At 65.5% G+C, this 230,686-nt stretch carries 208 protein-coding genes, 5 tRNA genes and 1 pseudogene (2 of these 214 only partly in view); 112 read left to right on the top strand and 102 right to left on the bottom strand.

Annotated elements, in window-relative coordinates; genetic code table 11:
- Nucleotides 1-7, bottom strand: partial view of a hypothetical protein gene (locus ASG67_RS18685; RefSeq protein ID WP_156460594.1) — the beginning only. 806 nt of this gene lie to the left of the window's left edge; the window shows 7 of its 813 coding nt (coding positions 1-7); the start codon lies at nt 5-7; its stop codon lies off the left edge, out of view.
- A 355-nt stretch (nt 8-362) separates the two neighbouring features.
- Between ASG67_RS18685 and ASG67_RS01345 the strand changes: the two genes are divergently transcribed.
- The 5 genes from ASG67_RS01345 (at nt 363) to ASG67_RS01340 (ending at nt 4,833) form a co-directional block, all read left to right on the top strand.
- The gene (locus ASG67_RS01345; protein WP_056524220.1) at nt 363-905 is read left to right on the top strand and encodes a recombinase family protein; all 543 of its coding nucleotides are present in this window, start codon (nt 363-365) and stop codon (nt 903-905) included.
- A 438-nt stretch (nt 906-1,343) separates the two neighbouring features.
- Entirely contained in the window at nt 1,344-2,033 is a 690-nt protein-coding gene (locus tag ASG67_RS18680) for a hypothetical protein (RefSeq protein WP_235534991.1), read from the top strand.
- Between the two features lie 718 nt (nt 2,034-2,751).
- Complete coding sequence (locus ASG67_RS19320) at nt 2,752-3,531, top strand: PEPxxWA-CTERM sorting domain-containing protein (RefSeq protein ID WP_235534990.1); 780 nt, start codon at nt 2,752-2,754, stop codon at nt 3,529-3,531.
- Nucleotides 3,532-3,790: 259 nt separating this feature from the next.
- Nucleotides 3,791-4,369 (top strand): PEPxxWA-CTERM sorting domain-containing protein, encoded by a 579-nt coding sequence (locus ASG67_RS18160; RefSeq protein WP_082543229.1) that lies wholly within the window; start codon nt 3,791-3,793, stop codon nt 4,367-4,369.
- 275 nt (nt 4,370-4,644) lie between these two features.
- Nucleotides 4,645-4,833, top strand: coding sequence for a DUF6771 family protein (locus ASG67_RS01340; protein WP_056524216.1), 189 nt, complete (start codon nt 4,645-4,647; stop codon nt 4,831-4,833).
- Between the two features lie 278 nt (nt 4,834-5,111).
- Here ASG67_RS01340 and ASG67_RS18155 read toward each other — a convergent pair whose 3' ends face one another.
- Nucleotides 5,112-5,522 (bottom strand): response regulator, encoded by a 411-nt coding sequence (locus ASG67_RS18155; protein WP_082543228.1) that lies wholly within the window; start codon nt 5,520-5,522, stop codon nt 5,112-5,114.
- Nucleotides 5,523-6,453: 931 nt separating this feature from the next.
- Between ASG67_RS18155 and ASG67_RS01325 the strand changes: the two genes are divergently transcribed.
- Entirely contained in the window at nt 6,454-7,905 is a 1,452-nt protein-coding gene (locus tag ASG67_RS01325; protein ID WP_056524207.1) for a T6SS phospholipase effector Tle1-like catalytic domain-containing protein, read from the top strand.
- 42 nt (nt 7,906-7,947) lie between these two features.
- Entirely contained in the window at nt 7,948-8,235 is a 288-nt protein-coding gene (locus tag ASG67_RS01320; RefSeq protein WP_056524206.1) for a UvrB/UvrC motif-containing protein, read from the top strand.
- Nucleotides 8,236-8,400: 165 nt separating this feature from the next.
- On the opposite strand, the pseudogene ASG67_RS01315 reads toward ASG67_RS01320, so the two are convergent.
- A pseudogene (locus tag ASG67_RS01315) lies at nt 8,401-9,494 on the bottom strand (methyl-accepting chemotaxis protein); the annotation flags it as partial.
- Between ASG67_RS01315 and ASG67_RS18675 the strand changes: the two are divergent.
- The gene (locus ASG67_RS18675) at nt 9,389-10,201 is read left to right on the top strand and encodes a flagellin (RefSeq protein WP_268796275.1); all 813 of its coding nucleotides are present in this window, start codon (nt 9,389-9,391) and stop codon (nt 10,199-10,201) included. The pseudogene ASG67_RS01315 and the gene ASG67_RS18675 overlap by 106 nt on opposite strands.
- Nucleotides 10,202-10,208: 7 nt before the next feature.
- Here the strand turns inward: ASG67_RS18675 and ASG67_RS01305 are convergent, their stop codons facing one another.
- From ASG67_RS01305 to rpmI, 7 genes are all read right to left on the bottom strand, one after another.
- Nucleotides 10,209-11,732, bottom strand: a complete 1,524-nt coding sequence (locus tag ASG67_RS01305; protein WP_056524200.1) for a peptide chain release factor 3 — start codon at nt 11,730-11,732, stop codon at nt 10,209-10,211.
- A 98-nt stretch (nt 11,733-11,830) separates the two neighbouring features.
- On the bottom strand, nt 11,831-12,706 hold the full coding sequence (locus ASG67_RS01300) for an aldose 1-epimerase family protein (RefSeq protein WP_056524197.1): 876 nt from the start codon (nt 12,704-12,706) through the stop codon (nt 11,831-11,833).
- The gene (gene pheT, locus ASG67_RS01295; protein ID WP_056524195.1) at nt 12,699-15,137 is read right to left on the bottom strand and encodes a phenylalanine--tRNA ligase subunit beta; all 2,439 of its coding nucleotides are present in this window, start codon (nt 15,135-15,137) and stop codon (nt 12,699-12,701) included. Before pheT ends, ASG67_RS01300 begins: the two co-directional genes overlap by 8 nt.
- Complete coding sequence (pheS, locus tag ASG67_RS01290; protein ID WP_200940719.1) at nt 15,134-16,219, bottom strand: phenylalanine--tRNA ligase subunit alpha; 1,086 nt, start codon at nt 16,217-16,219, stop codon at nt 15,134-15,136. Before pheS ends, pheT begins: the two co-directional genes overlap by 4 nt.
- A 22-nt stretch (nt 16,220-16,241) precedes the next feature.
- The gene (locus ASG67_RS01285) at nt 16,242-16,571 is read right to left on the bottom strand and encodes a GIY-YIG nuclease family protein (protein WP_056524188.1); all 330 of its coding nucleotides are present in this window, start codon (nt 16,569-16,571) and stop codon (nt 16,242-16,244) included.
- Nucleotides 16,572-16,831: 260 nt separating this feature from the next.
- Complete coding sequence (gene rplT, locus ASG67_RS01280; RefSeq protein WP_056524185.1) at nt 16,832-17,197, bottom strand: 50S ribosomal protein L20; 366 nt, start codon at nt 17,195-17,197, stop codon at nt 16,832-16,834.
- 18 nt (nt 17,198-17,215) lie between these two features.
- A complete protein-coding gene (rpmI, locus tag ASG67_RS01275; RefSeq protein ID WP_056524182.1) occupies nt 17,216-17,419 on the bottom strand; it encodes a 50S ribosomal protein L35 in 204 nt (67 codons plus the stop codon).
- A 158-nt stretch (nt 17,420-17,577) separates the two neighbouring features.
- Between rpmI and ASG67_RS01270 the strand changes: the two genes are divergently transcribed.
- Nucleotides 17,578-19,695, top strand: coding sequence for an AsmA family protein (locus ASG67_RS01270; RefSeq protein ID WP_056526200.1), 2,118 nt, complete (start codon nt 17,578-17,580; stop codon nt 19,693-19,695).
- A 141-nt stretch (nt 19,696-19,836) separates the two neighbouring features.
- On the opposite strand, the gene ASG67_RS01265 is transcribed toward ASG67_RS01270, so the two are convergent.
- Nucleotides 19,837-20,643 carry an inositol monophosphatase family protein gene (locus ASG67_RS01265; RefSeq protein WP_056524179.1) on the bottom strand — a complete coding sequence of 269 codons (807 nt, stop codon included), beginning with the start codon at nt 20,641-20,643 and terminating at the stop codon, nt 19,837-19,839.
- An 82-nt stretch (nt 20,644-20,725) separates the two neighbouring features.
- Here ASG67_RS01265 and ASG67_RS01260 point away from each other — a divergent pair, with 82 nt between their 5' ends.
- Nucleotides 20,726-21,262 (top strand): peroxiredoxin, encoded by a 537-nt coding sequence (locus ASG67_RS01260; RefSeq protein WP_056524177.1) that lies wholly within the window; start codon nt 20,726-20,728, stop codon nt 21,260-21,262.
- 173 nt (nt 21,263-21,435) lie between these two features.
- Complete coding sequence (locus ASG67_RS01255) at nt 21,436-22,386, top strand: GGDEF domain-containing protein (protein ID WP_235534987.1); 951 nt, start codon at nt 21,436-21,438, stop codon at nt 22,384-22,386.
- Between the two features lie 473 nt (nt 22,387-22,859).
- Here ASG67_RS01255 and ASG67_RS01250 read toward each other — a convergent pair whose 3' ends face one another.
- Nucleotides 22,860-23,486, bottom strand: a complete 627-nt coding sequence (locus ASG67_RS01250) for a YbhB/YbcL family Raf kinase inhibitor-like protein (protein ID WP_056524171.1) — start codon at nt 23,484-23,486, stop codon at nt 22,860-22,862.
- 19 nt (nt 23,487-23,505) lie between these two features.
- Nucleotides 23,506-24,012 (bottom strand): hypothetical protein, encoded by a 507-nt coding sequence (locus ASG67_RS01245; RefSeq protein ID WP_235534986.1) that lies wholly within the window; start codon nt 24,010-24,012, stop codon nt 23,506-23,508.
- Between the two features lie 98 nt (nt 24,013-24,110).
- Between ASG67_RS01245 and ASG67_RS01240 the strand changes: the two genes are divergently transcribed.
- From ASG67_RS01240 to ASG67_RS01215, 6 genes are all read left to right on the top strand, one after another.
- Nucleotides 24,111-24,521, top strand: a complete 411-nt coding sequence (locus ASG67_RS01240; protein WP_056524168.1) for a DUF1810 domain-containing protein — start codon at nt 24,111-24,113, stop codon at nt 24,519-24,521.
- A 335-nt stretch (nt 24,522-24,856) separates the two neighbouring features.
- Nucleotides 24,857-25,792 (top strand): hypothetical protein, encoded by a 936-nt coding sequence (locus tag ASG67_RS01235; RefSeq protein WP_056524165.1) that lies wholly within the window; start codon nt 24,857-24,859, stop codon nt 25,790-25,792.
- A 55-nt stretch (nt 25,793-25,847) separates the two neighbouring features.
- Nucleotides 25,848-26,306: a DUF11 domain-containing protein gene (locus ASG67_RS01230; protein WP_056524162.1), complete on the top strand. Its 459-nt coding sequence runs from the start codon at nt 25,848-25,850 to the stop codon at nt 26,304-26,306.
- Between the two features lie 98 nt (nt 26,307-26,404).
- Entirely contained in the window at nt 26,405-27,478 is a 1,074-nt protein-coding gene (locus ASG67_RS01225; protein ID WP_235534985.1) for a hypothetical protein, read from the top strand.
- Nucleotides 27,479-27,542: 64 nt separating this feature from the next.
- The gene (locus tag ASG67_RS01220; RefSeq protein ID WP_082543226.1) at nt 27,543-32,522 is read left to right on the top strand and encodes a DUF11 domain-containing protein; all 4,980 of its coding nucleotides are present in this window, start codon (nt 27,543-27,545) and stop codon (nt 32,520-32,522) included.
- A gap of 55 nt (nt 32,523-32,577) precedes the next feature.
- Entirely contained in the window at nt 32,578-33,192 is a 615-nt protein-coding gene (locus tag ASG67_RS01215) for a PilZ domain-containing protein (RefSeq protein WP_056524159.1), read from the top strand.
- A 6-nt stretch (nt 33,193-33,198) separates the two neighbouring features.
- On the opposite strand, the gene ppc is transcribed toward ASG67_RS01215, so the two are convergent.
- On the bottom strand, nt 33,199-35,868 hold the full coding sequence (ppc, locus tag ASG67_RS01210; protein ID WP_056524157.1) for a phosphoenolpyruvate carboxylase: 2,670 nt from the start codon (nt 35,866-35,868) through the stop codon (nt 33,199-33,201).
- 174 nt (nt 35,869-36,042) lie between these two features.
- On the opposite strand from ppc, the gene ASG67_RS01205 reads away from it, so the two are divergent.
- The 6 genes from ASG67_RS01205 (at nt 36,043) to ASG67_RS01180 (ending at nt 41,175) form a co-directional block, all read left to right on the top strand.
- Nucleotides 36,043-36,252 carry a hypothetical protein gene (locus tag ASG67_RS01205; RefSeq protein ID WP_235535050.1) on the top strand — a complete coding sequence of 70 codons (210 nt, stop codon included), beginning with the start codon at nt 36,043-36,045 and terminating at the stop codon, nt 36,250-36,252.
- A gap of 15 nt (nt 36,253-36,267) precedes the next feature.
- Nucleotides 36,268-37,014, top strand: a complete 747-nt coding sequence (locus tag ASG67_RS01200) for a 16S rRNA (uracil(1498)-N(3))-methyltransferase (RefSeq protein ID WP_056526186.1) — start codon at nt 36,268-36,270, stop codon at nt 37,012-37,014.
- A 75-nt stretch (nt 37,015-37,089) separates the two neighbouring features.
- Nucleotides 37,090-38,463 (top strand): glutamate--cysteine ligase, encoded by a 1,374-nt coding sequence (locus ASG67_RS01195; RefSeq protein ID WP_056524151.1) that lies wholly within the window; start codon nt 37,090-37,092, stop codon nt 38,461-38,463.
- Between the two features lie 43 nt (nt 38,464-38,506).
- Nucleotides 38,507-38,580, top strand: a tRNA-Gly gene (locus ASG67_RS01190).
- A 335-nt stretch (nt 38,581-38,915) separates the two neighbouring features.
- Nucleotides 38,916-39,866 carry a phosphotransferase gene (locus tag ASG67_RS01185; RefSeq protein ID WP_056524148.1) on the top strand — a complete coding sequence of 317 codons (951 nt, stop codon included), beginning with the start codon at nt 38,916-38,918 and terminating at the stop codon, nt 39,864-39,866.
- 166 nt (nt 39,867-40,032) lie between these two features.
- Nucleotides 40,033-41,175, top strand: coding sequence for a glycosyltransferase (locus tag ASG67_RS01180; protein ID WP_056524145.1), 1,143 nt, complete (start codon nt 40,033-40,035; stop codon nt 41,173-41,175).
- Nucleotides 41,176-41,313: 138 nt separating this feature from the next.
- Here the strand turns inward: ASG67_RS01180 and ASG67_RS01175 are convergent.
- Nucleotides 41,314-41,399, bottom strand: a tRNA-Tyr gene (locus ASG67_RS01175).
- Between the two features lie 132 nt (nt 41,400-41,531).
- Between ASG67_RS01175 and ASG67_RS01170 the strand changes: the two genes are divergently transcribed.
- From ASG67_RS01170 to ASG67_RS18145, 3 genes are all read left to right on the top strand, one after another.
- Entirely contained in the window at nt 41,532-43,139 is a 1,608-nt protein-coding gene (locus ASG67_RS01170) for a M20/M25/M40 family metallo-hydrolase (RefSeq protein WP_056524142.1), read from the top strand.
- Entirely contained in the window at nt 43,139-43,885 is a 747-nt protein-coding gene (gene rlmB, locus ASG67_RS01165; protein ID WP_056524139.1) for a 23S rRNA (guanosine(2251)-2'-O)-methyltransferase RlmB, read from the top strand. The genes ASG67_RS01170 and rlmB overlap by 1 nt, the downstream gene beginning before the upstream one ends.
- Nucleotides 43,886-43,954: 69 nt before the next feature.
- Complete coding sequence (locus ASG67_RS18145; RefSeq protein WP_082543225.1) at nt 43,955-44,365, top strand: endonuclease domain-containing protein; 411 nt, start codon at nt 43,955-43,957, stop codon at nt 44,363-44,365.
- Nucleotides 44,366-44,378: 13 nt separating this feature from the next.
- Here ASG67_RS18145 and ASG67_RS01155 read toward each other — a convergent pair whose 3' ends face one another.
- A complete protein-coding gene (locus tag ASG67_RS01155; RefSeq protein ID WP_056526183.1) occupies nt 44,379-44,696 on the bottom strand; it encodes a 2Fe-2S iron-sulfur cluster-binding protein in 318 nt (105 codons plus the stop codon).
- 75 nt (nt 44,697-44,771) lie between these two features.
- Between ASG67_RS01155 and ASG67_RS01150 the strand changes: the two genes are divergently transcribed.
- Nucleotides 44,772-45,407, top strand: a complete 636-nt coding sequence (locus ASG67_RS01150; RefSeq protein ID WP_056524131.1) for a DNA-3-methyladenine glycosylase family protein — start codon at nt 44,772-44,774, stop codon at nt 45,405-45,407.
- Between the two features lie 16 nt (nt 45,408-45,423).
- Here the strand turns inward: ASG67_RS01150 and ASG67_RS01145 are convergent, their stop codons facing one another.
- The 3 genes from ASG67_RS01145 to ASG67_RS01135 are packed head-to-tail and all read right to left on the bottom strand — an operon-like array spanning nt 45,424 to nt 47,174.
- The gene (locus ASG67_RS01145) at nt 45,424-46,191 is read right to left on the bottom strand and encodes a hypothetical protein (protein ID WP_056524128.1); all 768 of its coding nucleotides are present in this window, start codon (nt 46,189-46,191) and stop codon (nt 45,424-45,426) included.
- A 53-nt stretch (nt 46,192-46,244) separates the two neighbouring features.
- Nucleotides 46,245-46,703 carry a hypothetical protein gene (locus tag ASG67_RS01140; RefSeq protein WP_056524125.1) on the bottom strand — a complete coding sequence of 153 codons (459 nt, stop codon included), beginning with the start codon at nt 46,701-46,703 and terminating at the stop codon, nt 46,245-46,247.
- 48 nt (nt 46,704-46,751) lie between these two features.
- Complete coding sequence (locus ASG67_RS01135; protein WP_414887304.1) at nt 46,752-47,174, bottom strand: DUF2147 domain-containing protein; 423 nt, start codon at nt 47,172-47,174, stop codon at nt 46,752-46,754.
- A 97-nt stretch (nt 47,175-47,271) separates the two neighbouring features.
- On the opposite strand from ASG67_RS01135, the gene ASG67_RS01130 reads away from it, so the two are divergent.
- The 8 genes from ASG67_RS01130 (at nt 47,272) to treF (ending at nt 61,124) form a co-directional block, all read left to right on the top strand.
- Nucleotides 47,272-48,570, top strand: a complete 1,299-nt coding sequence (locus ASG67_RS01130; RefSeq protein ID WP_056524122.1) for an Nramp family divalent metal transporter — start codon at nt 47,272-47,274, stop codon at nt 48,568-48,570.
- A gap of 15 nt (nt 48,571-48,585) precedes the next feature.
- Nucleotides 48,586-51,081, top strand: coding sequence for a glycogen/starch/alpha-glucan phosphorylase (locus ASG67_RS01125; RefSeq protein WP_082543224.1), 2,496 nt, complete (start codon nt 48,586-48,588; stop codon nt 51,079-51,081).
- Nucleotides 51,078-53,246: a 1,4-alpha-glucan branching protein GlgB gene (glgB, locus tag ASG67_RS01120; RefSeq protein WP_056524115.1), complete on the top strand. Its 2,169-nt coding sequence runs from the start codon at nt 51,078-51,080 to the stop codon at nt 53,244-53,246. The genes ASG67_RS01125 and glgB overlap by 4 nt, the downstream gene beginning before the upstream one ends.
- 109 nt (nt 53,247-53,355) lie before the next feature.
- Nucleotides 53,356-54,618, top strand: coding sequence for a glucose-1-phosphate adenylyltransferase (gene glgC, locus ASG67_RS01115; protein ID WP_082543223.1), 1,263 nt, complete (start codon nt 53,356-53,358; stop codon nt 54,616-54,618).
- Nucleotides 54,618-56,099, top strand: a complete 1,482-nt coding sequence (glgA, locus tag ASG67_RS01110; protein WP_056524109.1) for a glycogen synthase GlgA — start codon at nt 54,618-54,620, stop codon at nt 56,097-56,099. The genes glgC and glgA overlap by 1 nt, the downstream gene beginning before the upstream one ends.
- Nucleotides 56,096-57,709 carry an alpha-D-glucose phosphate-specific phosphoglucomutase gene (locus tag ASG67_RS01105; RefSeq protein WP_056524107.1) on the top strand — a complete coding sequence of 538 codons (1,614 nt, stop codon included), beginning with the start codon at nt 56,096-56,098 and terminating at the stop codon, nt 57,707-57,709. Before glgA ends, ASG67_RS01105 begins: the two co-directional genes overlap by 4 nt.
- Nucleotides 57,710-57,762: 53 nt before the next feature.
- Nucleotides 57,763-59,592 (top strand): glycogen debranching protein GlgX, encoded by a 1,830-nt coding sequence (gene glgX, locus ASG67_RS01100; RefSeq protein ID WP_056526178.1) that lies wholly within the window; start codon nt 57,763-57,765, stop codon nt 59,590-59,592.
- Nucleotides 59,589-61,124, top strand: coding sequence for an alpha,alpha-trehalase TreF (gene treF / locus ASG67_RS01095; RefSeq protein WP_056524105.1), 1,536 nt, complete (start codon nt 59,589-59,591; stop codon nt 61,122-61,124). Before glgX ends, treF begins: the two co-directional genes overlap by 4 nt.
- Here the strand turns inward: treF and cyoD are convergent.
- From cyoD to cyoA, 4 genes are read right to left on the bottom strand one after another with little or no spacing between them, the layout of a single operon-like run.
- A complete protein-coding gene (gene cyoD / locus ASG67_RS01090) occupies nt 61,121-61,516 on the bottom strand; it encodes a cytochrome o ubiquinol oxidase subunit IV (protein WP_056524102.1) in 396 nt (131 codons plus the stop codon). The two genes, treF and cyoD, sit on opposite strands and share 4 nt — an antisense overlap.
- Entirely contained in the window at nt 61,513-62,157 is a 645-nt protein-coding gene (locus ASG67_RS01085) for a cytochrome (ubi)quinol oxidase subunit III (RefSeq protein ID WP_082543222.1), read from the bottom strand. The genes cyoD and ASG67_RS01085 overlap by 4 nt, the downstream gene beginning before the upstream one ends.
- A complete protein-coding gene (cyoB, locus tag ASG67_RS01080; protein ID WP_200940685.1) occupies nt 62,154-64,211 on the bottom strand; it encodes a cytochrome o ubiquinol oxidase subunit I in 2,058 nt (685 codons plus the stop codon). Before cyoB ends, ASG67_RS01085 begins: the two co-directional genes overlap by 4 nt.
- A complete protein-coding gene (gene cyoA / locus ASG67_RS01075) occupies nt 64,150-64,983 on the bottom strand; it encodes a ubiquinol oxidase subunit II (RefSeq protein WP_082543221.1) in 834 nt (277 codons plus the stop codon). The genes cyoB and cyoA overlap by 62 nt, the downstream gene beginning before the upstream one ends.
- Before the next feature lie 156 nt (nt 64,984-65,139).
- Here cyoA and ASG67_RS01070 point away from each other — a divergent pair, with 156 nt between their 5' ends.
- Complete coding sequence (locus ASG67_RS01070) at nt 65,140-65,985, top strand: HpcH/HpaI aldolase/citrate lyase family protein (RefSeq protein ID WP_056524093.1); 846 nt, start codon at nt 65,140-65,142, stop codon at nt 65,983-65,985.
- Between the two features lie 171 nt (nt 65,986-66,156).
- Here the strand turns inward: ASG67_RS01070 and ASG67_RS01065 are convergent, their stop codons facing one another.
- From ASG67_RS01065 to ASG67_RS01035, 7 genes are all read right to left on the bottom strand, one after another.
- Nucleotides 66,157-66,750 carry an ABC-type transport auxiliary lipoprotein family protein gene (locus ASG67_RS01065; protein ID WP_056524090.1) on the bottom strand — a complete coding sequence of 198 codons (594 nt, stop codon included), beginning with the start codon at nt 66,748-66,750 and terminating at the stop codon, nt 66,157-66,159.
- A gap of 7 nt (nt 66,751-66,757) precedes the next feature.
- Entirely contained in the window at nt 66,758-67,720 is a 963-nt protein-coding gene (locus tag ASG67_RS01060; RefSeq protein ID WP_056524088.1) for an MlaD family protein, read from the bottom strand.
- The gene (locus tag ASG67_RS01055) at nt 67,720-68,649 is read right to left on the bottom strand and encodes an ABC transporter ATP-binding protein (RefSeq protein WP_056526173.1); all 930 of its coding nucleotides are present in this window, start codon (nt 68,647-68,649) and stop codon (nt 67,720-67,722) included. Before ASG67_RS01055 ends, ASG67_RS01060 begins: the two co-directional genes overlap by 1 nt.
- Nucleotides 68,649-69,746, bottom strand: a complete 1,098-nt coding sequence (locus ASG67_RS01050; protein ID WP_056524085.1) for an ABC transporter permease — start codon at nt 69,744-69,746, stop codon at nt 68,649-68,651. The genes ASG67_RS01055 and ASG67_RS01050 overlap by 1 nt, the downstream gene beginning before the upstream one ends.
- 88 nt (nt 69,747-69,834) lie before the next feature.
- The gene (locus tag ASG67_RS01045; RefSeq protein ID WP_056524082.1) at nt 69,835-71,097 is read right to left on the bottom strand and encodes a DUF445 domain-containing protein; all 1,263 of its coding nucleotides are present in this window, start codon (nt 71,095-71,097) and stop codon (nt 69,835-69,837) included.
- A gap of 76 nt (nt 71,098-71,173) precedes the next feature.
- Nucleotides 71,174-74,398: an efflux RND transporter permease subunit gene (locus ASG67_RS01040; RefSeq protein WP_056524080.1), complete on the bottom strand. Its 3,225-nt coding sequence runs from the start codon at nt 74,396-74,398 to the stop codon at nt 71,174-71,176.
- A gap of 6 nt (nt 74,399-74,404) precedes the next feature.
- Nucleotides 74,405-75,610 carry an efflux RND transporter periplasmic adaptor subunit gene (locus ASG67_RS01035; RefSeq protein ID WP_056524077.1) on the bottom strand — a complete coding sequence of 402 codons (1,206 nt, stop codon included), beginning with the start codon at nt 75,608-75,610 and terminating at the stop codon, nt 74,405-74,407.
- Nucleotides 75,611-75,818: 208 nt separating this feature from the next.
- On the opposite strand from ASG67_RS01035, the gene ASG67_RS01030 reads away from it, so the two are divergent.
- Nucleotides 75,819-76,565, top strand: coding sequence for an SIMPL domain-containing protein (locus ASG67_RS01030; protein WP_082543220.1), 747 nt, complete (start codon nt 75,819-75,821; stop codon nt 76,563-76,565).
- A gap of 73 nt (nt 76,566-76,638) precedes the next feature.
- Here the strand turns inward: ASG67_RS01030 and ASG67_RS01025 are convergent, their stop codons facing one another.
- The 3 genes from ASG67_RS01025 to ASG67_RS01015 form a co-directional block, all read right to left on the bottom strand.
- On the bottom strand, nt 76,639-76,896 hold the full coding sequence (locus ASG67_RS01025; RefSeq protein ID WP_056524073.1) for a GlsB/YeaQ/YmgE family stress response membrane protein: 258 nt from the start codon (nt 76,894-76,896) through the stop codon (nt 76,639-76,641).
- Nucleotides 76,897-77,061: 165 nt separating this feature from the next.
- The gene (locus ASG67_RS01020; RefSeq protein ID WP_056524071.1) at nt 77,062-77,361 is read right to left on the bottom strand and encodes a DUF1153 domain-containing protein; all 300 of its coding nucleotides are present in this window, start codon (nt 77,359-77,361) and stop codon (nt 77,062-77,064) included.
- Nucleotides 77,362-77,461: 100 nt separating this feature from the next.
- A complete protein-coding gene (locus ASG67_RS01015) occupies nt 77,462-77,722 on the bottom strand; it encodes a hypothetical protein (protein WP_056524069.1) in 261 nt (86 codons plus the stop codon).
- A 160-nt stretch (nt 77,723-77,882) separates the two neighbouring features.
- Between ASG67_RS01015 and mnmA the strand changes: the two genes are divergently transcribed.
- Complete coding sequence (gene mnmA, locus ASG67_RS01010) at nt 77,883-79,001, top strand: tRNA 2-thiouridine(34) synthase MnmA (RefSeq protein WP_056524066.1); 1,119 nt, start codon at nt 77,883-77,885, stop codon at nt 78,999-79,001.
- Between the two features lie 316 nt (nt 79,002-79,317).
- Here mnmA and ASG67_RS01005 read toward each other — a convergent pair whose 3' ends face one another.
- The 3 genes from ASG67_RS01005 to pdxH are packed head-to-tail and all read right to left on the bottom strand — an operon-like array spanning nt 79,318 to nt 81,640.
- Entirely contained in the window at nt 79,318-80,115 is a 798-nt protein-coding gene (locus ASG67_RS01005) for a PhzF family phenazine biosynthesis protein (protein WP_056524064.1), read from the bottom strand.
- Between the two features lie 2 nt (nt 80,116-80,117).
- Complete coding sequence (locus ASG67_RS01000) at nt 80,118-81,065, bottom strand: cation diffusion facilitator family transporter (protein ID WP_056524063.1); 948 nt, start codon at nt 81,063-81,065, stop codon at nt 80,118-80,120.
- Complete coding sequence (gene pdxH, locus ASG67_RS00995; RefSeq protein ID WP_056526169.1) at nt 81,062-81,640, bottom strand: pyridoxamine 5'-phosphate oxidase; 579 nt, start codon at nt 81,638-81,640, stop codon at nt 81,062-81,064. Before pdxH ends, ASG67_RS01000 begins: the two co-directional genes overlap by 4 nt.
- A 98-nt stretch (nt 81,641-81,738) precedes the next feature.
- On the opposite strand from pdxH, the gene ASG67_RS00990 reads away from it, so the two are divergent.
- The 5 genes from ASG67_RS00990 to ASG67_RS00970 all read left to right on the top strand — a co-directional run bounded on the left by ASG67_RS00990 (nt 81,739) and on the right by ASG67_RS00970 (nt 89,088).
- A complete protein-coding gene (locus ASG67_RS00990) occupies nt 81,739-82,593 on the top strand; it encodes a Ku protein (protein ID WP_056524060.1) in 855 nt (284 codons plus the stop codon).
- Entirely contained in the window at nt 82,586-85,036 is a 2,451-nt protein-coding gene (gene ligD, locus ASG67_RS00985) for a DNA ligase D (protein ID WP_056524057.1), read from the top strand. Before ASG67_RS00990 ends, ligD begins: the two co-directional genes overlap by 8 nt.
- Before the next feature lie 75 nt (nt 85,037-85,111).
- Nucleotides 85,112-85,594 carry a hypothetical protein gene (locus tag ASG67_RS00980; protein WP_056524054.1) on the top strand — a complete coding sequence of 161 codons (483 nt, stop codon included), beginning with the start codon at nt 85,112-85,114 and terminating at the stop codon, nt 85,592-85,594.
- 107 nt (nt 85,595-85,701) lie between these two features.
- Complete coding sequence (locus ASG67_RS00975; protein ID WP_056524051.1) at nt 85,702-88,167, top strand: circularly permuted type 2 ATP-grasp protein; 2,466 nt, start codon at nt 85,702-85,704, stop codon at nt 88,165-88,167.
- Between the two features lie 15 nt (nt 88,168-88,182).
- Nucleotides 88,183-89,088, top strand: a complete 906-nt coding sequence (locus ASG67_RS00970; protein ID WP_056524048.1) for a transglutaminase family protein — start codon at nt 88,183-88,185, stop codon at nt 89,086-89,088.
- A gap of 99 nt (nt 89,089-89,187) precedes the next feature.
- On the opposite strand, the gene ASG67_RS00965 is transcribed toward ASG67_RS00970, so the two are convergent.
- On the bottom strand, nt 89,188-89,442 hold the full coding sequence (locus tag ASG67_RS00965; protein ID WP_056524045.1) for a hypothetical protein: 255 nt from the start codon (nt 89,440-89,442) through the stop codon (nt 89,188-89,190).
- A 99-nt stretch (nt 89,443-89,541) separates the two neighbouring features.
- Between ASG67_RS00965 and ASG67_RS00960 the strand changes: the two genes are divergently transcribed.
- The 6 genes from ASG67_RS00960 (at nt 89,542) to ASG67_RS00935 (ending at nt 94,382) form a co-directional block, all read left to right on the top strand.
- Entirely contained in the window at nt 89,542-90,507 is a 966-nt protein-coding gene (locus ASG67_RS00960) for a DnaJ C-terminal domain-containing protein (protein WP_056524042.1), read from the top strand.
- 7 nt (nt 90,508-90,514) lie between these two features.
- Complete coding sequence (locus ASG67_RS00955) at nt 90,515-91,474, top strand: YihY/virulence factor BrkB family protein (protein ID WP_056524040.1); 960 nt, start codon at nt 90,515-90,517, stop codon at nt 91,472-91,474.
- 8 nt (nt 91,475-91,482) lie between these two features.
- A complete protein-coding gene (gene fabI / locus ASG67_RS00950) occupies nt 91,483-92,274 on the top strand; it encodes an enoyl-ACP reductase FabI (RefSeq protein ID WP_056526166.1) in 792 nt (263 codons plus the stop codon).
- Complete coding sequence (locus tag ASG67_RS00945; protein WP_056524036.1) at nt 92,274-92,798, top strand: GNAT family N-acetyltransferase; 525 nt, start codon at nt 92,274-92,276, stop codon at nt 92,796-92,798. The genes fabI and ASG67_RS00945 overlap by 1 nt, the downstream gene beginning before the upstream one ends.
- Nucleotides 92,795-93,862, top strand: a complete 1,068-nt coding sequence (gene aroC / locus ASG67_RS00940) for a chorismate synthase (RefSeq protein WP_056524033.1) — start codon at nt 92,795-92,797, stop codon at nt 93,860-93,862. The genes ASG67_RS00945 and aroC overlap by 4 nt, the downstream gene beginning before the upstream one ends.
- 64 nt (nt 93,863-93,926) lie before the next feature.
- The gene (locus ASG67_RS00935; protein ID WP_056524030.1) at nt 93,927-94,382 is read left to right on the top strand and encodes a hypothetical protein; all 456 of its coding nucleotides are present in this window, start codon (nt 93,927-93,929) and stop codon (nt 94,380-94,382) included.
- Between the two features lie 22 nt (nt 94,383-94,404).
- On the opposite strand, the gene ASG67_RS00930 is transcribed toward ASG67_RS00935, so the two are convergent.
- From ASG67_RS00930 to ASG67_RS00915, 4 genes are all read right to left on the bottom strand, one after another.
- Complete coding sequence (locus ASG67_RS00930) at nt 94,405-96,102, bottom strand: long-chain-fatty-acid--CoA ligase (RefSeq protein WP_056524027.1); 1,698 nt, start codon at nt 96,100-96,102, stop codon at nt 94,405-94,407.
- A gap of 45 nt (nt 96,103-96,147) precedes the next feature.
- Nucleotides 96,148-97,827 carry a sensor domain-containing diguanylate cyclase gene (locus tag ASG67_RS00925; RefSeq protein WP_056524023.1) on the bottom strand — a complete coding sequence of 560 codons (1,680 nt, stop codon included), beginning with the start codon at nt 97,825-97,827 and terminating at the stop codon, nt 96,148-96,150.
- 90 nt (nt 97,828-97,917) lie between these two features.
- On the bottom strand, nt 97,918-100,236 hold the full coding sequence (gene clpA / locus ASG67_RS00920) for an ATP-dependent Clp protease ATP-binding subunit ClpA (RefSeq protein WP_056524021.1): 2,319 nt from the start codon (nt 100,234-100,236) through the stop codon (nt 97,918-97,920).
- A gap of 110 nt (nt 100,237-100,346) precedes the next feature.
- Entirely contained in the window at nt 100,347-100,541 is a 195-nt protein-coding gene (locus ASG67_RS00915) for a DUF1192 domain-containing protein (protein ID WP_056524018.1), read from the bottom strand.
- A gap of 69 nt (nt 100,542-100,610) precedes the next feature.
- Here ASG67_RS00915 and ASG67_RS00910 point away from each other — a divergent pair, with 69 nt between their 5' ends.
- Nucleotides 100,611-101,612 carry an NAD(P)H-quinone oxidoreductase gene (locus ASG67_RS00910; RefSeq protein WP_200940683.1) on the top strand — a complete coding sequence of 334 codons (1,002 nt, stop codon included), beginning with the start codon at nt 100,611-100,613 and terminating at the stop codon, nt 101,610-101,612.
- A 20-nt stretch (nt 101,613-101,632) separates the two neighbouring features.
- Here the strand turns inward: ASG67_RS00910 and ASG67_RS00905 are convergent, their stop codons facing one another.
- Nucleotides 101,633-101,890, bottom strand: a complete 258-nt coding sequence (locus tag ASG67_RS00905) for a hypothetical protein (protein WP_056526161.1) — start codon at nt 101,888-101,890, stop codon at nt 101,633-101,635.
- Between the two features lie 248 nt (nt 101,891-102,138).
- Between ASG67_RS00905 and ASG67_RS00900 the strand changes: the two genes are divergently transcribed.
- From ASG67_RS00900 to ASG67_RS00880, 5 genes are all read left to right on the top strand, one after another.
- The gene (locus ASG67_RS00900) at nt 102,139-102,825 is read left to right on the top strand and encodes a DUF1013 domain-containing protein (protein WP_056524015.1); all 687 of its coding nucleotides are present in this window, start codon (nt 102,139-102,141) and stop codon (nt 102,823-102,825) included.
- An 82-nt stretch (nt 102,826-102,907) separates the two neighbouring features.
- Nucleotides 102,908-103,777 (top strand): dienelactone hydrolase family protein, encoded by an 870-nt coding sequence (locus tag ASG67_RS00895; protein WP_056524012.1) that lies wholly within the window; start codon nt 102,908-102,910, stop codon nt 103,775-103,777.
- A 3-nt stretch (nt 103,778-103,780) separates the two neighbouring features.
- The gene (locus ASG67_RS00890; RefSeq protein ID WP_056524007.1) at nt 103,781-104,398 is read left to right on the top strand and encodes a glutathione S-transferase family protein; all 618 of its coding nucleotides are present in this window, start codon (nt 103,781-103,783) and stop codon (nt 104,396-104,398) included.
- Nucleotides 104,399-104,609: 211 nt separating this feature from the next.
- Entirely contained in the window at nt 104,610-104,879 is a 270-nt protein-coding gene (locus ASG67_RS00885) for a hypothetical protein (RefSeq protein WP_056524004.1), read from the top strand.
- A 178-nt stretch (nt 104,880-105,057) separates the two neighbouring features.
- Complete coding sequence (locus ASG67_RS00880) at nt 105,058-106,140, top strand: biotin carboxylase (RefSeq protein ID WP_056524001.1); 1,083 nt, start codon at nt 105,058-105,060, stop codon at nt 106,138-106,140.
- A 136-nt stretch (nt 106,141-106,276) separates the two neighbouring features.
- Here the strand turns inward: ASG67_RS00880 and ASG67_RS19310 are convergent, their stop codons facing one another.
- The 4 genes from ASG67_RS19310 to ASG67_RS00865 all read right to left on the bottom strand — a co-directional run bounded on the left by ASG67_RS19310 (nt 106,277) and on the right by ASG67_RS00865 (nt 109,551).
- Nucleotides 106,277-106,927, bottom strand: a complete 651-nt coding sequence (locus ASG67_RS19310) for a PEPxxWA-CTERM sorting domain-containing protein (protein ID WP_235534983.1) — start codon at nt 106,925-106,927, stop codon at nt 106,277-106,279.
- A 244-nt stretch (nt 106,928-107,171) separates the two neighbouring features.
- A complete protein-coding gene (locus tag ASG67_RS00875) occupies nt 107,172-107,384 on the bottom strand; it encodes a DUF1289 domain-containing protein (protein WP_235534982.1) in 213 nt (70 codons plus the stop codon).
- Nucleotides 107,381-108,886, bottom strand: coding sequence for a DEAD/DEAH box helicase (locus ASG67_RS00870; protein ID WP_056523998.1), 1,506 nt, complete (start codon nt 108,884-108,886; stop codon nt 107,381-107,383). The genes ASG67_RS00875 and ASG67_RS00870 overlap by 4 nt, the downstream gene beginning before the upstream one ends.
- A gap of 110 nt (nt 108,887-108,996) precedes the next feature.
- Entirely contained in the window at nt 108,997-109,551 is a 555-nt protein-coding gene (locus ASG67_RS00865; RefSeq protein WP_235534981.1) for a hypothetical protein, read from the bottom strand.
- Between ASG67_RS00865 and ASG67_RS00860 the strand changes: the two genes are divergently transcribed.
- From ASG67_RS00860 to ASG67_RS00850, 3 genes are all read left to right on the top strand, one after another.
- The gene (locus ASG67_RS00860) at nt 109,538-111,004 is read left to right on the top strand and encodes an FAD-binding oxidoreductase (protein WP_056523995.1); all 1,467 of its coding nucleotides are present in this window, start codon (nt 109,538-109,540) and stop codon (nt 111,002-111,004) included. The two genes, ASG67_RS00865 and ASG67_RS00860, sit on opposite strands and share 14 nt — an antisense overlap.
- A 63-nt stretch (nt 111,005-111,067) precedes the next feature.
- A complete protein-coding gene (locus ASG67_RS00855; RefSeq protein ID WP_056523990.1) occupies nt 111,068-111,841 on the top strand; it encodes a SapC family protein in 774 nt (257 codons plus the stop codon).
- A gap of 115 nt (nt 111,842-111,956) precedes the next feature.
- Nucleotides 111,957-112,499: a cytochrome b gene (locus ASG67_RS00850; RefSeq protein ID WP_056523987.1), complete on the top strand. Its 543-nt coding sequence runs from the start codon at nt 111,957-111,959 to the stop codon at nt 112,497-112,499.
- A gap of 196 nt (nt 112,500-112,695) precedes the next feature.
- Here the strand turns inward: ASG67_RS00850 and ASG67_RS00845 are convergent, their stop codons facing one another.
- Nucleotides 112,696-113,550, bottom strand: coding sequence for an N-formylglutamate amidohydrolase (locus ASG67_RS00845; RefSeq protein ID WP_056523984.1), 855 nt, complete (start codon nt 113,548-113,550; stop codon nt 112,696-112,698).
- Nucleotides 113,551-113,643: 93 nt separating this feature from the next.
- Between ASG67_RS00845 and cpdR the strand changes: the two genes are divergently transcribed.
- Both cpdR and ASG67_RS00835 read left to right on the top strand, forming a co-directional pair.
- The gene (cpdR, locus tag ASG67_RS00840; protein ID WP_056523981.1) at nt 113,644-114,021 is read left to right on the top strand and encodes a cell cycle two-component system response regulator CpdR; all 378 of its coding nucleotides are present in this window, start codon (nt 113,644-113,646) and stop codon (nt 114,019-114,021) included.
- 45 nt (nt 114,022-114,066) lie between these two features.
- Nucleotides 114,067-114,141: transfer RNA gene (locus ASG67_RS00835), tRNA-Val, on the top strand.
- A gap of 65 nt (nt 114,142-114,206) precedes the next feature.
- Here ASG67_RS00835 and ASG67_RS00830 read toward each other — a convergent pair.
- From ASG67_RS00830 to ASG67_RS00815, 4 genes are all read right to left on the bottom strand, one after another.
- Nucleotides 114,207-114,437: a hypothetical protein gene (locus tag ASG67_RS00830; protein WP_056523978.1), complete on the bottom strand. Its 231-nt coding sequence runs from the start codon at nt 114,435-114,437 to the stop codon at nt 114,207-114,209.
- A 198-nt stretch (nt 114,438-114,635) separates the two neighbouring features.
- Nucleotides 114,636-116,039 carry a glucoamylase family protein gene (locus ASG67_RS00825; protein ID WP_056523975.1) on the bottom strand — a complete coding sequence of 468 codons (1,404 nt, stop codon included), beginning with the start codon at nt 116,037-116,039 and terminating at the stop codon, nt 114,636-114,638.
- A gap of 57 nt (nt 116,040-116,096) precedes the next feature.
- Nucleotides 116,097-119,171: a TonB-dependent receptor domain-containing protein gene (locus ASG67_RS00820; protein WP_235534980.1), complete on the bottom strand. Its 3,075-nt coding sequence runs from the start codon at nt 119,169-119,171 to the stop codon at nt 116,097-116,099.
- The gene (locus ASG67_RS00815) at nt 119,171-120,196 is read right to left on the bottom strand and encodes a LacI family DNA-binding transcriptional regulator (RefSeq protein WP_056523972.1); all 1,026 of its coding nucleotides are present in this window, start codon (nt 120,194-120,196) and stop codon (nt 119,171-119,173) included. The genes ASG67_RS00820 and ASG67_RS00815 overlap by 1 nt, the downstream gene beginning before the upstream one ends.
- A gap of 180 nt (nt 120,197-120,376) precedes the next feature.
- Between ASG67_RS00815 and ASG67_RS00810 the strand changes: the two genes are divergently transcribed.
- On the top strand, nt 120,377-122,665 hold the full coding sequence (locus ASG67_RS00810; RefSeq protein WP_056523968.1) for a glycoside hydrolase family 3 N-terminal domain-containing protein: 2,289 nt from the start codon (nt 120,377-120,379) through the stop codon (nt 122,663-122,665).
- Between the two features lie 75 nt (nt 122,666-122,740).
- Here the strand turns inward: ASG67_RS00810 and ASG67_RS00805 are convergent, their stop codons facing one another.
- Complete coding sequence (locus ASG67_RS00805; RefSeq protein WP_056526150.1) at nt 122,741-124,060, bottom strand: MFS transporter; 1,320 nt, start codon at nt 124,058-124,060, stop codon at nt 122,741-122,743.
- A gap of 8 nt (nt 124,061-124,068) precedes the next feature.
- Nucleotides 124,069-124,989 carry an SGNH/GDSL hydrolase family protein gene (locus ASG67_RS00800; RefSeq protein ID WP_082543217.1) on the bottom strand — a complete coding sequence of 307 codons (921 nt, stop codon included), beginning with the start codon at nt 124,987-124,989 and terminating at the stop codon, nt 124,069-124,071.
- Nucleotides 124,990-125,062: 73 nt separating this feature from the next.
- Between ASG67_RS00800 and ASG67_RS00795 the strand changes: the two genes are divergently transcribed.
- Nucleotides 125,063-126,361, top strand: coding sequence for an Hsp70 family protein (locus ASG67_RS00795; protein ID WP_235534979.1), 1,299 nt, complete (start codon nt 125,063-125,065; stop codon nt 126,359-126,361).
- Between the two features lie 297 nt (nt 126,362-126,658).
- Here the strand turns inward: ASG67_RS00795 and ASG67_RS00790 are convergent.
- Nucleotides 126,659-126,734 (bottom strand) — tRNA-Ala (locus ASG67_RS00790).
- Between the two features lie 84 nt (nt 126,735-126,818).
- The gene (locus tag ASG67_RS00785; protein ID WP_056523960.1) at nt 126,819-127,142 is read right to left on the bottom strand and encodes a TIGR02300 family protein; all 324 of its coding nucleotides are present in this window, start codon (nt 127,140-127,142) and stop codon (nt 126,819-126,821) included.
- A gap of 110 nt (nt 127,143-127,252) precedes the next feature.
- Between ASG67_RS00785 and aroA the strand changes: the two genes are divergently transcribed.
- The 8 genes from aroA (at nt 127,253) to ASG67_RS00745 (ending at nt 134,536) form a co-directional block, all read left to right on the top strand.
- Entirely contained in the window at nt 127,253-128,587 is a 1,335-nt protein-coding gene (gene aroA / locus ASG67_RS00780; RefSeq protein WP_056523956.1) for a 3-phosphoshikimate 1-carboxyvinyltransferase, read from the top strand.
- Entirely contained in the window at nt 128,584-129,231 is a 648-nt protein-coding gene (gene cmk, locus ASG67_RS00775; RefSeq protein WP_056523953.1) for a (d)CMP kinase, read from the top strand. The genes aroA and cmk overlap by 4 nt, the downstream gene beginning before the upstream one ends.
- A 102-nt stretch (nt 129,232-129,333) precedes the next feature.
- Nucleotides 129,334-130,131 carry a PEPxxWA-CTERM sorting domain-containing protein gene (locus tag ASG67_RS19305; RefSeq protein WP_056523949.1) on the top strand — a complete coding sequence of 266 codons (798 nt, stop codon included), beginning with the start codon at nt 129,334-129,336 and terminating at the stop codon, nt 130,129-130,131.
- Between the two features lie 310 nt (nt 130,132-130,441).
- Complete coding sequence (gene rpsA, locus ASG67_RS00765; RefSeq protein WP_056523946.1) at nt 130,442-132,163, top strand: 30S ribosomal protein S1; 1,722 nt, start codon at nt 130,442-130,444, stop codon at nt 132,161-132,163.
- 118 nt (nt 132,164-132,281) lie between these two features.
- Complete coding sequence (locus tag ASG67_RS00760) at nt 132,282-132,560, top strand: integration host factor subunit beta (protein WP_056523942.1); 279 nt, start codon at nt 132,282-132,284, stop codon at nt 132,558-132,560.
- A 52-nt stretch (nt 132,561-132,612) separates the two neighbouring features.
- Nucleotides 132,613-132,696: transfer RNA gene (locus tag ASG67_RS00755), tRNA-Leu, on the top strand.
- A gap of 2 nt (nt 132,697-132,698) precedes the next feature.
- Nucleotides 132,699-134,123, top strand: a complete 1,425-nt coding sequence (locus tag ASG67_RS00750; protein WP_056526147.1) for an ABC transporter substrate-binding protein — start codon at nt 132,699-132,701, stop codon at nt 134,121-134,123.
- 5 nt (nt 134,124-134,128) lie between these two features.
- Nucleotides 134,129-134,536, top strand: coding sequence for a DUF4112 domain-containing protein (locus tag ASG67_RS00745; RefSeq protein ID WP_200940682.1), 408 nt, complete (start codon nt 134,129-134,131; stop codon nt 134,534-134,536).
- Here ASG67_RS00745 and ASG67_RS00740 read toward each other — a convergent pair.
- The 3 genes from ASG67_RS00740 to nadC form a co-directional block, all read right to left on the bottom strand.
- Nucleotides 134,520-135,248: a ribonuclease T2 family protein gene (locus ASG67_RS00740; protein ID WP_056523941.1), complete on the bottom strand. Its 729-nt coding sequence runs from the start codon at nt 135,246-135,248 to the stop codon at nt 134,520-134,522. The genes ASG67_RS00745 and ASG67_RS00740 overlap by 17 nt on opposite strands.
- Entirely contained in the window at nt 135,248-135,652 is a 405-nt protein-coding gene (locus ASG67_RS00735; protein WP_056523937.1) for a hypothetical protein, read from the bottom strand. The genes ASG67_RS00740 and ASG67_RS00735 overlap by 1 nt, the downstream gene beginning before the upstream one ends.
- Nucleotides 135,653-135,736: 84 nt before the next feature.
- On the bottom strand, nt 135,737-136,579 hold the full coding sequence (gene nadC, locus ASG67_RS00730; RefSeq protein WP_156460590.1) for a carboxylating nicotinate-nucleotide diphosphorylase: 843 nt from the start codon (nt 136,577-136,579) through the stop codon (nt 135,737-135,739).
- 219 nt (nt 136,580-136,798) lie between these two features.
- Here nadC and ASG67_RS00725 point away from each other — a divergent pair, with 219 nt between their 5' ends.
- The gene (locus tag ASG67_RS00725; RefSeq protein WP_082543216.1) at nt 136,799-137,926 is read left to right on the top strand and encodes a sensor domain-containing diguanylate cyclase; all 1,128 of its coding nucleotides are present in this window, start codon (nt 136,799-136,801) and stop codon (nt 137,924-137,926) included.
- A gap of 6 nt (nt 137,927-137,932) precedes the next feature.
- Here the strand turns inward: ASG67_RS00725 and nadA are convergent, their stop codons facing one another.
- From nadA to ASG67_RS00695, 6 genes are all read right to left on the bottom strand, one after another.
- Nucleotides 137,933-138,931, bottom strand: coding sequence for a quinolinate synthase NadA (nadA, locus tag ASG67_RS00720; RefSeq protein WP_056523929.1), 999 nt, complete (start codon nt 138,929-138,931; stop codon nt 137,933-137,935).
- Between the two features lie 28 nt (nt 138,932-138,959).
- Nucleotides 138,960-139,703: a DUF4230 domain-containing protein gene (locus tag ASG67_RS00715; RefSeq protein ID WP_056523926.1), complete on the bottom strand. Its 744-nt coding sequence runs from the start codon at nt 139,701-139,703 to the stop codon at nt 138,960-138,962.
- Nucleotides 139,685-140,545, bottom strand: a complete 861-nt coding sequence (locus ASG67_RS00710) for an MBL fold metallo-hydrolase (RefSeq protein ID WP_056523922.1) — start codon at nt 140,543-140,545, stop codon at nt 139,685-139,687. The genes ASG67_RS00715 and ASG67_RS00710 overlap by 19 nt, the downstream gene beginning before the upstream one ends.
- Nucleotides 140,546-140,622: 77 nt before the next feature.
- The gene (locus ASG67_RS00705; RefSeq protein ID WP_056523919.1) at nt 140,623-142,305 is read right to left on the bottom strand and encodes a M56 family metallopeptidase; all 1,683 of its coding nucleotides are present in this window, start codon (nt 142,303-142,305) and stop codon (nt 140,623-140,625) included.
- Nucleotides 142,302-142,670, bottom strand: a complete 369-nt coding sequence (locus ASG67_RS00700; protein ID WP_056523916.1) for a BlaI/MecI/CopY family transcriptional regulator — start codon at nt 142,668-142,670, stop codon at nt 142,302-142,304. Before ASG67_RS00700 ends, ASG67_RS00705 begins: the two co-directional genes overlap by 4 nt.
- Before the next feature lie 263 nt (nt 142,671-142,933).
- Nucleotides 142,934-144,424: a tetratricopeptide repeat protein gene (locus ASG67_RS00695; protein ID WP_056523913.1), complete on the bottom strand. Its 1,491-nt coding sequence runs from the start codon at nt 144,422-144,424 to the stop codon at nt 142,934-142,936.
- 151 nt (nt 144,425-144,575) lie between these two features.
- Here ASG67_RS00695 and ASG67_RS00690 point away from each other — a divergent pair, with 151 nt between their 5' ends.
- Complete coding sequence (locus ASG67_RS00690; RefSeq protein ID WP_056523910.1) at nt 144,576-144,959, top strand: DoxX family protein; 384 nt, start codon at nt 144,576-144,578, stop codon at nt 144,957-144,959.
- 154 nt (nt 144,960-145,113) lie between these two features.
- Here ASG67_RS00690 and grxD read toward each other — a convergent pair whose 3' ends face one another.
- The 6 genes from grxD to leuC all read right to left on the bottom strand — a co-directional run bounded on the left by grxD (nt 145,114) and on the right by leuC (nt 149,201).
- Nucleotides 145,114-145,440 (bottom strand): Grx4 family monothiol glutaredoxin, encoded by a 327-nt coding sequence (grxD, locus tag ASG67_RS00685; protein WP_056523907.1) that lies wholly within the window; start codon nt 145,438-145,440, stop codon nt 145,114-145,116.
- Nucleotides 145,441-145,450: 10 nt separating this feature from the next.
- On the bottom strand, nt 145,451-145,681 hold the full coding sequence (locus tag ASG67_RS00680; RefSeq protein WP_056523904.1) for a BolA family protein: 231 nt from the start codon (nt 145,679-145,681) through the stop codon (nt 145,451-145,453).
- 3 nt (nt 145,682-145,684) lie between these two features.
- On the bottom strand, nt 145,685-146,008 hold the full coding sequence (locus ASG67_RS00675) for a DUF1476 domain-containing protein (RefSeq protein WP_056526138.1): 324 nt from the start codon (nt 146,006-146,008) through the stop codon (nt 145,685-145,687).
- A 65-nt stretch (nt 146,009-146,073) separates the two neighbouring features.
- Complete coding sequence (locus ASG67_RS00670) at nt 146,074-147,069, bottom strand: NADPH:quinone oxidoreductase family protein (protein ID WP_200940680.1); 996 nt, start codon at nt 147,067-147,069, stop codon at nt 146,074-146,076.
- The gene (gene leuD, locus ASG67_RS00665; RefSeq protein WP_056523901.1) at nt 147,032-147,661 is read right to left on the bottom strand and encodes a 3-isopropylmalate dehydratase small subunit; all 630 of its coding nucleotides are present in this window, start codon (nt 147,659-147,661) and stop codon (nt 147,032-147,034) included. Before leuD ends, ASG67_RS00670 begins: the two co-directional genes overlap by 38 nt.
- Before the next feature lie 100 nt (nt 147,662-147,761).
- Nucleotides 147,762-149,201 (bottom strand): 3-isopropylmalate dehydratase large subunit, encoded by a 1,440-nt coding sequence (gene leuC / locus ASG67_RS00660; RefSeq protein WP_056523898.1) that lies wholly within the window; start codon nt 149,199-149,201, stop codon nt 147,762-147,764.
- 162 nt (nt 149,202-149,363) lie between these two features.
- Here leuC and ASG67_RS00655 point away from each other — a divergent pair, with 162 nt between their 5' ends.
- Nucleotides 149,364-149,714, top strand: coding sequence for a response regulator (locus ASG67_RS00655; RefSeq protein ID WP_056523895.1), 351 nt, complete (start codon nt 149,364-149,366; stop codon nt 149,712-149,714).
- Between the two features lie 10 nt (nt 149,715-149,724).
- On the opposite strand, the gene guaA is transcribed toward ASG67_RS00655, so the two are convergent.
- From guaA to ASG67_RS00600, 11 genes are all read right to left on the bottom strand, one after another.
- Nucleotides 149,725-151,278, bottom strand: coding sequence for a glutamine-hydrolyzing GMP synthase (guaA, locus tag ASG67_RS00650; protein WP_056523893.1), 1,554 nt, complete (start codon nt 151,276-151,278; stop codon nt 149,725-149,727).
- An 18-nt stretch (nt 151,279-151,296) separates the two neighbouring features.
- Nucleotides 151,297-152,214, bottom strand: coding sequence for a hypothetical protein (locus ASG67_RS00645; protein ID WP_056523890.1), 918 nt, complete (start codon nt 152,212-152,214; stop codon nt 151,297-151,299).
- Nucleotides 152,215-152,252: 38 nt separating this feature from the next.
- Nucleotides 152,253-152,678, bottom strand: coding sequence for a 50S ribosomal protein L17 (rplQ, locus tag ASG67_RS00640; protein ID WP_056523887.1), 426 nt, complete (start codon nt 152,676-152,678; stop codon nt 152,253-152,255).
- A 245-nt stretch (nt 152,679-152,923) separates the two neighbouring features.
- Entirely contained in the window at nt 152,924-153,991 is a 1,068-nt protein-coding gene (locus ASG67_RS00635) for a DNA-directed RNA polymerase subunit alpha (RefSeq protein WP_056523884.1), read from the bottom strand.
- A 107-nt stretch (nt 153,992-154,098) separates the two neighbouring features.
- On the bottom strand, nt 154,099-154,488 hold the full coding sequence (rpsK, locus tag ASG67_RS00630) for a 30S ribosomal protein S11 (protein ID WP_056523882.1): 390 nt from the start codon (nt 154,486-154,488) through the stop codon (nt 154,099-154,101).
- Nucleotides 154,489-154,586: 98 nt separating this feature from the next.
- Nucleotides 154,587-154,955: a 30S ribosomal protein S13 gene (rpsM, locus tag ASG67_RS00625; protein ID WP_056523881.1), complete on the bottom strand. Its 369-nt coding sequence runs from the start codon at nt 154,953-154,955 to the stop codon at nt 154,587-154,589.
- Between the two features lie 155 nt (nt 154,956-155,110).
- Nucleotides 155,111-155,368: a hypothetical protein gene (locus ASG67_RS00620; RefSeq protein WP_056526132.1), complete on the bottom strand. Its 258-nt coding sequence runs from the start codon at nt 155,366-155,368 to the stop codon at nt 155,111-155,113.
- A gap of 54 nt (nt 155,369-155,422) precedes the next feature.
- A complete protein-coding gene (locus tag ASG67_RS00615) occupies nt 155,423-155,842 on the bottom strand; it encodes an STAS/SEC14 domain-containing protein (RefSeq protein ID WP_056523880.1) in 420 nt (139 codons plus the stop codon).
- Between the two features lie 43 nt (nt 155,843-155,885).
- On the bottom strand, nt 155,886-157,244 hold the full coding sequence (locus ASG67_RS00610; RefSeq protein ID WP_056523878.1) for a sensor histidine kinase: 1,359 nt from the start codon (nt 157,242-157,244) through the stop codon (nt 155,886-155,888).
- A gap of 9 nt (nt 157,245-157,253) precedes the next feature.
- On the bottom strand, nt 157,254-157,946 hold the full coding sequence (locus tag ASG67_RS00605; protein ID WP_056523874.1) for a response regulator transcription factor: 693 nt from the start codon (nt 157,944-157,946) through the stop codon (nt 157,254-157,256).
- A gap of 225 nt (nt 157,947-158,171) precedes the next feature.
- The gene (locus ASG67_RS00600) at nt 158,172-161,312 is read right to left on the bottom strand and encodes a type II toxin-antitoxin system ParD family antitoxin (protein ID WP_082543215.1); all 3,141 of its coding nucleotides are present in this window, start codon (nt 161,310-161,312) and stop codon (nt 158,172-158,174) included.
- Between the two features lie 94 nt (nt 161,313-161,406).
- On the opposite strand from ASG67_RS00600, the gene ASG67_RS00595 reads away from it, so the two are divergent.
- A complete protein-coding gene (locus ASG67_RS00595) occupies nt 161,407-162,297 on the top strand; it encodes a polysaccharide deacetylase family protein (protein ID WP_056523871.1) in 891 nt (296 codons plus the stop codon).
- 3 nt (nt 162,298-162,300) lie between these two features.
- On the opposite strand, the gene mmsB is transcribed toward ASG67_RS00595, so the two are convergent.
- From mmsB to ASG67_RS00565, 6 genes are read right to left on the bottom strand one after another with little or no spacing between them, the layout of a single operon-like run.
- The gene (mmsB, locus tag ASG67_RS00590; protein ID WP_414887295.1) at nt 162,301-163,329 is read right to left on the bottom strand and encodes a 3-hydroxyisobutyrate dehydrogenase; all 1,029 of its coding nucleotides are present in this window, start codon (nt 163,327-163,329) and stop codon (nt 162,301-162,303) included.
- On the bottom strand, nt 163,229-164,005 hold the full coding sequence (locus ASG67_RS00585; protein WP_056523862.1) for an enoyl-CoA hydratase: 777 nt from the start codon (nt 164,003-164,005) through the stop codon (nt 163,229-163,231). Before ASG67_RS00585 ends, mmsB begins: the two co-directional genes overlap by 101 nt.
- A gap of 15 nt (nt 164,006-164,020) precedes the next feature.
- A complete protein-coding gene (locus ASG67_RS00580; protein WP_056523859.1) occupies nt 164,021-165,064 on the bottom strand; it encodes an enoyl-CoA hydratase/isomerase family protein in 1,044 nt (347 codons plus the stop codon).
- Complete coding sequence (locus ASG67_RS00575) at nt 165,061-166,200, bottom strand: acyl-CoA dehydrogenase family protein (protein ID WP_056526126.1); 1,140 nt, start codon at nt 166,198-166,200, stop codon at nt 165,061-165,063. Before ASG67_RS00575 ends, ASG67_RS00580 begins: the two co-directional genes overlap by 4 nt.
- On the bottom strand, nt 166,200-166,748 hold the full coding sequence (locus tag ASG67_RS00570; protein ID WP_156460588.1) for a hypothetical protein: 549 nt from the start codon (nt 166,746-166,748) through the stop codon (nt 166,200-166,202). The genes ASG67_RS00575 and ASG67_RS00570 overlap by 1 nt, the downstream gene beginning before the upstream one ends.
- Before the next feature lie 11 nt (nt 166,749-166,759).
- Nucleotides 166,760-168,289: a CoA-acylating methylmalonate-semialdehyde dehydrogenase gene (locus ASG67_RS00565; RefSeq protein ID WP_056526124.1), complete on the bottom strand. Its 1,530-nt coding sequence runs from the start codon at nt 168,287-168,289 to the stop codon at nt 166,760-166,762.
- A 140-nt stretch (nt 168,290-168,429) separates the two neighbouring features.
- Here ASG67_RS00565 and ASG67_RS00560 point away from each other — a divergent pair, with 140 nt between their 5' ends.
- The 4 genes from ASG67_RS00560 to ASG67_RS00545 all read left to right on the top strand — a co-directional run bounded on the left by ASG67_RS00560 (nt 168,430) and on the right by ASG67_RS00545 (nt 174,900).
- A complete protein-coding gene (locus tag ASG67_RS00560) occupies nt 168,430-170,493 on the top strand; it encodes a TonB-dependent receptor (protein WP_056523851.1) in 2,064 nt (687 codons plus the stop codon).
- Between the two features lie 48 nt (nt 170,494-170,541).
- Complete coding sequence (locus tag ASG67_RS00555) at nt 170,542-172,572, top strand: M3 family metallopeptidase (RefSeq protein WP_056523849.1); 2,031 nt, start codon at nt 170,542-170,544, stop codon at nt 172,570-172,572.
- Complete coding sequence (locus tag ASG67_RS00550; protein WP_056523846.1) at nt 172,569-173,633, top strand: PLP-dependent cysteine synthase family protein; 1,065 nt, start codon at nt 172,569-172,571, stop codon at nt 173,631-173,633. Before ASG67_RS00555 ends, ASG67_RS00550 begins: the two co-directional genes overlap by 4 nt.
- Before the next feature lie 160 nt (nt 173,634-173,793).
- Nucleotides 173,794-174,900: an alpha/beta hydrolase family esterase gene (locus ASG67_RS00545; protein ID WP_056523843.1), complete on the top strand. Its 1,107-nt coding sequence runs from the start codon at nt 173,794-173,796 to the stop codon at nt 174,898-174,900.
- A 9-nt stretch (nt 174,901-174,909) separates the two neighbouring features.
- Here the strand turns inward: ASG67_RS00545 and ASG67_RS00540 are convergent, their stop codons facing one another.
- The 9 genes from ASG67_RS00540 to ASG67_RS00500 all read right to left on the bottom strand — a co-directional run bounded on the left by ASG67_RS00540 (nt 174,910) and on the right by ASG67_RS00500 (nt 182,738).
- Complete coding sequence (locus tag ASG67_RS00540) at nt 174,910-176,580, bottom strand: MFS transporter (protein ID WP_056526121.1); 1,671 nt, start codon at nt 176,578-176,580, stop codon at nt 174,910-174,912.
- A 78-nt stretch (nt 176,581-176,658) separates the two neighbouring features.
- Nucleotides 176,659-177,414: a sigma-70 family RNA polymerase sigma factor gene (locus ASG67_RS00535; protein WP_056523833.1), complete on the bottom strand. Its 756-nt coding sequence runs from the start codon at nt 177,412-177,414 to the stop codon at nt 176,659-176,661.
- Nucleotides 177,411-179,486 (bottom strand): flagellar biosynthesis protein FlhA, encoded by a 2,076-nt coding sequence (flhA, locus tag ASG67_RS00530; RefSeq protein ID WP_056523831.1) that lies wholly within the window; start codon nt 179,484-179,486, stop codon nt 177,411-177,413. Before flhA ends, ASG67_RS00535 begins: the two co-directional genes overlap by 4 nt.
- A 1-nt stretch (nt 179,487) precedes the next feature.
- Nucleotides 179,488-180,330 carry a hypothetical protein gene (locus tag ASG67_RS00525; protein ID WP_056523828.1) on the bottom strand — a complete coding sequence of 281 codons (843 nt, stop codon included), beginning with the start codon at nt 180,328-180,330 and terminating at the stop codon, nt 179,488-179,490.
- Between the two features lie 66 nt (nt 180,331-180,396).
- Nucleotides 180,397-180,711, bottom strand: a complete 315-nt coding sequence (locus ASG67_RS00520; protein ID WP_200940678.1) for a flagellar protein FlgN — start codon at nt 180,709-180,711, stop codon at nt 180,397-180,399.
- Complete coding sequence (gene flgM / locus ASG67_RS18130) at nt 180,698-180,997, bottom strand: flagellar biosynthesis anti-sigma factor FlgM (protein WP_082543296.1); 300 nt, start codon at nt 180,995-180,997, stop codon at nt 180,698-180,700. The genes ASG67_RS00520 and flgM overlap by 14 nt, the downstream gene beginning before the upstream one ends.
- Before the next feature lie 81 nt (nt 180,998-181,078).
- Nucleotides 181,079-181,585 carry a flagella basal body P-ring formation protein FlgA gene (locus ASG67_RS00510; protein WP_056523822.1) on the bottom strand — a complete coding sequence of 169 codons (507 nt, stop codon included), beginning with the start codon at nt 181,583-181,585 and terminating at the stop codon, nt 181,079-181,081.
- Nucleotides 181,582-182,082, bottom strand: coding sequence for a hypothetical protein (locus ASG67_RS00505; RefSeq protein ID WP_056523811.1), 501 nt, complete (start codon nt 182,080-182,082; stop codon nt 181,582-181,584). The genes ASG67_RS00510 and ASG67_RS00505 overlap by 4 nt, the downstream gene beginning before the upstream one ends.
- Complete coding sequence (locus tag ASG67_RS00500; protein WP_056523808.1) at nt 182,079-182,738, bottom strand: MotA/TolQ/ExbB proton channel family protein; 660 nt, start codon at nt 182,736-182,738, stop codon at nt 182,079-182,081. Before ASG67_RS00500 ends, ASG67_RS00505 begins: the two co-directional genes overlap by 4 nt.
- Before the next feature lie 263 nt (nt 182,739-183,001).
- Between ASG67_RS00500 and ASG67_RS00495 the strand changes: the two genes are divergently transcribed.
- From ASG67_RS00495 to ASG67_RS00435, 13 genes are all read left to right on the top strand, one after another.
- On the top strand, nt 183,002-183,343 hold the full coding sequence (locus ASG67_RS00495) for a flagellar basal body rod protein FlgB (RefSeq protein ID WP_056523805.1): 342 nt from the start codon (nt 183,002-183,004) through the stop codon (nt 183,341-183,343).
- 1 nt (nt 183,344) lies between these two features.
- Nucleotides 183,345-183,755, top strand: coding sequence for a flagellar basal body rod protein FlgC (gene flgC, locus ASG67_RS00490; RefSeq protein ID WP_056523802.1), 411 nt, complete (start codon nt 183,345-183,347; stop codon nt 183,753-183,755).
- Between the two features lie 2 nt (nt 183,756-183,757).
- On the top strand, nt 183,758-184,438 hold the full coding sequence (locus ASG67_RS00485) for a flagellar hook assembly protein FlgD (RefSeq protein WP_056523799.1): 681 nt from the start codon (nt 183,758-183,760) through the stop codon (nt 184,436-184,438).
- Nucleotides 184,439-184,463: 25 nt separating this feature from the next.
- Entirely contained in the window at nt 184,464-185,732 is a 1,269-nt protein-coding gene (locus ASG67_RS00480) for a flagellar hook protein FlgE (protein WP_056523796.1), read from the top strand.
- Nucleotides 185,733-185,755: 23 nt separating this feature from the next.
- Complete coding sequence (locus ASG67_RS00475; RefSeq protein ID WP_056523794.1) at nt 185,756-186,502, top strand: flagellar basal body rod protein FlgF; 747 nt, start codon at nt 185,756-185,758, stop codon at nt 186,500-186,502.
- Between the two features lie 11 nt (nt 186,503-186,513).
- Entirely contained in the window at nt 186,514-187,302 is a 789-nt protein-coding gene (gene flgG, locus ASG67_RS00470) for a flagellar basal-body rod protein FlgG (protein ID WP_056523791.1), read from the top strand.
- Nucleotides 187,299-187,970 (top strand): flagellar basal body L-ring protein FlgH, encoded by a 672-nt coding sequence (locus tag ASG67_RS00465; RefSeq protein ID WP_235534976.1) that lies wholly within the window; start codon nt 187,299-187,301, stop codon nt 187,968-187,970. Before flgG ends, ASG67_RS00465 begins: the two co-directional genes overlap by 4 nt.
- Nucleotides 187,970-189,064, top strand: a complete 1,095-nt coding sequence (locus tag ASG67_RS00460) for a flagellar basal body P-ring protein FlgI (protein ID WP_056523785.1) — start codon at nt 187,970-187,972, stop codon at nt 189,062-189,064. Before ASG67_RS00465 ends, ASG67_RS00460 begins: the two co-directional genes overlap by 1 nt.
- Complete coding sequence (locus ASG67_RS00455) at nt 189,061-189,384, top strand: rod-binding protein (protein ID WP_056523784.1); 324 nt, start codon at nt 189,061-189,063, stop codon at nt 189,382-189,384. Before ASG67_RS00460 ends, ASG67_RS00455 begins: the two co-directional genes overlap by 4 nt.
- A gap of 9 nt (nt 189,385-189,393) precedes the next feature.
- Nucleotides 189,394-190,734 (top strand): flagellar hook-associated protein FlgK, encoded by a 1,341-nt coding sequence (gene flgK / locus ASG67_RS00450; protein WP_056523783.1) that lies wholly within the window; start codon nt 189,394-189,396, stop codon nt 190,732-190,734.
- Between the two features lie 5 nt (nt 190,735-190,739).
- Nucleotides 190,740-191,636, top strand: coding sequence for a flagellin (locus tag ASG67_RS00445; protein ID WP_056523782.1), 897 nt, complete (start codon nt 190,740-190,742; stop codon nt 191,634-191,636).
- Nucleotides 191,637-191,749: 113 nt separating this feature from the next.
- Entirely contained in the window at nt 191,750-192,613 is an 864-nt protein-coding gene (gene motA, locus ASG67_RS00440; protein ID WP_056526119.1) for a flagellar motor stator protein MotA, read from the top strand.
- A 4-nt stretch (nt 192,614-192,617) separates the two neighbouring features.
- Nucleotides 192,618-193,526 carry a flagellar motor protein MotB gene (locus ASG67_RS00435; protein WP_056523779.1) on the top strand — a complete coding sequence of 303 codons (909 nt, stop codon included), beginning with the start codon at nt 192,618-192,620 and terminating at the stop codon, nt 193,524-193,526.
- Nucleotides 193,527-193,859: 333 nt separating this feature from the next.
- Here the strand turns inward: ASG67_RS00435 and ASG67_RS00430 are convergent, their stop codons facing one another.
- The gene (locus tag ASG67_RS00430; RefSeq protein ID WP_056523775.1) at nt 193,860-194,360 is read right to left on the bottom strand and encodes a MucR family transcriptional regulator; all 501 of its coding nucleotides are present in this window, start codon (nt 194,358-194,360) and stop codon (nt 193,860-193,862) included.
- 538 nt (nt 194,361-194,898) lie between these two features.
- Between ASG67_RS00430 and ASG67_RS00425 the strand changes: the two genes are divergently transcribed.
- The 3 genes from ASG67_RS00425 to ASG67_RS00415 all read left to right on the top strand — a co-directional run bounded on the left by ASG67_RS00425 (nt 194,899) and on the right by ASG67_RS00415 (nt 203,312).
- Nucleotides 194,899-197,847 carry a TonB-dependent receptor domain-containing protein gene (locus ASG67_RS00425; protein WP_056523774.1) on the top strand — a complete coding sequence of 983 codons (2,949 nt, stop codon included), beginning with the start codon at nt 194,899-194,901 and terminating at the stop codon, nt 197,845-197,847.
- 72 nt (nt 197,848-197,919) lie between these two features.
- Nucleotides 197,920-201,036, top strand: a complete 3,117-nt coding sequence (locus ASG67_RS00420) for a glycoside hydrolase family 2 TIM barrel-domain containing protein (RefSeq protein ID WP_056526116.1) — start codon at nt 197,920-197,922, stop codon at nt 201,034-201,036.
- The gene (locus tag ASG67_RS00415; RefSeq protein WP_056523773.1) at nt 201,033-203,312 is read left to right on the top strand and encodes a S9 family peptidase; all 2,280 of its coding nucleotides are present in this window, start codon (nt 201,033-201,035) and stop codon (nt 203,310-203,312) included. The genes ASG67_RS00420 and ASG67_RS00415 overlap by 4 nt, the downstream gene beginning before the upstream one ends.
- Nucleotides 203,313-203,381: 69 nt before the next feature.
- On the opposite strand, the gene ASG67_RS00410 is transcribed toward ASG67_RS00415, so the two are convergent.
- Nucleotides 203,382-205,676, bottom strand: coding sequence for a hypothetical protein (locus ASG67_RS00410; protein WP_056523772.1), 2,295 nt, complete (start codon nt 205,674-205,676; stop codon nt 203,382-203,384).
- Nucleotides 205,676-208,441, bottom strand: coding sequence for a DUF5695 domain-containing protein (locus ASG67_RS00405; RefSeq protein WP_235534975.1), 2,766 nt, complete (start codon nt 208,439-208,441; stop codon nt 205,676-205,678). Before ASG67_RS00405 ends, ASG67_RS00410 begins: the two co-directional genes overlap by 1 nt.
- Before the next feature lie 43 nt (nt 208,442-208,484).
- Between ASG67_RS00405 and ASG67_RS00400 the strand changes: the two genes are divergently transcribed.
- The 3 genes from ASG67_RS00400 to ASG67_RS00390 are packed head-to-tail and all read left to right on the top strand — an operon-like array spanning nt 208,485 to nt 213,651.
- On the top strand, nt 208,485-210,857 hold the full coding sequence (locus ASG67_RS00400; protein WP_056526110.1) for a glycoside hydrolase family 127 protein: 2,373 nt from the start codon (nt 208,485-208,487) through the stop codon (nt 210,855-210,857).
- A complete protein-coding gene (locus ASG67_RS00395) occupies nt 210,854-211,879 on the top strand; it encodes an Ldh family oxidoreductase (RefSeq protein WP_056523769.1) in 1,026 nt (341 codons plus the stop codon). The genes ASG67_RS00400 and ASG67_RS00395 overlap by 4 nt, the downstream gene beginning before the upstream one ends.
- Nucleotides 211,876-213,651 carry a DUF885 domain-containing protein gene (locus ASG67_RS00390; protein WP_056523765.1) on the top strand — a complete coding sequence of 592 codons (1,776 nt, stop codon included), beginning with the start codon at nt 211,876-211,878 and terminating at the stop codon, nt 213,649-213,651. The genes ASG67_RS00395 and ASG67_RS00390 overlap by 4 nt, the downstream gene beginning before the upstream one ends.
- An 8-nt stretch (nt 213,652-213,659) precedes the next feature.
- On the opposite strand, the gene ASG67_RS00385 is transcribed toward ASG67_RS00390, so the two are convergent.
- Nucleotides 213,660-214,442, bottom strand: coding sequence for a crotonase/enoyl-CoA hydratase family protein (locus ASG67_RS00385; protein WP_056523763.1), 783 nt, complete (start codon nt 214,440-214,442; stop codon nt 213,660-213,662).
- Nucleotides 214,443-214,501: 59 nt separating this feature from the next.
- On the opposite strand from ASG67_RS00385, the gene ASG67_RS00380 reads away from it, so the two are divergent.
- Nucleotides 214,502-214,939, top strand: a complete 438-nt coding sequence (locus ASG67_RS00380) for a PaaI family thioesterase (RefSeq protein ID WP_056523760.1) — start codon at nt 214,502-214,504, stop codon at nt 214,937-214,939.
- Nucleotides 214,936-215,322, top strand: a complete 387-nt coding sequence (locus ASG67_RS00375) for a PaaI family thioesterase (RefSeq protein WP_056523757.1) — start codon at nt 214,936-214,938, stop codon at nt 215,320-215,322. The genes ASG67_RS00380 and ASG67_RS00375 overlap by 4 nt, the downstream gene beginning before the upstream one ends.
- Before the next feature lie 6 nt (nt 215,323-215,328).
- On the opposite strand, the gene ASG67_RS00370 is transcribed toward ASG67_RS00375, so the two are convergent.
- Both ASG67_RS00370 and ASG67_RS00365 read right to left on the bottom strand, forming a co-directional pair.
- Nucleotides 215,329-216,522, bottom strand: a complete 1,194-nt coding sequence (locus ASG67_RS00370; RefSeq protein WP_056523754.1) for a PQQ-dependent sugar dehydrogenase — start codon at nt 216,520-216,522, stop codon at nt 215,329-215,331.
- Complete coding sequence (locus ASG67_RS00365) at nt 216,519-217,664, bottom strand: PQQ-dependent sugar dehydrogenase (protein ID WP_056523752.1); 1,146 nt, start codon at nt 217,662-217,664, stop codon at nt 216,519-216,521. The genes ASG67_RS00370 and ASG67_RS00365 overlap by 4 nt, the downstream gene beginning before the upstream one ends.
- A 168-nt stretch (nt 217,665-217,832) precedes the next feature.
- Here ASG67_RS00365 and rimP point away from each other — a divergent pair, with 168 nt between their 5' ends.
- From rimP to ASG67_RS00300, 13 genes are all read left to right on the top strand, one after another.
- The gene (gene rimP, locus ASG67_RS00360; protein ID WP_056526107.1) at nt 217,833-218,414 is read left to right on the top strand and encodes a ribosome maturation protein RimP; all 582 of its coding nucleotides are present in this window, start codon (nt 217,833-217,835) and stop codon (nt 218,412-218,414) included.
- Nucleotides 218,414-220,168 (top strand): transcription termination factor NusA, encoded by a 1,755-nt coding sequence (gene nusA / locus ASG67_RS00355; RefSeq protein WP_082543214.1) that lies wholly within the window; start codon nt 218,414-218,416, stop codon nt 220,166-220,168. The genes rimP and nusA overlap by 1 nt, the downstream gene beginning before the upstream one ends.
- The gene (locus ASG67_RS00350; RefSeq protein WP_056523750.1) at nt 220,168-220,410 is read left to right on the top strand and encodes a tautomerase family protein; all 243 of its coding nucleotides are present in this window, start codon (nt 220,168-220,170) and stop codon (nt 220,408-220,410) included. The genes nusA and ASG67_RS00350 overlap by 1 nt, the downstream gene beginning before the upstream one ends.
- Entirely contained in the window at nt 220,391-221,215 is an 825-nt protein-coding gene (locus ASG67_RS00345; RefSeq protein ID WP_082543213.1) for a DUF448 domain-containing protein, read from the top strand. The genes ASG67_RS00350 and ASG67_RS00345 overlap by 20 nt, the downstream gene beginning before the upstream one ends.
- A complete protein-coding gene (infB, locus tag ASG67_RS00340) occupies nt 221,212-224,073 on the top strand; it encodes a translation initiation factor IF-2 (protein WP_056523746.1) in 2,862 nt (953 codons plus the stop codon). The genes ASG67_RS00345 and infB overlap by 4 nt, the downstream gene beginning before the upstream one ends.
- Before the next feature lie 9 nt (nt 224,074-224,082).
- Nucleotides 224,083-224,472 carry a bleomycin resistance protein gene (locus tag ASG67_RS00335; protein ID WP_056523739.1) on the top strand — a complete coding sequence of 130 codons (390 nt, stop codon included), beginning with the start codon at nt 224,083-224,085 and terminating at the stop codon, nt 224,470-224,472.
- Nucleotides 224,465-224,857 carry a 30S ribosome-binding factor RbfA gene (rbfA, locus tag ASG67_RS00330; RefSeq protein WP_056523736.1) on the top strand — a complete coding sequence of 131 codons (393 nt, stop codon included), beginning with the start codon at nt 224,465-224,467 and terminating at the stop codon, nt 224,855-224,857. Before ASG67_RS00335 ends, rbfA begins: the two co-directional genes overlap by 8 nt.
- A 93-nt stretch (nt 224,858-224,950) precedes the next feature.
- On the top strand, nt 224,951-225,529 hold the full coding sequence (locus tag ASG67_RS00325; RefSeq protein ID WP_056523731.1) for a thymidine kinase: 579 nt from the start codon (nt 224,951-224,953) through the stop codon (nt 225,527-225,529).
- A gap of 41 nt (nt 225,530-225,570) precedes the next feature.
- Nucleotides 225,571-226,488: a tRNA pseudouridine(55) synthase TruB gene (truB, locus tag ASG67_RS00320; protein ID WP_056523729.1), complete on the top strand. Its 918-nt coding sequence runs from the start codon at nt 225,571-225,573 to the stop codon at nt 226,486-226,488.
- A complete protein-coding gene (rpsO, locus tag ASG67_RS00315) occupies nt 226,485-226,754 on the top strand; it encodes a 30S ribosomal protein S15 (protein ID WP_056523727.1) in 270 nt (89 codons plus the stop codon). Before truB ends, rpsO begins: the two co-directional genes overlap by 4 nt.
- Before the next feature lie 158 nt (nt 226,755-226,912).
- On the top strand, nt 226,913-229,312 hold the full coding sequence (gene pnp, locus ASG67_RS00310; protein ID WP_056523725.1) for a polyribonucleotide nucleotidyltransferase: 2,400 nt from the start codon (nt 226,913-226,915) through the stop codon (nt 229,310-229,312).
- A 153-nt stretch (nt 229,313-229,465) separates the two neighbouring features.
- Nucleotides 229,466-230,209, top strand: coding sequence for a GDSL-type esterase/lipase family protein (locus ASG67_RS00305; RefSeq protein ID WP_156460585.1), 744 nt, complete (start codon nt 229,466-229,468; stop codon nt 230,207-230,209).
- A 1-nt stretch (nt 230,210) separates the two neighbouring features.
- Nucleotides 230,211-230,686, top strand: partial view of an acyltransferase family protein gene (locus tag ASG67_RS00300; protein ID WP_056523720.1) — the 5' end (the start) only. The gene runs 634 nt beyond the window's last position; the window shows 476 of its 1,110 coding nt (coding positions 1-476); it begins with the start codon at nt 230,211-230,213; the stop codon falls past the right edge of the window.

Here is a 230,686-nt window from a genome sequence, read left to right as displayed (position 1 = left end):
AAGCCATTCGCCGCCCATCCCTATCTATCATACATAGGTGTACCGTTGGCGTGAGGGTTTTGTCGAGACGAGGTAGGTTGTCTTCTCAGGTAGGCCTTTAGTTTGTCATAATGGCAAGGCGCGTGAAATGCTCCCCACGGATGTCATATTTGACGTTGTCGTAAACGAATAAGCGTTGTCCGCTTATCCCTACCAGTTTCACATTTGGCTGAGCCCTACGCCCTCTTGGTCGATGTTTTCTTTAATGGGTATACCTGTCTGAGACGATCCAGTGAGACGTTATTGGCGTCTCACTAGGGTTGACTCCTCTCAAATGAGACGTATGACTCGAATAGTCTAAAGTCTATTGAGACGGAGTCGTTATGCTGGTGGGTTACGCAAGAGTATCGTCGTCGGGGCAGTCGCTGGCAGTGCAACAGGATGCGCTTCGCGCCGCCGGATGCGAGAAGCTGTTTGCGGAGAAGGAGAGCGGCACCACGACGGATCAGCGCAAGGCGCTAGCCGATGCCCTCGAATTCATCCGTGAAGGTGACACCCTTATTGTTTGCCGCATCGACCGGCTTGCCCGATCCGTGGCGGACCTCGAAACTATCGTTGCTACCATCAAGGCCAAGGGTGCCTTCCTTAAGGCGGTGGACCAACCGATCGACACGTCCACTCCCGCTGGGGTCGCGTTCCTACAGATGCTGGGGGTCTTCGCTCAATTCGAGACAGCAATCCGTAAGGACCGCCAGATGGAAGGGATCGCCAAGGCTAAGGCTGAGGGACGGTATAAAGGACGGACGCCAACCGTGGACGTGGGGGCAGTCCGCGCCCTCAAGGCAGAAGGGGTTCGTCCCGTCGATATCGCTGCAAAGCTGGGGATTGGTCGGGCGAGCGTTTATCGGGCGCTTGAAAGCACCTGATATCACTTTGGGAGATTACCCTCTAAAACGCCCGTAGAAGACCGTACAGCGTTGTTTGCTACCTTGGCTACCATGGTGGTCAGTTAAGTTAAAAAGCCATGGTTTCCCGTTGCTAGGGTAAATAAAGGGTATCTTTAATACTGCATCGGTTCAGTGATGTATTTTTGTTGAATGTTGCAGATAACTACTGGTCAATCTTTAAGTCGATTACTCGACAGACATTTTTTGCGATAACGCTTAATCGGCCTGCCGCGTATCCTCCTGTGTAACCGCCAAAGCCGTTCCTGGCCCGATATCGCATCCAGACGACATATTGCCCCTCTGGGCGTGAGCCTTGGACATGACGACAGCCACCCGGCCGAGAAAACTCGACCAGACGACGTGTCAAAGGGGTTACGAAGCCCCGCCTGCTCCCTTGTTCGAGCAAGCAGGCGAACCATGCCAACGCCCGCCCTTCCATGCAACTCATGCTGGAAAGGCGAAGTCCTAGATAATTACGTGACTTTGCTCTGGGGTAACCATTCCCTGACGACCCAAAATCAGCATGACCTCACACCCCGATCACAACAACGGTGGACAATATTCCGCCGTCATGCCAATAAAGCGGCGCCAGATGCCATAAAACAACAAGTAATACCGAGAAGAAGGGCCAACAAGTCTGGTTTAGAAGTATATAAAATGAAGATAAACGCACAAACTATTAAAGAATACGAAGATCGTCTAAAGCCAAATACCTTCATAACACTTACCCTCAAACAAGGTATAAGTAGTTCAGCGGGTGGATTTATAAAAGGTTGCCCATTGATATATGACCGGGTAATGAAAGGTCAGCTATCGGCTGTGAGCAGGCGGCTATATAGAAAGCGAAAATGGCGAAAAAACCGTCAAAGGCTTCCTAACCTATCCGTGGTGGAAAAAAGCTATGGTGGGCTTTGGCACATCCATGCTTGCCTTAAACGGCCAGATAATGTTACTATTGAAAAGTTCAAAGATATATTCGAAACGTGTTGGTCTAAGTCACAGTGGGCTAAAGAGCGTTTCGAGATTGAGGAATACCGGGGCGGCGGCGTCTCATACATACTTAAAGACGGTCAGGACGCGATCCTAACCGAGTCAACCAATGTTTGAATATCTGGCACTACAGCGTGCCCATCGAATAGATTGACCGGCTAACCAGATTTAGGCACTTTACGGCAGGGTGCGGCGAAAGCCACACCTTGTCAAAGTTATGTCTTATGAAGATATAAGTTAAATAACATTTAATTATATTAACTCTTATATCAATATGATTAAACTTATACATTCTAATATTAATAGATTTTTATTTTTATTTATAATCACCTTTACTGACGAATAGATACCTTCGGTTACCTTTATCACAAGATTATCATTAAAATGAATCACCTCTTTATCATTCAAATAACAACTAGATGATCCTATTTATAAATCAGTCAAAAGAGCCAGCATCCTGATTGATCTAGTTTTGGGCGAATAGGACGATGGAACCACTCGTTTGGCTCTGATTTAGATATTAAAAACCTAAATTCACAGGGGTGGTAGCAAATCCAACGCTCAGATTTTCGAGATTGCGGGATTCGGACTACACCCCGCTACGGCTCGTCATATCGTTGAAAGACTGTGGCAGCACTCTCTTGGCTGTTTAGCGACCCTTATCTAAGGTGAAGAGAAGATAGGCCTCAAAAGACCCTGCCGCCCTGACATTGTCATCCCAAAAAGAGACAAAGAAAGCTATCTTATCTGATTTGAATGAAGCCTTTTTCCTATCGCCGACGTAGCTTTCGTCCGGGCGGCGGTGCGTCGATCCACGGAACAAAGGTGTGCATTCATGAAGCGGATTGTCTCTCTCGGAACGCTTGCGGCAGCCTTGATCGCGGCTAGCCCTGTAAATGCTGCTACCGTCGTTATTCCGGTAGGCCTCGATGCGGTTGAAGGGAACAGTGGCAGCCGAAACGTCCTTGGCTTCATCAACGTGGCTCGAATGCAGCAAGTTTTTAATGCGGATCAGTTCGCAAGCGGCCCGATCACACTAACTGGCCTCGCCTTTCGCGCAAATAACGCTAACTTCGGTGGCATTTTTGGCGGTCCGGGGACAGCGTTTACACGCACAACTCAAGGTTTGCAGATAGCCCTTTCCACAACGAGCGCACGGGCCGATGGACTGAGTACCAACTTCGCGACGAACGTCGGTTCGAACGTTGTAAATGTTGTACCACGGAGCGACGTTACATATTCCTCGGGTGCTGGAAGTACGAATGGAGTCACCAAGGACTTCGACGTATTTTTCAGTTTCACAAATCCGTTCGTCTATGATTCATCGATGGGTAATTTGTTGCTCGATCTAACAAGCTTCGGAGGAAGCAATCGAGCAGGGACAACGCTTGATGGTCAGGACCTTCTTGGTGATGGCACATCCAGCCTGTTCCTCTCCAACGGCACCACGGGCAACGGAACAGCCAGCACCTTTGGGTATGTCACTCAGTTCACAACCCAAGCTGTCGCCGCCGTCCCCGAGCCGACGACTTGGGCGATGATGCTCGTTGGGTTCGGCATGATTGGTGCTGCGTCGCGTTACCGCCGCCGCCAGCCGAGAGTCGCTTACGCCTGAGGATTGGACTCCGATCGGGTGTAGGTGAGGAAGGGTCGCTGATCGAAAGGTCAGCGGCCCTTTTCGCGTGATGATCGCAGCATGGTTAGCTGCTACCCCGTGAAGCCCGACACAGAATCCCGTCAAAGGATACGCAGCGTCCCATTTTGCCAATTTGGAACGAAAATGGTTTCTACTGCGATCATTCCGACTTTCTATTTAATTGCGTTAGGTTAAGCCACGCCGCAACGGAGCGTTCTTGCTTCGAAAGGGGTGGAAAATGAAGAATATCGCATTGGTTTCGGCGTTGCTTGGTTCGGCGGTTATGGCACCCACGACGGTATCGGCTGCAACGCTTCTTGATATCGTGAATGTCCCGGCCCAGACCAATACATTCTACGGCCTTACCTTTACTGCGAACGCATCCACTTCTACGGTTTCGTTCGCTGGATACCAAGTGCCCGGTAACTTTCAAATCCTATCGTTTGGTCTTTTCCTGAACAATATGGGTTCAAGCATTATATCGACAAATGGCGCCGACTTTACGCTGACGCGCGCAGGCTCTGGTTCGAATGCGTTTGGAGGAAACGGCATCCTTGTTTTTCAAGGAACAACCGCTGGTAGCTATGATACCCTTTCGCAGGTCGCAAATACCATTGCCGGTTCGAACTATACATTGCGATTCAATTTGAGCAACAGCATACTTAATCAACCAAGCGGGCTACGCGTTGAGGCATCGAACGCAACGGTTGGCGCCGTCCCCGAGCCCGCCACTTGGGCAATGATGATGGTCGGCTTTGGCATGGTTGGTGGCGCGGCTCGCTATCGTCGTCGTCATTCTACAGTTCGCTACGCCTGATTTAACTCCCTCGTTTGCGGGCGTGGGTAAGGAAGGGTCGCTGATCGAAAGGTCAGCGTCCCTTTTTCGTTCCGGTAGCCGCGTGGTATGGAACCGGTAAGCGAGACTGTCGTTATTAGGCCTACCACACTATTTTCCCCCCTTTATCAGTGTGGATCGATATGGGTCGCTGATCGCCAGTCAGCGGCTCTTTTTCGTGCCCAATCCAACAGCGAAATCAAACGCCCTTGCCCAATGTTCGCTCTTTGTTCTAACTATGGACCAAGGAGTCGGACATGGGCATCATCACCGTCGAGCGGATTGCGGAGTTAATAGAAGAGGCGCCCGGGTGGGCGCTGGTGGCTCTAACGATGCCACAACAGGGCCTTCGTGAAGAAGCGCGACATGAAGTGGCTTCGCACGTCTATAACTCCCTGTACGCCCTTCCAATGGACGGCGGTAGCCAACTCCCCCTTCCCCTATGACCCATGGGCAAGAATCAGCGCTTTGATACAATCTACGATTTCACCCGCCCCGGCATCAACCTGCACCTGGAATGCAGAAACAATCGCTGTCGCCACAAGGCTATCCTGAATAGTGGGCTGGTCTGGCGGTGGGGATCGATCTGGCGTTGGCAGGGCCATGATCGTGCGATAAGAGAGGAGGGTCGCCCATTCGACCGTCGACCGCTCGAATTCATCCAGACCGCCCTTATCGGGGGTGGAACCGGATGATGGCAAAGATACGGGGTTAGTTACTAACGCTAAACAACAGCGGTTTTCAGCGGTTCCGGCTTTCTATCATCAGGTAATATTTCGCGAAGATGGTCGTGCACCATTCGCTGGTTGAACGGTTTTAATATAAACGTAGCCTTGTCCGGCATATCACCAGAAGCTGGCACGACATGACCGGAAGCGATGACTATATCAATTAAAGGCCAATGTTCGGCAACGTGACGAGCCAGCGCAAAACCGTTTATCGAACCCGGCATATCTACGTCTGAGAATAGCAGCACGGTATTTTCCCAATGTTCGGCAAGATGAACAATTGCTTCATCACCATCGAACGACTCATGCACACGAAAGCCCGCATCTTCCAGAATGTATGTCGTTTCCATCATGATGATCGGATCGTCTTCAACGACAATAGCGTAGGGAATGGTTGATGTTGCCATAGTTCTAGAACCACGCGGGGCCAGCGTGGGTTGCCCGTGCATTAGAAAAAACCCACAACATTCGCCCTGCCTAGATGAATTGCCCCTGTTATACCTTCCGCCGGAATGCCCACACTAAGCTTGATAAGCTGGTGATGACTGCCGCTACAGCTAGCAGCAACGATGAATCTGGAATGACCATGACGCGACTCCTTCATTCATCGATGTATATGAACCCAGTACCTGTAGGACAGAACAAAGTGAGAACGAAATGCAGGGGCGGCGGCGGCAAAGGGTTTAGCCTTGATCCGGTAAAGACCGTCATGCACCCCTAACCTGATGCAACCGACCCCCCTATGGCCCGCCATCACCGATGATGACCGTGTAAAAAAGCTGATAGCCGCCATACAGACAGCGGCGGTATCAGAGGCGGGCGGGAAGGCACCGTACACCGTCGAGGCAGTGCTACATGGCCCCGACCTAGCTAACGCCCTTTTATTCGTCCTAGCGACCGTCCTAGAACCTTCGCCGTCTTGCGGTACGCCAGCGGGGATGCGGAAGGTAGCAGAGGCTGCCGGCACGGAACTGCACCAGCTTATGAAAGAGACGAGGCAGTTGAAGGCTATGTCGGGTGGCGCTGCGTGACCCTGAGTTGTAATTCCTGTGTAATTGCGCACGGAATTGGTCGTAATTTCTCGTAATCGCTCGGTACGTCAGAATTTAACGTCGCTACCCTAAGTCCCTTATTTCGTTATGCTTTGTAGCTTTTCGGTACGTTTCGTAATTCCGGTTTGCGAGACTGAAAATCGCAGTGTCGGCGGTTCGAATCCGTCTCCGGGCACCACGCCTTCTTCATAGACGCAGGCCACACCGGCCCATATCCTCCCTCGCCTGAGCATCACCGACTCGCGGATCGCGACGGCAATGGTCGGGGATTGGGGGCGGAGCCGACGTGGCGAAGAACGTGCTCATCTTTTCAGACGGCACCGGCCAGATCGGCGGGCTGCGCCCGGACCAGCGCCTGTCCAACATCTACAAGCTCTATCGCGCGATGCGGCCCGGCCCCGATTCACCAATCGGCTGGCATGAACAATATGCCTTTTACGATCCCGGTCTGGGCGCGGGCGAGGTCGGGGGGCTGACCTTTCGCCGGCTTCATAACATGCTGGCGGCGGCGGGCGGCACCGGCATCGATGAGAATGTGATCGACTGTTACGCCGCGATCATCGCCCATTACCGTCCCGGCGACCGCATCTGCCTGTTCGGGTTCAGCCGGGGTGCCTACACTGTCCGGGCGCTGGCGAACGTGCTGAACCTGTGTGGCGTGCCGACGAGCACCGCCGACGGCGCGCCGGTGCCACGTTATGGCCCCGCCCTGCGCCGCATCGCCAGCGTGGCGGTGAAGGACGTATACAATCACGGTGCTGGCGCGAAGCGCGCGCAATATGAGCAACAGCGCGAAACGAAGGCCGACCGCTTCCGCACGACCTATGGCTCGCAGGGCATCGGTGTCGATGGCGAGAAGCAGGGCAATGTGCAGCCCTATTTCATCGGCGTCTTTGACACGGTAGCGGCGCTTGGCAGCCGCACTGCCACGTTGATTGCGACGCTGGGCTTCGTGGTGATGATCGGGCTGACCATGGCGATCGGGTCGATCGCTCCTCGGTGGATCACTATACTGGCCGCCCTGGTGCCGGCGGCGGCGGCGCTGTGGCTGCTGCGTATCCTGTTGGACCAGTTCAAATACTTCTTCGACGATCCCAATCGGCGCATCCGGTGGTGGAACCCGCTCGACTGGATCGCCGCGATCCGCGTCGGCCACCTCGCCTGGTGGAGCGGCAAACATTACGATCGATATGTCGATCGCGAGGTGCGCTACCTGCGCCACGCTTTATCGCTGGACGAGGAGCGGACGCGGTTCCCCTACGTCCCCTGGGCAAAGCCCGAGGATTTGCGGCGGAATGCGGCGGAGGGCCGCACCGACTGGCTGCGACCGCGCTGGTTCGCCGGCAATCACTCCGACATCGGCGGCAGCTATGCGGAGGACGAATCGCGCCTGTCCGACATCGCGCTCCGCTGGATGGTCGACGAGTTCACTACCGCGATGGCTGGCAGCGTGAAGATCCGCGCCGACCTGCTGGTCACCAGCCCGGATGCCACTGGCCTGCAGCATGACGAAGTGCAGCGGATGCTGGACAGCCAGCCGCGATGGCTGCGCCGTCTGACCGGCGACCGCCTGACATGGCGCCGGACGGTGCGACAGGTCGATCCCGCCGCGCCGCTGCACCCCAGCGTCATCGATCGCTTCGCCGCCGGCCCCGTGCCGCAAATGGGCGAAGTGAAACCCTACCGCCCCGCCAGCCTGCGCGACCACAAGGCCGTCGCCAGTTATTACGCAGGCTGAGACCGCCCGGATCGGACTCGCGGCACGGGTCGTTATTATCCAATGGCGCAGAATATCGAGGAACTTCAGGCCCGCATGGAAGCCGCCGCCCGGGCGATGGATTTCGAGGAAGCCGGCCGCCTGCGCGACCGGATCAACCTGATCCGCGGCGGCGCATCGATGACCGATGCTGCCACCGCCGAGACGGCCGGCATCCGCCGCCAGCAACCCGGATCGATGGGGCTCGGCTCCAGCCGCCAGCAAGTCGCTCCGCCACCGGACTGGACACCGCCGCCCAAGCCCGACCTGATGACCACCGGTCGTCGGCGGCCGAAGACGGAACGGCGGTAGGAAGGATGTCCTACACGGCGAGCTTGAGTTATCCCGTCGGGCAACCGCTCTTTCTCACCGTCGATCGACGAAATCCCACCCACGCGCACGATCGCGCACGCGTAGGCGGGTGTGACTTTCGAGACTTTCCGCACTGGAGTTCCCCAGCCTCCGCCGGGGAACTGATCAGAATGACTTCCAGTCGTCATCCGCCCGCACCATCGCCAGGATGGCGGCCGCCGGCAGCGGCTTGATCGGCGAGGTGTACGCGCCGGGCGTAACATAGTCCGGCTTGCGGGCCGGTGCGGATGCACGGCCACCGCTATGGGCGACCTTGAACCGCCCCGCCTGATCGGCGAGGTTGCCGACTTCGCTGGCCAGGTTGCGAGCGGCCGCAGACGTCTCCTCGACCATTGCCGCGTTCTGTTGCGTCGACTGGTCCATCGTCCCGATCGCCGCCGAGATCTGCGTGATCGCCGCCGACTGCGCCTGGTTGTCCGCCGCCATCGTCGCCAGCAGTTCGTGCACCTGCGCGACGTCGCCCGAGATGTTGGCGAGCGCGCCATCCACCTTGGTCACCGCCTCGACCGCGGTCACGATGTCGGTCTGCGTCACCGTCAACTGGTCACGTGCCCGCTTGGCTTCCTCCTCGGCACGCATCGCGAGTGCGGACACCAGATCGGCCACGACGGCAAAGCCACGACCGGCGTCACCGGCACGCCCCGCTTCCACGGCGGCGTTCATCGCCAGCACGCGCGTCTGGAACGCGATCTTGTCGAGGCCCTCGATGACGCTGTCGATGCCCTTGGCGCTTTCCGACACCCGGCCCATCGCCTGCACCGCCTCGTCCGCCACCGCCCGGCCGCCGCCGACCGTCGCGATCGCCTGGTCCGCGCGCTCCACCGTCCGCGCCGCCGCGCCCGCCGATGCCCGCAGGCGGCCGTCCATCTGCGTCACCGATGCCGCCGTCTCTTCCAGCGAAGCCGCATTGCTTTCCGTCCGCCGCGCGAGATCCTCCGATGCCTGCGCAATCTCGCCCGATCTCGTCCGGATCGTCGTCGCACTCTCCAACTCCGCGCCGATCAGGTCGCCGTCCGACAGATCGGACAGATGACCCGATACCGTGTCCACGACCATCTTCTGTTCGGCCTCAGCACGAGCCTTGCCGCATCCGCTGCCTCCTTGGCGATCCCGTTCTCCCGGAACACCGCCACCGCCTTCGCCATCTGGCCAATCTCGTCACCGCGGCTGGCACCTGCCACCTCGCGACGATAATCGCCCGCCTGCCCCTGCCCCCGTTGCAGGATGTGGCCGTCGGGCAAAAGGTGCTGGGCGTCGGCGACCGCACCGGTGCGACAATTTCTCCGGTGTCAGCATCGACGAGGAAATTTCGCAGATGGTCGCATTGCAGAACAGCTATTCGGCCGCCGCCCGCGTCATTAGCACCACGCTATCACTGTACGACGCCAACATCATCACGATCGACGAATCATCGGCGACACTGCGCCAGAAGATCATGACCGCGATCGGCACCGGTCAGACACAGGGGTTGCAAGAGTCGATCGCCGGCGCCTTCGACCAATTCCGCGCCGCGCTCAACGCCGGCGACTGCAGTGGGGCGTTATTGGCGGGCGCCCAGACCGATGCGATGCCGTTCAAGCCGCAGACGCTGGCCGATACCGTCGGCGATACGCCCACCGCCACCCAGATGGACGCGCTGAAGACCGCGATGGGGCAGATCGATGCCGCCCTGCCCGGCGTCCGCGCGATCAACGCCGAAAACGGCCGCAAACAGGCCGAGACCGAGACGCTAGGCACCCGCGCCGATGATCGCGCCAACCTGCTCAGCGAGCTGATCTCGACCAACGAAGATGCCGATTACGGCCAGATCGCCAGCGACCTGTCGCAGCAGCAGACCGTGTTGCGCGCCAGCTATTCGGTCTTCACCCAGCTATCGAGCCTGAGCCTGACGCAATACCTGAAGTGAGGCCGACCTATCGCTCACGCGTGGCGGCGAACTTCACCTTCGGATAGCGATCGGCGATATAGCCGACCTCCCATGCCGATTTCGCAAGAAACACCGGGTTGCCGTCGCGGTCCTTGGCCATCGATGACCGGTTCAGGTCGGTAAAACCCTTCAGGTCGGCCGCGTCCTCCGCACTCACCCAGCGGGCGGTGTCGAACGGCGCCGGCTCCAGCCCGGCGGCGACCTTGTACTCGGCGTCGAGTCTGCTGAGCAGCACTTCGAGCTGCAACTGGCCGACCACGCCGATGATCCAGTTCGACCCGATCTCGGGATAGAATACCTGCGTCACGCCCTCTTCGGCCATATCGTCCAGCGCCTTGCGCAGCTGTTTCGTCTTGGCCGGGTCCTTCAGCACCACACGGCGCAGGATTTCGGGTGCGAAGTTCGGCAGGCCGGTGAAGCGAACATCCGCCTTCTCGCTCAACGTGTCGCCGACGCGCAGCGTGCCGTGGTTGGGGATGCCGATGATGTCGCCGGGATACGCCTCGTCCGCCACTTCGCGGGCCTGCGCGAAGAACAGGATCGGCGAGTGGACCGCGATCGGCTTGCCGCTGCCCGACGGGGTCAGCTTCATGCCGCGTTTGAAGACACCCGAACACAGCCGCATGAAGGCAATGCGATCGCGGTGGTTGGGGTCCATGTTCGCCTGAACCTTGAACACGAAGCCGGTCACTTCCGGGTTCTCCGGCGCGACGGGAGCGGGATCGGCGGGTTGCGGGCGCGGCGGCGGCGCGTGTTCGGCGAGCGCGCCGATCAAGTCGGCGACGCCGAAGTCCTTCAGCGCCGATCCGAAATAGACCGGCGTGAGGTCGCCGGCGCGATACCGGTCGCCGTCGAATTCGGCATAACCCGCCTGTGCCAGTTCCACCTCGTCGGCGAAGCGTTCGGGCAGCGCACGGTCGTCGGTCGTGCCCTGGAAGGTGCGGCTGTCGCCTTCGGGGCGGCTGATCCGGCCGGTGGCGAGGTTCTTCACGCCTTCGAACTCGCCGCCCATGCCGATCGGCCAGCTCATCGGACAGACATCGAGCTGGAGCATGTCGGCGATCTCGTCGAGCAGCTCGAACACCGGCCGCCCCTCGCGATCGACCTTGTTGACGAAGGTGATGATCGGCACGTTGCGCAGGCGGCAGACCTCGAACAGCTTGCGGGTCTGCGGCTCGATGCCCTTGGCCGCGTCGATCACCATGACCGCCGAATCGACCGCGGTCAGCGTGCGATAGGTGTCCTCCGAAAAGTCTTCATGCCCAGGCGTGTCGAGCAGGTTGAAGGTGATGCCGTCCTTCTCGAAGGTCATCACCGACGAGGTGACCGAGATGCCGCGCTGTTGTTCGATCTTCATCCAGTCCGACCGGGCGCGGCGGTTCTGGCCGCGGGCCTTCACCTCGCCGGCCAGATGGATGGCGCCACCGACATAGAGGAGCTTTTCCGTCAGCGTGGTCTTGCCGGCGTCGGGGTGGGAGATGATTGCGAAGGTGCGGCGGGGGGAGATCATGAAGGCATGTCCGGCGTGGAAAGTTAGGCTAAGGTGAGGCCAAGACCGGACCTAATTTTCGTTACGAAAGTCAGGAATACCGGGCTGGTGACGGGGTGCTACGGCACCAGCGTCACGCTCATACCGATAGTCTTCGCGTCCCCGCCCGCGACCGTGAACACGCCGGGTTTGTCCTTGTATTCGCCGGAAAAACCTTCGGGATCGGCGATGCCGTGCCATGGTTCGACACACACGAACGCCGCCCCCGGTTTCGTCCAGATACCGAGCGCCGGCGTGTCCGGGAACGCGATGCGCAACCGGGGGCCGATGGCCGCGCCATAAGTCACGGCGTCTGACGCCACCGGGTCCCACACCAGCGCATCGTTGGCGAACAGATCGTCGGCCAGATGCAGCGTGCGGCCGTCGAGCGGCGACGGGTTCGTCTGCGCCGCGATCAGGCCGTCGGGCGCGATCGCGCGCAGGCGACCAGGTTCGTCGGCGTCGAACACGATGCGGTGATCGGCGCGCGCCTGCCGATAGGGCAATGGCCATGCGAAGGCCGAGTGAAAGCCGAATTGCGCCAGCATCGGCGTGTCGGCGGGATTGATGATCCGCGCCTCGACCGACAATGTCGCCCCGTCGATGCGGAAACTGATCTCCAGCCGGAACGCATAGGGATAGGCCACGCGCGTCTCGGCCGTGTCGGTCAGCGCGAAGGTGGCGTGATCCGCTCCCTGATCGACCACCGCGAACGCCATGTCGCGGGCGAAGCCGTGCTTGGCCATCGGGTATTCGGTGCCGTCGACGCGGATGACGCTGCCGTTGGTCACGCCGATCACCGGGAACAGGATCGGCGCATGCTTCGGCCAGAAAGCGGGATCGGCATTCGTCATCAGCTCGGCGCCATCGGCATCGTGCAGATGCGTCAGTTCCGCGCCGAACGGATTGATCGCCGCCGACAGGGCGTCACTGCGAATCCAGATCAGATCAGCCACGCAAACTCGCTCCCAGCTTGGCTGCCGCGGCGACGACCTTGTCGGCGATCGCCTTCAGGTCGGCCTCGGCGAAGCTCTTGTCGCCCGGTTGCAGGACGATTTCGACCGCGACCGATTTCTCGCCGTCCCGCTCGAACACGTCGAAGACGCGGGCGGCGACGATCGCCACCTTGTCCGCGCCCCGGATCGCGCGGATCAGCACATCGCCGGTCAGGGTGGCGGGCACGAGGAACGCGAAATCCCGCCGCACCGCCTGCAACACCGGTGGGGCATAGGCCGCGCGCATGAAGCCCGCCTGCCGCTTGCCCGGCACCGCATCCAGATACACCTCCGCCGCCGCGACCGCGCCGTCGAGGTCGAATGCCTTCACCAGGCTGGGATGCAGCATGCCGAACCGCGCCAGGATCGTCTTCGGCCCCAGCCGCAGCGTGCCGGACTGGCCGGGATGCCACGCCTCGCCGGCCTCCCCCATCACCTGAAGGTTATCGACGGGCGCACCGGCGGCGGCGAGCAGCGCCAGCGCCTCTGCCTTGGCGTCATAGGCGTCGAACGACACCGCCTTGCCCTCTCGCCAGCCGCGCGCGCGGCGGTCGCCCGCCAGCACGAGGCCCAGCGTCGCGCGCTCACCCTCGGCCAGATAGCGCCGGCCGATCTCGAACAGCCGCACGCTGCCGGCGCCGCGACGCAGGTTGCGTTCGGCCGCGGACAGGATGCCGGGCAGCATCGAGGGGCGCATCACCTTCAGTTCCTCGCTGATCGGATTGGCGAGCGTGAAGGCGCCGCCGCCGAACGATGCCGCCTGCGCTTCCGGCAGGAAGCTCCACGTCACCGCCTCGTCCAGCCCACGTGCGGCGGCGGCACGGCGGACGCGGCGTTCCAGCTTCTGCTCCACCGTCGCGGTCGGACGGGCGACGCCGGGGATGCGCGGCAGCGGCACGGGGGCGACCTTGTCGATCCCCTCGATACGGATGACCTCTTCGACCAGATCGGCGGGACCATCGATATCACGCCGCCACGTCGGCACCCGCACCGGCCACGCACCCTCGATCGTCGAGAACAGCAGGTCGCTGAACTCGTCCGGCTGGCGGATCGCGCCGACCGAAAAGCCGAGCGACAACAGGATGCGTGCCTGCCGATCCGGCGCGACCGACAGGCCGCCCAGCGTCCGGCACAGGTCGGGATCATAGGTGACGATCCGTGGTTCCAGCGGCGGTTCGCCCGCCCGCGTGATCGCGCTCGGCGTGCCGCCGCAATGCGCGACCACCAGATGCGTCGCGATCGCCAGCCCGTCATCGAGGAACGCCGGATCGACGCCCCGTTCGAAGCGCTGGCGTGCATCGCTGGTCAGCATCAGCTTCTGGCCGGTGCGGGCAATATGATCGGGATCGAAGAACGCGCATTCGATCAGCACGTCGGTCGTCGTGTCCGACACGCCCGAATGCTCACCACCCATGATGCCGCCGATGTCGTGGACGGCCACATCGTCGGCGATCACCGTCATCGTGGCGTCGAGCGCATAGGTCTTGCCGTTCAGCGCCAGCACCTGTTCGCCGTCCTGCGCCTTGCGCGCGACGAGGGCGCCGGACAGCTTGGCGCGGTCATAGACGTGCAGCGGCCGACCGAGATCGACCGAGACGAAATTGGTGATATCGACCAGCACCGATATCGGTTTCTGCCCGATCGCGGTCAGCCGCCGGCGTATCCATTCCGGCGCGGCACCGTTCGTCACGCCCGACACGCTTTGCGCATAGAAGGCGGGGCAGCCGGCGGGATCGTCGGTGCGGACGTCCGGCGCGGGCGCATCGCCCTCGACGGGTGCCAGCGTCGTCATCCGATATGCCTCGGCCAGCGGTTTCAGCGTGCCGAGACCCGCCGCCGCCAGATCGCGGGCGATACCGCGCACGCCCATGCAATCCTGCCGGTTGGGGGTGATCGCCACGTCGATGACCGGATCGATCAGTCCGGCGAAATCGGCATAGCTGGTGCCGACCGGCGCATTGTCGGCCAGTTCGATGATGCCGTCATGGCCCTCACCGATCTGCAGCTCGCGCGCGGAACACATCATGCCGTTCGATTCGACGCCGCGGATCGCCGCGACCTTCAACGTGATGTCGGCGCCCGGCACATAGGTGCCCGGCCCGCCGAACACGCCGACCAGCCCGGCGCGGGCATTCGGCGCGCCGCACACGACCTGCAACGGGGCGCCGCCGTTCACGTCCGGCCCGGCATCGACCGACAGCACCTGCAGCTTGTCCGCCTGGGGATGCGGGGCCGCCGACAGCACGCGCGCGACGCGGAACGGGGCCAGTGCCTCGCCCGGATTATGGACGCCCTCCACCTCCAGCCCGATGCGGGTCAGCGCATCGACGATGGTGTCGAGCGTGGCGGCGGTGTCGAGATGCTCCTTGAGCCAACCCAGCGTGAACTTCATGCGCCCACTCCCCCGGACAATGTGGGTACATCGAGGCTGGAGAAGCCGTAATGCTTCAGCCAGCGGATATCGCCGTCGAAGAACGCGCGCAGATCGTCCATCCCGTATTTCAGCATCGCCAGCCGGTCGATCCCGCAACCAAAGGCAAAGCCCTGCCACTCGGCGGGGTCGAGCCCGCACGCCTCGATGACCTTTGGGTGGACCATGCCGCTGCCCAGCACCTCCATCCAGCCGCCATCGGCCGCGTCGCCGGAGCCGCCAATCACGCGCTTGCCCTTGATGACGGTGTAGCCGACGTCGATCTCCGCCGACGGTTCGGTGAAGGGGAAATAGCTGGGGCGCAGGCGCAGGACGATGTCGTCGCGCTCGAAGAACGCCTTCAGGAACGTCTCCAGCGTCCATTTCAGATGGCCGAGCGTGATGCCCTTGTCGATCACCAGCCCTTCGACCTGATGGAACATCGGCGTGTGCGTGGCATCCGAATCGGAGCGATAGGTGCGGCCGGGCGCGATGATGCGGATCGGCGGTTTCTGATCCAGCATCGTGCGGATCTGCACTGGGCTGGTGTGGGTGCGGAGGACGCGCGGAGTGGTGCGCTCGTCGCCATCCTCGCTGCCCGCCAGATAAAACGTATCGTGCATCGCCCGCGCGGGGTGCGTTTCGGGAATGTTGAGCGCGGTGAAATTGTGCCAGTCGGTCTCGATCTCCGGCCCGGTCGCCACCGCGAAGCCCAGATCGGCGAAGATTTCGGCCAGCTCGTCCATCACCTGGCTGACCGGGTGGATGGTGCCAGCCATCGGCACCTCGGCCGGCAGCGTCATGTCGAGCGTCTCGCTGGCGAGGCGCGCGTTCAGGGCCGCGGTTTCGAGCGCCATCTTGCGAGTGCCGATCGCCTCCGTCACAGCCTCACGCAGGGCGTGGATGCGCGGACCCTCTGCTTGGCGCTGGTCGGGCGTCATGCCGCCCAGCGTCTTCAGCAACTGCGTGACGCGGCCCTGTTTGCCGAGCGCATCGACGCGGACGGCGTCGAGCGCGTCGAGGCCGGGCGCGGCGGCGATGGCCGCCAGCAGGTGTTCGCGCATATGGTCGAGATCGTCCGTCACTTCATACTCCTGCGGATGCCGTCGCCAGGCGGGGCAGTCCCAAACCGATCGCAAGATCGTCCCATTGCTCGTTGCGCGCCTCGATCAGTTCGATCTTCCAGGCCCGCCACCATTCCTTCATCCGCTTCTCCCGAAGGATCGCAGCGTCCATCGTGTCGTGCATCTCGTACCAGACGAGTTGCCTGACGCCGTACCGCTGCGTGAAGCCGGGGATCAACCCCTCGCGATGCTGAACGATACGGGCAAGCAGATTCGAAGTGACGCCGATGTAGAGCGTACCGTGACGGCGACTGGCGAGGATGTACACGCACGGCTGGAAGGTTTCGCGCATGGTTGCGTCCGTATTGCGTGGGCGGGCCTGTGCCTACCCGCTCCGCCCCCGTCCGTCATCCCGGCGAACGCCGGGACCCATGGTTGCGGTGGACGTGGTGCCGGAACGCGCCCTTACCAATGTTCCGTATCCATGGGTCCCGGCGTTCGCCGGGATGACGGAAGGGATGGTGATGACGGGAAAAAGTCACACCCCCAAACCGAAACGGGGCGCCGGTGTTGCCACCGACGCCCCGCCCGAAACACTATGCGTCAGGTCGCTTATGCGGCCTGGGGCAGTGCCGCCTTCGCCTGCGCGATGATTGCGCTGAAGGTGACCGCCTCGTGCATGGCGATGTCGGCCAGGACCTTCCGGTCCAGTTCGACGCCCGCCAGCTTCAGGCCGTGCATGAACTGCGAATAGGTCAGGCCCTCGGCCCGGACGCCGGCGTTGATACGCTGGATCCACAGACCACGGAACGTGCGCTTCTTAACCTTGCGGTCGCGATACGCGTACTGGCCGGCCTTTTCGACGGCCTGACGGGCGATCCGGATGGTGTTCTTGCGACGGCCGTAATAGCCCTTCGCCTGAACCAGAATACGCTTGTGCTTGGCGCGGGTGGTAACACCCCGTTTTACGCGTGCCATCTATCTATATCCTTCCGCTCAACCGAGACCGTACGGCGCCCATGCCTTCACCGTGGCGGTGTCGGCCTTCGACAGCAGCTTGGTGCCGCGGTTCTGACGGATGTACTTGCCGTTGTGGTGCGCCAGGCGGTGGCGCTTGCCGGCGACGCCGTGCTTCAGCAGGCCGGTGGCAGTGAGCTTGAAGCGTTTCTTGACGCCGCTCTTCGTCTTCAGCTTGGGCATTTTGGTCCTTTCGGTTGGCGAAGCTGGGACAGCCGCGGCAGCCCTTGATGGCCGGGCAGTCCTGTAGCGCTTCGCTCGTGAAGCGCGGCCCTTAGCCGCACCGTCCGTGAATGGCAACCGATGCGGAACCGAAAGCGTCGCCGGAGCGTCGGGGCGCGATGGATAGCACAGCGCCGCGCACCGACGACCCGACGCCGGATGCGCGCCCGTCCCGACGACGCCGGCTGCTCCGCAAAATCGTGCTCGGGATCATCGTGGCGATCCTGGCGGCTTGGCTGGTCCTGTTCATCACCAAGGGGCGGTTCCTGAAGCGGCCGTTCGAGAGCATCGTCGGTGGGCTGATGCACCGGACCGTCGATGTGCGCGGCGATTTCCAGCTGTATTTCGCGCCCCTGCGGATCAAATTCTATGCCGAGGGAGTGACGGTTTCGAATCCGGCATGGGCCACCCGCCCCGCCCTGTTCACCGCCGACCGGATCGAGGCGCGGATCGCGCCGCTGTCGCTGCTCTTCGGCAAGCGGCACATCTATTGGCTCGATCTGGTCAACGGTGCGGTCGATCTGGAATGGAACCGGCCGCACAGCACCAACAGCTGGACGTTCAGCGGCAAGAAGGGCGGCGAGCCGCTGGCGTTTCCGCGCATCGACGTCGCCACCGTCACCGGTACGCAGGTGCACTATCTTGACCCCCGGATGCGCCTGCTCGCCAATGTCGCGGTGGACGATATCAAGTCGCAGGACGCGCGCATCGGCAAGGCGGTGGGCGTGAAGGGCGATGGTCGCCTGCGCGACACGCCGTTCACGGTCACCGCACGGCTGCTGTCGCCGGATGCCACCGCCAATCGCGGCAAGAACGAACTGGTCGCGCGGATGCGGGCGGCGGGCAACACCATCGATGTCGCCGGCACGCTGCCGTCGATCGCGGACATCGAAAACGTGCCGCTGCGGACGCTGGCCCGGGGTCGCGATATGTCGACGCTGCTCGGCATCATCGGCGTCGCCATTCCGCGCACCCGCACCTATCGCATCCATGCGCAGCTGGTGAAGGCGGGCGAGGAATATCGCTTCACGCGGATGGCCGGCACATTCGGCAACAGCGATCTTGCCGGCCGGCTGACGGTGACGAACGGCGACCGTATCCATCTCGATTCGCAGCTCGCGACGCGGCGGCTGGACATCATCGATGCCGCGCCGTTCATCGGGTATAACCCTGACATCGTCGCCGAGAAGGGCGCGGTCGCCGCCGCCGCCGCCACTGGTGCCGCGCCACAGCGGCTGCTGCCCGATGCGCCGCTGCCGATTGAAACGATGCAGTTGTTCGATGCCGACCTGAAATGGACGGTCGGGATGGTGCGGTCACGCAACCTGCCGATCTCGGACATCGACCTGACGCTCGATCTGGAACGCGGCAAGCTGACGCTGTCGCCGCTGACCTTCGCGATGGCGCGCGGCAATGTCGCGTCGGACATGATCTTCGACACCCGCCAGCGGCCGAGCGTGGTGACATATGACATTCGCCTAGCCCCGACGCCGCTCGGCCGGCTGCTCGCCGGTTATGGTCTGGCCGAATCGGGCACCAGCGGGACGATCAAGGGACGCATCGAGCTGAAGGGACGTGGCGATTCGATCCACGATTCGCTGTCGACATCGACCGGGCGCATTGCGTTCGTGATGCCGCAGGGCACGCTGTGGACGCGCAACGTGCAGCTCGCCGAACTCGATCTGGGCACGTTCGTGCAGAAGATGTTCGAGGATAAGCTGAAAAAGCCGGTGCAGATGAACTGCGGCCTGATCGGGTTCACCGTGCGCAACGGCGTCGCAGCTGCCGATCCGATCCTGATCGATACATCCAAGAACGTCATCGTCGGGCGGGGCGGATTCAGTTTCCGTAACGAAGCGGTCGATCTGGCCTTCCGCGCCGACGGCAAGAAATTCTCGTTCCTGTCGGGTCAGTCACCCGTCGGGGTGGGTGGTTATTTCGCGAAACCAAGCCTGAACGTCATCAGCAGCCAATTGCTGAGCCGCGCGGGGGCCGGACTGGGTCTGGCGCTGGTCGCCACCCCGATCGCCGGCGTGCTGGCGTTCGTGGACGTGGGCGATGCCAAGGCGACGGCGTGCGGGCCGGTGCTGGCCGGAGCGACGGCCAGTCAGCAGCAGACCACCAAGGGCGAGCCGCGCGACGATGTCGGTCATGGCACCACCGCGACGGCCGAGGATGGCGAGGCAAGCAAGGGCGCGCAGAAGAACCAGCGGAAGAAGTTTCTGGGCATTTTCTGACAAGCAAAACCCGTTTGCCCTATGGTTCCCCGGCGAAGGCCGGGGTCCAGTTGAGAGAGGCCGATTGGAAACCATGGCGCGTAGTTAGCGCCACCTCTCCAACTGGACCCCGGCCTCCGCCGGGGGAACAACAACCTTTCATCAATGGGAATGCGGAACGGCGCGGATCGCCTCCAATACGTCGTCGGTGCGGGCAGGATCGCCGATCGCCAGCACATGGCCGATGCTGGACGCGGTCAGCGGATCGCCGTCCCAGTCGCACATCCGCCCGCCCGCGCCCTCGACCACCGGCACCAGTGCGGCGAAGTCGTAAAGCTGCAGTCCCGATTCGGCGACGATATCCAGATGCCCCGACGCCAGCAGGCCGTAATTGTAACAGTCGCCGCCATAGATCGGCCCCTGTCGCGGCGCCCCGCCGCTGGCCGCGGCGACCAGTGCGAGGAAATGCGGCACGTCACCCTCGGCAAACAGGTGCGGACTGGTCGTCGCCACCGTCGCGCCTTCCAGCGCGGCGCAGGACCGGGTGCGGATCGGCACGCCGTTGAATAGCGTCGGCCGCCCGGACACGCCGATCCAGCGTTCGCGCTGCACCGGCTGGTCGATGATGCCCAGGACCGGCCAGCCATCCTCGACGAGCGCGATCAGCGTGCCGAAGATGGCGCGGCCGGCGGTGAAGCTGCGCGTGCCGTCGATCGGGTCCAGCACCCATTGCCGGCCTGTCACGCCCTCCTTGATGCCATATTCCTCGCCGTGGATGCCGTCGCCGGATCGCTCCGCCTCAATCAGCCGGCGCATCGCCGCCTCTGCCTCGCGGTCGGCCAGCGTGACGGGGGAGCGGTCCTCTTTCAATTCCAGGCCATGGGGCTGACGGAAATAGGGGCGGATCACCGCACCCGCCGCATCGGCGAGGGCGTGGGCGAGATCGATATCGGATTGCGTGACGGGCATCGGCAATGCCTATCGCGCCTGTCCGCGTCGCGCTACACCACAGTCAATGACTGGTCATAACGACTGGAAGAGGATCATCAAAATGCGCACCACCCTGATCGCCGCCGCTGCCGCCATCGCCCTGTCGGCGGTCCCCGCCACCGCTGCGCTGAAACTGGGGGCGAAGGCGCCCGATTTCGCCACCCGTGGCGCCATCGCGGGCAAGGTGATGCCGATCAACCTGAAGGATCAATTGAAGAAGGGCCCTGTCGTCCTTTACTTCTTCCCCGCCGCATTCACCGGTGGCTGCAACGCCGAAGCGCATGCCTTTGCCGAGGCGATCCCGCAGTTCAAGGCGGCCGGTGCGACCGTGATCGGCATGTCCGCCGACAATGTCGACACGCTCGCCCGCTTCTCGTCCGAGAAGTGCGCCGGCCAGTTCGCCGTTGCCAGCGCCGGCCCGGCGGTGGTGAAGGGATATGACGTGGCACTGGGCAAGGAAGTGCAGGGCCGCAGCGTGACGTCGCGCACCAGCTACGTCATCGGTCAGGACGGCCGCGTGGTATTCGTCCATGACGACATGAACCCCGGCGATCACGTTGCCCAGACGCTGGCGGCGGTGAAGAAGCTGCACGGCTGATCGAACAGATCGACCCGATTTGGGTATAATTACCCCTCGCTAAGGTTTCTACGCTATTCCCCTTTTCGGGGGGCAGTGGAGACCAGATGATGGGGGGTATGAATGCGGCTTTGCGGACGCGGGAATCCGATGGTTTGTTTCATCGAATCGGGGCGTTCCTCGCTGAACATCGATTGAGTCCCGAACCGGCGAACTATGCGTTCGCCTATTCGGTGCTCATCGCGCCCAATGGGCCGTTGGCGATCCAGGTCGCACGATTGACCGATGGCGGCTGTCGATTGACGCAGGAAGATCTGGCTCGCCTGTCCGGCGTGCCGATCGCCGCCGCCGGTACGCCCGCGGCCCAACCGGACCGGCGCCAGCCGCAGCTCGACCAGGCCGAACGACTGGTGGCGGAGACGCAGGCGCAGGTCGATGGCTTCGCCGCGATCGTCCGCACCATGCGGCGCGAAACGAATGGATTCGGCCGCGACCTGGCCCAAAGCGCCGCCGCGATCAACGAGGCGACGCCGGTGGCCGTCGCCGACCTGTCGCGTATCACCGGCGTGATGATCGCCCGTGCCAAGGATTCGGAAACGAAGCTGGCGCTGGCGACCGACGAGACGGAGCGGCTGCGCACCAAGCTGGCCGAGGCATGTGAGACGGCGCGGCGCGATCCGCTGACCGGCCTCGCCAATCGGCTGGCCTTTGCGGAGGCCTATGCGACGCGCAATCTGGATGAAGGCCCCTATTGCCTGGCGCTGTGCGACATCGATCATTTCAAGCGGGTCAACGATGTCCACGGCCACGGCGTCGGCGACCGGGTGCTGAAGATGATCGGCCACGCACTGGTCGAGAATTGCAACGGCCAGCTAGTCACCCGTCATGGCGGCGAGGAGTTCGCCGTCCTCATCAAGGGAATGAAGCTGACCGATGCGACCAAGCTGATCGATCGCGCGCGCAAGACGATCGCGAACCGCCGGTTACGCAACCGCGACACCGATGCGCCGATCGGTGCCGTCACCTTCTCCGCCGGTATCGTCGCGGTGGGTACCCAGGAAAGTGCCGAGGAAGCGACCGACCGCGCCGACAAGCTGCTGTACAATGCCAAGTCGCTGGGCCGCGACCGGGTTTGCGCGGGGTAGAAGCGTCGGATCGGTGAGCCGGCACCGACAGCCGATGCCGGCCATCGCAATTCGGATCGAAATCTGGCGAAATTTGCCGCCTTTGGTGGCGTGATACACCAACCATTCAGGGTCGTGTGAAACCCACCCTGCAATAACAATGACTTAAGAAACTGGCACGCCATCTGCAATGCAGTTGGCATCGGCGCTGATCGTCAGGCCGATGCCAAGGAGAAACACCATGTCGTCCACCTTCCAGTCCGCCCAGCGCATCGTCTGCTCCGCCGCCGCCGCGATCCTGTTCGCCAGCATCGCAGTCTGCGCCGCCGTTCCCGTCATTCCCGTCGCCTGATCCGCGACGGACCCAGCACCGGATACAGACCCATGAAACAGAGCATCATCCTCGGCCTCGTCGCCTTTTTCTCGACGGTCGTCACGATCATGGGCAGTGCGCCGGTCGCCCTGATCTGATCGTCCCGGCGGGCGACGGACCGTCAGGCCGTCGCCCCCGCCGCCTCGCCCACCAGCCCGACCGGCGCCGCTTCGCTGCGCGAATAGGTCCCGATCAACAGCCCGGCCGCGAGCACATGCCCGGCCATCGCCGCGACCAGTGCCGACCGCCCCGGATCGGCCCCGACATCCGGCGTATCCGCATCCAGCGCGAACAGCTGAAACGCATAACGATGCTCGCCATGCCCGGTCGGCGGATCGGGTGGCAGCCACCCTTCGCGCCGGTACGAATTGTGGCCGACGTCCTTTTCATCGCCATCGCCCGCGCCATCCGCAGCGATCGCGCCCTCGGCCAGATCACCCGCGGTGCCGGGCAACCCCCAGACGACCGCGTGCACCAGTGGTTGCGGCGTCGGCGAATCGGCATCCTCGACCAGCAGCGCCAACCGCGCCGTCCCCGCCGGCGGATCGCGCCACATCAGCGGCGGCGAGACACCCGCGCCATCGGCGGTGAAGCGTTCGGGCAGGCGACCACCATCCGCGAATGCCATGCTCGACAGGTCGAACCGTTCGAACGTGCCGAGCGGCTCCTGCGCGATCGCGAGCTTGTCGATTCCCGCGCGCACATCGCGCAGCGCGTGGCCCAGCCATTGCGGAACATGTTCGAGCATCGGTAAACTCCTTTACGGTTCAGGCGGATGGGCAGGCGCCGGGCTTGCGCGTGGTGCCGCTGCGCGTTGTCCAGCGGCTGACGTCACCCATCGTCTCGGCCTGGTGGTAACAGACGGCGGCCTGATCGGCGTTGCCGTCGATGGCGGTGTAGATCGTCCAGTTATGATCGCCGCAATTATGCGGTTCGCAGCCATAGGCGGCGATGCGCCTGCCCGACTGAAAGATCGGCGTGCGCGTCGCGTCCGGACCGATCATCATGCGCCGGACCTTTTCCTCCGGCACCGCCTCGATCAACGCATTGGCCACCTCGGTGCGGTCGAAGAACGATACGCCGGCCACCGCGTCGCGCGGATAATGGCCGACATAGGCGGTCAGCGGGCTCGCATGTTCCTGGCCGGGCAGCGGTGCGGGCGCCTGCGTCACCGGCGGCACGAAGGAGTTCGACGCCATCGCATTCTCATCGTCGCGCTTGCCGCACCCCGCGATCAGCAGGGCGGCCAGAACGATGATCGCTTCACGCCGCATGACGATCCCCTCCGATCGATCTCAATGATCGACAAATAAAGGAACGCGTCATCGCCCCGGTCGGTTGCCGATGGGTGACGCGTGAGGGAGCAATAGCGATGGCCCATGATCTGTCCCGGTTCGTCGATGCCCAGGCATCGACCTATGCCACCGCGCTTGCCGAGCTGCGTCGGGGGGCGAAACGGACACACTGGATGTGGTGGATATTCCCGCAGATCGCGGGACTGGGGCGCAGCGACACCGCGCGCCATTATGCCATCGCGTCGGCTGACGAGGCGCGCGCCTATCTGGCGCATCCGGTGTTGGGGCCGCGACTGATCGAAGCGACGGTCGCGGTCACCGAGGCGCCGGGAACCGCGGAGGCGATCATGGGTCAGGTCGATGCGGTGAAGCTGCGATCGTCGATGACGCTGTTCGCGGCGGTGGCGACCGATCCGGCGCCGTTCCGCGCCGCACTCGATCGCTTTTTCGGCGGCGAACGTGATGCGGCGACAATGGGGCTGTTATAAGCAAACTGGTCACCACGTGCGTACGACCGTCACGTGGTGTGCCGATGAAACTGCCTGACCGGACATTGGTTGCGCGCTGATATGACAATTGCGGCGAACGGAGTCGTGAACGAGTGCAGATACTTAACACCGAATAAATATAACCATTTTCCGAATAATGCCGCGATTTGAGAGGCGAGATCGACACCGTTCCGACCCCGATCCCGTCGGTTGGACGGCATAATAACTGCCGCTTTGGGTTAGTATATTTTGATTAAGCAGGACTGCCCATTCTGGCCCTCGATTAACACGAGGACGAGATGGTGGGCTGTCATGCCATTATAGCAGGAAAGACGATGATCGGGCGCGCCTGCCCGATCGTCTTCGGCCTGTTGTATGCGGCACAGGGCACGCCAGCATCGGCGCAGACGCGGGCCGGCACCGCGATCGTCAATACCGCCAACATGTCCTACACCCTGGACGGCACCGATTATCAGGCGCCGTCGAACAGCGTCACGATCGTCGTGGCCGAACGGCTGGACGTCGGCCTCGCCCCGCAGGGCACCGTCCCGGTCGTCGAGCAGGCACCGAGCACGGTGCCGCTGGTCCTGACCAATCTGGGCAGCGGCCAGGAATCGTTCACGATCGCGGTCAGCGCCAGCATCCCGACAGTCGCGCTGGACGGGGTGGCGATCGACCGGAACGGCGATGGCCGGTTCGATGCCGCGACCGACACGATGCTGACCGGGCCGACACCGGTGATGCAGCCGGGCGAAGCGTTGCCGCTGCTGGCGATCGTCGCCGCGACCCCCGGCATGACGGCGGCGGGCGGCGACCTGCACGTCACCGCCACCGCCACCACCGGATCGGGGCCGACGACCGAAACCTTCCCCGGCGCGGGCGATGGCGGCGGCGATGCGGTGGTCGGCGATACCGGCGCGACGGCGAGCGCGGACATTCCGTTTCTGGGACCGAACGCGGCGGGGCCGACGCTGGCGAAGTCGCAGACGGTCGTGGCGCCGGACGGGTCGGCGCAACCGATCAGCGGCGCCGTCGTCACCTATACGCTGGTCGCGCGCTTTCCCGATGCGACGCGCACCGCGCGGATCGACGATCCGGTGCCCGCCGGCACGACATATCTGCCCGGCACCCTGAGCCTGGACGACACGGTCCTGTCCGATGCCGCGGATGGTGACGCCGGCAGCGCCGGCCCGCGCAGCATCTCGGTCGTGCTGGGTGACACGGCGCCGGGCGCGGTGCGGACCGTCAGCTTCAAGGTGCGACTGCCATGACCATGTGCCGCGCCGATCACCGACCCACCCCCAATCCGCCGAACAAGGAATCGTCATGACGCCCCTATTCCTCCTTCCCCTAGCAGCGGCGGTGGCCGCGACGCCGGCGCCGCTGTCACTGGAGACGAAGGTGCTGGCCGAAAGCCGCGTCGCCGCGTCCGACGGCACGACCCGGATCGCGCTGGTCGCGCCACGCCGCATCGTACCCGGCGATCAGGTGGTCGTGCAGGTCGTCTATCGCAACGCCGGCCGCCAGCCGATCGACGGACTGGTGATCGCCAACCCGTTGCCACAGGGCCTCGTCTATCGCGACGCCGGTGCCGCATCGGCCGCGCCCGAACTGTCGGTGGACGGACGGACGTTCGGCACGCTCGCCACGCTTCGCGTGCCGCTGGCCGCCGGCGGTACGCGACCGGCGGGCGTCGGTGACGTCACTCATGTCCGCTGGCGCGTGCCGAACCCGGTCGCCGCCGGATCGAGCGGCCAATTCGCCTTCCGGGCCATCGTCCGATGACCGGCCAGACCAGAAACAACATGATGGAGGAGCACGTAACCATGTCTGCACGAAAGATGCGTCGCATCTTGTGGTCCACGACGGCAATGATGGCCGGCATGGTCACGGCCCAGGCGCATGCCCAGGCCCTGCCGCCCGCCGGCACCGCCGCCGGCACCACGGTGTCGAACACCGCGCAGGCGAGCTATACCGTGAACGGCCAGGCGCAAAGCACCGCATCGACGACCGCGACGTTCGTGGTCGATCGCAAGGTGAACCTGACCGTGATTGCGACGGACACGACGCCGACATCGGTCAACCACGGCCAAACGGGGGCGGTCACGCGTTTCACGGTGACCAACAACACCAACGGCACGCAGGATTTTCTGTTGTCGCTCAGCCAGTTGGTCCCCACCGGCATCCTGACGGGCACGGACAATTTCGATCTGTCGAACATCCGCATCTTTGTCGATATGAACAACAACGGCGTCTACGATCCCGCCACCGACACCGCGACCTATATCGACGAACTGGCGCAGGACACGTCGCGCGTGGTGTTCATCGTCGGCGACATTCCGTCCAACAACGCGCTGGCGACCAGCGCGCAGGTCGGCCTGGAAGCGACCGTCGCGGTTGGCGGGGCGCCGGGGACACAGGGTATCGCGCTGGTCCCGACGCCGCTGAACACGGTGAATCAGGACAACGAGATCGACATCGTGTTCGCCGACAACGACAATGACGGGCTGCTGGGCTTCGACGCCCTGCGCAACGGGCGTGGCTGGGCGTATCAAACGTATGACGTCACCACGCGCAACGTGAATTTGACGGTGACGAAGAGTGCGACCGTGCTGTCCGATGGTGTCAGCACCCTGAACCCCAAGGCGTTGCCCGGTGCGGTCGTGCAATATTGTCTGACCGTCCAGAACGCGACGCTGCTGACCGCGGCCAACAACGTCAACCTGACTGACGTGTTGCCGACGACGACGACCTATGTCCCCGGATCGCTGGTCGTCGGATCGGTCGGCACGGCGGGCGTCTGTTTGATCGGTGGTGTGCCCGTCGCGGACGATGGATCGACGACCGGCACTTACGGCGGATCGTACAATGCCACGACCCGCACGGTAACGGCGACGATTCCGCTGGTCGGCGGCGGTTCGTCGGTGGCGGCCAGTTTCCGGGTAACGATCAACTAAACGACGTTATTTGAAGGAGATACCCTGCCCCGGCGCGCGATGCGTGCCGGGAACGGCCCCTCGCATGCCCACGCCCCGCCTCTTCACGCGCCTCGGCGCCCTGGTGCTCGGTCTCGCCGCGATGGCGGCCGGGGCGCAGACGACGCGCGTGGAGAATACTGCCACCCTCAGCTTCACGACCGATGCCGGCGTGCAGACGGTGGCGTCGAACACGGTCACGCTGGATGCCGCGCACAAAAAGCGGCCGACGACGCTCGGCTTCTACCTGCCGCCGCCGGGATACGAACTGACCGGCATGAAGTGCGAGACGACGCCCCGCCGCGTGTTCACGCCCGCTCCGATCGATGCCGCCACCTTTGCCGGTTCGATGAAGATCGCCGCAGCCGATATCTATGCTGACGTCATCCTCGTGCTGGACGCGCAGGGCGACAACCTCGACCCGACGACGCGAGAAACGCAGATCATCACCGCGACGATCGGCAAGGTAGCCGTCCGGTTGCCGTTGATCGAAACCGGTCCGGACACCGGCATCTTCGCCGGCGGCGTGCCCGCGACCGCCACCGGCAAGCACCCCGATCTGGTCCCCTGCGACGCCCGTGGCCAGCGCGGCGAGCGGCTGAGCCTGTCATTCGATGAGAACGACAACAGCTTTTCCTCCACCTATTCGCTGCTGATCGATCCGGCCGGTTTCGTGTTCGATTCCGCCAATGGCCGCCTGGTCGATGGCGCGATCGTCTCGCTGGTCGATGCCAACGGCCATCCGGCGATGGTGTACGGCGACGATGGCGTCAGCCTGTACCCGTCCACCGTTACCAGCGGCGAAACCGTGACCGACGCGAGCGGCCGCGTCTATCCCGGGCGGCCCGGCCGCTATCGCTTTCCGTTGACGCTGCCGGGCGTGTATTTCCTGAAGGTGCAGCCACCGGGCGATTATACCGCGCCTTCGATCGTGCCGCTCGCGACGTTGCAGACGCTGAAGGACCCGAGTGGCGGCCCGTTCATCCTGAACGACGCCAGCTTCCTGCGGTCGCTGACGTTGTCGACGCCCGATCCTTTCTATGCCGATATCCCGCTCGACCGGCCAGGCGATGCGCAATTGCTGCTGACCAAGACGGCCTCGGTCCGCGATGCGGCGCCGGGGGATATCGTCCAGTACCGGCTGCAATTGGCCAATCGCGGCACCACCGGCGCGCGCGGGCTGCACGTGACGGATCATCTACCCGAAGGGCTTCGATACCGGCGCGGCTCCGCGCGCGGCGGCGACGAACCGGTGGTGTCGCCCGATGGCCGGACGCTGGATTTCACCATCGATACGCTGGCGCCGTCCGCGACGACCCAGCTTACCTATGTCGTGACGATCGCGCCCGGCGCCCCCACCGGCGAGGCGCTGAACCGCGCACGCGTGGCGGGCGACGGCGTGTTCAGTAACGAGGCCGCCGCCTCGGTCCGGCTGCGACCGTTATTGTTCACCGACGCGCTGACCGTGATCGGCCGCGTGACGGAGGGCAATTGCGGCGATCCGGTCGACAAGCGCAAGGGCGTGGGGGGGGTGCGCCTGATGCTGGAGGATGGCACCTTCGTCGTCACCGACCGCGACGGCCTGTACCATTTCGAGGGCGTGCCGGCCGGTCGCCACGTCGTTCAGCTCGACACCGCCAGCATCCCCGACAGCCATGAAGCAGTCGCGTGCGACAATGACACGCGTCAGGCCGGCAGCGCGATCTCGCGCTTCGTGGAGGGTCAGGGCGGGCTGATGAAGCGCGTCGATTTCCAGCTGAAGCCCACCGGCCGCGCCGCCCGCGCCATCGATACGTTGCCGATCGTCGCCGATGACGATGCGGTCGCCGCGGGCCTGCGCGACTGGACGGTCGGGCTGACCGCCGGCACCGACTGGCTGTTCCCGGCAATCGACCATAATCCACGCGCGCCGGTGCAGCGCGTGGTGGTGAAGCACGGGCTGGACGAACGCGTCGCGCTGACCGTCAACGGTGAACGGACCGATCCGCTGGCGTTCGACGGCACCGACAAGGGTGCGGTGGCGGCTGTGTCCCGCTGGTCTGGCCTGCCGCTTCGCGCCGGCGACAACCTGCTCGCCGCGACGATCCTGGCGGCCGATGGCCGGATCGTGAAGACGCTGGAGCGCACCGTCCATTATGCGGGCGCGGGCGTGCGTGCCACGATCGATCCAGCGCGCAGCCGGCTGATCGCCGATGGCCTGACCCGGCCGCTGATCGCGGTGCGCGTCACCGACAAGGACGGCCGGCCGGTGCGCGCAGGCAGCAGCGTACCGTTCCACATCGATCAACCCTATCGCGCCGCGGCCGAGGCCACGCTGGAACAGAACCGGCAACTGGCCGGGCGCGACCGCACCGAAATCACTGCGCAGGTCGTCGGCGACGATGGCCTCGCCTTCCTTGCCCTGCAACCCACCACGCAGGCGGGGGCGGTCCATGCCGTCGTGACGCTGACCGACGACCGGCAGGCGCGGACCAGCGACATTCGCACCTGGCTGGCCGCGCCCGCCCGCGACTGGATGGTCATGGGCTTCGGCGCCGGATCGATCGGGTACGACACGCTGAAGACACGGGCCAGCGCCCTGCCCCGCGCTGATCGTGGCAAGATGGTCAGCGACGGCCAGCTCGCGCTATATGCCAAGGGGCGGATCAAGGGATCGTGGCTGCTGACCCTCGCCTATGACAGCGACCGTCGTTACGATCCGCAACGCGGCCTGCTCGGCACGATCGATCCCGATCGCTATTACACCGTCTATGGCGATGGCACCGTGCAGGGGTATGATGCCGCCACCCGGCGCAAGCTGTACCTGCGACTGGAACGGCGCGAATTCTATGCGCTGTTCGGCGATTTCGAGACCGGCTTCACTGACACGCAGCTGACCCGGTACAGCCGCACGCTGAACGGCGTGAAGGCCGCGTATGAAGGCCGCAACCTGCGTGCCACCGGCTTCGCGGCCAAGGTTGACACCCGTTATGCCCGCGACGAGATCCAGGGCAACGGCCTGTCCGGCCCCTATCGGCTCAGCCAGCGTGGTATCGTCCCCAATACCGACAAGCTGCGGCTTGAAACGCGCGACCGTTTCCGCTCCGAACGGATCGTCGAGACGCGCCAGCTGACCCGGCATATCGATTACGACATCGACCTGTCGCTGGGCACCATCCGGTTCCGCGAGCCGATCCTGAGCCGCGACGCCGGCCTGAACCCGAACTTCATCGTCGCCGAATACGAAGTCGACAGCGGCCGCCTGAACCAGCTCGCCGCCGCCGCGCGCGTCGCCGGCCGCACCGCCAACGGTCGGATCGAGGTGGGCGCCAGCGTGATCCGCGACGAGACCGCGGACGCGGCCACGATCGCCGGCGCCGACGTGAAGGCGAAGATCGGTCGCGGCACCGAATTGCGCGGCGAGTTCGCCGGCGGCGGTCGCGGCGGTTTGGGCGACGGCATCGCCTATCTGGCCGAGGCTGAGCATCACGGGCCGGGTCTCGACCTGCTCCTCTATGCCCGCCAGCAGGACGAGAATTTCGGCGTCGGCCAGCAGAATCTGGTCGAGGCGGGCACGCGCAAGCTGGGTCTGGACACGCGCATCCGCCTGACCGAGCGACTTAGCCTGACCGGCACCGGCTGGTATCAGCAGCAGTTGATCGGCGCGGGCGAGCGAATCGCGGGCGAGGCGAAGCTGGAATACCGGCGCGCCACCGGCACCGTGTTCGGCGGCGTGCAGGTCGCCGCCGACCGTGGCCTGGACGGCCGCGACCGCAACAGCCTGCTCCTGACGCTGGGCGGTACGCAGGCGATCGGCGACCGGCTGACGTTGTCCGGCCAGACGCAGGTGGCGCCCGGCGGCGACAAGGCGAGCGTCGACTTCCCGATCCGCCACCAACTGACCGCCGCGTGGCGCGTGAAGCCCGGCATCCGCCTGCTTGCCGGGTACGAGATCGCGCAGGGCAGCGATTTCACCGCCAACACCGCACAGGTCGGCTTCGACATCGCACCATGGCGCGGCGGCAAGGTGATGAGCACGCTGAACCAGCAGGCGATCGGCGAGAACGGCGCCCGCACCTATGCGCAATACGGCCTCAGCCAGTCGTTGCCGCTGGGCAAGCACTGGACGGTCGATGCCACCGTCGATGCATCGAACACCGTCAAGGGCAGCATTCCCGTCGGCGGCGTCATCAACGCGTTCCAGCCGGTGGCATCGGGCGGCTTCCTGTCCACGACGCAGGTAAACGGCGATTACGTCGCGCTGACGCTGGGCGCGACCTATCGCGCGGCGCGGTGGTCGTGGAACGGGCGGATCGAGCGGCGCGATGCCGATGCGGAAAAGCGCTGGGGGATCACCAGCAACGTCCTGCGGTCACTGGGCGAAGGCAGCACGATCGCGTCGGGTCTGCGCGCCTATCGCCTGACCGACCGGCGCGGCGCCACCGCCGAATCGGCGACCGCCGACGTTGCGCTGGCGCTGCGCCCGCTCGACAGCCGCTGGTCGGTGCTGGAGCGGCTGGTGTTCCGGCACGAGCGCGCCGACACCGGCTTCACCGACGCTAACGGTCTGGGCGTCCCCGCCTATGGCAACGGCGCGCAGGTCACGACGCGGGCGGTGAACAACATGGCGTTGAATTACCGCACCGGGCCGGAGGGCGCCGGCCATGGCACCGAGGCGACGCTGTATTATGGCGCAAAATACGTCCGCGGCCGCTTCGGAGACGACGTCTATACCGGCTTCATCGACGCCACCGGGTTCGAACTGCGGCAGGATATCGGCCAGCGGTTCGACATCGGCGTGCAGGCGTCGATCCAGCATGCGTGGTCGGGTCGCGATGCCTGGGCATGGAGCGGTGGCCCTTCGGTCGGCGTCTCGCCCGCCGGCAATGTCTGGCTGACCGCCGGGTACAATGTCGCTGGCTATCGCGACCACGATTTCGAGGCCGACCGCTATTCGCGCCAGGGACCGTATGTGACGGTCCGGGTCAAGTTCGACCAGCGGACGCTGGGCGACGCCGCCCGCCGACTGACGGCGATCGGCCGATGATGTGCCCCCTTTCCCCACCACCACGCGCCGTCGCCCGGCGTGGGAGAATAACCCTATGCTGATGAACACGCAGGCGATGGCCGGCGAGCCGATCGATGGCGAACCGACGGCGGCGGACCGGCGCGCGGGCAAGCGGCATCAATCCGTCCTGTTGATCGGCAAGGTCCGGCGCGGGCCGACCACGACAGTATGTCTGGTCCACGATATCTCGCGCAACGGCCTGATGGGTCGATTCCCCACCCCGCCATCGGTCGAGGAGGAACTCGTGATCGAGGTGCGCGGCCTGCCGCCGATCGTCGCCACCGTCCGCTGGGTGATGGGCCGCAAAGCCGGGTTGCAGTTTGCCGAGCCGCAGGCGGTGGAGCATGTATTCCGCCTGACGCTGGATGACGGCCTCGTCGCCCGACCGCCACGCTTTCCGATCGACGCGCCGGCGATCGTGCGCGCCGATGGCGGGCGGTTCGAGGCACAGTTGTTCGATATCTCCGCCGGCGGTGCGAAACTGTCGACCGAGGCGATCGTGGCGACGGGCCAGACCGGTCAGGTGACCCTTGTCGAGACCGGGACGGCGATGTTCGGGCGGATATGCTGGACGCGGCCGGGGCTGTTCGGCTTTCGCTTCTGCTCACCCCTGCCGCTCGACGTGCTGTCGCACATCCTCGACCGATAAGGCGCTCTATCCCGAATTGCGCAGGGCGGTGGCGATGGCGTTGATCGACAACAGGATGCCGTCGCCGATCCGTGTGTCCTGATCGCCGGCCCGGTGACGCTTCATCAGCTCGATCTGGAGCAGATTGAGTGGTTCGATATAGGGCAGGCGCAGGCGGATCGAGGTTTCGAGGGCGGGATGTCGCTCCAGCAGGCGCGACTGGCCGGTCGTCTGCAACAGGCCGTCATGCGTCAGCGTCCACGCATCGCGGATGGTGGTGAAGAACGGCCGCAACGGTTCGTCGACCAGCGCCGCATAGCGCGCGGCGATGCCCATGTCGGACTTCGCCAGCACCATTTCCATATTGGCCAGCGTCGCCGCGAACAGCGGCCACCCCTCGGCCATCTCGGCCAGCAGCGCCTTATCCTCGAACCCCGCGATCGCTTGACCGACGCCGTACCAGCCGGGCAGCATCACCCGCGCCTGCGCCCAGGAGAATACCCAGGGGATGGCGCGCAGATCCTCGATCCGGTCGGATTTGGTGCGGCTGGCGGGGCGACTGCCGATCTTCAGGTTCGCGATCTCGGCGATCGGCGTCATCTGGCGAAAGAACGTCCGGAAAGAATCGTCGCCGTAAACCAGGTCGCGATAGGCATGGAACGCCGCATCCGACAGCTTGTCCATCGCACCTGAAAACGCCTGATTTTCGGCATTCGACAGCCGCACCGGTTCCAGACTGGCGAGCAGGGTGGCGGATGCCATCGCCTCCAGATTGGTCGCGGCGGTTTCGCACGTGCCGTATTTGGCGGCGATCACCTCGCCCTGTTCGGTGATGCGGATGCGGCCCTGCACGGTGCCGGCGGGCTGCGCCTGGATCGCCGCGAAAGCCGACCCGCCACCGCGCCCCACCGCGCCGCCGCGCCCGTGGAACAACTGCATGCCGACGCCCGCCGCCTCGAACACCGGCGTCAGCGCGGTCGATCCCTTCGACAGGCCCCAGGTCGATGTCAGGTAACCGCCGTCCTTGTTGCTGTCGGAATAACCGATCATCACTTCCTGATGGCCGCGCCCCTTCGTGATCGCGGCGATCTCTGGCAGGGCCAGCCAGTCGCTCATGATCTCCGGCGCGGCATCCAGATCCTCGATCGTCTCGAACAGCGGCACCGCCATGATCGCCGCCTCGGGCTTGTCGCCGGGGCGATACAGCCCCGCTTCCTTCAGCAGCAGGTTGACCTCCAGCAGGTCGGACACCGACTTGGCCATCGACACGATATAGACGCGGATCGCCTCCACGCCGAACCGTCGATGCGCCGCCGCCGCCGCCTCGACGATCGCCAGCTCGGAGGCGGTTTCGTCGGAATAGGACTGGAAACGGCTGGTCAGCGGCCGCGCATTCGCCAGCTCGCGGCGCAACAGCGCGACGCGCGCATCCTCGTCCAGCGCCAGATAATCTGCCTCGACCCCGGCCGTCTTCAGCAGTTCGGCGACGACGCGTCCATGCACGGCCGAGTTCTGGCGCATGTCCAGCGTCGCGAGGTGGAAACCGAATACGTCGACCGCGCGGATCAGCCGCGCCAGCGCGCCGCTAGACGCCAGCGCCCCGCCGCCCCGCGTCGCCAGCCCACGCGCGATCGTGACCAGATCGGCGCGGAATGCCGCCGGATGCGGATAAGGCTTTCCCACCAGCCGGCCCGGCCGCGCCGCCGGCCGGCCGCTCAGCGCCTCATGCGTGGCGGCGAGCCGCGCGTAGACGCCCGACAGCGCCCGGCGGAACGGTTCGTCACGACGGCTGGGTGCGTCGTCGCCGCTCGCCTCGGCCAGCGCCTCGACCCCCTCGTCGACCCCGACGCGGGCAGAGGAGATCGACAGTTCGCCGCCCAGCGCGTGGACGGTATCGAGATAATGACCCAGCACCGCCTCGGCGGACCGTTCCAGCGCCAGCGTCAGCGATGCGGCGGTGACGTTGGGATTGCCGTCGCGGTCGCCGCCGATCCAGCTGCCGGGCTTCAGGAAGCTGGGGCAACGCCGGCCAAGCGCCCGGTCCCAGCGCTGATACAAGGCCGGCACCGTCGGCAGGAACACGTCACGCAGATACGACAGCGCGGTTTCCACCTCGTCCGCCACGCCCAGCCGCTCGCGGCGCAGCACCCGCGTCTGCCACAACAGCGCGACCTGTCGGCGGATCGCGTCCTCCACCGCATCGCCCTCCGGCGTCTCGATCATGCCGCTGTCGCGCACCAGCATCAGCTCGGCGATGCGGTTGCGGTGATCGATCATGCTCTTGCGGCGCACCTCGGTCGGATGCGCGGTCAGCACCGGCGCGACGAGGGCGCGGTCGAGCAGCGCCACGACCGCGTCCTTGTCGATCCCCTCGGCCGCCAGCCGGTCCAGCGCCGCCGACAGTTCCGCGCCTTCCTCGGCGGCGAAACCCTGACGATCCTCGGCCAGATTGGCGAGCATCGAGAACAGCATGAATCCGCGCACGAATTCCAGCGTGTCGTCGAGGTCGAGCTGTTCGAGTTCCAGATCGATCGCCGCACCGTCGCCCAACCCGCGATGCCGCTCCACCGAAGCGCGCCGGATCGTCTCGGTCGCCGCAAACAGTTTCTCGCCGCCATAATCGCGGATCACATCGCCGAGCAGGGCGCCCAGAAAACGGATGTCGGGATTGTTCGCGATCGGAGGGAGAGTAGCCATGCCGTAATGCTGCGCTGCGGCACCGCACAGGTCAACCGGGCGCAGGTATAACGCGCTTGAGCGGGCATTTTTATCGACCAGCCCGCCTTTGATGGGCGCCGGATCGCATCAACCTGAAAAAGTGCATCGGGGCGTGTCAGCAATCTCTTCCACTACAGCGACATTCCCCGGTTGGTGCTGGTCGCGGCGACCTGTATCCCGACCGTCGATGCTGCGGCGCTTTACCCAATGATCGGCCTGTCGGTCGCGGTCGGCCGGTTCGTCGAGGCGTTGTTCTGGGCGATCTTCCGCGTCGCCGGCGCCGTTGCCGGCGCCGTCGTGCTGGCGATACTCGTCGCGATCGTCGCCTGGATCGTCATCCGCCGCATCATGCGCCGCCGCTGAAGAATGGAGCCTGCCCTGCCCGCCACCCCCGCCTGGCCGCCGCAATCGACGCCGCGCCTGTTTGTCGACGCGCCCCTCGCCCCCGGTCCGCTCAGGATCGATGGTCCGCCCGCGCATTATCTCGCCACCGTCATGCGCGCGAAGCCGGGCGACCCGGTGAAGCTGTTCGACGACCGCACCGGCGAATGGCTCGCCACCGTCACCAGCACCGGCAAGCGCGACCTGATGCTCGACGTCGTGGAGCTGCTGCGCCCGCGTGAGCCGGTGCCCGACCTGTGGCTCTGCGCCGCACCGTTGAAAAAGGGCCGGGTCGACTGGATGGCCGAGAAGGCGTGCGAACTGGGCGTCGCCCGCCTCGTTCCCGTCGTCACCCGCCGCACCGTGGTCGACAAGCCCAATGGCGACCGCCTGCGCGCGCATATGATCGAGGCGGCGGAGCAATGCGACCGCACCGCGCTGCCGGAACTGGCCGATCCGGTGAAGCTGCCGGCGTTGCTGCGCGACTGGCCCGCCGATCGCACCCTGTTCTTCGCGGATGAAACCGGCGGGCTGCCCGCACTGGATGCGATGCGCGCCCATCCCGGCCCCGCCGCAATCCTGATCGGGCCGGAGGGCGGCTTCGATGCCGATGAGCGCGCCGCAATCCGCGCCCTGCCCCAGGCCATCGGTATCGGCCTCGGCCCCCGCATCCTGCGTGCCGACACCGCGGCGGCGGCGGCCGTGGCGTTATGGATGGCGGCGGCGGGGGACTGGCGATCGTGACACCGTCGCTGCCTTTATCCAGCGACAGCTTATCCTGTCTGGCGCGCGGTATCGCCCACGCGTAAGGCGCGGTTCATGACGACCAAGACCGCGCCCGTTTCTTCCTCGCCGATCATCGAATCGCGCGACCAGTTGATCGCCAGCTTCGCCCGTGGTGAAAAGCCGGTCGAACGCTGGCGGATCGGCACCGAGCACGAGAAGTTCGTGTATCGGACCGCCGATCATCGCGCGCCCTCCTATGACGAGCCCGGCGGCATCCGCGACCTGTTGATGGCGTTGACCGAACATGGCTGGCGGCCGGTCGAGGAAAATGGGGTCGTCATCGCGCTGAACGGCAGCGACGGCAGCGTCAGCTTGGAACCCGCCGGCCAGTTCGAGCTGTCGGGTGCGCCGCTCGACAATCTGCACCAGACCTGCGCCGAAACCGGCCGCCATCTGGAACAGGTGAAGGCGGCGGGCGAGCGTCTCGGCCTGGGCTTCCTGGGTCTGGGCATGTGGCCGGACAAGGCCCGCGCCGAATTGCCGGTGATGCCCAAGGGTCGGTACGACATCATGCGCCGCCACATGCCGCGCGTCGGCAATCTCGGGCTCGACATGATGCTGCGCACCTGCACGATCCAGGTGAACCTCGACTATGCGTCGGAGGCAGACATGGTGAAGAAATTCCGGGTCGGCCTCGCCCTGCAACCGCTCGCCACCGCGCTGTTTGCCAATTCGCCCTTTACCGAGGGCAAGCCCAACGGAATGCTGTCGTTCCGCAGCCATATCTGGTCCGACACCGATCCGCAGCGGACGGGGATGCTGCCCTTCGTGTTCGAGGATGGCTTCGGTTACGAACGCTACACCGACTACATGCTCGATGTGCCGATGTACTTCGTTTACCGCGAAGGCCGGTATATCGATGCCGCCGGCCTCAGTTTCCGTGATTTCCTGCGCGGCGACCTGTCGGTGCTGCCGGGCGAAAAGCCGACGCTGGACGACTGGACCGACCACCTGTCCACCGCCTTCCCTGAAGTGCGGCTAAAGACCTTCCTGGAAATGCGCGGCGCCGATGGCGGGCCGTGGAACCGCATCTGCGCCCTGCCGGCGTTCTGGGTCGGTCTGCTTTATGACGACGCAGCACTCGATGCCGCCTGGGATCTGGTGAAGCACTGGACGCTGGAGGAGCGACAGGCGCTGCGCGACGCCGTGCCTAAACTCGCACTCGGCGCCCCCCTGCCCGGTGGCGGCACGTTGCGCGATATCGCTGGCCCCGTCCTCGACATCGCCCATGCCGGCCTTGCCGCCCGCGCCCGGTTCAACAACGCCGGCGACAACGAGACCGGGTTTCTCGAACCGCTGCGCGAGATCGTCCGCACCGGCAAGACGCCGGCCGAATCGCTGCTCGATCGGTATGCCGGCACTTGGGACGGCGATCTGACCCGCGTCTATGCCGAAGAGAGCTTCTGACTGGCTTGCACCGCACGCCGCGTGGCGCTAGTCGGATGGCCACGCGGGTATAGCACAATGGTAGTGCAGCAGCCTTCCAAGCTGAATACACGGGTTCGATTCCCGTTACCCGCTCCAGCTTTTTCGACCCACGATATGCCGATCGACCGAATGAAGCGTCGATCGCAAAGGCTCGCTGTTGCAGTTGGCCTTGACGTTAGCGGTCGGTCCCCGTGTCCGCGCACGATTAGGTGTCATCCGCGCGTCGCCATCGAGACAGCAGAGTACCGATCAATGGGCGGATTACTTCCTTGGTCGATACAACCGGAATGGCGATAGTCTTCCGCTATTACTTATCACCACTACAGTGATTTACTCAAATTGGTTCTATAGCCTACAAAGCATCCAAAACGGATTGTTCGAACGTTATGTTTAACATTGTATTAATAAATTTGTAACATTATCGGAATCGTATGCCAGCCGTCGCATACTTTTTGGAACATGACTTCACCGACGAAGATGCGCCCGAACCGTCGATGATCGACGTGGTATCGTCCGCGCTCTACGGGGCGGCTAGTGGGCGCAGAATACAGAATATCGAGGTTGTTCGGCGTGAATCCATCGTGGCCGATGGCGCCGCGATCTTCATGGTCGATAGCGACTATGTCTTGTTCTTGTCGCCGGAAGCATATCCCGATGCCGCGTCGATACAACGAGATGCCATGGTCGAGATGGCACAGACGCTCGGCGATCAACTGGGGCGGATGATCCTGCCCGTCATTGGAACGGGCCATCTTCAGGACCGATCGTTCCTGATCCTGCCACGTTGCGTGCCATTGAAACCCGGCCGGCTGGGCCGATTGCTACAGAAACCGATGGTCGTCAGCCGGATCATGCCCTGGCTTCGCGCGCTGGTGTTGCAGGGCATGAACAATCAGCCGGCCGATCGCGAATTCCGCGCATCGCTGGACGCCCTGATCGAGATACCGGAATTGCCCAACGCGATGCGCGACGCGGCCCGGCGATCTAAAGAAGCCATCGATACCGGCGCAATCGTCGTGCGCCACGTGCCGATGCATGGCGATCTATGGCGTAACAACGTCATGCAGGACGATGCCGGCAATCTCGCGATCATCGATTGGGCCGGTAGCGCCCGCGACGGCTACGCGATCTATGATCTGGTACGATTCCATCAGTCGTTCGGCATGTCTCAAGGAAGGTTTGCTGCCGAACTGACCTGGTATTGCCAAACCCTGGAGGGCGTGGATGCGGTGATCGCTCATCTTTTGGGCGGTTTGGGTCATTACGCCAATCGCTTGGGCGAATTTCCGAAACAGCGGTTCGTCGCCATGGCGACGGACTGTTACAACCTGCTTTTTACGGGGCTTATTTCCGCCGGACACCTGACCGGCGGCTCTCGGTAGCATCGTCGACGGGCGTGTCGGCCCATGTCCGCAGCGCGTCGACGCGCCGGCGATCCTTCAGATGCTTGATAAAATCAGCCATGAACCTGAACATTCTCACTGCGAGTCCAACAGATCATCCTCTCCTTGACGACACGACGTTACCATTTGGTGACGAGGAAATGAAATGAGCCCGGCGCGGGCGGATCGCGTGAAGCCTCGCGTTCTCGTTTGTTCGCCGATACCGGTCGTCAGGATCGGGTCGGCATGGCACACGCTCGACCTGTGGGCGCGTGATATCAATGCGCAGGCGGACATCGCCGATATCACGCTGCGATGCGCCGTCGTCGTTACGACGAGCGATGCACTGGCCCCGCTTGCGCCCGGCATCGCCGTGGTCACGGATGACGACAGGTTGGCCGACGTGATCTCGCAGACGGATTTCATCCAGATTCCCGGCAATGCCGGCTGGCTGACGTCGAAGCCGTATCTGCCGATCCTGCGGTGGGCGAAGCGGTTCGACAAGCCGGTCTTTCTCGGCATCTCCAGCAATCGCGCGCGCACCTATACGATGAATGCGACGGGAAAATCCCTGTCCGCACGATCAAAGGCGTTGCTGCAATTCGTCGATATTCGGGTGACGCAGTTGTTGCTGGCATCGCGATGTGCCGGCGTATTTGTGGTGGGCGAAGGTCTGCGCAAGCTGGTCTGGCCGGTCGCTCGCGACGTGCATGTCGGCGTGGCAAGCTGGGTCGACGCCGACGATATCGCCCCGCCCCGCCCCGATCACGACCGACCGTTGCGCGTGTGCATGGCAGGACGGCTGGAACCGATGAAAGGCTTCCACTTAGGTATCGAGGCATTCTCGCGGGCCGGACCGGATCGGTTCGCCGCGCTGACGCTTATCGGCCGGGGAGCGGCGCAGGATGCCTTGCAGGAGCAGGCCGAGCGAGCCGGGCTGCCCAATTTCACGATCCGGCCGCCGGTGGGCTATCCGGCACCCTTCTTCCGCTTTCTCGACGAGCAGGACGTCGTTTTGATGACCAACCTGAACGATGAGCAGCCTCGCCTGATCTTCGATGCTATCAGCCGTGGCTGCATCCCGCTATGTCCGGACACGCCGCCCTATCGCGCGCTGGGGCTCGATCCGCGGATATTGTACGAGCAGGGCTCCGCTGCCTCGCTGGCCGAGCGCCTGTGCAGCCTTGCCGATCCAGCCCTACGCCTGCCACTTGGCCGCGCGATCGCCGCCCAGGCGACGACCTATACCGTACACACCATGCATCGCGATCGATTGAACTGGATGACCGACGTCGTGGCGCGGCGTTGATCCCTTGGGCGAACGCGAGCGTTCATTCCCTGCCGGCAAAGCAGTGATGCTGATCGCCGAGCAATCAATCGATCTCGCGATCCCCGAAGGGAAAGTCTGCACCAAATATCGGGGAGGGATCGAACCGCATCGAAGCGGTGGTGGACAGGGCTGGATTCGAACCAGCGTACGCTTGCACGGGCAGATTTACAGTCTGCTGCCTTTAACCACTCGGCCACCTGTCCAGATGGGCCGCCAACGGCGAGGCGGCTCCATGGCCAAGCGGGGAAGCCGTGTCAACCACAGGTTCGACGCTTGCGAACATCCGCCCGCCCGCATAGCACGCCGCCACAGGGATATTCCGGGAGGCTAAACACTTGCGCCGTCACTTGCTGCTCGCCGCCACCGCGGCGCTGATCGCCGCGCCCGCCATCGCGCAGGACAGCGCGACCGCGCGCATCATCGACGAAGGCTTGAACCACAGTCAGGTAATGGTGACGGCGCAGGGACTGACCGACGTGATCGGCCCGCGCCTCACCAATTCGCCGGCGATGCGCAAGGCGGAAGGATGGACGCAGGACAGGTTCCGCGAATGGGGCCTGAAGAACATCCACAAGGAAGGTTTTCCGTTCGGGCGCGGCTGGTCGATCGATCGGTCTAGCGTCCGCATGGTCACGCCGCGCGCGATCCAGCTAACCGCGATCCCGATCGCGTGGACGCCCGCCACGGCCGGCGCACTGACCGCCCCGGTCATCGTCGCACCGATCGAAAAAATCCGTGATTTCGACAAATGGCGCGGGCAATTGCGCGGCAAGGTGGTGATGCTGACCGCGCCCGGCACCGGCGACGAGCCCGACGAGGCGCCATTCCGCCGCCTGTCGGGCGACGATCTTGGTAAGCTAGACCAGTATCAACTGCCCAATAACGACCCGGAGGCGACCGATCGCCGCCTGAAGCGGCTGGAGTTCCAGCAGAAGCTGGACGCCTTCCTGAAGGCCGAGGGCGCGGTCGCCTTTGCCACCATGTCGTATCGCGACGGCAAGCTGCTCCACGGCGAAGGATATATGTTCGGGGTAGGCGAGACGCCGTCGATGCCCGGCGTGCAGATCGCCGCCGAGGATTATCGCCGCCTCGCCCGTCTGGCCAAGATCGGTCCCGCGCCGACGCTGGAGATCGTGAGCGATGTCCGCTTCGACGACAGCGACGTGAACGCCTATAACGTTTTCGCCGAAATCCCCGGCACCGACCCGAAGGCCGGGTACGTCATGGCCGGCGCCCACCTCGACAGCTGGGTCGCGGGCGACGGCGCGGCAGACAACGCAGCGGGCAGCGCGATGGTGATGGAGGCCGCGCGCATCCTCGCCACCACCGGCGTCCGGCCGAAACGCACGATCCGCTTCGCGCTGTGGGCGGGCGAGGAGCAGGGCATCCTCGGCTCGATGGCCTATGTCGAAAAGCATCTGGCGACGCGCGGCACCGGTACGGCGCTGGGCAATGGTCAAGGGATGCAGCGTTATTATGGCTTCGCCAATCGCTGGCCGATCACGCCGCTGCCCGGTTATCGCGACCTGACGGCCTATTTCAACATCGACAACGGATCGGGCAAGCTTCGCGGCCTGTATGCCGAGAACAATCCGGCGGCCGTGCCGTTGCTGCGCGACTGGCTCAGCCCGTTCGCGACGATGGGTGCGGGTACCGTGGTGGTGCGGCCGACCGGCGGCACCGACCATGTCTTCATGCAGTCGGTCGGCGTGCCTGGATTCCAGTTCATCCAGGACCCGCTCGATTATGGCAGCCGCATCCATCACAGCTCAGCCGACACGTTCGATCACCTGAAGGGCGACGACATGCGCCAGGGTGCGACCGTGCTGGCGGGCGTCCTGCTGGCCGCCGCCAATACCGACAAGGTCTTGCCCCGGCCGCCATTGCCGACCAAGCCCGCCGTGACCGATCCCTTTGCCTATTCCGACGGAGATGACGACTGATGGCACGCCGTGGCCACCGCCCCTCGACCGGCACCGCCAACCGCCCCCGCCTCTGGGGCCGGCATGCGGTGACCGCCGCGCTTGCCAATCCCGACCGTACCGTGCGCAAGCTGTGGCTGACGCGCGAGGCGGCGGCGGCGATCCCCGTGCCGCCGGAGATCCCGGTGACCTATGCCGATGTCGCCGATCTCGGCCGCCTCGTCCCCAGCGACGCGCCGCATCAGGGCGTGATCGCCGAGGTCGATCCGCTGGAGGACATGTGGCTGGCCGATCTGCTGATGGCGGGCAAGGACGACCAGCGGCCGCTGGTGGTGCTCGATCAGGTCACCGATCCGCATAATGTCGGCGCCATCCTGCGCTCGGCCGCCGCGTTCGACGCGCTCGGCATCGTCACGCAGGACCGCCATTCGCCACCGGAATCTGGCACGGTCGCCCGCGCCGCATCAGGCGCGCTGGAGACGGTGCCCTGGGTCCGCGTCGTCAACCTCGCTCGCGCGCTGGAGGCGATCGCCGAGGCGGGTTTCTGGCGCATCGGCCTGACTGGCAGCGCCGACCAGACGCTGGTGCAGGCGATGGGCACGCAGCGCATCTGCATCGTGCTGGGCGCCGAGGGCGAAGGCATGCGCCAGAACACCGAGGCGCATTGCGATCTGCTGGCGAAGCTGCCGATTTCGGACCGGGTGGAGAGCCTGAACGTATCGAACGCCGCGGCGATCGCGTTGTATGCGGTGGCGGCGCGGGATTGATTTGACCGGAAAATCCTCCCCCGGCGGGGGAGGTGGCGCGCGCAGCGCGACGGAGGGGTAGCGGTCCAGATGCTCCACGGCCCGAAACAGACGCAGCATCGTGCCAGCAAGCTCCGCCGCACGATGACATTGCCAGAAGTCATTCTATGGCAGGAACTTCGCAAGCGCCCGGCAGGCCTGAAGTTTCGCCGCCAGCATCCTGCGGGCCGCTACGTCCTCGATTTCTTCTGTGTGAGCCATCATCTCGCTATCGAGGTCGATGGGGAGGCCCATAATCGGAGCGGTCGACCACAACGCGATGGCGAGCGTGATGCCTGGCTTGCGACGCAGCACATTCGCGTATGCCGGATTGCGGCTATGAACGTCCTCACGGATCTCGATGCGGTGATCGTTCATGTCCTGTCATGGTGCGGCGCGCGTGGAAACCTACCCCTCCACCAGCCTTCGGCCGGTCCCCCTCCCCCGCCGGGGGAGGATTAGGAAAGAGCAGCCCTCAATCCTCCGCCGCGATCCTCACCCGCAAGCCGTCCAGCGCCGGGCCGAACTGAATCTGGCACGACAGCCGCGACGTCGCATCGCGATCGCCGGCTGAATCGAGCAGGTCGTCCTCGTCCGGTCCCATCTTCGGCAGCTTGTCGAGGAACGCCGGATCGACATGGACATGGCACGTCGCGCAACTGCAACAACCGCCGCACAGCGCCAGCAGCTCGTCGATGCCACCGTCGCGGATCACTTCCATCACCGACAGGCCAGTCTCGCCGGCCAGTTCGCGTTCTTCCCCTTCGCGTGTCGTGACGATAAGCGTCGGCATCATGCAATCTCCTGTTCCCGGTCGCCGCCATGACGGTGCGCGTCACCCGGATCAAGCCTTGAAGGGCCAAACATCATGGGCTTGAGCGAAAACCAGCTACGCACCAGCCTCGACGCGTTGAGCGATATCGAGCCTGCCTTCGCCGCCGCGATCGGGCGGATCGGCTATCCGGCACCCCGTGTGCGCGATCGTGGTTATGCCACGTTGCTGCGCACGATCATCGGCCAGCAGGTCAGCGTCCAGTCCGCCAATGCCGTGTGGCTGAAGCTCGACACGATGCTGGGCAATGCCAGCGATCCCGTGGTGGTCGCGGCCGCCACCGACGAACAGCTTCGCGCCGCTGGCCTGTCGCGGCAAAAGGCCGGCTATGCCCGCAGCCTGGCCGACGAGGTAACGAGCGGCCGTCTCGATCTCGCCGCGCTGCCCGCGGACGACGAGGAAGCCATCGCCGCCCTCGTCCGCGTGAAGGGCATCGGCCGCTGGTCGGCGGAGGTGTACCTGTTGTTCGCCGAAGGTCGCCCGGACATCTGGCCCGCCGGCGATCTCGCGGTGCAGATCGAGGTCGGCCGCATCCTGGGCCATGATACCCGCCCCTCCGAACGCCTGACCCGCGAACTGGCGGAGGCGTGGCGCCCCCATCGCGGCGCGGCGGCAATCTTCACCTGGCATCATTATGGCGCGGGGCCTGACGTGATCGCCGCGCCGGTGTGACCGGCCAACCGAACGCTCAATCCTCTGGCTTGTCCGTGAAATCCATCCGGATGCGCACCCACGCGCCGACCATCTTCTTGCCCCCGATCCGCGGCGGTCGTACCCGGAACTGCCATGCCGCCTCGCGCATCGCCCGGCCGATGCCGGACCCCAGCGGCGATTCGCCCAGGAACCGGCAATTGTCGACGCGGTAATCGTCGATCGTCTGGCAGGCGATCATGCCCCAGCTGTTCGGCGGCGCCCCGCGCGGTAGGTAGGATTGCAGCACACCGCGTGGCGGCCGGGTGTACCATTCCGCATTGTACAGCCGCTGCCCGCCCGGTCCCTCGCCCGGCCCATAAGTGCTGCCGCTGTCCTTGCCCGAATCGTCGCCTTCACCCTCTCCCTCGCCGCGGCCGGCGTCGGCGCGGCGGGTCGCCATCGCCGTACCAACGCCGTCGAACAGTTCCTTGCCGCCGATCATCGAGGGGAGTTCGATCGGAGGTGTCGGCGGCGGTGGCGGCAGGTCGGTGGGCGGCGCGACGCGCGATGGCGCGGCGGCCGGCGCACCGCCCGCCGCGCGGGCCGCCTTGGCAACGGCGGGCTTCGGCGATGCCTTCGGCGCGGCGCCGGGTTCTGGCGCGAGGCCGAACGTCACCGGCATCGATTCCGGTTCAAGCGGCGGCGACGCGGCCGGCGCCAGCCGCAACAGCAGCAAAATGATCAGAATGTGCGCGGCAATCGTCAGCAACAGGGAGACGAGACGCCGCCGGTCCGACGAAGGCTGAAAATAGGCCGACCGCATGAAGCGCCGCGCCTAGACCCCGGCGCAGGCCGCGGCAAGATGGCCCGCAGGGTTTATCCGGTTACGGCGATCCGCGCGCGGGACGCCGACGCCGGCACCAGCCGCAACGTCTGAGCCAGTTCATGTCGCTCGCGCATCACGGTGCCCCGCAGCCGGGTGGTGATCGCCAGCATCGCCCGGCGATAGGTGATCCAGTCGTCCGCCACGTCCACCCCGCTCCAGCGCGCGACATGGGCCTGAAAATCTTCGCTGAGCAGGAGGCAGTCCGCCTTCATCAGCCGAGCGCGCCGGCGCTGCTCCGGGTCACCGCCGGCGATCATCGGATCGAACAACTCGCGATGTTTGAACAGCTGATATTCGCGCAGCCGCCGCGCCATTTCCCAACGGCTCGTCGCCAGTCCGGCACGATTGCGATCAGGATCGCCGTGGATCAGGTCCGTCGCGCGGTCGAGGATCATCAGGATGCGATCCTGATGCTCGTGCAGGCGGGCGAGGCTGGCGGATACATCCATGCCACCATCGTTAGCTGGAACGGTCTTACCAGCGGGTTAGCGATCCGGTCAGCGCGCCGGCGTCCACCGCTGCGTCTGGCAGAAGAACGCGATGCAACCCTGTACCTTTAGCCGGCCATCCGCCTCGCGCTTCAGGATCGACTTGTACGTCTTGCCTGATTTCGGATCGTAGATGCGGCCGCGCCAGTCGTCGCCGTCGTCCTTGAACTCGGTTAGGATCACCAGCCCCTCGATCGGGCGGTCGCGCAACCGGGCGTCGGGATTGTTGCGATCGAGCGGCGGGCCGGAAGGCGGCCCCTTGATGAGCTTCGTGATCCGCCCGCACGTCGACGCGCCGCACGGGGCGATGGTCACGATCGCGCTGCCCTCCTCGGTCAGCCAGCGACCCGCGATCGGTGTCGCCGCATCGGCGGCCGAAACCAGGGTCAGGGCAGCGACGATGGTCGCCAGCGGCAGAATGAGCATACGCATGTTCCGCCTCTGTCGTGCCGGCGAGGCAAAGGCAATGGCCGCTCGCCATGCGCACAATGCTTGCCGCCCCTGATCGCATCCGGCAGGAGCAGGCGCGATGACGCCGACACCAACCCGCTCCCTTGCCGATAGCCACCGCAGCGTGGCCGTTCCGAAGGGGACCGGCGGGTTCCGCCGCTTCCTCGCCTTTGCCGGTCCCGGCTATCTGGTCGCGGTCGGCTATATGGACCCGGGCAATTGGGCGACCGACATCGCCGGCGGATCGGCCTTTGGTTACACGTTGCTGTCGGTCATCCTGCTGTCGAACCTGATGGCGATCGTGCTGCAGGCTCTATCCGCGCGGCTGGGTGTCGCCTCCGGCCTCGATCTGGCGCAGGCGTGCCGGGCGAATTATTCACGGCCGGTGACGCTGGTCCTGTGGGTACTTTGCGAGATCGCGATCGTCGCCTGCGACCTGGCCGAGGTGCTGGGCACCGCGATCGCGTTGAAACTGCTGTTCGGCCTGCCGCTGACCTGGGGCGTGATCGTCACCGCGGTCGACGTGTTCCTGATCCTCGCCCTGCAACGATACGGGTTCCGCCGGTTGGAGGCGTTCATTATCGCGCTGCTGGTCATCATCGCCGGCTGCTTCGTGTTCGAACTGGCGCTCGCCCGCCCCGATCCGGGGGCGATCATGCGCGGCCTCGTCCCGACGACGGAAATCCTGACCAACCCGGCGATGCTGTATATCGCGATCGGCATCCTCGGCGCGACGGTGATGCCGCACAATCTCTATCTCCATTCCTCGATCGTCCAGACCCGCGCATTTGATCAGGATGTCGGCGGCAAGCGCGAGGCGGCGAAACTCGCCACGATCGACAGCACCGTCGCGCTCGGTCTCGCCTTTTTCATCAACGCCTCGATCCTGATCCTCGCCGCCGCCGCCTTCCATACCGCCGGCCGCACCGACATAGCCGAGATCGACGAGGCGTACCGCCTGCTCGCCCCGTCGCTGGGCATGGGCGCGGCCAGCGTCGTGTTTGCGGTCGCTCTGCTGGCGTCGGGCCAGAACTCCACCGTCACCGGCACGCTGGCCGGGCAGATCGTGATGGAGGGCTTCCTGAACCTGCGCCTGCCCGTCTGGGCGCGTCGGCTCGTCACGCGGGCCCTGGCGATCGTACCGGCGGTGATCGTCGTCGGTGCCAGTGGCGATGCCGGCGCCACACAGCTCCTCGTCCTCAGTCAGGTCATCCTCAGCCTGCAACTGCCGTTCGCGGTCGTGCCGCTGGTGGTCTTCACCGGCCGACGCGACCTGATGGGCGAACTCGTCAGCCCGTTGTGGCTGCGAACGCTCGCCTGGACGATCGCGGCGGTCATCATCGTGCTGAACGGCACGCTGCTTTACGGAATGTTGTGAGACCCCCGCATACGAATGGCGCGTGACTTCGGCCCGGCCGCAGGTACACATCAAACCGGACCAACTATTCGGGGCGCCCCTTTGGCCACTTCACCTGCCGCATTGCCTGTTGCCGACGCCAATCCGCTGGCCGACGCCATTCTCGAAACCCTAGTCCACCGGATCGGCAAGGACCAAAAGGCCGCCCGCCCGCATGACTGGCTGGCCGCCACGATCCTGACCGTCCGTAACGACATCATCGAAAAGTGGATGACCTCGACGCGCGAGGCGCATGCGAAGGGTGCCAAGCGGGTCTATTATCTCAGTCTCGAATTCCTGATCGGCCGCCTGTTGCGCGATGCGCTCGCCAATCTGGGCCACACGCACGACATCGCCGGCGCGCTGAAATCGCTGGGCGTGGACCTAGCCGCCATCGAGGAGATCGAACCCGACGCGGCGCTGGGCAATGGCGGCCTCGGCCGGCTGGCGGCGTGCTTTATGGAAAGCCTCGCGAGCCTGGACCTCCCCGCCTACGGCTATGGCATCCGCTATGTGAACGGCATGTTCCGCCAGCGGCTGGACGACGGTTTCCAGGTCGAGCTGCCGGAAAACTGGCTCCAGCACGGCAATCCGTGGGAGTTCGAGCGTCGTGAAAGCGCCTATTTCGTCGGCTTCGGCGGCGAAGTGGTCGGCACCGACACCGGGCAGGTCCATTGGAAAGTGGGCGAGGCCGTCGAGGCGATGGCGGTCGATACGCCGATGGTCGGCTGGCGCGGCAAGCGGGTCAACACGTTGCGACTGTGGACCGCCCGCGCGCTCGACCCGATCCGTCTCGACCGATTTAACGAGGGCGATTTCACCGGCGCGCTCGCCGGCCAGTTGCGGGCGGAGACGCTGACCCGCGTCCTCTATCCCAACGATTCCACCGCCGCCGGTCAGGAACTGCGCCTGCGGCAGGAGTATTTCTTCTCGTCGGCGTCGATCCAGGACATCGTGCGCCGCCACGTCCAGTATTTCGGCGACATCCGCACCCTGCCCGACAAGGCGGCGATCCAGCTGAACGACACGCATCCGGCGGTATCCGTCGCCGAGTTGATGCGCCTGTTGATCGATTTCCACGAATTCGGCTTCGACGAAGCGTGGGACATCACCAAGCGGACGTTCGGCTACACCAACCACACCCTGTTGCCGGAGGCGCTGGAAAGCTGGCCGTTGCCGCTGTTCGAACGCCTGCTGCCCCGCCACATGCAGCTGGTCTATGCGATCAACGGCAAGCTGCTGCGAGAGGCACGCGCGGCGGGCAGTGACGAGGCGGCGATCAAGGCGATCAGCCTGATCGACGAGGGTGGCGAACGGCGCGTCCGCATGGCCAACCTCGCCTTTGCCGGCAGCCACAGCGTCAACGGCGTTGCCGCTCTTCACACCGACCTGATGAAGCAGACGGTGTTCGCCGATCTGCACAAGCTGTATCCGGACCGGATCAACAACAAGACCAACGGCATCACCCCGCGCCGCTGGTTGCAGCAATGCAATCCCGGCCTGACCAGCCTGATCCGTGAGGCGATCGGCGACGCGTTCTGCGACGACACCGAAAAACTGGACGCGCTGGCCGCCCATGCCGACGATGCGGCATTCCAGCAGAAATTCGCCGCGGTGAAGCGCGACAACAAGGTCGCGCTGGCGAAGCATCTGAAGGACCTGATCGGGCTGCGCGTCGATCCCGACGCGATGTTCGACGTGCAGATCAAGCGCATCCACGAATATAAGCGCCAGTTGCTCAACATCGTCGAGACGGTCGCGCTCTATGACCAGATCCGCAGCCATCCCGAACGTGACTGGGTGCCGCGCGTGAAGTTGTTCGCGGGCAAGGCGGCATCGAGCTATCACAACGCCAAACTCATCATCAAACTGGCCGGCGACGTCGCCCGCCGGGTCAACGCCGATCCGGCGGTCGGCGACCTACTGAAGGTCGCGTTCGTGCCCAATTACAATGTGTCGCTGGCGGAAAAGATCATCCCCGCCGCCGATCTGTCCGAACAGATCTCGACTGCCGGCATGGAGGCTTCGGGCACCGGCAACATGAAATTCGCGATGAACGGCGCGCTGACGATTGGCACGCTGGACGGTGCGAATGTCGAGATCCGCGATCATATCGGCGCGGAGAACATCGTGATCTTCGGCATGACCGCCGACGAGGTCGCGGCCAAGCGCGCCGGCGGCTACAACCCGCGTGAGGCGATCGAGGCGTCACCCGAACTGGGTCAGGCGCTGGCGGCGATCGCGTCGGGCGTGTTCTCGCCGGACGATCCCGACCGGTACAAGGGCCTGATGGGCGGCCTGTACGACGGCGACTGGTTCATGCTCGCCGCCGATTTCGACAGCTATGCGGCGGCCCAGCGGACGGTGGACCGGCGTTGGTCGAACCGGTCCGACTGGAATAGTGCGACGATAAGGAACGTCGCGCGTGTCGGTTGGTTCTCGTCAGATCGCACGATCCGCGAATATGCCAAGGACATCTGGGGAGTCCTGTGAAACCACCAAGTGACGCCATCTCCGCCCTGTTGGAAGGGCGTCACGACGATCCCTTCTCGCTCCTTGGTATCTTTCCGGGACCGGAGGGCAGTTTCGCGAGGACCTGGATTCCGGGGGCAGACAGCGTCGAGGCGCATGATCTGTCCGGTACCAGCCTCGGCACCCTGACCCGCGTCGACGATGCGGGCCTGTTCGAGGGGGTCGTCAGCGGCGATCCCCAACCCGTCCGTTACAGCGCATCAGGAAACGGTGCTGAATGGTCGGTAACTGATCCTTACAGCTTCGGCCCCATCCTCGGTCCCACCGACGATTATCTGATGGGTGAGGGCACGCATCTGCGCCTGTGGGACAAGATGGGCGCGCATCTGGTCGAGCATCAGGGCGCGACTGGCACCCACTTCGCGGTCTGGGCGCCCAATGCGCGCCGCGTTTCCGTCGTTGGCAACTTCAACGGCTGGGACGGTCGCCGCCATGTCATGCGTCGTCGCGGCGGCGTCGGCGTGTGGGAGATTTTCCTGCCCGACCTGAATGCCGGCCATGCCTACAAGTTCGAGATCGTCGGCAGTGACGGCCATCTGCAGCCGCAAAAGGCCGATCCTTTTGCCTTCGCTGCAGAACTGCGCCCCCGCACCGCGTCGCTGACGACCGGGCCGATGACGCATGAATGGCAGGACAAGGGCCACCGCGAACATTGGGCCTCGGTCGATCCCCGCCGCGTGCCGATCTCGATCTACGAGGTCCACGCCGGATCATGGGACAAAGATGAAAACGGCTGGTTCCTGAGCTGGGACGCGCTGGCCGACAAGCTGATCCCCTATGTCGTCGAAATGGGCTTCACCCATATCGAATTCATGCCGATCACCGAGCATCCCTATGATCCGTCATGGGGATATCAGACGACGGGCCTCTATGCCCCGTCCGCCCGGTTCGGCGATCACGAGGGGTTCGCCCGCTTCGTCGATGGCGCGCATCAGGCCGGCATCGGCGTGCTGCTCGACTGGGTGCCCGCGCATTTCCCGATGGATGCGCACGGCCTGATCCGGTTCGACGGCACCGCGCTGTACGAACATGACGATCCGCGTTTGGGCTATCACCCGGACTGGAACACCGCAATCTACAATTTCGGTCGGCGCGAGGTGTCGAGCTATCTCGTCAACAACGCACTGTTCTGGGCCGAGCGCTATCACCTCGACGGCCTGCGCGTCGATGCGGTCGCGTCGATGCTGTACCGCGACTACAGCCGCAAGTCGGACGAATGGATCCCGAACGAGGATGGCGGCCGCGAGAATTGGGAGGCGGTGGAATTCCTCCGTGCCACCAACCGCGCCGTCTATCGCGAGCATCCCGGCATCTTCACCATCGCGGAGGAATCGACGTCTTGGCCGGGTGTCTCCAGCCCCGCGCCGGCACCGGGCGAGCGTGAAGGCGGTCTCGGCTTCGGGTTCAAATGGAACATGGGCTGGATGCACGACACGCTCCAGTACATGGCCCGCGAGCCGGTCCATCGTCAGCACCACCACGGCGAGATTACCTTCGGGCTAGTCTATGCCTATTCGGAGAATTTCGTCCTGCCGCTGAGCCATGATGAGGTCGTGCACGGCAAGGGATCGATCCTCACCAAGATGCCCGGCGACGACTGGCAGAAATTCGCCAATCTACGCCTCTATTACGCTTTTATGTGGGGCTATCCCGGCAAGAAGTTGCTGTTCATGGGCCAGGAATTCGCCCAGCGTGCTGAATGGGCCGAGGATCGCGCCCTCGACTGGCACTTACGTACCAGCCATGCGCATGAAGGCGTTCGCAGCCTAGTCCGCGACCTGAACAAACTCTACCGCGAAAAGCCCGCGCTCCACGCACGTGACTGCGAGGCCGACGGGTTCGAATGGCTGGTCGGCGACGACGCTGCCAATTCGGTCTTCGCCTGGTTGCGTAAGGCACCGGGTGAAAAGCCGGTCGCAGTGATCGTGAACATGACGCCGATCGCCCGCGCACCCTATCGCGTGCCCCTGCCCCATGACGGTCGCTGGAGCGAGGTCATGAACTCCGACGCGCAGGAATATTGGGGTTCCGGCCTCGGCAATCTCGGCGGGATCGAGGCAAAGGACGGGGCGGCGTGGGTCACGTTGCCGCCGCTCGCCACGATCATGCTGGAATATGACGGGTAATCGAGCCGAAACCGGTGCGGCGGCCTTGTCGGGAACGGCGGGCTGTCGCACAACCACGGTGAACGGATGACAAGGTGCCGACATAACGGCGCATCATAGGGAGAGAACCGTGGATCATCGTCGGGGCCAGCCGCTAGCGCGTGACGCCATGGCCTATGTACTTGCCGGTGGTCGCGGCAGTCGATTGTTCGAGATGACCGACACGCGCGCCAAGCCGGCGGTGTATTTCGGCGGCAAGAGCCGGATCATCGATTTCGCACTGTCGAACGCGCTCAATTCCGGCATCCGCCGCATCGGCGTGGCGACGCAGTACAAGGCGCATTCGCTGATCCGCCATCTGCAACGCGGCTGGAACTTCCTGCGCCCCGAACGGAACGAAAGCTTCGACATCCTGCCCGCGTCACAGCGTGTGTCGGAATTCCAGTGGTACGAGGGCACCGCCGACGCCGTCTTCCAGAACATCGATATCATCGAAAGCTATGGTCCCGAATTCATGGTCATCCTGGCGGGTGACCACATCTACAAGATGGATTACGAGATCATGCTCCAGCAGCATGTCGACAGTGGCGCCGACGTCACCGTCGCCTGCATGGAAGTGCCGCGGATGGAGGCGACTGCGTTCGGCGTGATGCATGTCGACGAGCAGGATCGGATCGTCGATTTCATCGAGAAACCTGCCGATCCGCCCGCCATTCCCGGCCATCCCGATGTGGCGCTTGCCAGTCTCGGCATCTACGTCTTCGCGACCCGCTTCCTGTTCGAGGAATTGCGCCGCGACGCCGCGACCGAGGGGTCGAGCCGCGATTTCGGCAAGGATATCATCCCCTACCTCGTGAAGCACGGCAAGGCGCAGGCGCACCGCTTCAGCGCCAGCTGCGTCAGGTCGTCGGAAGAACCGCAGGCATATTGGCGCGATGTCGGTACGATCGATGCGTATTGGGAAGCGAACATCGATCTGACCGATGTGCTGCCGGAACTCGATCTATACGAAAATAGCTGGCCGCTCTGGACCTATTCAGAGATCACACCGCCGGCCAAGTTCGTCCATGATATCGATGGCCGCCGTGGTTCCGCCGTCGCCAGTCTGGTGTCGGGTAACTGCATCGTGTCCGGCGCGTCGATCAACCGCAGCTTGTTGTCGACCGGCACGCGCGCGCACAGCTTCTCCATGCTGGACGAGGCGGTGGTGCTGCCGAACTGCCACATCGGTCGCGGCGCGCGCCTGCGCCAGGTGGTGATCGATGCCGGCGTGAAAATCCCCAACGGCCTCGTCGTCGGCGACGATCCTATCCTTGATGCAGCCCGCTTCCGCCGCACCGACAAGGGCATCTGCCTCATCACCCAACCCATGATTGACCGGCTGACGGCGTGATGGCCGCGTTATCGTCCCCTCTCCCATCGGGAGAGGGTGCCGCAACACGCGTTCTCTCTGTCGCTTCCGAGGCCTATCCCCTGATCAAGACGGGTGGCCTCGCGGATGTGGTCGGCGCGCTCCCGGCCGCCTTGGCGGATCAGGGCGTCGCCACCACGACGCTGTTACCAGGCTACCGCGCCCTCGCCCCGACCATGGCCAATGGCCGCGTCATCCATGAATGGCCTGATCTGTTCGGCACCGAAGCCCGCCTGATCGAGGCGAAACTCGACGGCCATCCGCTCCTGATCCTCGACGCACCCGCGTTGTTCGATCGCGATGGTGGCCCTTATGGCGACGCCGCCGGCAAGGACTGGAACGACAACTGGCGCCGCTTCGCCGCGTTAGCCCGCGCCGCCGCCGACATCGCCCATGGCGCGGTGAAGGGCCATCGCTTCGACATCCTTCACGCCCATGATTGGCAGGCCGGCCTTGCTCCTGCCTATGTCCGAGCCCTCGGTGCGCCGGTGAGGACGGTGATGACCGTTCATAACATCGCCTTTCAGGGCCGGTTCGACCTGAGCCTGTTCCCCGCGCTCGGCCTGCCGGACTGGATGGCGAGCATCCACGGCGTCGAATATTATGACGGAATTAGCTATCTGAAGGCCGGTCTGCAGGCCGCCGACGCGATCACTACCGTGTCGCCGACCTACGCCCGCGAAATCCGCGATCCCGCCTTCGGCATGGGCCTCGAAGGACTTATCGCCGCGCGCGCCGCCGATGTGAGCGGCATCGTCAACGGCATCGACCCGGCTGTCTGGAACCCCGCCACCGACGCCGCGCTGCCCGCACCCTACACGGCCGATACGCTGGCTGACCGTGCCGCCAATCGCGCCGCCGTAGAGAAACGCTTCGGCCTGACCCCCGGCGACGGGCCGATCTTCACCGTCGTCAGTCGCCTGACCTGGCAAAAGGGCATGGATGTTCTCGCCGCCGTTCTCGACGATCTCGTCGCGGCTGGCGGCCGGCTCGCGCTGCTCGGCTCGGGTGACAAGCCGCTGGAAGCCGCCTTCCTCGCCGCTGCCGACCGCCACCCCGGCCGCATCGGCGTGCGGATCGGTTACGACGAGGGCCTGTCGCATCTGTTGCAGGGCGGCGCCGACGCGATCCTGATCCCGTCGCGGTTCGAACCGTGCGGCCTGACCCAGCTCTACGGCCTTGCCTATGGCTGCGTCCCCGTCGTCGCCCGCACCGGCGGCCTTGCCGACACGGTGATCGACGCGAACGAGGCTGCGCTCTCCGCCGAAGTCGCCACCGGTATCGTCCATGACGGCGTCACCCCTGACGCGCTGCTTCACGCCATCCGCCGCACCATCGCGCTGCATGCGCAGCCCGATGCGTGGAAGCGCCTGCAGACGAACGGCATGAACGCCGACTTCTCTTGGCGGGAGAGCGGGCGGCGCTATGCTCGGCTGTACCACGACCTGATGGAGCCGGCATGATCCGCGACTACCCCACGACCCCGTTCACCGACCAGAAGCCCGGTACCTCCGGCCTCCGCAAGAAAGTGAAGGTGTTCCAGCAGCCGAACTATGCCGAGAATTTCGTCCAGTCGGTGTTCGACGTCATCGAAGGCAAGGAAGGCGCCACGCTGGTCATCGGCGGCGACGGCCGTTTTCTGAACCGGGAGGTGATCCAGGTCGCGATCCGCATCGCCGCGGCGGCCGGCTTCGCGCGCGCTATCGTAGGCAGCGGCGGCATCCTGTCGACGCCCGCCGCCAGCAACCTGATCCGCATCCGTGGTGCACTCGGCGGCCTCGTCCTGTCGGCCAGCCACAATCCCGGCGGCCCGGACGAAGATTTCGGCATCAAATACAACATCGCTAATGGCGGCCCAGCGCCAGAGAAGGTGACCGAGGCGCTCCACGCCCGCACCCTGACGATCGATCGCTGGCGCGCGGTGGAGGCCGACGACATCGATCTCGATACGCTGGGCGAGGTGACGGTCGGCGGGATGACCGTCGAGATCGTCGATCCTGTCGCCGATTACGCGGCGCTGATGGAACAGCTGTTCGACTTCCCGGCGATCCGCGCAGCGAGGCTGACGATGGCGTTCGACGCGATGAGCGCCGTCACCGGCCCCTACGCGCACGACATCCTCGAAAACCGACTGGGCTTCGCGGCCGGCACCGTCCGCAACGGCGCGCCGTTGCCAGATTTCGGCGGCCATCATCCCGACCCCAACCTCGTCCACGCGCACGAACTGTACGAGACGATGATGGCCCCCGATGCGCCCGATTTCGGTGCCGCGTCGGACGGCGACGGCGACCGCAACCTCATCATCGGCCGGCATCGCTTCGTCACGCCATCGGACAGCCTAGCGATGCTCGCCGCCAATGCGCATCTGGCGCCCGGTTACAAGGACGGGCTGAAGGGCATCGCCCGATCGATGCCGACCAGCGCCGCCGCCGATCGCGTCGCCGCCAAGCTCGGCATTCCGGCCTATGAGACGCCGACCGGCTGGAAGTTCTTCGGCAACCTGCTCGACGCCGGCATGGCGACGATCTGTGGCGAGGAAAGCGCCGGCACCGGGTCCGACCATGTCCGCGAAAAGGACGGCCTCTGGGCGGTGCTCCTGTGGCTCAATATCCTTGCCGCGACCGGCAAGTCGGTCGACACGATCGCGCGCGAACATTGGGCCACCTATGGCCGCAACTATTATGCACGCCACGATTATGAGGGCGTCGAAAGCGACCGTGCCGATGCGCTGATGGCCGAACTGCGCCACAAGCTCGCCACGCTGCCCGGTGCGCGCTTCGGCGATCTGGAGGTCGAGACCGCGGACGACTTCGCCTATCATGATCCGACCGATGGGTCGGTCAGCCGCAATCAGGGGGTGCGCGTGCTGTTCGTCGGCGGCAGCCGCGTCGTGTTCCGCCTGTCGGGCACCGGCACCAGCGGCGCGACGTTGCGCGTCTATCTCGAACGGTTCGAGGCCGATGCGATCGATGGCGATACTACCGAAATGCTCGGCGACAGCGTCGCCGCGGCGGATGCGATCGCCGGCATCGTCCGTCACACCGGCCGCACCGAGCCCGACGTCGTCACGTGACGGCGTCGTCGCGCGGCGCGCCCGGCGGCTGGTTGCGCCGCGTCGCCGACCTGATCCGCCCCGCCCCTTCGCCCGCTGACCGCACCTGCGGTGCGCATCTTCGCGCCGGCGGGACGAGCTTCACGGTGCGCGCCCCCGAAGCGAGCGCGCTGCATCTGTGCCTGTTCGACGGTACGCATGAGCGCCGCATTCCCATGCAGCGCGACGGTGACTATTGGCATGTCGAGGTGCCGCTCGTCGGCGCCGGCCAGCGTTACGGGTATCGCGCCGAGGGCCGCCACGATCCGGCTAACGCCCATTGGTTCGACCCGGCCAAGCTGCTGGTCGATCCCTATGCCATCGAACTCGACACGCGCTTCGTGTACGATCCCGCCCTGTCGGTGTTCGGTGCGGACACCGCCGCGCTGGTGCCGAGAGCGATCGTCCAGCCCGCCTCGGCCGCGCCATTGCCGGAACCGCCGCTGTTCGCACCCGGCGGCCTGATCTACGAACTCAACGTGCGTAGCTTCACCATGCGCCATCCGGACGTACCGCCCGAACAGCGCGGCACGATCGCCGCTCTCGCCCATTCCGCCGTCATCGCGCATTTCCAGAAGGTTGGCGTCGCGGCGATCGAACTGATGCCAATCGTCGCCTGGATCGACGAACGTCATCTACCGCCGCTCGGGCTCGTCAACGCCTGGGGCTATAACCCTGTCGCACCGATGGCGCTCGATCCGCGCCTCTGCCCCGGCGGCGTCGATGAACTGCGCGCGACCGTCGCGACCCTGCGCGACGCCGGCATCGGCGTGCTGCTCGACCTTGTCTTCAATCATACCGGCGAGAGCGATACCGGCGGCCCGACGCTGTCGCTGCGCGGTCTCGATCCCCGATCCTACGCGCACGCGCCCGACGGCTCGCTCATCAATGATGCCGGCACCGGCAACACACTCGATTTCGCGCGCCCGCATGTCCGCAACGTGACCTTGGCGGCGCTGCGCCATTTCGCGATGCTCGGGATCGACGGCTTCCGCTTCGATCTCGCCTCCGTCATGGCGCGCTCGCCCGGTTTCGATCCTGCCGCGCCGATCTTCGCCGCGATCGCCGCCGACCCGGTCCTGTCGACCCGCATCATGATCGCCGAGCCATGGGACATCGGCCCCGGCGGCTATCAACTGGGCAAGTTCCCCGACAACTGGCTGGAATGGAACGACCGTTTCCGCGACGACGTCCGCCGATTCTGGCGTGGTGACGGCAGCCCCGGCGCCCTCGCCACCCGCATCGCAGGTTCGTCGGACACGTTCGGCGGCACCCACACCCGCAGCGTGAATTTCGTCGCCGCGCATGACGGCTTCACCCTGGCCGACATGCTCGCCTATGCCGGCCGCCATAACGAGGCGAATGGCGAGAATAATCGCGATGGCCATGGCGAGGAGATTTGCTGGAACAACGGCACCGAAGGCCCAAGCGACGATCCGGCGATCCGCACCGCCCGCGATATCGACGCCCGCGCCCTGCTCGCCACGCTGTTCGCCGCCAGGGGCACGCCGATGCTGACCGCCGGCGACGAATTCGGCCGCAGCCAGCGCGGCAACAACAACGCCTATGCGCAGGACAACGACACGACGTGGCTCGACTGGACAAACCGCGACATCGCGCTGGAGGATTTCGTCGCCCGCCTATCACAATTCCGCCGGGACGGGCCACTCGCCGATCAGGCATGGCTGCAATCAGCGGACTGGCGCGACATGACCGATCGGCCGATGACGCCCGATCGCTGGAACAGTACCGGCGGTTTCCAACTGCGCCTGCCGACGCCGCCCCACACCTTCTATATCCGCATCGATCGGGGCGAACGCCGCGTCACGCTCGCCCGCGCGGATTTGCTGGAGAGCCGACCTTGATCGCCCGCCTGCTTTTTGCCGCTACCGCCGTCCTCACCGTCGCCGCGACACCGCTGTCGCCCGCGCAGCGGTTCGGCAAGCTGTACCACGATGTGCAGATGCGCCGGCTGTTTCCCGACGGGAAGACCTTTGCCGACGCGGTGCCGAAGCGGCCCGACTCCCGCATTGTCGCCGCCTATCGTGTCTGCAAATGCGGCACCGACGCCACACTCCGCCGCTTCGTCCTCGCCAACTTCACCCTGCCCGAAGCGCCCATCACCCGCCCGCAGCCATGCCGGTCGCTGACCGAGCATATCGACCAGCTCTGGTCGCAACTGACACGCACCACCACCACCGTCCCCGCCGGCTCCTCCGCGCTGACCCTGCCGCGCCGCTACGTCGTCCCCGGCGGGCGTTTCCGCGAGATGTATTATTGGGACAGCTGGTTCTCGATGCTCGGCCTGCCCACCGCCAGGCGACAGGATCTGGTCGAGGACATGGTCGTCGATTTCGGCAGCCTGATCGATCGCTACGGCCACATCCCCAACGGCACCCGCACCTATTATCTCAGCCGCTCGCAACCGCCGTTCTTCTACCTGATCGCCGGCATGTCGCGCGACGCCGCGACGCTTGCCACCCTTACCCGCCAGCTTCGCGCCGAACACGCCTATTGGATGCAGGGCGCCGCCACGCTCGTCCCCGGCCATGAAAGCGCCCGCGTCGTCCGCCTGCCCGATGGCGCGCTCCTGAACCGCTATTGGGACGATCGCGCCGACGCCCGCGACGAAAGCTATCGCGAGGACACCGAACTCGCAAACACCACCCCCGGCCGTCCCCGCGCCGAGCTGATGCGCGATCTGCGCGCGGCGGCGGAGAGCGGATGGGATTTTTCGTCACGCTGGCTGGCGGACGGCCGCAGCCTCGCCACGATCCGCACGACGCGGCTGGTGCCGGTTGATCTCAACAGCCTGATGGTCGGCATGGAGCAGGCGATCGCCGCCAATTGCCGGGTATTGCAAGACATGCCCTGCGCCACCAGCTTCACCGCCCGTGTCGAGGCGCGCACGCAGGCGATCCGCCGCCATCTGTGGAATGGCCGCTTCTTCGCGGATTACGATCTCGACACCGGCCAGCCGAACGCGGTCGCTACCGCCGCGATGACCTTCCCGCTCTTCACCGGCGTCGCCACTGCCGATCAAGCGCGCGCCACCGCCCGCGCTTTCGCCCCCTTCGTCGGAGAGGGCGGCGTTCGCACCACGCTGACCGCATCGGGGCAGCAATGGGACGATCCCAATGGCTGGGCGCCGCTGCAATGGATCGCGATCCAGGGCCTGCGCCGCTATGGCGAACAGGCGCTTGCCGCGCGCATCAGGACCGCGTGGCTCGCCACCGTCACCCGCGAATATGACGCGTCGGGCAAACTGCTGGAGAAATACGACGTGGTCGAACGGCGCCCTGGTGGCGGCGGTGAATATCCCAACCAGGACGGCTTCGGCTGGACCAACGGCGTCACCCGCGCTCTACTGGCAGAGAAACCTGACTCTGGCCGCTAACGCTGACGCTGCATCATCTCGGCCATCGGCATCAGGTTGTGATGCAGATGGCCCATGATCCACAGCGATCCGACCAGCACCAGCGCCACGATCAGCACGCCGAACGCCAGCGCCAGCACGTTGTTGGTGTTGTCCGGCCCGGTCGTGACGTGCAGAAAGAACACCAGATGCACGCCCATCTGCGCCACCGCCAGCGCGATCAGCGCCACCGGGATCGCCGGTCCATAAATTAGGTTGCTGCCCGCCGCCGCGAACGACGCCGCCGTCAGCAACCCGGCCAGCGCCAGCCCGATTACATAGGTCCGCACGCCCGCGGCGATCGACTCCCGGCCGCCTTCTTCGCCGGGTGCGTTCTGATCGTCCAGGTCCTCACCATGCTGCCGGTCGCTCATAATCCCGCCCCCAGCAGATAGACCACGGTGAACAACGCCACCCAGATGATGTCCAGCGCGTGCCAAAACAGGCTGAAGCACGCGATCCGGCGCAGGATATCGTCGCGGAATCCCTTCGCCCATACCTGCGCCATCATCGTCATCAACCACAACAGACCCAGCGCGACGTGCAGCCCGTGACACCCGATCAGCGCGAAGAACGCGGACAGAAACGCGCTGCGCTCCGGTCCTGCCTGCTCGCCGATCAGATGCGTAAATTCATAGACCTCGAGGCACAGGAACGCCGCCCCCAGCAATCCGGTCACCGCCATCGCAGTCAGAAACCAGAAACGATTACGCGCGATCGTAGCAATTCCGGCCATGCCGCAGGCGAAGGACGACAACAGCAACAGCACCGTTTCCCATCCGACCAACCTCAGGTCGAACAGGTCGGCGCCGGATGGACCAGCCGCGGTTTCGCCGACCAGCACAGCATATGCCGCGAAGAACCCGGCGAACATGATAAAGTCCGACAGCAGGAATATCCAGAAGCCGTAAGCAACGACGATGCGCTTGGGAGCCGGCCCGCGCTCGCTGACGGGTACCTCGCCATGACCCAGCTTGTGTGGATCGCCGCCGCTTTTGGCGTGCGCGGCGCTCACGTCGCTACCCCGTCAGGAACACCGAGCAGCGTAGCCTTGCCCTCGCGCCGCATCCGGTCGCGTCGCGCCACCTCATCCGCGGGAATCTCGTACTCCGCCTCGTCCCGCCATGCGAACGCGACAAAGGTCGCCCAGGCGCCGAAGAAGCCCAGGATCACCAGCCACCAGATATGCCAGATCAGCGCAAAGCCCATCGCTGTCGCGAAGAACGCCGAGACGACGCCGGTCGGCGAATTCTTCGGCATTTCGATCGCGGCATAATCCGGCAGGTCGGACAGCCGCTGCTCCTTTCGAGCGTTCGATTTCAAGCCCCAATAGGCTTCCTCGCCACGCACGTCGGGCAACGCCGCGAAGTTGAAGATCGGCGGCGGCGACGTAGTTGCCCATTCCAGCGTTCGGCCATCCCATGGATCGCCGCTCTCATCGACCCGTGCCGCACGGTCGCGGATCGATACGACGAACATGACGATCTGGCAGGCGATACCACACGCGATCAACAGCGCGCCGATGCCGGCCACGATCAACCATGGTTGCCACCCGGCGACATTGTAATGCCCCAGCCGTCGCGTCATCCCCATCAGGCCGAGCACGTACAGTGGCATGAACGCGACGTAGAAACCGGTCAGCCAGAACCAGAAGGACCGCTTCCCCCATTTCTCGTCGAGCGTGAAGCCGAACGCCTTGGGCCACCAGTATGTCAGCCCCGCGAACGCGCCGAACAGCACGCCGGGGATCACGATGTTATGGAAATGCGCGACGAGGAACAGCGAGTTGTGAAGCACGAAATCGGCCGGCGGCACGGCGAGCAACACCCCCGTCATCCCGCCGATGACGAAGGTGACGATGAACCCCACCGACCACAGCATCATCGATGTGTAGCGGATGCGCCCGCCGAACATCGTGAAGATCCAATTGAACACCTTCACGCCCGTCGGCACCGCAATAATCATCGTCGCGATCCCGAAGAATCCGTTGACGTCCGCGCCCGCCCCCATGGTAAAGAAATGGTGCAGCCACACCATGAACGCCAGCAGACAGATCGCCATCGTCGCCAGGATCATCGACCGATATCCGAACAATGGCTTGCCGGAAAAGGTCGATACCACCTCGCTGAAGATGCCGAACGCGGGCAAGATCAGGATGTACACCTCCGGGTGGCCCCACGCCCATATCAGGTTCACGAACATCATCTGGTTCCCGCCCAGTTCATTCGTGAAGAAATGAAAGCCCAGATATCGGTCCAGGGTCAGCATCGCGAGCGTCGCGGTCAGGATCGGAAACGCCGCAACGATCAGAAGATTGGTCGCCAGCGACGTCCAGCAGAACATCGGCATGCGCGTATAGCCCATCCCCGGCGCCCGCATTTTCAGGATGGTCGTGACCAGGTTCACGCCGGACAACAGCGTGCCGACGCCCGATATCTGGAGCGCCCACAAATAATAATCGACGCCCACGCCAGGTGAAAACTGCAGCTCGCTGAGCGGTGGATAGACCACCCAGCCCGTCTTCGCGAATTCTCCGACGACCAGGCTGACATTGACCAGCAACGCACCGCTGGCCGTCAACCAGAAGCTGACGGAGTTCAGGGTCGGGAACGCCACGTCGCGGATGCCCAATTGCAGCGGTACCGCAAAGTTCATCAATCCGATCATGAACGGCATCGCGACGAAGAAGATCATGATGACGCCGTGAGCGGTGAACACCTGATCGTAATGGTCGGGCGGCAGATAACCGGGATTGCCATAGGCGATCGCCTGTTGCGACCGCATCAGCAACGCATCCGAAAACCCGCGCAACAGCATCACCGCCGCCAGCACGCAATACATCACGCCGATCCGCTTGTGATCGACCGACGTGATCCACTCGCGCCACAGATAGGGAAAATATCCGTATTTCCACACCCAGCCCAAGACACTCAGGATCGCCAGCGCGACGACGGCGGATGCGACGATCGGGATCGGCTCATCGAGCGGAATGGAATCGAGGCCCAGCTTACCGAACACCCGAATTCTCCCGCCCGTCGGTCGCTTCTTTGCGCACCGATGCACCCGCATTGGCGACGATCCGATCGTACAAGCCCGGCGCGACCGCACCAAAGACCATTGGTTTCTCACTACCCAAATGACGGGCCAGCGTCAGGAAACGGGGTGCGTCCAATACCTGCCGCTGTGCGCGCCCTTGTGCCAGCCATCCGGCAAACTGCGTTGGCGGCACCGCATCGACGGCAAAATCCATATCGGCGAACCCCTCTCCGCTGTAATGCGCGGAAAGGCCGTGGAAGCGGCCGGGTTTGTCCGCCTGCAGATGCAGCTTCGCGTCCATGCCCGACATCGCGTAAATCTGGCCGCCCAGTTGCGGGATGAAGAAACTGTTCATCACCGTGCCGCTAGTGATGCGGAAACTGATCGGCGTCCCCACCGGGATAACCAGACGGTTGACCGTCGCGACCCCAAGATCGGGGTAGATGAACACCCATTTCCAGTCGAGCGAGACGACCTGCACCCGTATGGGTCGCACGCTGGATAATAACGGCTTTTCAGGTGCGAGTTCGTGCGTGCTGATCCATGTCAGGCCAGCCAGAAAGATTACGACGAGTGCCGGGATCGACCAGACCAGCAGCTCCAACCGTCCCGAGTACGACCAGTTGGGCCGGTATGCGGCTTTGTCGTTTCCCGCCCTGAACCACCAGCCGACGGCCAGCGCCAACAGGATCGTTGGCACCACGATGCACAGCATGATCGCAAGCGCGTTGAACAACACTGTACGCTCGCCCGCCGCCACCGGTCCGGCCGGGTCAAGTACGCCGCGTGAGCAGCTAGCCAACATGCATGCAACGACCAGAAAACCGCATCGGCGGATTACCTGCCTGGTGCGGTTCACAAACCTGCATACCCGGCGGTCGCAATCGTCGGGCAATGTTGCGGGCTGGAACGGCTTGATATCGCACTTTCGATCACGGTGACGAGACGCTACGCCATCCAGATGGTTCCGCCCCGCCCCCGCCGCAGCGCGCTTTTCCTGCCCACGTCCAACCCACGCGCGATCGCCAAGTCCCGCGCCCTGCCGTGCGATGTGGTCATCCTCGATCTGGAAGATGCGGTCGCGCCCGATATGAAGGACGATGCCCGCGCCCGCGCGGTTGCTGCCGTGACCGAAGGCGGGTTTGGAGACCGCGAACTCGTCGTCCGGGTGAATGCGGCCAACACGCGGTGGCACATGGACGATCTGATCGCGCTGACCGGTGCGCCGATCGATGCGATCCTGCTGCCGAAGGTGGGCGACGTCACCGACGTCAAGGCCGCCCGCGATTGTCTTGGCCATGACGGGCCGGCGTTATGGGCGATGATCGAAAGCGCTTGCGGCGTGCTTAATCTGCCGGCCATCGCCGCTGGGGCGGCCGATGCAAAGCTGACCGCACTGGTCGCCGGTACCAATGATCTCGCGATCGACCTGCGCTGCCGCCCCGGTCCGGATCGCGCATCATTGTTGTCGGCGCTCGCCCAGATCGTCATCGCCGCCCGCGCCGTTGGAATGACTGCCCTTGACGGTGTGTTGAACGCGATCGACCAGCCCGACCGGCTGGCGGCTGAATGCGATCAAGGTCGGGCCTGGGGGTTCGACGGCAAGACGCTGATCCATCCGGCCCAGATCGATGCCGCCAACGCCGCCTTTGGCCCCTCCACCGACGACATCGCTTGGGCCGCCCGCGTCATCGCCGCGTTCGCCGACCCCGACTATGACGGACGAGGCGCAATCCGTCTCGATGGTGCAATGGTGGAACGGCTGCATTTGCAGGAGGCTGAGCGCATCCTGGCCCTAATACGATAGGAGTTTGCGATCGGTCTATCAAACCAGACCGTTCTCCTGCGAACGCAAGACTCCAGAGTAGCGAGTGGCTTCGCCCGTAATACCGAGTTCTTGCTTTCGCAGGAAAACATCCGTCAGCGGATCAGGAGCAAATCACACAGCTACCGGAAAGTACTGTCGCCTCAGCCAACCCTACCGCCCGATCCAGTCCGCCACCTGTGTCGCGACCTGATTGGCCGCCTTGTTCAACGCCGGCCCGGCACTGGCCGCATCAATCGCCGCCACCGGCACCCGCGCCTCGAAGCGACGCTTTTCGGTGTTCGTCGCGCCCGAACGGGTCAGTGCCGCGTCGAACGTCACCACCGCCTCGCGCGTCGTCGCATCCAGACCGAAATTGCGGAGTTCACCCGCCAGTTGATCGTTCGCCTCGGTCACCGCCTGGACCTGGCTGATAACGACGCGCCCCGCGCGGGCCGCGATCGTGTCGGACATCAGGCGGGCGAACAGCCGCGCCGGGGGTTCCGACCACTGTGCGTCCTTCACATAGGCCAGCGTCGTTGGCGTCGCCTGCACCGGCACCCGCGCCGCGGCGAGCGCGGTCGGCGTTACCGGCACCTGCACCACGATCGACTTGGCCTTGGACGAGTCCTGCTCCTGGCCCACCGGCACCGATGCCGTGCTGGTCAGCGTCATCAGTGTGTCGGGCGGTGTAGCGCCAAAACTGATGCATCCGCCCAGCGGTGCGGCGACGGCCAGCATCATGGCGACGGTGATCGACTTGTTCATGATGCCCTCACTTACCCTTGTAGTCCGGCAGCTTCTGCTGCCCGATCAGCGAGCTTGCGCCGCCCTGATCGACCTTTTCCGCCACCGACGACAGTGCCGCCGCCGTCACCCGCAGATCGCGCACCAGCCGGTTCGCCTCCGGGATCGTCTGGCGCGAGAACGTCTGCAGGCCCGGCCGCGCATCGCCGATTGCTGCATTCAGCGTCTCTGCCGACTTCTGCGCCGCCGCGATCGCGCCGTTCAGGTTCTGGATCGTCGGATGGATATCGTTCGCCAGCACGCCGTTGGTCGTCTCCGCCAGCGCACCGATCTGCTTGGATGCCTCACCCGCCTGCTGAATCGCGATCCGCGTCTGGGCCAGCGTCGCCGCGATCTCCGGCCCACGATCGGCCAGCGCATCGGTCAGCCGGTTGGTGTTTTCCAGAATACCCGCGATCGACGCCTGATTACGATCGGTCAGCAACCCGGTCAGCCGCTCGGTCAACGTCGACAGACGTTCCAGCAACTGTGGCGCCGAATTCAGGATCGCGCCAATGCCGCCCTGCTTGGTGGCAATTACCGGTACACCATAGGGGCACACCGTCGGGTTCGGCGGCTCCGGGCAGACGATCGGGGCAGCACCCTTGCGCGCGCCGTCCAGCGATACCGTGCTGGTGCCGGTGAAGCTACCAATCACGGTCGCCGTCGTTCCTTGCAGAACGGGCGTATCGTCGTTCACGCTGATGCGGACGCGCACGAACTGCGGGTCGTTGGCCCACAACACGATCTGCTTCACCTGCCCCGACGGAACGCCCGAATAGGTAACGACCGATCCGCGCGCCAACCCATCCACCGACTGGCGGAAGAAAATGTCGTATTCCTTCTCTTCGGCGCCACCGACGCGCGCGATCCACACGGTGAACAGCGCCAGCACCGCCAGAAGGATCAGCACGACGGCACCGACCAGAACATGGTTCGAACGGGTTTCCATCAGCCTGTTCCTGTTGCCTCGTGGGTCGCCCCACGGGCGTTGTTATCTGCCTGTCCGCCCTGCGATCGTTCGCCGGTGCGGCTTGCCTCGACCTCGGTCGGATGGCGGCTCGCCTCGACCTCGGCCCCATGCATTTCCTGCGTAGAGGCCGCCGCACGACCGCGCGGACCCTTGAAATATTCCTGGATCCACGGATGGTCCGTGGCCAGCAATTCATCGATCGTACCGACTGCAATCACCCGCTTTTCCGCCAGCACCGCCACCCGGTCGCAGATCGCATACAGGGTATCGAGATCGTGCGTGATGAGGAACACCGTCAGCCCCAACGTCCGGCTGAGCGAGCGGATCAGTTCGTCGAACGCCGATGCGCCGATCGGGTCCAGCCCCGCCGTCGGCTCGTCGAGAAACAGCAGCTCCGGGTCGAGCGCCAGTGCCCGCGCCAGACCGGCCCGCTTCTTCATGCCGCCGGACAGTTCGGCCGGGTATTTCGGCCCGGCATCCGCGGGCAACCCGGTCATCACGACCTTGTACGACGCGATCTCATCGAGCAGCGAACGAGGCAGCGTGCCGTAGAATTCGCGCAGCGGCACCTGCACATTCTCGGCCACCGTCAGCGTCGAAAACAGCGCGCCGCCCTGGAACAGCACGCCCCAGCGCTTGCGGATGTCCGTCGCCTCGGTCTCGTCGCGGCCGATCGTCGGCTCGCCGAACACGGTGATCTCACCTTTGTCGGGGGTCTGGAGGCCGATGATCGATCGCATCAGCACCGATTTGCCCGTGCCCGAACCACCAACGACGCCAAGAATTTCGCCACGGCGCACTTGCAGGTCAAGATTGTCATGGACAACCGACGATTCGCCGAAGCTGTTTCGCAGACCCTTCACGTCGATGATGACGTCGTCACGCTGCTGGTTGCGGTCATGGGGCATCAGTTCCACCCCACCCATGTGAAGAACACCGCAAAGAACGCGTCGAGCACGATCACCAGGAAGATGCCCTGCACCACCGCCGACGTCGTGCGCAGACCGACCTGCTCCGCATCCGCCTCGACCTGCATCCCTTGGAAACACCCGGCGATCGCGATGATTGCGCCGAACACCGGGGCCTTGATCAGGCCGACATACAGATCGGTGATCGGCACCACTTCACGGATACGACTGATGAACGTGACCGGCGGAATGCCGAGCGAGATCCACGCCAGAAGGCCGCCACCGATGATCGCGATCAGCGAGGCATAGAAACCCAGCAGCGGCATCAGCATGATCGCCGCCAGCGTGCGCGGCAGCACCAGTGCCTCCATCGGCGACACGCCGATCGTCCGCATCGCGTCGATCTCTTCGGTCAGCTTCATCGTCCCCAGCTGCGCCGCAAAGGCAGAGCCCGAACGGCCCGCTACCATGATCGCAGTCATCAGCACGCCCAGCTCGCGTAGCGTCAGCCGCCCGACCAGATTGATCGTGAACACCTCGGCCCCGAACTGGCGCAACTGTACCGCGCCCTGCTGCGCGATGACGATGCCGATCAGGAAGCTCATCAGGCCGATAATGCCCAGCGACGCAACGCCGACCGTCTCGAATTCATGCAAGACCGCGTTGAAGCGAAAGCGGCGCGGATGGCGGATGACCGATCCGAACGCCAGCGTCGTGGCGCCGAGAAAACCGAGTAGCCCCAGCAGCGTGCGCCCGGTCAAGACGACCGCATCACCGATCTCGCCCAGCACGCGGGTGAAGCCACTGGCCTGCGACGGGCGCAGTGCGACATGCTGATCGGACCCGACCACCTGATCGAACAACTGCCGCGCATCGTCGCTCAGTCCTTCGACCGGCGCATCATGACGGGCAGCGAAGCGGTGCACGATCCAGGCGCCGACCGTGTCCATCCGATCGACGTCAGACAGATCCACCCGGTCCACCTTGCCATCGACCCGTTCCAGTCGATCCGGCAACGTTCCAAGTCGCGCCAGCGACAGGTCGCCGGAAAAGCGAACCGTGTCGCCGTCTTCGCGGAAGTCTGCAGCGGCGGTCATCAATCGCCTCTCTGCGGGAAAGTATTCGCCACGGCAAGCCGGTACTGCATCGCGGCGAACCGCTTGATGAGCGGATCGATGCGTCCGATCACAACAACTTGTCGACGAGATGGATGATTAACCCGACCAGACCGCCAACCAGCGTGCCGTTGATCCGGATATATTGCAGATCGCGGCCGACCGCGTTTTCCAATCGGCCAGTGATCGTCCGCGCATCCCAACCGCGCACCGTTTCCGACACCAGCCGCACGATGCCGTCGCCATAATCCGCCGCGATACCCACCACGGCGCGGCGGACGAATCGGTTGATCGTCGTCGCCAGCCGTCGATCCTGACGCAGCGTTGCACCCAATTGATGTAAGACCTCACCCAGCCGCCCGGCCATCGCCGCCTCTGGATCGCGCGCGATGCTGAGCAAGGCGGTCCGCGCCTGTTCCCACAACCCGTCCAGCCACTGCGCCATTGCCGGGTTGGCGATCAATTCTTCCTTTACCCGTTCCACCCGCGCGCGCATCGCCGGATCATATTGCAGATCCCAGGCAAGGCGATCCAGCCCCTCTTCGGCCTTCAACCGCAGCGGATGCTCCGGATTTTCCGCCATGTCGATCAGCAGCTTGTCGAGCCCGCCGATCAGCTTGTCCGCCAGCGTCTCGTCCAGCCCGGTCCAGCGCAACAGGGCGCCAGCGCGCTCGTGGACCATCTGGCGCATCAACGCGTCGTTGCTCGCCAGCGCATCGGCCGCCCAACGAATACCGGCGTCGAGAACCGGCTTGTGCCGACCCTGCGCCATCGTCGCCTTGAGCAATTGTCCCGCGATCGGCGACACTTCCGCCTCGCGCAGACGATTGACCGCCGCCGCCTTCACCATGCCGCCCAGCCGTGCCGGATCGAGCGATTCGAGAACCTGCGCCACCAGCTTTGACGCACCCTGCCGGAAGCGACCACCAGCGCCCTCGGGTGGATCGGTCAGCCAGCGCGCCACCGCACCCGCCACGTCCAGCCGTCGCATCCGCCGTGCCACGACGCGCGGGATCAGGAAGTTTGTCCGCAGGAACTGCGCCAGCGTGTCGCCGATCCGATCCTTGTTGCGCGGTACGATCGCGGTGTGGGGGATCGGCAGGCCCAGCGGATGCCGGAAAAGCGCCGTGACCGCGAACCAGTCGGCCAGCCCGCCGACCATCGCTGCCTCGGCAAAGGCGCGGACGAAGCCCCATGCGGGATACTCACCGACCAGCAGGCGACTGACGAGGAATACCGCCGCCATCACCACCAGCAACACGGTCGCGACCAGCCGCATTCTCACCAGACCGGCCGGTGGGGCATCCATCATACGCGCGCTGGCCATGTTCATCGACTAGAACAATGACCGAGCGCGCGGATGGTTCATGCCGCGGCGCCGCGGCCGGCCCGAATTTGCCACGGGCGCATCATTCCGCGGGATGCGGGCCGTCCTCACGATACCCGATCGACCCCGGCCTGACCCCCAGACGCGGGCCACGAGCCGGCCCGGCCACACCGATCACCTCGGCGCCGTCATCGCCAGGCCGGAACGTCAGCAGGCGACGACCAAGCCGACTGCCCAGCCGCGTCTCGACACCCACCGCCAGGCTGAACCCGGCCGGCACGATCAACAGCGTCAACAGCGTCGACAGGACCAGACCGCCGATCACCGTCACGCTCATCGGCGCGCGGAACGATCCGTCACCAGTCAACGACAGCGCGGTCGGCACCATGCCCGCGACCATCGCCACCGTCGTCATCACGATCGGCAGCGCGCGCTTGTGCCCGGCATCGACGATCGCCTCGAACTTCGGCACGCCGTGGCTCATCTCCTCCAGCGCGAAATCGACCAGCAGGATCGAGTTCTTGGCGACGATGCCCAGCAGCATCAGCAGACCGATATAGACCGGCAGCGACACCGACATGCCCGCGATCCACAGAGCGAGACACGCGCCCAGCGGCGCCAGGAACAGCGACCCCAGATTGACGAACGGCGGCAGGAACCGGCGATACAGCAGCACCAGCACCGCAAAGAGCAGGAAGAAGCCCGAGGTGACGGCCAGGATGATGTTCGTTACCAGTTCCGCCTGCGCCTTGGACTGGCCGACCGACAGCCGGCTGACCCCGATCGGCATCGACGTGACCGCCGGCAATGCGAGGATCTGCTTCATCGCGTCGCCCTCGATGATGCCGGGCGCCAGATCGGCGCCGATCGTCAGCTGGCGTTGCTGCGCGATGCGGTCGATTTGGGTCGGCCCGGCGCCGAAGCCGATATCGGCGACGACCTTAAGCGGCACCGATCCGCCGTTTGACGTGCTGACTGGCAAGTTCTCGATGCTCGACAGCTTTTCGCGCGCGCTTTCCGCCAGCGCGACGCGGATCGGAATCTGGCGGTCATTGAGCGAAAAGCGGGCACTGTTCTGATCGATGTCACCCAGCGTCGCCACCCGGATCGCGTTCGACAGCGCGCTGGTCGTCACGCCCAGATCGGCGGCCAAGTCCATTCGCGGCCGGATCACGATCTCGGGCCGTTGCAGGCCACCCGCGGTGCGCGGCGCGCGCAAGATCGGCAGATGGCTCATCTGTTCGACGATCTTGTCCGCCGTCTGTTGCAACAGCACAGGGTCGTCGCTGCCCAGCGTGATCTGGATATCGCGGCTCGGCCCGCCCCAGCCATTCTGGTTCTGGAACGACACCCGCGCATCGGGGATCGCCGACAGCGTCGGCGTCAGCGCGCGTTCGAATTCCACGCTGGTCCGGTCGCGATCGTCCGCCAGCGTCGCGGTGACCCGGCCGTTGCCCACAAACGCGCGCTGATAGACGGAGGTAACGATCGGCTTCTGATCCGACAGGATGCCCGCCACACGGCTGACCACCGCCTGCGTCTGCTCCAGCGTCGATCCCGGCGGCAATTCGACCTGTACGGTGCTGCGATCATTATCGCGTTGCGGCTGGAATTCCTGCGGCAACACCATGAAGATCGCGACGGTGGCGATCAGCGCGAGGACGCTGATACCCATGATCCACACCCGGTGATCGACGAAGTGCGACACCAGCCGCCGCCAGCCACCCTGCGCCGACAGCCGCCGCTGCCGTGTCTGGTCGAGCGACCAGCGCAACAGCGCGACGTATCGGCTCATCACCGGGCCATCCTCTGTCGGTTCATGCCCACCCGCCTTCAGGAAATAGGCGGCGATCATCGGCGTGATAAGCCGCGCGACGGCGAGACTCATCAGCACTGCCGCGACGACGGTCAGGCCGAAATTCTTGAAGAACTGCCCCGACACGCCCGGCATCAACGCAACCGGCAGGAATACCGCGACGATCGACATCGTGGTCGCCAGCACCGCCAGCCCGATCTCGTCGGCGGCGTCGATCGATGCCTGATACGCGTTCTTGCCCATCCGCATGTGCCGGACGATATTCTCGATCTCGACGATCGCATCGTCCACCAGCACGCCCGCCACCAGGCTCAGCGCCAGCAGCGTCATGTTGTTCAGGCTGAACCCCAGCAGGTCCATGAACCAGAAGGTCGGGATCGCCGACAGCGGGATCGCCAATGCCGAGATGAAGGTCGCGCGCCAGTCGCGCAGGAACAGGAAGACCACGATCACCGCGAGCACCGCGCCTTCGATCATCGATCCGATCGCGTTCTCATATTCGTGTTCGGTATAGGTGACGCTGGTCGACAGCAGCTTGAACTGCACCGACGGATTGCGCTTCGCCAGCGCGTCCAGCCTCTTCACCGCCTCATTATATACGGTGACGTCGGACGACCCCTTGGTCCGTGTAAAGCTGAACGAAACGACCTGATGGCCATTCACCGCCGACGACGATTTCTGCTCGGCATACGCATCGCGCACATCGGCGATGTCCGCCAGCCGAACCGTCCGCCCATTGCCCAGTGAAATCTGCGTCTGGCCCAGTGCATAGGCATTCTTGGCGTTGCCCAGCACGCGCACCGATTGCTCGGACCCGGCGATCTCTGCCTTGCCGCCCGTCGCGTTGAGATTGACCGCGCGCAGCGCCGCATTGACGGTGTTGGCGGTCAGGCCCTGCGCCTGCAGCTTCACCGGATCGAGGATGACCCGGATCTCGCGCGCGACGCCGCCGTTGCGCTCCACTGCGCCCAGCCCCGGCACCGACAGCAATTCCTTGCTGACGGTATCGTCGATATACCAACTCAACTGCTCCACCGTCATATCGGTGGTCAGCGCAGAGAAATTCGCGATATCCTCGTCGCTGGTGTCGAAACGGCCGATCTGCGGCTCCAGGATACCGTCCGGCAAATCACCGCGGATCTGCGTGATCGCATTACGCAGATCGTTCACCGCCCGGTCGATATCGGTGCCCAGCTGCAACTGGATGATCGTTTGCGAATTGCCTTCCTTCACCGTCGACCGTATCTCATCGATCCCGCGCAGGCCCCGCGCCGCCGCCTCGACGCGCTTGGTCACCTGTGTTTCCAGCTCGCTGGGTGCCGCGCCCGGTTGGCTGATTATGACGAAGGCGACCGGGAAATCGATATCCGGCTGCTGGTTCACATCCATGCGCATGAAGCTGACGATGCCGGCCAGCGTCAGCGCGATGAACAGCACGATCGGCACCACGGGGTTGCGGATCGACCAGGCGGAGATGTTGCGGAAGTTCATCGGCTGTTATCCGTTGGTCGCAGTGGCAGTGGCAGCGGCGGGGGCCGCGGCGCGCAGGACCGGCTTCACCTTCTGACCCGGCGACAGGAACGCACCCGCCGCCAGCACGACCCGCTCGTTTCCTGCCAGTCCGCCGATCACCGATACGCCAGCGTCGCTGACCTGACCGACCTTCACGTCGCGGCGCTCCGCACGGTTCTGGCCGTCGAGGACATATACGTAATTGCCACGGCCGTCGCTCTGCACTGCCGACTCTGGCAGCAGCGGCACCGCGCTCGTCGCGTCGCTCACCGTCGCTGAGGCAAACCCGCCCGGCCGCAGCGCAGGGTCATAACGCAATGCGATCCGCGCGATCCCCTGTCGCGTCTGCGGATCGATGACCGGCGACACCTGCCAGACCTCGCCCGCAAAGGTCCGGGTGCTGCCGACCGGCGTCACCTGCGCCCGCGCGCCAACACGCAGACCTTGCAGATCCGCCTCGCTCATCTGCGCGCGCATTTCCATCTGGCCGCCCTGTGCCATGCGGAACAGCACGCCGCTGCCCGAACTGACGATCTGGCCGGGTTCCGCCTGCCGAGTCAGGACCAGCCCGGCAGCCGGCGCGCGGATATCGAGCCGGCCGTTGCGCGCCTGCGATTCGGCATAGCTGGCACCCGCCACCTTCACCCGCGCCGCCGCGGCATCGCGCGTCGCGACGCGGCGTTGCAGATCCGCCTTCGAGATGAAACCACGATCGACCAGCGATGCGGCACGATCCAGCTCGGCTTGCGCCAGCGTCAGGTCGGCCCGTGCGACATTCACCTGCGCACCCAGCGCCGCGGCGGTCTGCACCTGTACCGATCGATCGACCATCGCCAGCACCTGACCCGCATTCACCCACTGGCCCGGTTCGACCAGCACGCGCGTAATCATGCCGCCCTCGCCCGCGACGCCCACCGGCATCTCGCGGCGCGCGGCCAGCGTACCGGTCGCGGCAATGGTACGGTCGACGGTGCTGCGGCCGGGCACGACCACGGTGACGCTGGGCAATTGCTCGGCCCCGGCAGCGGTGCCGGGCGTGGCGGCAGAATGGTTGCCCCGTCCCCAGATCGCCCACGCACCGATCGCCAGCACGACCGCAATCACCGCCGCGATGATCCACGCACGACGAGCAGGCGGCGCCACGGGGCCGGTCAACCGGTCCTGCGCGATAGAGCCTGATTCGTAATTCATCCCGTCGCCATCCCATCCCCGGCTATTCACGGCCGCCTCGTCAGCGCTGTATTATCGAAATAAGTCACCGGGCTCAAGACCCTTCCCCGACGGCCGGTCACTGCCTGCCCGCAAACAACGGTTCCCGCAACCTGGCTTGTCATTCGGTCCGTTCATCGCCGGTTGATCGTGGCCGGGGCATGGCAACGGGGCAACAGGAGAAACAACGATGCGCCTTGCCCTACCCGTCATGATTGCCCTCGCCGCCGTGCCAGCCGCTACATTGACCACCGTCGCCGTCGCGCAGGCCCCGCAGACCAGCATTCAGCCGATGATCCCTGCCAGCGGCACCGTGGTCGATGTGATGGCCGAGGGCCGGACGACCCGCGTCCCCGATCTCGCCACGATCCGCGCCGGCGTCGTCACCCCCGGTGCCACCGCCGCGCAGGCATTGTCGGACAATGCGAACGCCATGGCCCGCGTGATGGCCGCGCTGCGCAAGGCCGGCGTCGCGCCGCGCGATCTCGCCACCGCTACGGTGCAGTTGGCGCCGCAATATCGTTATGCCGACAATCAGCCGCCGGTCATCACCGGTTATCAGGCGACAAACAGCGTCTCGGTCCGTTTCCGCGACGTCGCGCGGTCGGGTGCGATTCTCGATGCGTTGGTGAAGGAAGGCGCCAACCAGATCGACGGACCGAACCTGTCGCTGGCCGAGCCGGATGCCGCGCTGGACGAGGCGCGCGCCGATGCGGTGAAGCGCGCCCGCGCGCGCGCCGAACTCTATGCCCGCGCCGCTGGCCTCCGCGTCGTTCGCATTGTCTCGATCGCCGAGGCGGGACAGGACAGCGGTGGCCCCGAACGGCCGATGATGCTGATGGCCCGTGCCGCCAAGGCGGACATGTCGACCGAAATCGCACCTGGCGAAAAGGATGTCACCGCGACCCTGCAGGTCCGTTTCCTGCTGGATCAATAACGCAAAAAAAGGGGCCGCCCGGTCGCCCGGACGGCCCCTTGTTCGATCCCGCCGAGGCGGCAGGATCAGTGCTTCAGCGCACCCGGCCGCGACGGACCAGGTTCACGATCGCCAGCAGGATGACCGCACCCAGCAGCGACACCAGAAACGAGGTGACGTTCAGCGGCTGGTTGTTGATCGAACCACCCGAGATGATCAGGCCGCCAAGAAAGGCGCCGATGATGCCGACGATGATATTCAGGAAAATGCCCTGCTGCGCGTCGGTGCGCATGATGATGCTGGCAAGCCAACCGATGACGCCGCCGACGATCAGCCAAAGAATAATGCCCATGTCCAGTCCCTCCGTTAAAGCCCGCGACCGGAGCGGGCGATGCCGGAATAACCTGTATTGCTCTATCTTGTTCCGGGTCCGGTTCGATTAGTGTGGACGTTTATGGGATCGGGTCCAGGATCGGGACGACTTCGCCGTTGTCGGCCCCGCCCTTCCCGATCCGGGTCAGTATTTCAGCTGGCGTTCGTACAGCGTGCGATAATGCTGGATGCGCGTGACGCGCAGGCCGGGCATCCCCGACCGATCGATCGCTCGCTGCCACCCGGCGAATTCCTCCGCCGTCAGCCCGTATCGATCGCACACCTCGTCCACCGACAGCAGCCCGCCGTTGACGGCCGCGACCACCTCGGCCTTGCGGCGAACCACCCACCGGGTGGTGGAAGGCGGCGGCAGGGTATCGACCGTCAGGGGCTCACCCAGCGGGCCGATGACTTTGGCGGGACGAATCTTTTCGTTCTGGATCATGTTCAACCTCTGCCGGGGCTCCCGGCCCCCTCGAAACGCGTACTGGTGATGTATCGGCCGCTCCTGAAGAACGCCTGAAACGCCACGGTAAACGAACCCTTCATCTGTCTTTCCATCGGCTCATGCGGGCTGCCACGCGCGGATTGAACGCGCCGTGCGTGGGTGCCAGCAAGCCGCCGCCCACAGCGGCGACCGCCGTCAGCGAACCGGTTGCCAGGCCGGCCTGCACCAACCCCGACTGCACGATCGCGGTCGGACTCATCTCCTGTCGAACCGACAGGTCGATCATCAGCGTGCCCAGATCCTCGGGCAGCGCGGCGATGTCGACGATGCCATCGAAAGAGGAATGGGTCAGGTCCAATGCAGAATGTCTCCGGGTTCGTCGGATGGAAGCTGTACACGCACGGTCATGAAGGTCGGGTAAAGCCGCGGATAACCTATCGTGAACCTTCGTTTACGCCTGCATGACTGTCCTTTGCCGATTTGCACGCCTCCCCACGCGCGCCTATGTGCGCGGGCCTATGGACAACGGCATCGATCAGCACGGCGATTTCCAACTCGACGACCCGCGCGGCAAGCGGATCGTCGTGGCGATGTCGGGCGGGGTCGACAGTTCGGTCGTCGCCGCGCTCGCCGTGCGGACCGGGGCCGAGGTGATCGGCGTCACGCTGCAGCTATACGATCATGGCGAGGCGGTCGGTCGCGCCGGCGCCTGCTGTGCCGGTCGCGACATCCGCGATGCCCGCGCCGTCTGCGATCGCCTCGGCATCGCGCATTACGTCTTCGACCATGAAAGCGCGTTCCGCACGTCGGTGGTCGACAAATTCGCCGACGAATATCTCGCCGGCCGCACCCCGATCCCGTGCGTATCCTGCAATACCGGCCCCAAATTCACCGATCTGCTGGGCCTGTCGCGCGAACTCGGCGCCGATTGCTTGGCCACCGGCCATTATGTCCGCCGCGTGGCCGGCCCCGCCGGGGCCGAGCTGCACCGCGGCGCAGATCCGGCCCGCGACCAGAGTTATTTCCTGTTCGCCACCACCCAGCCGCAGCTCGACTATATCCGCTTCCCGCTCGGCGGCCTGCCCAAGGCACGGGTGCGTGAGATCGCGGCCGAACTGGGCCTCGGCGTCGCGACCAAGCCCGACAGCCAGGATATCTGCTTCGTCCCCGATGGCGATTATGCCGGGCTGGTCCGCAAGCTGCGCCCCGATGCGGTATCAGGCGGCGACATCGTCGATCTGGCCGGCGAGAAGCTGGGCGAGCATCGCGGCCTGATCCACTTCACCGTCGGCCAGCGGCGCGGGCTGGAGATCGGCGGCCATGCCGAACCGCTCTATGTCGTGCGGCTGGAACCGGCCACCGCCCGCGTCGTCGTCGGCCCCCGCCGCGCGCTGGCGGTCGAGGCGGCGTCGCTGGAGAATGTCAACTGGATCGGTGGCGATCATGATGGCCCGCTTACCGCGAAGGTCCGGTCGATGGCTCGCCCGGTCCCCGCGCGCTTCATGGATGGCCGGCTATCGTTCGATACGCCCGAATATGGCGTCGCCCCCGGTCAGGCGGCGGTGCTGTACGCTGGCGAACGCATTCTGGGTGGCGGCTGGATCGCAGCCACCGAAGCGGCGCTGATCGCCGCCTGACTCGATCGCCCAATAATATAATTGGTGGGGCAAGGCGGGAGAGAGCGATACACTTCGCTCGATCTCCCGCACCATCGTGTCGCCGGTGCCGGTTTTGACCGGCGGCTCCGCTCCGCATTCATATTTCTGATTGACGGCGCAACGACAGTGGCCGGCTGCTAGCGGAGTTGCGCACGAAAAAAAAGGGCCGGCAAAGCCGACCCATGAAAGTTTTTAGGAGAGGATGCCTGAAAGGCACAGTCGTTGTGCAGCGCAGCGTATGATTTCGCAAGTGCAACTTTATCGTATCCGATTGCACAAACTGCAATCGTGCCATTCAGGGGAGCAGGAACGCACCCTCGATCACCGTCACGCATTGCCCGCCCAGCATCACGCGATCGTCCGCCAGCCGGCACGACAGGCGGCCACCGCGCGCGCTCGCCTGCCACGCGGTAAAGGCGTCACGTTCCAGCCGCGCCGCCCAATATGGCACGATCACCGCATGCGCGCCGCCGGTCACCGGGTCCTCGTCGATGCCGAAGCCGGGCGTGAAGGCACGGCTGACGATATCGGTGGTATCGCCCGGCGCGGTCACGATCACCAGGATTTGACCCGCCGCCGCCAGCGCCCGCTGATCCGGATCGCACGCGCGGACCGCGGCCTCGTCGGCCAACACGACCACCGCATAACCGCCATCATGCCACAGTGTCTCGACCGGATCGGTCACGCCCAGCGCCGCGACGATCGCCGGCAGGGGCTTGGGCGCCGGTGCCAGCGCGGGCAGCGCCATCAAATAGCCTGTTCCCTCGCGCTCGACTTCCAGCACGCCGGATCGACGCGTGCGGAACCGCACGCGGTCGAGCGCGGTATCCGATTGCAGCACGACATGCCCGCTCGCCAGTGTAGCATGGCCGCACAGCGCGATCTCGGCCGCCGGCGTGAACCAGCGCAGTTCAAAATCCGCCTCGCCCGTCTCGTCCGGCAGGAAGAACGCTGTCTCAGACAGGTTGTTTTCCTGCGCGATCTTCAGCAGCACCGCGTCGTCCAACCAGGTCGACAGCGGCATCACCGCCGCCGGATTGCCCCCGAACGCCTCGTCGGCGAAGGCATCGACCTGCGTGAAGGGAAGCCGCATCGTTACAACCTCTTGCCGAACCAGTGGGGCGTCACGTCCGCCTCGACCAGCGGATTATCGGTATCGACATGGCCCTCGGGGTCCAGATGGATCAGCACCTCGACCTTGGGAAAGGCGCGCTTCAGGTTGCGCTCCACTCCCTCGACCAGATCATGCGCCTGCGCGATCGTCAGGTTACGATCGACCTCCATGTGGAACTGCGCGAAATCGTGACTGCCCGATCGGCGGGTACGGAAATCATGGATGCCACGCAGGCCGTCCTGCCGCGCCGCCACGTCGAGAAAACTGGCGCGCTGATCCTCGGGCCATTCCTTGTCCATCAACTGGTCGATGGCATTGGACGATGCCTGAAACGCCCCCCAGGCCAGCCACAGCGCGATCACGATGCCAAAGATCGGGTCCGCCTTGGTAAATCCGAAATATTGATCCAGCACCAGAGCGACGATCACCGATCCGTTCAGCAGCACGTCCGACTGGTAATGGACGTTGTCGGCCATGATCGCGACCGACCCGGTCTGGCGGATGATGCGCCGCTGATACCAGAGCAGCACCATCGTCGCACCGATCGCGATGATCGACACGCCGATGCCGAATTCCGCATCCGCCGTCGGCGCGTGACTGCCGAACGCCTGCACCGCGCGCCAGGCGATGCCCGCCGCCGATGCGGTGATTAGCGCCACCTGGAACAGCGCCGCCAGCGCCTCCGCCTTGCCATGGCCGAAACGGTGATCGTGATCCGCCGGCGTCGCCGCCAACCGCACGCCGTACAAGGTTACCAGCGAGGCGAGCAGATCGAGCCCCGTGTCCGCCAGCGACCCCAACATCGCCACTGACCCGGTGTGCCATGCGGCAAAGCCCTTCAACCCTAGCAGGAACGTCGCCATCGCGACGCTCGCCAGCGCCGCCCGCGTCGCGTGCGGGATGAACCGGCGGCGTTCTTCGCGTGTCATGGGAACAGCAACCCCTCGCTCCAGCCGGCACCATCACGCGTGAACAGCCGCCGCTCATGCAGCCGGTGCGCGCGATCCTGCCAGAATTCGATCCGTTCGGGCGCGACGACATACCCGCCCCAGAATGGCGGGCGCGGCACGTCCTGCCCCTCGAACCGCGCCGTCACCTCGGCCACGCGTGTCTCGAACGTTTCGCGGGAATCGAGCGGCCGCGACTGATCGGACGCCCACGCCCCCAGTTGCGAATCCCGCCCGCGCGATGCGAAATAGGCGTCGGACTGCGCATCGGTGGCCAGCGTCACCGGCCCCTCGATCCGCACCTGTTTGCGCAGCGATTTCCAGTGGAACATCAATCCGGCATGCATGTTCGCCGCCAGTTCGCCCGCCTTGCGCCCCTCGCGGTTGGTATAGAACACGAAGCCATCGGCCCCGTGCCCCTTCAAGAGCACCATCCGCACCGACGGACGTCCCTCGGCATCCGCGGTCGCCAGCGCCATCGCGTTGGAATCATTGATTTCTGACGCTCTTGCCTCGGCATACCATGCGTCGAACAAGGCGATTGGATCGTCGGCCATCGCCGTCCCATAACCGATCTTCGCGACCAACGGAACGAGTCCCCATTCACGTACATTGTCTAGGCGGCATTCAGCGGTGCGCGAAACTGAGGTGGCAGATGGCGGCACGGGCATATTGGCAGGGACAGATCCGGCTCGCGCTGGTGTCGATCCCGGTCGAAATCTATTCCGCCACCAAAAGTGGCGCCGCCGTCCAGTTCCGCCAGATTCACGAACCATCGGGAAAGCCGATCTCGTACGAAAAGGTCGTCACCGGCGTCGGTCCGGTCGATGTCGACGAGATCGTGAAGGGTTATGAAGTGTCCAAGGGCGAATACGTCCTGCTCGAACAGGACGAGATCGATGCGGTGAAACTGGAATCGAAGAAGACGCTGGAGCTGACCCAGTTCGTCGACGCGCACGAAATCGACGTTCTCTATTACGAAAAACCCTATTTCGTCGTCCCCGCCGACGATCTGGCCGAGGAAGCATTCATCGTCCTGCGCGAGGCGTTGCGCCGGACCAAGAAGGTCGGGCTGGGCCAACTGGCGATGCGCGGCCGCGAATATATCGTCAGCCTGAAACCCTGCGGTCGCGGGCTCGTGATGGAAACGCTGCGCTACGCCGACGAGGTTCACAAGGCGCAAGGGTATTTCCGTGAAATCCCCGACGACAAGCCCGATCCCGAACTGCTCGACCTCGCCGAGGCGCTGATCGACCGCAAATCCTCTGCCTTCGATCCCGCCAGTTTCCACGACCGCTATGTCGATGCGCTGAAGGCACTGGTGGAGCGCAAGCGCAAGGCGAACGGCAAGAAGATCATTGAGGACAAGGACAAGGGCGACACCGGCGGTTCCAACGTCGTCGACCTGATGGCGGCGCTGCGCAAGTCGATGGGCGACAAGGCTCCCGCGAAAAAGGCGCCGGCAAAGAAGACACCCGTCAAGAAAGCTCCGGTCAAGAAACGTGCCTGACGCACCCATTGACCCCCTCGCGCTTTATAACGCGAAGCGGAACTTCGCGAAGACCGCCGAGCCCGCCGGCACGCTCGCGCCCGGCCACGGCAACAGCTTCATGGTCCAGAAGCACGACGCCACCCGCCTGCACTGGGACTTCCGCCTGGAGATCGACGGCGTCTTGAAAAGCTGGGCGGTCACCCGCGGCCCCAGTCTGGACCCGGCCGAAAAACGCCTCGCCGTCCGTACCGAGGATCATCCGCTCAGCTATGCCACGTTTGAAGGCACGATCCCCGCCGGCGAATATGGCGGCGGCACCGTGATGCTGTGGGACCGCGGTACCTGGTCGCCGATCAAGGGAAAGAGCGCGAAGGATCTCGACAAGGGTCATCTCCACTTCGTCCTCGATGGCGAACGGATGAAGGGCGAATGGCTCCTGATCCGCCTGAAGGGCCGCCCCAAGGAAAAGCGCCAGAACTGGCTGCTCCGCAAAATCGACGACGCCGAGGCCGGTGGCACCGACATGCTGGTCGAAGAAGCACTGACCAGCATTTCCACCGGCCGAACGATGGCCGAGATAGCGGATGGCAAATCCTCCCCGGCAAAGGGAAAGACGAAACCGGTGGAGGCGCGGCCGCGAAAAACCCTTCGCAAGCGATCCGCCACCGCAACCCCACAATTCCGCGACCCCCAACTTTGCACCCTGGTCGATACTGTCCCCACCGGCACCGCTTGGCTGCACGAGATAAAATACGACGGCTACCGCGCCCTGATCGCTCTCACCAACGGCAAGGCGAAGGTCCACACCCGCTCCGGTCTCGACTGGACCGACAAGTTTCCCACCATCGCCAAGGCCGCCGCCACCCTCCCCGGCACCGCGCTGATCGATGGCGAGATCGTGTCGTTCAAGGACGGGAAACCCGATTTCTCTACCCTGAAGAACGCCATCGCCGGCAATGGCGCCATGACGATGTTCGCCTTCGACCTGATTGAACAGGACGGCGAAGACCTTGCTGCCCTGCCCCTCACCACTCGCAAGGATCGCCTCCGCGCGCTGATCGGCGATGGCACCGATCAACTCCGCTATTCGGAACACGTCATCGGCTCCGGCGAGCAACTGTTCGATCAGATGTGCGCCGAGGGCATGGAGGGCATCGTCTCCAAACGCGCCGACAGCCCCTATCGCGGTGGCCGCAGCAAGGCGTGGCTGAAGGCGAAATGCATCCAGCGGCAGGAATTCGTCATCGTCGGCTGGCAACCCTCGACCAAGGGCCGCGGCTTCGCCTCGCTTCTGCTCGCTACCCATGACGACGGCGAATGGACCTATCGCGGCAAGGTAGGCACCGGATTCGACGCCGCCACCTTCGACGACGTGTCCGCCAGACTGAAACCCCTCGCCCGCAAGATCGCACCGGTAAAGGCGCCCAAGGCCATGATCCGCGGCGCCCACTGGGTCTCGCCCGATCTTGTCGCCGAAATCGCCTATGCCGAAATCACGCCCGACGGCATCCTCCGCCATGCCAGCTTCGTCGGCCTCCGCACTGATAAACCAGCCGCCGAGGTCGTCGCCGAAACGCCGGCGCCACCGCCTGCCGATATCAAGCTGCCGACCATCTCCAGCGCCGATCGCCTGATCTTCCCCGACTCCGACGTTACCAAGGGCGACCTCGCCGCTTATTATGCCGCCGTCGCGCCCGTCATGCTGCCCTGGGCCGGCGACCGCCCGGTCAGCCTCGTCCGCTGTCCACAGGGTCGCGCCCGCGCGTGCTTCTTCCAGAAACACGATGCCGGCAGCTTCGGCGACCTGGTTCATCAGGTGCCGATCCGCGAGAAAGACAGCTCCACCGAAAACTACCTCTATGTCGATGACGCCGCCGGCCTCGTCGCGTGCGTGCAGATGGGGTCGATCGAATTCCACGGTTGGGGCGCCGCCAACGCCGCGCTGGAAAAACCAGACCGCATGGTCTTCGATCTCGACCCCGACGAGGGCCTCGATTTCGCCGACACCAAAAAGGCTGCCGAGCATCTGAAGGAACAGCTCGCCGAACTTGGCCTCGTCAGCTTCCCTTTATTGTCCGGTGGTAAGGGTGTGCATGTCGTCGTACCGCTGACCCCGCAGGCGGAATGGCCCGCCGTGAAGGACTTCGCCAGCCGCTTTGCCCAGGCGCTGGCGCAGGCCGAACCCGACCGGTTCGTCGCCACCATGGCCAAGGCGAAGCGCAAGGGCCGCATCTTCATCGACTGGCTGCGCAACCAGCGCGGCAGCACCGCGATCATGCCCTATTCCGCCCGCGCTCGCGCCGGTGCGCCCGTCTCGGCCCCGGTATCGTGGACCGAACTGCGCGACACAGACACCGCCGCCCGTTTCACCGTCCGCGATGCCCAGGTTCTGATCGACCGCGCCGGCAGCCGCGCGTTGCAGGGATGGGGTATCGCCGACCAATCGCTGCCCGATCTGTAAAAAGGGAAAGGGCGTTTCCGCGCACACGATTGCAATCGGTTTGGATTCCGTTTTCAGACACTATATTCGATTGGCATGAGGAAAGAATTCGACCTTCCCGACAACGATCTGGCCGAACGTGCGTCATGGGCGCGGCTGATCGGCGATCATGACCGGATCGCACGGATGTCCCGTGCGCTCGCAGCGGTATCGGCCGAGCCGGTGTCCAGTCGGGGCAAGGCATCGGCCATGCTCGCGCGGCTCGCGGTCGTGGTGGCGGATCATCTCGGCGTCGAGCGCGAGATGGTCGATATGACCGCGGTGGCGATGGCGGCCGATTACAGCGCCGACACCGTCATCGACATGCAGGCGACGCTGGATTTGCTGAAGCAGGACTGGAAGGCGTTCATCGCCCGCTGGCTGCCGACGATCGAGGCTGATGGCTGGACGCAATTCGGCATCGATGCCGCGGCGATGCTGCCCCGCCTGTCGCGACAGGTCGAACAGGAGAACCGCCTGCTTTATGACGGCGCCGTCCGGTACGGCATCATCGGGCTGGGGCACACCGTCGTCCACTGATCCATCGACGATCGTCGAAACATGTTGCGCCTGACTGTGGTCCTGTGTGACCACCGCAGGGCATCAACCGCACCCGACGATCGTAAAAGGACGTGCAAGCGACAGCCATGGCGACGCAGCCCGCTCCCCCTTCGACGACATTGTTCGATGCGCAGGTCCATGCCCGCCGCTGGATCGATGATTACTGCGCGCGCGCGCCAACTCACGACATCCTGTGTCAGGGCGACACCGCCGCATGGCAGGCGATGTTCGAGGAACTCGCTGCCGTCGCCTCGGACGATCTCGGCCATGCGCGCGAGCGGGTACAGCGGCACGCGACCGATATCGGCACCGGTTTCCGCATCATCGGCGATGGTGAGGAACGACCCTGGCCCGTCTCCCCCGTCCCGCTGCTGATCAACGCCGCCGAGTGGACTGGCATCGCCGCCGGCGTCGCCCAGCGTGCCGTGCTGTTGGAACGCGTCACCGCCGATCTCTATGGCGTCGGCAAGTTGGTCGCGAGCGGCACTATCCCTGCCGCACTCGTCACCGGTAGTCCGCTGTTCCTGCGGCCGATGGTGGGCATCGATCCGCCCGGCGGCCATCACCTGCATTTCATCGGCGTCGATCTCGCCCGTGGGCCCGGCGGCGAATGGCGGGTGCTGGCCGATCACCTCCGCGCGCCCGCCGGCGCCGGCTATGCGCTCGAAAACCGGCTCGCGGTCGCGCGCACGCTCGGCGGGTTGCAGGCCAAGCTGAACATTCACCGCCATGCGCCGTTCTTCGCCGCGTTCCGAGCCGGCATCGCCGCCGCCTGCCGCCGCACCGATCCGCGCATCGGCCTGCTGACCCCCGGCCGTTACAACCCATCCTATCCGGAACAGGCGCATCTCGCCCGGTATCTCGGCCTTTTGCTGGTCGAGGGGGCTGACCTCGCCGCACTGGAGGGCAAGGTCTATGTCCGCACCATCGCCGGCCTGAAACGGATCGACGCACTGTGGCGCCGGCTCGATCCGCGCCTGCTCGATCCGCTGGCGTTCGATACCCATTCGCAAATCGGCGTCCCCGGCCTGATCGACGCCTGGGCGGATGGCGAGGTCGTGCTCGCCAATGCCCCCGGCGCCGGCGCGCTGGAGGCCCCCGCCTTCGCCGCGTTCATGCCGACGCTGTCGCGCGCCGTGCTCGGCGAGGCGCTGAAACTGCCCACCATCGCCACTTGGTGGTGCGCCGGCGACGCCCAGCGCGCGCATGTTGAGGCGAACCTCGACACCCTCACCATCGCCCCCGCCTTTGGCCACCTGCCGCTCGGCCTCGCCGACCATGCCTCGCGCGCCGACCTGCTTGCCGATCTCGCGCGTCGACCGCAGGATTATGTCGGGCAGGAGGAGGTTGCACTGTCGACCATGCCTGTCGTCGTCGGCGACCGGCTCGAACCGCGCCCGTTCACGCTGCGCGTCTTCGCGGCGCGCGGCGCGGATGGCGAATGGGTCGTGATGCCCGGCGGTTTCGGCCGGATCGGCGAACATCCGCAGGCCACCGCCGTGGCGATCGGCGAGGGCCTGTGGTCGGCGGACGTCTGCATCCACGGCTCCGAACCCGTCGCCGCCGTGTCGTTGCTGACCGCGCCCGATTCACTGCACGTCCGCCGCAATCCCGGCACCTTGCCCAGCCGCGTCGCTGACAATTTCTACTGGCTCGGTCGCTATCTGGAACGTGGCGAGGCGCTGTTGGCGGCGATCCGCGTGCTGCTCGGCAATTCGATCGACGTCGATGGCGGCGCGGTGCTGTCGCCGGCCACCGTCGGCAAGCTCGTCGGCCTGATCGTCGGTGCCGGCGGCGCGGCGCACCCGCCCGGCCTGTCGCGCGCCGCGCTGACCGCCTTTGCCCGCGCCGCGATGGAGGACGAGGGCTGGCAATCGGTCGCCGCCGTCAACCGCTATGCGCGGGAGATCGGCGAGGCATCGCGCGATCGCCTGTCCGCCGACATGGTCCGTTTGCTGGAGGCACCCTTTCCCACCCAGCGCGGCATGCTGGAACGCGCCGGCACGCTGCAACGCCGCTACGCCGCCATCGCCGGGCTATCGGCGGAACACATGGTCCGTAACGATTCGTGGCGCTTCCACGATCTCGGCCGCCGTATCGAACGCGCCATGGCCACCGCCCGCGCGCTGCGTCTGTTCGGGATGAAGGACGATATCGTCTCTACCCCCGACGATCTGTCGACGCTGCTCGATCTCGCCGATAGCCAGATCAGCTATCGCCAGCGCTATCCCACCGGCGTCGCCCGCGTACCCGTCGTCGATCTCGTCGCGCTCGACCCCGGCAACCCGCGCAGCCTGGCCTTTCAGGCCGAGCGCATCGCCGAACATCTGGCGAAGCTGCCCGTGCTGGGCGACGACGACATGGCCGAATCGCAACAGGCCCACGCCACCGCCCTTGCCGCGATCGTCACTACGGCCACCGCCGCCGACCTGAACCCCGACACGCTCGGCGACGTCGAACGCCGCCTTGGCACCCTCTCGGAAGCTGTTGCCCGCCGCTATTTCCTGCAAGGCGCCGAACCGCTCCGCGCCGTGGGCCTGACGCTTGCGTAGCCCCGTAGGATCACGATGATCTACCACATCCGCCACATCACCCGCTTCGATTATGGCAATCAGGTGAAGTTCGCCCGCTGCAACCTGCGGCTGAAACCGATCGATTGGCCGGGCCAGCATCTTGAGGATTACACCCTCACCGTCGAACCCGTCGGGCGCCTCGGCCCCGCCCATGCCGAGGCCGGTCTGGCGAACGTTACGCGGCTCGTCGTCGATACACCCGTGCGCACGCTGTCGATCGAAAGCGCCTCGCATGTCACGGTCGATCGCCTGATCCCGATCCCCGATGCCAGCGATCCGACGCTGGCGGAGATCGCCGCCTGGGCACTCGCCAGCCACGACCTGTCCGCCGCCGGCCCGGCCAACTACATCTATCCCTCGCCCCTGATCCCGCTCGATCCGGAAATCGGCGACTGGTGCGCGCAGGACCTGGCGCCCGACCGTGGCTGTCTGGAGGCCGGCATGGCGCTGGCGCTGCGCATCCAGCGCGATTTCCAGTTCGACGGCACCGCGACCTTCGTCGATACGCCGCCGCGCGATGCCTTTCGCCAGCGGCGCGGGGTGTGTCAGGATTTCGCGCAGATCATGATTACCGGGCTACGCGCCGCCGGCCTGCCTGCCGCCTATGCGTCGGGCTATATCCGCACCATCCCGCCCCCCGGCCAGCCCCGCCTCGTCGGTGCGGACGCGACCCATGCCTGGGTATTGCTGTGGTGCGGGCCGGTGCGCGGCTGGGTCGGGATCGATCCGACGAACGGCATCTGGATGGCGGGCGATCACATCGTCATGGCGGTCGGCCGCGACTATGCCGAAATCGCCCCCGTCGACGGCGTCGTGCTCGGGTCGGGCGCACAACAGATGGACGTCAGCGTCGATGTCGAGCCGTTGGATGGTGCGCTGCCCTACAGCACCGCCCCCTGATATCATCCGATCGCCCCCGGCCCATCCATTCGGGGGCGAAGCGTCGGAAAGTCACACTCCACCCCGTCCACGGTGTGACTTTCCGTTTTTAAAGGCTGATTACCCGCCGGTCACTGCATTGGGATTGCCCGTCTTGTCGTCGTTGTCGCCATCCGGCCCGGAATAATCCATCTCGGTCTGGCCGCCATGTTTGAAGAAGCCCTCGTTCTTCTCCGTCTTGCCGGTCTGCGGGTTGTGATAGGCGCCACCGCCGCTCTCGCCGCCCGCACCCTTGGCCGGCGCGTTCTCGATCCCGTCGGGGGCGGTGCGAGGGCTATTCTCACCGCTGGCCTGCATCGGTTGCTTGTCGGTCATGTTGCTTCTCCTCGGCCGTTCAACGCACCAGCAACCAACCGCGTTGCGCCGAGCGCGGGACTGCCCCACATAGGCCGGTAACACACATAGGACCCGTGAATGGCCGATCCCTACAAGACCCTCGGTGTCGCCCGCACCGCTACCGAGGCTGACATCAAGAAGGCATATCGCAAGCTCGCCAAGGAGCTTCATCCCGATCGCAACAAGGATAATCCCAAGGCGTCGGAGCGGTTCAGCCAGGTCACCAACGCCTATGACCTCCTGTCCGACAGGGACAAGCGCGCCCGCTTCGATCGCGGCGAGATCGACGGCGACGGCAATCCCGCCTCGCCCTTCGGCGGCGGCTTTGGCGGCGGGGCGAGCGGCCGTCCTGGTTACGGTCCGCCGCCGGGTGGCGGTTTCCGCAGCCAAGGGTTCGACTTTCCCGGCGGCAGCGACACCGGCGACATGAGCGACATCTTCGAGGGACTGTTCGGCGGCGGCACCCGCGCCGCCGGTGGCGGCTTTCAGGGCGGCTTCGGCCGTCGCCAGCCGCCACCCAAGGGTGCAGACATTCAGTACAAGCTGCAGGTTTCCTTCACCGACGCCGCCACGCTCGCCCCCCAGCGAGTGACTTTGGGCGACGGCAAGGCGATCGAGGTGAAACTGCCCGCCGGTCTCCAGTCGGGCACCCAGATGCGCCTGTCGGGCAAGGGCGAACCCGGTGCCGGCGGCGCCGGTGACGCCATCGTCACGATCGAGGTCCAGCCACACCGCTTCTTCGAACGCGACGGTGACGATGTCCGCATCAACCTGCCCATCGCGCTGGGCGAGGCGGTGCTGGGCGGCAAGGTGAAGGCACCGACGGTCGAAAACGCCGTCATGCTCACCATCCCCGCCGGCACCTCGTCGGGCCGCACGCTCCGGTTGAAGGGCAAGGGTTTCCACAAAAAGGGCGGCGGTCGCGGCGATCAACTGGTGACGCTGATGGTCGACGTCCCCGCCGACGATGCGGCCCTGCGCGAGTTCGTCGAGGGCTGGGCCGGCCGCGACGGGGGGAACCCGCGCGCCTCCATGGGCGTCTGAACCCCTCGTGGACGATAATGATGATCTCACCCCGGAAGCCCGCTCGCACAATCGCGCCCGTGCCCAATTCGATCGCCAGCTGGCGAAGGTAAGGCCGGGCAGCTACGCCTTCGAGATATTGAAGCGGGCCGCGCTGGGTGTGTTCAACGACGGTTTCACCCATGCCGGCAACCTAGCCTATCTGGCGCTGATGACGCTCTTCCCCTTCTTCATCACTGCCGCCGCGGTGCTGTCGTTGCTCGGCCAGAGCGAAGAGACGGTCCGGGCGGTGGATGGTTTTCTGCACGTCCTGCCGCCCGACGTCGCCGACTTGCTCCAGAAACCGATTTCGGACGTGCTGGCGGCGCGGACCGGCAATCTGTTATGGCTGGGCGGTCTGGTCGGCCTGTGGACGGTCAGCGGGTTTGTCGAGACGATCCGCGACATCTTTCACCGCGCCTATGGCCTGAAGGCGACAGCCGCATTCTGGAAATCACGCCTGTCATCGTCAGGCGTGATCATCCTGTCCGTCGTCGTCGCGCTGTTCGCGTTCGTGGCGCAGGGCGTACTGACCGCCGCCGAGCAGTTCGTGTATCGCCTGCTGCCTTTCGCACAAGGGTGGGTCGGCCTGATCGGTCTGTCACGGCTCATCCCCGGACTTATCATGTTCGGCGCGCTGTACATGCTGTTCTATTCGGTCACGCCGTCCAAATACCGATATACCAACAGCCGTAAATGGCCGGGCGCCGCTTTCACCACTTTGTGGTGGGTCAGCATGACAGCGCTGCTGCCGTTCGTGCTGAGCCAATTGGGCGGTTACGACCTGACCTATGGCGGCATGGCGGGGGTGATCGTGATGCTGTTGTTCTTCTACATCATCGGTTTGGGCCTGGTTTTTGGTGCCCATCTGAACGCAGCACTGGCGGAACCGCCTGAACCGGCGCTACACGACACCACGATGACAACGGCAGAGGCACAGGCGGCGTGAACGGATTGATGACAGGCAAGCGGGGGCTCATCATGGGCCTCGCAAACGATAAGTCGCTGGCCTGGGGCATTGCGAAGTACCTGTCCGAAGCCGGGGCGGAACTCGCCTTCTCATATCAAGGCGCGGCGATGGAAAAGCGCGTGCGGCCGCTGGCCGAGCAACTGGGCGTTGCCCGTCTGTTCGATTGCGACGTCGCCGACATGACCGCGCTGGACGCCACCTTCGCCGCGATCGCCGAGGAGTGGCCGACGATCGATTTCGTTGTCCACGCCATCGGCTTTTCGGACAAGTCGCAGCTGCGCGGTCGCTATTACGACACCACGCTCGACAACTTCCTGATGACGATGAACATCTCCGCCTACAGCCTCGTCGCCGTCGCCCAGCGTGCACGCAAGCTGATGCCGGAGGGCGGTTCGATCCTGACCCTGACCTATTACGGCGCCGAAAAGGTCATCCCGCATTACAACGTGATGGGCGTCGCCAAGGCCGCGCTGGAAACCAGCGTGAAATATCTTGCGGTCGATCTGGGGCCGGAGAATATCCGCATCAACGCGATCTCCGCCGGCCCGATTCAGACGCTGGCGGCGCGCGGCATCGGCGATTTCAACTACATCCTGAAGTGGAACGAGCTGAACAGCCCGCTCCGCCGCACCGTGACGATCGAGGATGTCGGTGGCGCCGGCCTGTACCTGTTGTCCGATCTGGCCAGCGGCGTGACGGGCGAAATCCATCACGTCGATGCCGGTTACAACGTGATCGGCATGAAGGCCGAGGACGCACCCGACATCGCGCTGGCCTGATGCTCACCATCCGTCCCGCCGCGCCCGGCGATGTCGCCGCGATCGATGATCTGTTGCGCACCACCTTCCCGGCGCCCGCCGAGGCGCGCCTGATCGGCGATCTATGTGCCGAGGGGGACATGGTCCTGCTGCTCGTGGCTGCGGACGAAGGTAGCGGGAAGATCGCCGGTGTCGCGGCGTTCAGCCGGATGGACGTCTCGGTGGCGGATCAGTCAGTCCCTTCCGTCGCTCTGGCACCTGTCGCCGTTGCCAGCGACCATCGGCGACAGGGCGTGGCGGAGGCACTCGTCACGGCCGGGCTGGAGCGGCTGGAGGAAGAGGGCGTCGTCCTCTGTTTCGTGCTCGGTGATCCCGCCTTTTACACCCGGTTCGGGTTCGACCCGCGGTGTTCGAAGGGTTTCGTATCGCCCTATGCCGGCGAACATCTGATGGCGATGCCGTTGCAGGGTGGCCTGATGCCTTGCGGCGTGCGGGGCGAGGCACGGCATGCCGCCGCGTTCGCCCGGTTGGGACAATCCGCATGAGCTGGAACAGCTTCGGCCGCGTGCTGCGCTTTACGACTTGGGGCGAAAGCCACGGCCCGGCAATCGGTGCGGTGGTCGATGGCTGCCCGCCGGGAATTGCCCTGACCGAGGCCGATATACAGCCATGGCTCGACAAACGCCGCCCCGGCACCTCGCGCTTCACCACGCAACGGCGTGAACCGGACGAAGTTCGCATCCTGTCCGGCGTGTTCGACGGCCGCACCACCGGCACGCCGATCAGCCTGATGATCGAAAATGTCGACCAGCGATCGAAGGACTATTCGGAGGTCGCCAAGGCATATCGCCCCGGCCATGCCGATTATGCTTATGACGCCAAATACGGCTTCCGCGACCATCGCGGCGGTGGACGATCCTCCGCCCGCGAAACCGCCAGCCGTGTGGCGGCCGGAGCGGTCGCCCGGCTCGTCATCCCGCAGGTTCAAGTCCGCGCCTGGGTGGAAGCGATCGGCGGCGACACGATCGACCCCGCCCGCTTCGATGCGGCCGAGATCGACCGCAATCCCTTCTTCTGTCCCGACCCCGAAGCCGCCCGCCGCTGGGAGGCGTTGGTCGATGAGGCGCGCAAGGCCGGTTCGTCGCTCGGTGCAGTGATCGCCTGCGAGGCGAACGGCGTCCCCGCCGGCTGGGGTGCGCCACTCTATGCCAAGCTGGATGCCGAACTGGCGGCTGCCTGCATGGGCATCAACGCAGTTAAGGGCGTGGAGATCGGCGACGGTTTCGCGGCCGCCAGCCTGTCCGGCGAACAGAATGCAGACCCGATGCGCCCCGGCGCCGAAGGCCCCGAATTTCTCGCCAATCATGCTGGCGGCATCGCCGGTGGTATCGCGACGGGACAGCCCATTCGCCTGCGCGTCGCGTTTAAACCGACCAGCTCGATCCTGACCCCGGTCGAGACGATCACTCGCGAGGGTGACGCGACCGAGATCATGACCAAAGGTCGGCACGATCCCTGCGTCGGCATCCGCGGCGTTCCCGTCGTCGAGGCCATGGTCGCGCTCGTCCTGGCGGATCAGGCGTTGCTTCACCGGGCTCAATGCGGCTGATCGTAGGGAACGTCTGCCGCTAGCAAGTCGTTCTACCTCTGACAAAAAATCAGGAGAGAACATCATGCGTATCATCCTTCCCCTCGCCGCAATCATGTTATCCATCCCGGCAATCGCCACCGCTCAGACGGGGTCGACCGCCCCCGGATCGACCGGCAGCTCCGTCGGCAGCATGCCCGGCCAGACGACCGGAACGCTTGGTACCGGCACATCGGGAAGCCTTGGCTCCAATCCGATGGGCACGGGAACGATGGGAACTGGGACGACGGCGTCCGGTACGACGGGTGTCGGTTCTACACCCGGTATGCAGGGGCAGACCACCCGCTCGACCCGCACGCGTCGCGGTCGCACGACGATGTCAACACCGGGCGGCGTCGGCGCCTCCGTCAACGACGGCGCCACGGTAAACACCCCGGGAGCGGCCGGTAATTATGGTGGGACCACCACAGGATCGACGATGCCGGGCAGCGCAGCGATGACTGGAACGTCGGGTATCGTGACCACCCCCGGTCCGCGTTAAATGATGGCAGGCGACCGGGGCATCATGCTCCGGTCGTTTCGGCCAATACCTCCGCCAGCAAATCCTTGCGGCTGAGTTTTCCGATCATGGTCTTCGGCATACTGGCCCGAACGATTACTTTATCGACCCGCTCATGCCGCCCCAGTTGTGGGTTAAGCCAGCCACACAGTGTTTCGTCCGTCACTACCGCATCGTCGTTCAGCGTGACAAATGCGCGCGGTCGTTCGCCGCGATAGGCATCCGGCATACCGATCACCAACGCCTCTTTCACTGCCGGATGATGGTACAGTACCGCCTCGATCTGGCTGGGAAAGACCTTGAAACCACTGACGGCGATCATGTCCTTTAGCCGATCGACGATTGTCACAAAGCCTTCGGCATCGATTATGCCGACATCGCCGGTTCGCAACCATTGGTCGCTTGCCGCGTCGACGACGAACACCTCATCATCGGCATCTGGGCGGTTCCAGTAACCCTTCATGATCTGCGGCCCGCGCAAGACGATCTCACCGGGTTCGCCCGGCGCGGCGGACCGGGTGGGGTCTTCCTTGTCCACTAGTCGCAGATCCGTGCCGGGCACCGGTTGCCCGATCGTGCCGTCCTTGCCCCCCGTTTCATACGGGTTGCACGATACGACCCCGGAACTTTCCGACAAGCCATACCCCTCGACCAGCGCCGCGCCCGTCACCGCCCGGAACCGCGCCTTCAGTTCGGCCGCAAGCGGCGCACCGCCGGAAATACAGATTCTGAGCGAGGAGAAATCTGTCGTTGCAGTCTTCGGGTGATCAAGCAGCGCCTGATACATGGTCGGTACGCCCGGCAGCGACGTCGCCTGCGTCCGCTGGATTGCGGCCAATACCTGTCCCGCATCGAACCGTGGCAACAGTACGATCTCGCCACCAGTCACGATGGTCCGGTTCAACACGCATGTATTGGCGAAGACATGGAACAGCGGCAGCACGCCGAGGATCCGATCGGTGATCTGGCCGCGGTCTGGATCTAGGCCCGCGACCTGCACTGCATTCGCCGCCAAGTTGCGATGCGTCAGCATCGCCCCTTTGGGCGTGCCGGTGGTGCCGCCCGTATACTGGATCAGCGCCACATCATGAACCGGATCGATCGACGGCGTGGCGCACGTCCCCTTGTTGGCGATCAATCGCGAGAAGGCGGTGATGCGCGGATCGTTCGGGGTCTTCGCAACCTCGCGCCGACGCCACAACCGATAGATTAATGATTTGGCCGGTGGCAGTGCCCCCGCCACCGATCCGACCACCAGTCGTTCCAGCGCGCTTCGTTCCAGTACCTCGATGGCCGTTGGCAACAACGCAGTCGCAGACAGCGTAAAGAGCAGCCGCGTCCCCGAATCAGCCACCTGGTCCGCTAATTCCGTCACCGTATAGAGTGGCGAGAAATTGACGACCGTCGCCCCCAGTTTCAGGATACCATAATAGGCCGCCAGATAATGCGGCACGTTCGGCAGGAACAATCCAATCCGGTCGCCAGGGCCATACCCCATCGCCGCCAGCCCGCACGCCACCCGGTTCGCGCCATCATGAGTCTCGGCATAGCTGTAGCGCCGACCAAGAAAATCGATCAGCGGCGCCGACCCGTGCCGGGCCGCAGCGTCGTCGAACAGATCGACCATCGATCGCTCATCCGGCACGTCGCCCCAGGGTACGGGGTGGCGATAATGGATTACCCAAGGTCGTTCGTCGCTCATTTACATCAGTGTAAGCAAGCTTACGCAAGCGTCAATCCGGGCCGCTCATACCGCAACCGGAGAGGCACTTGCATCGCGCGCCCGGTCGCGGCCCGCCGCCTTTGCCGCGTACAATGCCCGATCGGCGTCGCGGTACAGCGCCTTCCAATCCGCCTCGCGCAATAATGGTCCGGTGCAGGTGCCGATACTGCACGTCACCGTCAGGTCGAACGGCATGCGCGCATGGCGCAACGCGTGCAGGATCGCGGGTCCATCGATCCCCGTCCCGGCATCGCCGACGACCGCAAATTCCTCACCGCCGATCCGCGCGACCAATCCCCCCGCCGGCACTACCGCCGACAGCGCCCGCGCGAACGATCGCAGCACTTCGTCACCGCCATCGTGCCCAATGGTTTCATTGATGTGCTTGAAATGGTCCAGGTCAGCAATCAACAGCGTCTGCGCACCCGATCGTCCGATCGCCTGCCGCAGGAAAGCACGGCGGTTGAACAGCCCGGTCAGCGGATCGACATCCGCCAGTTCGCGCGCCACCACTTCCTGCTCGCGCGCCTGATCGCGTTCCCGGCTCAACAATCTGATGCGATAGGCGATGCCCAGGCTCGACAGCATCGCCTCCAGCGCCATCGCCAGGATCGTCGAATGTTCGGTCCAGATGTGCCAGCGGACCAGGCCAAACGATGCCGCCACGCGGACGCAGCCCATGACGATCGGCACGCCCCAGGCGATCGCGAACAGCCACAGATAGTTGCTCCGCCGCCGCCATGCCTGCACCAAGATTGCCGGCACAACGATCGCTAGCAACAGGAAACTGACGGTAACCGCATCATCCAGCGCGTTGAGATGCCAAGGTGCTAGCAGCGCGAACGCCAGCGTCGAGCCGACGAGCATCACCATCACCAGATCGGTGGCCCGCGCCAGCCAGCCTGCAAACACTCGTCGTTCGAAGAAAAACCGCGCGAACAACAGGACGGAGGCGCCGGACAGACCCAGAAACAGCCCGGCCAGACGTAATCTCGTGTAATTATCGATGTCCGGCCACCATAGCCCGACGGCGCCCGATGACATCGCCGAATAGCAGATGAGCAACAGAAGCATCAGGCAATAGGCGGGCTGGAACGCCTGGCGCAACGCCGCCCACAGCGCGAGATTATAGACGATCAGTGCCACTGCCATGCCCGCGAAACTGGCATAGAAGATTGCGAACAACAGCTCGGTTCGATCACCCTCCACCCGGTCGACCAAGGTGGGCTCCACCAAAACGCCGCGCATGTTTCCAGCGTCGCGTATATGCCATAGCAGGCGGATGGGCGCGGTCGACCGTTCCACCAGCGGCATCCGAATCAGGCCGCCCAGCCGCATGAATCGTCCGGTCGTTCGATTGGTAAAACTGGACCGCTCGATCGCTCCGTCGGCGTATAGGGTATAAAGCGTAGTCCGTTCCCGCCACATGCCGGCGAAACGGACGGAGAACGGCGGATGAGATGCCGTCAGGTCAGGCAAAGGCTGGGACAACAGCCAGAAATCGCCCCGGCCGAACCGTTTCTGCGGCGTAACGCAATCGAACCGGCGGGGATCAGCGAACAGCGCCTGCGGCGTCATGCCCGACGTGGCGTGGATCATGCACACGGATAGCGACGTGCTGGCGGTGGCGGGGCCGGCAGTTACGGCACAGGCGAGCAGCGCTAGCCACCCCCAGAATATCAGCCGCGTTATCCGTCCCATCATGGGTTCCCGTTGTACCAACGGTCACCTTGATGGAAGGTCAACGCGGCAGAATTAAGGGCGGAGACCATCATGGCCTCCGCCCCTGGCGTGCTATTTCGCCTCGACCGCCTCAGCCTTGCCGCCCTTCTTGCGCGGCTTCTTCGGCGCGGCGGGCTCTATGGCGAAAGACAATTGCCCGTCCTTCATCCGCACCGTCACTTCGCCACCATGGACCAGTTTGCCGAACAGCAGTTCCTCGGCGAGCGGCTGCTTGATCTTCTCCTGTATCAGGCGACCCATGGGGCGGGCGCCGTACAGTTTGTCATAGCCCTTTTCAGTGAGCCATGCCTTGGCCGCGTCATCCAGATTGATGTGCACGTTGCGATCCGCCAGCTGAAGCTCCAGTTGGAGGATGAACTTGTCCACCACCCGCGCGACGACATCGGTCGGCAGATAACCGAACGGCACCACAGCATCCAGCCGGTTGCGGAACTCCGGCGTGAACATCTTCTGCACCGCCTGTTCGTCCTCGCCCTCGCGGGTCAGATTGCCGAAGCCGAGCGTCTCGCGTGCCATGTCGGCGGCGCCGGCATTGGTCGTCATGATGAGGATCGTGTTACGGAAATCCACCGACTTGCCGTGCTGATCGGTCAGACGACCGTTATCCATCACCTGCAACAGGATGTTGAACAGGTCCGGATGCGCCTTCTCGATTTCGTCGAGCAGCAACACACAATGCGGGTTCTGGTCGACCGCGTCGGTCAACAGACCGCCCTGATCAAACCCGACATAGCCCGGCGGTGCACCGATCAGCCGGCTGACCGAATGCCGCTCCATATATTCGGACATGTCGAATCGTTGGAGGGGAATGCCCAGGATCGTCGCGAGCTGCTTGGCCACCTCGGTCTTGCCGACGCCGGTGGGGCCGGTGAACAGATAGTTGCCGATCGGCTTTTCGGGGTCGCGCAGGCCCGCCCGGCTCAGCTTGATCGCCGAGGACAGTTTCTCGATCGCCGAATTCTGGCCGAACACGACCCGCTTCAGATCGGTTTCCAGCGACTCCAGCGCCTTCTTGTCATCGGTCGATACGCTCTTCGGCGGGATCCGGGCCATCGTCGCGATGACCTGTTCGATCTCGCGCGAAGTGATGGTCTTCTTCCGCTTGGCGGCCGGCACCAGCATCTGCATCGCACCGACCTCGTCGATCACGTCGATCGCCTTGTCCGGCAGCTTGCGGTCGTTGATATAACGCGCCGACAGTTCAACGGCCGACTTGATCGCATCGGGCGTATACTTGACCTTGTGATGATCCTCGAACGCTGAACGCAGGCCGGCGAGAATCTTGATCGTGTCCTCGATCGTCGGCTCGTTCACGTCTATCTTTTGGAACCGGCGCAACAGCGCGCGGTCCTTTTCGAAGTGGTTGCGGAATTCCTTGTAGGTCGTCGAGCCGATGCAGCGGATTGACCCGCCAGACAGCGCCGGCTTCAGCAGATTGGATGCATCCATCGCCCCGCCACTGGTCGCACCCGCACCGATCACCGTGTGGATCTCGTCGATGAACAGCACCGCGTGCGGCAGCTTTTCAAGCTCGTTGACGACCGCCTTCAGCCGCTCCTCGAAATCGCCGCGATAGCGGGTGCCGGCCAGCAACGCGCCCATGTCGAGCGAGTAGATCACCGCCTCCAGCAGCACGTCGGGCACGTCGCCCTCGACGATCTTGCGCGCCAGCCCCTCCGCGATCGCCGTCTTGCCGACGCCGGGATCGCCCACGTACAACGGATTGTTCTTCGACCGGCGGCACAGGATCTGGATCGTGCGATCGACCTCCGGCCCGCGCCCGATCAGCGGATCGACCTTGCCGATCTTCGCCTTCTCGTTGAGATCGACGGTGAATTGCTTGAGCGCGCTTTCCGTCTTGCCCTTCTCCTGTCCCTTGGCCGGCTTTTCCTCCTCCGCGCCCTTCGGCGACGGAGTCTCGGCGGTGGCACCACCCTTGCCGACACCGTGGCTGATAAAGCTGACGGCATCGAGCCGGCTCATATCCTGCTGTTGCAGGAAATAGACGGCATAGCTCTCGCGCTCGCTAAACAGGGCCACAAGCACGTTGGCGCCCGTCACCTCGTCACGGCCCGACGATTGCACGTGCAGGATTGCACGCTGCACCACGCGCTGGAAGCCGCTGGTCGGCGACGGATCGGTGGCGGCATCGACCTTCAGCGCATCGAGCTCGGTGTCGAGATAATGCGCGACTGTGGTCTTCAGTTCGCCGAGATCGACATGGCACGCGGTCATCACCTTGGACGCGTGCTCGTCATCGATCAGCGCGAGCAGCAGATGTTCCAACGTCGCATATTCGTGCCGGCGGGACGAAGCCGCCTCGAGCGCCTTGTGCAGTGTCGTCTCGAGCGCGGGAGCGAAAGAGGGCATTTACGATACTCCAGTCGGACCCGATGCCGGGTCCTTTCGATCTATGTCGGGACGCCCCGCCCCGTCATCAAGCACCCCCGCCCGGATCGGCCGTTCGGGAGCATCGTGGATCACTGGCGAAACAGCGCATCGGCGTGGGCGCGGTGATCGACGGCGCGCTGTCGGTGGCGCCGGCTGCGAGCGATCTCGCCCTCCAGCATGGCGATCCGCGTATCCAGTTCGGTGACGGACAGCGGATCGAGGTCCTGCCTGACTAATTGGGTCAGCGGATCGCTCGGCATCGACGGGGTATCGTCCAGCTCCATGATACAGAACGTTGACCGGCGGCGGGGCGATGTCAATAACGGCGGCGACACGCGTGATGAGGCTGACCGATGGATGCGATCCCCCCGACCATGAAGGCGATCGACCCGGCCGAGCCCGGCGGGCCGGAGGTATTGCGGATCGTCGACCGCCCCGTGCCGCATCCCGGCGAGGGTGAGGTGCTGGTTCGCGTCGCCGCGATCGGCGTCAACCGGCCAGAGGTGATGCAGCGCGAGGGCAAATACCCCCCGCCCCCCGGCGCGTCCTCGATCCTGGGCATGGAGTTCTCCGGCACGATCGTGGCGGTCGGCGAAGGCGTGATGCCCGAGGTGATCGGCCAGCCGGTATGTGCGCTGGTATCGGGCGGTGCCTATGCCGAATATGCCGTCGCTCCCTATGGTCAGTGCCTGCCGGTGCCGGAAAGCCTGTCGATGGTGGAGGCGGCGGCGATGCCGGAGACGCTGTTCACCGTGTGGACCAACCTGTTCGAACGGGCCTATGCGGTCGAGGGTGATACCGTGCTGGTCCATGGCGGCACGTCGGGCATCGGCACGATGGCGATCGGGCTGGGCAAGCTGTTCGGCCTGACGATGATCGTCACCGCGGGCAGCGACCACAAGTGCGAGGCCGCCCGGCGGCTCGGCGCGGATCACGCCATCAACTATCGTAGTGAGGATTTCGTCGAGCGGGTGCGCGCGGTCACCGATGGGCGCGGCGTGCAGGTGGTGCTCGACATGGTCGGCGGCGATTACGTGCCGCGCAATATCCAGTGTCTGGCCGACGACGGCCGCCACGTCTCGATCGCGGTGCAGCGCGGTGCGTCGGCGACGATCCCGTTGTTCGAGATCATGAAGCGACGCCTGACCCTGACCGGATCGACGCTCAGGGCACGCAGCGTCGCGTTCAAGTCGCTCGTCGCCGACGAGATCACGCGCAGCGTCTGGCCGGCGGTCGAGGCGGGTCGCCTGAAACCGGCGATCGACCGCACCTTCCCCTTCGCCGATGTCGCGGACGCGCATCGGCGGATGGAGGCGGGTGATCATGTCGGCAAGATCGTGCTGACCCTGCCCTGACGATCACCCGCCGATACGCATCAGTTGCTGTCGGAGTTGTCGTCGCCACCGGTGGTCGCGACGAGGACGATCGCGGCCAGACCGGCGAGGATGCCGAAGTTGATCAGCGTCGCGGTGCCGCCGGCCGCGATCTTGCTGCCACGTGCGGTCGGCGTGGCGGCGCGTGCCTTGGCCACCGACAGCGATGCCGCCGGGCTGGCGGGTGCGGCGATCGCCGGCGTCGCGGCGAGGGTGAAGGCAGCGGCGGTCGCGACCAGGCCCTTGAAGATGTTCGTCATGATGATCCCCTTTTGCTTGTCATGCACGCGCCACGCTTCGTGCCCGCCGCGCGCATGTCAACGCCCGACCTGAGGGACGAAGGTTGCAGAACCGTGACGGCGATGGCTTTGTCGGCGGGGCGTGGCTCTGGTGTCACATTTCTCGTTTCGCCCGACTCCTTGCCCCGGGAGACCATTCGCACTAAGTCGGGACCATACGAGGCCGCTCCGGGAAGGGGCGGCCCTTTCTGTTTTTACGGAGTTCCCCCGTGGCCCAGCCGCTCATGCCCCACGCGACCGCTTCCTGGCTGGTCGACAACACCTCGCTCTCGTTCGAGCAGATCGCGGAATTCTGCGGCCTTCATATCCTTGAAGTGCAGGCGATCGCCGACGATACCGCCGCGACCAAGCTGACCGGCCGCGATCCCGTACGCGCGCATGAGGTGACGCAGGACGAGATCGACAAGGGTCAGGCCGATCCCGAGTACAAGCTGAAGATGACCAAGGGGCCGGAGCAGGTCCGCCGCACCAAGGGCCCGCGTTACACGCCGGTGTCCAAGCGTCAGGACAAGCCCGACGGCATCGCGTGGATCATCCGCAACCATCCGGAGATTTCGGACGGCGCGATCGGCAACCTGATTGGTACCACCCGTACGACGATCGCCGCGATCCGCGACCGCAGCCATTGGAACATCGCTAACATCACGCCCAAGGACCCGGTCACACTGGGCCTGACCACGCAACGCGAACTGGATGCCGCCGTCGGCAAGGCATCAAAGGCAACCGGCGACGAGCCGCAGCCGACCGATACCCGTCTGGAAGGCGATCGTGAGGCGCTGATCGCGCAGTTGCAGGCGGAACGCGTGAACGCATCGCGCGACACGGATTCGACGCTGCACGGCGGCGACGCCGCGTCGCAGGCGCGCGCGCTGTTCGACGACCCGTTCAAGCGCTGATCCGCTAAGCGCCTTCGGGCGTGGTTGCGTCCTTTCGCGTTGGGCTTAAGCTGTCGCCCAACGAACGAGAGGAACGCGACCGATGTGCGACGAACTGACCGCGCAGGACAATAACCGAAGCGGCACGACCAGACGCGAATTCGGGATCGGCATGAGCATCGCCAGTCTCGCGATGCTGCTGCCCAGCCCCGCCGATGCGCTGACCGTCACCGGGCGCGACGTGACGATCTCCACCGCCGATGGCACCGCCGACACCTATTATATCGCTCCCGCCAGCGGCCGTCATCCGGCGGTGCTGATGTGGCCCGACATCATGGGTCTGCGTCCCGCTTTCCAGCAGATGGCTCGCCGGCTGGCCGAATCGGGTTATGCGGTGCTGGTCGTCAACCAGTTCTACCGATCGACCAAGGCACCCTTCGTAAAGCCGGGCGAGTCGTTCGACCAGCCGGCGGTGCACGAGCGGATCATGCCGTGGCGCGCGCCGTTGACGCCCGCCGCCACCAACAGCGACGCCGCCGCCTTCGTCGCGTGGCTCGACAAGCAGCCGCAAGTCGATACGCGGCGCGGAATGGCGGTGACGGGATATTGCATGGGCGGCCCGATGATGATGCGCACCGCTGCCGCGCATCCGGCCCGTGTCCGGGCGGGCGCCTCGTTCCACGGCGCGGGGCTGGTCGGCGATGCGGCGGATGCGCCGAACAAGCTGATCCCCCGGATGAAGGGCGGTTATCTGATCGCGATCGCCGCCAATGACGACCAGCGCGCGCCGGGCGACAAGGACGTGCTGCGCGCGGCCTTCGCCGCCGCCAAGCTCCCCGCGGAGATCGAGGTGTATGAAGGCGCGATGCACGGGTGGTGCCCGCCCGACAGCAAGGCGTACAATCAGCCGCAGGCCGAACGCGCCTGGACCCGTCAGCTCGCTTTGTTCACCCGGCAACTCGGAAAGGCATGATCGATGGCGCTGACCTTTTACACCAACCCGCAGTCGCGCGGACGGATCGCCCGGTGGATGCTGGAGGAGGTCGGCGCGCCCTATGAGACGGTCGTACTGGACTATCAGGGCAGCATGAAGGGCGACGACTATCGTGCGATCAACCCGATGATGAAAGTGCCGGCCATCGTCCATGACGGCCAGGTCGTGACCGAGGGCGCGGCGATCTGCGCCTATCTGGCCGAGGCCTTTCCCGAGGCGGGGCTGGCCCCGACGCCGGCCGAGCGGGCGGACTATTACCGCTGGCTGTTCTTCGCGGCGGGGCCGCTGGAGGCCGCGGTCACCGACCGGTCGATGAAGGTCGAGCCCAACGCCGAGCAGCAGCGGATGGCCGGATATGGCAATTTCGACCTGACGGCGGCGGTACTGGAGCAGGCGGTCGGCCGCCATCCCTATATCACCGGCGACCGCTTCACGGCGGCGGACGTGTATGTCGGGTCCGGCGTGTCGTGGTACACGCAGTTCGGGCTGATCCAGAAGACGCCGGTGATGGCCGACTATCTGGATCGCATCCTGTCGCGCCCGGCGTACAAGCAGGCCGGCGAACTGGATGACGCGGCGGCGGCCGGGCTGGAAAGTTAGGCTAAGGTTAGGCCAAAAACGACACAAACGGACGGTGAGGCATCGGCGCGATAGGCACCGGTGCGCGTACCGATCATCTACCACCACGGGGCGTTGTAGGACAGCGATTCGGGGGGTGGCTGATCGAGAATGTGGTCTTTGGGAACAAACGGCATCGCCGGTGATTGAACCCGCTTGACCCTCGGGTCATCCACCACAGGGGTTATCCACGATGAAGAAGATGTTCGTTCTCGGTATGGCAGCAGGCCTCGTCTCACTGTCCGCGTGCAACTCCACCCCCCGCGAGCAGGCCGCCGATAACATCGAGTCGAACACCGAAGCCGTCGCCGATAACCTGGAAGAAATGGCCGACAACGCGACGACCGAGGCCGGTGAAGATCGCCTTGAAAACAAGGCCGACGCCGTACGCGCGACCGGCCAGAACCAGGCCGAGGACATGCGGACCAACGATGCGGATACGAACCTCGCCAACGGTATGTAACTGCCGACGTAAGAGTTCAGGAATAGGTCGAGCTGCTCCCAAGCGTGGCTTGAACCGGAAGGGCGTCCGAGATTCTCGGGCGCCCTTTTCGCGTTTCAGTGATCGCCGTCCGGCCAATCGCAAACGCTGGTATCCCGCTGTCATCTGCGACAATAGGTCGATAAACAGGAGAACGATCTTGCCGTCAGCGCCCGTCGCCATCCTTTATCAGGCGCTGCCGCCGCCGGTGATCGATGGCCTTCGCAAGGATGCCAAGCCGGGCGGTTATTCAGATGGCGGCGCCGATATCGCGTTTGCCCTGCGGTGGGCGGGCCTGCCGGTGGTGACGCCGAGGGTCGCACCCGATCCGGCGGTGGCGCTCGATTGGGTGTTTCCGGATACCGCCGACGGCATTCATACGGCGCGGACAGCCGGGGCGACGATCCTGTGGGCCAATACCGTGTTGTTCGACGGCCATCCGCTGGAGGCGGTGCTGGGCGACGTCGCTATCGTCGGGCAACTGCCCAGTGCAATGCAGGCGTTCGACGACAAGTTCGAGACGAACCGGGCGCTGGCCGCCGCCGGCCTGCCGACCGCGCGATCCTTTCTGCTGGCCGGCCGTGCGCGTGAGGGTGTGCGGGCGCTGGCCGATATCGACCGGGCATGTGCGGACATGGCGATGGTGTTCCCGTTGATCGTCAAGCCGGTGCGGGGGCGCGGCAGTCAGGGTGTCACGCTGGTCCATGATCTGGGCACGCTACGCAGCGCCGCCGCCGCGCTGATCCAGGCGGCCACCTTTGGCGACATGCTGATGGTCGAGGAATATCTGGACGGCGAGGAGATGACGGTCACGGTGATGCCACCGTCCGCACCGCGACCGGACGGGTCACGTGGTTCGCGCCACTGGGCGCTCCGGCCAGTGATCCGCTTCGACCAGCGGGACGGCGTCGCCCCGTATAATGGCGACGTGCCGGTGTCCGCCAACAGCATAGCACTGGCGGCCGAACGCCTGCGGGAGCCGGCGGTCATTGCGATGATCGATGCCTGCGTCGCCGCCGCAGCACTGGTCGATGCGCGCACGGCGATCCGGATCGATTGCCGGGCGGATCGGCACGGCCAATTCAAGCTGTTCGACCTGAACATGAAGCCGAACATGACCGGCCCCGGCCGGCCCGGTCGGGGCGATCAGGATTGCCTGTCGGCAATCGCTGCACGTGCCGACGGGTGGGCGTATGTCGATCTGCTGAAGGCGATGCTGGCGGCGACGTGGCGGCAGGGCTGACGGGTGGGCGAGCGAAACAGAACATAAAGCATGAGGACGGAGCGGGAAGGTCGTTCCACCACACCGCCATCATGACGCGAAAAGGGCCGCTGACTTTTCGACCAACGACCCCTCGCTACGCCTCGACAGGGGCGAGTTACGCGTAACCGATAGTGGAGTGACGGCGACGATAGCGGGCGGTCGCACCGATAAGCCCGAAGCCAACCAACAGCATTGCCCAAGTGGAAGGCTCCGGCACGGCAGAGGCGATTGGTCCAATATTCACTGTCATGCTATCGGCATCAGCACCACTGCCCCAAGTGTAGATGTATGTGCCGGCGATTAAGCCGATCTGTGCGAACGTACCGTTGTAGGTCGCGCTGGACGTACCAAAATCAGTTTTTGAAGTGTAGCCATAAGGTACTAACAGTAAGCTTTCGCCGGGTTCGGTACCCGTAGCAGCTTGTATCGTTTCGTTCGTCGATCCGAGGATCATTAATCCTCTTGGCGACCGAGGAAACCATGAAGTAGACCTGCCACTACTTCCAAAACTCGATGGACCAGTTATTCCCCGATAAACATCATAGCCTCCGGCACCTACACCAACCGCGCCCAAAGACGGTTGAATTGAAGGACGATCATCGTAGGTTCCGTCCGCAAGCGTCAATGCTTCAAGATTAACCGACCCGGTTCCAGTAACAACGGTATTTCCACCAACTTCGGCTAGGTTAAACGTGTAAGCTGCGTTCGCCGTGCCTGTCATCGCGGTGCCAACGGCAAACGCCAGCGCTAATGTTTTAATCTTCATCTTGCCCCCTTCGTGTCGCGATCGGGTACCGGATCGCATAGAAGGCATGACCAGATAGATCAGATTTCAGGCTTGTCTACGACTTGGTGATCCGAACTGGATACCCCTCCCATATCGGGACGCCGATGCTCCATCGGTAAGTGCGCAGCGTTGTCCGGTGCAAGAAAGTCTACGGTGCGCCCGTTCGCCCTTGCTCGCTGCGTAACGCCGCTAGCCGAAGTCGTTACTCTCTAACCGCTGACGATTAGTTGGTGCCAGCGTCGGCTAGCGCCCTCATCCGCGCCGGCAAAGCCGCGCGGATGGCGCGGCGTTCGGCGGGGGGCTTGGCGCTCCAGTTCGAGATTTCGGCCATCGTGCGGCCGCAGCCGCGGCACCAGCCGGTCGCATCGTCCAGCGTGCAGATGTTGGTGCAGGGACTGGCGATGCTGGCCGGTTCGGCCGGCACGATCTCGATCACGCGTCGATGGGAGTGCGGTTCAGGACCACCTTGAGGAAATCGGGGATTGGGCCGTTCCAGCCGCCATCGTCCGGTTCCTCGCGATACTGACGCGCGTCATGGCGCTGTTCGTGACGCTGCTCGTTACGGGGCTCGACACGCGGCTGACGCTCTTCCGTGCGGGGCAAGCGAGCATCGCGAGGAGCATCGCGACGAGACGCACGCGCCGGGCGTTCGGCCCGAGCCTCGACCGCTGGTGCTTCCTCGACCAGTGCCGTGGCGACGGGCGCATCGACGGCGGCCGACGGGGTGCGGTCGGCGCGGGTACGGCCGCCGCGACGGGGGCGCTCGCGGGCGGGTTCCTGCTCCGACGCGGTTTCCGCCTGCGTGGAGCGGGTCGCTTCGGTCATGGCGAGACGCGGGATCTTCTGGCCGGTCAGCTTTTCGATATTCTCGACATTCTCGGCGTCGTCGGGCGCGATGAACGTATAGGCGGTGCCTGTCGCCCCGGCCCGGCCGGTGCGGCCGATGCGGTGGACGTAATCGTCCGGGTGCCAGGGCGCGTCAAAATTGAACACCGTGCTGACGCCCTTGATGTCCAGCCCGCGCGCCGCGACGTCGGACGCGACGAGGATGTTGATGTGGCCGTCCTTGAACAGGTCGAGTTCGGCGATCCGCTGCGCCTGTTCCATGTCGCCATGGATTTCACCGGATTTGAACCCGGCCTGTTTCAGGCTCTTGTTCAGTTCGCGCACCGTAGTCTTGCGGTTGCAGAAGACGATCGCGTTGGTGACCTCTTCCTGTGCCAGGATCTGGCGCAGGCGATCGCGCTTGTCGACCGACGAACCCTTTACCGGGACCAGCCACTGGGTGATGTTGATGTTGGTCGATGCGGGGCGCGCGACCTCGATCATCTTGGGATTGTCGAGGAACTTGTCGGCCAGCCGCTTGATCGGCGCGGGCATCGTTGCGGAGAACAGCAGGGTCTGGCGCTGTTTCGGCAGCTTGGTGCAGATTTCCTCGATATCGGGGATGAACCCCATGTCGAGCATCCGGTCCGCCTCGTCGATCACCAGCATCGAACAGCCGGTGAGCAGGATGTTGCCGCGCCCGAACAGGTCCATCAACCGGCCGGGCGTGGCGATCAGCACGTCGACGCCCTTTTCCAGCGCCTTGATCTGGTCGCCCATCGACACGCCGCCGATCAGCAGCGCCATCGACAGCTTGCTGTTGGCGCCATATTTCTCAAAATTCTCGGCAACCTGCGCGGCGAGTTCGCGCGTCGGCTCCAGGATCAGGCTGCGCGGCATGCGTGCGCGGCTGCGTCCATGCGCCAGAATGTCGATCATCGGCAGCACGAAGCTGGCCGTCTTGCCCGTCCCCGTCTGGGCGATGCCGATGATGTCGCGCATCATCAGCACGGGGGGGATCGCCGCCGCCTGGATCGGGGTCGGCTCGGTATAGCCAGCCTCGGTTACGGCTTGCAGGAGTTCGTCGGAGAGGCCGAGATCGGCGAATGGCATGCAGTTGTCCGGAATGAGGGTACGTGTGGCGCACCCGGTGCAGCGTGCGGGCTTGCCGAACCGGGCGCGAAAGTCAAGATAAACAGCGATTCCGGCCCATCGGGATCGCCCTAACGACGTGCCACCAGCGCCTTGAACGAATCGATTTCGCAGCGCGCGCCGGAGCGGACGCGGATCGCGTCGCGATCGGCGCAGATGCGGCCATCGCCACCGGGCCGGATGTAGAGGCCGGAATAGAAATCGACCGAGCGGCAGTCGTTATCCAGACGCGCGCGCATCCAGCTGCCATCCGCCAGCAGCAGGTCGACCGACGCCGGCGCGACGATCGCGGCGGCGGCGACATCGGCGGTGGCGAGGCATTTGGGGCCTTTGCGTTCCTGCCATCCCTTGCCCGGCTGCGGCCGGGATATCGGCGCGGAGAGGGGCATGCGCGGCACCCGGATCGTGATCCGTTCGTGGATCACGACCTGCGCCACGGCCGGGCTGACCGGCTCCGCCATCGCGACCGCGAGCGGCGCCGACAGCGCGATCAGGGAGGTGGGGATGGCGGGATGGTACATGGATCGATGATCTACCTGACCGGTCGCGGTTGAATAGGTCATTAACCCGGCGATCGTTGCCAGCGCGAGCATGGAATCGTAGCGGGCGGTGATGACGAGCCGCATCACCCCCCCGCAACAGGCCATGATCGACGAACTCGCGCCGCTGCTCGACCCGGCGGCGATCGTCACCGATCGCGATGCGATCGCACCGTGGGAGCGGGACTGGCGCCAGCGGTTTCATGGCCACGCCCCTGCCCTGCTGGCGCCGCGTTCGACCGATCAGGTGGTGGCGATCGTCCGTGCCGCCGCCCGCCACCGCGTGGCGCTGGTGGCGCAGGGCGGCAACAGCTCGATGGTGGGCGGCGCGACGCCGCCGGTCGATGGGTCGGCGCTGTTGCTGTCGCTGCGCCGGATGAACGCGATCCGGGCGCTGGATGCGGAGGCCGGGCGCGTGGTGGCGGAGGCGGGGGTGATCCTGCAGACGATGAACGATGCCGCGCTCGACGCCGGCTGGCGCTTTCCGCTGACGCTGGGCGCGCGGGGGACGGCGACGATCGGCGGGCTGGTGTCGACCAATGCCGGCGGCACGCAGGTGCTGCGCTTCGGCACGATGCGCGGACTGGTGCTGGGCGTGGAGGCGGTGATGGCCGATGGCAGCGTGCATGACGGCCTGCCGGCGCTGGCGAAGGACAATCGCGGCTATAATCTCGACCAGTTGCTGATCGGGGCGGAGGGGACGCTGGGCATCGTCACCGCCGCCACGCTGAAACTGGTGCCGGCGATCGCGGCGCGCGGGGTCGCGTGGGCCGGGGTTGCCGATCCCACTGCCGCGCTGACGCTGCTGCGCCGGTTCCAGCGGGTCGGCGATACGGTGGAGAGTTTCGAGATTCTGCCCGCCGATACGCTGGCGGCGGCGCTGGCGCATGTGCCGGACAGCCGCGCGCCGATCGCCGGCCATCATCCCTGGCACCTGCTGATCGAGGCGACCGCCGCCTCCGCCGAGCAGGAGACGCCCGCCGCGCTGCTGGAACGCGTGCTGGCCGCCGCCATCGCCGACGGGCTGGTCGCCGACGCCACGATCGCCGCCAGCGAGGCGCAGGCGACCGCGTTCTGGACCCTGCGTGATTCGCTGTCCGATGCGGAGCGGGCGCGCGGGCCGGCCGTGCAGCACGACATCGCGGTGCCAGTGTCGGCGATGCCGCGATTCATGATCGACGCGGCGGCGGCATGCGATGCGCGCTTTCCCGGTACGCATGCGTCGGGCTTCGGCCATCTCGGCGACGGCAACATCCATTTCCATGTCCGCGCGCCTGTTGGAATCGGCGCCGGCGTCGATCGCGACCGCTGGTATGCGGAGGACGCGCCCGGCATCACCCGCTTCGTCCACGATCTGGTCACCGATGCGGGCGGCACGATCTCGGCGGAGCATGGCATCGGCCAGATGAAGGCGGCGGAACTCGCCCGCCTGGCCCCGCCGGGCCGGTTGGCGGCGCTCATCGCGATCAAGGCCGCGCTCGACCCGCTGGGCATCCTGAACCCCGGCAAGCTCCTTGCCCCGAACTCCCCGGCGGCCTAGAGCCTCGCCCCATCCGGCGCGGGCGGGGGGCCTGCGCGTATATCCAGTCTGGAGTCTTCATCCATGGCCAGCGCGCCGCAACTGCCGCTCTTCTATAACGGCCTCGAACCGCTTTCGAGCGAGACGCATGCCAATTACCGCGTCCGTCCGCAGGATACCGCTCCCTATCTGGTGGGCCAGCATGCGATCCCCGTCACGGTCGACGAATTCCCGCTGGTGCAGCGCCACATGCCGATCGTCTTTTCGATCGGTGACGACGCGATCCCACTGGCGCTGATGGGCCTGAACGAGGGCACCAACGTGTTCGTCGACGACGCCGGCAAGCTGACCGAGACGGCGTTCTACGTCCCCGCCTATATCCGCCGCTATCCGTACATGCTGGCCCGCCTGCGCCCGGATGCCGAAGAGCTGTCGCTGTGCTTCGACCCGACGTCGGAGACGATCGGCGCGTTCGACGATGGCGAGCCGCTGTTCGAGAATGGCCAGCCGAGCGAGCTGACCAAGCAGATCCTGGGCTTCAACGAAACCTTTGAACAGGCCGGCCAGCGCACCCAGCAGTTCATGCGCGAACTGCGTGAGGCGGACCTGTTGATGGACGGCGAAGTTACGATCCAGATGGACGGCAACGACCAGCCGTTCGTCTATCGCGGTTTCCAGATGGTCAACGAAGAGAAGCTGTCCGGCCTGCGCGGCGATCAGCTGCGCAAGATGAGCCAGTCGGGCATGCTGCCGTTGCTGTATGCGCACCTGTTCTCGCTGTCGCTGATGCGCGAGATCTTCGCCAAGCAGGCGCAGCGCGGCCAGGCGCCGCAGCCGCAGCTTCAGCCCGCCCTCTGACACCGGTCCGGCGAGGGCCGTCCAGGCGACGGCCCTCGCCATCCCCCTTGCCATGACGGGGGATACAGGGTTTGCTGGCCCGGTCGCGCCGCGCCCGCCAGGAGAACCCCCGCGCATGAGCACTCATCCCGATACCATCGCCCGTTATTCGCGCGTCGCGATGTGGTTCCACTGGACCATCGCCGTCTTCGTCATCGCCAATCTGGCGATCGGTCTGCTGCACGACAGCGTGCTGGGCTTCGCCTTTCCGATCCACAAGGCGCTGGGCATCACCGTGCTGGCGCTGACTGCCGCCCGGCTGGCGTGGCGGCTGGCGCATAGAGCGCCGCCGCTGCCCGCACATACCCCGGCCTGGGAACGCGGCGCGGCACATGCCACGCACTGGGCTCTGTACCTGCTGATGATCGCCCTGCCCGTCACCGGCTGGCTGATGGTGTCCGGCAGTGCCCAGCGACGACCTCTCACCTGGTTCGGGCTGTTCGACATCCCATATCTGCCGGTGGGCAAGGCGGCTGGTGGTTTCGGGCACGAATCGCATGAGATACTGGGGTGGGTGATGCTGGCGCTGGTGGTGCTGCATATCGGCGCGGCGCTGCGCCATCGCCTGATCCTGCGCGACCATGTGCTGGCGCGGATGGCCCCGGCGCTCGATCGCTAACCCGTTCGACGGCCCCGGCAAAAAGTTTTTTATACAACGGACTTGAACAAAAACGGGGAAAGTCCATTTATGCCCTGTACGGCTTTCGTGTCCCCCCTTTCGCGAGGCCGTACGACACGCTTTTAGCGTGTCTCCTCCCTGAACCTTGGCCACCTCGTGCGGACTACCGCGCGGGGTGGTTTTTTTGTGTGGTCGATCATTCGGCGGCTAGCGCCAGCGAATCACCGGCCTCTTCGGCCAGCACGTCGATCAGCCGCCTGACCAGCGCCGCGGTGGCGCCCACCCCCGCCCCCGGCAGATCGAGCCGTTCGTCCAGATACAGGCTGCGGTCCAGTTCGACCTGAATGGCGTGGATGCCCAGCGACGGCCGCCCATGCCGCTCTGTTATGTCGCCCCCGGCATAGGGTTGGTTGCGCCCACACGAGAGGCCGGCCATCATGACCACCGCCTCCAGCCGCGTGACGAAGCGCGCCCCCGCCGACCGGCCGAACCGGTCGCCGATCACCACCTGTGGCTCGCCCGCCATCAGCGGCGGCATCGAATGCAGGTCGAGCAGCACCGCCACCCCGAACTTCGCCCGCGCCGCCCGCAACAGCGCCTGCAAGGCCGTATGATAAGGGCGATGATCGGCGGCGATGCGTGCCTCGATTGCCGCGCCGGTGAACCGACCGCGCCACAAATCCCCCGCCCCGCTCACCCGTCGCGGCACCAGTCCCAGTCCGCTGCGCAAGCGAGGGGACGGTGGCACCGTTCGGCCGGAAAGGGCGCCGTCGTCGACCCGTGGGTCGCGCTCCTGCTCGGCCCGGTTCAGGTCGATCCACGCCCGCCCGCGCCGCTGGACCAGCATCGTCTCGATACCGCGCGCACCGAGCGCGACCGCATCGACGTGCCGATCCTCCAGCCCCGCCAGCGCGGCGACCGGCACCCGCAGCGCGGCAAGCAGCGCCGGCGGATACTCGCGTCCGGCGTGCGGAACCGATATGATGACGGGTGATACAGGGTCGGCACTGCCCCACCGATCGAAACTTCCCTGATCGACACCGCGCTCCATCGGGCGCAGCGTAAGGCCGGCACCGCGAGATTTCGACTATAATTCTTTAACCTAGCCCGCCCTATGCGCGCTGTTCAACGAAAAGGCGCCGACATGATCCGAATCCTGCTGGCCGAGGACGACCAGGTCATGCGTGAATATCTGGCGCGGGCCCTGGAGCGTTCCGGTTACCGCGTCACCTCGGTCGATCGCGGCACCGCGGCGATGCCGTTGTTGCAGACCGAGACGTTCGACCTGTTGCTGACCGATATCGTGATGCCCGAGATGGACGGGATCGAACTGGCCCAGCGCGCGAGCGAAATCGCGCCGACGATGCGCGTGATGTTCATCACCGGCTTCGCCGCCGTCACGCTGAAGGCCGGGCAGGCGATGCCGAACGCCCGTATCCTGTCCAAACCCTTCCATCTGCGCGAGCTGGTGATGGAAGTGGATCGCCTGTTCGAACAGGATAGTGCCAACGGCATCAATTGAAGGCTTGCACGATCCCGGACCTCCGGCTAGTGCCCCGCCCAGAGTGGGCGTGTAGCTCAGTGGTAGAGCACTGTGTTGACATCGCAGGGGTCGCAAGTTCAATCCTTGCCACGCCCACCATCAAAAAGCCCCGGTCGCTCATCTGAGCTACCGGGGCTTTTTTATTGGCTGGTGCGGATGGGCGTTCAGGCGATGGGATGCGCACCGTTCCACGCATCCACGGCATCGCGCGGGGCGCCGGTGCGGCCCCGGCGGCCGCAGGAGAAGCATTGCACGGCGAAGGTCGCGGTGGGTCGCTCGCCGCTCTGACGTCGTTCGCTGACGCCGACGAAACTGCGCTTGCCGCAGCGGACGCACGGGTGCGCGCGGACCAGCTCGGCGGTCATCTGGTGGCGTTCGGTTTGTAGCTGGATCATCCATCAACCATAGCATGCATGTTGCAGTGCAGCATGGCCGCATCGGATCGTCTGGTCACGTCCCCTACCCGGCTCAGCGGTAAACGCGAGTATGCCATGGGAACATCACACAACCTCTTCCGTCATTGCGAGCGCAGCGAAACACCGGTTTGCTTTGCTAAGCCCGCAGTGACGGGTCAGTCCCCAATGATCTGGTTTTTAGCCCAGCCAGCCACCCTTGAAGCCGGCCAGCGTCAAGCCGCGGCGGATATGCGGATTGCGCCGCATCACCTCCCACACGAAGCCGGTGCGATGGTTCTCGATCATCGCCACGATCGGACCCTGATCGATGCCCAGGTAATCGCCGTCGACCCAGCCGACACCCCGGACGATCCGGCCGTGCTTCAGCGGTTCGGGTGGTGCGGTCAGGGTAGGATTGAAGGAATCGAGGAAACCGTACCGGCTGTAGATGCCGGCACCGTAGCGCGCATGCATCGCGCGGATCGTCGGCTCGACGATCTCTGGCGCGAAGGCGATCGAGCCCAAGGCCGCAGTGGGGGCGATGGTGCCATCGTCGCGTTCGCCGGGGCCGCGCGCGGAATAGCTGAAATAATTGCGGGTCTCGCCGCCCTGCCCGGTGCGGAAGTCGCCGGGGCCGTCGCACGCGGTCAGGCCCCAGCAATCGGCGCCATATCCCGTCCAGCGCCCCAGATTGGCGACCGCATAATCCCGCTGGTGATAGGTCGCGCGGCGGCTGTTCTCGAAATAATCGATGCCCTTGCTGGCGATATAGGGATCGCGGATGTCCCGAAAATCGATCCAGACATGGCTGTACTGATGGCCGAACATCGGGGCGAAGTGCAGATGGGCCTGATCGCCGGTGCCGGACCAACTGGCGTCGAACCGCTCCGTCAGGCGCGGCCACGTCTCCGGCGGCAAGGGATGCGTCGGCGAGGCGAGGCCGAGCACATAGAGGATCATCCCCTCGTTATAGATGTTCCAGTCGCTGGAGATGAAGCCCGTTTCCGGATGCCAGCCCATCGACACGAAGGGCGGCCGCGGCACGATCCAGGTCCAGTCGACCGCACGGTACAGTTGCTCCGCCAGCGTGCGGATGCGGACCTCGTCCGGGTGATCGCCGTCATAATAGCTCTGCGCGAACAGCACGCCGCCCAACAGCAGCGCGGTGTCGATCGTCGACAGCTCGCACCGCGCGAACCGCAGCCCCTTCGTCACGCCGAGGAAGTGATAGAAGAAGCCCTTATGGCCGCTGGCACCGGTCGGCTCCGGTCCCTGCGGCGCCTCGGCGAAGAAACTGAGCGTCGTCAGCGTCCGCGCCCGCGCCGCCTCGCGCGTGACCCAGCCATGCTTCACGCCGATAGGATACGCGGTCAGCGCGAACCCCACCGCCGCGATCGAGGCGAAGGACGGCGTCGGCCAGCGGTCCATCGCCAGCCCGGTGGCGGGATCGGTCGTCTCCCAGAAGAAGCGGAACGCGCGCTCCTGGATGTCGGTCAGCAGATCGGGCGCATCATTTGTGGCGGTGCGGGTCGTGGCACAGCCGGTGAGCATCATGGCCAGCGTCGACGTGCCGGCAGCGAGGAAATGGCGACGATCGATCACGAATGGCCTTCGGGCAAAAGTAGGCCGGGGCGGACGGAGCCGCCCCGGCGAGGCAGATCAGAAGCTGAACCCGGCGGACAGCTTGACCGTGCGCGGCGGATTGCCGCCGATGCTATATCCGGTCCGTTGACGATAGACGGTCGGCGAGGCAGCATCGACCACGTTGTCGTTGGGATCGTTGTTGTATTCCGTATAGTTGCGATCGTTCATCGCGTTGATGATGTCGACGCGCAGGCGGATACGGGCCTGATCGTTCACGAACCCGATCGGAATGTATTTGGTAAAAGCCAGATCGAGCTGGCGCCGGCCCCAGCGATCGCCCAGCGAATAGACCTCGGTCCCGACGACGGTGCGTCCGAACGGGTTGGCAGTATCCTGAATCGCCTTCTGATAACGGGGCGATTCGATCTGGAATTTGCCCGACATCGACACACCGATCGGCAGATCGACGCTGGCTGCGGTCACAAAACGGTGGCGCGGCACGCCTGACGACCGCAGCGTCGGGTAATCGTTGATCGACGGGAAATCGAGCGAGAAGGTTTCGCCGAACTGCCGATTCTCGACTGCATCGGTATAGGTATAGGTGGCGTCGATGCTCCACGGCGACGCGGCCGAGTATGACTTGGTCAACTTGACGTAGGCAGCATCGGACTTGGTCTCCAGGCCGTTGTCACCGATGATGATCGCGCCATATCCCGGCGGCGGCGAACCGAAGGGCGAACTGGGCGTATCGGTAGGATTGGCGGGATCATTGAAGAAGAACGATCCATCGGCCCGGCGATTGCCGAGCAGATAGACAAAACCGTCCTTGCTTTCGATGTGCGTGTAGCCGACTTCCACCTCGACTGCCCGCACCCGGTGACGCACACCCAAGCTCAGCTGGTCCGAATACGGCACCTTCAGATCGTTGTTGATGAAGCGTAATTCGCGCCCGCCGCCGACAGTTTGTGCCGCCAGAATATCGCGGCCAGCCTGTGTCAGATAAACAGGATTATAAGCGATGCAGGTCAGCCCCGGATCGCAGGGGTTCTGGGAATTATTGCCGATAAAGTTGAATTCCCGTGTCCGGAACGCGCCCTGGCTGAGTTCCTGCTGAAGGAAATCGAACTGGTTGCGATCGTAGGACCGGCCGACACCACCGAACACGGTGAAACGACCCTGTTCGTCGAGGCGATAGGTGAAGCCGATCCGCGGCTGAAACGCGCCCTTGAACGCCTTACGCTGGCTGCCGTCGGTAATGTAGTCGTTGATGTTATAATCGGCGCTGCCGAGGTTCGGATAGTTGGCGGTCGATACCGCCGCCAAATTTTCCGCCGGCGTGACGAAATCGAGATAGGATGGCGTCTTCTCGTAATCCCAGCGCAGACCCAGGTTCAGCGTCAATCGGTCGCTGACGTCCCAGTCGTCCTGCAGGTAGATGCCGAACTGGAAATTGTCCGATTTCACCACGGAATTTCCCGATACGCCCGGCGCGCCGAACTGGACGCGGTACGGAACCGTATCGTTGAAGCCGGTCTGGCTGAACAGGTTCACATCATAGGTATAGAGCGGATTGAGCAGATTCTGTTCGAGCGAGTTGAGCTTCACCCACTTCGTCTTCACCCCCGCCTTGATCGTGTGGCGGTCGATGCCGGTCCAGGTGAAATCGTCCTGGACCGTCCAGCCCTTCTGGCCCTTGTCCTGGTAGTTGGAGCCGCCGCCGATACGGAACAGGTCGAACCGCGTCACGCCGCCGTTATTGCGGATAGTCGATTGGAACAGCGAGCTGTTGGCGAACAGGGCTGGCGTTGGTGCCCAGCTGACATCTTCGTACGACACACGGAAATCGTTGATCCAGTTGTCGGCGGTATGCTGCCACCGACCCATCGCCCGCAGTTCGTCGACCTTGGTCGGGCTGGCGGTTTCTACCGCGGCGATGCCGCTGTTGACGCCGGTGTTCGATTCCTTGCGATACTTGCCGGTGAATTCGATCAGGTCGCCATCGGTCGGCACGATATCGATCTTGCCGAAATACAGATCCTCTTTGAACGTCGAACTGACCGTGCCGAAGAGGTTCTGATATTGCGACGGTAGCGAGGCGACGGTGATGCCATTGCCGGGCAGGATATCGACCGGGAATGCGCGCCGCTTGCCTTCATAACTGGCGAAGAAGTGCATCACGTCCTTGATGATCGGCCCGCCCAGCGCGCCGCCGAACTGCTGATCCTTGGTCTTCACCTTGGCGATCGGGGTCGGAAAGATCTCCGTCGGGCGTTTGTCGCGTAGCGCCTGATTGGTGTAATCGTAGAACCCCTCGCCGTGGAACTCGTTCGTTCCGGACTTGGTCAGCGCGACGATCGCGACCGAGCTGACCTGATCGAACTCCGCCTTGTAGTTGGAACTGAGCACCTGATACTCGCCGATCGCGAGCTGCGGAAACGGGTTGCCGGGGCTGGAATCCTGCCCGGTGATGCCGTTCTTCAGGACGTAATCCTTCTGGCTGACGCCATCGATGAACACGTTGACGGTGCGGCTATCCTGCGCGCCACCCTGGATACGTGCGGCGCCGCCGCTGTTCTCCTCGACGAAGCGCACACCCGGCGCCAGATCGGCGAAGGCGAGGAAGTTACGGCTGTTCTGCGGCAACTGGTCGATCAGGCGCTGCGTGATCGTCGTGCCGACGGTGCCGCCCGACAGCGAGCGGATGCGGCTGCCGGTGACGACGATCTCGTCGCTGTTCGACGTGGTCGATCCGACCACCGTCTCCTCGGTCGCGGGCTGCCCGGTGGTGTTGGGGGCCGGCGCCGCGGGGGCGGACAGGTCGAGGTCGAGACCGGCGTTCTGGCCGACCTGCAGGGTGAACGCGTCGGAATTGCGGGTGCCGTTCTTCAGCTGGATTTCCAGCGTGTAGGTGCCCGCCCGGATCGATGCGAAATTGTACGATCCGTCCGCGCCGGCGACGACGGTGCGGCGATATCCCGTCGCGGCCTCGACGGCCGACACCTGCTGCACCGGATTGTCGGCGGTCGAGGTGATCCGGCCGCGCAGCGACGCCTGCCCGACCTGCGCCGCGACCGGCGCCGGCATCAGCATCGCGCCGCTGGCGAGTGTGGTGGCGGCGATCAACGCCGCACGGAACATCGTCCTGTTCATCATCTTAGTCCCCTGATTTTCCCGGTTGTCGGGTTGTTGTTGATTCCGGTGGTTTCACGTTCGATCAACATCGGCGCGCGATGTTCGACGGCGCGATCATCCTCGCCCGCGACGATGCCGGCGAGGCGCGCGACGGCGCGTTCGCCGATGCCGGCGATGTCGATGCGGAGCGTAGTGAGCGATGGCGAGATCAGGCGGGCCAGCGGCACGTCGTCGAATCCGGCGACGCCGATCCGGCCCGGCACGTCGATGCCGGCCCGGCGCAGCGTCATCAGCACCCCGATCGCCATCATGTCATTGGCGGCGAACACGGCATCGACCGCCGCCCCCTCCGCGATCAGACGCTCGGCGACCGCGACGCCGGCTTCCTCCATGAAGCTGCCCTGTTCCACGCGTGGCTCCAGCCCGGCGGCGGCCATCGCGGTGCGATAGCCCTCGACCCGTTCGTCGGCATCGATGTTACCCGCCGGCCCCGCGATGTGCACGATGCGGCGATATCCGCAGGCGGCCAGATGTTCGACCATCGCCACGGCGCCCGCCGCATTGTCGACGCGCATCTCGGCGCGCGCCTGATGATGCGGCGCACAGTTGACCAGCACGGCGGGGATACCCGGCGGCAGATGGCCGAACAGCCGGTCGGGATCGATATGCGGCGCCATCACCACCAGCCCGTCGACCCGCCCGCGCATCGTGTGCAGCGCCTCGATCCCGCGCGCCGGATCGTCGTGCATGTTCGACAGCAGCAATTGCAGGCCCCGCGCCGACGCCTCGCGGTCCATGCCGCGCAGCAATTCGGAAAAGAACTCGCCGTGCAGATCGGGCAGCACCACGCCGATCGCGCCCGATCGCGCCAGGCTGAGGCTGCGGGCGCCGGCATGGGGGACGTAGCCGAGCAGCGTGGCCGCCGCCTGCACCTTCGCCTTCAGCGCCGGGCGCACATTCTCATGCCCGTTCAGCACGCGTGACACGGACGCCACCGATACGGCGGCCTCACGCGCAACATCGCGGATCGTGGCATGGGGCATTCGCCGTCGCATCCTCTCGCAACCCATCAAGGCGATGGGCCGTTTTCCCTGTCGATCCGGACGCACCGGTGCGATCAGGCTTGATGTAACCGGTTACATGAACCTAAAAGGGCGTTCAATACGGAAATACAACACAGCGGCCACCTTGTGGCCGGAATGTCACAGATGGAGAGGATGAGGATGACCGAGCAGCGCATCTCGCGACGTGCCCTGATGATCGGCGGCGCTGTCGTGACCGCCTGGGCGAGCAACCCGGCGCGAGCGTTGCTGGCGCAGGCCGGCACTAACGCGTTACCCGCGTCGGTCGAGGCGCTGGTGGCGCAGATGACGGTCGAGGAAAAGGCCGGGCAGCTGACGCTGATGGCCGCCACCTGGGCGGGCGGTGCCGCGAACGCGCTGAACCCGATCGCCGCTACCGCCAGCTTCGACGAGCAACTGGCCGAGGTGAAGGCGGGCCGCCTGACCGGCGTGTTCAACGGCAACGGCGCCACCATGGCGCGGCGGATGCAGACCGTCGCGATGCGCGACCAGCGGCTGAAGATCCCGCTGCTGTTCGCCGCCGACATCATCCACGGCTTCCGCACCGTGTTCCCGATGCCGCTGGCCGAGGCCGGTAGCTTCGAGCCGGAATTGGCCGAACGCACCGCCCGCGCCGCCGCCGTCGAGGCATCGGCGGCGGGCATCGACTGGACGTTTGCGCCGATGGTCGACATCGCCCGCGACCAGCGCTGGGGCCGCGGGATCGAGGGCGCGGGCGAGGATGTGCTGCTCGGCCGGATGATGGCCGACGCGCGGGTGCGCGGCTTTCAGGGCAAGCGCGGCCTGACCGCCGACGATGCGGTGATGAGCTGCGCCAAACATTTCGCGGCGTACGGCGCGGGCGAGGCGGGCCTTGATTACAACAGCGTCGACGTGTCCGAACGGACGCTGCGCGACGTGTATTTCCCGCCGTTCCAAGCGGCGTTCGCGGCCGGTTCCGGCACGACGATGGCCGCGTTCAACGACCTGTCCGGCGTCCCCGCCACCGCCAATCCGTGGTTGCTGGATACGGTGTTGCGCGACGAGTGGAAATTCGATGGGCTGGTCGTATCGGATTATACCGGCGACATGGAGTTGATCGACCACGGCTTCGCCGCTGACGCGCGCGAGGCGACGAAGCTGGCCTTCATGGCCGGGGTCGACATGAGCATGCAGTCGGGTTTCTACATCACCCACCTTCCCGATCTGGTCGCCAAGGGTGAAGTGCCGATGGCGCGGCTGGACGATGCGGTGCGCCGGGTGCTGGCGCTGAAAGTGCGGCTCGGTCTGTTCGACAATCCGTTCCGCCGCATCGATCCGAAACGCGAGACGACCCGCGTGCGCACCAAGGCGCATCTGGCGCTGGCCCGCGAGGCGGGGCGGCGATCGATCGTGATGCTAAAGAACGACGGCGACCTGCTGCCCCTGCCCCGATCGGGCAAGCGCATCGCGCTGATCGGCCCGTTCGCCTCGGGTCAGCAGAACCTGATCGGCCCGTGGAACGTGTATGGATCGGACGCCGATGCGGTCGACCTGCTGACCGGCGTCCGCGCCGCGCTAGCCGATCCGTCGCTGGTTACCGCGACCGCCGGCTCCGGCGTCGATGCGGCCCTGCCCGGCGGGATCGAGGCGGCGGTCGCGGCGGCGCAGGCGGCCGACATCGTGGTGCTGTCGATCGGCGAGAGCCAGGACATGTCCGGCGAGGCGCAATCGCGTACCGATATCGTCGTGCCGGCCGCACAGGTAGCGCTGGCCGAGGCGGTGGCAGCGACCGGCAAGCCGATCGTCGTCGTCCTGCGCAACGGCCGCGCGCTGGTGCTGGACGGCGCGGTGTGGAACGCGCCCGCCATTCTGGTCACGTGGTTCCTGGGCTCGCAATCGGGTCCGGCGATCGCCGACATCCTGTTCGGGATAGAGGGACCATCGGCACGATTGCCGGTCAGCTTTCCCCATGCGACCGGACAGGAACCCTATCATTACGACCACAAGAGCACCGGCCGGCCCAATGGTCCGGGTGAGCTGAAACCGTTCAAGGCGCATTATCGGGGGCTTCCGAACACGGCGGCGTTCCCGTTCGGCCACGGCCTGACCTATGGCCGGATCGATTATAGCGCGCTCGGTGTCGGCGATGGGCGCCTGACCGCCAGCGGCGCCCTGACGGTGACGGCCACGATCGCCAATCGCGGCACCCGCGCCGCCGAGGAGGTGGTGCAGCTTTACATCCAGGACGTCACCGCCAGCATCACCCGGCCGGTGCGCCAGCTAATGGCGTTCCGGAAGATCAGGCTGGCCCCCGGTGCGCAGCAAACCGTGTCGTTCACGCTTCGCCGCGATGACCTGACCTTCATCGGACTGGACCTGAAACCCACCGTCGAGCCCGGCCGCTTCCGCCTCTGGGTCGCGCCTTCGGCAGAAGCCGAAGGCGTCGCGGGCGAGTTCACCTTGGTCTGACATCGCTTTCCCTCTCCCTCCGCGAGAGGGAAGGAACGGCGAAGCTGTGGGAGGGTGAGGGTGTCAAATGGTCCCTCACCCCCGCCCCAAGCCGGCCACGATCGCATCATGCGTCCCACGCCGCAGCGGGTTGGCGACCATCGCCGCCATCGACAGGGTGATCGCCACGGCCGGCCCGACGATCATCAGCCACCCGATGCCGGCGACTGCCGCCGGCGCCTGCACCGCTCCGCCGGCGTAGCCGACCGCGTCGTACACGCCGCCGATTACCGCCGCCGCCGCCGCCAGCGCACCCTTCTGCACCAGTGCCGACACGCCGAACGCGATCGCCTCCACGCGCACGCCCTGCGTGGCCTCGCCATATTCGACGGTGTCGGGCAGCATTGCCCAGCCGGCTAGGCTGAACCCGGCAAAAGCGACCTGCATCCCCAGCAGGAATATCCGCGTCGTCCCCTCGCCCGCCGCCGACATCGCGAAGCCCGCCGCACAGCCCAGTCCGATCAGCGCCGCCACGAACCACGCGGACCGCGCGCCCCGTCGCGTCGCCCACCACGTCCACAGTGGCACGACCACGACGCCGACCAGCCCCATCATCGCCAGCGTGCCCGGCCCCGCCCCCGGATCGCCGACCACATGCGCGAAATAATAGAGCACCGACTGGTTCAGCAGCGCCGCCGCGATCCCGCCCGCCGCCATCGCCGCGTTCAGCGTGACGAACGCCCGGTTGCGCCCCAGCACGCGCAGGCACGCCGCCACCGACACCCCCTTGCCGGCCGCCGCCGGCAACACCTCCGGCGTCGAGGCCGCGACCATCAACAGCACCGGCGTCGCCACCGCCGCGAATACCGCCGCTGCGGCGACATAACCACTCGGCGACATGCCATCGCCGATCCGGGCCGCGATCCACGGCGTCCCCAGCGCGACGATCGTGGCCGCCGCCGCGCCGAACAGCATCCGCGCGCCGGCGATGAACGTGCGATCACCGCTGTCCTGCGTGATCCGCGTGCTCCACGCCGCATAGGGCACATTGACCAGCGCATAGAGGCTGCGGAACGCGATATGCGCCACCAGCGCCGCCGCCACCGACGTACCCGTCACGGCCGGCGCACCGTACAGCAGCGCAAACGCCACCCCCAGCGGGATCGCGCCGCCGGCGATCAGCGTTCGGTATCGATAGCGTCCCCGCTGTGCGACGATCCCCACCGCCAGATCGGCCAGCCCGTCCCAGATCGCACCGATCATGGCGATCAGCCCGGCCACGCCCGGCGTCAGCCCCAGCACATCGGTGTAGAAGAACAGCAGATATAGCGTGACGCTCTGCCAGTAGAGATTGCACGCGAAGTCGCCCGATCCGAACAGCACCAGTCGCCAGCGGGCGGGACGCGGCGCCGGCATGTCGTGGTTCACCGACCGCAGGCGCCGTCGGTCGCCGTTGCCCTATGCGCCACCGTCTGCAACGCCACCGCAAGCGTCGGCGCGACGCCCAGATCGGCGGCCGCCGTCTCGTTCGCGCCCAGCGTTCGCGGATCGCGACCGGTGATGCTCGCAAACAACATCAACGCCTCCAGATAATAGCCGGCGGCGCTCGCGTGATAATGATCGTCGGTCCACAGATCGACCTGTCCGGGCGTGATCCCGTCATAGGGATCGCCGTCTGCCACGCCGGTGCGGATCGCGCAGGTGAACGCCTGCCCCACCGGCACCACGTCCTTCACCACCGGCCCCGCCGCCTTTGCCGCGCGGTCATAGGCATGACGCAGATCGACCGCCATCGCGCCGATCGGCCGACCCGACCACGGGCTTCCCGGTCGATAGACGAGATCGGGCCGCGACCAGGTCGCCGTCAGCCGTATCGACACCTTTGGATTGCGGGCGCGGAACAGCGTCGCCAGCGCCTTCGTATCCGCGATCGTCCGCGTCGCATCGCCGGGCTTCGCCGCATCCAACGTGCTATATTCCTGGAGGACGACCTGATCCCACGCGCGATCGATCTTCCCACGCCGCTCTTTCAAGTGCCAGCCGAGACTGCGGCCGCCACCCGTTTCCAGCGCCACGTCGTAATTCAGCCCCGCCTGTTCGGTGAAACGCTTGAAGATCGCCGGCACGCCGCCCACGCCTTCGCCATTCAGGTCATCGACGCTGTCTGGCCGGTAATGCCACGCCGCCGATCCCGCGCCGAAGGTGAAGCTGTTGCCGACGAACAGAATCGTCTCCGCGGACGCCGCCCCTGCGCCGAACGACAGGGCCAGGGCAGCGATACACACTGGGCGGACAAGAAGCGGGCGGACAAGAAGCGGGCGGACAAAAAAGCGGAGTGAGGTCATGCCAGCGCTCCTACCCCAGCGCCGCGGACGCGTGTAGAGGCGCGGTTGTGACGGCAGGCGGAAGGTGATTTCAGTGCAGGCACAATCGGCGATCGTCCTGGGTCTGGATTTCGGCACGACCAACAGCGTGCTCGCCGAATCGACCGATGCGAACACCGCCGATCTGGTGATGCTGAACGGACCGGAGGCCGCCGATCCCGTCTTCCGCTCCGCGCTCTGCTTCTGGCATGAGGAAAATGCCCGCGGCGGCATCGCGGTGGAAGCCGGGCCATGGGCGATCGCCGAATATCTCGATTACCCGGAAGGCAGCCGCTTCATCCAGTCGTTCAAGTCGGTCGCGGCCAGCCCGACCTTCGAACACGCCACCGTGTTCGAACGGCGATACCGGTTCGAGGATCTCGGCCGGTCCTTCGTGGAGCGCATGGCCGCGCACGCCGATGGCGCACTGGGTCGAAAGATCGCGCGCGTCGTCGTCGGCCGCCCCGTCCATTACGCCGGCCATCGCCCCGACGCGGCGCTCGCCCGCCAGCGCTACGACGCGATGTTCGGCGGGCTCGGGGCGGAGATCAGCTATGTCTACGAACCCGTCGGCGCGGCGTTCAGCTACGCGTCGCGGATCGAGGAGCCGGCAACGATCCTGGTCGCCGATTTCGGCGGCGGCACCAGCGATTTCTCCGTCGTCCGCATCGCCGCCCCCGGTTCGCCGCAGCGTTGCACCCCGCTGGGCCATGCCGGCCTCGGCATCGCCGGCGACCGCTTCGACCAGCGCATCGTCGACCGGCTGGTGATGCCGCTGCTGGGCAAGGGCGGCTCTTACCGATCGTTCGACAAGATACTCGACATCCCCTTGGGCCATTTCACCGATTTCGCCGACTGGTCGCGCCTTGCGCTGATGCGCAATCGCCGGACGCTTGCCGAATTGGAGAAGCTGCGCCGCGCCGCGCTGGACCCCGATGCGATCGGGCGGATGATCGCGGTGATCGAACGCGAGCTTGGCTATCGCCTCTATGACGCGGTCGGTCGGGTGAAGCGCACGCTGTCGACAGCCGACGCGACGACCTTCGCGTTCGACGGCGACGATTTCACGATCGAGGCATCGGTGACGCGCGACGAGTTCGAATCATGGATCGCCCCGGACATCGCCCGGATCGAGACGACGATCGATCAGGTACTGACCAACGCCGACATCGCGGCATCCGGTATCGACCGCGTCTTCCTGACTGGCGGTACGTCGCTCACCCCCCGCATCCGCCGCGTCTTCACCGACCGGTTCGGCGACGATCTGATCGCGACCGGCGGTGAACTGACCTCGATCGCGCATGGGCTGGCATTGATCGGCCAGCAGGACGATCTGGAGGCGTGGACGGTGTGATCGGGTTCAGATTGCGGTGCATCTGCTGTCGGTGACTGCCGTCGAGTTTCCTTCGCCCCGGCGAACACTGGGCCCCCATCAGGAAACGCGCACCGTCCGCCAATCGGAAGATCCCAGCTTTCGCTGGGATGACGGCGAATAGGCGCAAAAAAGACGGGCTAACAGGCGCGGTGACTCGCACACCGAACGCCGCAACGTTCAAAATCGCCAAACACTATCGAATTGAAAGCGAAGCTCTATGGCCTCGCAAAAAACCGGATCACGCCACAGCGCGATCAACAGTCACCCGAACAAGAATGGTGGAGCCGAGGGGGATCGAACCCCTGACCTTTCGCATGCCATGCGAACGCTCTCCCAGCTGAGCTACGGCCCCATCCTGTCGGGAAGGCGGCCCCACTAGCGGGCCGCTTCCGGCTTGGCAAGCGGCGTTTTTTGCGCCGCCTGCCAGCCCGTCATATCAATGCTCGTCTTCGTCCGTGGGCGTTTCCACGCCCAGGTCGTCGTCGCCGCCCAGATCGACCTCGTCGTCTGCCGAGGGCTCTTCGTCCTCACCGGTGATCGCGCCGATATCCTCTTCCTCGCCCTCCAGATCCGCATCTGGTTTGGCCTGGTCGGGCTTGGCCTGCTCGAACGGCAGGGGCTGCTTGGACTTCAGGATCGGCTCCGGCTCCCATGCATAACCGCAGTTGATGCAGGTGACGGGGTCGTCCTTTGCGAGATCGTAGAAACGCGTCGCGCATTTCGGGCACGTACGCTTCGTGCCCCATTCCGGCTTGATCATGCCGTGTCTTGCCTTTCGGAATTGGGTTATCGCGGCCGAAGGTGGCCCCTCGCCCGTAACATGGCGGGTGCCTTGCCATACGGCAACCCGGCTGTCAAAGCGCGCCGCGAATGTCACATGCCGAACCCCAACCCCGCCGGATCGATGCGCAAGGGCCGCTGAAGGGCACCGTCGCGGTGCCGGGCGACAAGTCGATCAGCCACCGTTCGCTGATGCTCTCCGCCCTCGCCATCGGTGAAAGCCGGATCGAGGGATTGCTGGAGGGCGAGGATGTGCTCGCCACCGCCGCCGCGATGCGGGCGATGGGCGCGACAATCGATCGCTGCGACGATGGCGTGTGGCGGGTCAGCGGCGTCGGCGTCGGCGGCCTGCTGCAACCCGCCGGTGCGCTCGACATGGGCAATTCCGGCACCTCGACCCGGTTGCTGATGGGCCTGGTCGCCAGCCATCCGATCACCGCGACCTTCACCGGCGACGCATCGCTGTCGGGCCGGCCGATGGGCCGCGTGATCGAACCGCTGGCCCGGATGGGTGCGGACATCACCGCCTCGCTGGGCGGTCGCCTGCCGCTGATGCTGCGCGGGCTGACGCCGGCGGTGCCGATCGAATACACGCTGCCGGTCGCCTCGGCCCAGGTGAAGTCGGCGATCCTGCTGGCCGGCCTGAACACGCCCGGCATCACCCGCGTCATCGAACCGGTCGCCACGCGCGATCATTCGGAACGGATGCTGGCCGGCTTCGGCGCGAAGCTGACCGTCACGCCGTCGCCCGCCGGCCGGATCATCGAGATCCATGGCGAGGCGGAGTTGAAGCCGCAGTCGATCACCGTTCCCGGCGATCCCTCGTCGGCCGCGTTCTGGCTGGTGGCGGCGTCGGTGGTGCCGGGATCGGATATCGTCGTTACCAATGTCGGGTTGAATCCGACACGCACCGGACTGATCGCGGCGTTGCGCCTGATGGGTGCGGATATCGAGGAACTGGACGCGCGCATCGTCGGTGGCGAGCCGGTCGCCGACCTGCGCGTCCGCCATGCCGCGCTGACCTCGATCGACGTACCGGCCGAGATCGCGCCGAGCATGATCGACGAATACCCCGTCCTGTTCGTTGCCGCCGCCTTTGCCGCCGGCCGCACCACCGCGCGTGGCGCCCACGAACTGCGCGTCAAGGAATCGGACCGCATTGCCACCATGGCCACCGCGCTCGCGGCGTGCGGCGTGCAGGTGGAAGAGCATGAGGACGGCCTGTCGATCGACGGCACCGGCGGCGAGGCGATCCCCGGCGGTGCGACGATCGCGTCGAAGCTCGACCACCGCATCGCGATGAGCATGACCGTTGCCGGCCTCCATGCCGTCCGTCCCGTCACGATCGACGATATCGGCCCGGTCGCGACCAGCTATCCTGGCTTTTATGCGTCGCTCGATCGCCTGATCGCGGGGACGGCATGATCATCGCGGTCGACGGGCCGGCCGCCAGCGGCAAGGGGACGATCGCCCGCGCGCTGGCCCGGCATTATGCGATTCCGCATCTGGATACCGGCCTGCTTTATCGCGCTGTCGCCGCCAATGTCCGCGCGATGGGCCTCGACCCGGCGGTGGAGGCCGATGCCGTCGCCGCGTGCGATTTCGACGATGCGATGCTGGCCGATCCGGTTCTGCGCGATGACGAGACGGGGCAGCTCGCCTCGATCGTGTCGGCGCATCCGCTGGTCCGCGCGTCGTTGCTCCAGCGGCAGAAGCGGTTCGCCTACCAACCCGGTGGCGCGGTGCTCGATGGGCGCGACATCGGCACGGTAATCGCGCCGGATGCGGACGCCAAGCTGTTCATCCGCGCCACGCCCCAGATTCGCGCCCGCCGCCGTCATGCCGAGTTGCAGGCCGGCGGATCGACGATCAGCTTCGACCGCGTGCTCACCGACATCCGCGCCCGCGACCTGCGTGATTCGGGCCGCGCCGCCGCGCCGCTGGTGCAGGCGGTCGATGCCGCCACGCTCGACACCAGTTTCCTGTCGATCGAGGCATCGGTGCAGCGTGCGATCGCCTTGGTGGAAATAGGCAGAAGCCGTGGCGAGGTTAACGGCAGCCCCGATTAACCGGATTCTGTTCCAGAGGGGGATTTTGCGGCGCAACAGGCCGATTGATTCGCTGCCGGAATGTTGAGATTGGATGTCTCGACATTTGGGGGGACACTCACCGTGAATAAGCTTTTTCAGATTGGCCTGGCGGCCACCGCACTCGTCGCCGCGATGCCGGCACAGGCGGCCACGTTCGTCGTAGATCTGAACGATCAGATGCCAGCCGGCACCGTGACAGCAGGCAATCCCTACGGCAACATTCGGACGTTTACCTCGGTCGTGGGCGGCGAGACCCTGAACGTAAAGGCAACCGCGTGGTCGCGCGCCAACGGCGGCAATGCCGTTCAGACCGCCTATCTCGGTCAGTATATTGATACCGTCGGTGGCACCGCCAACGGCCTGGGCGTCATCAACCGCAACGAAGGTGATGGCAGCACGGGCAACAGCCACACGATTGACAACTCGGTCGGCCTGGATTTCATCGTGCTGCAGTTCAGCAAGGCCGTAACACTGACCGGCGGCGTTCTGAACGCCTATGCCCTCAACGGTGCTACGGCCCGTGACAATGACGCATTCGTTGGCGCCGATACGCTGACGGGCAACTGGGATCAGGCACTCTCGCTGACCAGCTGGTCAGCGATCACCGCCGGCCTGACCGCCTCCACGACGACCAGCGGCAACGGCACCGCGGCCCAGCGCTTCAACCTGAGCAACGTGACGGGCAATATGTGGATCATCGGCGCGTCGGTGAACAACGCCGACACGCTTGATGCCTTCAAGCTGGCCCAGATCACTGCGACGACGGCGGTGTCGGCCGTGCCGGAGCCCGCCACCTGGGCGATGATGCTCGTCGGGTTCGGCATGGTCGCCGGCGCCGCCCGCTATCGCCGTCGCAAGACCACTGCGGTCTTCGCCTGACACGTCGATCGGCCGCCCGTGGCAACGCGGACGGCCGGACGCCCGATAATCCGGGCGAGTAAAGCCGGTATGCCCGATTGCGGCGTGCCGGCTTTTGTCGTATGGCCGGATCATCCAGCGGGCAGGTGCTCGCGGAGGCAGGCGCGGAAGGTCAATCCTTCACGCGCCCTTTTCGCATTCGCGTCTAGCCCCTCCGCCTGTGCCCGTTCGCCGGGTGCCGCAATCGACACGGGGTCGTTGCGGCTTTTTGGCCAAGACCATCGGACCCAACCGATTGGCCGGAAACAACGTTCGAGGAACTACTCTTTTTATGGCAACCCAGGTTCAGCCCACCCGCGACGATTTCGCGGCGATGCTCGATGACATGTTCGGCGGCGCCGACAGCTTCGAGGGCCGCGTGGTGCACGGCACCGTTACCGCAATCGAAAACGACATGGCCGTCATCGACGTCGGTCTGAAGTCGGAAGGCCGCGTTCCCTTGCGCGAATTCGCCCCCGCCCCCGGCCAGAAGGCCGAGCTGAAGGTCGGTGACGAAGTCGAGGTCTATGTCGACCGTGTCGAGAATATGCACGGCGAAGCGATGCTGTCGCGCGACCGCGCCCGTCGCGAAGCCGCATGGGACAAGCTGGAACTCGAATTCTCGAAGTCGGCTCGCGTCGAGGGCACGATCTTCGGTCGCGTCAAGGGTGGCTTCACCGTCGACCTGTCCGGCGCCGTGGCGTTCCTGCCCGGTTCGCAGGTCGATATCCGCCCGGTGCGTGACGTCACGCCGCTGATGGATATCCCCCAGCCGTTCCAGATCCTGAAGATGGACCGCAAGCGCGGCAACATCGTCGTGTCGCGTCGCGCGGTGCTGGAAGAGACGCGCGCCGAGCAGCGTTCGGGCCTCATCATGAGCCTGGCCGAGGGTCAGATCATCGAGGGCGTCGTCAAGAACATCACCGATTACGGTGCGTTCGTTGATCTCGGCGGCATCGACGGCCTGCTGCACGTCACCGACCTCAGCTACAAGCGCGTCAATCACCCGTCCGAGATGATCAACATCGGCGACACGGTGAAGGTGCAGATCATCCGCATCAACAAGGACACGCAGCGCATCAGCCTCGGCATGAAGCAGCTCGAGTCGGATCCGTGGGATGGCGCATCGGCCAAGTATCCGGTCGGCGCCAAGCTTTCGGGCCGCGTCACGAACATCACCGAATATGGTGCGTTCGTCGAGCTGGAAGCCGGTATCGAGGGCCTGGTCCACGTGTCGGAAATGTCCTGGACCAAGAAGAACGTCCACCCGGGCAAGATCGTATCGACCTCGCAGGAAGTCGATGTCGTCGTGCTGGAAGTCGATCAGGAAAAGCGCCGCATCTCGCTGGGCCTGAAGCAGGCACAGGCCAATCCTTGGGAAGCGTTCGCGTCGGCCCATCCGATCGGTTCGACCGTAGAGGGCGAAGTCAAGAACGCCACGGAATTCGGCCTGTTCATCGGCCTGGACAACGACGTCGACGGCATGGTCCACATGTCGGACATCGCCTGGGGCGTGTCGGGCGAGGACGCACTGGCGCTGCATCGCAAGGGCGAGACCGTTCAGGCGATCGTGCTCGACATCGATGCCGAAAAGGAGCGCATCTCGCTCGGCATGAAGCAGCTTGAGCGTGGCGGTCCGGCCGCCGGCGGCGTCGCCGCTGCGGGCGATCGTCTGGGCAAGAGCCAGGTCGTCACCGTCACCGTCCTCGAAGTCCGCGACGCGGGTCTCGAAGTGCAGGCGGGCGACGATGGCGCCGCGGGCTTCATCAAGCGCACCGATCTCGGCCGCGACCGCGACGAACAGCGTCCGGAGCGTTTCCAGGTCGGCCAGAAGTTCGATGCGATGGTGACCGGTTTCGACCGTTCCAAGAAGCCGACCTTCTCGGTCAAGGCGATGCAGATCGCCGAGGAGAAGCAGGCCGTGGCACAGTACGGCTCGTCCGACTCGGGTGCGTCGCTCGGCGACATCCTGGGCGCCGCGCTGAAGGCCCAGAACGACCAGTCGAAGAAGTAAGACGAAGGGGCCGGAGGAAACTCCGGCCCTTTTTCGCAATCATCCGTCGAATCAACCTATTCGACGGCAAAGTTGACTTGTATCAATCGGCGGAAACGTCATCGCCGGGGGGTATATCTTGATTCGTTCGGAATTGGTGCAGCGGCTCAGTGACGAGCATCGCACGCTCAGCCCGCGTGAAGTGGAAACAATCGTGTCCACCTTCTTCGACGAGATCACCGGTCGTCTGGCCGAGGGTGGTCGGGTCGAAATTCGCGGCTTCGGCGCCTTCTCGACACGGCCACGCGACGCCCGCACGGGTCGCAATCCGCGGACCGGCGAGACGGTGGATGTCGATGCCAAGCGGGTTCCCTATTTCAAACCCGGCAAGGAAATGCGCGCCCGGCTCAACGTCTGAGCGCCTGCGCGCTTGACGTTATGCTCGGCATCGGGCTTTCCCATGCCCGTGCGCGGACGTGGCGAAACCGGTAGACGCAGCGGACTTAAAATCCGCTTCCCCTGGAGTGCGGGTTCGAGTCCCGCCGTCCGCACCATCATGCTTGCCCTGCCGCTGTTGATTGGCGCCTGCGATCGCCGCCGTGATACCGGCGCGGTAGTGGTCAGCGCGATCGGCGAGCCACCCGCCTATTCCACCATCGACACGCCACTGCGCGATACGGCATCCCGCCTGTTGATCGATGCGACCGCGCAGGGGCTGGTCCGGTTCGATGCGGCCGGACAGATCGAACCCGGACTCGCCGAACGCTGGACGGTGCTGGACGATGGTGCCAGCTACATCTTTCGTCTGCGCGAAGCCTATTGGACCGGCGGCGACCGGGTGACCGCCGAACAGGTCGTCCGGCTGCTGCGGCGCCGGATCGCGGCGCGTGCCAATCCGCTGGCGCCGTTCCTGACGGCGATCGACGAAATCGTGGTGATGACGCCGCAGGTCATCGAAATCCGCCTTGCCCGCCCGCGCCCCGACCTGTTGAAATTGTTCGCCCAGCCGGACATGGCGCTGCTCCGGTCGCCACCGCCGACGGGCAGTGGGCCGCTGCGCATCGTGTCCGCCTCCACCACTCCCTTGCTGCGTCCCGCCTTCGATCCTGGTCGTGCCGATCCCGACGACCAGGCCGAGCTACAACCGGAACAGGATGTGCGGCTGATTGGCGAGCGCGCATCGCGGGCGATCCTGCGCTTCGCGGCGCGACGATCCGATCTGGTCAGCGGCGGCACCTATGCCGACTGGCCATTGCTCGCGGGCGTAGACTTGCCCCGTACCGCCGCCCGGATCGATCCCGCGGTCGGCCTGTTCGGCATCGCCCTCGTCCGTCGCGACGGTTTCCTGGCCGATCCGGCGAACCGGGTCGCCTTGTCGGAGGCGATCGATCGCACCGCCCTCGTCACGGCGATCGCGCCGGGATGGGACGCGGTCGATCGCATCCTGCCCGACACGCTCGATTCGGCCGCGCCGCCGCAAATCCCCGACTGGAGCCTGCTGACCCTGGACCAGCGTCGCGGTGCCGCCCGGTCACGGGTCGCGGCATGGCGCGGCGACCCGATCCGGCTACGTCTGGCCTTGCCGCGCAGTTCAGGCGCTACCCTGCTCCACGGCCAACTCGCCGCTTCGTTTGCCACCATCGGCATCACCCTCGACCGGGTGGACATGGAAGCCGACGCCGATCTCCGCCTGATCGACGCCGTTGCCCCCTATGATAGCGCGCGCTGGTATCTGGCGACCGCGTGCGTAGCCTGCGGGGATCAGGCGCAGCAGGCCCTCGATGCCGCCCGACTGGCGCCGACGCCGGCCGAACGCGGCACCCGAATCGCCGCCGCCGATGCCGCGCTGTCCGCCGATGCAGGGTTCATTCCGATTGCCCGGCCGCTGCGCTGGTCGCTCGTCGCGCCCCGACTGGCGGCGTGGCAGGCAAACAGCCGCGCGTGGCACCCGTTGAATCGCTTGCGTCCCGATCCCACCTGATTGTCATGACACCCAATGCCGCCCTGTTCGATCAGTTGCCGATCGGCCGCGATCCCGCCTCGGTACGACGCCGGGTCGAGGCGCTGGAAAAACTGCTGGAGCGCAGCTTCACCATGCCGGGGGTCAACCGTCAGTTCGGTCTCGATTTCCTGATTGGCCTTGTCCCGGTTGTCGGCGATGTGCTGGCCGCGGCAATGGGAACGTGGCTGGTGTGGGAGGCGCGCAATCTGGGCATGTCGAAATTCCAGATCGCCCGGATGATGGGCAATGTAGGGTTCGACGCGGTGCTGGGAATCGTGCCGTTCGTGGGGGATGCCGCCGACTTCTTCTTCCGGTCGAACACGCGCAACCTGCGGATCATCCACCGTCACCTCGACAAGCATCACCCCGGCACGGTCACGATTGACCGTTAACGCCCCCCCGCCAGATCTTCACCGGCGCACTAGGGGCCAGCCCGCCCTGATGCGCCGGACAGGTTTGATACCGGAACCGCTTGTCCAGGCAGATCCACACCTCGTCCAGCCATCCCTGCTTGTCGGCGGTGACGCGCATCATCGTCGGCTGCAGTCCCGGATTTGGCCGCGCGATCGCCGTAGCCAGTCCCAGCGCCGTCAACGGCCGCCGCGACAGCGCGTCCATGTCCGGATAGCGCAGCCGTCCATACAGCGCCGTCGACTGGCCGAAATACCGGGCCGGCGAGTATCCCGCCATGCACGTACCGTGCTTCGCCCATTCGTGCTGCATCAACTGCGCCGACGGCGTCGAGCATAGATGCGCGCTGACCACCCGCGTCGGCAGGAGCGGGGTCGATCGGCAATATTGCGGCCAGTTCTTTCCCGTTCCATCGGGCCACAGGCCGTGCAGCGTGAAGCCGAACCGGTTGCCCCCGCCGCACTGGAACGCCGCCGATGCACGGTCGCCATTCTCGCGGCAATATTGCGGTGCCCAGGTGATCGCCAGCGTGTAGCTGCCGATCGGCAGCACCCGGCGCGGCTGGCTGGCGGAGGGAAGATCAGGCCGGATCGTCGGCACGCCATCCGGCGCCGAACAGCTATAAGCCTGTGCGCCCGCCATCGCTGGCACCGCCGCCATCACCACGGCGATAGCAATCGACGAGAGACGCATCAGACCAGATCCTCCGTCACGTTGTCGCTCATGCCGTCGAACCATACCCGCGCATTCGGCCGGAACAGCAAGACCATGGCGATGACGCTCGATAGCGTCTGGAGCGTCGTCAGCACCCCGAACAGACCCGCCGCCACGACACCGCCCGAAATCTGGAACAGAAAACCAACGACGTTGATCGCGGTCAGCGCCGTCAGCAGCCACAGCGCCACCCGGCTCCCCCGCCGCGTCGCAAGCAACAGCAACAGGATCGTGAGGCCGATCACCACCACGTTGATCGTCGCCGCCAGCACCGGCCCGCCGACCGACGCCGCCTCCTGCCAGCCCATCACCGCCAGCGCGATCGTCATTACGATCGACGCGGCATAGACCTGCTCGCCCAGTATCACCGATTTCGGCCGCATCGAATCCCCCCATATCCTGTGGCGACGATAGCCCAGCGGCCGCACCACGCAAACGACCTTGCGCCAAAGTGCCGGGGCGGACCATCAGATCGCGGTGAAATCCAGTCCGATATCGACCGCCGGTGCCGACTGGGTCAGACGGCCGACGCTGATATAGGTCACGCCCGTCTCGGCAATCCCGCGGATCGTCTCCAGCCTGACGCCGCCCGATGCCTCGGTCGGCACCCGGCCGGCGACCATCGTCACCGCGTGGCGCAACGTCGGCAGGTCCATGTTGTCGAGCAGCAGATGCGTCGCGCCCGCGTCCAAGGCAGGGGCGATCTGATCGATCCGGTCGACCTCGACGATAATCCGCGCGATCCCTGCCTGCACCGCACGCGCCACCGCCGCCGCGACGCCGCCTGCCACTGCGACGTGATTGTCCTTGATCATCGCGGCATCCCACAACCCCATGCGGTGGTTGGTCGCCCCGCCCATCCGCGTGGCGTATTTTTCCAACACGCGCAGGCCGGGAATCGTCTTGCGCGTGTCGAGCAGCGTCGCGCCCGTTCCCGCGATCGCCTCGACATGCGCGGCGGTCAGCGTCGCGACGCCTGAGAGATGCTGCACCGTGTTCAGCGCCGACCGCTCCGCCGTCAGCAGTGCTCTTGCCCGGCCGACGATCCGGAGCAGTGCCGTGCCCGCCACCACCCGGTCGCCATCCGCCACCAGGCGCTCGATCGCGACATCGGGGTCCAGCGCGCGGAAGAACGCCTCGGCGATCTCGATCCCCGCCACCGTCATCGCATCGCGGCTGGCCATCACCCCGGCAAAGCGTGCGTCAGCCGGGATCACCGCATCGGACGTCACGTCGCCACCCCCGCCCATGTCCTCCGCCAGCGTGGCGGCGACGAACGCATCGAGGTCGAACGGAGCAGGCAACGGCATCGCGATGGACTTTCCGGCAAGGGCCTGGCCGTGACACATCCGCCACGCCCGGCCCGTAAATGATGATAGGCCAAGGAAATGTCATGACGGCCGTCGCACCGTCTAGCGTCCGATCGCAACTTCGGACAGGTTGCCTATCAATCCACTATCAATTTGATCCCGCTACCGAACGTGCGGGGGCATTCGGTCAGGACGACGCAAGGCGTGTTACGCAGTTCGATGGGTTTCAGTGCGCCACGGCTAGCCACCACCCGGTGGCTCGCCTTTCCCGGAAGTGACACGCCTGCTGAACTTCACCCGGCGTTGCTGGGGACGTTGTTCGGCACGCTGACCGTGTTCTTTGCGGCACTGGTCAATTCGGTGATCGTGACCGGGGTCGTCGCCTGGCATGAGGGCAGCGCGCCGTTCATCGGCTGGTTCGTGGCAGAGGTGGCGATCTGCACCGTCCGGCTGGTGGTGCTGGCCGTATCGCTGCACCGGGCCGAGCGCGGACGATCGACGCCGACCGATCTATACATCTGGATATCGGTGCTGTGGGCGCTCAGCATAGGGTATGGCGGGTTCATCACGATTACGACCGGCGACTGGGTATCGACCGTCATCGTCTGCCTGTCATCGGCGGCCATGGCGGGCGGGGCGTGCCTGCGCAATTATGCGGCGCCGCGTTTCGTGGTGCTGCTCCTGACCTGCAATCTGGGGCCGTGCTGCCTTGCCGCAATCCTGTCAGACCAGCCGGCATTGCTCGTGGTGCTGGTGCAGACGCCGTTGTTCATGGTCGGCATGACGGCGGGTGCGTTCCGCTTGAACCGCGCGCTGGTCGCCACGATGCAGGCGGAACGTGCAATGGTGCGCCTGGCGTTGCGCGATCCGCTGACCGGGCTGTTGAACCGCACCGGACTGGAACAGGGATTTGCCGGCCGGGCGGGCGACGCGCTGTTTTACATCGATCTCGATGGATTCAAGCGGATCAACGACCGTTATGGCCATGCTGCCGGTGACGGCCTGCTCCAGACCGCCGCCGACCGATTGCGTCAGGTCGCCGGGCCGGATGCGCTGGTCACGCGGATCGGCGGCGACGAGTTCGTGGTCGTGGCCGCCGATCACGACAATCACAGTGCGATCGCCCTGGGCAACGATATCGCCGCCAGCTTGCGCGAACCCCATGCGATCGACGGCGATCTCGTCATCTGCGGCGCCAGCGTCGGCATCGCCGTGCACGATGGCGGGGTCAGGCCGCTGGCCGACCTGATGGCCCGCGCCGATCGCAGCCTGTACAGGGTGAAGGCGATGGGCGGCGGCGCTCGCCTTGCCGATGTGGAACGGCAGGGTGAACTCCTGCCGTTCTGAACGCCGTCAGTCGCCCGTTACTTTCGCCGGCCCCAGATCGCCCTGCCCGACCGTGCCACCCGCCATCGCCAGCATCGCATCGAGGCTCTTCTTGGCGCGCAGCCGCAACCCTTCTTCCATTTCGATCCGCGGCTGCAGATCGCGGAGTGCCACGTACAGCTTCTCCATCGTATTCAGCGCCATGTACGGACAGATGTTGCAGTTGCAGTTCCCGTCCGCCCCCGGCGCGCCGATGAAGCGCTTGTGCGGCATCGCCTTTTCCATCTGGTGGATGATATGCGGTTCGGTCGCGACGATCAGCGTGTCGCCCGGCATCGCATTGGCATATTCCAGAATGCCGCGCGTCGATCCGACATAATCGGCATGGTCCAGAATGACCGCCGGACATTCCGGATGGGCCGCGATCGGGGCGCCGGGATGCTGCGCCTTGAGCTTCAGCAGTTCGGTTTCCGAAAACGCCTCGTGCACGATGCACACGCCCGGCCACAACAACATGTCACGGCCGGTCTTGCGTGCCAGATAGCCCCCAAGATTGCGGTCGGGACCGAAGATGATCTTCTGGTCGAGCGGGATCTTCGCCAGGATGGCTTCCGCCGACGATGACGTGACGATCACGTCCGACAGCGCCTTCACCTCTGCAGAACAGTTGATGTACGTCAGCGCGATGTGATCGGGATGCTTTGCGCGGAACGCGGCGAACTGGTCGGGCGGGCAGCTATCCTCCAGCGAACAGCCGGCATCCATGTCGGGCAGCACGACGATCTTCTGTGGGCTCAGGATCTTCGCCGTTTCCGCCATAAAGCGCACCCCGCAAAACGCGATGACGTCGGCATCGGTCGCCTGCGCCTTCTTCGACAGGTCAAGGCTGTCACCGACAAAGTCGGCGATGTCCTGCAATTCCGGCTTCTGGTAATAATGCGCCAGGATCACCGCATTGCGCTCCTTGCGGAGCCGGTCGATCTCGGCCCGCAGGTCGAGCCCGGTGAAGTTGGTCGTCAATTCCATCGATCGTCTCCGCCCGCGTCGGTTGCGGCTATTGCCTGTTCCCTAGCACTTCCGCCAGCGAGCGCGAGACATCCCAACGCTCATCGGTGGTCGTCGGGTCATCGGCGAAGCGTACCTGCACCTTCGCGTCCAGTCCGGCGGCGCGCAGCGGCAGTGCGAAGCTGCGTTCCACCGCGCGGCGTGTAGCGTCCTTGGCCAGCCGCATCGTGGTCGGCTCACGCGCCTGCCGCAGCAATTCGGCCTGTCCGGCGCGGCGATTGGCGGCGTCCAACCGCGATTCGGCGTCGGTGAAGGTCGTCAGCACACCGCCCGACCCATATTCGCGCGTCGCCGCCAGATCGACCTGTGGCCCGTCGACCTCGACCGCGGGCAAGCGCACCGACAGCGTCTTGCTCGCCGCATCCCATGCCACGTCGCGCTCGGTCAGCTTGCCCAGATCGACCTCGTACCGCACCGATCCCGGCATGATGAGCGTCTTCTCGGTGGAAAACCCCAGCTGAGACTGGCGAGAGGTGACGACCGCAACATAGCGCGCGGCAAAGGCCGACAGCCGGTTCTGTTCGCGCAGCCCTTGCAGGCTGGCACTGGCGATCGTCGTCGGATCGGGGGTCAGTCGGTCCGCGACGTAACGCTGCACGCCGAGCAACGCGAGGAGCACCGCCAGCACTAGCAGAATGACGACGCCGGTTGCCTTCGCCAGGAACGATCCCGCTCCGCCGCCCTGTTTTGCCACGGGCTCTGGCACCGGATCGATCACGCCGCGATCCGCCATGTCTCACCCTCCTGCGCCACCAGCCCGCGATTCGCCAGATCGTACAGATGCGCCAGCACGGATCGCTCCGCCGCCGGCAACAGCCGCGTGTCCAGCCCCGCATACATCCGCCCGACCATCGCCGGGATCGCCTGTCCGTCCTCGCGCAACAGGCGCAATATCTGGCCTTCGCGCTGCTTGCGGTGGCCCAGCATCCCGCGCACCAGCCGGCGGGGGTTCTCCACCGCCTCGCCATGCCCGGGATAGAACACTCGGTCGTCGCGACCCATCAGCTTGTCCAGACTGGCCATATACGCGCCCATGTCGCCATCTGGCGGCGAGACGACGCTGGTCGCCCAGCCCATCACATGGTCGCCCGAAAACAGCGCGCCTGTTTCTTCCAACGCAAAGCAGAGATGGTTCGACGTATGCCCCGGTGTCGCCAACGCGGTCAGCGTCCAATCGGCGCCGGATACGCGGTCGCCCTCCGCCAGCACCCGGTCAGGCGCATAGTCCGCATCGAACGCGGCATCCGCCCGGCTCCCTTGATCGTCCGGCGCGAAGGGCGCCGCACCGATGATCGGCGCGCCGGTTGAGGCGCTCAGGCGACGCGCCAACGGGCTGTGATCGCGGTGATGATGGGTAATCATGATCGCGTGAACCGGTCGCCCACCGATCGCTCGCTCCAGCGCCCCCAGATGCGCGTCATCGTCGGGGCCGGGATCGATCACCGCCACGTTGCCGCCGCCACCGACGACATAGGATTGCGTGCCGGTATAGGTGTAGGCCGAGGCATTGGGCGCCAGCACGCGGATCACCAGCGGTTCGAGCTGGATCGGCATTCCGGTCGGTAGATCGGCCATTACCGTCCGATGTGGCGGCGGAGCGCCGTGATGGCAAGCCCCGCCCGTAGCACCCGCTGTCCCCGGTCGGGTCAGTCCTACAACTCGTTGCGCACTTCGGCCATGGCCTCGTCCAGCCCGGCGAGCGCCTCTGCCCGTTGTTCTCCCGTCAGGTTGCGGTTGTTCTCGATCGAGGTGCGGGCCGTCTGGATGCTGGCGATCGCCTGCTTCAGGCCCGATGCCTTCGCCTCGCCAGCGCGACGTTCGGCGATCGCTGCTTGCTGCGCCGCCCGGTCCGCTTCCCGTCCCGCCATTGCCGCCTGCCGCTGAGCAAAACCCGCCTGCCGCCCCGCGAACTCAGCCTGACGTGACGCCATCGCCACGCGCATCGCGACGTCCGCCTGCACCGAAATCCGGTTGTTGCAGATCACCGTTACCCGCCGGCCGTTCTCCTGCCGATGGATCACCGTTTCGGTGTCAGAGGCTGGCTGGCAATCGCCGCCGCGGATCGCCACCGGGCCATGGCCGCCATCGACAATCGTGTCACCGTTCGTCCGCATCACCATGACGCGCGGCGGCACCGGCGGCAGCGGCGGCCTTGCCCCGTCCGCTCGCGCAGGTGGCGTCGGCGGCATCGGCACCATGATCCGGTTGGCCGTCAGGAACCGGTCGGCGTCGGCGCCGACATAGGTGGTGGAGCGACCATCCTTGACGATCACAACCCGCTTCGTGGTCTTGTCGCCTGGCGCCGGTGCCGCCGGCGCGGCAGGCGCGACTGGTGCGGGCGGCACCGCCGGCGCGGCGATCTGCACGCCCGTCGCGCGTTCCACCCGTTCGGTGATGGCCGCCGCTGCCTGCGTCCCCGATGCGGTCACGGCCAATCCCGTCACCACGAACCCCAGCACCGCCGCCGCCCCGGTGGCCAGGCGAGCACGCGATAGACGTGTATTCGTCAACATCCTCAGTCTCCCTTTCAGATCGGTGATAGTGTGCAGGTGACAAGCGGCGGAGATCGCGCCGCCATGCGCGGCCTTCACAATCGCGCAGGCATAGATGTGGCGATCGGTACGGCTGCGTCCCGCCAGCACGCGTGCGTCGTTGGCCAGTTCCTGATCGCAGCGAAACGCCCGGAACGCCTGCCACGCCAGCGGATTGAACCAGTGCACCGCCAGCAGCGCCAGCGCCGCCCAGTTCGCGATCAGGTCGCCGCGCGCGTGGTGACCCAGCTCGTGCGCCAGCGCTAGTTCGCGCTCGTCCGCGTCATAACGGTCGGAGAAATCGTCGGGGAACGCCACGAAGCGCCGCGCGGTGCCGAACGCCAGCGGCCCCGCCGCCGCCGCCGTCTCGATCACGCGCACGCCATCGATCTCGTCCAGCGTCCGCGCATCCCGCAGCAATCGCCGGCAGAATTGCCGATGCCGCACGACATGCAGCAGGAAGAACGCCCCCGCCCCCAGTAACCATGCCGCCGCGATCATCGCGCCCCAGGGCAGCGCCGCCGCCGCCGGCTCGACCGCCGCAGCCGCCGCCGCCACATGACCCGGCGCCGTAGAGGGCAGGATCAGCACCGTCACCGCCTCGCTGGTCCGGCTGATCGGCATAACGGCCTGCTCGCGCCAATCGGCGGGCAGCGGCGGCGTCACCATCCGCAGCATCGGCAGCGCCCACAATGCGTAGGCGATCTGCGGCCCGAACAGTCGCCGCACCGGCGCCCGCACCAGCAGCACCACCGCCATCAGCATCGCCGAGGCGATCAGTGCCTCCACCGCCCAGCCGGTCATGCCTTCAGCTCCTTCAGGATCGCCTCGATCTCGGCGATGTCGCGCGCGGTCAGCTCGTCCCGTTCGGCCAGATGCGCCACGAACGGCATCAGCCGTCCGCCGAACAGCCGGTCGATCAGTCGCTGCGATTCCCCTGCGACATAATCGTCGCGCGCCACCAGCGGCCGGTACAGGTAACGCCGGCCATCCTGCTCATGCGCGATCACCGCCTTGCCCAGCAGCCGCCCGAGCAGCGTCTTGACGGTATTGGCACTCCAGTCCCGCGCCGGATCGACCCGTTCGGCCACATCCTGCGCGGTGAGCGGCGATTCCTCCCACAGCACCTCCATCACGGCATGCTCGGCATCGCTGATCCGTTCGGCCACGACTCGTTCCCTCATTGACTACGCCTGTAGTCGCACCGATTACGGACGTAGTCAATGTAGCTCGCCAAGTGTCGGAATATCTTACGACCGCCGCACCCCGCCCCCGCCCGTTAACCACAGGATGCCGCAGGAATGCAGCCGTTCGCCGAACTGGCACGCGCCCTGCTACGATAAGGACAGCCGAAGCATCAGCGCTTTCAGCAGGGTGGACCGGTCGCTCGCGATCCGTCTCGCACCGGTCCACCCGCACCCGGCTTCTTCGTTCAGCTTACCGTGTGCGCCGAATTATCCATCGGCAGGCGATCGAGCATCGCGCGGGCGGCCTCTACCTGCGCGCCGACGTGCGGCGCATAGGCGAGCGGTGCCAGCACCATCCGCGCTTCGTCGAAACGCCGGTCCCTCACCAACTGCGTGGCCAGACGCAATCGTAGGCCGCCGTCCTGCGGGGCAAGCTCGAACGCTCGCTCCAGACCGTCGACGGCCAGTTTCGGCGGCGGCTGGTTGGCAGCGACGAAGCTGTCGTAATAAAGGATGAGCGGCAGCGGACTGTCCGGTTCCGCCTTGTTCGCGCGGCTGATGGCGGTTCGAATGGCGGGCCAATCCGCCTTGGCCCCCGCCTCGTCGCGGCGACGCATCATGCTGGCGGCGCGAGCCATCAGCGCATCGGGGGAGTTCGGCTGCGCGGCCAGCGCGCGCGCGATGGCCGTGTCGCACGCATCGAGCTTGCCGGCCAACGCCTCGGCATCCGCCAGAACAAGCTGGGCGTCCAGATCATTCGGGAACGGTGCGGCGGCGGTTCGCGCCAGCGCCGCGAACGCCGCCGCGTCCGGGCGCAGCACGCCCCGCTTCAGCCGCATCTTGAGCGGCAGGACGGCTGCGGCACCGGGCGACACTTCCTCAATCTCGATCTTGCCGCCAGTGAGCTGGCTAGGTGGTATGCGGATGTAATCGAGCTTGCGCTTCATGTACGCATCGAGTTCGCGATCCAGGGTGTTGAGATCGCCGAAGGCGGCCTTGGCCGCCGCCGCGCGCGGCTCGCCATCGTTGATGGCGGTCAGATACCGGCTGAGCTGACCCTTGCGCGCATCTGAAAAGATCAGATAGTGGGTCAATAGCCAACCGGTCGCATACAGGTTCGGTCGCTCGCTCTTGCTCAGAGTGCGCTGATCGTCCGTTAACATTTCGGACAGCGTCAGGAACTGCGGACGCATCAGCGTCCGCGCGCGGTGCTGCGCGGGCAGACCGATGCCGACAGCGCCATTATCGTCGAATTGAGCCGCCGAGGCGAATTCCGCGAAGCCCTCCACGAACCATGCCGGATAGGCCGCCGCGAAATTCTCCAGCAGGAAATGGTGTGTATATTCGTGGAGCAGTACGGTCATCGGATCGAGCGCCCCGCGTCCATCGACGCCGGCAAAGCGCAGGCTGGGCGTGACGATCACGGAATTCGCCGCACGGGGTCGATAGAAACCGGCCGCCCAGGCATTGTCGCCGCCCAGTACCTTGCGAACGGCCGATGTGCTGCGCACGACGAAGATCGTCACCCGGTTGGCGGGGGAGACCGGATGATCCTCCACCCGGCGCAGCCGCCGCAGAGCGCTATCGAAGCGTTCCACCTTGCCGGCATAATCGGCCAGCGTCCTGCCATCATCTTCGGAATAGATCGTGAAATGATCGCTGCGGGCGACACGCCATTCCGCCGACGCGGCGGTGGGCCATACTGCCATCAGCAGCGCCAGCATGACGATCTTCATGGTTTTTCGATGCTCCCCTATCCGGCGAGGCTAGCGATGCCCGCTGACAGGGACAAGCCGGGGGAGTGCACGTTTTGGCCGCAGTCCAAGGGACTGGCGCTATTTGACATCCTCCCTCTAGCTTCACGCGGGTCGCAAAGGGGGATTGAAGATGACCAAGGGAACGATCGAGCATCGCGCCGGTGTCATGATAAGTACACTGGTGGCTCTTCTCATGATCATCGACGGAGCGGTCGGGTTACTGCACCCTCAGGTGTTCGCATCCGACATGTCATCGGATGGCTGGGGTTCGGCGACACTGTTTCCCGTTGCCGTGCTCGCCCTCGTCAGCGGCGCGGTCTACGCGATCCCTTGCACGGCCGTGTTAGGCGCTATCCTCATCACCGGGTTCGTCGGCGGTGCCATCGCCGCGCATCTGCGTGTCACGCAGGCGTTGATCCTGCCCGAAATCGTCAACGTGGCGCTGGGCGTTGGCGCCTGGGCAGGACTGTGGCTGCGTGACCCCCGCTTGCGCGCAATGCTTCCATGGCGCTGATCGAGCCGCAGATGAATGAAGCCGAACTCAGATCCGACGCCGGGAAGAGAAGAAGCGATTCCAGACCCGCTAGTGAGCCGTAGGCGACAACCACAAACGAAAACGGGCACCTCCCCGGCGCCCGTGGTCGTCACATCAAACCTTCCCTCGCCCGTCAGGCGTCGGTCTTTTCCGCCCCGAACAACTCGGCCAGTTCGCCGCTCTCGTACATCTCCATCATGATGTCCGATCCGCCGACGAACTCGCCATCGACATAAAGTTGCGGAATCGTCGGCCAATCCGAATAGGCCTTGATCCCTTGGCGAATACCCTGGTCCTGCAGCACGTCGACGCTTTCGAACTCCGCGCCCAGATGGTTCAGGATCGCCACCGCGCGGCTGGAAAAGCCGCACTGCGGGAACAGCGGGCTGCCCTTCATGAACAATACGGCCTTGTTGGCTTTGACTACCGCATCGATGCGGGCGTTGGCGTCGTCAGTCATTGCGTCTTCCTCAAGAAACGGCGGTAGTCAGTTGGAGCGCGTGCAGCACGCCCCCCATGCGACCACCCAGTGCCGCATAAACCTTCTGGTGCTGGCGCACGCGTGGCATCCCGGCAAAGCTGGGCGATACGACGCGCGCGGCATAATGATCGCCATCGCCGGCCAGATCGGTGATCTCCACCTCGGCATCGGGGATGGCGTCGCGGATCATCGCGACAATTTCTTCGGCGGCCATCGGCATCGCTTACTGCGCCTCCATCAACTGGCGACGCGCCTCGATCAGCCGTTCCTCCAGCGCGCGGCGGACGGTGCCCTCGTCGGTTTCGATCCCCGCCGCGGTCAGATCGCCGACCAGCTTACGGATCACGTCCTCGTCACCCGATTCCTCGAAATCGGCCTGCACCACCGCCTTCGCATAGGCGTCCGCCTCAGCCGGGGTCAGCTCCATCTGCACCGCCGCCCATTGGCCGAGCAGCCGGTTGCGCCGCGCGGTGATCCGGAACGTCATCTCCTGATCGCGCGCATATTTCGCCTCGAACGCGCGCTCGCGATCGTCGAAACTGGTCATCGGCGGCTTCCCCATCGCATATCTCCGTCGAGATAGGCGCGCCGACGCCATCGCGCAACGTGCCCCTACATCGTCACCACCAGCTTCCCGATCGCCCCGCGCGCTGCCATCGTCGCGATCGCCTCGCCACCTCGTTCCAGCGGAAAGCGCGCCGTCACGCGTGGCGCGATCGCTCCCTCTTCCCACAGTGCGAACAACCGATCGATATGCGCCGCGTTCGCCGCCGGATCGCGCGCCGCGAACGCGCCCCAGAACACGCCGCACACGTCGCAGCTTTTCAACAGGGTCAGGTTCAGCGGCAGCTTCGGAATACCCGCTGGGAAACCGACGACTAGATAGCGGCCTTCCCAGCCGATCGACCTGAGCGCCGGTTCGGCATAGTCACCGCCGACCGGATCATAGATCACGTCGAACCCGGCCGTGCCCCCGGCCGCCTTGAACCGGTCGGCCAGCGCCCTAGACTGTTCCTTGTCGAACGGCGCGCGGTTATAGACGATCGTCTCGTCCGCCCCCGCCGCGCTGGCCGCCGCCGCCTTCTCGTCCGACGACACCGCCGCGACGACCTGTGCGCCGAACGCCTTGCCCAATTCGATCGCCGCCAGCCCGACACCGCCCGCCGCGCCCAGCACCAGCAGACGTTGCCCCGCCGCCAGCCGCCCGCGATCGATCAGCGCGTGGATCGTCGTCGCATAGGTCAACAGCAACGCCGCCCCCTCGGCGAAATCGCGCTCCGGTGGCAGGCGATACAGCCGCCCCGCCTCCACCGCGACCTTCTCGGCCAGCCCGCCATGGCCGACCATGCCGATCACCCGGTCGCCGACCTGCCAGCCTGTCACGCCATCGCTGATCGCCTCGATCACCCCGGCGATCTCGCCGCCCGGCGCGAAGGGGCGCGGCGGTTTGAACTGGTACTTGTCCTCGATGATCAGGACGTCGGGGTAGTTGATCGCGCACGCCTTCACCGCGACCAGCACCTGCCCCGCCGCGACCGGCGGATCGGGGACCTCACTCAGTTCCAGAAGATCAGGTCCGCCCGGCACCCTCGACAACAACACCTTCATATCCGCGCCTCTCCTCGATCCAAGGGCGATGTTCGGCCATCGCTCCCTCGAATTTCGAAATCGCGGTATCTCGCGCCAAGGTCAAGCCGATCTCGTCCAGCCCCTCCATCAGGCACTGGCGGCGGAACGAATCGAGCTCGAACGGAAAGCGGTCCTGGAACGGCGTCGTGACCGTCATCGTCTCCAGATCGACCGTCACCGGCTGATCCTTTGCCACCTCGACTAGCCGGTCCACCGCGTCCTGCGGCAGCACGACCGGGACGATGCCGTTCTTGAAGGCATTGCCCGAAAAAATGTCGGAAAAACTCGGCGCGATCACCGCTCGCACGCCCATGTCCGCCAGCGCCCAGGCGGCATGTTCGCGGCTGGAACCGCAACCGAAATTGTCGCCCGCGATCAGCACCGGCGATCCGGCATAGCGCGGATTGTCGAAGATATTGTCCGGCTGCGCCCGCACCGTCTCAAACGCGCCGCGGCCCAGTCCCGTCCGCGAGATCGTCTTCAGCCAATGCGCCGGAATGATGACGTCGGTATCGACGTTCTTCGCTCCCCAGGGATAGGCCGTGCCGGTGACGACGGTGACCGGCTGCATCAGCCCGCCCGAACCGGTGGCAGCGGCTTCGCCACCGTCGCGCTGTACGCCGCAAAGCCGCTCAGCACCGCACCGGCGATCAGCATCACCAGAACCTTCTTCATGACTTCGCTCCCATCAGATCACGGACATCCGCCAGCCGTCCCGTCACCGCGGCCGCAGCCGCCATCGCCGGCGACAACAGATGCGTCCGCGCCCCCGGCCCCTGCCGACCGACGAAGTTGCGGTTAGAGGTGGAGGCACAACGCTCACCCGGCGGCACCTTGTCCGGGTTCATCGCCAGACACATCGAACAGCCCGGCTCGCGCCATTCGAACCCGGCGTTAGTGAAGATGCGATCGAGCCCCTCGGCCTCCGCCTGCCGCTTTACCAGGCCCGATCCGGGCACCACCATCGCCCGCACGCCGTCCGCGACGCGGCGACCATCGGCCACCGAGGCGGCCGCGCGCAGATCCTCGATCCGGCTGTTGGTGCAGCTGCCGATGAAGACATGGCCGATGTCCACGTCCTGCATCCGCGTGCCCGGCGTCAGGCCCATATAATCGAGCGACTTCCACCCGGCCGCGCGCTTGGCGGGATCGGCGAAGCTGTCCGGATCGGGCACCGCGCCGGTGATCGGCACGACATCCTCCGGGCTGGTGCCCCAGGTCAGCGACGGCGCGATATCGCTGGCGTCCAGCATCACCGTCCGGTCGTACTTCGCGCCCGGATCGCTCGGCAGCGTCCGCCACCACGCCACCGCGCGGTCCCAGTCTGCGCCCGCCGGCGCCATCGGCCGACCCTTGATATAGTCGAACGTCGTCTCGTCCGGTGCAACGAGGCCGGCACGCGCTCCGCCCTCGATCGACATATTGGCGATCGTCAGTCGTCCCTCGACCGACAGGTTGCGGATCACCTCGCCGGTGTATTCGACGACATAACCCGTACCGCCCGCCGCACCGATCTTGCCGATGATCGCCAGGATCACGTCTTTGGCTGACACGCCGAAGCCCAACGCACCGTCGACGCGGATTTCCATCGTCTTGGACGGCGACAGCAACAGCGTCTGCGTGGCGAGCACATGCTCGACCTCCGACGTGCCGATACCAAACGCTAGCGCCCCCAGCGCGCCATGCGCCGAGGTATGACTGTCACCGCACACCAAGGTCGTCCCCGGTAGGGTGAAGCCCAGCTCCGGCCCGACGACATGGACGATGCCCTGCTCGGCCGCGGTTGCGTCGATGTAATCGACACCGAACTCGGCGGTGTTGCGGCGGAGCGCGTCGAGCTGCGCCGCGCTTTCCTTGTCGGCGATCGGCAGCAGGCGGCCAGCGGCATCGACCCGCGGCGTCGTCGGCAGATTATGGTCCGGCACCGCCAGTGTCAGCTCGGGCCGTCGCACGCGTCGTCCGGCGACGCGAAGCCCCTCAAAGGCCTGCGGACTGGTCACTTCATGGACGAGGTGGCGGTCGATATAGATCAGGCACGTACCATCGTCGCGACGTTCGACGACATGGGCGGCCCAGATCTTCTCATAAAGCGTTTGCGGACGACTGGACATGATCGCCGCGCGTTAACCGAAAAGGCCCGCAAGGCCAAGGTGCGGCGCAAGAACCTGTCCTTGGTCGCGCGGATTTGGCCAATCCTTAATATAATACAATAGGACGGACCTTATCCAGCGCGAGGACCGTTAAAAGCTGATCCAGGTTAGCGGAGACGTCCAGTGTGCCACGTTCTGATTATTGAGGACGAGCCGCTGGTTGCGATGAACATCGAGATGATCCTCACCGACGCCGGCGCCACGTCCTTCTCGTTCGCTGCGACCGAGGATGAGGCGGTGGAGATGGCGCACCAGCATCATCCCACTCTCATCACGTCGGACGTTAAGCTGGAAAGTGGCTGCGGCCCTGCGGCGGTGTCGCGCATTCTCGACGCGCTTGGGCCGACGCCGGTGATCTTCATCACCGCCAGTCCCGACGAATGCGATCCCTGTCGTGCGCCAGCGAGGATATTGGTGAAACCGGTGACGGACGACTCCGTCACGCAGGCGTTCCACCAGCTAATCAGGCTTTAATCGCGACGCCTCATTCCCACTCGATCGTGCCGGGCGGCTTTGACGTATAGTCGTAGGTCACGCGATTGATACCGCGCACCTCGTTGATGATCCGCGTCGTGACGCGCGGCAGGAAGTCTCCGGGGAAAGAGAAGGCCTGCGCGGTCATGCCGTCGGTCGAGGTCACCGCGCGCAGAGCCAGCACGTAATCATAGGTGCGGGCATCGCCCATCACGCCGACGGTGCGGACGGGCAGCAGCACGGCAAACGCCTGCCAGATCGCATCGTACAGCCCCGCGCTGCGGATCTCTTCCAGATAGATCGCATCCGCCTTGCGCAGGATATCGCAGCGCTCCCGCGTCACCTCGCCGGGGATGCGGATCGCGAGGCCGGGTCCGGGGAATGGGTGGCGACCGACGAACACGTCCGGCAACCCCAGTTCGCGACCGAGCACGCGGACCTCGTCCTTAAACAGTTCGCGCAGTGGCTCGACGAGCTGCATGTTCATGCGTTCAGGCAGGCCGCCGACATTGTGGTGGCTCTTGATCGTCACCGATGGCCCGCCGGTGAAGCTGACGCTCTCGATCACGTCCGGGTACAGCGTACCCTGCGCCAGGAACTCGGCACCGCCGATCTTGTTCGCCTCTGCCTCGAACACGTCGATGAAGGTCTTGCCGATGAACTTCCGCTTGGCCTCCGGGTCAGTGACGCCGGCGAGGCCGTCCATGAACAGGTCCTGCGCCTGCACATGAACCAGCGGGATGTTGTAGTGGCCGCGGAACAGGCCGACGACCTGCTCGGCCTCGCCCGCGCGCAGGATGCCGCCATCGACGAACACGCAGGTCAGCTGGTCACCGATCGCCTCATGGATCAACAGCGCCGCGACCGACGAGTCGACCCCGCCGGACAGGCCGCAGATAACCTTGCCGGTGCCGACCTGCGCGCGGATTTCTGCGATCTTGGCGGCACGGAAGCCGGCCATGCTCCAGTCGCCGGGCAGACCACAGACATGGCGGACGAAGTTGGCGATCAGCTTCGACCCGTCCGGCGTGTGGACCACCTCCGGGTGAAACTGCATCGCATAGATTTGCCGGGCCTCGTCGGCGATAATCGCGAAGGGCGCGCCGGGGCTGGAGGCGACGGGATGAAAGCCGGGCGCGATCACGGCGACGTGATCGCCGTGGCTCATCCAAACCTGATGACGTTCGCCTTCGCCCCACAGGCCGTCGAACAACGCGCAGGTGGCATCGACCGACACGAACGCCTCGCCGAATTCGCCGCCCATGCCCTTTTCGACCCGACCACCGAGCTGTTGCGTCAGCGCCTGCTGGCCGTAGCAGATGCCGAGCATCGGGAGGCCGCTGTTCATGATCGCGTCGGGGATGCGTGGGCTGTTCTCGTCCAGCACCGATGCGGGGCCGCCAGACAGGATAATGCCCCGTGGCTGCATCCGGGCAAAGGCGTCGGCCGCGGACTGGAAGGGAGCGATCTCGCTATAGACGCCCGCCTCGCGCACACGGCGGGCGATGAGTTGCGTCACCTGGCTACCGAAATCGACGATGAGGATGCTGTCGGGGTGTTCCATGTCGGGCCTCTAGCGACCCTAGCGCTGGGGGGGAAGGGGCCGGGCCGTCGCCGCTTCGGCCCGGTGCAACCCGGCCGACGCGGGGCGGCGCGGGGGTTGCCACGTCAGCACCAGCATGGCCGCCGCCGCTGCCATCGCGCCCAGCGCCAGCGGCCCCGGCGGCAGCGAAGCGATTCCGGCAAAAGCGCGGGCCCATGGATGCGATGCGCCGACCGTCTCGAACAGGATCACCTCCAGCGTCATGACCCCCGCGACGATCAGAAACGGCCGGCCGTCGCGCCGTGCGGTGGCAAAGAGCGTGAGCGCGATCCCCGTTCCGACAAGTTCGCCGGGATGCAGGTCGGGCGGCACGGGGATCGGCAACCGTGCCATGATCGGCGGCAGGACGAGCAGGACCGTCGCCACCATGTAACGCGCGTGACGGGCAACGTGGCGACGATGGCGAAGCGCCGCCGCCACCATCGCGACCAAGGCGGTCGTGGATACGATGTCGTGCAGACCCAGACGTGGACCGAAGACGGCATAGAACGGGTGGCTAGCCGTCGCATATTTCACCGCCATGCTATGCAGGGCCAGCGCGCCGCCAGCGGCGAACAAGGGCACCGCGACGAACACCGCGAGCCCCATCGCCCGGTGCAATATTCGCCGACGAGCATGGATCGTCCAGCTTTGCGCAGCAACCAGCAGCAGCCATGCCGATGCGGTGAGGCCGTGGATGTGAAACGCCAGCGACGCGTGGGGCAGATCACCCCAATAAGCGGGCCAGAAGGCGATCAGGACCAGCGGTGCCAGAACGCCCAGCAGAACCCAGTGTGCGTATCGCAGCGGCATCGCCCATCCCCCCGGTCGGCGCCGCAGAAGATGATCGATCCGTCGAAGCCTGTCCACCGCGATCACCCGCCCCGCTGCGGCCGAACGGAAAAAGGGCGCCCCCATCGGAGACGCCCTTTTCAGCAAACGTAACGATCGCCGGATCAGGCGGCCTCGTTGTAATCCTCGTCATTGTTCATGACCGGACCCGAATCCTGGCCCTTGGCCGAGACGTCGCGATCGACGAACTCGATGATCGCCATCGGCGATGCGTCGGACTGGCGCGGGCCGGCCTTGATGATGCGGGTGTAGCCGCCGTTGCGGTCGGCGTAGCGGGTGCCGATCACGTCGAACAGCTTGATGAGCTGGGCGTCGTCCAGAAGGCGCGCATGGGCCAGACGACGGTTGGACAGGCCACCCTTCTTCGCCAACGTCACCAGCTTCTCGACATACGGGCGAAGCTCCTTCGCCTTGGCGACGGTCGTGGTGATCTGCTCGTGCTTGATGAGGGCCGCCGCCATGTTGCGGAACAGGGCGATACGATGGGCCGAGGTACGCTGTAGCTTACGGCCGCCGACGCGATGACGCATGATATTCTTCCTTCAGTTCGTTGACGGGCCGTTCGACGGAACCCGAAACCAGGTGGTGAGAATGAGGGCCACCACCCGAAACCCATTTGGAAAGTTAGGCTAAGGTTAGGCGTAAACCGGACCTTTTTGCCTTGGCCGGACGGGACGCGGGCAAAGCCCGCGTCCAACGTCGGACGGATCGGCCGAGGCCGACCCGCCGGCCGGGCGGCACCGTCTTCGGGATAGCATCGCTATCCCGATGCGGCTTAGCCCATAATTTCCTGTTCCAGCTTCTTGGCCATCTCTTCGATGTTTTCAGGCGGCCAGCCGGGGATTTCCATGCCGAGGCGCAGACCCATCGACGACAGCACTTCCTTGATCTCGTTCAAGGACTTGCGGCCGAAGTTCGGCGTGCGCAGCATTTCCGCCTCGGTCTTGCCGACCAGATCACCGATATAGATGATGTTGTCGTTCTTCAGGCAGTTGGCCGAGCGGACCGACAGTTCGAGCTCGTCGACCTTCTTGAGCAGGTAACGGTTGATCTGCTGGGTATCGCCAGCAGGCTCCGCGCCACCGGCCGTCGGTGCCGCCGCCTGGCCGATCGGGGCCGAACGGGTCATCGACGAATCGTCGAAGTGGACGAACAGTGCCAGCTGGTCCTGAAGGATACGACCGGCATAGCCGACCGCGTCTTCCGGGGTCACGGTGCCGTCGGTTTCGATCGTCAGCGTCAGCTTGTCGTAATCGAGATCCTGCCCGACGCGGGTCGGGTCGACCTTGTACGATACCTGACGTACCGGCGAATACAGCGCATCGACGGGGATCAGCCCGATCGGTGCGTCGGCCGGACGATTGGCGGAGGCCGGAACATAGCCCTTACCGACGTCGGCAGTCAGCTCCATGTTGAGCGTCGCACCCTCGTCGAGATGGCAGATCACGAGGTCCTTGTTCATGACCTCGATATCGCCGGACACGGCGATATCGCCCGCCTTCACCTCGCCGGGGCCGGTGGCCGACAGCTGGAGGCGCTTGGGGCCTTCGCCCTGCATGCGGATGGCGATCTGCTTCACGTTCAGGACAATGTCCGTCACGTCTTCACGCACGCCGGCGAGCGACGAGAACTCATGCAGCACGTTCTCGATCTTGATCGAGGTGACGGCCGCGCCCTGAAGCGAGGAGAGCAGTACGCGGCGCAGGGCGTTGCCGAGCGTCAGGCCGAAACCACGCTCCAGCGGCTCGGCAACGAACGTCGCCTTGCGCTTGCCGTCACCGCCCTTTTTCTCCAGGCCGTTCGGCTTTTTGAGTTCCTGCCAGTTCTTTGCATTGACAGCCACGGGGTTCCCCTGGGTTGGAGGCGGTTGGGGAACCGCCTCGGTATAGAAGACGCCGACTCGTCAGTCGGCGCCTGAAAGATCAGACGCCCGCCAAGCAGGCGACCAAATCAGACCCGGCGACGCTTCGACGGGCGCACACCGTTGTGCGGGATCGACGTCACGTCGCGGATCGAGGTGATCTGGAAACCGACCGCCTGCAGCGCGCGAAGCGCCGACTCGCGGCCCGAACCCGGACCCTTGACCTCTACTTCGATGGTGCGGACGCCGTGCTCGGCGGCCTTCTTGCCAGCGTCTTCCGCTGCGACCTGTGCCGCATACGGGGTCGACTTGCGCGAACCCTTGAAGCCCATCGCACCGGCGGACGACCACGAAATGGCGTTGCCCTGCGCGTCGGTGATGGTGATCATGGTGTTGTTGAAGCTGGCGTTCACATGCGCGACGCCGGCGGTGATGTTCTTGCGTTCGCGACGGCGAATGCGCTGCGGTTCACGTGCCATTTTGTGATCCTAAATCCCTGATACTGCAACCGGGAGGCTGTCGGCTATCGACCGGCCTCCGGCGGAGAAGAAGTTGAAAACAGTCCCCCGGACTGTTTTTACTTCTTCTTGCCCGCGATCGGCTTCGCCTTGCCCTTGCGGGTGCGCGCATTGGTGTGCGTGCGCTGGCCGCGGACGGGAAGACCACGACGATGGCGCAGACCACGATAGCAGGCGAGATCCATCAGACGCTTGATGTTCATCGCCACGGTGCGGCGGAGATCACCCTCGACGCTGTAATCGGCATCGATCGCTTCGCGGATCTGCAGCACTTCCTGATCGGTCAGGTCCTGCACGCGACGCTCGGGCGCGATGGCCAGCTTCTCGGTGATCTTCTTGGCATTGGCGGGGCCGATGCCGTGGATGTAGGTCAGCGCGATCACCACGCGCTTGTTGGTCGGGATGTTCACACCCGCGATACGTGCCATGTTCTTTTTCTCCTAGCTCCACAGCAATCGGCATGGCAGCACGATCGCTATCTCGACGCGATGAACCCGAACGCAAAATTGCGACGTACGCCAAAAAGCGCCGCCGGAACCGGTGGATCGGGGTAAAGATCAGGTAAGCGCCGCGCAACGCCAAGTCAAGCGATCGGTTCCGCCCCCGATCCAGCCGCCGCCCGCGCCTTCGACCGCAGGCCCGTCCAGCGACGCAGGGCCACGACGAACCAGATCAATTCGACCGCGCCGAACGGCCATGCGCCCTGCAAGAAGCCATAGGCCGACCCCATCAGGCAACCGATCGCGAACAGGAACGTCCAGAACGGCGCCCGGTCCTCCAGCACATAACAGATCAGCATGAAGGTGACGGCGAACAGGCCGAACGCGGTCAGGGCATCCATCACCATCTGGTAGCGGATCAGTTTATCGGGCGCATCCCTTCACGGGGCGTGCGATCATCCCGCCGAAGCCGCCGCCATATCGAACACCCTCGGCGGGGCCGACGGGTCCATCAGCCACGCCATCGCCGCCTCTTCCGATCCGAAGACCTGATGACGCTCACCGGACATGCGCCTGGCCTGAAGCCGGTGGATCGCCCCCGATACGAGCATCGCGATCCGCTTCGACGGCGAGTCGGGGCGGACCATCTTGGCGAATTCCGCAGCGGCGTTCTGCGGCAACAGGCTCTTGCGCCGCATATCGATCAACGTGCGAAGGTGGCCGGGTCGCGCGCCCTGCCCGATCATCTCCCTCAACGTCCGGGCGACATCGGCCGCGAATCGTTGGCTGATCGCGACGTCCCAGTCCCCGGTCAGCGTCAACCGCAGGAACTCGTTCGCCGCGTCCGGCTCGATAAAGTATGTGGGAGCTATCATGCCCTAATGGCTATCATCGCGCGGTTAAAAATTCCTTTCGTGACTAGCGGGGCAGGATGACGCGCGCGATCAGACCGGGTCGGTTATCGTCCAGTTCGAATTGCCCGTCATGCAGCCGTGCGACGGTATCGATCAGCGACATGCCCAGCCCCGCACCGGGCGTGGTGCGCGCGATATCGAGTCGGCCGAAACGACGCAGCGCCTCCGCGCGGTCGGCCGGCGCGATGCCGGGGCCGCGATCCTCGACCTGCACCGCGATGCCGATGGGATGCGGCGCCAGCCGCAGCGTGACGACGCCGCCGCCCGCCCCTTGCCGTGGCACCCCGTGTTTCAGCGCATTGTCGATCAGGTTGGTGACGGCCTGGCTGAGCAATTCGCGGTGCAGGCGCATCGGCGGCGGCGCGATGTCGATGGCGACCAAGAATTCCAGCCCGGCTTCTTCGGCAACCGGGCCATAGAGATCGGCAATCTCCTCGATCAATGCCACCGGGTCGACCAGCGTGAACCGGTCGCGCGATACCGATTCGGAGCGGCTGATCTCGATCACCATCGTCAGCATCCGCATGACCAGATCGGTTTCGACCAGCAGACCGCCGAGCATCGCCTCACGCGCCTGCGGATCGCCGGCCATCACCGCCTGTTCGGTCTTGGTGCGCAGGCGCGCAAGCGGCGAGCGGAGGTCGTGCGCCAGACTATCGGTGACAAGCCGAAGTTCGGTCATCAACCGTTCGACCTTGCCGAGCATCGCATTCAGGCGCGCGGCGAGCCGATCGAACGAATCGGCGCCGCCCGCCACCATCTCGACCCGGCGCGACAGATCGCCCTCGCCCGCCGCCTCGATCACCCCGGCGATCCGGTTCAGCCGCTTGCCCACATAGCGGGTCAGCACCAGCCCGGCACCGATGCCCAGCCCCAGCGACAGTGTGACCGCCAGCGCCAGGGCGCCCTCAATCGCGCGCTGTTCCGCCTCGATCACATCGAGGGTGCGGCCGGTCAGCAGCCAGTTGGCGCCGATCGGCTGGAGGATATAGCCGGTGTCGTGCTGCTCCCATGTCCCCGTCACGCCCAGCCGATCGACGCGGAAGCGGGTCGGGCGCAGCGGCACCGACACGCGCGGCGGCGCATAGCCGGCCAGCCGCCGCCCCTCCGCGTCCAGCACCGCGACGACCAGCGACACGTCGCCGGGGGGCCGCGCGTCCTGCACGGCGGCGGCCAGCGGGCGCAGGCCGTCGCTGCGCCAGATCGACAGCAAGGCGTCGGATTGCTCGGTCATCTCGCGTCGCGTCGCCGCGATCGCGTCGTCATGTGTCCATTTCCAGACGAAGCCGACCAGCACCAGGTTCGACACCAGCGCCAGCGCGATCGCGAGCAGCGCGATCCGCGCCGTGACCGACAACCTCATACGGGCAAGTTATCCGTCCGCCGCCAGCCGATACCCGGCACCGCGCACGGTGTGCAGGATCGGCGAGCCGAACCCGTCCTCCAGCTTGCGGCGCAGGCGGCCGATATGCACGTCGACCACGTTGGAACCGGGATCGAAATGATAGTTCCAGATCTTCTCCAGCATCATCGTGCGAGTGACGACCTGGCCGGCATGGCGGGCAAGGAATTCGAGCAGGTTGAATTCACGACCGCCCAGCGGGATCGCACGACCGGCGCGGCTGACATGCCGCGACAACAGATCGATCTCCAGATCGCCGACCGACAGCTTGGTCTTCTGCGGCTCGGTCGCGGCGCGATCGGAACGGCGCACCAGCGCCTCGATCCGGGCGGACAGTTCGGCGAACGAGAAGGGCTTGCAGAGATAATCGTCGGCGCCTGCCTTCAACCCATCGACCCGGTCGTCGACCGAGGCGAGCGCGGACAGGACGAGGACGGGGGTGGCGACCTTGGCAGCGCGCAGCGCGCCGACCATCGACAGGCCGTCGAGACCGGGCAGCATGCGATCGGCGATGATGAGGTCGAACACGCCCTCGCTTGCCAGGAACAGGCCATCGCGGCCGTTGTCGGTAGTCTCGGCCGCATAACCGGCCTCGGCCAGGCCCTTCGCCAGATAGGCGGCGGTCGAGGCGTCGTCCTCGACGATCAGGATCTTGCGGCTCATCGCTCTACGCTCACCCTTTGGTCCAATACAGGAAAAGCCGGCGGAAAGCATCCTTTCCGCCGGCCCTACGGCACCCCCGGGAGTGTCGGGCACCGATCTCGTCAACTCTGTCGCAAAGGCCGCTGCGGTGGGCGGCCCTGCTGTCGAGAGACGGAATAGGCTATCCCGGCATACCGGGCCGTGACGCAGACATGACAAATATGTCATTCGTCACGGTCGGCGCATTTAGACGGACGGGGCCGGCACCGACACGTCTTGTTCGGCGACGGTCCGGTCACCCAGCGCCGTCACCACCGCCGCACACAGCGCGGCGCCGCGGTAGGGTTTGGACAGAATCACCGCATCCGTCCCCGCCACTGCCGCGGTATCGCCGGTGGCGAAGACCACGCCGACCCCCGGCCGCAGCGTGCGAGCCTTGTCCGCGAATTCAGGACCGGACAGGCCCGGCAGGTTCACGTCCGTTACCAGTGCGTCGATCGCCACCGTCTGCAACGCGGCCATCGCCTCCTCCGCGCTCGCGGCATCGACGACCACGAAACCCGCCTCGTGCAACATGTCGGCGGTCGCCGCGCGGATCAGTGTGTCATCCTCCACCAGCAGAACCACGCCGCGACGGGCGGGCAGCGCTTCGGTGGCGGGGGCCGGCGCTCTCTCCATCGATACAGCCGGCGTATCTGTCCCTTCCGCGGCGATCGATCGTTGACCCTGATTGGCGAGGACGTGGCGGAATTTTCGGGCCAGCGCCTCTCGCGTGTAGGGCTTGGACAGCAGTTCGACGCCGGCATCCAGCTTGCCGCCATGCACGATCGAGTTTTCAGTATAGCCCGAGGTGAACAGCACCGCGAGATGCGGCAGGCGGAGGCGTGCCGTCCGGGCGAGTTCCGGGCTTTTCAGCGTGCCCGGCATCACCACGTCGGTGAACAGCATGTCGATCGGGATGCCGCTTTCGATCACGTTGAGCGCGCTGTCCGCGTCGACCGCCTTCAGCACGCGATAACCGAGATCGGTGAGCATTTCGACGACGGTGGCGCGCACCTCGACGTCGTCCTCGACTACCAGCACCGTCTCGGTGCCGCCGGCGATCGGACCGTTATCCACCGCGACCTCGACATCCTCGCTCTGCATCGCGCGGGGCAGGTACAGGCGGATCGTCGTCCCCTCGCCGACCTCGGAATAGATCTTCACATGGCCGCCGGACTGTTTGACGAAGCCATAGACCATCGACAGGCCCAGCCCCGATCCCTTGCCCTCGACCTTGGTCGAGAAGAACGGTTCGAACACCTTGTCGATGATGTCCGGGGTCATGCCGCTGCCGGTGTCGGATACCGCGAGCATCACGTACTGGCCCGGGTCCACATCGTCGTGCGCGCGGGCGTAGTCGGCGTCGAGGGATGCATTGCCCAGCTCGATCGTCAGCTTGCCACGCCCCTCCATCGCATCGCGGGCGTTGATCGCCAGATTGAGGAGCGCATTCTCGATCTGGGCGGGATCGATGAAGGTGTTCCACAGGCCACCGCCGACGATCGTTTCGATCTCCACCCCCTCGCCGATCGCGCGGCGCAGCATGTCGTCCATCCCGCGCACGAAGCGCGTAACGTTGACGACCTTGGGCTCCAGCGCCTGACGACGACCGAAGGCGAGCAACTGGCTGGCGAGTTTCGACCCGCGCGACACGCCCGCCATCGCATTGGCAACGCGGCGTTCGGCACGGTCGTTGCCGGCGATATCCTTGCCCAGCAATTGCAGATTGCCCGACACCACCTGCAACAGGTTGTTGAAATCATGCGCGACACCACCGGTCAGCTTGCCGACGGTTTCCATCTTCTGCGCCTGGGCCAGTTTCGCCTCGGCCTGACGACGCTCGCCGATCTCGGCGATGACGCGTGCTTCCAACGTGTCATTTAGCTGGCGCAACTGATCCTCGGCCCGCTCACGGTGAAGCACCTGCCGGGCGAGGTGTTCGGCCTGTTCGCGCAACGCCGCTTCGGCGGCGCGTTGATGCGTGATGTCGGTGTGGACGCCGACCCATTCGACGATCTCACCAGCATCGTCGATGATCGGCAGGGCGCGAACCGCACAGATCCGCCAAGTGCCGCAATGGCGACGGACGCGGTGTTCGAACACGAACATCGACCGGGCCTCGACCGCCGCATTCCACGCCGCGATCGTCGGCGCGGCATCGTCGGGATGCACCGCATCTGCCCAGCCGAACCCCTGATACTCGTCGACCGACTGCCCGGTCAGCGCCGACCAGCCCGGCTGTTCGCCCTGCATCTGGCCATCGGCACTGTTGGTCCACAAGACACCGTGAACCGCATCCATCGCGGTGCGGAAACGACCGTTGCTGTGCGCCAGCGCCGCTTCGCGCTCGGCACGCTCCTCGATATCGATGCCCAAGATATAGACGCCGGCGACCGACCCGTCCGCCGCGACGTGCGGGATGTAGCGTATCTCGCATCGCCGCGCCCGGCCGGTGCGGTCCGGCAGCACGGTTTCGTCGGCAAATCCCTCGCCGCCCAACGCCCGGTCGATCGCGATGCGTCGGTGTCCGTAAAAGGCATCACCGACGATATCGCGCACCGGTCGCCCGACGATCTTGTCCGGCGATCGACCGAACCACTGTTGATACGCCTCGTTGGCGAAGCGATAGACATGATCGCGATCGACATAGGATACCAGCATCGGCACCGCGTCGGTGATCTGACGCAATTGCGTCTCGCTGGCGGCCAGCCGCCGCTCCGCCTCCACCCGGCCGCTGTTGTCGACCAGCGTGCACATCACGCCGCCGACGCGACCATCGGCCAGATAGACGGGGGTGTAGAACAGGTCGAGGAACAGCGTCTCGTCGCCATCCGCGCGGTGGAACGTGATCGGCTGGTCATGGTGCGCCACCACTTCCCCCCGCCGCGCCGCCGCAAGCACAGATTGGTTCCAGTCCCAGACTTCCGGGAAAGCGGTGGCGACGGGATGGCCCAAGGCGGCCGGATGGCGATCACCCGCCACCGCGCGATAGCTGTCGTTGTACAGCATGACATGGTCCGGTCCCCACATCACCACCTTCGCCACCGGCGAATTGACCGCGTTGCCGACCGTCGTGCGCAGCTCGGTCGACCAGCCGTCGATCGCGCCCAGCGAGGTAGCCGCCCAGTCAAAGCGCCGGATCAGGTCGCCGCACTCGCCGCCGCCGATCGGCCATGTCGCGGGCAGCCCTGTCAACGCCCCGGCATCCTGCGCTCGCAACAGCTTCAATGCGGTACGCACCACCTCGCTGGCGTTACCGTAATCGCCGGATGCGAGCTGATCCTCGATGAAGCCGCCCAGTTCGGGCGTCAGCGAGATGTTGCGGGACAGTCTATTGGTAGGCATGGGCGGACGTTGGTGATCCGCCGCCTGTGTGTCAACAAATGACACGCGGACGATGGGCACTTAGGGCAGGATTGCTGGTTTAATGGAGTGATGGATGATCGGTCGAGCGGGAATCGTGTTGTTGCTGGCAGCTGTCGCCGGCGGTGCATCAACCGCAAAGCCGCCCGAGTCGGCGCCCGTCATCGCCATCACCTTCGATGACCTGCCCGCGCACGGTGCCCTGCCGCCCGGTGAGACGCGCGAAGGCATCATCCGCGCCATCACCACCAGGCTGGCGGCGGAGCGTGTGCCCGCGTTCGGCTTCCTGAACGGCGGCATCGAGCGCGACAATCCCGATGCCGGGCGCGCGATCGCCGCATGGCGCCGCGCCGGCCTGCCGATCGGCAACCATGGCTATACCCATGCCAATCTCGACGCCGTCGGCGCAGCGGCCTTCATGACCGATATCGTCACCAACGAAGCGCCGCTGATCGCCGCCATGGGCGCGCGCGCGGACTGGCGCTGGTTCCGCTATCCGTTTCTGGCCGAGGGTCGGTCGCCCGTCGTGCAAAGCCAGATTCGCGCCACCCTGCGCGACCGTGGCTATCGCATCGCGGCGGTAACGATGGGCTTTTCGGATTACGCCTGGAACGCACCCTATGCCGCCTGTCTGGCGAAGGGGAACGACGCCGCCGTCGCGCAGCTGGAACAGGGATTCCTGAACGACGCCCGCACCGCCGCGCTGGCGTCGCGCGCCAATGCAACGGCGCAGGTCGGACGCGACATCCCCTATGTGCTGCTGATGCATGTCGGGGCACTCGATGCGCGGATGCTTCCCCGGCTAATCGCGCTCTACCGGTCGATGGGCTTCCGCTTCACCACACTGGAAAGGGCGCAGGCCGATCCATTCTATGCCGGCGCCATCGACCTGTCGCGGCCCGGCCCGTCGCCGGCGCTCGCCAACCAGCCGCAATTCGCCGGCCCGCCCGCCGACCTGTGCGGCTGACCGTCACAACGTCCGGATGATGCCCGAAAAGTCGAGCCGTCCCGCGCCGCCCTTGACGAAATCGGCATAGATATCGCACGCATGGCCCCCGATCGGGGTAGCGGCACCGACATCGGCCGCCGCCTCGCGCGCCAGCTTCAGATCCTTCAGCATCAGCGCCGCCGCGAAGCCGCCCTGATAGTCGTGATCGGCCGGCGTCTCCGGCCCCACGCCGGGGACGGGGCAATAGCTCGTCATCGACCAGCTCTGGCCCGACGACACGCTGGCGATGTCGTAAAATGCCTGCGCGTCCAGCCCCAGCCTGTCGGCCAGCGCGAACGCCTCGCACGTGGCGATCATCGTCGCGCCCAGCAGCATGTTGTTGCAGATTTTCGCCGCCTGCCCCGCGCCGTCGCCACCGGCATGGATCACCGCCTTGCCCATCGCTGCCAGGATCGGATGCGCCCGGTCGAATGCGGCCTGACTGCCACCGACCATAAAGGTCAGCGTGCCGGCCCCGGCGGCGGCGATCCCGCCAGACACCGGCGCATCGACCGCCGCCAGCCCGCGCGCAGTCGCTCCCTCCGCAACGCGCCGGGCGGTGGCGACGTCGATGGTCGAACAGTCGATCAGCAGGGCGGCGGGCGGCAGCGCGGCGAGGATGTCGGCATGGACCTGTTCGACATGACTGCCAGCGGGCAGCATCGTGACGACGACCTCCGCCCCATCGGCCGCCGCGACCACATCGGCGGCGGGCAGGCACCCGGCGGCTTCGGCGCGGGTCAGCGCGTCCGCCGACAGGTCGAACGCGCGGACGTCATGCCCGGCTTTCGCGAGGTTGGCGGCCATGCCGCCGCCCATGTTGCCCAGGCCGATAAAGGCAATGCGTGCCATGCTCTCTCTCCTAACTTCTTTTTTGCTCCCCTCCCGTTCGCGGGCAGGGAATTGCCGGTCAGCTTCCCGTCCAAACTCCCGGCCGCTTCTCCACGAAGGCCGCCATCCCCTCCGTCTGGTCCGCCGTCCCGAACAGGCCGTGGAACAACCGCCGCTCAAACTGCACGCCCGCCGCAAGGCCTGTTTCGAACGCGGCCAGCACCATTTCCTTGTTGGCGATCGCCGCGAGCGGCGCCATGCCGGCGATGACGGTGGCGGTCTTCACCGCTTCCTCGACCAGATCGTCGGCCGCCACGATGCGCGCGACCAGACCCGCGCGTTCCGCTTCGGCCGCATCGATCATCCGGCCGGTCAGGCACATCTCCATCGCCTTCGCCTTGCCGACTGCGCGGGTCAGGCGCTGCGATCCGCCCATGCCGGGGGTGACACCCAGCTTGATTTCCGGCTGGCCGAACTTCGCGGTGTCGGCGGCCAGGATGAAGTCGCACATCATCGCCAGCTCGCACCCGCCGCCCAGCGCATAGCCCGCCACCGCCGCGATCACCGGCTTGCGCGTGGCGGCAAAGCGGTCCCAGCCGGCGAAGAAGTCGTGCCCGTACATGGCGGCGAAACCCTGCGCCTGCATCTCCTTGATGTCGGCGCCGGCCGCGAACGCCTTGGGCGATCCGGTGATGATTGCGCAACGCTGGCCGGGATCGGCATCGTACGCGGCCATCGCCGCGAGCAGATCGGTCAGGATCTGCCCGTTCAGCGCGTTCAGCGCCTGCGGGCGGTTCAGCGTGACGAGCGTCACCGCCCCGCGATGTTCGACGATCAGCGTATCGTATTTGGCCATTCGATCCTCATTTCGTCAAAAAGGTGTCCACGCCTCGCCATCGGGCAACGGTGCGACGATCTGATCGATCAGGTGGTCGCTAACCGCTTCCGGCGTGGCGGGGTTCCAGCGGGGGGCATTGTCCTTGTCGACGATCACCGCGCGCACGCCCTCGGCGAAGTCGTGGCGCTGCACGATGCGCGTGGCGATCGCGTATTCCTGCCGCATCTCGTCCTCGAACGTAGCCATCGTCGCACCGTCGAGCAGCAGCTTCAGCGACAGCTTCATTGATTGTGGCGAGCGGGTGCGTAAGGTCGCCAGCTGCGCCGCCGCCCATTCGCCGCCATCGTCGGCGAGCGCGGTGAAGACCTCGTCCAGATCGTCCGACGCAAACAACCGGTCCATCGTGTCGCGATGCGCCATTACGGCCGCATCGGGCGGCGATGCCGCCACTTCGTCCAGTGCGGCGTCGATGCCTTGCGGATCGGCGGCGATCCGCCGCTTCGCTTCCTCGATCTGGTCGGCGGGCAGGTAATGTGTCGCCAGCCCCAGCGCGAGGCACTCCGCCCCGTTCAGCCGATGCCCGGTCAGCGCCAGAAACTGCCCCATCCGCCCCGGCAGGCGCGACAGATACCAGCCGCCGCCGACATCGGGGAATAGGCCGATCGCGGTTTCGGGCATCGCGAACTTCGTGTTCTCGGTCGCCACGCGGAACCGGCACGGCAGCGCCAGGCCGACGCCGCCGCCCATCGTCACGCCGTCCATGAACGCCACGGTCGGCTTGGCGTAGGTGAACAGCCGGTGGTTCATCCGGTATTCGGTGGCGAAGAATGCCCGCGCCGCCGCGCCGTCGCCCGCGCCGCTATCAGCCAGCATCCGGATATCGCCGCCGGCGCAGAAGCCGCGTCCCTCGGCATGATCGAGCACGACCGCCCCGACCTCGCCATCCTCGCGCCACATCTCCAGCACGTCGAGGATGGCGGCGCACATGTCCGTCGTCAGGGCGTGGAGCGCCTTGGGACGGTTGAGCCTGATACGGCCGGCTGCGCCATCGGTGGTGACGATCACCTGGGCGGTCATGCCTTCGTCAACTCACGCCCAATGATCATCCGCATCACCTGATTGGTCCCCTCAAGAATCGAATGCACGCGCAGGTCGCGCCAGAAACGCTCGATCGGATAATCCATCAGATAGCCATAGCCGCCATGCAGTTGCAGGGCGCGGTCGACCACGCTTGATCCGGTATCGGTGGCCAGCCGCTTGGCCATGGCGGCGAAGCGCGTCTTGTCGGGCGCATCCGCCGTCACCTTGGCCGCCGCCAGATAAAGGAGCGCTCGGGCCGCCTCCAGTTCGGTCGCCATGTCGGCTAGCGTAAACTGCGTGTTCTGGAAATCGGCGATGGGCTTGCCGAACTGTTTGCGATCCTTGGTGTAACCGATCGCCTCGTCCAGACAGCGTTGCGCGCCGCCCAGCGAACAGGCGCCGATGTTCAGCCGGCCGCCATCGAGCCCGGTCATCGCGATGCGGAACCCTTCACCCTCCAAGCCGACCAGATTTTCGGCGGGCACGCGGACGTTATCGAACATTACCTGACGGGTCGGTTGCGAATGCCAGCCGAGCTTGCGCTCGTTGGCGCCGAACGACACGCCGGGCATATCCTTTTCGATGACGAGGCAGGAAATGCCCTTCGGTCCGTCCACGCCGGTGCGGACCATGACGACATAGACCTCGTTCTCGCCGGCGCCGGAGATGAACTGCTTGGAGCCGCTGACGATGTAATCGTCGCCATCGCGTACCGCGCGCGTGGTCAGTGCCGATGCGTCCGATCCCGATGACGGTTCGGTCAGGCAATAGCTCGCCAGCCGGTCCATCGTCACCAGGTCGGGCAGGTATTTCGCCTTCACCGCCGCCGACCCGAACCGGTCGATCATCCACGCCGCCATGTTGTGGATCGAGATGAACGCCGCGGTGGAGGGGCAGCCATAGGCCATCGCCTCCATGATGAGCGCGGCCTCGACCCGCCCCAGCGCGATGCCGCCCGACTCTTCGGAGACGTAGATCGCCGCGAAGCCCAGATCGGCCGCCGCCTTGATCGTGTCGCGCGGGAAGATGTGCTTTTCGTCCCACTCGCCCGCGAACGGGGTGATCCGGTCGGCGGTGAAGCGACGCGCCAATTCCTGGATTTCGCGCTGGTCGTCGGTGATGTCGAACTGCATCACGACACCGCGCCCGGGCAACGGCTATACCGCTGCGCGCCCTTCATGCCGAGATCGTCGCCCTTGGTGACTTCGCGGACCAGCGTCTTGCCATCGTCCAGCAGTGTCATCGTCGCGGTCTGGGTCCAGGTCTGGCCCTCCCCCGAAAAGTTCAGGTCGGTCGTCAGCCGGGCTGGCGTGTCGAGGCGGATGTTCGCCGGCGTCGCCCGCGATTCGTAAAAGGTCAGGCGGTCGGCCGCGACGACCATCAGACCCTTGGCGACATCGGCCTTGGCCGGATTGCAATCGGCCACCGTCATGCCCCAGCGCCCCCGGTACGCGTCCGGCAGCGCCGCGACGGGAGTCGCGCTCGCCATGGGCGTCGGGCTGGAACCGGGCGGCGTCAGCGGCACGACGCTGTTGGTCGGGTCCTCCATCAGATTGGCCGGCGTCTGTTCGACCGCCGCACCGCCGCCGGACGACTCGCCCGCGCTGTTGTTGCCGGCCTCGTCGCTCGATCCGCACGCGGCGAGCAGCAGGGCGAGGCCGAATATCGCCTGTGTCTTCATGGTCATGTTCCTCAACCCATGGTCGGGATGACGAACGCATCCTGCACGCGAGAAGGTCCGCCACCCTCGCTACCGCCGGGCAGCACCGAACCGTCCGGCCACCGTTGCGTCACCGTCTTCGTCCGGGTCCAGAAGCGTACGCCCTCGGTGCCGTGCTGGTTGATGTCGCCGAACGCCGAACGCTTCCACCCGCCAAAGCTGTGATAGGCGACCGGCACCGGGATCGGCACGTTGATGCCGACCATGCCGACATTCACCCGCGCCGCGAATTCGCGTGCGGCATGGCCATTGCGGGTGAAGATCGCGACGCCGTTGCCATACTGATGCTCGCTAGGCAGGCGCACCGCCGTCTCGAAATCAGGCGCGCGGACGATCTGAAGCACGGGGCCGAAGATTTCCTCGCGATAGCTCTTCATCGCCGTCGTCACGTGATCGAACAGCGACGGGCCAATGAAGAAGCCCTGCTCATGCCCCTGCAACGAGAAGCCACGGCCATCGACGACCAGTTCGGCGCCTTCGTCGACTCCGGTCTGGATCCAGTCCTCGACACGCGCCTTGTGCGCTGCGTTGACGACTGGGCCGTAATGCGCGTCGGCATCCGTCGACACGCCGACGCGGAGCGCGGCGATGGCGGGGATCAGTTTATCGCGCAGGCGATCGGCGGTCTTGTCACCGACCGGCACGACGACAGGCAGGGCCATGCACCGCTCACCCGCCGAACCGAAGGCAGCCCCTGACAGGTCGGCGACGACCTGATCCAGATCGGCGTCGGGCATGACTATGCCGTGGTTCTTGGCCCCGCCCATCGCCTGCACGCGCTTGCCGGCATCGACGCCGCGGCGATAGACGTAGTGCGCGATGTCGGACGATCCGACAAAGCTGACCGCCGCGATACCCGGATGATCGAGGATTGCGTCGACCATCTCCTTGTCGCCGTGTACCACCTGAAGAATGCCCTCGGGCGCGCCGGCCTCCAGCATCAGTTCGGCAAGACGCACGGGGACACTGGGGTCGCGTTCCGACGGTTTCAGGATGAAGGCGTTGCCGCACGCGATGGCGGGGCCGAACATCCACATCGGGATCATGCCGGGGAAGTTGAACGGGGTGATGCCCGCGCCCAGCCCCAGCGGTTGGCGCATCGAATAGACGTCGATGCCGGGGCCGGCTCCTTGCGTATATTCGCCCTTCAGGATGTGCGGGATGCCGCAGCAGAATTCGATCACCTCCAGCCCGCGCTGGATATCGCCCCTGCTGTCGGCGATCACCTTGCCGTGTTCGGACGACAACAGGTGCGCGAGCGCATCCATCTCGCGTTCGACCAGTTCCTTGAACCGGAACATCACGCGCGCACGGCGTTGCGGGTTGGTCGCGGCCCAGCCGGGCTGCGCGGCATGGGCGGCGGTGACCGCCCGGTCCAGATCGGCGGCGGTGCCGAGCGGCACGCGGGCCTGTACCGATCCGTTATTTGGATCAAAAATGTCGGCCGTCCTGCCGCCCCCGACCCCGGCTGTACCGGCGATCAGATGATCGATGTTTCGCATATCGCTCTCCTTGGCCACGGGCCTTAGAGGCAGCATCCCTGCCGCTCAAGTGCGGCATGGGACGAAAGGTCGGGGTGGCACCGTGCGATCCGCCTGCTAAGCGGAGATCAAATCCGCCTTCGCTTCAGGAACCTGCCACGATGATCGGCATCCGCCACGCCGCGCTGCTGCTTGCCGGCTGCGCCACCGGCGCCGTCGCCCAGACGACGGAAGCGCCCGAGATCGTCGTCACCGGCCGCGGGCTGGCCGACCAGCCCGGCGACCGCGCGTTCGATATCGTCACGATCGACCGCACCCGGATCGAGACCAACGCGTCCGACCGGCTGGAAAGCGTGCTGGCCGACGTCGCCGGCCTCCAGCAGTTTCGCCGTTCCGACAGCCGCAGCGCCAATCCGACCAGCCAGGGCATCACCCTGCGCGGGTTGGGCGGCAACGCATCGAGCCGCGCGCTGTTGATCCTCGACGGCGTGCCGCAGACCGATCCGTTCGGCGGCTGGGTCGCCTTTCCCGCCTATGCCACCGACCGGATCGGCCGCATCCGCGTGACGCGCGGCGGCGGCAGCGGCTTTTACGGCGCCGGGGCGCTGGCCGGCACGGTCGAGATGGACAGCGCCGCGCCCACCGCGCTCGCCCCGCTGATCGGCAGCGTGGCCTATGGCAGCCGCGATTCGGTCGAGACGCAAGGATCGGCCGCACTGGTCCGGTCGGGCGGCTTTGCGACGATATCGGGCGCCTATGCCCGCGGCGACGGTTTCACCCCGACCGTCGCTGAGGATCGCGGCCTGATCGACCGCCCCGCCGGTTACGAACAGGCATCGGGCGCGATCCGCACCGTGCTGGCGCTGGCGCCCGATACCGAATTGCAGGTCAACGCCGCCGCCTTCACCGACACGCGCGAACGCGGTACGCCGTTTACCGCCAACAGGAGCGAGGGCGCGGACGCCAGCATCCGTCTGGTCGGGCGGGGCCGCTGGGGCTGGTCGGCGCTGGGCTATGTCCAGACGCGCGCCTTCGCCTCCAGCTTCGCCGCGATCAACGCCGCACGTACCACCGCGACGCAGACGCTGGACCAGTACAACACCCCCGCCACCGGCATCGGCGCGAGGGTGGAGGTGCAGCCGCCATTGGGCGAAGCGATCGCCCTGCGCATCGGCGCGGACGTGCGCGACGTGAAGGGGCAGACGCAGGAACGCTATACCTTCGTCGCGGCCAGCCCCACCCGCCGCCGCATCGCCGGTGGAGAGAACCTGACCGGCGGCCTGTTCGCGGACGGCAGCGTTCAGGCCGGCGACCTGACGCTGTCGCTGGGCGGCCGGATCGACTGGTGGCGGATCGGTGGCGGCTTCCTGCGCGAGAACACGATCGCCACCGGCGGCGCGATCAACGACCTGGCCTTCGCCGACCGGACGGGGACCGAAGCGACCGGCCGCGCCGGGATCGCATGGAGCGTCGCGTCGCCGGTCACGTTGCGCGCCGCCGCCTATCGCGGCTGGCGCTTGCCGACACTCAACGAGCTGTACCGCCCGTTCCGCGTCGGCGCCGACGCCACTGCCGCCAATGCCGCCTTGGCACCCGAACGGCTGACCGGCGTGGAGGGCGGCGTGACTCTGACCCCCAGCGCCACGACCAGCATCGCCGCCACCGCGTTCCACAGCAGGCTGGACGACGCGATCGCCAATGTCAGCGCCGGGACCGGCCCCGGCACCTTCCCGCTGGTCGGTTTCGTCGCAGCCGGCGGCATCTATCGTATCCGGCAGAATCTGGATGCGGTGCGATCGAACGGAATCGAGGTGGATGCGTCTTGGCGGCCCGGCCCGATTGGCCTCACCGCGTCGTACAGCCATGTCGATGCGCGGGTCAGGGCATCGGGCACGGCGCTCGCGCTGGATGGCCTGCGCCCCGCCCAGACGCCGCGCGATCAGGTGTCCGCCACGATCGACGGCCGGTATCGCGGCATCGCCGCCGCCGTCACCGTCCGCCACGTCGCCCGCCAGTTCGAGGACGACCAGAACAGCCGCACGCTGGCATCCGCCACCACGCTCGACACCTATCTGGCGCTCCCGCTCACCACCGCGCTCAGCGTCGAGGCGCGCGGCGAGAACCTGTTCGACGAACGGGTCGAGGCGGGGATCAGCGGCGCGAACATCGTCGAACGCGCCACGCCGCGCACGCTGTGGATCGGCCTGCGCTATCGTCCGCGATAGACGGCTGTCCTCGAACCGGCTCTTGAACGGCGGCGGCGTATCCATCAAATGCCGGTCATGAATCCTTTCGCCGACGCCACCGCCCTCCCCCGCTTCACCGACATCACGCCCGAAGCGATCGCCCCCGCGCTCGACACCGCGATCGCCGATCATGAAGCGGTGGTGGAGCAGCTGACCCGCGACCGACCGACCGGCTTCGCCGACGTCTGGCTGCCCTATGAGCGCGCCGATACCGCGCTGGGCGCGATCTGGTCGGCGGTGTCGCATCTGCACGGCGTCGCCGATACGCCCGAACTGCGCGCCGCCCATGCCGAGGGGCAGAAGCGGCTCGTGGAGAACGGCATGAAGGTCGGCCAGAACCGCGACCTGTACGACGTGCTGGTCGCGCTCGCCGCCTCGCCCGCCTTCGCCGAGCTACCCGATGCCGACCGTGTCGCCGTGGAGCGCGAAATCCGCAGCTTCACCCTGTCCGGCGTCGCGCTGGAGGAGGAAGCGCGCGACCGGTTCAAGGCGGTGTCGGTCGAGCTGTCCGGCCTGTCGAACGAATTCGGCAGCGCGGTGCTGGATGCCACCGACGCGTGGAACGAACTGGTAACGGACGAGGCGGACCTCGCCGGCATTTCCGATACCGACAAGGCGATGTTCGCCGCCGCCGCTGCCGCGAAGGAACAGCTGGGCTGGCTGGTCACGTTGCAGGGGCCGAGCGTCGGCGCGGTCCTGACCTTCGCCGAAAACCGCGATCTGCGCGCCCGCGTCTATCGCGCCTCGGCCACCCGCGCCTCCGATCAGGGGCCGCACGCCGGCCAGTTCGACAACAGCGCCCGCATCGCCCGCATCCTGGAACTGCGGCGCGAGGCGGCCGGGCTGCTCGGGTTCGCCGATCCGGTCGAATGGTCGCTGACGACCAAGATGGCGCCCAATGCCGGCGAGGTGCTCACCTTCCTGCGCGACCTCGCCCGTCGCGCCCGGCCCGCCGGCGAGCGCGATCTCGCCGAACTGCGCGCGTTTGCTGCCGAACGGCTGGGCATCGCCGATCTGGAACCATGGGATGTCGGCTTCGTATCGAACCGCCTGCGGCAGGATCGCTACACTGTCGACGAGCAGGAGGTGCGCGGTTACTTCCCCGTGACCCGCGTCATGGCCGGCTGGCAGACGCTGCTCGGCCGGCTGTTCGGCATCCGGTTGCAGGAACGCCACGACGTCGCGCTGTGGCACCCCGATGCACGCTATTTCGACGTGCTGGACGAGGATGGCACCGTGTCGTCCGGCCTCTATCTCGATCTCCACGCCCGCACCGGCAAGCGTGGCGGCGCGTGGATGCAGCAGGCGCGGCCCCGCCTGCAGGACGGCAACACCGTGACGGTGCCGGTCGCCTATCTGATCTGCAATTTCGCCCCCAATACCGACGAGACGCCGTCGCTGCTCAGTCACAACGACGTGACGACGCTGCTCCACGAAACCGGCCATTGCCTCCACCATCTGTTCACCCGCGTGAACCGGCCGAGCATCGCCGGCACCAGCGGTTTCGAATGGGATGCGATCGAACTGCCCAGCCAGTTGATGGAGGATTTCGCCTGGGACCGGGACGTGCTGACCGGCATGTCGGGGCATCACCGGACGGGCGAACCGCTGCCCGCCGACCTGTTCGACCGGATGCTGAAGGCGCGGCATTTTCAGGCCGGATTGTTCATCCTGCGTCAGGTCGAATTCGCGCTGTTCGACCTGCTGCTCCACCTCGGCACCATGGGCAGCGACCCGATCGAGGTGATCGAGGCGGTGCGTGACGAGGTGGCGGTGATCCGTCCGCCGGCATGGCATCGCTTCCCGCACGCGTTCAGCCACATCTTCGCGGGCGGCTATGCGTCGGGCTATTACAGCTATCTCTATGCCGAACTGCTGGCGGCGGACGGTTTCCAGCGGTTCGCCGAACATGGTCTGGTCGATCGCGCGACCGGCGACCTGTTCCGCGACGAGGTGCTGGCGCGCGGCGCCACCCGTCCCGCCGCCGACAGCTTCCGCGCGTTCCGCGGCCGCGATCCGGAACCGACCGCGATGCTCGTGCGCCACGGCCTGCAATGACCGTATCGCGGGTCGACCGGGCATGGCTGAACGAGGCGGTGCGGCGGATCGAGGCGGACTATAACCGCTCCGCCGACACCCACCTGATCCGCGTCGACCTGCCGCGCTATCCGGGCATCACGCTGTACCTGAAGGACGAAAGCTCGCACCCGACGGGCAGCCTGAAGCATCGCCTCGCCCGCTCGCTGTTCCTCTATGCGCTGTGCAACGAGTGGATCGGCCCGAACACCTGCGTGATCGAGGCATCGTCCGGATCGACCGCCGTGTCGGAGGCGTATTTCGCCAAAATGCTGGGCCTGCGCTTCATCGCCGTCGTCCCCGCCTCGACCGCCGCGCCGAAACTCGACGCGATCCGCTTCCATGGCGGCGAGATCCACATGGTCGACGATCCGCGCACCGTGTACGACGTGTCGCACCGGCTGGCGGCGGAGACCGGCGGCCATTTCGTCGACCAGTTCACCTATGCCGAACGGGCCACCGACTGGCGCGGCAACAACAACATCGCCGAATCGATCTTCGCGCAGATGGCGCATGAGGAGCATCCGATCCCCCGCTGGATCGTCTGCGGCGCCGGCACCGGCGGCACCTCGGCCACCATCGGCCGTTTCATCCGGTATCAGCGATACGCCACGCGATTATGCGTCGCCGACCCCGAACAATCGGTCTTCCACCGCCATTTCGCCGATCGCCGCGTCACCGAACTGCCCGAAGGCTGCGCCTCGCGGATCGAGGGGATCGGGCGCCCGCGCGTCGAGCCCAGCTTCCTCCCCTCGGTGATCGACCGGATGATCGCGGTCGGCGACTGCGCCAGCGTCGGCGCGATGCGCGCCCTGTCCGATCGCCTCGGCCGCCGCGTCGGCGGATCGACCGGCACCAACCTGTGGGCGTGCGCCGCGCTGGTCGAGGAGATGGCGGCGGCCGGTGAGCAGGGCAGCATCGTCACATTGCTATGCGATGGTGGCGACCGCTATGCCGCCACCTATTTCGACGACGACTGGCTGGCAAAATGCGCGATCCTGTCGGCCCCGGCCACGCAGCGGATGGCGGCTTTCCTGGCGTAGCGTGTGCTTGATCTATCGTCGTGCCGGTCTGCTATCACCAACTGTCCCGATACGAGCGCGCAAACTCCCTTGCATCCCGCTACGCCGCCCTCATATGTTGCATTGCAGCATGGACGCCGTCGATCGGATGCGTCACGCTCCACGGCCCAACGGAGCCCCTATGCCCAGCATCAGCGATACCCTGTCCCGCCTGAACAAGATGTCCGCCATGTCGGGCCAGATGGGCGGCGCCATCGACAATGACCGGCTGACGCCGCTGTCGATGACGGATAGCAACCCCGGTGGACTGAAGGGTTTTTACTACACGCCGGACGCGACTGAAACCGTCCCGCTGGTCGTCGTCCTGCATGGCTGCACGCAGACCGCTGCGGGGTATGACCATGGTTCAGGCTGGTCGGCGCTGGCCGAGCGGCATGGCTTTGCCGTGCTGCTGCCCGAACAGCAGCGCGCGAATAATCCGAACCTGTGCTTCAACTGGTTCGCCGCCGCCGACACCACCCGCGAATCGGGCGAAGCGCTGTCTATCCGCCAGATGGTCGCTACGATGATCGACCGGCACGGCATCGATCCGGCACGCGTCTATATCACTGGCCTGTCGGCGGGTGGTGGCATGACGTCGGCCATGCTGGCGACCTATCCGGATGTGTTCGCCGGCGGGGCGATCATCGCCGGCCTGCCGCACGGTGCCGCCGGTTCGGTGGGGCAGGCGATGGAGCGGATGCGGGGACAGGGCCATGTCGATGCCGCCGCCTACGCCACGCTGGTCCGCGACGCCTCTCCCCATGTCGGGCAATGGCCTACGATTTCGGTGTGGCACGGCGATGCGGACAGCACCGTCAACGTCCAGAACGCCGATGCGATCATCGGCCAGTGGCGCCTGATCCACGGCGTCGCCGCCAAACCGGACCGCACCGACCGGATCGACGGTCATCCCCGCCGCCAATGGCTCGACGACCGGGGCCGCGTCGTGATCGAGGACCACCGTATCGCCGGCATGGGCCACGGCACGCCGCTGGACACGAAGGGAACCGAGGGCGTCGGCGCGGCCGGTGCGTTCATGCTGGATGTCGGCACCTCCTCCACCCGCCATATCGCCGCCGGCTGGGGCCTGCTCGACGGGGTCGCCGTCTCGACGGCCACCCCGACATCTCCGACGGTCGCCGAGCCCAAGCTCACCCGGTCGCCCACGCCGCCGCCACCGGCTCAGCCAGAAGGCGTGCAGGCGGTTATCGAGGCCGCGCTGCGCTCCGCCGGCCTGATGCGGTAAGGGAACGAGTCAGGTCGATCGCGTCGCATCGGTCATCGGTTCCGCCAGTTCGCGGGCACCGGCGGTGCGCAGGATCGGCAGCGATCCCGTTTGCCGCTCGATCATTCGGTGGACACGAGGTGCATCCGGGCCGGCGTGCAGGGCCAGAATGATCGTACTGTTTTCGACATCGGCGTGCGTGCGCCGCTGATTGTGGCGGATGTAATCGAGCCAAGTGGCGACATGATACCGCTCGATCCACAGGTCAGGCTCGCCGAGATCGCGGAGCAGCGTCCAGTGACGGGCGCCGTCGCGGCGGCGGATGCGGCCACGCTCGTTCATGGCGTTCAGGAACGCGACGATGTCGCCGGTGGTGATGCGGTATTCGATCGTCACCACGATCGGCCCGCTGCGCGATTCGACCGGCACGGCGGTATCCGGTTCCGACCAGCGGTTCAGCGGATCGAGGTTCAGGTCGCCGATCTGCGGCAGCGGCAGGACTAGGCCGACGAGCGCGCCGGCGGTCTGCACCAGCGCCGCCGCGCCCAGCGCCACCGCGACACCGTGATCCTCCGCCACGACGCCGAAGATCCAGCTGCCACCGGCCATCCCGCCGAACGCCGCCATCTGGTACAGCGCCAGCGCGCGCGCCACGACCCAGCGCGGCGCGGCCATCTGCACGGTGACGTTGAAGGTCGATAGCGCGAGCACCCAGCCCGCACCCGCCAGCATCAACGCCGGCAAGGTCAGGATTAACGTGTGGCTGAGCGCGGTGGTGGCGCCTCCGGCCGCCAGCGCGACCGAGGCGATGCGGACGATCCATTCGATCGAGCAACGCCGACGCAACTCGCCGCTGGACAGCGCACCGCCCACCGCCCCGACGCCGAACGCGCCAAGCAACAGGCCATAGGTCAGCGGCCCACCGGTTATCAGCGTCCTGGCGACCAGCGGCATCAATGCCGGGATCGCGCTGGCGGCGGTGCCGAACAGCGCCGCCCGCAACAGCACGATACGGATATTGGGCGACATCGCTACATAACGGACACCCGCCGCCATCGCCACGCCCAGCGTCTCGCGCGGCAACAGCCGGGGTGGCAGATCGGGTCGCCAGCGGGCCAGCACCGCGATCAGGCCCAGATAACTGACCGCATTCACCGCAAAGGCGGCCGCCGCGCCCGCCGCCGCGACGATGACGCCGCCGATCGCCGGGCCCAGGCTGCGCGCGATGTTGAAGCCCATGCTGTTGAGCGCGACCGCCCCCGGTAGGGACGGGCGCGGCACCATGTCGCCGACCGATGCCTGCCACGCCGGGCCGTTCACCGCCGTTCCGCAGCCGATCAGAAAGGTGAAGACCAGCAGCAGGATCGGACTGAGCACACCCACCCAGCCGCAGATTGCCAGCGCCACCGACACCAGCAACATGAAACTCTGTGCGCCCAGCATCACGATCCGCCGGTCGAGATTGTCGGCGACCGCCCCGGCCCATAGCGAAAACAGCATGATCGGCAGCGTCGTCGACGCCTGCACCAGCGCCACGAGCTGTGGCGACGGCGCCAGCGAGGTCATCATCCACGACGCGCCCACCGACTGGATCAGGCCACCGAAATTAGACGCCATGCTGGCGATCCAGACGGCGCGAAAGATCGGCAGGGTCAGCGGCGAGGCGGGAGTCACGGACGGGGTAGACGACTGATCCGGCATCCGCGTCCGATGCGACATCGCAGGCCGGATGCCAAGCCGTTGACGCATCGGAAAAGACGCGCCCTCGACCACAGGCCGTCAACGGCGGGCCATCGCCTTTTTCAGCCGGGCATGCGCCGATCCCTTGATCTGGCAGACCCGCGCCGCGCCGACGCCCAGCACCAGGCCGATCTCCTCCAGATTGAGTTCCTCGACATAATAGAGCTGGATCACCTGCGCCTCGCGTTCCGGCAGCGCAGTGATCGCGGCGATCAGGCGGTCTCGGGTCTGCCCTTCGGACAATTGCTCGAACGCATTGGGCGTGTCGTCGGCGAACCATGGTAGGTCGTCGGCATAGACCTCGTCGATCGAATCGAAGCGGACCGCCTCGGCCGTCTGATACTCGGCCCGCAACCGCTCCACCGTGACGCCCAGATGGGTGGCCACGGCCGCCTCGGTGGGCGGCGTGCCGGTGGCGTCGGTCAGTTGCCGGATCGCGGCGCCATATTGCCGGCGGCGGCGCATCGCCCCGCGCGTCGTCGTCGCCTGACGTCGCAGTTCGTCGATCATCGCGCCGCGCAGCCGCGTCGCCAGATATTGCCGGAACGTGACCTGACCGCGATCCTCGAACCCCGCCGCCGCCTCGACCAGCGCGACGAGGCCGACCTGAACCAGATCCTCCACCTCGACCAGCGTGCTCATCGCACCGTGGACGTGCCACGCGATGCGGCGGACGAGTGGCAAGTGCTGGCGGATCAGCGCCTCACCCTCGCCGCCCGGCCGCTGGCCGGGGCGATAGGTGAGCGGCAGCGGCGTCGCCTGATCGAACGCCGTGGTCATCGGTTCGGCGCTCATGCGGCCAGCGCCTGTACTGGCTGATGCGCGCCGATGACCGCGACGACCTCGACCGCCTTGTCTTCCGGCACCTCGAAGAACGACAGCACCGGCGTATCGGGCAGGCAGGTCCTGAGCAGCTTGCGCACCGCGATGCGGATCGACGGCTGCACGACGAGCGCGAAGGGCTTGCCCTCGGCGATCAGCGGCTGCGCGGCGTTTTGCAGCGCATCGACGATGCGACGGCCCAGATCGGGTTCGATGACGTGGCGGCGCGACGTATCGGCGCGCATCGCCTGTCCCAGCAATGCTTCCAATTGTCCCTCCAGCGTCATGACGCGCAACGGTTCACGCACACCGCACAGTTTCTGGATGACGAGCGGCCCGATGGTCGGCCGGATCGCCTCCATCAGATCCTCGGGATCCTGCGTCCGCTGTGCAGCGACCGCGATCGCACTGGCGAGGCGGCGGAATTCCTTCAGCGACACCTGCTCCGCCAGCAGCCCCTTCAGCACCTGCGTCAGCGCGGTGAGCGGCAGCGGTTGCGGGCAGAGCGAGGCCACCAATTGTCCGGCGCGATCCTTCAGCCCGTCGAGCAGCGACTGCACCTCGTCGGGGCCGAGCAGGTCGGCGGCGTTGACGCCCAGCGCGTGGTTCAGGTGAGTCGCCATCACCGTGCCCGGATCGACGACCAGATAGCCCGCGCCGGTCGCCGCATCGGCATCGCCGGACGCGATCCAGGTGGCCTCCAGCCCGAAGGTCGGGTCTTTGGTCTGCTTGCCGCGCAGTGCGCCGAACGCCTGGCCCGTATCAAGCGCCAGCATCTCGTCCGGCGACACCTGATCCTCGCCGACGCAGACGCCGTTGACCATGATGCGATAGGTATAGGGGGCCAGATTGATATCGTCGCGCACCCGGCATTGCGGCACGACGAAGCCCAGTTCCTTCGACAATTGCCGCCGCACGCCGGTGATCCGACCCATCAGCGGCGCACCGCGACGTTCATCGACCAGCGGCACGAGGCCATAGCCGATGTCGAGGTTGACCTGCATGCCCTCGGTCACTTCATCCCAGCCGATCCGCGACGGATCGACCGGTTCGGCCACCGCGGGGGCCGCGACGATCATGGGGCGGCGTTCGATCTGGCGCAGCTTCCACGCGGCGAACCCGGCGATAGCGGCGGCGGTCAGGATCACGAGATGCGGCATGCCTGGCAGCAGGCCGAGCAGCGCAAGAATGCCGGCGACCGGCGTCCAAGTGCGCGGGCTGCCGAACTGACCGCCGATCTGGCCGGCGAGATCCTTGTCCGACGAGACGCGGGTCACGATCGCGGCGGCGGCGATCGACAGCATCAGGCTGGGCAACTGCGCCACCAGCGCGTCGCCGATCGCCAGCAGGATATAGGATTTGGCGGCGGCAGCGATCGTCATGCCGTGGCTGACCGGACCCAGGATCAGCCCGCCGATGACGTTGGCGGCCAGGATCAGCATCGCGGCGACGGCATCGCCCTTCACGAATTTGGACGAACCGTCCATCGAACCGTAGAAATCGGCCTCGGTCGATACCTCGACCCGGCGCGCCTTGGCTTCGTCGGGAGTGATCAGGCCGGCGTTCAGATCGGCGTCGATCGCCATCTGCTTGCCGGGCAATGCGTCAAGCGTGAAGCGGGCGGACACTTCGGAGACGCGGCCGGCGCCCTTGGTCACGACGATCAGGTTGATGATCATCAAAATCGCGAAGACGAAGATGCCGACGACGTAATCGCCACCGATCAGGAAGGTGCCGAATGCCTCGATGACATGGCCTGCCGCGCTCTCGCCCTCATGGCCGTGCACCAGCACGATGCGGGTGGAGGCGACGTTCAGGCCGAGCCGGAACAGCGTCGCGAACAGCAGGACGGTGGGGAAGGACGAGAAATCGAGCGGCTTCTGCGCATTGAGCGCGACCATCAGCACCGCGAGGCTGATCGCGATGTTGGCGACGAAGAAGATGTCGAGCAGCACGGCCGGTATCGGCACGACCATGACGACGACCAGCAGCAGGATCGCCAGCGGCAGGGCCGCACCGCGTGCCTGACCGAGAATCTTGCCCATCTCAGCCACCCATCCGTGCGAGCATCAGGTAGGCGAGCCGCGCGGTTTCCGGCGTCGGACGCAGGACGCTCGCCTTTTCCGTCCCCAGCCGGCCGAGTGTCGAATTGGCCCAAGCGATGGCGTCGGTGGCGCTCTGGTTGTTGCCGGTGATGACGGTGGTGTCGCCATCGAGCGCCAACGCCTGCGCGGCGAACGACAGGTTCGCTGCCCGCGTCTCGGTCACGCTGTCGGCGCCCTGCCCCAGTTTGGCGGCGAAGCGCTGATAGATCGCCGATAGCGACCGGGGCGATCCGTCGGCGTTATTGAACACGCCGGGATTGGCGCGCGCGGCGCCGGGAAAAAGGGCCGCGCCGCTGGCATCCGGGTTCGATTGCATCGCCGACAGGAATTTGGTGGCGCCACCCAGGCCCAGGAAATGCGCCATGTAGAGATCAGTGCCGGTGGCATCGCGGCCCAACGTCCCCTCCAGCGCGTCCTTGTTGTCAGAGGCGTGTTCGGCGGCCATCAGGCTGGCGGCGGCGGGATCGTTACGCAGCGACAGGATCGCCTGTCGGGTGCCGGCATCGGTGACGGTGTAGCGGCCTGATCCGTTCTGGCCGATCGCATCGGCGGCCCAGCCGAGGCCATGTTCGGCGCCGTGCTTCTTCACGACCGCCAGCCAGCTCGATTCAATGAATTGGTAGAGACCGGACGCGGAGGAAGAGCCGGCATGGGCGGCGGCGTTCAGTCCGCTTTCGACCTTGGCCTGCCCGAGCAGATAGTCGAAATCCACGCCCGTCCGGCTGGACGCAAAGCGGATCGCGGACTGGACGCGGCTGGTGGCTGATGGATTGACTGCGGTCACGTTGGCTGGATCATCCCTGTTCTACGGGATCACCAGCAAGGGTCGTGCCAGTTCAGTCGAAATCCATCAGGCGAAGGCACCGCGCAGCATGGGCCGGTGGGCGGCAAAGGCATCGCCGGTCAGGGTTTGCAGGCGGCGGCGGGTATTTGCCGCCATCAGGTTGACGTAGATCCGGCAGGTTTCGTTCAGACGGCTCGCCTCGTCGGCCAGCTCGCGCATGTCGGGGCCGGCCGGGCCGGTGCCGGCGGCGGCGATCGCATCGATCCCCGATAGTTTGTCCGTCGTCGCGCGTTCCAGCGCGCGCACGTCGTTCGCCTTCAACGCGGCGATTTCAGCATGGAGGGCGTCGATTACCGACACCAGGGCATCACGCCTTGTCATTGGCATTCCAGTCCAGTTTCAGGGCGATCAACCGATCGGCGATCGTGGAGGGAACGAGTGGGAACGTGCCCTTGGCGATCGCCGCCTTGATCGCGGCGACGCGTTCCACATCCACCGGTGGCGACGAGGCCAGCGCCTTGGCCAGCGCGGGCGAGCGAGCGGCGGCCACGTCGGTGGCCGACGCGGCAACGCGCGGCTCCGTCGCCGCGGCACGCACCTGCGCCATCGTCGTCGACAGTATGGCGCGCGTCGCGCTTCCCGTAATTGTCCTGCCTATCGCTTCCATCACGCCCGTACCTTCCGGTTCCTGACAGCGGAGGAAACGGCCGGACGCGCGATGGCTTTAGCATTTTGTTGAGAGAATGATTCATTGCCAGCCGGGCAGGGTCGCGCGACCGGCGGCAACGGCCACCGCCTGCACCGGCGCGGTGGCGCCATCCACCCGGACGCCGAAGCGGGCACCGGGGGCGGCATCGCCGATCGCCACCCCGTCGCGGCTGATCGCGAAGCCGTTCGACCCCGCCTCGATCGTCACCGCATCGCCGCGCCGGATCACCGGTTCAGCCTTCGCCATAGGGGACGGTCGCGGCGTGGCGGGTGCCGCGCCGGCGGCGGCGGACGCTCGACGGACGGGAACGAACAGTCGCCAGTCGGGGCCCGAGCAGGCGACGATGACCGCATCATGCGCCTCGCTGCGCCATGACAATGCCACGGTCGGGCAGGTACGCAGGCGCAGGCGGGCGTCGATGCCGGCCTGCGCCCCGCCTTCCTCGCCCGCCGCATGACCGGCAAAGGCGGCAACCGCACGGTCGAGCGCGGCAATATCCTGGAAGCTGGCAGTCGCAGCGGCGGCGAGAAGGAGCAGCGGGATCATGGTCGGGTCCTTGGCGGCTCACCGGCAAAGGCGAGCGTGACGGTGACGGCCGGCGGGCCGGCGGTGGTGGCGATCAGCACGCGGGCGGGCGCGATCGGTGCGATGACGGCAGCGACGGCGCGGGCACGATCGGTGGCGAGCAGGGTGGCCGAGCCGGTGACGGGATCGACGTCACCACCCTGCCCCGCTGCGCCGGTAACGGTCAGCGTGACGCGCGGATCGGCCAGTTGCGCGCGGGCCCAGTCGGACAGCGCCGCTGGATCGTGCGGCAGGGCGGCCGATCGCGGCGCGAACCCGTCGATCCGTGTCGCGGCGACCGCCATCGGCGCATCGGCGACTGGACCGGCGAAACCGGTGCGCAGCGACTGGGCGAGCGAGGCGGGCTCGATCCGGCTCGACTGGAGCAGGACAAAAAACCCGACCAGCAACAGCGCCAGATCGGCGAGCGTCACCAACCATAGCGGCCGTGCCGGCGGTGCATCGGGCCATTCGGTCATGCGACGCTCTGCAACGGATGGCCATGCGGCAGGCGCGGGGTTTCCCGTTCAGCAAGCGCGACCAAAGGTGCGTCAAGCCGTACCCGCTCAAGCGCCTCCGCCCGACCGGCGGCGCGCAGGCGAGCGGCGATGGGGGCGAGGATGAAATTCGCCAACAGCGCGCCGTAAAGTGTGGCCAACAGGGCGACCGCCATGCCAGCACCGATCGCGGCGGTGTTTTCCATATCGGCAAACATGCGGGCGAGGCCGATCAGCGTGCCGACCATGCCCATCGCGGGCGCGGCCTCGGCGGCGGCGGCCCACATCTCGGCGACGGCGACATGGCGTTCGATGCGGTTGCCGCGGCTGGCGCGGACGATCGCCTCCACCTCGACCGCCGTCGATCCATCCACAATGGCGACGACCGCCAGTGCGATATCGGGATCGGTGATGACGGTGCGGTCGAGCGCATGGACGCCGTGCCGTTGCGCGATACGCGACAGGGCAGCGACCTGACGAAGCAGCGGCTCGGCGGAGAAGCGGCGACGACGGAGCACGACCAGCGCGCGTATTCCGCGCACCATATCGCGAAGGGGCGTGCGGAGGATGCTGGCGACCACCGTCCCGCCGACGACGACGGCGAGCGCGACCGGATCGTAGAGTGTGGCGACCTGCATACCGCTATCGTCTGCAAGGGGCGGGCCAGTTGCGATCTGACATGGCGACGTACTCCCTACTACTGTTAGGCCGTCCTTCCTGTCTTCACGCGAATGACGGTCGTTGTGACTGGGGGCGAGCGACAGCGGTTGCCGTTGTCCGGCAATCCGTTGCCGGATGCGTTGCCGACGGGCTGCCGCCCCTGCCTTCCCGCCTCTTGCGACGAAACTGGCACGGCCATTGCTTAGTCACGGTTGCGTCAATCGGGACGCGGGAGGCCGGCATGGCAGGTGATACGCTTTTCGGGGTTCATGGCGCGGCGCTGGAAGTGCGCTCGCAGCGCATGGGTGTGCTCGCTTCGAACATCGCGAATGCGTCGACCCCCGGCTTCAAGGCGCGCGACGTCGATTTCAAATCGGCGCTGGCCTCGCTGGAAGGCGGTCAGGACGGCATCGACGCCGCGACGAAATATCGCGTGCCGATGCAGACGTCGATGGACGGCAATACCGTCGAACTATCGTCCGAACAGACCGCGTTCGCCGAGAACGCCGTACAGTACCAGACGACCCTGTCGTTCCTGAACGGGCGGATCAGCCAGATCACCCGCGCGCTGAAGGGGGATTGAGATGGCCGGTCAGCCGATGACGATCTTCCAGGTCGCAGGCCGCGCGATGAGCGCGCAGCTCGTCCGCATGAACACCACCGCCTCCAACCTCGCCAATGCCGGCGACGTCGCCGGCTCCGCCGAGGCGGCGTACAAGACGATGAAGCCGGTGTTCCGCACCAGCTTCGATCACGCGAGCGGCATGGCGACCGTCGATGTGGAGCGCGTCGTGACCGCCGGCAGTGAGCCGACCAAGCGGTACGACCCCAGCAATCCGATGGCGGACAAGGACGGCAACATCTTCGAGGCCGCCGTCGACGAGACGCGCGAGCTGGTCGACATGATGGAGACCGCCCGCGGATACCAGAACAATGTCGAAGTGATGCAGACGGCCAAGTCGCTCATCATCGATACCCTCAAGCTCGGGCGCTGACGATGGTCGCTACATCCTTTGATTCAACGCTCGCCAATCTGGGCATCACCCGCACCTCCACCTCGAAGGTGACGTCGGCAAGTGCCTCGACCTCGCTCAACCAGTCCGATTTCCTGACGCTGATGACCGCGCAGATGAAGAACCAGGACCCGTTCAACCCCGTCGACAACACCCAGATGGTCGCACAGATGGCGCAATTCTCGTCACTCGCCGGGATTTCGGAGATGTCGACGACGCTGAAGTCGATCTCGGACAAACTGGGCGCGACCACCGCATCGGACGCGATGGGCTATATCGGCAAGACGGTGCTGACCCCCGGCACGACCGCCTATGGCCGCAGCGGCGGCGGCCTGACCGGCGCGATCGAACTGAGCGGCGCGGCCAGCGGCACGACGGTGACGATCAGCGACGAGAACGGGCAGGTGCTGAACCAGCTCGATCTCGGCAAGCAGGCGCAGGGCACCGTCACCTATGACTGGGACGGCAAGACCACCACCGGCGCGGATGCCGGCAGTGGGCCGTTCAAGGTCACGGTCAACGCCCAGAACAGCGGCAAGACGGTCGCCGCCACCAACCTGGTCTGGGCGCCCGTCGCCTCCGTCTCGACCACCACCGGCATTGCGGTGCTGACGTTGCCGGGCATCGGCGACGTCCCCGTCAGCGCCGTCCGCCAGATCGGCTGATCCCCCTTTTTCCCGGAGACCCACCATGTCCTTCTACACCTCGCTTTCCGGCCTTCAGGCCTCACAGACCGAAATGGCGACGATCAGCCACAATCTGGCCAACGTCGCAACCAACGGCTTCAAGAAGAGCCGTACCGAATTCGCTGACGTGATCGCGTCGTCCGTCTCGCTCAACCCCGCCCAACAGGTCGGGTCGGGCACAGTCGTGAAGGCCAACCGTCAGCAGTTCGGCAACGGCAACTACGTGCAGTCCGCCAACACGCTGGACCTCGCCGTCTCCGGTGACGGCTTCTTCGTGGTGAAGCCCGAGGTGGACGGCGCGCGCGTCAATTTCACGCGCAACGGTGGCTTTCTGGTCAACAGCGAACGCTATGTCGTCGATTCGCAGGGGTCGCATCTGCAGGTCTATCCGGTCGACGGATCGGGTTCGGTGGTCGCCACCGGCACTGACGCGGCACGCAGCCTGCAATTGCCGGAGACGAGCGGCACCGCGGTTCCGACCAAGAACGTCACGATGTCGCTGAACCTGAACGCCAACGCCGCCATCCCGGCCGCGACGAAGTTCGATCGGTTCGATCCGACCAGCTACAACCAGTCGTCACAGACCACGATCTATGACACCAGCGGCAACGCGCTGACGCTGACCAACTACTTCACCCGCGCCACGACGCCGTCCACCAGCACCGACGATTCGACCTGGACGGTCCACAGCTTCGTCGGCGACAAGCAGTTGACGAGCGGCGGGGCGGACAAGGTGACGCTGACGTTCAATCCGTCGGGCGCGCTGACGTCGCCGCTGGGCAATATCTCATACGACGAGTTCTCGACCGCAGGATCGACCGCCAACCAGCAGTTCTCGTTCCAGTACGGTGTCGACACCACGCAGCTATCGCAGCCGTTCAGCGTCACCGCGCGCGGGCAGGACGGCAAGGCGGTCGGCCAGATCCAGGGCGTGTCGATCGACGAAAAAGGCATCGTGAAGGCGAGCTTCTCGAACGGCGATACCCAGGCGCTGGGCCAGGTGATGCTCGCCAATTTCTCCAACCCGGAAGGCTTGCGCCAGTTGGGCAACAGTTACTGGCAGGCGACCGGCATTTCGGGCGACGCCAAGCTGGGTTCGGCCGCGAGCAACGGCTTCGGCAGCCTGATGTCGGGTACCATCGAGCGGTCGAACGTCGACATCACCGAGGAACTGGTCGGCCTGATCGCGGCACAGCGCAATTTCCAGGCGAACGCCAAGGCGCTGGATACCGCCAGCCAGATCTCGCAGACCATCTTCAACATCCGTAGCTGATCCGAAGGCGACGGGAGCACCGCATGGACAAGCTGATCTACACCGCCGCCACCGGTCTGCGGGCGCACATGGCGTCGCAGGCGGCGATCGCGAACAACATGGCGAACGCGTCGACGACCGGCTTTCGCGCCGATCGCGTCGTGTTCGACCGGATCGAGCTGAAAGGCGGCGGCAGCACGATCGAGGCGCGCTCGCCGACATCGGAGGAAGTGACCGACGCCGACCGGACCGAGGGTGCGATCCAGCAGACCGGCCGGCCGCTTGATGTCGCGATGACCGGCGATACCTGGCTGGCGGTGCAGGCAGCAGACGGCAGCGAAGCCTATACCCGGCGCGGCGATCTGGAGGTCGCGCCGTCGGGCGTGCTGCAGACCGGCGACGGGCATATCGTGATGGGTGAATCCGGGCCGATCACGCTGCCGCCCAGTAGTTCGATCAGCATCTCCGCCGATGGTTCGATCTCGATCGTGCCGCAGGGGGGCGATGCCACGCCGCAGATCGTCGACCGGCTGAAACTGGCGTCGACCAAGGGGTCGGACACGGTGAAGGGTCTCGACAACCTGCTGCGCGTACGCGGTGGCGGCACGCTGCCGGCCAATCTGGACGGGACGGTCACCGGCGGTGCGCTGGAGGGATCGAACGTCAACATGACGCAGGCGCTGGTCGACATGATCGAGAACCAGCGCAGCTATGAAGTAACGGCCAACATGATGAAGTCGGCCAAGGACATGGACGAAAGCGGTGCATCGCTGATGCGCCTGCCGAGCTGAGGGATTAGCCAATGACCACCGCCGCCATGCATATCGCGCGCACCGGGCTCGACGCCCAGGACATGCGCATGCGCGTCATCTCGAACAACCTCGCGAACGTGAACACGACGGGGTATAAAAAGGACCGGGCGGCGTTCGAGACGCTGTCCTATCAGGTCGTGACCGCGCCGGGCGCACAGTCGACCAGTGAGACCAAATACGCGACCGGCCTGAATCTGGGCACCGGCGTCCGTATTCAGGGCACCGCGCGGATCGATACGCAGGGGTCGATGCAACAGACGGGCAACAGCCTCGATCTGGCGATGGACGGCGACGGATATTTCCAGGTGCAGTTGCCCGGCGGCCAGCTGGGCTATACCCGCGCCGGCAATTTCTCGCGCTCGGCAGAGGGTCTGCTGGTGACGGCGGAGGGGTATCAGGTGATGCCGGGGATCACCGTTCCCGAGGGCACGACCGCGATCACGATCGGCAACGATGGCACCGTGTCGGCGACCGTGCCGGGACAGACCGAGGCGAGCCAGCTGGGCCAGATCCAGGTCGCGAATTTCTCGAACACCGCCGGTTTGCAGTCGAAAGGCGACAATTACCTGCTGGAGACCGCGGCATCGGGTGCGGCGAATGTCGGCGTTCCCGGCGTCGATGGCCGCGGCACGGTGCGGCAGGGAATGCTGGAGGCGTCAAACGTCAACGTCGTCGAGGAACTGGTCGACATGATCGAGACGCAGCGCGCGTACGAGGTCAATTCCAAAATGATCTCCGCCACGGACGACATGCTCAAATATGTGAACCAGAACCTGTGAGGCACATCGCGCTCCTGATCGTCGCGACATTGATCGCGACACCGGCGCAGGCCGGGCTGTTCGGCAAGAAGAAGCCGGCGGAGGATTTCTCCGCCGCGCACCCGCCGGCTCCGGTGGCGATGCCGATCGCGGCGACGGGATCGATCTTCGCCGCCGGCGACGGCTATGCCGCGCTGTACGAGGGCTGGCGCGCGCGCCGGGTCGGCGATCCGCTGACGATCGTGCTGGTCGAGCGCACCGCTGCGTCGAAGTCGGCCGGCTCGAAGCTCGACTCAAAGGGAGAATTCAGCATCACGCCGCCGAGCGCCGGGCCATTCAAGCTGTTCAGCAAGGCCGAAGCGTCCGCCAGCGGCAATCGCGGCTTCGATGGCAAGGGATCGACCGATCAGGCCAATTCGCTGTCGGGCGAGGTCTCGGTCACGGTCGCGGCGGTCTATCCCAACGGCACGATGCTGGTGCAGGGGCAGAAGCGCGTCACGCTCAATCGCGGCGACGAGTTCGTGCAGATCAAGGGTATCGTGCGGACCGCCGATGTCGATCTGAACAACCGCGTCCCATCCACCCGCGTCGCCGATGCCCAGATCGCCTATACCGGCAAGGGCGATGTCGCCCGCGCCGGCCGGCAGGGCTGGCTGTCGCGGTTCTTCTCCGTCGTGAGTCCGTTCTGATGATCCGGCTTTTTCTCGCCAGCCTCGTCGCGCTGTGCCTCGCCGTTCCCGCCTCGGCCGACCGGATCAAGGATCTGGGAGGATTTCAGGGCATCCGGTCGAATCAGCTGACCGGTTATGGTGTCGTTGTCGGCCTGCCCGGCACGGGCGACGACAATCTTGAATATACGGTGCAGAGCCTGAAGGCGGTCACGTCGCGCTTCGGGTTCCAACTGCCGCCGGGGGCCAATCCGGGGATGAAGAACGCAGCGGTGGTGATGATTACCGCCGATCTGCCGCCCTTCGCCAAGCCCGGCCAGCGGCTGGACATCACCGTGGCGTCGATGGGCAAGGCCAAATCCTTGCGCGGCGGCAGTCTGATCCTGACGCCACTGCTGGGCGCGGACGGCCAGATCTATGCGATGGCGCAGGGCAATCTGGCGGTCGGCGGACTGGGGGCCGAGGGTGCGGACGGATCGAAGATCGTCGTCAACGTCCCCTCGACCGGCCGTATTCCCGAAGGTGCCACCGTCGAACGCGCAGTCGCGACCGGGTTTGACACCGCGCCGACGCTGACGTTCAATCTGGCGCGCGCGGATTTCACCACTGCGCAGAATGTCGCGGGCGTCATCAACCGAACGCTGGGCGCCGGATCGGCGCAGGCGATCGATGCGGTATCGGTCGCGGTGCGGGCGCCGGAAGGGGCGAACGTGCGATCGACGCTGATGTCGACGATCGAGAACCTCGATGTCGTGTCGGCCGAACCGTCCGCCCGCGTAATCGTCAACGCGCGCACCGGCACCGTCGTCATCAGTTCGGCGGTCCGCGTCGGCCCGGCGGCAGTCACGCACGGCAAGCTGACAGTGCGGATCGACGAGAACCAACGGATCAGCCAACCGGCGCCGCTGTCCGGCGGCCAGACCGCGGTCGAGCAACGATCGAACGTGTCGGTCGAAGAGGAAAAGAAGCCGATGTTCCTGTTCGCGCCGGGTCCGAAACTGGCCGATGTCGTCAACGCGGTGAACGCCATCGGCGCCAGCCCCGCCGACCTCGTCGCGATCCTGGAGGCGCTGAAGGAAGCCGGCAGCCTGAAGGCGGAGTTGATCGTGCTATGACCGACCTTCCCGGCCTTCCCGCCGCCGTCTCGTCCACGACGGGCATCGGCACCGACAACAGCCGGCTGAAGAGCAAGGCCAATCTGGAACAGGCAGGCGCGCAGTTCGAGGCGGTGTTCACCGGCATGATGCTGAAATCGATGCGCGCGGCCAAGCTGGCCGATCCGCTGTTCGATTCGAAGGCGCTCGATACGTTCCGCGACATGCAGGACCAGAAGACGGTGGCGGCGATGGCACAGCATACGCCGCTGGGTATCGGCAAGGCGATGACCGCCTTCCTCTCCCGATCGCAAGGTGATCTTAACGACTCCCGGCAATAATTGCCGGGTATGAGTGACCTCCTGTCCATCGGCGCCTCCGGCGTCCGCGCGTATCAGACCGCGCTGTCCGTCGTCGGCGAGAACGTCGCCAATGTCGGCGCGACGGGATATACGCGGCGCAGCATCCGGCTGAGCGAGATGGCGGCGGGCACCGGCGCGGTCGAAATCAACGGCGCCGGCAACGGCGTGCTCCTGACCGGCGTGACGCGGGCAAGTGACGTTTATGCCAGTGCCGCAGTCCGGACGGCGAGCGCCGACCTGTCGCGCACCGAAAGCGGCGCGACATGGCTGGACCGGATCGAAAAGGCGCTGACCGGCAACCAGTTGACCGGTCGCGTGACCAGTTTCTTCGCCTCGTCCACCAGTCTCGCGGCCGAGCCCGACTCGAGCGCGTTGCGCACCGGGATGCTGGGTGCGGCCCAGTCGGCTGCGACCGCCTTCACGGCCACGGGAGCGGCGTTCGACCAGATCGCGACCGATCTCGACACGACCGCGCGGCAGGCGACGACCAGCCTGAATTCGCTCGGGGTCGCGCTCGTCCGCATCAACGACGGTCTGGGCCGGACCACACCCGGCACCACCGCGTCTGCGCAATTGATCGACCAGCGCGACCAGATCCTCGACCAGATGAGCGCAATCGTCGATGTCGGCGTCAGTTTCGATGCGCTTGGCCGATCGACGGTGAAGCTGGGCGGCGCCGCCGGCCAGACATTCGTCGGTGCCGACATCGCCGGCCGCGTCGCCTATTCCCGCAACAACGAGGGCGCGGTGGTGCTCGCGTTGTCCTATGGCGGCGAGCGGATGATGGTCAGCCCCAATGGCGGTGCGCTGGCCGGCATCGTCGACGGCGCGCTGAAGATCGCGCAGACCCGTGACAGCATCGAAACGGTCGCCAAGGATTTCGTCACGCAGGTCAACGCCAACCAATTGGCCGGTGACGACCAAAAGGGCGCGCCCGGCACCGCGATGTTCGCCACCGGCACCCGGCCGACCGATATCAGCGTGACCATGACCGAGGGCAGTCAGATCGCCGCCGCCAGCCGTGGTGGCGGTGCCCGTGATTCGAGCAATCTCGCCAAGCTGGAACAGGTACGGCTGGGTCGCGGTTACGAATCGTCGCTGACGTCGACGATCACGCAGAATGCCACCGCATACGAGCAGAAGAAGATCATCGCCGACGCGCAGAGCGCGATCCGCGACGGAGCGAACAGTGCGTTGAGCAGTGCGACCGGCGTCAATCTGGACACCGAAGCGGTCGAGCTAATGCGGTTCCAGCAGGCATATCAGGCATCCAGCCGCGTGATCCAGATCGCGCGCGACACGCTGCAAACCATATTGGACATCAGGTAGGCGCCATGCAGATTTCAACCTCGTCCTTTTACGACAACACGTCGAAGCGGCTGTCGGCGATGTCGGCCCGCGCCTCGGCCTTGCAGGTCGAGATCGCGACCGGCAAACGCTTCCAGACGCCCAGCGAAGCGCCGGCGACGTCGCAACAGATCGCCGAGTTGAACCGCAAGGATGCCGATGCCGCCGTCTATGGCGGCAACCTGACGCTCGCGGGATCGCTGCTCGATCAGGCGGACGGCGTGCTCGGCCAGATCGGCACGCAGCTCCAGCGCGCGCTGGAACTGACGACGCAGGCGGCGAACGGCACGCAAACGCCGGCGACCCGCAAGATTCTGGGCACCGAACTGGCATCGATCGTCGATGCGGTCGCCGGGCTCGCCAATATCCGCAACGTCCGCGGCCAGCCGCTGTTCGGAACGCCCGATGGCGTGCCGGCGGTGACTAAGAACGCCGATGGCAGCTTCGCCTATGCCACGATCAACGTGTCCGAAGTGCCGATCGCCGATGGCCAGACCGTGCAGGCGACCGAGGGTGCGTCGCGCATCTTCAAGCTGGACGGCGGCAAGGACACGCTGAAGATCCTGAGCGATCTGGCCGCCGCATTGCAGGCCGACGGATCGACCGGCACATCGGCGAGCGACGCGCTGGACGATCTAAACGCTGGCATCGAACAGGTGACGGTGGTGCAGGCGTCGGTCGGCGCGCGATCCGCTCGCGTCGAATTGCAGCAGACGCTGCTCGCCACCGCCGATACCGACCGGGCGGCGCTGCGGTCGAAGCTGGAAGATACCGACGTGACGTCGGCGGTGATCGAATTGCAGCAGATGATGACCGCCCTGTCGGCGACGCAATCCAGCTTCAGCAAATTGTCGTCGCTGTCGCTGTTCGATTATCTGCGTTGAACCGTTTATTATAGTCGCCCTGCCCGCCCGTTGGTAACGGGTTGGCGAGGAAATGCGGTTAATCCTTGGCCAACAAGCCGGGACAAGCCCGGCGCAACCGGGAAAAGCGTTTCATGTTTCCTGCCATCGGCCTCGTCGTTCTGCTCGCCATGGTGTTCGGCGGCTTCGCCATCACCGGCGGTGCGCTCGGCCCCGTCATGCATGCCATTCCGCACGAGATGCTCATCATCGGCGGTGCTGCCGCCGGTGCGCTCATCATCGGTAACTCCGGCAAGGAACTCAAGGCCGTCGGCGGTGGCCTGGGCAAGGTGTTCAAGGGGCCGAAGTACAAGAAGCAGGATTATCTCGACACGATCTTTTTGGTGTCGAAGCTGATGAAGATGCTGCGGATGGAAGGGCCGATCGCCCTGGAACCGCATGTCGAGGATCCGCAGTCCTCCGCCGTCTTCGCGGAATATCCCAAGTTGTTGAAGGATCACACGCTCATCAACCTGATCGCCGATACGCTGCGGCTGGTGGTGGTGTCGTCGGGCACGCTCGACGTGCACGCGGTCGAGGAGGTGATGGATCATGCGATCAAGACCCATCATCACGAGGTCGAGGGACCGCACACCACGCTGAACAGCCTGGCCGATTCGCTGCCTGCGCTCGGCATCGTCGCGGCAGTGCTGGGCATCGTGAAGACGATGGGATCGATCGACAAACCGCCGACGGTGCTGGGCGAGATGATCGGGTCGGCACTGGTCGGCACGTTCATGGGCGTACTGCTCGCCTATGGCATCGTTTCGCCGCTGGCGGGGCGGCTGAAACAGGTGATCGATGCCGATGCCGCGATCTATGACGTGGTGAAGCAGATCATCATCGCCTCGCTGCACGGCCATCCCCAGCCGCTGGTCATCGAATCGGCGCGGGCCGGCATCCAGCACAAGAACCAGCCCGGCTTTGCCGAGGTCTTCGACGGCCTGAGAGGCAAGTAAGGCGATGGCGAAGGCTGCGCCGCATGGGGCGAACGTTCCGCCCAAGGTGATCGTCAAGAAGATCTACATCGAGGGGCATGGCGGCCATCATGGCGGCGCATGGAAGGTGGCCTATGCCGATTTCGTGACGGCGATGATGGCGTTCTTCCTGCTGCTCTGGCTGTTGGGCGCGACGACCGAGAAACAGCGCAAGGGCATCGCCGATTACTTTGCACCGACACTGATCGACACGCACACGATCGGCATGGGCGGCAGTGGCGTGCTGGGTGGCGAATCGCTGATGTCGAACAACAAGCTGGGGCCAAAGGCCGCCGCCGCGGTGATCGCCACGGTGGGGATGCCGACAAATCCTGCCAAGGGTGGCGCGCAGGCCGGGATGGGACCGAAGGGATCGTTGCGCAGCAGCCCCGCCAGCCGGGCCGAGGACGCCAAGTCGTTCGAGGAAACCCGCCGTCAGGTAATCTCGCGGATCATGAAATCCGCCGATCTCGCCAAGCTGGCCAAGCATATCCGTTTCGTGCGGACATCGGAGGGGATGCGGATCGATCTGGTGGACGATGCCGATTATTCGATGTTTGCCAGCGGCACGACGACGCTGGATACGCGCGCGGCCGAACTGATCGGCATGATCGCCGGATCGATCCGCAGCACTGCCAATCCGATCATGATCCGCGGCCATACCGACAGCGTGCCGTATGGCGACCCGCGCGCCATGAACAACTGGATGCTGGCGACCGGCCGGGCGGAGGCGACGCGGCGTCGGCTGGCGCTGGGCGGGATTCCTGAAAGCCGGTTCGAGCGGATCGAAGGCGTAGCCGACCGCGAGCCGATGATCGCCGACAATCCCGGCGATCCGCGCAACCGGCGGGTGGCGATCACGCTGCTCTATCGGCGGACGACGTTCGGGCAATAGGCGCAGGCGGATCGGCGGCGGCGGAAAGTCGCTAAAGTCACACCTGCCATGCGCGCGCGATCGTGCGTGGGCGCATGCGCGCGCGACGATTATAGAGGCGCCGGGACCAACGGTGAGAAAGAGCAGGTCCGGTTCGCATAAACGATATGGGGATGTGTAGGACAGATGTTTCAACATCGCAGCGACGGCAGATGGTGCAAACCAACCTCACCCTTCCGCGGCTTCGCCGCTCCCTCCCTCTCCCGATGGGAAGGGATTGAACGCAAAAACGCCCGCAGGGAATATTCCGGCGGGCGTTTTCATGTCTGGTAGGCGACGACATGTCGCCAGCCATTATTCGGCGGCGGTGGTTTCCGCCTTGCGCCGACGCGGGGCGGCGGCGGGGGCAGCCTCCTCGGTCTTGCGCGCGCCGGGCTTGCGGCCCAGACCGATCTTCTTCGCCATCGCGCGACGGCTCTCCGAATAATTCTCGGCAACCATCGGGTAATCGCTCTTCAGACCATAGCGCTCGCGGTATTCGACGGGCGTCATGCCATTGGTCGACAGGTGACGACGCAGCGTCTTGTACGGCTTGCCGTCGATCATCGAGATGATGTGATCCTTCGACGCCAGCGACTTGCGCACGCTGACCGCCGGCGTGTAATCGCCCGCCGGTTCAGCGACGACTGGTGCCGCAACGCCGGTGCCGAGCAATGCCGAGACGGTCTCATGCATCTTGCCAAGGAACGCCGGCACCTCTTCCGCCGAGATGCGAGTGTTGGGATTACCCAACCAAGCAATGGTCAGCTCCGTCGCCAATTCCACTGCATTGTTCTCGAAATTATCGTCAGCCATCGGTAAACTCCTTCTATGCGGCGACCCGTAGCGCCAAGATACGTGGCGTCAACCGATCACGGATGCCTATCGCACCACTATTATTTACGTCGGGTGAGCAATCGGCGACTAAAGGGCGATGTTGTTGCGATTTCCGACGTCGCCACCGGTCGCGATATGCAAATGAATTTCTACCGCAATGACGCCATCAGAGCGGATCGGTCCTAATCGATATTAAACATGTCGTAAAATCAGGCGAGACAGGAACCATGTCACTTCGCGCTGCGGTTCGATTACGCCCGGTCCTCTTGGCCCGATGGCCCGCATGATCGTCACCGCCGACTGATCATCGGATCCGGGTGAAATGGGGCTGGATATTCGACTGTGGGCTCTTGCCACCAACCCAAGCCGTGGCATTTTTCGCGCACGAGATCGGCCAAACGGCTCCATCCGGCGCAGCTTATGATCGGTTTACATATAGTTAGAGCGTATAATATTTCTTATTGCGTATTTCGTATAATATATCCCATGATGGCCGAGACAAATATTGGGGGCATCCATGAAAAATCGTACAGTCCAGCTGCTACAATCCACCGCGCTAGCCGGCCTGATCGCCGCGTTCGCCGTACCGGCCGCGGCGCAGACCGTGACGCCAGATCCGGCTGTCGGCGCGCAGGAGACGGCCACGGGCGATGACATTACGGTTACCGGATCGCGCCTCGTGCAGCCGGGGATGCAAAGCAACAGCCCGATCACCGCGATCGACGCAGCGGAAATCCGGTTGCAGGGCGCGACCAACGTCGAGAATGTACTGAATCGTCTGCCGCAAGTGACGCCGGACGCAAACCAGAATGTGTCGAACGGCGCAGACGGAACTGCCAAGGTCAATCTGCGCAACCTGGGCAACAACCGTAATCTGGTGCTGGTCAACGGCCAACGCCTGTTGCCGATCCAGGCGACCGACCTGAACTTCATCCCGTCGTTCCTGGTCGATCGGATCGACGTCGTCACCGGCGGTGCTTCGGCAGTGTACGGGTCCGATGCCGTGTCGGGGGTCATCAACTTCATCATCCGCGACGATCTCGACGGTATTCGTGGCGACGTGCAATATGGCTTTTCCAATCATCGCAACGACACTGCCGCACGCCGGTCGCTGATCGCATCGAACAACTATCAGAATGCCCTGCCCTCACCGGTCGATGGTCAGCGGTTCGATGCCAATCTGGCGATCGGATCGAATTTCGGCGACGGCAAGGGCAACGTTACCGCCTATTTCGGGTATCGCGACGTAAAGCCGATCCTGCAGGCCAACCGCGACGTGTCCGCCTGCGCCCTCGATCCCGCGGCCGGCAACGCCGGTTATGTCTGCGGTGGATCGAGCAACAACGAATTTGGCCTGTTCCAGCCACTGACCGGTCCCAGCGCCGGTTCACGGCTGAACAATACGCGCGACGGGGCAAAGACTTGGGTGCCTTATGACAGCACGTTCCGGTACAATTACGCGCCACTGAACTATTTCCAGCGCAATGACACGCGCTTCACCGCCGGGGCTTTCGCCCATTACGAGGTGGTGCCCGCAGCCGAAGTCTATGCCGGCGTGATGTTCATGGACGATCACACCAATTCGCAAGTCGCGCCGTCCGCCCTCTTTCAGGGCTACACATACACGGTGAACTGCAACAACCCGTTGCTGAGCGCGCAGCAGGGCAATCTGCTTTGCGGCAGCAGTTACGGCAACGGCGCCGTCTCGCAGAATCTGTTCATCGGGTATCGGCCGGTCGCCGGGGCGGCACGGCCGCGGCGTGACGACCTGCGCCACCGCGATTATCGTGTCAGCGGCGGTGTGCGCGGCGACATCGCCGAAGGCATCCGGTACGACCTGAACGGCCTGTTCTCCAGCTCCGTCCTGACCGAAACCTATGAAAACGACATCGATCCCGCCCGTGCCAATCGCGGTCTGCAGGTGGTGAACGTCAACGGTGTGCCGACATGTAAGTCGGTGGTCGACGGTTCCGACCCGAGTTGCGTGCCGCTGAACGTGTTTCAGTATAACGGCATCAACGACGCCGGATTCAATTACATCTATGCGCCGACGTCGACGCGCGGCGTCGATACCGAAACCGTGCTGAACGGCGCCGTGACGGCCGATCTGACGTCCTATGGCATCAAGAGCCCCTGGGCGGAGAATGGCATTGGCATCGTGCTGGGCGTGGAGCATCGCCGCGAAACGCTGAAGTTCACGGCAGACGCACTGGCACAGCAAAAAGGCACGACGGAAAGCCGGGGCAAGTTCAACGTCACCGAATTCTTCAGCGAAGTCCGCGTGCCGATCCTGTCGGACATGCCGTTCGCCCACGACCTGTCGCTGACCGGTGGTTATCGCTATTCGAAGTACAGCACGCGGGACAAAGGTATCTCCACGTACAAGGGCGAGATTTCCTATGCGCCGATTGCCGATCTGCGGTTGCGCGCCAGCTATAACCGGGCGATCCGTGCGCCGAACATTTCCGAACTGTTCGCGTCGCAGTCGGTGGGCAACGTATCAACGCAGGACCCCTGCAGCGGTGTAATCGATAACAATCCCAACACCGTTTCGCCCACGGCCTCTGCGGCACAATGCGCGCTGACGGGCGTCACCGCGGCACAATATGGCCGGATCATCGAATGCCCCAGCGAACAGTGCAGCGGCCAATTCGGCGGCAATCCCGCCCTGAAGCCAGAGGAAGCCGATACCTATACCGCCGGTATCGTGCTGGAGCCGCATTTCATCCCGCGACTGTCGCTGTCGGTCGATTACTTCAACATCAAGGTGAAGGATTACATCAGCTCGATCCCGGTTTCGCTGACGATCAGCCAGTGCATCGCGACGGGCGATCCGTTCTTCTGCTCACTGTTCAAGCGCGATACCCGGACGGGGACGATCTTCGGCGATCAGGGCTACGTCATCTCGACCACGCAGAACACCGGGTCGCTGAAGACATCGGGTATCGACGTGGGTGCCAGCTATGCCGTGCCGACGGCAATCGGCCGGTTCGATGCGCAGATCACGGGGACGTGGCTGAACGATCTGGTCACCGAGCCGCTGCCGGGCCTTGGCAAATATGACTGCAAGGGCCTGTTCGGCCCGACCTGCGGCCAGCCCAGCCCCGAATGGCGCCATCAGGCCCGCCTGACCTGGACCGATCCATCGAAATTCGGATCGGTCTCGCTCAACTGGCGCTATGTCGGTTCGACCAAGTTGACGAACAACACCGACAATCCGTTCCTGACGGGCGATAAGTACGTCATCAATGCCAAGCTGCCGACGTACAGCTATTTCGACCTGGCGCTGACGGCCAATGTCAGGGAGGGGATCACGTTCCGTGCCGGCGTTACCAACCTGCTCGACGAAAATCCGCCGGCGATCGCGCAGGGGTTGCTGGCCCAGTTCGGCAACGGCAACACCTATCCGGGTGTCTATGACGTCGCCGGTCGCTCGTTCTTCTTCGGGTTGACCAGCCAGTTCTGACGATGGGTTCATGACGGGTCGGCGGGTAGATGATGCCCGCCGACCCTTTGTCGTTTATATTCAGGAGTGAAGATGCCGCTCATCCGTCGATCGATCCTGTCGCTGGCGCTGCTGTCGAGCGCCGTGCCGGCCATCGCTCAGACGCCGGTCGTGCCCGAATGGGAGCGGCCGGAGGTGATCCGCGAGGGGGCGGAGCCGATGCACGCGACGTTTGCGGGGTTCGACACGCGGGGCGAGGCGTTGCGGAACGATGCGGCCAAGGCACGCTATCACCTGTCGCTGGATGGCGACTGGCGGTTCCGTCTGTCGCCGACGCCGGAGACGCGGCCAGCAGATTTCCAGCGCCCCGATTATGACGTGAGCGGATGGGGCATGATGAAGGTGCCGGGCATCTGGCAGGCGGAGGGGCATGGCCGGGCCGTGTTCGTCGGCAGCGGTTATCCCTTTCCGCGCAACCAGCCCAAGATCGACCATGCGCTGAACGAGGTGGGGTCGTATCGCCGGGATTTCGCGGTACCCGCCGACTATGCGGGACGGCGGCTGTTGCTGACGATCGGGGCGGCGGGGGCGGCCTATTATGTCTGGGTGAACGGGCAGCGGGTCGGCTATTCCGAGGACTCCAAGCTGCCGGCAGAGTTCGACGTCAGCCGCTATGCGACGCCCGGCCGCAACACGATCGCGATCGAACTGTATCGCTTTGCCGATGGCAGTTATCTGGAAGATCAGGATTTCTGGCGCGTCAACGGGATCGAGCGCAGCGTCACGCTGTATGCCGCGCCGGCGACGCATATCCGCGACCTAGAGGTGAAGGCGGGGCTCGACGCCAGTTATCGGGATGGTCAGTTCGGCCTGCGTGTCGATGTGGCGGGTGCGCCGCGGGCGGTGTCGGTGCGGGCGACCTTGCTCGACGGCAAGCGGGTGGTCCTGACGCAGGACGGGACACCGAATGGCGCCCGTAGCGTCGCGCTGAGTGGTGTGGTGCCGGCGGTTCGCGCGTGGACGGCGGAGACGCCCGATCTCTATACATTGCTGGTCGAATTGCTCGACGATCACGGCAAGGTGATCGAGGCAACCAGCCGCCGGATCGGTTTCCGCACCGTCGCGATTACGGATGGCGAGGTGCGCGTGAACGGCAAGCGGATCATGATCCGCGGCGTCAACCGCCACGAGCATGATCCCAAGACCTTCCACATTGTGTCGGAGACGACGATGCGCCGCGACATCGAATTGATGAAGGCGGCAAACATCAATGCGGTGCGCACGTCGCATTATCCCAACGATCCGCGCTGGTACGATCTTGCCGACGAATATGGCCTGTACGTGATGGACGAGGCCAATATCGAGAGCCACGGCTATCTGAGCCTGTCGCAGCAGAACGACAATGATCCGTCGGTGTTGCTGGGCAATGACCCGACATGGAGGGCGGCGCATCTGGATCGCGTGCAGCGCATGGTGGAGCGCGACAAGAACCATCCGTCGATCATTTTCTGGTCGCTGGGCAACGAAACCGGCATCGGCACCAGTTTCGAGGCGGCAGGCAAGTGGGTGAAAGCGCGCGATCCGTCTCGCCTCACCAGCTTCCTCGGCTGGAGCATGAGCAACTGGCGTCACCCGGTGAACGATTACGTCGATATCTTCGCGCCGATGTACGACGATGTCGAAAAGATGGTCGACTACGCGAACGCACCGGCGTTCACGCAGCCATTGATCCTGTGCGAATATGCGCATGGGATGGGCAACAGCCTGGGCGATATCGACGGGTATTGGCGCACGATGCGCGCGCACCGGAAATTGCAGGGCGGCTTCGTGTGGGACTGGGTGGACCAGACGATGCTGCTGAAGGACAAGGCAGGGCGACCCTATTGGGGGCAGGGTCTGGATTTCGATCCCGATCCCAAGGCCCCAGGCGTGCATGGCGACGACAGCCCGGTCGGCGATGGCGTGATCCAGTCGGATCGCACGCCCGATCCCGAATATTATGAGCTGGCCAAGGCGCAGTCGCCGATCGCGTTCGAGCGGACGGAGGGCGGCTATCGTATCCTGAACCGCCACGATCATATCGACCTGTCGCGCTTCACGGTGGACTGGACGATGATGGAGGACGGCGTCGCGGTTGCACGCGGCGCGGTGCCGATGCCGGCGGTGGCGGCAGGAAGCAGCGCGGTGCTGCCGATCGCCCTGCCGGTAGCGAAGGATGGCGGCGCCGAACGCGTTCTGGTCTTGCGCGCACGGGCGAAGGCGGGAGCGGTGCCGATGTTGCCGGCGGGACATATCGTCGGCTGGGAACAGTTCGGGCTGACGCCGCCGCGTGGCTTGCCGGCGCCCGCGCAGGGTGCGGTCGCGGCGACCGAGGCGGATGGCGTGTTGCGGCTGGCGGCGGCGGATGCCGTGCTGGATGTGGACACGAAAACCGGACTCGTCCGGCGCTATGCGCGCGGCGGCACCACGTTGCTCAGCGGCGGCGCGCCCGATTTCTGGCGGGCGCCGACCGACAACGATATCGGCGCGGGTGTGCCGAAGAGCCATGCGATGTGGAAGGTGTTTTCCGAAAACCGCCGCGTCGATGCGATCGCCCGCGACGGCGATACGATCGTTGTCGATCACGACATGGGCGTCGGATCGGTGAAGACGCAGACGCGCTGGACGATGGCGGGTGATGGCAGCTTGCGGGTGACGGTGCTATTCCATCCGTTGCGCGCCACCCTGCCCGATCCACTGCGCATCGGGCTGATGTTCGAGACGCCGGCGGCGCTCGACCGGGTAAGCTGGTACGGGCGCGGGCCGCATGAGACCTATGCCGATCGCAAGACGAGCGGGCTGATCGCGGAGTGGAGCGGTGCGCTGGCCGATCAGTATCACGATTATGCGCGGCCGCAGGAATCGGGCGCGAAACAGGATGTGCGCTGGATCGCGCTGACGGGTGGTGGCACCGGCGTTCGCATCACCGGGGCGCAGCCATTGTCGGTCAATGCACTGGCGTTTCCCTATGCCGATCTGGCGATGAAGCCGCCGGGACAGGCGCATAGCTCCGACATTCGCCCGCATGGCAATGGCACGCTGCTGGTCGATGCCGAACAGGCGGGCGTGGGCGGCGACACCGGCTGGAATCTGGATGGACGGCCGCACATGCCGTATCGCATACCCTTGAAGCCGTTGACCTATAGCTTCACGATCGGCGCGGCCAAGTGAGGGCCGCGCTTGCGCTTGCCCTGCTGCTGACGGCGACGCCAGTCGCCGCGCAGACCGTGGCGGAGCGGATCGACCGATCGGTGGCGTTGCGCGAACAATGGCAATGGCTGACGCGCGACATCGCCTCACCCGCGCAGTGGGACGAGGACGGCTGGCATTTCCATTATCGAAAGACGGTGACGGGTGGCTTCGCGTTCGTCGATGTCGATACCGCGACACAGGGCAAGCGCGCGGCGTTCGATGCGACCGCGATCGCTGCCGCCGTGGCCAAGTCGACGGGCAAGCCGGTCGATCCGCTGCACCTGCCGTTCGATCGTTTCGATTATGCCGATGGCCGCACTACGATCGTGACGACGATCGCCGACCGGAAAATCCGCTGCACGCTGACCACCCCCCTCTGCGCAGCCCTGCCGCCCGAACCCGAACCGCGTCCGCGCGGTTTCGGCGTGGTGCGCGATCTGCGGGTGCCGGCCGACAATCATCCGCGCCACTCGCCCGATGGGAAGTGGGAGGCGCTGGTGATCGACGACAATCTCGTCGTGCGGGCCGTGGACGGCGGCAAGGAGGCGTGGCGTAGTCAGGACGGCAGCCCCGCCGATTTCTATGATCCCGAGACGATCGCCTGGGCGCCGGATAGTCAGCACATCGCGCTCCACCGTGTCCGCCCCGGTTTCGCGCGGATGGTGACGCGCATCGTCGCCGCGCCCGAGGGCAAGGTGCAGCCGGAGGTGGTGCAGCAACTCTATCCCAAGCCGGGCGATGCGGTGGATCGGGAGCAGCCGGTGCTGTTCGCGGTGGCGGACGGCAAACGCATCGACGTGGCGAACGCGCTGTTCCCCAATCCCTATTACCTGTCCGCGCCGACCTGGCGGAAGGACGGCAAGAGCATCCGGTTCGATTATCTGCGTCGCGGCTTCGGGCAGGCGCGGATCATCGCGGTCGATGCCGATACCGGTACGGCGCATGTCGCGGTGAGCGAGGATCCGAAGACGTTCGTGTTTCGCGACGCAATCTACAGTCATGACGTGGGCTATCTCGGCCGCGAGATCGTGTGGACGTCGGAGCGCGACGGCTGGCGGCATCTGTACCTGATCGATGGTGTTACCGGCCGGGTGAAGACGCAGATCACCAGGGGCAAATGGATCGTCCGCGACATCGCCAGGGTGGACGATGCCAAACGCCAGATCTGGTTCTCCGCCAGCGGCGTCGTGCCGGGCGAGGACCCCTATTACAAACACTGGTTCCGCGTCGATTTCGACGGTCGCCATCTGGTGCGCCTGACGAAGGAGAACGCCACGCACGACCTGCGCTTCTCGCCGGACATGACCCGGTATGTCGATGTATATTCGCGCACCGACCTGCCCGAGACGAGCGAGTTGCACGACGCCACCGATGGCCGCCTGATCGCGACGCTGGAAAAGGGCGATATCACCGCGCTGACCGCCGCCGGTTTCCGCCCGCCCGAACGCTTCACCGCCAAGGGGCGCGACGGCGCCACCGATATCTATGGCCTGATCGTCCGGCCGCGCGATTTCGATCCCGCCAAACGATATCCGGTGATCGAGAACATCTATGCTGGCCCGCACGACAGCTTCGTGCCCAAGGCTTTCTGGCCGTTCGGTTATTTCTCCGGCGGCGACAAGGTGATGGGGATGCAGCAGCTCGCCGATCTCGGCTTCGTCGTCGTGATGATCGACGGCATGGGGACGGCGAACCGGTCGAAGGCGTTTCACGATGTCGCATGGAAGAACATGGACGATATGGGCTTTCCCGATCGCATCGCCTGGATGAAGGCGGCGGCAGCCAGGGACGCGTCGATCGATCTGACCCGTGTCGGCATCTATGGCGGATCGGCCGGCGGCCAGAACACGCTGAACGCGCTGCTTTTCCATCCCGACTTCTACAAGGCCGGGATCGCCTATGCCGGGTGCTTCGACAACCGGATGGACAAGATCGACTGGAACGAACAGTGGCTCGGCTGGCCGGTCGATCAGAGCTATCTCGATGCGTCGGGCGTCGTCCATGCCGGCAAGCTGCAGGGCAAGCTGATGCTGGTGGTGGGCGAGCAGGATTCCAACGTCGATCCCGCCTCGACCATGCAGGTCGTCGATGCACTCATCAAGGCGGACAAGCAGTTCGAGTTGCTGGTGATCCCGGGCGGCGAGCACACCGCAGGCCGCACCACCGGGCCGGTGCCCTATGCGATGCGGCGGCATTATGATTTCTTCCTGCGCACGTTGCGCGGGGAAGGCGTGGCGGACTGGAACGCGCGGTAGTCAGCTGGTCGTCCTCACCCTTCCGGCGCTGTGCGCCTCCCTCCCTCTCCCGGTGGGAGAGGGAAAATATCACGTCGTTCGTGCGATGATCTCGAACCGTCCGCCGGCTCGCGCATCAATCGTTATCGTGTCACCGGTCAGTCGCGCCGGGCGTCCGTTTACCGTTGCCGACAGCAGAGGAACGGGTAGTCGGAACCGCACGCGGGCCGATGCCGGTCCTCGTGCGTCGAACGACACCGTCGCGGTCGCCTGCATGGCGGCGGCGTCGAACCGCGTGGCATAATCCACCCTGCCCCAGCGCGTCGGCGCCTGCTTCAGCGCGATTTCCTTGCCCGAGGCGAACCAGGCGCGGGGCAGGCCGAGCCCGAGGTCGAGGCGGTCTGCGTCGTCGTCCTCGATCGCCAGCATCCAGCGGACGAGCAGCGGGATCGTCAGCTGCGCGGGCATACAGAACAGCGGCAGATCGCCGTCGATGCCGGACACTTCGCCCGCCACCCAACTGCCGGGCAGGTGCGAGTGGAACCGGTGCGAATGGAGGAACAGCAGATATTCCTCGATCCGCCCCAGCCGCAACAGCGCGCGGGCGTGGCCATAGGAAATGAAGCCCAGTTGATCGCGGTGCGTTTCGTTGGCCGGTGCGAAGTTCGCGGTTACGCCGATGCAGGTGCCGCCATGGCCGCGCACGCAGTCGGCGATCAGATTGGCCAGATCGGCCGGGAGCACATCGGCCTGCAACAATTCGGCGTACACGCGGTGCGACCAGCCCTGCTCGTTGCGTTTGCCGGTCGCCAGCGCCTGTCGAAACGTACCCTCGGCACCGGGTAGCGGGCCGAGATAGGGGGGCGTCAGGTTTCGGCGCACCTCCTGGCGGATGCGGCGGACCAGATGCGCCTCCAGCCGTTCGGCGCGGCGTGTCCAGTCGTCTGCTTCGGCGCTGGTGCCCATTGGGGGCCAGACCCGTGCTATGTCTCGCCAGCCGCGCACCGCCCATGCGCTATTGTTCCAGTATGGCTTCCACCACAGGCTTGGGTCGGGGTGCAGGCACGCGTCGGATTCGCTCCAGCCGTGCAGCAGGCCGTGGCCGCGGTCCGATGCGGGGAGCGCCAGCGCCTGATCGTGGAGTTCGGCGAGGATCTGGGCGGTGGCGGCGACCTTGCCCTTGATCCGCGCGACCGTGGCGATGTCGCCAGTGTAGCGCAGGTAACGTGCGATCAGCGACAGCGTCAGGCCGAATTGCGGTACTTCCGGTCCGCGCATGTCGACCATTCCGTCATCGCCGACGAAATCGTCGAAATATTCGTCCAGCACCGCCTTGGCCTGTGCGAAGCGGCCCCATTCCAGATTGGCGTAGAGCGAGCTGGTGAAGATGTCCTGAAACCCGTCATATTCCGGGCCGACATAATCGCGATCGACGACACCGTATTTGGGATAGGTGCCGCCGGGCCGCACCATGATCTCGCGCGCGAAGGCATGGGCGACCATGTCGCGATAGACCGGATCGGGCAACGCGACGGGCGCCAGATCGGCCAGTTCCGCGTGCCAGACCTGCGTGAAGCGGAGTAGCGCACGGTAGAAGGCCTCGGCGGTGGGATGCGGGCGGCGCGGCGGGAACGCGGCATAGCTGTGGCCGTAGTGCACCTCGGTCGCGCGGCCATGCTCGACCCGCATCGTCCGGTGCCATGTCTGCACCAGTAGCGGATCGTTCGCATCGACATCGGCGAAGACGATCAGGTCGTACCAGGCGGTGGCGGAGATCGGGATCACCTTATGCACCGCCGGCAGCCAGCCGCCCAGCATCCCCTCGAACCGGGTCTTCGCGACGTCGTCGCCGGACAGCGCGGGAAAGGCGTGTTCGGGGCGATATCCACGGGTGCGGCCGTTGGGGAAGACGGGCATAGTGTCACCCGCCTGCCGCGTGCCGACGAAGGTCGTCCATGGCAGGCGGGCGCCGAGCTTGTCGGGATCGAACCTCGATCCGGTCGGCGGGGCGGCGGCGCGCACTTGATCCGGATCGGGATCGCCGCCGCCCGCCAGCAGCTTGTCGGCGAGCAGATCGGCATCGGCCAGCGCGATCGCCTTCAGGTCCAGCCCCAGCCAGGCGGGCGTGACGGTGGCATGTGCCGCCTCTGTCCGCTTGGGTAGCAACACCGCCTCGCCGCCGCGGACGAGTGCCAGCATCCCGTCGCGGATGCTCAGATCCTCGCGCACGTCCCATGTGCCTTCGTCGTTGGTGAAGCGCGCGACGACCGGCAAGGCGGCAACGCCGGCCGGCACCGGACGGAGCGGCAGCTTGGCGACTTTTGCGGCGAGCGGCGTTGCGGCGGCGACCATCGTGCCGCCGGCAAGGAACTGGCGACGATCCATCAGCGCGCCGACAGCGTGATCGTGGTCGGCGTTGCACTCAGCGCAATGGTCGTTGCGCCCCGTTCCACGGTGCCGCGATCGGCGGTCCATGCCACGCCGCCGGCCGGGGCCTCCACCGACAGACGCGCGACCGGGGTCGAGCTGGTGGCAGGGTCGAGGGTCAGTTCGATCCGTTGCGTCGCCGGCAGGTAGCGGGCGCTGGCGATCTTGCCGGCGGCCAGCGTGATCCACTGGCCGGCGGGCGCCACGAACAGGCGACTGCGGGCGCCGTCATGCGGGACGATGTCGATCGCGCCGTCGCGTTCCGTCACTGCGCCGCCGAAGCCCAGCCAGCCGAACACCGGATGCCGGACCAGATAGGTCGCCGCGGCATAGGCGTGGCCGAAATAGCCCATGCCGTAATCGCCGCTATAGGCATCCCATTTCATCATGTCGGGTTCGGAATGGAACGCGGCGGAGGCGAAGCCCTCGCGATCGACATTGGTGATGCCGCCCATGAACCCGCCATAGGCAACGCGCAGCAGGTGCAGGTCGGCGGGGTCGCGGCGATAGGCGTCGAACAGCGGCACCGCGTTCAGCGCCGATCCGTAATGATGAAGCTGGCGCTCGATCCGCTTCACCTTGCCGCCGTAGAGGAAGTCCCAATAGCGGCGCGCATTGCCGTTATAGCCCCAGTGCGGGACAGTCGGGTCGTAGCCCAGGATCACCTCGCGCGTGACCGCCGCCTCCTTCGGATGGTTGAAATACCGCATCCATGCATAGACTTCCGGTTGGCCGGTCGAATCCCAGGCCATCTCGCTGCCGAACGGATAACTGAGCGTTCGCCAATGATCGGCGCGGGCCTTCATCAGCGCCTCGACCTCCGTGGCCTCGCGCGTCATGCCCTCGCGCTTCAGGTCCATCAGGATTTCGAGGAACACCTCGCCCTCCATCTGGCCGAACTGCGCGTAATGGGGGGCGTCGCGCATCATCGCGACCGTCGTCTTCTGTGCCCAGCCGAGATACCAGCGCCAGTCGTGGCGGGTGACGAGACCGGGGTGATTGCGGGCGAGGCGATAGAGCACCCAATGCCCCGCCGCGACATGGGGATAATTGTACGACCGGCCGAGATCGCCAGCCTGCTTCGCATCCCATGACGCCCAGGTCTTCCAGTCGGTCGCGGGATCGTAATAGCCCGAAAATGTCTTGGGGTCGTACCAGAACAGGCTCTTCTTCACGCCGCCGGCATGGGGGCCTTCGGCGACCTGCAATTTGCCCAGCACGGTTTCGTCGACCATGCGTTCCAGCTTCGCGACCTCGGCCGGCTCAGGGTTGTCGAGCTGCTTCATCATCGCCGCGACCCATGCGCCGGCGCCGCCCTCGTCGCTCATGCCGGCGATCCAGACGCGCTGTTCCTGCGTCAGTATCTTGTCCGCCTCACGGTCGTAGCTGAGGATCGCGGGCGCGCGGTGGAACGGGTCGCGGGCATCGTCGAACCATTGCCGCGTCGTCGCGAACCGGCCGAGATCGGCGGACACCTGCGCGAGCGGCTTGGTGACATAGTAATGAACGGTCTGGACGCTGCCATCGGCATAGGTGATCGCCACGCGGGCACGGCCCCATCCCTTGCCCGTCACGCGATACCGCGCCCAGCCGGCGGGGCCGGTGACGCGGGTCAGCGTCATCGCGTCGGCGGGGGATATGGCGATGCCGGTAATCGGTTGCGGCGACTTCACGAACAGGTCGGCGGGGCTGTCGGTGGGGACTACATAGCCGGGGATGCCGATGGCGAGCGGTCGGCCCTGCGCCGTCAGCGTCGGTTCGATCGCGCGGATGGTGGGCGCGGCGACGAAGCGGACGCCGACCGTGCGGCTGGCCCCCGGGGCCAGCATGATGCCGGTCGGCTCGTTCCACGGCGCGCCGGCATCCTTTGCCTGCGCCATCCCCTTCGACGCGACCATCCAGTCGTAAAAGCCCTCGGCGGTCTGTTCGCGTGGAGTGCGGTCGGTGAAGATATCGCCGGCGGGTGCCTTGCCCGCCTGACGGATGATCCGGTACGCCTCCAGCGGGGTCTGGCGTTCGGGCAGGACGAGCAGCGCCGGGCCCTTGCCGTTCAGCCGCGTGACCTGCACGTAACCGCCGTCGCGGCCGATATATGGATCGGCGAAGCTCGCCTGCGCATGCGCCTGTTCCAGTGTGCGATCAGTGATGATGTTATCGAATACCATCGGAAGGCCGAGCGCGCCGATCTCGACCGGCTGCGTCCCGCGATTGACGAAGGTGAAGCGCAGCGCCAGCGTGCTGCCTTCGTTCACCCAGGCCCGCTCGATCGTGATCGGCAGCGTGTCGCCCAGCGTCGCGCGGGCCAGCACCGGGCCGCCCGCCGGCAGGATGCGGACATGGCCGTGATCGCTGGCAGAGGCGTAATTCCGCCACGCACCATCGGCGACGCGGAAGCGGAGGTGAACGTCGCCGACCTGCACGAAGCCGTCACCCTGCCGCTCGCCGGCGCGACCGCTGGGGACGAAATCGAAGGCGGGATCGGTCGAGGGCGACAGTTTCGCCAGCGTCTGGGTGTCGCGACGCAGGGCCACCGAGAATCCGCCGACGGTGAAGCGGTTGGCGGCCGGGGCCGCGACGACGGGCTTGTCCGCCGCCGGCAGCGCCGGGCCGATCGCGGTCGCCGCCAGCATGATCGCCACGGCCGATACCCGCTTGTTCCGTTGCCATGCCCGACCCATCGTTTTGCTTTCCCCGCCGTTTTCGCCGATGCGTCGTTGACTCATCAGCCCATCATCGTATCGTATACGGTATTCTGTGGAGATGGAAATGTCGATCGGTCGCCGTGACATGCTGAAATCCGGGGTCGCGTTGCCCCTGTTCGCCCTGCCCGCTGGAGCAGCGCGGGCGCTGGGTACGGCATTGCCGGCGACGGCGAAGCCGTTTCCGCTATCGGCGGTACGGCTGCGGCCGTCGGACTATGCGCACGCGGTCGAGGTGAACAGGGCTTATCTGTTGCGGCTGGAGCCTGATCGGCTGCTGCATAATTTCCGCGCCTTTGCGGGATTGCCGACCAAGGGCAAAATCTATGGCGGGTGGGAAAGCGATACGATCGCCGGCCATACGCTGGGTCATTATCTGTCCGGATTGGCGCTGACCCATGCCCAGATCGGTTGCACCGATTGCGCCACCCGTGCCGCGTACATCATCGACGAGCTGACGGCCTGTCAGACGGCGAACGGCGACGGCTATGTCGCGGGCTTCACGCGCAAGCGGAAGGACGGAACGATCGTCGATGGGAAGGAGATATTCCCGGAGATCATGCGCGGCGATATCCGGTCCGCCGGGTTCGATCTGAATGGCTGCTGGGTGCCCTATTACAATTGGCACAAGCTCTACACCGGGCTTTTCGACGTCATCGATCATATCGGACCCAATGATAAGGCGATGGCCATCGCAACGGGTCTGGGCGGCTATATCGAGGAGGTCTTCGCCGCGCTGAACGACGATCAGGTGCAGGTGATGCTGGCCTGCGAACATGGCGGCCTGAACGAGAGTTTCGCCGAGCTGTATGCACGCACGAAGGACCCACGCTGGCTGAAACTAGCGGAGCGTATCTATCATAAAAAGGTGCTCGACCCGCTGACCGCGCGACAGGACGAATTGGCGAACATCCACGCTAATACGCAGGTGCCGAAGCTGATCGGCCTCGCCCGGCTGTATGAGATCACCGACCGGCCCGATTACCAGACGGCCGCCCGCTTTTTCTGGGAGCGGGTGACGAAGCATCACAGCTACGTCATCGGCGGCAATGCCGATCGCGAGTATTTCGCAGGCGCGGATACGATCGCACAGCACATCACCGAACAGACGTGCGAGCATTGCAATACGTACAACATGCTGAAGCTGACCCGGCATCTGTTCGCCTGGGCGCCGGACGGATCGCTGTTCGACTTCTACGAGCGCGCGCATCTGAATCATGTGATGGCGCAGCAGGAGCCGGTGAACGGTGGCTTCACGTACATGACGCCGCTGATGAGCGGGGCGAAGCGCGAATATTCGGCGCTCGACGGCGAGGAATTCTGGTGCTGCGTCGGCACCGGCATGGAGAGCCACGCCAAGCACGGTGAATCGATCTTCTGGGAGGGGGGCGATACGTTGCTCGTGAACCTCTACATCCCCGCCGATGCGACATGGGCGGCGCGGGATGCGACGCTAACGCTGGATACCGCCTATCCGTTCGACGGGCTATCGACGCTGACGATGACGAAACTGGCGCGGGGCGGGCGTTTCCCGGTGGCGCTGCGCGTGCCAGGCTGGGCGAAGACCGCCGAGCTGTTCGTCAATGGCAAGCCGGTCGAGGCAGCGCGCGCGGGCGGCTATGCGATCGTGGAGCGCAAGTGGAAGTCGGGCGACGCGGTCAGTATCCGCCTACCACTCGACCTGCGGCTGGAGGCGACGCCGGGCGACGCGCAGACGGTGGCCGTGGTGCGCGGGCCGATGGTGATGGCTGCCGATCTGGGCCGCGCGGACGGCGATTGGGACAAGCCCGATCCGGCGATGGTCGGCGACGACCTGCTCGCGCGCTTCACCCCGATCGCGCCGGGGGCGTCGCAGTATCAGACGGCGGGGCTTATCCGGCCGGGCGACCTGACGTTCGTGCCATTCTATCGCCAGTACGACCGGCGCAGCGCAGTGTATTTCAAGCGCTTCACCGATAGGCAATGGGTGGCCGAGGAAGCGGCGTTCAACATCGAACAGGCGCGGCGCAAGGACATCGCGGCGCGGTCGGTCGACGTGATGCATCTGGGCGAGATGCAGCCGGAGCGCGACCATGCATTGAGTTCGGAGATTTCCTACCCGGTCGCGTATCGGGGGCATACCGGCCGCGATGCGCGCACCGGCGGCTTTTTCGAATTCACGATGAAGGTGCGGCCCGGTCCATTGATCCTACAGGCGACCTATTGGGGGGATGAGGGCAAGCGGACGTTCGACATCATGGTCGACAACCAGCGCGTCGCGACGCAGACGCTCGATCGCAGCCGGCCGGGCAGCTTCTATGACATCGACTATCCGCTGCCCGAGCCGCTGACGCGCGGCAAATCGCAGATCAAGGTGCGGTTCGTGCCGCATGACAAGAACACCGCCGGCCCGGTGTTCGGCGTACGCCTGTTCACCGCCAAGCCGGCGGTATCAGCATGAGCGACGACCGGGTCCATATGACGCTGGACGAGGTGCGCGATTTCGCCCGCACCATCCTAACCCGTGTCGGCCTTGCCCCCGATCATGTCGAGGCGGTCGCCGAGACGATGGTGGCGGGCGAGCGCGACGGGTGTGGATCGCACGGCATCTATCGCCTGCTGGTCGCGGCGCACAGCGTGGCGACGGGGGTGGTCGATCCGAACGCGACGCCGGTCCTGACGCGGCCGGCGCCCGCCATCCTGCGCGTCGATGGCGGCGGCGGTTTCGCGCAACTGGCGTTCGAGACGGGGCGGCAAGCGCTGGTCGATACCGCGCGGGCGCAGGGGCTGGCGGCGCTCGCGTTGAACAACGTCGTCCACTTCGCGGCGCTGTGGCCCGAGGTGGAGGCACTGGTCGCCGAGGGGCTGGTGGTGATCGCGGTGACGCCCAGCCATGCGTGGGTCGCACCGGCGGGCGGCACCAAGCCGCTGTTCGGGACGAACCCGATCGCGTTCGGCTGGCCCCGCCCCGGTGGCCGGCCGTTCGTGTTCGACTTCGCGACCAGCGCGGTGGCGCGCGGCGAGATCGAGCTGCATCGCCGCGCCGATCGCCCGGTGCCGCCCGACTGGGGCTATGATGCCGAGGGGCAGGAGACGACCGAGGCGGCGCAGGTGCTGGCCGGCGCGATGCGGACCTTTGGCGGGCATAAGGGATCGGCGCTGTCGGCGATGGTCGAGCTGATGGCGGGGCCGCTGATCGGCGACCTGACCAGCCGCGAATCGATCGTGCGCGATGGCGGTCGGGGCGGATCGCCGATCGGGGGCGAGCTGATCCTGGCCATCAATCCCGCCGGTTTTCTGGGCGATGCCGCCGCCGACGAGATCGCGCGGGCAGAGGCGCTGTTCGACGGGATCGAGGCGCAGGGTGCAAGGTTGCCCGGCGCCCGCCGTCATGCCGCCCGCGCCGTCAGCCTGACCGAAGGGGTGTGGGTGTCGAAGCAACTGATCGCCGATATCGAGAATGTCGTGAGGGAAAACACATGATCCGTATGACGTCCACGCTGGCGCTGATGATCGCCACCCTGTGCGATCCCGTGGCGTCGCAGACGGCCGCGCCGGCGGCCACCCCTGCCCCTTCTCCCGCGGACGCGAAATTCCGCGCGCTGTCCGATACCGAATATGCATGGCGGCAGACGCTGTCGCCATCGGACGAGGACACACCTAAGGGCGAGCAGCGCGGCCTGCCCGATGTCGGCCCGGCGATGCAGGCGGCCAAGCTGAAACGCTGGACCGAAACCGCCGCGGCGCTGGCGGCGATCGATCCCGCCACGCTGTCGCCGGCCGCGCGCGCCGATTACCAGGTCTATCGCGTCCAGATCGACGCGCTGCTCGCCGAACAGAAATTCCGCGAATTCGAAAAGCCGCTGAACGCCGATACCAGTTTCTGGATGGGGGTGGCCGGGGCCGGTCGCGACACGTATCGCACCGCCGACGATTATCGCCATTACCTGACGATGCTGGCCGACATACCGCGTTATTACGATCAGCAGATCGTCAATATGCGGGCTGGCCTGAGGCGAGGCTTCACCCCGCCGCGCGTTACCCTGCAGGGCCGCGATATCGGCGTGGCGCAGGTGGTGGATGCCGGCGGTGGTGAGGGTTCGCCCTTCTACGCGCCGTTCAAGACGATGCCGGCGACGATCCCCGCCGCCATGCAGGCCACGATGCGTGCGGACTCGCTGAAGGCGATCGCCGGCGGTGTCGTGCCGGCCTATGCGAAGCTGCTCGCCTTTCTGCGCACCGAATACATCCCCGGTTCGCGTACCGCACTGGCCGCGTACGAACTGCCCGACGGCAAGGCCTATTATCAGTCGAAGATCAGCGAGTTTGTCACCCGAGACCTGAGCCCGGATCAGATCCATGCCATCGGCCTGGCCGAAGTCGCCAAGATCAAGGCGCGGATGAACGATGTGATGCGCAAGGTGAAGTATCAGGGCGACCTGGCCGCGTTCCTGAACTTCCTGCGCACCGATCCGCAATTCTACGCGAAGACGCCGCAGGACCTGCTCGACCGCGCCGCGTGGATCGCCAAGACGTTCGACGGCAAGGCCGACGAATGGTTCGGCCACCTGCCGCGCGGTCGCTTCGCGATCAAGCCGGTGCCGGCGGATGTCGCGCCGTTCTACACCAGCGGGCGCGGCGGGCCGGGCATCTATCTGGTCAATACCTATGATCTGCCTTCGCGATCGCTCTATTCGCTGCCGGCGCTGACGTTGCACGAAAGCGCGCCGGGGCATGCGTTCCAGATGCCGCTGGCGATGGAGTTGACCGACCTGCCCGCCTATCGCCGCGATACGTACATCTCCGCCTATGGCGAGGGATGGGCGCTATATTGCGAGGCGCTGGGCGAGGACATGGGCATGTACGAAACGCCCTATGACCGGTTCGGGATGCTGAGTTACCAGATGTGGCGGGCGGCGCGGCTGGTGGTGGATACGGGTATCCATGCCAAGGGGTGGACGCGCGAACGGGCGCAAGGCTTCCTGCGCGACAACACCGCGTTGTCGAACCACGAGATCACGACCGAGGTCGATCGGTACATCGCGTGGCCGGGACAGGCGCTGAGTTATTACATGGGCGAACTCACCTTCCTGGCGAACCGGGCGAAGGCGGAGAAGGCGCTGGGCGAGAAATTCGACATCCGCGCGTTCCACGATGCGATGCTGGCGCTGGGGTCGGTACCGCTGCCGATGATCGACGAGCGTACCGACCGCTTTATCGCCGAGGGTGGCAAGGGTCCGTATCCGTTGAAATAGACGACCCCTCAGTCGCCGAAGACGGGCGCGCGCTTCTCGATATTGGCACGCACCTGTTCGCGCTGGTCGGCGGTGCCGAGCAGCGCGGCCTGCTCGGCGGTTTCAGCGGTCAGGATGGTGGCGGGATCGCCATCGGCCGCCACGGCGAACAGGCGCTTGGCCGCCCGGATCGCACCCGGATGGCGGCCGGCGATGGTGTGCGCGAGCGTCAGGGCCTCGGTCAGCGGATCGGACACGACGCGGGTAACGAGGCCGAGCGCGGCGCCTTCCGTGCCATCGACCTCGCGCGCCGTGTAGACCAGTTCGCGCAGCACGTCGTCGCGCACCGTGCCGCGCCACAGCGCATAGCCGGCCATGTCGGGCACGATGCCCCAATGCATCTCGCGGATCGACAGCCGCGTGTCCGCTGTCGCCAGCCGGATGTCGGCGCCCGCCGCGATCTGGAGCCCGCCGCCGAACGCCACGCCGTGCAGCGCCGCGATCACGGGCTGCGGCATCGCGCGCCAGCCCCAGGCGACATGCTGGACAAGGTTGGCGAGGCCGTGCGTGCGATCGTGCGTCAAAAGGCCGGAGCCGCCACTTGCCATCGCCGCCATGTCGAGCCCCGCACAGAAGGCGCGTCCCTCACCCGACAGGACGACGCAGCGCACGTCGCGGCGGATCGCCAGTGCGTCGATTGCCGCCGCCAGCGCATCGAACATCGCCGGATCGAGTGCGTTCATCTGGGCCGGGCGGGTCAGTTGCACATGCGCGACGCCGGCGTCGACGGCGATGGATACGCGATCGGTCATCTTCTCTCCTGATCGCGCCAGTGTTGCACAGGGCCGGCGCGCGTGTATCCACAGGACCGATGAAGGAGTTCGACGTCAAGCGGTTCGCCGCCCTGTTGCAGGCCGGCCATGGCGGGCGGCTGGGCATCGTCTATCACGACCATGACGGCGCCGCGCCGGAGCCATGGGTGGAACTGGCGCTGCCCTATGCCGCCGACCAGATCGGCGATCCGGTGCGCGGGGTGATCGCGTCGGGGCCGATCGTGACGCTGATGGACATGGCGACGTCGATGGCGGTGTGGGCGAAGCGCGGCCGCTTCGCGCCGCATGCGACGCTGGACCTGCGGATCGATTATCTGCGCGCGGCGACACCGGGGCGAACGGTGATCGGGCGCGGCGATTGCTATCGCCTGACGCGGTCGGTGGCCTTCGTGCGGGGGCAGGCGCATGACGGCGATCCGGCCGATCCGATCGCGCATGTGGCCGGCACGTTCATGCTGCTGGATGCGGCGGCATGAGCGCGTTGCCACCCTATGCCGATCTGCTCGGCCTGACGCTGGAACGGGACGAGTCGGGCGCGCCGGTGCTGGCGATGCCGTTCGACGACGGCGTGCTGGGGCGCCCCGGCTTCCTGCATGGCGGCGCGATCGCTGGCCTGCTGGAAGTGGCGGCGATCGCCGCGCTTCGACATGCATTGGTCGCGGAAGGGGACGCGACGATCAAGCCGATCAACGTCACGATCGATTACATGCGCGGCGGCCGTGACAAGATGACGCGGGCGGCGGGGGTCGTCACGCGGCTGGGTACGCGGATCGCCAATGTCGAGGCGACGGCGTGGCAGGACGATCGCGACCGGCCGATCGCGGCGGCGCGGATGAACTATCTGCTTACCCGCGCCTGACGGGGGTCAGGCCGGATCGATGCGGACGAGGCGGCCGGTGCCGCCGTCTTCCAATACCCAGATCGTGCCGTCCGGTCCCTGCTCCACCTCACGGATACGCGCGCCGAGCGGGATGCGCGCGGCCTCGGCCGCGGTGCTGCCCGACACCCGCACGCGGACCAGCCCTTGCGAGACGAGTCCCGCCAGCAGGAAATCGCCGTCCCAGCCGACGAAGCGGCTGCCGGTGTACTGGATCATGCCGCCCGGCGCGATCACCGGGTTCCAGCTGAACAGCGGCGCCGTCAGGTCGGGGCGGGTTGAGTGGCGCGGCAGCACCTCGCCGTCATTACCCTCCGACACCAGTCGCCAGCCATAGTTGCTGCCCGCGGTGATGAGATTGAACTCATCGCCGCCCTCTGGCCCCATCTCGCTTTCGAACAATCGCCCGTCGCGGGCGACGACCAGACCGTACGGGTTGCGGTGGCCGTACGACCAGATTTCAGGTCGGGCATTGGCGATGCCGGCGAAGGGGTTGCCGGCGGGGATCGTGCCATCGGGGTTGATGCGGATGACCTTACCCAGCGTCACCGACAGGTCCTGCGCCGGTGCGCCCTGATGCCGCTCGCCGGCGGTCACGAACAGCGTTCCGTCCCGACCGAAGGCCATGCGGCCGCCGAAATGGCGGACGTCGGTCAGCTTTGGTGCCTGTCGCCAGATCACCGCCACGTCGGTCAACTGCGCGGTGCCGCTGGCGTCGGTGGTCAGCGTGGCACGGGCGACGGCCAGACCCGCGCCGCCCGTCCCCATTTCGGCATAGCTGAGATAGATACGCGCTTTGTTCGTGAAGGCAGGGTCGAGCGCCACGTCGAGCAGGCCGCCCTGCCCCGTGTAGGCCACCGCCGGCACCCCGGCGATCGCCGCCGACACCTGTCCGCTCGTCGTCACCAGTCGCAGCCGCCCGGGCCGTTCGGTCACCAGCATCCGACCATCGGGCAGGAACGCCATTGACCAGGGGTTGTCGAGCGTCGCGATCGGCGTTCGCGTGACGGCGGCGGTGGTGATTGGCGTCGGGCCGGAGGTGGCGGTTGGCACCGGTTGCGGTGATACGGTGGGGGTGGGGCCGGGGACGACGCCGATATCGTTATCGCCCCCACGACCGCCGCACGAAACGAGGATCAGCGCGAGCGCGAGGACACCGGCACGGCGCGGCGCCCGTGTCATGACGTCGGCGTCAGCTTGATGAGCCGCCCCTGCGATTCGCCGCCATCCTCCAGCAACCAGATCGCGCCGTCCGGTCCCTGGGCGACATCGCGGATACGCGCGCCCATGTTCCATTGATCGCCCTTGGCGGCGTTGGTGCCGTTCAGGTCGACGCGCACCAGCGACTTGCTCGACAGGCCGCCGATAAAGGCATCGCCCTGCCACTGCGGGAACAGCTTGCCCGAATAGATCATCAGGCCGCCGGGTGAGATCACCGGGTTCCACCAGACCTTCGGTGCCTCATACCCGTCGCCGGGTTTGTGATCGGGGATGTCGCGACCGTCGTAATGCGAGCCGTTCGACGCGTTGGGCCAGCCGTAATTGCGGCCGGGCAGGATCAGATTGACCTCGTCCCCACCCTTCGGCCCCATCTCCTGCTCCCAGAGATTGCCCTTCGCATCGAATGCCAGACCGAGGAGGTTACGATGGCCATAGCTCCACACGGCCGGATCGAAGCCCTTGGTCGCGAGCGGATTGCCGGGGGCGGGCTTACCGTCCAGCGTCAGGCGCAACACCTTGCCTAGTGTCGCCTTCGGGTCTTGGGCCGGGGTGAATTTCTGGCGTTCGCCGGCGGTGAAGAACAGATGCCGGCCATCGGGTGCGAACGCGATACGGCCGGAATAATGGCCGTTGCCCTCGACCAACGGACTAGCGCGGAACAGCGCCTCGATCTCGCCGAGTCGCTCACCGCCCTGACCACCGCCATCAGGGCGCAGGCGACCGCGCGCCAGGATGACGCCCTTGCCGCCCTCACCCGCCGCCGAATAGCTGAAATACACGCGCTGGCTGGTGGCGAAATCGGGGGCCGGCACCACGTCCATCAACGCGCCCTGCCCGGCGCTATCGACGGTGATGGTGGCAACCGTCTGCCGCTGCTTGCCGTCAGCCGACACCAGCAGCATCTGACCCTGCTTTTCGGTGACGAGCATCCGCCCATCGGGCAGGAACGCCAGGGCCCATGGTGAATCGAAATCGGCGACGACGGTTTCGGCGAACGGCTTGACCGTTGCTTGCGGCGGGGCGGCGGGCTCCACGTTAACTGGGGCGTTGCCCGCGCAGGCGATCAAGGCGAACGGCAGCACCGCCAGCATTTTCTTGTTCATTCAAATCTCTCCCGGTTCTGATCGGGAAACGTCCGGCCCGCGGGATTGGATGCGAGACTTGTTTATGCCCCGGCCTTTGCGTATAGCGCACTCGCTTTCTCTTACATCGTCAGGTGCAAGGGGCTGCGGGGCCGGGCTCCGCGGCGGCAACCACTCATGGAGCATCGCTTGGTCGACATCGCCGCACTTTCCGCCCTGATCGAACCCGAAGCCAAGGCGCTGGGTTTCGAACTGGTGCGCGTGAAGATGACGGGCGGCAAGTCCGACCCGACGTTGCAGATCATGGCCGAGCGCCCCGATACGCGCCAGTTGATGCTCGACGATTGCTCGGTGCTGTCGCACCGCGTGTCGGACATGCTCGACGCGCTGGAGGCCGAGGGCCGCGACCCGATCGAGGAAGCGTACCGGCTGGAAGTCAGCTCGCCCGGCATCGACCGGCCGCTGACCCGCCTGTCCGACTTCGCCGACTGGGCAGGTCATGAGGCGCGCATCCGGCTGGTCGAGCCGGTCGAAGGCCGCAAGCAGTTGACCGGCGAGATCGTCGGGGTCGAGGGTGACCGGGTCACGATCGATCTCGGCAAACACGGTCGCACCGAGATCGGCTTTTCCGATATCGACAATGCCAAGCTCACGATGACCGACAAGCTCATCGCCGCCACCGCCCCGCTGTCCAGCGAAGGCGCGGACGAATTCGAAGACGCGCCCGACGACATCGATGTCGATCTGGCGACAGCAGAGGATAAGCACTGATGGCCACGGCCACCGCCAACCGCGCCGAACTGATCGCGATCGCCAATTCGGTCGCGACCGAAAAGATGATCGATCGCGCGATCGTGATCGAGGCGATGGAGGACGCGATCCAGCGTGCCGCCCGCACCCGTTACGGGCAGGAGATGGACATCCGCGCCAAGCTGGACGCGACGTCCGGCGACCTGCGCCTGTGGCGTGTGGTCGAGGTGGTGGAGCTGGTCGACGACCTGTACAAGCAGGTCAACGAGAAGGACGCGCAGAAGCTGCAGAAGGGCGCCGTCGTCGGCGACTTCCTGGTCGATCCGCTGCCACCGATCGAATTCGGCCGCATCCAGGCGCAGGCGTCCAAGCAGGTCATCTTCCAGAAGGTCCGCGACGCCGAACGCGAGCGCCAATTCGAGGAATTCAAGGACCGCCAGGGTGAGATCATCACCGGCGTCGTCAAGCGCGTCGAATTCGGTCATGTCGTCGTCGATCTGGGCCGGGCCGAGGGCGTCATCCGCCGCGATCAGCAGATCCCGCGCGAAGTGGTGCGCGTCAACGACCGTATCCGCTCGCTGATCATGAAGGTGGTGCGCGAGAATCGTGGGCCGCAGATTTTCCTCAGCCGCGCGCATCCCGACTTCATGAAGAAGCTGTTCGCGCAGGAAGTGCCGGAAATCTACGACGGCATCATCACCATCATGGCCGCCGCGCGCGATCCAGGCAGCCGCGCCAAGATCGGCGTCATCAGCCGCGATTCGTCGATCGATCCGGTCGGCGCGTGCGTCGGCATGAAGGGCAGCCGCGTGCAGGCCGTCGTGCAGGAGATGCAGGGCGAGAAGATCGACATCATCCCCTGGTCGCCGGACATCGCGACGTTCGTCGTCAACGCGCTACAGCCCGCCTCCGTCAGCCGCGTCGTGATCGACGAGGAAGAGGAGCGGATCGAGGTGGTGGTGCCTGACGACCAGCTGTCGCTGGCGATCGGTCGTCGCGGCCAGAACGTCCGCCTTGCCAGCCAGTTGACCGGCAAGGCGATCGACATCCTGACCGAGGCCGATGCCTCCGAGAAGCGCCAGAAGGAGTTCGTCGCGAATTCCGACCTGTTCCAGAACGAACTGGATGTGGACGAGACGCTGGCGCAGTTGCTGGTGGCCGAGGGCTTCAGCAGCCTGGAAGAGGTGGCCTATGTCGAGCTCGACGAGATTTCGAGCATCGAAGGCTTCGACGATGGTCTGGGCGAGGAGCTTCAGAGCCGTGCGCAGGAAGCGCTCGATCGTCGCGAACAGGCCAACCGCGAACAGCGGCAGGGCCTGGGCGTCGAGGATTCGCTCGCCGAGCTCCCGTATCTGACCGAAGCGATGCTGGTGACGCTGGGCAAGGCGGGCATCAAGACGCTCGACGATCTCGCCGATCTGGCAACCGACGAGCTGGTCGAGAAGAAGCGCGCCGAGCCGCGTCGCCGTAACGAGGACGCACCGAAGCGTCCCGAGCCGAAGGGCGGCATCCTGGCGGATTATGGCCTGAGCGACGAGCAGGGCAACGAAATCATCATGGCGGCGCGCGCGCACTGGTTCGAGGATGAGGACGCGCCTGCCGCTGCCGAAGCCGTCGACGAGGACGCGACCGTCGAGGAAGCGGGCGAGGAGCCTGTTACCGAGGCCGAGGTGGCCGAAGTCGAGGACACGATCGTCGAGGAAGCGACGACCGAGGAAACCGGGACTGACGAAACCCCGGTCGATGGCGACGCCGACGAGGACAAGAAGGCCTGATGCCCTTCGTCAGCATCCGTATCTCCGGCTCGGCGACGAAGGACCAGAAGTCCGCCATCGTCGCCGACGTGACCGAATCGCTGGTCAGGCGGCTGGGCAAGAACCCGGCCGCCGTCCAGATCGTGATCCAGGAAGTGTCGCTGGAGAATTATGGCGCCGGCGGTCAGTTGATCGCCGACCGGGACGCCCCCAAGGTCGCGCCCCAAGTGCGGGAGGACGCGCATGCGGACCCCTCACAATGATACCGCCCGCGTAAGAACCGGCAGCAAGAACAGCGTCGCCCCGGACACCGAAGGTCCGGTGCGCAAGTGTATCCTGTCGCAGGACCGTGACAAGCGTGACCATCTGGTCCGACTCGCGCTGGCGCCCGATGGCCAGGTGCTGCCCGACGTGCGGGCCAAGGCGCCCGGTCGCGGCGCGTGGATCGGTGTATCTCGCGTGGAACTGGAAGCGGCCTATGCCAAGGGCCGGTTGCGCGGGGCGCTGGCGCGCGCATTCAAGACCGGCGACTTTACGCTGTCGGCGGAACTGCCCGCCCAGATCGCCGCCGCGCTGGAGCGCAATGCGCTCGACCGGCTCGGGCTGGAAGCCAAGAGCGGAACGCTGTTGAGCGGCACCGACAAGATCGAGGCGGCTGCCCGTTCTGGACAACTCCACGCCCTGTATCACGCCGCGGATGCGGGCGAGGACGGAATGCGCAAACTAGCGCAGGCGTGGCGGGTCGGCCGCGACATGGAAGGTTCCGACCTGAAGGGGTTGGCGTTACCGATCGCTCGCCCCATATTGTCGTTGGCGCTGGGACGCGAAAATGTGGTACACATTGCGCTGACCGACCGCGCTGCGGCGAAGCGGGTGAGCGAAGCGCTCGACCGCTGGCTGCATTTCATCGGACCTGAACCCCTGACGGGCACCGCGCAGAGTAGCACTTTGCCAGGACCCAACTCGGCCCCTTGCGAAACGGCCTCGCAAGGCGCATCGGCGCACCGCTCCGTCCCAGACGGAACCGAGGCGTCACCGGCCGCGACTACGCACGAGGAATTTGAGTGAGCGACACCGACAACGAAAAGCCGAAGCTCGGAATGCGCGCGCCCCTGGGGCTGCGCCGCACGGTCGAGACCGGCAAGGTGAAGCAGAGCTTCAGCCACGGCCGTTCGAATACGGTGATCGTGGAAACGAAGAAGGCACGCGTCCTGCGTCGCCCTGGCGATCCCGCCCCTGCCGCCGAAGCGCCCGCCGCCGTCGAGACCGCACCGGTCGCGGCGCCGGTTCAGGTTGCCCCTGCCCCCGCGCCACGCCCGGCACCGTCGAACGAGACGGCGCAGGAGCGTCAGGCCCGGATGCTGCGCGATGCCGAAGACCAGCGGATGCATTCGCTGGAAGACAATCGTCGTCGCGAGGAAGCCGCGCGTGCGCAGGCCGCCGAGGACGAGCGCACCCGCGCCGCCGAACGTGCGCTCGCCGCACAGGCGCCCGCACCGACGCCGGAGCCCGCTCCCCAGCCGGTCCCCGCCCCGGCACCCGCGCCCGTAGAGGCAGTCGCCCCACCGGCGCCTGCCCCCACCGTGACGACGCCGGCTGGCCGTGGCTTCCGCCCGGTCGAGCGGCCCGTGCCTGCCGCCGAGCCAGAGCCTGCACCTACGCCCTTGGCCGAAGCGGCTGAGCCGGTTGCGGCACCTGAGCCGACCCCGGTTCCTGCACCTGCGCCAGCGCCAGCGCCGACCAAACTGGTCGCGCCGGTTCGCGCCGCTGCGCCGACGCCGCCACCGGCGGTCGAACTGACTCGCGATCCGTCGATGCCGGCACCGCGCCGGTTCTCGCCCGTCGCTCGCCCGGAAATTCCGAAGCCGCAGCCAAAGCCGGTCGAGCAGCCCGCGTCGGCTCCGGTCGCCGCAGCCTCCTCGCCATCGGGCGGTGGTGCATCAAGCGCCGGCCGGCCGATGCCGGCTGGTCAGGCGACGCCGCGCAACGCGCCGCCCAGCCGTCCGCAGCAGCGTGATCGCAAGGGTGACGAGCGTCGCGGCGGCAAGCTGACCGTCAACCGTGCGCTGGGCGACGATGGTGCACGGTCGCGCAGCCTCGCCGCGCTCAAACGCGCGCGCGAGAAGGAAAAGCGTGGCTTCGGTGGCCCGCGCGAGGTGCAGGCCAAGCAGGTCCGCGACGTGCAGGTTCCCGATTCGATCACGGTGCAGGAACTCGCCAACCGCATGGCGGAAAAGGGTGCCGACCTGGTCAAGACGTTGTTCAAGATGGGCATGCCCGTCACGATGACGCAGTCGATCGATCAGGACACCGCCGAACTGCTGGTGACCGAATTCGGCCACAACATCGTCCGCGTCAGCGATTCGGACATCGATCTGGTTTATGACACCACCGAGGATGCGGTTGAAACGCTGCGTCCGCGTCCGCCGGTCGTCACGATCATGGGTCACGTTGATCACGGCAAGACGTCGCTGCTCGACGCGTTGCGCGGGACCGATGTGGTGCGTGGCGAGGCCGGTGGCATCACCCAGCATATCGGCGCCTATCAGGTCACGCTGAAGGACAAGTCGAAGGTCACGTTCCTCGACACGCCGGGCCATGAGGCGTTCACCCAGATGCGTGCCCGCGGTGCAGACATCACGGATATCGTGGTGCTGGTGGTGGCGGCCGACGACGGGCTGATGCCGCAGACGATCGAGGCGATCAACCACACCAAGGCGGCCGGCGTACCGATGATCGTGGCGATCAACAAGATCGACAAGCATGAAGCGAATGCCCAGCGCATTCGCGAGCGTCTGTTGAGCGAGGAGATCGTCGTCGAGGAAATGGGCGGCGACGTCCAGGACGTCGAGGTATCCGCACTGAAGAAGACCGGTCTGGATACGCTGATCGAGAAGATCCAGTTGCAGGCCGAGTTGCTCGAACTGACCGCCAATCCCGATCGTCTTGCCGAGGGCACGGTGATCGAGGCCAAGCTGGACAAGGGTCGTGGCCCTGTTGCGACGGTGCTGGTCAATCGCGGTACGCTGAAGATCGGCGACATCTTTGTTGTCGGTGCGGAGAGCGGCAAGGTCCGGGCGCTGGTCGACGACAAGGGTCGCCAGTTGAAGGAAGCCGGCCCATCGATGCCGGTCGAGGTGCTCGGCCTGTCCGGCGTGCCGTCGGCAGGCGATCCGTTGCAGGTCGTCGAGAACGAGGCGCGTGCCCGCGAGGTCGCCGCCTATCGTCAGAGCGTGTTGACGCAGAAGCGCACCACCACCGCCCCGGCGAGCCTCGAGAGCATGTTCTCGGCGTTGAAGGCCAATGCCGCGATCGAGTATCCGCTCGTCGTGAAGGCCGATACGCAAGGGACGGTCGAGGCGATCGTCGCATCGATCAACAAGATCTCGACCGATCTCATCAAGGCGCGGGTGCTTCATTCGGGCGTGGGCGGCATCACCGAGAGCGACGTGACGCTGGCGGGTGCATCGGGCGCGCCGATCATCGGCTTCAATGTTCGCGCCAATGCCAAGGCACGCGAGATCGCCGATCGTCAGAAGGTGGCGTTGAAATATTACGACGTCATCTACGACCTGATCGACGAGATCCGCGCCGGCATGGCGGGTGAGCTTGGCCCGGAGGCTTTCGAAACGGTCGTCGGCCGCGCCGAAATCCGCGAGGTCTTCTCGGCGGGCAAGCACGGCAAGGCCGCCGGTCTGCTCGTTACCGAGGGCAATATCCGCAAGGCGCTCAAGGCACGTATCACCCGGGCCGATGTCATCATCTATCAGGGCGAGATCGCCAGCCTTCGTCGCTTCAAGGACGATGTGCCGGAGGTTCGTGCCGGTCTGGAGTGCGGCGTAACGTTCACGCAGAACTTCGTCGACATCAAGCCGGGCGACTATCTCGAAACGTTCGAGGTCGAGATGCGCGAACGGACCCTGTAAGGGGACATCATGTTCGGCGGGCCGATACCGATCCTGCGCAGTTTCGACGAAGCACGGACAAAGGCGTTCTATATCGACTTCCTCGGGTTCGAGATGGTGTTCGAGCACCTTTTCGAACCCGGATTGCCGCTCTATTTCGGCGTCCGCCGCGGCGAGTGCCAGTTGCACGTGTCGGAACATTATGGCGACGGATCGCCGGGGGCCGCGGTGCGGATACCGGTCGATGACGTCGTTGCCTATGCCGCCGCATTGCGCGCGCACCATCACGGCAATGCACGGCCGGGTATCCCCGGCAGCACGCCATGGGGCACACGCGAGATCACGATCACTGATCCGTCGGGCAATCGCCTGACTTTTTATTCGACCGACCCAGAGCGGCAGGACGACACCGATGCGTAACGACGACACCGCCCCCGAAAAGTCGGTCCGCACGCTGCGTGTCGGCGAGCAGATACGCCACATCCTGTCGGGCATCCTGCAGCGCGGCGACGTCCATGACGAAACACTGGCAAAGCACCTCGTTTCCGTCACCGAAGTGCGGATGTCGTCCGATCTTCGCCACGCGACCGTGTTCGTCAAACCGCTGCTGGGCAAAGACGAGGCCGCGGTATTGAAGGCGCTGCGAACCAATACCGCCTATTTGCAACGCGAAGTCGCCAACCGTGTGCAGACCAAATACGCCGCCAAGCTGAAATTCCTCGCCGACGAGAGCTTCGACGAGGGCAGTCACATCGATCAGCTACTGCGTGCGCCGAAGGTGGCACAGGACCTGGCCGACGATTGACGATCGGCTGCGGGTCCTTTTATGTTTCCCGGGCCACATCGCCCGTAGAGCTGGTAGATAAATAACCATGCAGACGGATGTCGCGAACCTCTGATGGCCAAACTCTATTTCTACTACGCCAGCATGAACGCGGGCAAATCGACCAACCTGTTGCAAGCGGATTTCAATTACCGTGAGCGGGGAATGGCAACGATGCTGTTCACCGCCGCGCTGGACGATCGCTATGCGCCGGGGACGATCGCGTCGCGGATCGGGCTGTCGGCGCCGGCGACCATGTTCGATGGGGAAACCGATCTGGAACGCTGTGTTCTCGATCGCCATGCGGCAGACACACTGTCGTGCGTACTGGTCGACGAAGCGCAGTTTCTGTCGCCGGTGCAGGTGGATCAATTGGCGCGCATCTGCGACCGGATCGGCATTCCAGTGCTCGCTTACGGCCTGCGCACCGATTTCCGGGGGGCGCTGTTCCCCGGATCCGCGCGGTTGCTGGCGCTAGCGGACGAACTGACGGAGATCAAATCGGTCTGCGTATGCGGGCGCAAGGCGACGATGAACCTGCGCGTCGACGCCGATGGCCAAGCGTTGGCGGAGGGGTGCCAGACCGAGATCGGCGGCAACGACCGCTATGTAGCGCTGTGCCGGCGGCATTTCAGCGAGGCGCTCGGCAACTGACAGGACTGGCGTCGCCGGCCCGACCCGCTATCGCCGCGCGGATGCATGGCTGGATCATCCTCGACAAACCGCTGGGCCTCGGTTCGACCCAGGCCGTCTCCGCAGTAAAGCGCGCGCTGCGCAATGGCGGCTATGGCAAGTTCAAGGTGGGCCATGGCGGCACACTCGATCCGCTGGCGACCGGCGTGCTGCCGATTGCGGTGGGTGAGGCGACGAAGCTGGCGGGCCGGTTGCTCGACAGCGACAAGATATATGCCTTCACGATCCGGTTCGGCGAGCAGACCGATACCCTGGATGGCGAAGGGGCGGTGATTGCCACCTCCCCCGTACGACCGACGGTGTCGGCGGTGGAATCGGTGCTGGCGCGGTTCACGGGGCCGATCGATCAGGTGCCGCCGGCCTACTCCGCGCTGAAGGTGGATGGCGAGCGGGCCTATGATCGCGCCCGGGCCGGGGAAGAGGTGGTGCTGAAGAGCCGGGCGGTGGTGATCCACGACCTTCGATCCTCTGCCCTTCCCCAAACCGAGGAGGAACTGGAAGAAGCGACGTTTATCGCCCATGTGTCCAAGGGCACGTACATCCGCAGCCTCGCCCGCGACATCGCGCTGACGCTCGGCACGGTTGGCCATGTCACCATGTTGCGGCGGATCAAGGCGGGGCCGTTCGGGCTGAAATCGGCGATAACGCTGGACAAACTGGCCGAATTGGGGCAGTCGCGCGCCCTTGAAGGCATACTCCTGCCGTTGAGGGCGGGGCTGGACGACATCCCGGCTTTTCCCCTCACCCCCGACCAGGCAGGGGCGCTCCGCCAGGGGCGTGTACTGGACGGGATCGCAGCCACCGATGGCGCGGCCTTTGCGATGCTCGACGACGTCCCTGTGGCGTTGGTCGATGTGATCGCTGGCGAGGTTCGCGTCGTCCGGGGTTTCAATCTGACGATGTCGAAGGAAGAAACATGACGATCACCGCAGAGCGTAAGACCGAGCTGGTCAAGGAACACGCCCGCCAGGAAGGCGACACCGGCTCCCCCGAGGTGCAGGTCGCGATCCTGACCGAGCGGATCCGCAACCTGACCGAGCATTTCAAGGGTCACAAGAAGGACAACCATTCGCGCCGCGGGCTGCTGATGATGGTCAACAAGCGGCGTTCGCTGCTGGATTATCTCCGCAAGACCGAAGGCCAGCGTTATCTGGATCTGATCGCGAAGCTGGGTCTTCGCAAGTAATCGGAAGGGCGCCCTTAGCGGCGCCCTTCTCGTATCTGCCCCATGCAATTCGGCGTGAGGGCACAGGGGGCGACAACTCGCCCCATACCGCCACGGACCGGTTACGTTCGTGAGACAGGCCCCGGCCGGGATTGGCCCGCCGGAGTGAAGGAAATCAGATGTTCGATACCAAGAAGGTAGAAATTCAATGGGGCGGCAAGACGCTGACCCTCGAGACGGGTCGTGTTGCCCGTCAGGCCGACGGCGCGGTGCTCGCGACGCTCGGCGAAACGGTCGTTCTATGCGCGGTGACCGCCGCCAAGAACGTTAAGGAAGGGCAGGATTTCTTCCCGCTCACCGTACATTATCAGGAGAAGTTCTCCTCCAGCGGCCGCATTCCCGGCGGCTTCTTCAAGCGCGAGCGTGGCGCGACCGAGCGTGAGACGCTGGTCAGCCGCCTGATCGATCGCCCGCTGCGCCCGCTGTTTCCGGAAGGCTTCTACAACGAGATCAACTGCATCGCGCAGGTGATGAGCTATGACGGCGAGAACGAGCCCGATCTGCTGGCGATGATCGCCGCATCGGCCGCGATGACGCTGTCGGGCGTGCCGTTCATGGGCCCGATCGGCGCCGCGCGCGTCGGTTATGAGAATGGCGAATATGTCCTGAACCCATCGGACGCGCAGGTCGCCACCGGTGAGCTCGACCTGATGGTCGCCGCGACGCATGATGCGGTGATGATGGTGGAATCGGAAGCCAAGGAGCTGTCCGAGGACATCATGCTCGGCGCCGTCATGTTCGCGCACAAGGCGTCGCAGGACATCATCAACGCCATCATCAAGCTAGCCGAACAGGCTGCCAAGGAGCCTTGGGAGCTGAAGGTTCAGGCCGACAAGGCCGACGTGAAGGCCAAGCTGAAGAAGCTGATCGGCAAGGATCTGGAGGCAGCATACAAGCTGACCGACAAGCAGCAGCGCCAGACCGCGATCAACGACGCCCGCGCCAAGGCGCGCGACGGCATGGCCGACCTGAAGGACGGCGATCCGCAGGGCTACCTTGCCGCGCTGAAGCTGGTGAAGAAGCTGGAAGCGGAGATCGTCCGCACCGCGATCCTGAAGACCGGCCGCCGCATCGACGGCCGCGACACGAAGACGGTCCGTCCGATCGCCGCGGAAGTTCACTTCCTGCCGCGCGCGCACGGTTCGGCGCTGTTCACCCGCGGCGAGACGCAGACCATCGCCACCACCACGCTGGGCACGCGCGATGCCGAGCAGATGATCGATGGCCTGAACGGTCTAAGCTATCAGCACTTCATGCTGCACTACAACTTCCCGCCATACTCGGTCGGTGAAGTCGGTCGGTTCGGGGCGCCGTCGCGTCGCGACATCGGTCACGGCAAGCTGGCATGGCGCGCGCTGCACGCCGTGCTGCCGACCAAGGAGGAGTTCCCGTACACGATCCGCGTGACGTCGGACATCACCGAGTCGAACGGTTCATCGTCAATGGCCACTGTCTGCGGCGGTTCGCTGGCACTGATGGATGCGGGCGTGCCGATCAAGCGCCCGGTTTCGGGCATCGCGATGGGCCTGATCCTGGAAGGCAAGGACTTCGCCGTCCTGTCCGATATCCTGGGTGACGAGGATCACCTCGGCGACATGGACTTCAAGGTCGCCGGTACATCCGAAGGCATCACCAGCCTTCAGATGGACATCAAGATCGCCGGTATCACCGAGGAGATCATGAAGGTCGCGCTGGCACAGGCGAATGAGGGCCGTGCGCACATCCTGGGCGAAATGGCCAAGGCGCTCGATTCGACGCGTTCGGAACTGTCGGCGCACGCACCGCGCATCGAGAGCTTCACGATCGACAAGTCGAAGATCCGTGAAGTCATCGGCACCGGCGGCAAGGTGATCCGCGAGATCGTCGCCACCACCGGCGCCAAGGTCGACATCGACGACGAGGGCGTCATCAAGGTGTCGTCGTCCGACCCCGCGCAGATCGAGGCGGCCATCGCCTGGATCAAGGGGCTGGTCGAAGAGGCCGAGGTCGGCAAGGTCTATGACGGCAAGGTCGTCAATCTGGTCGATTTCGGGGCGTTCGTAAACTTCATGGGCGGCAAGGACGGTCTGGTCCATGTGTCCGAGATCAAGAACGAGCGCGTCGAGAAGGTGTCGGACGCCCTGTCCGAAGGCCAAGCCGTGAAGGTCAAGGTCCTCGAGATCGATCCACGCGGCAAGGTTCGCCTGTCGATGCGCGTCGTCGATCAGGAAACCGGCGCCGAGTTGGAGGACACCCGTCCTGCCCGCGAACCGCGCGAAGGCGGTGATCGTGGTCCCCGTGGTCCGCGCAGCGGCGGCGGTGATCGTGACGGCGGTGGTCGTGATGGCGGTCGTGGTCCCCGTCGCGAAGGCGGCGGCGGTGGCGGCGAGGGTCGTGGCGGCCCGCGTCGTGACCGTGGTGATCGCGGCCCCCGCGCCGAGGGCGGTGACCGCCCACGTCGCGAAGGCGGCAATGGCGGCAACGACGACGGCCCTGCGCCCGAGTTCGCGCCGGCGTTCCTCAACAACGACCGCGACTGATTTTCGTCTTCCAGCGAAAATTGGCGAAAGGGGCTCGGGCGACCGGGCCCCTTTTTCGTTGGCGTCGGGCCTTTGCTTTTTCGGGGACGGATTAATTCGGTTCTAACCGTCATCGGGCAAGTTGGCCGCGTTTCGCCACGATACGGATGATGCGTGCCTACCCGACCTATTCCTGCCGATCATCGCCGCGCATGGGGACGGCGGATGCGATCGATCGCCACCGCCTGTGGCGTATTCGTCCTTGCGGTGGGCAGTTATCTGACCTTCGCCAAGGCCGTCGCCATCCACCGGGAAGCGACCGCGCCGCTGCCGGACACGGACGGACCGACAGGCGGATGTACGTTGTGGTTCGTCGGCAGCTCGACGATCGTCAAGTGGCAGACGCTGTCGACCGACATGGCCCCGTGGGACGCGCACGGCCGCGGCGTCAACGGCGCGTTGATCCCGCAACTGACGCACTGGGTCGGCAATGAACCGGCCGGTCCGGCACCGGCGGCGATCGTCTTCTATGGTGGCGAAAACGACCTCGACACCGGCGCGACGGCGGCCGGGGCGATGACGTCGTTCGAACGCTTCATGGCGCAGAAGGCTCGTCGATACGGTGCCTTGCCAGTGGTGGCGATCTCCTTAAAACCCAGTCCGGCGCGTTGGTCGGAACGGCCGCAGCAGACGGTTTTCAATGCTGCGCTCCAAAAACTGGCTGCGACGCGCGACGATCTGGATTTCATCGACATCCGCCCGCTGATGCTGGTGAACGACCGGCCGGGGCCGTTCTACACCGATGACGGGATCCATATGAACGCCGCCGGCTATGCCAGCTGGACCGCCTGGCTCCGCCCTGCCCTCGCCCGTTCATTACCACAGGAAACGGTCAGGCGGTGCGGGGCGGCGGGCTGATATGTCGACGCAAGCGGAGGGACGGATCGAGGGCCTGTGCGCATGGCGGGCGATCCTGATGCTGGGCGGCCCGTTGCTCCATGCAACGATGGGGCGAGAGGATTATCCGCCGTTCATGGCGATCAACATCATCTCCGGATCGTTCCGGATGGGGTCGTTCTTTATGATCGCGGGATTGCTCAGCGGCTTCGCGATGGCGCGTCGACCCTGTCCGACCATGTGGATGCGGACGCGGTTGGTCCAGCTCGGCATCCCCACCGCCTTCGGTATGTTGGTGATCTGCCCGATGATCGGACTGCTCACTATGGAAGGCTCGGATGAGCGGATGCCGATCAGCCTGTACCATCTGTGGTTCATGGTCACGCTGATCGGGTACACGATGATGGCCTACGCCGTGCACCGCGTCGACCGACGCTGGCCGGTGTTCAGCTATGTCGAACGGCGGACGAGCAGGGCGCGGGTGCGCCAGACGATTGT

Origin of the sequence: Sphingomonas sp. Leaf339 (assembly GCF_001426195.1) — a bacterium.
GTDB lineage: Bacteria > Pseudomonadota > Alphaproteobacteria > Sphingomonadales > Sphingomonadaceae > Sphingomonas.
The sequence above is the reverse complement of the archived record's forward strand: the minus strand, read 5'-3'. Positions and strand labels throughout refer to the sequence as shown.

Bases quoted from the DNA above. Each gene is read 5' to 3' on its own strand.
- ASG67_RS01345 (WP_056524220.1), top strand. From the start codon at position 363: ATGCTGGTGGGTTACGCAAGAGTATCGTCGTCGGGGCAGTCGCTGGCA.
- ASG67_RS18680 (WP_235534991.1), top strand. From the start codon at position 1,344: ATGCCAACGCCCGCCCTTCCATGCAACTCATGCTGGAAAGGCGAAGTC.
- ASG67_RS19320 (WP_235534990.1), top strand. From the start codon at position 2,752: ATGAAGCGGATTGTCTCTCTCGGAACGCTTGCGGCAGCCTTGATCGCG.
- ASG67_RS18160 (WP_082543229.1), top strand. From the start codon at position 3,791: ATGAAGAATATCGCATTGGTTTCGGCGTTGCTTGGTTCGGCGGTTATG.
- ASG67_RS01340 (WP_056524216.1), top strand. From the start codon at position 4,645: ATGGGCATCATCACCGTCGAGCGGATTGCGGAGTTAATAGAAGAGGCG.
- ASG67_RS18155 (WP_082543228.1), bottom strand. From the start codon at position 5,522: ATGGCAACATCAACCATTCCCTACGCTATTGTCGTTGAAGACGATCCG.
- ASG67_RS01320 (WP_056524206.1), top strand. From the start codon at position 7,948: ATGGCGCAGAATATCGAGGAACTTCAGGCCCGCATGGAAGCCGCCGCC.
- ASG67_RS01305 (WP_056524200.1), bottom strand. From the start codon at position 11,732: ATGATCTCCCCCCGCCGCACCTTCGCAATCATCTCCCACCCCGACGCC.
- pheT (WP_056524195.1), bottom strand. From the start codon at position 15,137: ATGAAGTTCACGCTGGGTTGGCTCAAGGAGCATCTCGACACCGCCGCC.
- pheS (WP_200940719.1), bottom strand. From the start codon at position 16,219: ATGCGCGAACACCTGCTGGCGGCCATCGCCGCCGCGCCCGGCCTCGAC.
- ASG67_RS01285 (WP_056524188.1), bottom strand. From the start codon at position 16,571: ATGCGCGAAACCTTCCAGCCGTGCGTGTACATCCTCGCCAGTCGCCGT.
- rplT (WP_056524185.1), bottom strand. From the start codon at position 17,197: ATGGCACGCGTAAAACGGGGTGTTACCACCCGCGCCAAGCACAAGCGT.
- rpmI (WP_056524182.1), bottom strand. From the start codon at position 17,419: ATGCCCAAGCTGAAGACGAAGAGCGGCGTCAAGAAACGCTTCAAGCTC.
- ASG67_RS01270 (WP_056526200.1), top strand. From the start codon at position 17,578: ATGGATAGCACAGCGCCGCGCACCGACGACCCGACGCCGGATGCGCGC.
- ASG67_RS01265 (WP_056524179.1), bottom strand. From the start codon at position 20,643: ATGCCCGTCACGCAATCCGATATCGATCTCGCCCACGCCCTCGCCGAT.
- ASG67_RS01260 (WP_056524177.1), top strand. From the start codon at position 20,726: ATGCGCACCACCCTGATCGCCGCCGCTGCCGCCATCGCCCTGTCGGCG.
- ASG67_RS01250 (WP_056524171.1), bottom strand. From the start codon at position 23,486: ATGCTCGAACATGTTCCGCAATGGCTGGGCCACGCGCTGCGCGATGTG.
- ASG67_RS01245 (WP_235534986.1), bottom strand. From the start codon at position 24,012: ATGCGGCGTGAAGCGATCATCGTTCTGGCCGCCCTGCTGATCGCGGGG.
- ASG67_RS01240 (WP_056524168.1), top strand. From the start codon at position 24,111: ATGGCCCATGATCTGTCCCGGTTCGTCGATGCCCAGGCATCGACCTAT.
- ASG67_RS01235 (WP_056524165.1), top strand. From the start codon at position 24,857: ATGATCGGGCGCGCCTGCCCGATCGTCTTCGGCCTGTTGTATGCGGCA.
- ASG67_RS01230 (WP_056524162.1), top strand. From the start codon at position 25,848: ATGACGCCCCTATTCCTCCTTCCCCTAGCAGCGGCGGTGGCCGCGACG.
- ASG67_RS01225 (WP_235534985.1), top strand. From the start codon at position 26,405: ATGGTCACGGCCCAGGCGCATGCCCAGGCCCTGCCGCCCGCCGGCACC.
- ASG67_RS01220 (WP_082543226.1), top strand. From the start codon at position 27,543: ATGCCCACGCCCCGCCTCTTCACGCGCCTCGGCGCCCTGGTGCTCGGT.
- ASG67_RS01215 (WP_056524159.1), top strand. From the start codon at position 32,578: ATGCTGATGAACACGCAGGCGATGGCCGGCGAGCCGATCGATGGCGAA.
- ppc (WP_056524157.1), bottom strand. From the start codon at position 35,868: ATGGCTACTCTCCCTCCGATCGCGAACAATCCCGACATCCGTTTTCTG.
- ASG67_RS01195 (WP_056524151.1), top strand. From the start codon at position 37,090: ATGACGACCAAGACCGCGCCCGTTTCTTCCTCGCCGATCATCGAATCG.
- ASG67_RS01185 (WP_056524148.1), top strand. From the start codon at position 38,916: ATGCCAGCCGTCGCATACTTTTTGGAACATGACTTCACCGACGAAGAT.
- ASG67_RS01180 (WP_056524145.1), top strand. From the start codon at position 40,033: ATGAGCCCGGCGCGGGCGGATCGCGTGAAGCCTCGCGTTCTCGTTTGT.
- rlmB (WP_056524139.1), top strand. From the start codon at position 43,139: ATGGCACGCCGTGGCCACCGCCCCTCGACCGGCACCGCCAACCGCCCC.
- ASG67_RS18145 (WP_082543225.1), top strand. From the start codon at position 43,955: ATGCTCCACGGCCCGAAACAGACGCAGCATCGTGCCAGCAAGCTCCGC.
- ASG67_RS01155 (WP_056526183.1), bottom strand. From the start codon at position 44,696: ATGCCGACGCTTATCGTCACGACACGCGAAGGGGAAGAACGCGAACTG.
- ASG67_RS01150 (WP_056524131.1), top strand. From the start codon at position 44,772: ATGGGCTTGAGCGAAAACCAGCTACGCACCAGCCTCGACGCGTTGAGC.
- ASG67_RS01145 (WP_056524128.1), bottom strand. From the start codon at position 46,191: ATGCGGTCGGCCTATTTTCAGCCTTCGTCGGACCGGCGGCGTCTCGTC.
- ASG67_RS01140 (WP_056524125.1), bottom strand. From the start codon at position 46,703: ATGGATGTATCCGCCAGCCTCGCCCGCCTGCACGAGCATCAGGATCGC.
- ASG67_RS01135 (WP_414887304.1), bottom strand. From the start codon at position 47,174: ATGCGTATGCTCATTCTGCCGCTGGCGACCATCGTCGCTGCCCTGACC.
- ASG67_RS01130 (WP_056524122.1), top strand. From the start codon at position 47,272: ATGACGCCGACACCAACCCGCTCCCTTGCCGATAGCCACCGCAGCGTG.
- ASG67_RS01125 (WP_082543224.1), top strand. From the start codon at position 48,586: ATGGCGCGTGACTTCGGCCCGGCCGCAGGTACACATCAAACCGGACCA.
- glgA (WP_056524109.1), top strand. From the start codon at position 54,618: ATGGCCGCGTTATCGTCCCCTCTCCCATCGGGAGAGGGTGCCGCAACA.
- ASG67_RS01105 (WP_056524107.1), top strand. From the start codon at position 56,096: ATGATCCGCGACTACCCCACGACCCCGTTCACCGACCAGAAGCCCGGT.
- cyoD (WP_056524102.1), bottom strand. From the start codon at position 61,516: ATGAGCGACCGGCAGCATGGTGAGGACCTGGACGATCAGAACGCACCC.
- cyoB (WP_200940685.1), bottom strand. From the start codon at position 64,211: ATGCGGGTGCATCGGTGCGCAAAGAAGCGACCGACGGGCGGGAGAATT.
- cyoA (WP_082543221.1), bottom strand. From the start codon at position 64,983: ATGTTGGCTAGCTGCTCACGCGGCGTACTTGACCCGGCCGGACCGGTG.
- ASG67_RS01070 (WP_056524093.1), top strand. From the start codon at position 65,140: ATGGTTCCGCCCCGCCCCCGCCGCAGCGCGCTTTTCCTGCCCACGTCC.
- ASG67_RS01065 (WP_056524090.1), bottom strand. From the start codon at position 66,750: ATGAACAAGTCGATCACCGTCGCCATGATGCTGGCCGTCGCCGCACCG.
- ASG67_RS01060 (WP_056524088.1), bottom strand. From the start codon at position 67,720: ATGGAAACCCGTTCGAACCATGTTCTGGTCGGTGCCGTCGTGCTGATC.
- ASG67_RS01055 (WP_056526173.1), bottom strand. From the start codon at position 68,649: ATGCCCCATGACCGCAACCAGCAGCGTGACGACGTCATCATCGACGTG.
- ASG67_RS01050 (WP_056524085.1), bottom strand. From the start codon at position 69,746: ATGACCGCCGCTGCAGACTTCCGCGAAGACGGCGACACGGTTCGCTTT.
- ASG67_RS01045 (WP_056524082.1), bottom strand. From the start codon at position 71,097: ATGAACATGGCCAGCGCGCGTATGATGGATGCCCCACCGGCCGGTCTG.
- ASG67_RS01040 (WP_056524080.1), bottom strand. From the start codon at position 74,398: ATGAACTTCCGCAACATCTCCGCCTGGTCGATCCGCAACCCCGTGGTG.
- ASG67_RS01035 (WP_056524077.1), bottom strand. From the start codon at position 75,610: ATGAATTACGAATCAGGCTCTATCGCGCAGGACCGGTTGACCGGCCCC.
- ASG67_RS01030 (WP_082543220.1), top strand. From the start codon at position 75,819: ATGCGCCTTGCCCTACCCGTCATGATTGCCCTCGCCGCCGTGCCAGCC.
- ASG67_RS01025 (WP_056524073.1), bottom strand. From the start codon at position 76,896: ATGGGCATTATTCTTTGGCTGATCGTCGGCGGCGTCATCGGTTGGCTT.
- ASG67_RS01020 (WP_056524071.1), bottom strand. From the start codon at position 77,361: ATGATCCAGAACGAAAAGATTCGTCCCGCCAAAGTCATCGGCCCGCTG.
- mnmA (WP_056524066.1), top strand. From the start codon at position 77,883: ATGGACAACGGCATCGATCAGCACGGCGATTTCCAACTCGACGACCCG.
- ASG67_RS01005 (WP_056524064.1), bottom strand. From the start codon at position 80,115: ATGCGGCTTCCCTTCACGCAGGTCGATGCCTTCGCCGACGAGGCGTTC.
- ASG67_RS01000 (WP_056524063.1), bottom strand. From the start codon at position 81,065: ATGACACGCGAAGAACGCCGCCGGTTCATCCCGCACGCGACGCGGGCG.
- pdxH (WP_056526169.1), bottom strand. From the start codon at position 81,640: ATGGCCGACGATCCAATCGCCTTGTTCGACGCATGGTATGCCGAGGCA.
- ASG67_RS00990 (WP_056524060.1), top strand. From the start codon at position 81,739: ATGGCGGCACGGGCATATTGGCAGGGACAGATCCGGCTCGCGCTGGTG.
- ASG67_RS00980 (WP_056524054.1), top strand. From the start codon at position 85,112: ATGAGGAAAGAATTCGACCTTCCCGACAACGATCTGGCCGAACGTGCG.
- ASG67_RS00975 (WP_056524051.1), top strand. From the start codon at position 85,702: ATGGCGACGCAGCCCGCTCCCCCTTCGACGACATTGTTCGATGCGCAG.
- ASG67_RS00970 (WP_056524048.1), top strand. From the start codon at position 88,183: ATGATCTACCACATCCGCCACATCACCCGCTTCGATTATGGCAATCAG.
- ASG67_RS00965 (WP_056524045.1), bottom strand. From the start codon at position 89,442: ATGACCGACAAGCAACCGATGCAGGCCAGCGGTGAGAATAGCCCTCGC.
- ASG67_RS00960 (WP_056524042.1), top strand. From the start codon at position 89,542: ATGGCCGATCCCTACAAGACCCTCGGTGTCGCCCGCACCGCTACCGAG.
- fabI (WP_056526166.1), top strand. From the start codon at position 91,483: ATGACAGGCAAGCGGGGGCTCATCATGGGCCTCGCAAACGATAAGTCG.
- ASG67_RS00945 (WP_056524036.1), top strand. From the start codon at position 92,274: ATGCTCACCATCCGTCCCGCCGCGCCCGGCGATGTCGCCGCGATCGAT.
- aroC (WP_056524033.1), top strand. From the start codon at position 92,795: ATGAGCTGGAACAGCTTCGGCCGCGTGCTGCGCTTTACGACTTGGGGC.
- ASG67_RS00935 (WP_056524030.1), top strand. From the start codon at position 93,927: ATGCGTATCATCCTTCCCCTCGCCGCAATCATGTTATCCATCCCGGCA.
- ASG67_RS00930 (WP_056524027.1), bottom strand. From the start codon at position 96,102: ATGAGCGACGAACGACCTTGGGTAATCCATTATCGCCACCCCGTACCC.
- ASG67_RS00925 (WP_056524023.1), bottom strand. From the start codon at position 97,827: ATGATGGGACGGATAACGCGGCTGATATTCTGGGGGTGGCTAGCGCTG.
- clpA (WP_056524021.1), bottom strand. From the start codon at position 100,236: ATGCCCTCTTTCGCTCCCGCGCTCGAGACGACACTGCACAAGGCGCTC.
- ASG67_RS00915 (WP_056524018.1), bottom strand. From the start codon at position 100,541: ATGGAGCTGGACGATACCCCGTCGATGCCGAGCGATCCGCTGACCCAA.
- ASG67_RS00910 (WP_200940683.1), top strand. From the start codon at position 100,611: ATGGATGCGATCCCCCCGACCATGAAGGCGATCGACCCGGCCGAGCCC.
- ASG67_RS00905 (WP_056526161.1), bottom strand. From the start codon at position 101,890: ATGACGAACATCTTCAAGGGCCTGGTCGCGACCGCCGCTGCCTTCACC.
- ASG67_RS00895 (WP_056524012.1), top strand. From the start codon at position 102,908: ATGTGCGACGAACTGACCGCGCAGGACAATAACCGAAGCGGCACGACC.
- ASG67_RS00890 (WP_056524007.1), top strand. From the start codon at position 103,781: ATGGCGCTGACCTTTTACACCAACCCGCAGTCGCGCGGACGGATCGCC.
- ASG67_RS00885 (WP_056524004.1), top strand. From the start codon at position 104,610: ATGAAGAAGATGTTCGTTCTCGGTATGGCAGCAGGCCTCGTCTCACTG.
- ASG67_RS19310 (WP_235534983.1), bottom strand. From the start codon at position 106,927: ATGAAGATTAAAACATTAGCGCTGGCGTTTGCCGTTGGCACCGCGATG.
- ASG67_RS00870 (WP_056523998.1), bottom strand. From the start codon at position 108,886: ATGCCATTCGCCGATCTCGGCCTCTCCGACGAACTCCTGCAAGCCGTA.
- ASG67_RS00860 (WP_056523995.1), top strand. From the start codon at position 109,538: ATGACGAGCCGCATCACCCCCCCGCAACAGGCCATGATCGACGAACTC.
- ASG67_RS00865 (WP_235534981.1), bottom strand. From the start codon at position 109,551: ATGCGGCTCGTCATCACCGCCCGCTACGATTCCATGCTCGCGCTGGCA.
- ASG67_RS00855 (WP_056523990.1), top strand. From the start codon at position 111,068: ATGGCCAGCGCGCCGCAACTGCCGCTCTTCTATAACGGCCTCGAACCG.
- ASG67_RS00850 (WP_056523987.1), top strand. From the start codon at position 111,957: ATGAGCACTCATCCCGATACCATCGCCCGTTATTCGCGCGTCGCGATG.
- ASG67_RS00845 (WP_056523984.1), bottom strand. From the start codon at position 113,550: ATGGAGCGCGGTGTCGATCAGGGAAGTTTCGATCGGTGGGGCAGTGCC.
- cpdR (WP_056523981.1), top strand. From the start codon at position 113,644: ATGATCCGAATCCTGCTGGCCGAGGACGACCAGGTCATGCGTGAATAT.
- ASG67_RS00830 (WP_056523978.1), bottom strand. From the start codon at position 114,437: ATGATCCAGCTACAAACCGAACGCCACCAGATGACCGCCGAGCTGGTC.
- ASG67_RS00820 (WP_235534980.1), bottom strand. From the start codon at position 119,171: ATGAACAGGACGATGTTCCGTGCGGCGTTGATCGCCGCCACCACACTC.
- ASG67_RS00815 (WP_056523972.1), bottom strand. From the start codon at position 120,196: ATGCCCCATGCCACGATCCGCGATGTTGCGCGTGAGGCCGCCGTATCG.
- ASG67_RS00810 (WP_056523968.1), top strand. From the start codon at position 120,377: ATGACCGAGCAGCGCATCTCGCGACGTGCCCTGATGATCGGCGGCGCT.
- ASG67_RS00805 (WP_056526150.1), bottom strand. From the start codon at position 124,060: ATGCCGGCGCCGCGTCCCGCCCGCTGGCGACTGGTGCTGTTCGGATCG.
- ASG67_RS00800 (WP_082543217.1), bottom strand. From the start codon at position 124,989: ATGACCTCACTCCGCTTTTTTGTCCGCCCGCTTCTTGTCCGCCCGCTT.
- ASG67_RS00785 (WP_056523960.1), bottom strand. From the start codon at position 127,142: ATGATCAAGCCGGAATGGGGCACGAAGCGTACGTGCCCGAAATGCGCG.
- aroA (WP_056523956.1), top strand. From the start codon at position 127,253: ATGTCACATGCCGAACCCCAACCCCGCCGGATCGATGCGCAAGGGCCG.
- cmk (WP_056523953.1), top strand. From the start codon at position 128,584: ATGATCATCGCGGTCGACGGGCCGGCCGCCAGCGGCAAGGGGACGATC.
- rpsA (WP_056523946.1), top strand. From the start codon at position 130,442: ATGGCAACCCAGGTTCAGCCCACCCGCGACGATTTCGCGGCGATGCTC.
- ASG67_RS00750 (WP_056526147.1), top strand. From the start codon at position 132,699: ATGCTTGCCCTGCCGCTGTTGATTGGCGCCTGCGATCGCCGCCGTGAT.
- ASG67_RS00745 (WP_200940682.1), top strand. From the start codon at position 134,129: ATGACACCCAATGCCGCCCTGTTCGATCAGTTGCCGATCGGCCGCGAT.
- ASG67_RS00740 (WP_056523941.1), bottom strand. From the start codon at position 135,248: ATGCGTCTCTCGTCGATTGCTATCGCCGTGGTGATGGCGGCGGTGCCA.
- ASG67_RS00735 (WP_056523937.1), bottom strand. From the start codon at position 135,652: ATGCGGCCGAAATCGGTGATACTGGGCGAGCAGGTCTATGCCGCGTCG.
- nadC (WP_156460590.1), bottom strand. From the start codon at position 136,579: ATGCCGTTGCCTGCTCCGTTCGACCTCGATGCGTTCGTCGCCGCCACG.
- ASG67_RS00725 (WP_082543216.1), top strand. From the start codon at position 136,799: ATGGGTTTCAGTGCGCCACGGCTAGCCACCACCCGGTGGCTCGCCTTT.
- nadA (WP_056523929.1), bottom strand. From the start codon at position 138,931: ATGGAATTGACGACCAACTTCACCGGGCTCGACCTGCGGGCCGAGATC.
- ASG67_RS00715 (WP_056523926.1), bottom strand. From the start codon at position 139,703: ATGGCGGATCGCGGCGTGATCGATCCGGTGCCAGAGCCCGTGGCAAAA.
- ASG67_RS00710 (WP_056523922.1), bottom strand. From the start codon at position 140,545: ATGGCCGATCTACCGACCGGAATGCCGATCCAGCTCGAACCGCTGGTG.
- ASG67_RS00705 (WP_056523919.1), bottom strand. From the start codon at position 142,305: ATGACCGGCTGGGCGGTGGAGGCACTGATCGCCTCGGCGATGCTGATG.
- ASG67_RS00695 (WP_056523913.1), bottom strand. From the start codon at position 144,424: ATGAAGATCGTCATGCTGGCGCTGCTGATGGCAGTATGGCCCACCGCC.
- ASG67_RS00690 (WP_056523910.1), top strand. From the start codon at position 144,576: ATGACCAAGGGAACGATCGAGCATCGCGCCGGTGTCATGATAAGTACA.
- grxD (WP_056523907.1), bottom strand. From the start codon at position 145,440: ATGACTGACGACGCCAACGCCCGCATCGATGCGGTAGTCAAAGCCAAC.
- ASG67_RS00680 (WP_056523904.1), bottom strand. From the start codon at position 145,681: ATGCCGATGGCCGCCGAAGAAATTGTCGCGATGATCCGCGACGCCATC.
- ASG67_RS00675 (WP_056526138.1), bottom strand. From the start codon at position 146,008: ATGACCAGTTTCGACGATCGCGAGCGCGCGTTCGAGGCGAAATATGCG.
- ASG67_RS00670 (WP_200940680.1), bottom strand. From the start codon at position 147,069: ATGAAGGTGTTGTTGTCGAGGGTGCCGGGCGGACCTGATCTTCTGGAA.
- leuD (WP_056523901.1), bottom strand. From the start codon at position 147,661: ATGCAGCCGGTCACCGTCGTCACCGGCACGGCCTATCCCTGGGGAGCG.
- leuC (WP_056523898.1), bottom strand. From the start codon at position 149,201: ATGTCCAGTCGTCCGCAAACGCTTTATGAGAAGATCTGGGCCGCCCAT.
- guaA (WP_056523893.1), bottom strand. From the start codon at position 151,278: ATGGAACACCCCGACAGCATCCTCATCGTCGATTTCGGTAGCCAGGTG.
- ASG67_RS00645 (WP_056523890.1), bottom strand. From the start codon at position 152,214: ATGGGGGCGCCCTTTTTCCGTTCGGCCGCAGCGGGGCGGGTGATCGCG.
- rplQ (WP_056523887.1), bottom strand. From the start codon at position 152,678: ATGCGTCATCGCGTCGGCGGCCGTAAGCTACAGCGTACCTCGGCCCAT.
- rpsK (WP_056523882.1), bottom strand. From the start codon at position 154,488: ATGGCACGTGAACCGCAGCGCATTCGCCGTCGCGAACGCAAGAACATC.
- rpsM (WP_056523881.1), bottom strand. From the start codon at position 154,955: ATGGCACGTATCGCGGGTGTGAACATCCCGACCAACAAGCGCGTGGTG.
- ASG67_RS00620 (WP_056526132.1), bottom strand. From the start codon at position 155,368: ATGGATGCCCTGACCGCGTTCGGCCTGTTCGCCGTCACCTTCATGCTG.
- ASG67_RS00615 (WP_056523880.1), bottom strand. From the start codon at position 155,842: ATGATAGCTCCCACATACTTTATCGAGCCGGACGCGGCGAACGAGTTC.
- ASG67_RS00610 (WP_056523878.1), bottom strand. From the start codon at position 157,244: ATGAGGTTGTCGGTCACGGCGCGGATCGCGCTGCTCGCGATCGCGCTG.
- ASG67_RS00605 (WP_056523874.1), bottom strand. From the start codon at position 157,946: ATGAGCCGCAAGATCCTGATCGTCGAGGACGACGCCTCGACCGCCGCC.
- ASG67_RS00600 (WP_082543215.1), bottom strand. From the start codon at position 161,312: ATGCCTACCAATAGACTGTCCCGCAACATCTCGCTGACGCCCGAACTG.
- ASG67_RS00595 (WP_056523871.1), top strand. From the start codon at position 161,407: ATGATCGGTCGAGCGGGAATCGTGTTGTTGCTGGCAGCTGTCGCCGGC.
- ASG67_RS00585 (WP_056523862.1), bottom strand. From the start codon at position 164,005: ATGGCCAAATACGATACGCTGATCGTCGAACATCGCGGGGCGGTGACG.
- ASG67_RS00580 (WP_056523859.1), bottom strand. From the start codon at position 165,064: ATGACCGCCCAGGTGATCGTCACCACCGATGGCGCAGCCGGCCGTATC.
- ASG67_RS00575 (WP_056526126.1), bottom strand. From the start codon at position 166,200: ATGCAGTTCGACATCACCGACGACCAGCGCGAAATCCAGGAATTGGCG.
- ASG67_RS00570 (WP_156460588.1), bottom strand. From the start codon at position 166,748: ATGAAGACACAGGCGATATTCGGCCTCGCCCTGCTGCTCGCCGCGTGC.
- ASG67_RS00565 (WP_056526124.1), bottom strand. From the start codon at position 168,289: ATGCGAAACATCGATCATCTGATCGCCGGTACAGCCGGGGTCGGGGGC.
- ASG67_RS00560 (WP_056523851.1), top strand. From the start codon at position 168,430: ATGATCGGCATCCGCCACGCCGCGCTGCTGCTTGCCGGCTGCGCCACC.
- ASG67_RS00555 (WP_056523849.1), top strand. From the start codon at position 170,542: ATGCCGGTCATGAATCCTTTCGCCGACGCCACCGCCCTCCCCCGCTTC.
- ASG67_RS00550 (WP_056523846.1), top strand. From the start codon at position 172,569: ATGACCGTATCGCGGGTCGACCGGGCATGGCTGAACGAGGCGGTGCGG.
- ASG67_RS00545 (WP_056523843.1), top strand. From the start codon at position 173,794: ATGCCCAGCATCAGCGATACCCTGTCCCGCCTGAACAAGATGTCCGCC.
- ASG67_RS00540 (WP_056526121.1), bottom strand. From the start codon at position 176,580: ATGCCGGATCAGTCGTCTACCCCGTCCGTGACTCCCGCCTCGCCGCTG.
- ASG67_RS00535 (WP_056523833.1), bottom strand. From the start codon at position 177,414: ATGAGCGCCGAACCGATGACCACGGCGTTCGATCAGGCGACGCCGCTG.
- flhA (WP_056523831.1), bottom strand. From the start codon at position 179,486: ATGGGCAAGATTCTCGGTCAGGCACGCGGTGCGGCCCTGCCGCTGGCG.
- ASG67_RS00520 (WP_200940678.1), bottom strand. From the start codon at position 180,711: ATGACAAGGCGTGATGCCCTGGTGTCGGTAATCGACGCCCTCCATGCT.
- flgM (WP_082543296.1), bottom strand. From the start codon at position 180,997: ATGGAAGCGATAGGCAGGACAATTACGGGAAGCGCGACGCGCGCCATA.
- ASG67_RS00510 (WP_056523822.1), bottom strand. From the start codon at position 181,585: ATGATCCCGCTGCTCCTTCTCGCCGCCGCTGCGACTGCCAGCTTCCAG.
- ASG67_RS00505 (WP_056523811.1), bottom strand. From the start codon at position 182,082: ATGACCGAATGGCCCGATGCACCGCCGGCACGGCCGCTATGGTTGGTG.
- ASG67_RS00500 (WP_056523808.1), bottom strand. From the start codon at position 182,738: ATGCAGGTCGCCACACTCTACGATCCGGTCGCGCTCGCCGTCGTCGTC.
- ASG67_RS00495 (WP_056523805.1), top strand. From the start codon at position 183,002: ATGGCAGGTGATACGCTTTTCGGGGTTCATGGCGCGGCGCTGGAAGTG.
- flgC (WP_056523802.1), top strand. From the start codon at position 183,345: ATGGCCGGTCAGCCGATGACGATCTTCCAGGTCGCAGGCCGCGCGATG.
- ASG67_RS00485 (WP_056523799.1), top strand. From the start codon at position 183,758: ATGGTCGCTACATCCTTTGATTCAACGCTCGCCAATCTGGGCATCACC.
- ASG67_RS00480 (WP_056523796.1), top strand. From the start codon at position 184,464: ATGTCCTTCTACACCTCGCTTTCCGGCCTTCAGGCCTCACAGACCGAA.
- ASG67_RS00475 (WP_056523794.1), top strand. From the start codon at position 185,756: ATGGACAAGCTGATCTACACCGCCGCCACCGGTCTGCGGGCGCACATG.
- flgG (WP_056523791.1), top strand. From the start codon at position 186,514: ATGACCACCGCCGCCATGCATATCGCGCGCACCGGGCTCGACGCCCAG.
- ASG67_RS00460 (WP_056523785.1), top strand. From the start codon at position 187,970: ATGATCCGGCTTTTTCTCGCCAGCCTCGTCGCGCTGTGCCTCGCCGTT.
- ASG67_RS00455 (WP_056523784.1), top strand. From the start codon at position 189,061: ATGACCGACCTTCCCGGCCTTCCCGCCGCCGTCTCGTCCACGACGGGC.
- flgK (WP_056523783.1), top strand. From the start codon at position 189,394: ATGAGTGACCTCCTGTCCATCGGCGCCTCCGGCGTCCGCGCGTATCAG.
- ASG67_RS00445 (WP_056523782.1), top strand. From the start codon at position 190,740: ATGCAGATTTCAACCTCGTCCTTTTACGACAACACGTCGAAGCGGCTG.
- motA (WP_056526119.1), top strand. From the start codon at position 191,750: ATGTTTCCTGCCATCGGCCTCGTCGTTCTGCTCGCCATGGTGTTCGGC.
- ASG67_RS00435 (WP_056523779.1), top strand. From the start codon at position 192,618: ATGGCGAAGGCTGCGCCGCATGGGGCGAACGTTCCGCCCAAGGTGATC.
- ASG67_RS00430 (WP_056523775.1), bottom strand. From the start codon at position 194,360: ATGGCTGACGATAATTTCGAGAACAATGCAGTGGAATTGGCGACGGAG.
- ASG67_RS00425 (WP_056523774.1), top strand. From the start codon at position 194,899: ATGAAAAATCGTACAGTCCAGCTGCTACAATCCACCGCGCTAGCCGGC.
- ASG67_RS00420 (WP_056526116.1), top strand. From the start codon at position 197,920: ATGCCGCTCATCCGTCGATCGATCCTGTCGCTGGCGCTGCTGTCGAGC.
- ASG67_RS00410 (WP_056523772.1), bottom strand. From the start codon at position 205,676: ATGGATCGTCGCCAGTTCCTTGCCGGCGGCACGATGGTCGCCGCCGCA.
- ASG67_RS00405 (WP_235534975.1), bottom strand. From the start codon at position 208,441: ATGAGTCAACGACGCATCGGCGAAAACGGCGGGGAAAGCAAAACGATG.
- ASG67_RS00400 (WP_056526110.1), top strand. From the start codon at position 208,485: ATGTCGATCGGTCGCCGTGACATGCTGAAATCCGGGGTCGCGTTGCCC.
- ASG67_RS00395 (WP_056523769.1), top strand. From the start codon at position 210,854: ATGAGCGACGACCGGGTCCATATGACGCTGGACGAGGTGCGCGATTTC.
- ASG67_RS00390 (WP_056523765.1), top strand. From the start codon at position 211,876: ATGATCCGTATGACGTCCACGCTGGCGCTGATGATCGCCACCCTGTGC.
- ASG67_RS00385 (WP_056523763.1), bottom strand. From the start codon at position 214,442: ATGACCGATCGCGTATCCATCGCCGTCGACGCCGGCGTCGCGCATGTG.
- ASG67_RS00380 (WP_056523760.1), top strand. From the start codon at position 214,502: ATGAAGGAGTTCGACGTCAAGCGGTTCGCCGCCCTGTTGCAGGCCGGC.
- ASG67_RS00375 (WP_056523757.1), top strand. From the start codon at position 214,936: ATGAGCGCGTTGCCACCCTATGCCGATCTGCTCGGCCTGACGCTGGAA.
- ASG67_RS00370 (WP_056523754.1), bottom strand. From the start codon at position 216,522: ATGACACGGGCGCCGCGCCGTGCCGGTGTCCTCGCGCTCGCGCTGATC.
- ASG67_RS00365 (WP_056523752.1), bottom strand. From the start codon at position 217,664: ATGAACAAGAAAATGCTGGCGGTGCTGCCGTTCGCCTTGATCGCCTGC.
- nusA (WP_082543214.1), top strand. From the start codon at position 218,414: ATGGCCACGGCCACCGCCAACCGCGCCGAACTGATCGCGATCGCCAAT.
- ASG67_RS00350 (WP_056523750.1), top strand. From the start codon at position 220,168: ATGCCCTTCGTCAGCATCCGTATCTCCGGCTCGGCGACGAAGGACCAG.
- ASG67_RS00345 (WP_082543213.1), top strand. From the start codon at position 220,391: ATGCGGACCCCTCACAATGATACCGCCCGCGTAAGAACCGGCAGCAAG.
- ASG67_RS00335 (WP_056523739.1), top strand. From the start codon at position 224,083: ATGTTCGGCGGGCCGATACCGATCCTGCGCAGTTTCGACGAAGCACGG.
- rbfA (WP_056523736.1), top strand. From the start codon at position 224,465: ATGCGTAACGACGACACCGCCCCCGAAAAGTCGGTCCGCACGCTGCGT.
- ASG67_RS00325 (WP_056523731.1), top strand. From the start codon at position 224,951: ATGGCCAAACTCTATTTCTACTACGCCAGCATGAACGCGGGCAAATCG.
- truB (WP_056523729.1), top strand. From the start codon at position 225,571: ATGCATGGCTGGATCATCCTCGACAAACCGCTGGGCCTCGGTTCGACC.
- rpsO (WP_056523727.1), top strand. From the start codon at position 226,485: ATGACGATCACCGCAGAGCGTAAGACCGAGCTGGTCAAGGAACACGCC.
- pnp (WP_056523725.1), top strand. From the start codon at position 226,913: ATGTTCGATACCAAGAAGGTAGAAATTCAATGGGGCGGCAAGACGCTG.